Below are 230,686 nucleotides of genomic sequence, written 5' to 3' on the forward strand. Positions count from 1 at the left end.
CCGGGTGGACGCATCGGGGCCGGCGATGATCTCCGGGCGGTAGCCCTGCCGTCCGGCGGTGCGGGCGGCAGCGGTCATCAGGTCTTGAAGATGAGTCGGATCCCCCGACGCGATGCCGACGGCGGCGGCGCCCGTATGGACGGCCTGGCGGGCCAGCAGTTCCAGGTTCCCTCCGCCGGCACTGAGCGCCACGACCTCAAAAAGGTGCGGGGCGCCGTCGACGACGTCAATCGCCTGGGTGCCGATGGAACCGGTGGATCCGAGGATGACGATTGTGCGTGGCTGCATTGCTTAAGTATCCCGCACTGCATCGGACCGGCCGGTCAGGAGCCGCTCAGGCCGGCAATCACGATGAAGGTATAGCCTTGAAGGTGCGTATCCGGATGCCAAGGGCATTCGGGCCGGGGGCTAGGCGCATGGGCGGCCCCGCCGCCAACGAACCAGTTTCTGTCGGTATGCTGCAACTGGGGCATACCCCTGGACGTCAAGGATACGAATATGGGCCGTCGCCGCGCTCCCACCAGGCCAAGCTACCCTCGTTGGATCCGGACCTCAGTTGTGGCGACAGCCGCAGCTGTGGGCCTTATCGCCGCGGCCCTGGTCCTGCCGGCCCTCCTCAATCCGGGCGGTATCGGGTCGCCACAGTCCCCCGCGCCCGAGTCGCAGGCAGAAGCCGTCCTTCCGGTGGACCGTCCTGCTGTCAGCGCAGGTGCGGACCCCTGCATTCCACTCAATGTCCTGGCATCGCTCGAAAACGCAGATATGGTGCGGTCGTTGGCGTCAGCGTACGTTGCCAAGCCGCGCAGCGTGGACGGCAGGTGCGTCTCTGTGAACGTGAGCCAGGAGAAATCCGGCGTGGCGGCAATCGGTATGGCTGGCGGGTTTGCCTCCGTTCCTGCCGCCGAGCGTCCTGCCGTGTGGCTGCCGGATTCCACGGCCTGGCTGCGCGTGGCCGAGGACCACGCCGGGAGCGCCGTCCGGCAGGATGGCGCCAGCCTGGCCAGGAGCGGAATCGTTGTGGCCATGCCTGCCTCGATGGCCCGGGTGATCGGTTGGGACACCAAAGCGCCGAGTTGGGCTGAAGTCCTTGCGGTGTCGAAGGATCCAGGCGTCTGGGAGCGCCTTGGCCATGCGGACTGGGGCAAATTCAAGTTCGGCAAAGCCAGCCCCACAGTTTCCACGTCGGGGCTCATGGGCCTGGTGGCGTCCTACGGTGTGGCCGGAGGAAACCTTAAGGACATACAGACCCATCAGCTGACCCAGCCCTCCGTCATTACCAAGGTCAAGGATGGCGAGCTGAGCACAAGCCACTACATGGCCACGCCGGAACACTTCCTCTGGCACGCCCGGCAGGCGGACGACGCCGGCGACGTTTCAGAATTCCTCTCGGCGGTCATCATCGACGAAAAGTCAGTATGGGACTATAACCGCGGAATTTCGAGCAACGACGGTGTCACTAAGCAGGCGGGCCCGGCGCCACGGGAGCCGCTGCTGGCCATCTACCCCAGCGATGGCGTCCTCGTTGCCGACAATCCCGCTCTAGCACTCACCGGTGACTGGGTCAGCAGCCAGCAGAGCCTCGCCGCCGAGGACTTCCTCGCCTACGCCCGGACGGAGCAGGGACAGGAAGTGGTCAAGACCACCGGGTACCGCACCATCCAGGACAAGGTGGACCCTGCGGTCGCCACCACCGGCCGCTACGCGCAGTCCCTCCAGCCGGTTCCGCTTCCCAGCGCGGACGTACTGGTCAACGTCCAGAAAAGTTTTCCGGACGTCCGCAAGAGGGCCCGGGCGCTGTTCCTGCTGGACGTCTCCGGCTCCATGGGGCAGGAGATTGCCCCGGGCGTAACCCGCTTGCAGGGCGCCAAGAACGCGGTTACACGCGCCCTGGACCACTTCACCGACGACGACAAGCTGGGCCTCGCAGCGTTCTCCCATGTGGGTGATGGCCCGCTGGTTCCTGGCCTGGTCAGCCCCGTGTCCCCCTTAAAAACGAACAAGAGCGACCTTTTGGCGAAACTCAACGCCCTGCAGCCGGTGGCCGCCACACCGCTGTTCGAAGCCGTGGGCAAGTTCGCCGCCGAACAGGCAAGCGAATACAACGAATCCGAGATCAACACCATCGTGCTCCTCAGCGATGGCAAGAACGACAGCTCCCACCCCGGTGACCTCAAGTCGCTGACGGAGCAGCTGAGTCACCAGCACCACAGCACCCCGGTGCTCGTGTTCACGCTCGCCTACGGTGCCGACGCCGACACGGAGTCCTTGCGGGCCATCGCCAAGGCAAGCGGGGCACACTTCTACGACGCCACTGACCCGAACCGCTTGGAAGCCGTATTGGGTGACCTCGTGACCAGCTTCTAATCCCAGGCACCCCGGCCGGATAGGGTTGGGGTAACCCAAAGATCCGCGGCGGGCGTAACGTGGACAGCGTGGACTGGGTTTCCTGGTTCGATGCGCCGGAGTACGAATTCGCCCGGCAGGTGCTGCAGCGCGGCGTCGCAGCGCTCTTCCTTGTTGCGTTCCTCTCCTCCTTCAACCAGTTCCCCGCGCTGCTGGGCGAACGAGGGCTGCTGCCGGTTCCGGACTACCTCGAGGGATTCAGCGCCCGCAGGCGTCCCACCCTTTTTCGCTGGCGCTACTCGGACCGCTTTCTCCGGGTGGTGTGCCTCTCCGGGATGGCCATCGCGGCCCTCCTGGTGGCCGGTCTCCCCCAGCTCGGCCCGCCGTGGCTGCCGCTGATCGCCTTCCTGGCCCTGTGGCTGCTGTACATGTCGATCGTCAACGTGGGCCAGACGTTTTATGGCTTCGGCTGGGAGATGCTGCTCCTGGAGGCCGGCTTCACCGTGGCCTTCCTCGGATCGGACCAGACCGATCCGCCACGGACCATGATGATCCTGGTGGCCTGGCTGGTGTTCCGGCTGGAGTTCGGCGCGGGGATGATCAAGATCCGGGGCGGGCAGGAATGGCGCGACCTGACCGCGCTCTACTACCACCACGAGACCCAGCCGATGCCCGGACCCCTGAGCCGGCAGGCACATTTGCTGCCCAGGCCGTTCCACCGGCTGGAGGTCCTGGGCAACCACTTCGCCCAGCTCGTGGTGCCGTTTTTCCTCTTCGCACCGCAGCCCCTGGCAAGCGTCGCTGCCGGCATCATCATCTTCACCCAGCTGTGGCTCGTGGCCAGCGGCAACTTCGCATGGCTGAACTGGATTGCCATCGTGCTGGCCTTCGCCGCCGTCAGCGACCCCGCGGCCCAGACTGTCCTGCCCTTCCTGCCGCTGGACTGGCACACCGGAACCGCAGGCGGCGGAGAGACTCCGCCGTGGTGGCTGGCCATCACCCTCGCCGCAACGCTCCTGCTGGTGGTGCTGAGCTATTGGCCGGTGCGCAACCTGTTCTCGAAGCGGCAGCTGATGAATGCGAGCTTCAACCGCTGGCAGCTCGTCAACACCTATGGGGCGTTCGGTACGGTGACCAAGCAGCGGATCGAGATTGTTGTGGAGGGCACCGCGGACGAGGATCCGGAGTCCGGCTGGCAGGAGTACGGCTTCAAGGGCAAGCCCGGGGATGTGCGCCGACTGCCGCGCCAGTGGGCCCCGTACCACCTCCGACTGGACTGGCTGATGTGGTTCCTGCCGCTCCGGTCAGTGCATGAGGAATGGTTCTACGCCTTCCTCGCCAAACTGCTGGAGGCGGACCCCCAGGTGCTGCGGCTGCTCCGCCATGACCCGTTCGACGGCGGCCGCCCTCGGTGGGTGCGCGCCCGCAGCTACCTGTACCGGTTTTCCACAAGGGCGGAGTTCCGCGAAACCGGGGAACGCTGGGTCCGGACGCCCCTTTATGAGGCCATTCCGCCGCTGTCGATCCGCCGGACGCCCGGCCGCCGGCCGGCAGCGTAGGCCGTCAGCGGGGCCGGTAGGCTAGCTGTGGATCCCCGCGCGGCGGATAGTGGCTTCCGCGTGCTTGAGGATGGGCCCGTCGATCATCTTGCCGTTGTACTGGAACACGCCTGACCCGGCTGAGGCGGCGGCCTGCAGCAGTTCAGTCGCGGCGGAAACGTCGGCCTCTGACGGTGCGTAGGCGCCCCGGACCACGGCCGCCTGGGTGGGGTGGATGCAGGCTTTGGAGCCGAATCCGGACGCCACGGCATCAGCTGCCTCCACGGCAAGCCCTTCCAGGTCCGGGATGTTGACGTACACGGCGTCCACGGCGGCCTTACCGAAGGCGCCGGCGGCAAGGAGGACCGCGGACCGGGCGTGCAGGGCAACGGCGCGGTAGCCGCCGTCGTCCTTCCTGCTGGACGTGCCGCCCAGGGAAGCGAGCAGGTCCTCGGCTCCCCACATCAGCGCGACAACATTCGGTTCGGCGGCGATCGCGGGGGCGTTCAGGACGCCGGCCGCGGTTTCGCAGAGGGCCACCACGTGGAAGTCCTCCAGCGCTTTGAGCTGCCGGGCACTCTCCGCCTTGGCCAGCATCACGGTGCGGTACGGCGTGTGCGCCAGGCAGTGCAGGTCCTTTTCGAACTCTTCGGTGCCGGCCGGGTTGATCCGGATGATGGTCCGGCTCGGGTCAAGTTCGGGTCCCTCGCCGGCGGCGCCCAGCTGGGCGAGGATCGCGCCGCGGGCCCTTTGTTTGTCTGCAGGCGCCACCGCGTCCTCAAGGTCGACAATCACGGCGTCGGCGCGTTCGGCGGCTTTCTGGAAGCGCTCGGGCCGGTCGGCAGGGCAAAAGAGGAGGGCTGGCCCCATCACAAAGGTCATACAGCCATTGTCCCCTTTTGGCCGCCGGTTTGCTGCCCGGAATGTGCCTCCCGTGTCCACATCAGGCAGCTCCGCGTAGCCAGCGCCACCACGGTGCCGTCCTGGTTCCGGCCGGTGTGCTGCATGGTCACGATCCCCTGGCCGGGCCGGGAGCCCGAGAGCCGTTTCCCGGTGATCACCGTCTCGGTGTACAGCGTGTCCCCGTGGTACAGCGGATGCGGAAAGGACACATCGGTCAGGCCCAGCTGGGCGATGATGGTGCCCTGGGTCAGCTGCGACACGGACTGCCCCACCACGGTGGACAGCGTAAACATGGAGTTGACCAGCCGCTGGCCGAACGGCTGCCCGGCGCTCCACGCTGCGTCGAGGTGCAGCGCCTGGGTGTTCATGGTGAGGGTGGTGAACAGGACGTTGTCGGTTTCCGTGACGGTGCGGCCCGGCCGGTGGGCGTAGAGTACGCCCTCTTCCAGTTCGTCGAAGTACAGGCCGCGCTGTTCAACAACCCGGGGATTGTCCGTCATACGGTGAGTTCCTGGTCCTCTTCGAACAGTTCGGCCCCGGTGGCCGCGGCCACCTCCTCCACGGACACGTTGGGGGCCAGTTCGCGGAGCACCAGCCGGGACGACCCGCCTTCGGTGACGACGTCTATCACGGCGAGGTCGGTGATGATCCGGTCCACGCAGGCTTTGCCGGTCAGCGGCAGCGAGCACTGCTCCACGATCTTGGGCCGGCCATTGCGGTCCACGTGTTCCATCATCACAATGACCTTTTTGGCGCCGAAGACCAGGTCCATGGCCCCGCCCATGCCCTTCACCATCTTGCCCGGGATCATCCAGTTGGCGAGGTCGCCGTTCTGGGCCACTTCCATGGCGCCGAGCACGGCGACGTCGACGTGGCCGCCGCGGATCATGCCGAATGACGACGCCGAATCGAAGAACGCGGCACCCTTGTTGACGGTGACGGTTTCCTTGCCTGCGTTGATGAGGTCGGGGTCGACGGCATCATCGCTGGGGTAGGGGCCCACCCCCAGGATCCCGTTCTCCGAATGCAGCACCACTTCCACGCCGGCCGGGATGTAGTTGGGGATCAGCGTGGGCATGCCGATCCCCAGGTTGACGTACTGCCCGTTGCTGAGCTCGCGGGCAACCCGGGCGGCCAGTTCGTTGCGGGTCCACCCCTTGGCTTCCTGGTCGGCGCCTTCCGGATGCCCGACGGCGGCACGCCGGTATTCAGGGCGGACGGCTTCGGGGCGGGGAGGCGCCCCCTGCGGGCTGCTGGACTCCATGGCTACGCTCCTGCCTGTTCTGTGGCGCTTTCGTTTCCGGTGGCGTGTTTCAGGGCAACTGTCCGCTTCTCGATCCGTTTTTCACCGGCGGGGACAACCACCACCCGCTGGACGAAGATGCCCGGGGTGTGGACGTGTTCGGGGTCCAACTCCCCCGGTTCCACGAGTTCCTCCACCTCCGCGATGGTGATCCTGCCCGCCATGGCGCAAAGCGGGTTGAAGTTCATGGCCGTTGCGTGGAAGACGAGGTTGCCGTGGCGGTCGCCCTTCCAGGCGTGGACCAAGCCGTAGTCGGGTGTCAGCGATTCCTCCAGGACGTAGTCGACCCCGTTGAAAGGGCGCACTTCCTTGGCAGCAGATGCGATCGCGATGCCGCCGTCGGCGTCGTACTTCTGCGGCAGGCCGCCGTCGGATACCTGAGTGCCCACTCCAGCCTTGGTGTAGAAGGCCGGGATCCCGGCGCCGCCCGCCCGGAGTTTCTCGGCGAGGGTTCCCTGCGGGGTGAGGACCACTTCGAGTTCACCCGAGAGGTACTGGCGCGCGAACTCCTTGTTTTCGCCAACGTAGGAGCTGATGGTCCGCCTGATCCGGCCGTCGCGGAGCAGGACGCCCAGTCCCCAGTCATCCACGCCGCAGTTGTTGCTCACGGTCTCCAGTTCCCTGGTGCCGCGACGGTGCAGGGCGTCGATCAGGGCAACAGGGATTCCGCACAGGCCGAACCCTCCCACCGCGAGGGACGCGCCGTCGGGGATGTCCGCTACGGCTTCCTCGGCGCTGGCAACAACCTTGTTAATCATCAGTGATCCTCTCCGGCCGGCTATTACAGTCCGAGTTCGCGGGCGATCAGCATCAGCTGGACCTCCGTGGTGCCCTCCCCCACTTCAAGGATCTTGGAGTCGCGGTAATGGCGTGCCACGGTGAATTCGTTGATGAAGCCATAGCCGCCGAATACCTGGGTGGCATCCCGCGCGTTGTCCATGGCCGCCTCGCCTGCGACCATCTTAGCGATGGCCGCCTGCGTCTTGAATGGCTTGCCGGCGAGCATCCTCGCGGCGGCGTCGTAGTACGCCAGGCGGGCGGTATGCGCGCGCGCCTGCATGCGGGCGATCTTGAACGCGATGGCCTGGTGCTTGCCGATGTAATGGCCAAAAGCGCTGCGCTCCTTGGCGTATTTCACCGACAGGTCCACGCAGCCCTGCGCAGCGCCCGTGGCCAGGGCGGCGATGGCGATGCGGCCTTCGTCCAGGATGGAGAGGAAGTTGGCGTAGCCCCGCCCCTCCTCGCCCAACAGATTCGATTCGGGCACGCGGACGTCTTTCAGCGTCAGCGGATGCGTGTCCGAGGCGTTCCAGCCCACCTTGTTGTAGGCCCGTTCCGCCGTGAACCCGGGCGTGTTGGTGGGCACCAGGATGGTGGAGATCTCCTTCCTGATGCTCCCGTCCTTGCGTTCCTTTTGACCGGTGACGGCAGTCACCGTCACCAGACGGGTGATATCCGTGCCGGAGTTGGTGATGAACTCCTTGTTGCCGTTGATGACCCACTCGCCTCCCTCACGCCGCGCGTGGGTTTTAGTGCCGCCTGCGTCGGAGCCGGCTTCAGGCTCGGTGAGGCCGAAGCCGGCGAGCGCCTGGCCCGAGGCCAGCATCGGCAGCCATTCCTCCTTCTGGGCGTCGGTGCCGAACCGGTAGACGGGCATGGCGCCCAGGGAGACGCCGGCTTCCAGAGTGATGGCCACGGACTGGTCCACCCGGCCCAGCTGCTCCAGTGCGAGCGCCAGGGCAAAGTAGTCCCCGCCCATCCCGCCGAATTCCTCGGGGAACGGCAGCCCGAAGAGGCCCATGTCGGCCATCTGCTTCACGATTTCGTACGGGAAGCTGTGCTCCTCGTCGTGTTTGGCGGACACGGGGGCCACCACGTGGTCCGCGAAGTCCCTCACGGTGTCGCTGAGGTCCTGGTATTCCTCGCTGAGTTCAAAATCCGGCATTGCTAGGCTCCCTCGCCTGTGGTGGGTGGGTCTTGGATGGTGCTGCCCGGCTGTGCCGGGCTTTCGGTGTGGTCTTCGGCATGGATGGTGGCCAGGACCTGGTCGGCCCTGACGGACTGACCGGCCGTGACGCTGATGTGGACGGTGCCGGCCACCTCGGCCAGCAGTTGGTGCTCCATCTTCATGGCTTCCACGGAGAGGAGAACCTGGCCGGCCGCCACAGTGTCGCCGTTGCTGACTGCCACGGAGACCACCGTGCCGGGCATGGGCGAGCGGACCTCGGGCTCTGCGGTGCCTTCTTCGCGGTGGATGGCGGCGAGCACCCGTTCGAGCCTGGACTCCCGTGTCAGCACCTCCAGCCGGCAGGACCAGCCGCCGTTGCCAAGGAACAGTTCCGTGGGGCCGCCGGGGGCCGCGTGCTCCGGGCCCGTGCTGCCGGGACCCCGCACCGCCGGGGCCAGTGAGTACCCGGTGGCTTCGCCGTCGAGGGTCAGCAGCGCCTGGCGGCGGGAGGTGAGCTCCAGCGATGCCGGACGTTCCGGCCCGCCGTCCACGGCCACGAGGGCGGTGCCCGCCGCCAGGCTGCCTTTGACACACACTGTTGCGATGCCGCCGTCGGGCGTTCCCAGGCTGATCCGCCGGGGCGCCGGCGCCCCGATCCGCCAGCCGTTGCCGGCCCGCCACGGACCGGAGGTGGCCACCGCACTGTCCTGTTCCCCGCTCGCGACGGCGTACAGGGCGGCGGCCACGAGTTCGGCGTCGCCGACCCGCCGGAACGCGAAGTCCGGCATTTTGCGCTCGATCAGGCCGGTGTCCAGATGCCCGGCGCGGACATCTGGGTCATTGATCAGCAGCCGCAGGTACTCAATGTTTGTGTCGATGCCAAGCGCGGTGTAGCCGGTGAGGGCCGCGTCCAGGGTGTCCAGGGCTGCCGTGCGGTCCGGGCCCCACGCGATGACCTTGGAGATCATGGGGTCGTAGCTGGACGAGATCTCCAGCCCCTCCAGCAGGGCTGAGTCCACCCGGACCCTGCCGGCTGAGTGATCCGGCAATTCGTCCAGGAGGAGCACGGTCCCGGTGGACGGCAGGAAGTTTCGCTCCGGGATTTCGGCGTAGACGCGGGCTTCGACGGCGTGCCCGTTGAGTTCGACGTCGGCCTGCCGGATGGTCAGTTCCTCGCCGGCAGCAATGCGGACCTGCCATTCGACCAGGTCGACGCCGGTGACCATTTCGGTGACCGGGTGCTCCACCTGGAGCCGGGTGTTCATCTCCATAAAGAAGAACTCGTCCGGAGCCTCGTCGGAGACCAGGAATTCCACGGTTCCGGCGCCGCTGTAGTGGACGCTCCGTGCCGCCTGGCAGGCGGCCTCGCCGATCCGAGCCCGGGTGGCGCCGCCGTCGTTCAATGCATCCAGCAGCGGCGAGGGCGCTTCTTCGATGACTTTCTGGTGGCGGCGCTGCAGCGAGCACTCGCGCTCGCCCAGGTGGATCACGTTGCCGTGGTTGTCGGCCAGGACCTGGACCTCGATGTGCCGGGGCGTGCGGACCAGCCGCTCCAGGAACAGCGTGTCGTCGCCGAAGGCACTCGCGGCAACACGCCGTGCGGTTTCCAAAGTGGCGGGCAGCTCCCCGGCGCGTTCGACGATGTGCATGCCCTTCCCGCCGCCGCCCGCGGACGGTTTGATGAGCAACGGGAATCCGACGGCGTCCGCGGCCCCGATCAGCTGGGCGTCCGTCATGCCCGGCTCGGCAATGCCCGGCACCACCGGGACACCGTAGCCGGCAACGTGGTTCTTGGACCGGATCTTGTCGCCCATGACGTTCAGGGACTCCACCCCCGGCCCGATGAACGTGATGCCGGCCGCTTCCAGGGCGCGGGCAAAGTCCACGTTTTCGCTCAGGAAGCCGTAGCCGGGGTGGACGGCCTCGGCGCCGGTGTCGTGGCAGGCCTGGATGATGGCCTCGATGTTCAGGTAGCTCTGCGCTGCGGCGGCCGGGCCGATCCGCACGGCAGCGTCAGCCTCCCGCACGTGCCGGGCACCGGCGTCGGCATCGCTGTAGACGGCAACCGAACGGATGCCCAGTGCACGCAGGGTGCGGATCACGCGGCAGGCAATCTCCCCGCGGTTGGCCACGAGGACAGTACCGAACAGGGTCTTTCCGCGTGTTGGTGCGGTGGTCGGCGAAGGAACAGTCATTGCTGGCTCACATCCGGAAAAGGCCGAAGGAGGTCTCCGGCAGCGGGGTGCGGGAGACGACGTCGAGCGCCAGTCCCAGGACGGTGCGGGTGTCCGCGGGGTCGATCACGCCGTCATCCCAGAGGCGGGCGGTGGAGTAGTACGGACTGCCCTGGTCCTCGTACTGCTGCCTGATGGGGGCCTTGAACGCTTCCTCGTCCTCGGCGGACCAGTCCTCGCCGGCGGCCTCGTACTGGTCCCGCTTCACCGTGGCCAGCACGCTGGACGCCTGGTTTCCGCCCATGACGGAAATCCGGCTGGCCGGCCACATCCACAGGAAGCGCGGCGAGTAGGCCCGGCCGCACATGGAATAGTTCCCGGCACCGAATGAGCCGCCGATGACCACGGTCAGCTTGGGCACCCGGGCGGTGGCAACCGCGGTGACCATCTTGGCACCGTTCTTGGCAATGCCGCCCTGCTCCGAGTCCTTGCCCACCATAAAACCGGAAATGTTCTGCAGGAAGACCAAGGGTATGCCGCGCTGGTCGCAGAGCTCGATGAAGTGCGCGCCCTTGAGCGAGGACTCGCTGAAGAGCACCCCGTTGTTGGCCACGATCCCCACCGGGTGTCCGTGAATCCTGGCGAAGCCGGTCACCAGCGTGGCGCCGTATTCCTTCTTGAACTCGTGGAACCGGCTGCCGTCCACCAGCCGGGCGATGACCTCATGGACGTCGTACTGCGCATTCACGTCCGTAGGCACCGCACCGTAAAGCCCGGCAGGATCCGCAAGAGGGTCGACGGCGGTTTCCACATCCCACACGGGGGCCGCCGGCCGGGGCAGGGTGGCAACTATGTCGCGGATGATCTGCAGGGCATGTTCGTCGTTCTCCGCCAGGTGGTCCGTGACGCCGGAAATCCTCGAGTGGACCTCGCCACCGCCCAGCTCCTCCGCCGTGACAATCTCGCCGATGGCGGCCTTCACCAGCGGCGGACCGCCCAGGAAGATGGTCCCCTGGTTACGGACGATCACCGTCTCGTCACTCATCGCCGGGACGTAGGCGCCGCCGGCCGTGCAGGAGCCCATCACGGAGGATATCTGCGGGATTTTGGCGGCCGAAAGCCTGGCCTGGTTGTAGAAAATCCGGCCGAAGTGCTCCTTGTCCGGGAACACCTCGTCCTGCTTGGGCAGGAACGCTCCGCCCGAGTCCACCAGGTAAATGCAGGGCAACCGGTTCTCCAGGGCGATCTCCTGGGCCCGGAGGTGCTTCTTCACCGTCATCGGGTAGTACGTGCCGCCCTTAACGGTGGCGTCATTGGAAATCACCAGCACCTGGCGGCCATGCACCAGGCCAATGCCGGCAATGACCCCTGCGCCGGGCGACTCGTTGTTGTACATCCCGTGTGCGGCCAGCGGGGCAATCTCCAGGAACGGGCTGCCGTCGTCGAGCAACTGGTCGATGCGTTCACGCGGGAGCAGCTTGCCGCGGGCCACGTGGCGTTCGCGGGATTTTTCCGGTCCACCCAGCGCGGCTTCAGCCAGCCTGGACCGGAGCTCGGCGGCGAGCGCGAGCTGAGCCCGGTTGTTGGCCGCAAAGGCATCACTCGCGGCGTCAAGCCGGCTGGCGAGGGTCTCCATCGACTGGTCCGTTCCTGTATCTGTTTGGTAACGCGTTTTGAGGGCGGTTAAAGCCAACTCGGTTAGCGCTTTGTAACTGAGATTAGGTTAGTCTCTATTAACTGTGATGTCCAACACATCGAGGCGTTGCTAGAATTTGCTGGTCCGAGGAGGAAATGTGCCCACTACCCGACCGGTACGGCCAACCCAACAGGCCCAGCCGATGCCGTCTGCCCAGGCCGGTCCGGCAACCAACGGCGCTGCTTCAGCCAACGGGGGCGCCGCAGCGCAGGCCGCCCCGGGAACCCAGCGCAGCCAGGCCAAGGAGTTACGGCGCCAGGCGTTGCTGGTGGCTGCCGCCTCTCTGTTCGCCAAGAACGGCTTCAACCGGGTGTCGCTGGAGGACCTGGGTGCCGCGGCCGGCGTCAGCGGACCCGCGGTCTACCGCCACTTCCCGGGCAAGCAGGCAGTACTGGGCGACCTGTTGCTCACCGTCAGCCGGGAACTGCTGGACGGCGGACTGAGGGTAATAGCCGAAACCACGGATCCGCTCGCGGCACTGCGCCGGCTGGTGGCGTTCCAGGTGGATTTTGCCCTGGGCAAGCCTGACGTGATCCGGGTGCAGGACCGCGACTTCAGCAACCTCACCGAGAAGGACCAGTCCGAGGTGCGGACGCTGCAGCGGAACTATGTGGAACTCTGGGTGGATGTCCTCGCCCGGCTGCACCCGGAAACCGATGCCGCAGAACTGCGGATGCGGGCCCATGCCACGTTTGGCCTGATCAATTCCACGCCGCACTCGGTGCGCAGCCATGGCCGCAAAATCGCTGCCAGGTCGGCCCGCCCCCTGCTGGAGAGCATGGCGCTGGCTGCCCTCACCGTGGACGCCTCCCAGGCTCCGCTCCACTAGGAGTTTTTGTCCAGATACAGCGGGATAAACGGCTCCTAAGTCGCCGTATCTGGACAAAAACTCCTGGGCTAAACCATCGTCAGCACCATGCCGGGTTCGGCCAGGATCGCGCCGACGTCGGCCAGGAACCGCGAGCCTTGTTCGCCATCCACCAGGCGGTGGTCAAAGGACAGGCTCAAGGTCATGACCTGGCGCAGGGCGACCTCCCCCTGGTACTCCCATGGCATGTTCCGGACCGCCCCCACTGCCAGGATCGCTGCCTCGCCGGGGTTCAGGATCGGCGTGCCGGCGTCAATGCCGAACACCCCGATGTTGGTGATGGAAATGGTGCCGCCGGACAGCTCGGCCGGCGTGGTCTTGCCCGAACGTGCCGACTCGGTCAGCCCCGTCAGGGCTTCGGACAGCCCCATCAGCGTCAGGGCATCCGCGTCCTTGATGTTGGGTACCGTGAGGCCACGCGGCGTCGCAGCCGCGATGCCCAGGTTGACGTAGTTGTACTGGACAATCTCCTGGCTGTTTTCGTCCCAGCGTGAGTTCAGGGACGGGTTCCGCCGGAGCGCAATGAGGACAGCCTTCGCCACGATGGTCAGCGGCGTGAGCTTGTAGCCGGCAAAAGCGCGGTTGGCCTTCAGCCGGGCAAGCAGGTCCATGGTTGGAGTGACGTCCACCGTCAGGAACTCGGTCACATGCGGAGCGGTGAACGCACTGGCCACCATGGCCGCCGCCGTGAACTTGCGGACCCCCTTGATGGGCGTACGGGTCTCACGCTGGCCGCCCGCGGAAGGCTCCTCCGGCCAGGCCTCAGGCACCGCCGAAAGGTGGTGCGCGGCGGCAGGAAGGTCACCGCCTCCCACGAAGTTGCGGACGTCGTCGCGGCTGATCAGGCCGCCGGGGCCGGTGCCGGCCACCGCTGCGAGGTCGACGCCCAGGTCTTTGGCGAGTTTCCGCACGGGCGGGGTGGAGCGGGGGCGTTCGGCGGGCCGGGCAGTTGCAACAGATTTTGTTTCGACTGGCCTGGTTTCGACAAGCTCAACCACCGGGGTTTCAACCACCGGCGCCTCAACCACCGGCGCCTCAACCACCGTCAGGTTGCGCGCCCGCCGGGCCGGGCGGCCGGAACTTTCGACGACGGCGCCGTACCCCACAAGGTTCGGTTCCCTTTTGCCTGCGCCCGCCGCGGCCGTGGCAGCGGCGGTGGGTGTTTCCGCTGCCGGCCGCGCGGCGCCGTCGTCCGGTACTTCGAAGGAGACGATCGGCTTGCCTACCTCCACCACGGTGCCGGGCTGCTCGTGCAGCGCAGTGATGACACCGGCGAACGGTGACGGCAGTTCCACCACGGCTTTGGCGGTTTCGACCTCGGCAATGACCTGATTGAGGCTGACGGTGTCCCCCACCCCGACTTTCCAGCTGAGGATTTCGGACTCGGTCAGTCCTTCGCCGAGGTCCGGGAGCCTGAATTCCTTGATCATGGTTGCGCTCATCCTTCCAGCCCGCTGAGGGAGTTCGGCCGGCCCAGGGCACGGTCGACGCCGTCGAGGATTCTGTCCAGGCCGGGCAGATGGTGCATTTCGAGCTTGGAGTACGGGTAGGGAATATCGAACCCGGTGATCCTGACGGGAGCGGCTTCGAGGTGGTAGAAGCACCGCTCGGTGATGCTGGCGGCGACTTCTGCTCCGAGCCCGCCGGACTGTCCGGCCTCGTGGGTGATGACCAGCCGGCCGGTTTTCCGCAGGGAGGCTTCCACTGTGGCGTAGTCAACGGGCGCCAGCGAGCGCAGGTCGATGACCTCGATGGACACTCCCTCATCCGACGCCGCGGTGGCGGCGTCACGGGCCGTTTTGACCAGGGGGCCGTACGCCACGAGTGTCACATCGGTGCCCTCGGCCACGACGCGGGCCCGGTCCATGGGCAGGGCGGTGGACAGGTCAACGGCCTCGTCCACTTCGCCTTTGTCGTGGTAGCGGCGCTTGGGTTCGAAGTACAGGACGGGGTCGTCGCTGGCGATGGCCTGCTGGATGACGGTGTGGGCGTCCTGCGGGTTGGATACGGCCACCACGCGGAGCCCGGAGGTGTGGGTGAAGTAGGCCTCGGGTGATTCGGAGTGGTGTTCCGGTGAGCCGATGCCGCCGCCGAAGGGTACCCGGACGGTGATGGGCATCTTGACGGCGCCCTGGGTCCGGTAGTGCAGCTTGGCCACCTGGCTCACGATCTGGTCGAAGGCCGGGTAGATAAAGCCGTCGAACTGGATCTCCACCACGGGACGGTAGCCGCGGTAGGCCAGTCCGACGGCGGTGCCCATGATCGCGGATTCGGCCAGTGGCGTGTCCACGACGCGGTGTGTGCCGAAGTCTTTCTGCAGGCCGTCGGTGACCCGGAAGACGCCGCCGAGGGTTCCGATGTCCTCCCCCATGAGGATGACCTTGGGGTCGTTCTCGAGGGATTTGCGCAACCCGGCGTTGATGGCGCGGGCAAAGGTCATCTGGGTCATCAGTGTGCCCCTTCGGGTGAGTTGGCTCCGGCGGGATCACCGAAGGAAGCCAGGTATCGGGAGTAATGGTCCTGCTGCCGGTCCAGCCAGGAATTGGGTGAGCTGTAGACGTGCTTGAAGATGTCCAGCGGTTCCGGGTCCGGCATGTTGGTGCAGCCGGCACGCATCTCGCGTGCCACGGCGTCGGCCTTGTCCTGCACGTGCTGCTGCAGGTTTTCAGTCAGGAGCCCCTTGCGCTCCAGCAGGGACTTGACCCTGGCGATGGGGTCCTTCGCAGCCCAGTCCTCCAGTTCGTTGGCGTCGCGGTACCGGGTGGGGTCATCCGCGGTGGTGTGCGGGCCCATGCGGTAGGTGACGGCTTCGATGAAGGTGGGTCCGCCGCCGCGCCGTGCCCGGTCCAGGGCCACCCGCGTGGCTGCCATGACGGCGAGGACGTCGTTCCCGTCCACCCTGAGGCTGGGGATGCCGAAGCCGGTGGCCCTGTCTGCCAGCTGGATGTGGGACTGCAGCCTGACCGGTTCCGAGATGGCCCAGTGGTTGTTCTGGCAGAAGAAGACCACGGGTGCCTGGAAGCTCGCGGCAAACACCATGGCTTCGTTGACGTCGCCTTCGCTTGTGGCACCGTCGCCGAAAAACGTGACCGCCACGGAATCGGCGCCGTCGTTCTGGATCCCCATGGCGTAACCGGTGGCGTGCAGGGTCTGCGCGCCGATGATGATCTGCGGCGTGGCCATGTTGATGGTGTACGGATCCCAGCCTGACGAGGCATTTCCGCGCCATACCCGGATGATGTCCGTCAGGTCCACGCCGCGGCAGTAGGCCACGCCGTTCTCCCGGTAGCTGGAGAACACGAAGTCGTCCTCGCGCAGTGCCCGGCCGGCCCCTACCTGGGACGCCTCCTGCCCCAGAAGAGGTGGCCACAGGGCCAGCTCGCCCTGCCGCTGGAGCGCTGTTGCCTCGACGTCGATGCGCCGGACCGCTGCCATGTCCTCATAGAGGGAGCACAGCTGCTCATCGCTGATGTCCTGCACCCACGGATCGAATTCCGGATGGCTGATGCGTTCCCCTGCCGGGGTGACCAGCTGGATCAGGTACCGGCCGGAGCCATGGATTCCTGCACTGTTGCCCGGGCCTTCGGCGTTTGTTCCGCCATGGCCCGTTTCGTCTGTAGACACGATCGCCCCGCAACCCTCTCACGTCGTTTGACCGGCGCTTAGGGACTTGTGGTCCTGCCGCGTTCCGGCCTCCCGGGCGCCGTTGCCCCGGATATTTGTGACCCTACTCACAATGCTCAATGGGTACAACCACCGCGAAGAAAACTGAGCACAATGCCCTGTTGGGGAGTGCCAGACCGTGCTACCGTTGCGCATTATGCAAGCTTTGGATGGCACTGACACCCGCCTGCTTTCCGCCATGGCGCGGGACCCCCGACGGACGGTGGTGGCGCTTGCCCAGAAGCTGGGCCTGTCGCGGAACACCGTCCAGGCGCGGATGGCCCAATTGGAGAAGAAGCACGTCTTCCTGTCCTTTGAGCGGCGGATCAATCCCGTGTCTCTGGGCTACCCGCTGATGGCCTTCATCTCCGTCCACGTGCAGCAGCAAAAACTCGGCCAGCTCGCCCATGACCTGGCCAGTGTCCCGGAGATCCTTGAGGGGTACGGCCTGACCGGCTCAGCGGACCTGCTGCTGCGGGTGGTGGCCCTGGACGCCGAGGACCTGTTCCGGATCAACGGAAAGATCCTGGCCTGCGACGGAGTGGAGCGCACGGACACCGCGCTGGCCATGGGTGAGCTGATTCCGTTCCGTATCCAGCCGCTGCTGGAGCGGGGCCCGGCCGAGGCGTAGGACCCGGGTCACGGCCGGGTCCCGGGTCCTGGCGGATGCCGGAGCGGGGCAGGCAGGGTTATAGGCTGGTCCAAGTTGAATTGAATGGGGTGCCGGTCTGCGGTTCCCAGCAACGAGGCAGTCCCCCCAGCACGCTGCCGGAAAGGCTCTATCTTGAGCAATCCTCAGGAACCGTACCAGCCGCGCCCGGCCGACGCCGGCGCGCAGCAGCCGCCTGCGCCGCCCCGCCAGCCGCCGGCACAGCCGTACGGGCCGCCCCAGGGTGCGGCGCAATCCGGCACACTCCGGTACGGGACTCCCCGGGATCCTTCCAATCCCCACGGCGGGCAGGATGCGCCGGGAGGACCAAACCCTCAGCCCGGCCAGTACCCGGGACAGTATGGCGTGCCCGGCCAATACCCCGATCCGTCGCCCTTCGGCCTGCCGGGCCAGCCGCCCGCCAAGGACCGGAAGAAGCTGTGGATCATCCTCGGCATCGCCGGCGGTGTGGTGCTCCTGGCAGTGGTCGGCATGATCGTCCTGTTCAATGTCTTCGGCGGTGCCACCAACCAGGCCCGCGGGCTCGCGGACGGGTTCACCAAGCTGGTGATCGCAGGCGACTCGTCCAAGGCCTACGACGACTACCTTGACCCCGCCCTCCAGGAGCAGCTGTCGAAGGAGGATTTCCTTGCCGGCGTCGAGAGCCTGAAGATGAACGATACCTGCAAGCCGGCGTACAACGACGTGAAGGCCGCCTCGGACAACGGCGTCAACTCTGCCGACATAGCCGGCGTCATCACCTGCGACGGCCAGCAGATTGACCTGGCCTACCGCTTCGAAGGCACGGACGATCTCAAGATGACCAACATCAAACTCCGGCCGAAGACATAACCTTTCCGCCAAAAGTGAAGAGCACCCTTGCCGGACGGCAAGGGTGCTCTTCACTTTTGGGCGGTGCCTGCGTCAGTGGTCCACGGCCTTCTCCGCACCGACGCCGGTGAGGGACCGTACTTCCATTTCCGCCTGTTTGGCGCTGTCTTCACGGTTCTTGTCCAGGACCGTGCCGAGCCAGCCCAGCAGGAACGCCAGCGGGATGGACACAATGCCCGGGTTGCTCAGCGGGAACAGCGCGAAGTTGGCGTCCTTGATCATGGAGGTGGCTCCGCCGGAAACCACCGGCGAGAAGATGATCAGGATGATGGCCGAGCCCAGGCCGCCGTACATGCTCCAGACCGCGCCCTGGGTGGTGAACCGCCGCCAGAACAGGGAGTAGACAATGGTGGGCAGGTTGGCGGACGCCGCGACGGCGAAGGCCAGTGCCACCAGGAACGCGACGTTCTGGCCGTTGGCGAAGATGCCGCCCAGGATGGCCATGACGCCGATGACCACCACGGTACGCCGTGCCACCTTGACCTCGGTGTCGGCGTCGGCCTTGCCCTTGGAGATGACGCTGGCGTAGATGTCGTGGGCGAAGGACGCTGCGGCCGTGATGGTCAGCCCGGCCACGACCGCAAGGATGGTGGCGAACGCAACCGCGGAGATGAAGCCCAGCAGCAGAGGTCCGCCGAGGTGGAAGGCCAGCAGCGGGGCTGCGGAATTCACGCCGCCCGGAGCCGACTTGATGGTCTCGGCACCCACGAGGGCTGCTGCGCCGTAACCCAGTACCAGGGTGAACAGGTAGAACAGGCCAATCAGCCAGATGGACCACACCACGGACTTCCGGGCTTCCTTGGCAGTGGGCACGGTGTAGAAACGCATCAGGACGTGCGGCAAGGCAGCGGTACCCAGGACCAGTGCCAGTCCCAGGGACATGAAGTCCAGCTTTGAGGTCTCGGTCTTGCCGTATTGCAGGCCGGGGTTCAGCACCGCCGGGTTGCCCGAGGTTTCCACGGCTGCGCCGAGGAGGCTGGAGAGGTTGAAGCCGTAGATTGCCAGGACCCAGAATGTCATCACGGCCGCGCCGGCGATCAGCAGGATTGCCTTGATGATCTGGACCCAGGTGGTGCCCTTCATGCCGCCGATCAGGACGTACGTGATCATCAGGACGCCGACGACGATGATCACCAGTGCCTGTCCGCCCCAGTCGCTGATGCCCAGCAGCAGTGAAATGAGGCTGCCGGCTCCGGCCATCTGGGCCAGGAGGTAGAAGAAGCAGACGGCGAGGGTGGAGATGGCCGCAGCGATGCGGACCGGGCCTTGCTTGAGCCGGAAGGAGAGGACATCCGCCATGGTGAACTTTCCGGTGTTCCGGAGGAGTTCAGCCACCAGCAGCAGGGCAACCAGCCAGGCCACCAGGAAGCCAATGGAGTACATAAAGCCGTCGTAGCCGTTGATGGCGATGGCGCCGGTGATTCCCAGGAACGAGGCAGCCGACAGGTAGTCGCCGGCGATGGCCGTTCCGTTCTGGGAGCCGGTGAATGACCGGCCCGCAGCGTAATAGTCGGCCGCGGTCTTGTTGTTCCGGCTGGCGCGCAGCACGATCACCATGGTGACTGCGACGAACAGGCCGAAGATCCCCATGTTCAGCAGCGTGGTTTCCTTGAGGTCGGCGACGTCCACGGCCGTTGCAATCCCGATCATTTGGCCACCCCGGTCACGATGTTGCCGTCCTTATCAAATTCATGGCCTTCGATTTCGTTGCGGATTTCCGCGGCTATGGGGTCCAGCCGGCGGTTGGAGTAGCTGACATACCAGCCGGTGATGGCGAATGTGGTGACGAACTGCAGCAGGCCCAGGATCAGGCCGATGTTGATGTTGCCCCACACCTTGGTGGACATAAAGCCGACCGCGTAGTCGGCCAGCAGGACGTACGCGAAGTACCACAGCAGAAAAGCGACAGCCATGGGGAATACAAAACTGCGGTGGCGTTTGCGCAGTTCCTGGAACCGCTCTGTCGATTGGACCTCTTCGAAGTCCACGGACGCTGCTGCGTCCGGAGTCCGGGCATCGTTACCCATCGTTCCTCCTCATTGAGTTTTGCCTGGTTCACATCAGAGGGACCCGCACGCAGGATGCCGCCGCTGTGACTGCAATCACTCTGCGCCGTGGCAGGGGCACATTCCATAGCCCCGGCGGGAACGCTCGCTCAACGGTCGCGATGCTGCGGCAAGCGGCACCCACCGCTACGCTGGGCACCATGCCGGACTCCCCTCTCCTGACCGCCGCGGCAGTTGCGGTGATCGTGTTGGCGATCGCCGTCGTCGTCGGTGTGGGATTTAAGCTGCTGCGCTCCTTCCGTGAGCTGGGCACCGACGCCGAGCGCGCAACCTACAACACGCTCCACGCGGCGTCCCGTGCAGGGCAGCACCTGCGCACCGGCCTTAATCCGGCGGGTGCCGCCAAGGCGAGCAGGCAGCTGAGGACCCTGTTGGGCTGCAATGCGCTGGCGATCACCGATACGGCGGGCGTGCTCGCCTGGGACGGTGCCGCCGAGGAACTGAAACCCCGGCTGATGGACCTGGCTGCAGACGTCCTGGTCGGCGGCCGGACCACGGTGATCCAGGCCCGGGACCTGGCTCCGGATCTTGGCTCCGGCGGGCTCGCCGCCGTCATCGCGCCGGTGCGCGCCGGATCCAGGGTGGTGGGCGTTGTGGCGGCCTTTGCCCCGTCGGCGGGCGCCGGCCTGGTCCGGGCCACCAGCGAAGTGGCCGACTGGGTGGCCGTCCAGGTGGAACTGGCAGAGCTGGATGCCTCCCGGACGCTGCTCATGGAGGCCGAAGTCCGCGCCCTGCGTGCCCAGATCAGCCCGCATTTCATCTACAACTCGCTCAACGCCATCGCCTCGTTCATCATTACCGACCCGGCGCGGGCCCGGGAACTGGTGGTGGAGTTCGCGGACTTCACCCGGTATTCGTTCCGCCGCCACGGCGACTTCACCACGCTCGCCGAGGAACTCCGCTGCATTGACAGGTACCTGCTGCTGGAAAAGGCCCGCTTCGGCGAGCGCGTGCAGGTCAGCCTCCGGATAGCGCCCGAAGTACTCGGCACCGTCATCCCGTTCCTGAGCCTCCAGCCCTTGGTCGAGAACGCGGTGCGGCACGGGCTCGAAGCCAAGGAAGGTCCCGGCCATATCAGCATTACCGCCAACGACTCGGGCGCCTTCGCGGAGGTGACCATCGAGGACGACGGCGTGGGCATGGACCCTGCCCAGCTCCAGTCGATGCTGGCCGGCCACACTGACGGCGACCACGTGGGGCTGCGCAACGTGGACGCCCGCCTCCGGCAGGTCTACGGCGACGACCACGGACTGGTGATCGAGACCGCGCCGGGCGAGGGAACCCTGATCACCATGCGCGTGCCCAAGTCCCAGCCGGGCCACGACGCCTGAGCAACGCTTAGGGGTCCAGCCGCCTCCGGCGGATAATGTAGGACCATGATTAATGTCCTCGTCGCCGATGACGAGCTGCCGGCAGTGGAGGAATTGGCGTATCTCCTGGGCCGGGACGACCGGATCGGCATCATCCACCGCGCCACCTCCGGGTCTGCAGCGCTGAGGGCCCTCACCACGGAATCCGTGGACGCCGTATTCCTGGACATCCACATGCCTGCGGTCTCCGGCCTGGACATTGCCCGGGCCATCGCCCGCAGCAGCCACCCGCCGGCGGTGGTTTTTGTCACCGCCGACGAGGACTGCGCCCTGGAAGCTTTCGAGCTTGCCGCGGTGGACTACCTGCTGAAGCCGGTCCGCGCCGAACGGCTGTCCCGTTCGGTGGGACGCATCAGCGAACTGCTGCGCGACGGCGGCGGCCCGGCACCGGAAATGATCACCGTGGACCAGGGCGGCACCACCCGGATGATCAGGCGCGACGACGTCACCTACGTTCAGGCCCAGGGAGACTACGCGCGGCTCCACACGGCGGACGCCAGCTACCTCATCCGGGTGCCCCTGGCCGACCTGGAGCAGCAGTGGGCAGAGGCCGGGTTTATCCGCACCCACCGGTCCTACCTGGTAGCCCTGAAGCATGTGGCCTCGATGAAGCTGGCCGCGGACGGACCCAGTGTCACGGTCGCCGGGGCGAACCTCCCGATCAGCCGCCGGCACCTGCCCACCGTCCGGGAGAAGCTGGAAGCCACCCGCATCCGGCCGCAGCCATGACGCGGGTCCGGGTCACCGCCCCGCTCTCCGCCGCCAGGCCGGCCACGCAGTCGCGGGAGGCAGCCGTGGAATCAGAGGTGGGTCAGCTTTTTGTCAGGTCGCTGATCCGGACCCAGCTGCGGCTGGCGCTCGTAGTGGCCTGCGGATTCCTGCTGATCCTGTGCGCTTTCCCGCTGCTGCTGGCTGCCGTTCCGGGTTTGGCCGAGACCCGGGTGGCCGGCATCCCCTTCGACTGGCTGCTGCTGGGTGCCGGCATCTACCCCGTGACCGGCCTCAGCGCCTGGCTTTACATCCGCACGGCCGCGCGCAATGAGGCCCGGTACCGCGACCTCGCCGAGGACAAGTGATCTTGCCGTGAATCCAGCCGTGGGACTGGTGGCTCTCGTTGTGGTGTCCGTCGCCACCGCGGTGATTGGTTTTTACGGTCTCAGGATTTCCCGTACAACCGGGGATTTTTATGTCGCCTCGCGGACCGTCCGGCCGTGGTGGAACGCCTCAGCGATCGGCGGCGAGTACCTGTCCGCGGCAAGCTTCCTGGGCGTGGCCGGTCTCATCCTGCTCTCCGGAACGGACGCCCTGTGGTTCCCTGTGGGGTACACCGCCGGGTACCTGATGCTGCTGCTTTTTGTGGCAGCCCCGCTGCGCCGGTCCGGTGCGTACACGATCCCGGACTTCACCGAGGCGCGGCTGGACTCGCGGGCAGTCCGCCGGGTGACCAGCGTGGTGGTGGTTGTGGTGGGCTGGCTGTATATCGTGCCGCAGCTCCACGGTGCGGCACTGACCATCCGGATCACCACCGGGCTTCCCGCCTGGGTGGGGTCCGTCGCCGTTGTCGTCGTGGTGTGCCTGACGGTGGTGGCCGGCGGGATGCGTTCCATCACGTTTGTGCAGGCTTTCCAGTACTGGCTCAAGCTCACTGCCCTTGCCGTGCCCGTCCTGTTCATTGTGTTCGCCCTCGCCGGAAACGGGAGTGCCGCCGTCGCCCCGGCAGCCGTCAATCCCACCGGGCTGGCTCCCGCCGGGCCGTACCAGAACATTTCACTGCTCGTGGCGCTGCTCTTCGGCACCCTGGGGCTGCCGCACGTCCTGGTCCGCTTCTATACCAATCCGGACGGGCAGTCTGCGCGGCGGACCACGCTGATTGTGCTCGGGCTGCTTTCCGTGTTCTACCTTTTTCCGACCGCGTACGGGCTGATGGGGCGGATGTTCGCGCCGGACCTCGCCCGCTCCGGCCAGGCAGACGCGGTGGTCCTTCTCCTGCCGGGGCAGCTGATCGGCGGAACAGCCCGGGACTTGCTCTCGGCCCTGGTGGTGGCCGGGGCGTTTGCCGCGTTCCTGTCCACCACGTCCGGGCTGGTGGTTTCGCTGGCCGGCGTGATCAGCCAGGACGTCCTGGGCGGCAGTGTGCGCGGCTTCCGGCTGGCCGCCGTCATATCGGCGGTGGTCCCGCTGGGCTTCGCGTTGAGCACCGATTCCCTCGCCCTGGCCGGCAGCGTGGGCCTGGTCTTCGCCTTCACCGCGTCCACGGTCTGTCCTGTCCTGCTGTTGGGCATCTGGTGGCGCGGACTCACTGACACCGGCGCCATCGCCGGGATGGTGACCGGCGGCGTCCTCTGCGGCGGTGCCATGGTGTCCGGCGCCGCGCTCGGGGCCGCAGGCACACCCTTCTGGCTGGCGCAGCCGGCGGCGTGGACGGTTCCCGCAGCGTTCGCTGTGATGGTGCTCGTCTCGCGTGCCACCAGGCAGCGGATTCCGCAGACCATGGCCCGGGTGATGACGCGCCTGCACACCCCGGAACGGCCGTTGGCCACTGAACGCTGAACGCCGGGCTGCCCCCTCGCGCCGGAACCATCCAGGGTGGACAATTACCGCATGTCCACACAGGACGAACGTACAGCCGGTGAACCCGAAGGTGTCCCCCCGTCGGTCCGGGCACAGCTGCTCGCCACCGAACACTGGAGCCTGCTGGCTTCCCGGAGCACCACACAGGCTGAAGTGCTGACACGGATCAGCATGTTCCTGATGTTCACCTCGGCCAGCCTGGTGAGCCTTGCGCTGGTGGGCCAGGCCACCAGGTTCTCAGACATGTTTGTGATGCTGGCCATGGTGGTCCTGTCCACCGATCTGCTGATCGGCCTCCTCACCCAGGTCCGCGTCATGAATGTTGCCATGGAGGACCTGATGTACGTGCTGGCCATGAACCGGCTCAGGGCAGCGTACGTTGACCTGGATCCCGGCATGGCCAAGTACATGCTGGCTGGTACGCACGACGACCAGCCCGGCATGGACCAGACCTACTATTTCCTCAAAGGCCGGAGCACGTGGAGCCACGTTGCGGGGAGCAGCGCGGTCTTCATCATCATGGCAAACACCGCCCTGACGGCGATCCTGCTCGGCACATCCATCATGCTGCTGGGCTGGCCGGCGCCGGCGGCGGTCCTGGCGGGGGTGATCTGCGGACTCGTCTTTGCCGGTGCCTCGATGTTCTACGGCTACCGGCAGTACCGCGATGTGTGGCCGGCCTTCACACCGCTGTCCCCTACACCTCCAGGCCGGGACTGAGGCGCATCAGCCAGGACGGAATCAGTCGATGGCTGCCATCAGTTCAACCACACGGTCCAGGAAGGCGTCCACCTGGTTTTCCTCGTAACCGTCCTTGCCGACGGCGGGACGGAACACTGCCCGCCGGACGTTGTCCACGCTGAGCGGCTTGTCCTCCTCGAGGTAACCGAGGAGGTCGCGGCACAGCCGGTCCACGTCCACGGTGTTGTAGCTGCGGGCCTTGTTCTTGGACGGCCGCCGGAACCGCTCGCCGTCGGCCCTGTGCAGCCGGCCGCGGAGGATCCCGGACAGTTTTCCGATCTCACGCAGCCAGGCGTCTTCGCCGCTGGCGGCAATCAGTTCATCCCGCTCACGGCGGGCGAAGGCATCTTCGAGCCTGTCCAGGGCGGCGTCAACCACCGCAGCGGAGTACCCGCCCTTGACCGGGTCGAAGGACACGGCACGGACATCCCCGCTGTTGATGACGTGGGTGGCGGCCTTCGGCGTTTCCAGTGACACGCGCGCCCGCTGGAGGAACTGGTCCACCTGTTTGGCGTTGTACCCATATTCGCCGCGCGGCACGCGCTCAAAGGACGCGGGAATGTGCCGATGAATGTCCACTGCCACTATGTTTTCCTTCATGCTGTTCAGCCGGGTCGGTTTAGCACCAGTCTATTGGCGCTGTGGAGCCGGCGGGGTTTCCGGTCGGTGGTTTCCGGTCAGGCGCCTGCAACCAAAACGTACATAACGAAGGCTGCGGGACAGGCGAAAACGATGGAATCGAGCCGGTCCATAACGCCGCCGTGGCCAGGGAGGATGCTGCTCATGTCCTTGATGCCGAGTTCACGCTTGACCATGGATTCGGCGAGGTCGCCCGCCGTCGAGGCAGCCACGACGCCGACGGCGAGGACCACACCGACCCACCACGGTTTGTCCAGCAGGAAGATGCTGGCCAGGACGCCGATCAGCATGGCTCCCGCGATGGAACCGGCGAACCCTTCCCAGGACTTCTTCGGGCTGATCTTCGGGGCCATGGGATGCTTGCCCAACGATGCACCCACGAGATACCCGAAGGTGTCGTTGGATACCACCAGCAGGAGCATAACGGCCACCTGCCAGGCGCCGTGAGGCACCGTACCGCCGGGCCAGAGCCCCAGGGGTGTGACACCCCCGGACGCGTGCAGCGGCAGCGCCGCGAAGCTGATGAAGAACGGCACCCAGCCGAGGGTGAAGACTCCAGCGAAGATGCTGTTGGCCGAGCCAGCCGCGCTTTCAATCGACCGCCACAGCAGCACGGCGACACAGCTCAGGAGCATGGCGAAGAGCAGGCTTTCCAGTCCGCCGAAGTAGGCGGCAAAGGGCATGGCCACTGTCCCGGTCATGACCGGGACAATAGGCAGCCTGGTGCCGTTGGCTTCGAGGGCCCGGAAGATTTCCCAGACTCCGAAGATGGCGAAGGTGGTGGTGACCGCCACGAACGCCAGCGGGAGGAAGAGCAGGCCGCCGAGGACGGCAAACAACATGGCCAGCCCCACGGCGGTGGCTGCGGGCAGGTTCCGCCCGGCTTTCGGCGTGGGGTTGGACCGGGGCTGCCTGCCCTTCATGCGCGCCCGTTGTGCGGGAGCCTGCTCTGCCTGGCTCATCAGACTTCGAGCAGCTCTGCTTCCTTGCGCTTGAGCAGCTCATCGATGCCGTCCACGTGGGCCTTGGTCAGGGCGTCGAGTTCCTTCTCGGCACGGGTGCCTTCATCCTCGCCGGCTTCGCCGTCCTTGACCAGCTTGTCCAGGGTTTCCTTGGCTTTGCGGCGGATGTTGCGGATGGACACTTTGGCGTCCTCGCCCTTGCTTTTGACGATCTTGACGTATTCCTTGCGGCGTTCCTGGGTCAGGTCCGGGATGGTGATCCGGATGACATTGCCGTCGTTGGACGGGTTGGCGCCCACCTCGGAGTCGCTCAGGGCGCGTTCGATGTCACGAAGGGCTGTTTTGTCGAACGGGGTGATGAGGATGGTCCGCGCGTCCGGGATCGCGAAGGAGGCGAGCTGCTGCAGCGGGGTTGGTGAGCCGTAGTAGTCCACCAGGACCTTGTTGTAGAGGCCCGGGTTTGCCCGGCCCGTGCGGATCGAGGCGAAGTCTTCCTTGGCTACCTCTACTGCCTTGTCCATTTTCTCTTCGGCTTCGAGCAAGGTTTCTTCGATCACGGTCTCTCCTCAGAAATCAGTGCAGTCCGGAGGCCGGTTTCCTGCACAATCTTGGTTCAGTGTTGCTGGTTCCATCGCTGGTCCCGCCAGCGGGGATGGATCTGTCCTGAAAACATCCTAGCTGTTGCTAGGCGGTCACCAGGGTGCCCAGCTTTTCGCCGAGGATGGCGCGGGTGACGTTGCCCTCGCCTTCCATTCCGAAGACCACCATGGAGAGGTTGTTGTCTTTGCACATGGTCATTGCGGTCTGGTCCATGACGCGGATGTCGCGGCGCAGGGCGTCGTCGTAGCTCAGGGTCTCCAGGCGTTCGGCTGAGGGGTCCTTCTTGGGATCGGCCGTGTACACGGCATCCACGCCGCTCTTGGCCATCAGCACCACGTCCGCGTGCACTTCCAGGGCCCGCTGTGCGGCCACGGTGTCGGTGGAGAAGTACGGGAGGCCGGCGCCGGCGCCAAAAATGACGACGCGGCCCTTTTCCATGTGCCTGATGGCGCGGCGGGGAATGTAGGCCTCGGCCACCTGGCCCATGGTGATGGCGCTCTGGACCCGCGTTTCCACGCCGGCCTGCTCCAGGAAGTCCTGCAGGGCCAGGCAGTTCATGACGGTGCCAAGCATGCCCATGTAGTCCGCACGTGAGCGGTCCATGCCGCTTTGGGACAGTTCGGCGCCACGGAAGAAATTACCGCCGCCGACGACGATGGCCACTTCCACTTCCGGGACCGCAGCAGCGATCTGCTTGGCGACGTCGCGGACGGTATCGGGGTCAACGCCCAGCTTTCCGCCGCCGAAGACCTCACCTGAGAGCTTCAGGAGAACGCGGCGCCTGCTCTTCTCCGACTGGTTGGACGATTTGACGGCTTCCATGGGTGCCTTCCCGTTCGTGAACTCTGAAAAAGATTATCCTGCCGGGCGGCCAAAGGTCTCATCGACGGCTGCCCCGGTGCATGCAAAAGGGGCGGCCACCGAAGTGGCCACCCCTTTGCAGGTACGACTAGGAGCCGACGCGGAAACGCGTAAAGGCCGTAGCCTTGACGCCGGCCTCTTCGAGGACCTGCGCCACGGACTTCTTGGCATCCTTGGCGAATGACTGGTCAACGAGGACCTCGCCCTTGTAGAAGCCCGTCACGCGGCCTTCGACGATCTTGGTGAGGGCAGCTTCCGGCTTGCCTTCAGCTTTGGCCGTCTCTTCGGCGATGCGGCGCTCGGACTCAACCAGCTCGGACGGAACGTCCTCGCGGGTCAGGTAGTTCGGGGCCATGGCGGCAACGTGGACAGCAACGTCGTGGGCGGCGGTGGTGGCGGCTTCGCCTTCACCGTCGACGGCGAACAGCACGCCGACCTGGGCCGGGAGGTCCTTGGAGGTCTTGTGCAGGTAAGCGTCGACCGTTGCGCCCTCAATGCGGGAGATGCGGCGGACAACAACCTTTTCGCCCAGGACTGCGCCTTCTTCGACGACGACCTCGGAGAGCGGCTTGCCGTCAACGTCGGTGGCGAGGAGGGTGTCGAGGTCGGCAGCGCCGGACTCCACGGCCACGGCCAGGACCTTGTCGGCGAGCTGGATGAACTTGTCAGCCTTGGCCACGAAGTCGGTCTCGCAGTTGACCTCGATCATCACGCCGACGCCGTTGGTGACCTTTGCGGCCACCAGGCCTTCGGCGGTGGAGCGGCCTTCGCGCTTGGTCGCGCCCTTGAGGCCCTTGATGCGGATGATTTCGATGGCCTTCTCGGCGTCACCGTTGGCTTCGTCAAGAGCCTTCTTGACATCCATCATGCCGGCGCCGGTGCGCTCACGCAGAGCCTTGATATCAGCGGCAGTGTAGTTCGCCATGTGAACCCCTCTGTCTAGAAAATTTATGTGGTGTACGGACCGACAGGACAGCAGCCCACCTGGTGAGCCGCCGTCCTGTCAGCAGTTCCGGTGCTGCTGGCAGCGCCGGTATTCCGGATTTACTTGTATTACTTGTCCGCGTCTGCGGCGGGAGCCTCGGCAGCGGCCGGGGCTTCCTCGGCAGCCGGTGCAGCAGCTTCTTCAGCGGCCGGGGCTTCTGCAGCTGCCGGAGCGGCAGCCTCTTCAGCCTTGCTGCCTTCGAGGAGTTCGCGCTCCCACTCAGCCAGCGGCTCTTCCGGAGCTTCCGTGGTGCCCGTGGCGCGCTGGTTACGGGCGATCAGGCCCTCAGCAACGGCGTCGGCGACAACGCGGGTCAGCAGGTTCACGGAGCGGATGGCGTCGTCGTTGCCCGGGATCGGGAAGTCAACCTCGTCCGGATCGCAGTTGGTGTCCAGGATGGCCACAACCGGGATGTTCAGCTTCTTGGCTTCGTCAACAGCAAGGTGTTCCTTCTTGGTGTCCACGATCCACAGCACCGAGGGTGCCTTGGTCAGATTGCGGATACCGCCGAGGTTGGTCTCAAGCTTGGTGAGTTCGCGGCGAAGGAGCAGCAGTTCCTTCTTGGTGTATGCAGAACCGGCGACGTCATCGAAGTCGATTTCTTCCAGTTCCTTCATGCGCTGGATGCGCTTGGAAACGGTCTGGAAGTTGGTCAGCATACCGCCGAGCCAGCGCTGGTTCACGTAGGGCTGGCCAACGCGGGTTGCCTGCTCAGCAATTGCTTCCTGAGCCTGCTTCTTGGTGCCGACGAACAGTACGGTGCCGCCGTGGGCAACGGTGGCCTTGACGAACTCGTAGGCGCGGTCGATGTAGGACAGCGACTGCTGGAGGTCAATGATGTAGATGCCATTGCGTTCCGTGAAGATGAATCGCTTCATCTTCGGGTTCCAACGGCGGGTCTGGTGTCCAAAGTGGACGCCGCTGTCAAGCAGCTGGCGCATAGTTACGACGGGCATGCCGGCGCTCCTTCCGGCAGGTCATTCATGAGAAGGCCCTGAGGCCCTCTTACCCTGCCAATAGTTGACGGTTATTTAGCGTGACCCAAGGCGGGCCGTGCTCCTGGCATCCATTGCGCTTCCCATCAGGGCCATGGGGTCCTGACCGCGGGAGGCACAATCCTCCTCACAAGAAGCCGGGGCTTCAGATTCAAAGGGCTGGATGCGCGTAGTCAGCCGATGCTCCCCCGCACCTCTGAATGAGACGTGCCGACGCGTGGCGGACCGGCGGATTTAACCGCTGACACGACAAACGTTGAGGGCGCAGCAAACTGCTCCATCAAGTGTACTACAGGCACCCCCTCCCGACGGACACCCGGAAGGGCGCCGCAGGCCTTTGTCCACATGGGAAAAACAGCCCTTCCCGAAGGCTGGGTGGCGGCGGAATGCTGGGCAGATGAAAGCTCCAGCCTTGCTCGCCGCGGTCCTGCTCCTTCCGGCGTCCGTCACGCCGGCCGGTGAGGTGCTGTCTGCCGCACCAGCCCCGGTCCCTGGCAGTTACCCGGCCGTTTCGGCATCTGCCGAACCGGCTCCGGCCCAGCCGACGTGGCAGTGGCCCCTTGCGCCCAGGCCCGGTGTGCTTCGGGCGTTTGATCCCCCGGACAAGCCGTGGATGAGCGGACACCGCGGCGTGGACCTTGGGGCAACGCACGACGGCGTGCCGGTCACCGCGCCGGAGTCCGGAACCGTCAGCTTCGTGGGCGTGGTGGTTGACCGGCCGGTGATCACCATTGATCACGGAAACGGGCTGCGGAGCAGTTTCGAACCGGTGGAAAGCTCCCTGGCAGTCGGGGCCACAGTGGCCAAAGGTGACGCGATCGGAACCTTGATGCCCGGCCACTGCGGCGCCCGTCCGTGCGTCCACTGGGGCGTCCGGCGCGGCGAGGACTACGTGAATCCTTTGGAGTTCGTCCTTGACCTCCGGCCCTCCATCCTGCTCCCCCTGTCCCGGGGCTGGCCCGATCCGGGACAGGACGATCGGGCAGGCTAGACGATCGCGGAAATGCCCGTGATGGCGCGGCCCGTCACCAGGGTGTTGACCTCATGCGTGCCTTCGTAGGAATAGATGGCCTCCGCGTCGGCGAAGATCTTCGCCATCTCAAAGTCGGTGACGATTCCGTTGCCGCCCAGGAGGCTCCGCCCGATCGCCACGCTTTCGCGCATCCGAGCCGTTGTGAAGGCTTTCGCCAGGGCGGACTGCTCGTCCTTCGCCTGGCCGGCGTCCTCAAGCTGGGAGAGCCGGACCATCATGCCCATGGAGCTGACGGCATTCCCCAGGATCTGCACCAGCTGGCTCTGGACCAGCTGGAAGGATGCCAGCGGGCGGCCGAACTGGTGGCGCTCCACGGCGTAGCGGCGGGCCACGTCGAACGCCGCCAGCTGCTGGCCCACGGCCTGCCAGGCAACGCCGAGGCGGGTGACCTTGAGGACCTTGTTGGTGTCGCGGAAGCTGTTGGCGTTGGCGAGCTTGAAGAAGTCGGGCACCACCACGTTGTCCAGATTGATGTCGGCGTTCTGCACGGTTCGCAGCGAGATCTTGTTTTCGATCTTGGTTGCACTGAATCCGGCAAGCTTGGTGTCTACCAGGAAGCCCTTGACCTGGTTGTCCGCGAGGTCCCGCGCGTAGATGACCACCCAGTCCGAAAAGGTGGCGTTGCCGATCCAGCGCTTGGCGCCGTTGAGGATCCAGGAGTCCCCTTCGCGCCGGGCAGTGGTGCGGGTCCCGCCGGCCACATCCGAGCCGCCCAGCGGCTCGGTCAGCCCGAATGCCCCGATCTTCTTCAGCGAGTAGATGTCCGGAAGCCAGGCGTCCTGCTGTTCCTGCGAGGCCAGCGCCTCAATGGATCCGGTGAAGAGTCCGTCATGGACGCCCATGAACGTCGAGATCGAGGTGTCGGCCCGCGTGACTTCCGCGTGCATCAGTCCGGCGAACAGGTTGGAGTGCCCCTGGCGCCTGACCGGGCTGACCAGGTCGATCTCGGCCAGCCTGGGGATGAGGTCCATCGGGAATTCGCCGCGGTTCCAGCAGTCCACGGCGATCGGACGGACTTCGCGGTTAAGGAATTCGCGGACCTCCGCGAGCCTGTCCTGCTCTTTTCCCGTGAGCATCTGCTCAAAAGCGAAAAAGTCGCCGTCGGCGTACGGAAGGTCGCTGATGTCAATGGATTTCCTGGACATGGTTTCCTCGCAGGGGGTCAGTACTGGCGGAAGAGCCCCACGGGATGGATGTCCCAGGGAACCCACTAAGTTACTGGTCAGTAACATACCGCATCCTGCAGGTTAAACCAAAGAACCGCGGCCTGGTGTGGGCCACGGTTCTTTGGACTGAAACGACGGTTCCAGGGGTAGGGCTACTCGGACTTGAACCGAGGACCTTAGGATTATGAGTCCCGCGCTCTAACCAGCTGAGCTATAGCCCCGTGCGCCCTGCGGATCCGTGTCCAAGGGACTTTGGATCCGGCGGGGCAAAAACACTCTAGCAAACCACGGAATGCCTTCAGACCACCTTGTCCTCGAAGCCTGCTCCGCGGTAGAGGTCCTCAAAAGTCTGCAGTGTTCCCTGCATGCTGTGCGGCTCCACCATCCGGCGGCTGGCCCGGCCCATTTCAGCCAGCTCCTCTGCCGGAAGCTGGAGGACGCGCGCGATCTTGGCCGCAAGGTCGCTGCTGTCGTTCGGGGTGAAAAGGTACCCGTTCCCGCCGTCCCGCACCAGGTGCGGCAAGGCCATGGCATCGGCAAGCAATACCGGTGTGGACGCCGACATGGCCTCCAGGGTGACCAGTGACTGCAGTTCGGCGGTGCCGGGCATGCAGAACAGGTCAGCCTTGATGTACGCCTCACGGAGGTCTTCGTCGCTGGCCAGGCCCAGGAACTTCACCCGCTCGCCCAGCCCCAGCCGTTGCACCTGCGCCTCCAGGGCGGCACGCACCTCGCCGCCGCCAACAATTTCCAGGTGGACGTTCAGTTCCGCCGGCGTCTTGGACACGGCATCAATCAGCACGTCAACGTGCTTCTCCTCGGCCAGCCGGCCCACGAACAGCAGCGTGGGGTGCGTGTGGCGTTCGATGACTTCCCCGGGCTGCAGCTCATAGGCCGAGGCATCGATGCCGTTGGAAAGCGGCAGCACCTTGCGGAGGAAGGCATGCTGGTGCATCGCCTTGGCCGCCAGCGGTGTGGGGGTGGTGACGACGTCGGCCTGGCCCATGACCTTGCCCATGTCCTTCCAGGAGATCTTTCCGATGATGTCCTTGAACCACTGCGGGAACGGCAGGAAGGGGTTGAGGTTTTCGGGCATGAAGTGGTTGGTGGCCACCACCCTGATGCCACGCTTGACGGCTTCGTACAGGACGTGTTCGCCAATCATGTAGTGGCTCTGGATGTGCACGACGTCGGGGTTAACCCGGTCGAACAGGAGGCTGATCTCCTTCTTGATCTCCCAGGGAAAGCAGATCCGGAAGTATTCGTGCGTAAAAACCCCGTGCGAGCGGAGCCGGTGCACGGTGGCCTCGGACCGGAACTCCGTAAAGCTCTTTCCGTTGTCCGCGCGGCACGCCAGGACATGCACGTCATGGCCGCGCCCGGTCATTCCCTTGGCCAGCCGGTAACCGAACGTGGCGGCACCGTTGATGTGGGGCGGATAGGTGTCCGCGGCGATCAGGACAGTCAGGGGAGGCTGGTCGGCGGGCGTTGTCACGTGGAGAGCTCCTGATGGTCTCGGTGCCGGCAGCTGAGGCTGACAGCACCGCTTGGCCGCTGGCACGGTAGTGCCGGGCCTCTTAGTGAAAATCGGCTAGTGGGACGCCCGGCCCGCGGCCTTCCGCGCATCCTTCTTGCGCTTGGTGACCTCGGGGTGGTGCCTGGAAAGGGCGATCACCCCAACGATAGCAAGGGAAGCAGCCGTACCCATGGCAATCGCCATCACGGCGTGGACGTCCGGGCGGAGTTCGCCCAGAATGACGATGCCAATGGCGATCCCCACGATCGGGTCGATGACGGTGAGGCCGGCGATGACGAGATCCGGCGGTCCGCCGGAGTAGGCGCTCTGGACGAACCAGGAGCCCAGGCCGCCGGCTGCGGCGATGGCCACCACGGAGTACCACTGCACGTTGAGCAGGACCAGCCCGTTGGGATCCAGCAGGTGCTTGCCGATGATCCTCGTCAGGACGGCCACGAAGCCGAACAGGACGCCGGCACCCAGGATGTAGACGAAGGCGCTCATCCGGTGCCGGAACATGGCGGCCAACGTGCCGAAAATGCCCACTGCGAGAGCCAGCAGCAGCACAATCGTGAGCTCATCGTCGTGGCTGACATGGTGGTTCTCCTGCGTCACGTTGACTGCGAGGAGGACAAACAGCGCCGACCCGCTGACGCACGCTGCGATGGCCACCCAGGTTGCCCTGTTGATGGTGAGGTCCTGGTCCCGGGCGTTGACCACGGTGGTGATCACGAGTGCAATCGCGCCGATCGGCTGCACCACGGTCAGCGGAGCGGATACCAGTGCCACGGCGTTCATTCCCATCCCCACGCCGAGCAGGAGCAGCCCGAGCACCCAGCGTGGGTTGCGCAGCAGCCTGAGGAAGCCGTTGGAGCTGAGGGCCAGCCCGCCGGTATCGGCTTTAACGGCGCTGCCCTGCTTCTGTGCACCGATGGCCAGGAAAAATGCTCCGAGCACCGCGAGCAGAACCGCCAGCCACACCATCAGGCGGTGCCGCCGTCGTGAGGTGGCTGCATTCTGCCCTTCCGGAGAATGGCCCAGAAGTAGTTATAGGCGGCAATCCAGTGCCCGGCCAGGCCGAGTCCCAGCACTACCCAGGCCGCAACGTGCAGGGCCCCGGCCAGCGGGACGTCCAGCCGGGACAGCACCAGCATGGGCGTGCCGAGGAGCAGCAGCCCGGTGCGGACTTTGCCGACCCGGCTGACCGGAAGGTCAGGGTGTCCGCCGAAGTAGGAAAGTGTCAGGACGAGCAGGACGGCGTCGGGAATGACCAGCGCGGCGAGGTAGAGCCAGTGCACTACTCCGGCGATCACCAGGGTGACGGCGACGGCGATCAGCGCGAGCCTGTCTGCGATCGGGTCCATCACCCGGCCCAGCCTGGACGCCTGGTCGAAGCGGCGGGCCACGTAGCCGTCGACCCAGTCAGTGCTGGCCATGACGGCCAGGACGACGACGGCCCAGCCGTACTCCTTCTGGGCCAGGACCAGCCAGATGAACAGTGGGACGCCCATAAACCGCAGCACGGTGAGGGCATTGGGGACCGTGAAGACGAGGTCGTGGTCAACCTGGGGGCGGCCCGGACGGGAGCCAGCACCAATGAACTTCATCCCGTCCCCCTTTCCTCAAAGCATGGTGTGCAGCATGGCGTGTGGAGCTACGGGTTCTTCAGCAGCTTGCGCAGCAGCACCACAAAAACGGCCGCCGCGCCTGCAAAAGCGGCCAAGGGCTTCCAACGAAGGGCCGCCCCGCCCGGTTCCCCTGACAGGCCGGAAATCTTCTCCGCTGCGACCTCCCGGCTATGGTTCAGCAGCGCCTGGCCTTCCCGCAGCTTCTCCTGCGCGGCACCTGCAAGGAACCGGACCTGGGGCTTGATGTCGAGTTCGGTGTCCAGTTCGTCGCGGACCTCCGTGAGGTGGCGCCGGCGCTGGTCGAGGCGGCGGTGCAGCTCGGGTTCGGACGCGTGCGGGAATTCCTTGTTGTGCTCCTCGGCCTTGGCTTCCTTCTCCACTTTGGCCTTCGCAGCAGCTTCTGCCTTGGCGGCCTTGGCGGCCTTCGCTTCGGGGCTGGACGGATCGAGGAAGGCCGGGTTGAAGTCCGAACCTTCCTTGACGATGCCGAGGTCGTGCTTGATCCCCCGGATGGTCTCCTCCGGAACCAGCGGCATGGCCTTCTTGAACTTCTGTACTCCCACCAGGCCACCCACCGCGGCGATCAGCAGGAACGCGGCGCTGACCAGCAAAGCGGCCAGCCACGCCGGCATGATGGTGGCAAGTCCCATGATCGCGGCCACGATGAGCCCGACGACCAGGAACGCCACAAAAACCAGTGCGACGGCGAAGAATGCGGCAGCGACTCCGAGCTGGATGCCCTTGCGCTTGATCTCAACCTTGGCCAGGGCGATTTCGTCATTGATCTGGCGGGGGGCCAACCGGAAAAGGAGTTTGAGGGTTCTGGGGAGCGCAGTGATGCGCAGGCCCTGGCTGGTCCGCCCGCTGTGACGTCCGCTCATCGGTTCCGCCTAACTGGTTGCATGGTCGATTCGGCTTCCGTGTACTGCGGGAGAGTGCAGCTGCACAGTCCCCGCCCACAAAACTATCATTCAGGTTCAGGACGAACTTCGGGCCATGCGGAGCGGCGTGCCCTCCAACGCTGTAAATGTTGGATGCATCGGGCCTAGGATTGATCTCCGTGACCATAACCGCCAATCCGGGCGATCTGCTGACCCGCCGCCGGAAACTCCTGTACATCCTCCTGCTCGGCGCGCTTACCGCTTTGGGACCGTTCACCATCGACCTGTACCTGCCGGCCTTCCCCGCCCTCGAGGCCAGCCTGGGAGTCACCGAGGCGCAGGTCCAGCTGACGCTGGCCGGGACAACAGTTGGCTTCGCCCTGGGCCAGCTGGTGGTGGGGCCCTTCAGCGACAAGTTCGGACGGCGGCTGCCGCTGATTCTTGCCACGGCCGTGCACATCGCAGCGTCTGTAGGTGCAGCACTCTCCACCGACATCGCAACGCTGGGCTTGTTCCGCGTGCTGATGGGCGTCGGCGCCGCGGGCGGCGGCGTGGTTGCCATGGCCATGGTCAGGGACCTCTTTTCCGGATATGCGATGGTGCGGATGTTCTCCCGGATGGCGCTCGTCAACGGACTCGCCCCCATCCTGGCGCCGGTCATCGGCTCCCAGCTGCTGCTGGTCATGCCCTGGCCCGGGATTTTTGTGTTCCTCGCCTCCTACGGCACCTTGGTGATCATCGCAGCCCTTTTCCTGGTCCGTGAGACGCTCCCGCCGGAAAAGCGCGGCCAGTCCGGGCTGACGGCCGGCCAGCGCTACAAGGTCCTCTTCACCGACAGGATCTTCGTAGGGCTCCTGCTGGTGGGCGGCATGAACTTTGCCGGGCTCTTTACGTATCTCTCCGCTTCGCCGTTCCTGTTCCAGGACGTCTTTGGGTTCTCCCCCCAGCAGTACGGCCTCCTCTTCGGCATCAACTCCCTGGGCATCGTCGCCGGTGTCCAGACCAGCTCCCGGCTCATCAGGCGCGTACCGCCGCAGTGGATCCTGGCGTGCTCCACGGCCTGGATGTTCCTGATGTCGCTGCTGATTGTTCTCTTCGACCAGCTGGGATTTGGCCTGTGGGGAGTCATGGTGCCGCTCTGGTTCTACATCCTGGGTACTGGCTTCACCTTTCCCTGTGTGCAGGTCCTGGCCCTGGCCAGCCATGGCGACAAGGCGGGTACGGCAGCTTCTCTCCTGGGCGCAGCCACGTTCATGATGGCCGGGCTGATCTCTCCGGTGGTGGGTTGGCTGGGCATCGAGACCGCCACACCCATGGGTGCCGTGCAGGCCGCATGCATCCTGATGGGCATTGCGGCGCTGTGGCTGGTGGTCCGGCCCCGCACCGTCCCTTCGATCCACTGACCGCGTGCAACGGGCCTGGGGCCGCTACCTGCGGCAGTAGGGTGGGACGATGACACGCAAGCCGCACCGCAACGGGCGGGGACTGTTCCTCGGCGCGGTGCTGGGCGCCGTCGTGGGCTACTTTGCCGGCCGGGCGCTGGGCAACCCTGCGATCGGCATCATCCTTGGCTCACTGGCCGGCTCAGCCCTGCTCTACCGCCTCAATCCGGGCCCCTGGAACCGCCGCTGACCAGCCTGCGGCGGCAGCACGGTGCGTGCAAATCCGAGGGCCCTCCGTCCGTTCCGCCCCCTGCCGCCCGGGGCGGTTCCCGCGATAAAATGTTTCCGTGCACAGCTGGCAGGCCCCACCGCCACTCCCGGCCACGTGGCAACGGTGCGACACCGGCATATTGCCCCTGTGGTGGGATCGGCTGTGTGCCCAAACAGGTGAGCAGTCGGCGGCCCTGTACGCCGCGGGTCTCTTCACCGAGGACCGCCGCCGGCCCATCGCGCAGTGGTACAACCCCGCCTTCAACGCGGCACTGCTCGTAGCGCCAGAGACCTCCGCCGAATGGCCGGTGCAGCGCTTCGGCATCTTCTACGCGCCACCGGACTCCGGCTTCACGCGCGTGTACTCCGCCCCGCACGAATGGCACCCGCGGGAGCCGCGCAAGTCCCCCACCGAGCAGGAAGCCTTCCAGGCGGCCATCTCCGAGGCAGAGCGCTTCCTGCAGGTGGAGATGGACTTCGTCTGAAATCAAAAGTCCCCGCCCTCACGAAAGAGGACGGGGACTTTTGGTGTTTGCTCCTCCTGCTGGACTTGAACCAGCAACCCTTCGATTAACAGTCGAATGCTCTGCCAATTGAGCTAAGGAGGAATGAAGCAGGTATGACATTAGCAAACGTTTCAGGGCTATGGGAAATCGGCGCCACGACGGCGAATAAATACCCTCCCCGGGTATAAAAAAGTCCCCGTTCCGGAGGCCCGGAACGGGGACTGTGCGCTCCTCCTGCTGGACTTGAACCAGCAACCCTTCGATTAACAGTCGAATGCTCTGCCAATTGAGCTAAGGAGGAATGAAGCGGGTACTAGCCTAGCAAAGACCCCGCGGGGAAGTGAAATCGGCCCGACCTACGCGTCCGATCGCAGTGCCCGGCGCTCCATTTCCAGCATCATCAGTTCCCTGTTGAGCCGCTGGAAATCCTCCGGGTCTGCCGCCGGATCCAGCCGCTGCAGCTGGCCCATTTTGTCCGCCTTCACCCGGGTGATCTGCAGCTCGAACAGCCTTGAAAGGATGTCCTTGCAGTACTTCTGGACCGCTTCCTCGGTGCTCGCGGGCAGGGGCACCACAGCAAGTTCGGACACCAGCGGCCGGAGTGGTTCCGGCACCTCGTTCATGACCTGCTCCACCCAGCGCACGGGGTCTCCGATGAGCCCCGGTCCGGAGGCGCGCATGGCATCATGAACGGCCTGGAAGGCCGGTGTGACAAATCTCGCAGCCGAGAAACGCTCCCAGATGCCGCCGCCCAGGAGCGAAGGCTCCTGCAGCGCCACCTCGATCGCCTGCCGCTCCATGGACGCCACGGGGTCGCGGGGGTCGGGCCGGTGGTAGGAAGGGACAGCTCCCGACGCCGGCCCTGCAGCGACGCCGGGTCCGCCCGCCTGCGGCGTGGGCGCGGAGGTGTGGGCACCACCCGGGGCAGTGGCACCCGGAGCGCCCGGCGGGCCCGAGGCGGCCCGTTTCATCGCGACCGCCACGGCCCTGCTGACTTCCTCCACGGACATGCCGAGCCAGCCCGCCAGTTCTCGGGCGTACTCGGGCCTGATGGCGGCGTCGCGGATCTGGCCCACCACGGGAGCGGACTCCCGCAGCGCGGCCACCCTGCCTTCCACGGTGTCCAGGTTGTGCCGCTTCAGGGTGGCGCGGATGGCAAATTCGAACAGCGGCCGGCGGGTGCTGATGAGGTCGCGGACTGCGGCGTCCCCCTTGGTTTGCCGCAGGTCGCAGGGGTCGGCGCCGGTGGGCTCCACTGCCACGTACGTCTGCGCGGTGAAGCGCTGGTCCTCTTCGAAGGCCCGCAGGGCCGCCTTCTGCCCGGCGGCGTCGCCGTCGAAGGTGAAGATGACCTCTCCCCCGGTGCCGTCGTCGGAGAGCAGGCGGCGGGCGATCTTGATGTGCTCGGTGCCGAACGCGGTGCCGCAGGTGGCTACCGCCGTCGGAATTCCCGCAAGATGGCAGGCCATCACGTCCGTGTAGCCTTCCACCACCACCAGCTGGCGGTCCTTGGCGATGCTCCGTTTGGCGAGGTCGATCCCGTAGAGCACCTGGGACTTTTTGTAGAGCGCGGTCTCGGGGGTGTTGAGGTACTTGGGGCCCTGGTCGTCCTCGTAGAGCTTGCGCGCACCGAAGCCGATGGTGTCCCCGGCGATGTCGCGGATGGGCCAGATCAGCCGGCCACGGAAGCGGTCGTAGATGCCCCGGTTGCCTTCGGAAAACATTCCGGTCAGTTTGAGTTCCTGGTCCGTGAAGCCGCGTCCGCGGAGGTGCTTGAGGAGCGCGTCCCAGCCCTGCGGTGCATAGCCGACGCCGAACTGTTCCGCGGCGGCGCGGTCAAAGCCGCGGCCGTGCAGGAAGTTCCGGCCCTCCGCAGCCCCGGGGGTCAGCAGCTGGGCGCGGAAGAATTCGTCGGCGATCTTGTGCGCGTCCAGGAGCCGCTGCCGCTTGCCCACTTCTTCGCGGTTGGGCCCGGTGCCGCCGTCTTCATAGCGCAGCTCGTAGCCGATGCGGGCAGCCAGCTTCTCCACGGCCTCGTGGAAGGAGGTGTGGTCCTGTTTCTGGACAAAGGCGATGACGTCGCCGTCCTCGCCGCAGCCGAAGCAGTGGTACCTGCCCACCTGGGGGCGGACGGTGAACGACGGCGAGCGCTCGTCGTGGAACGGGCACAGGCCCTTGTAGGTTCCCAGCCCGGCACCTTTGAGCGTGACGTAGCCGTCAACCACTTCCTTGATGTCCGTGCGCTGGCGTACTTCGTCGATATCTTCACGTTTGATCAGGCCAGCCACAAAGCCATCCTAGTCCCGGGGCCGGACAAGCCGGTCCGCCGTGAGGCGTCCGTCACCACAGCGACGGCAGGCTCCCCACGAGCCGTTCGTACATGGCCAGCGCCGAGCCGTCCGTCAGCGACGCCACCTGGTCGATGACCACCCGAAGCCGTGCGCCGTCGTCGGCCGCGTCCCGCCAGTCCGCCGCGAACATGGGTTCGAGGTGGCGGTCGCCGGTGGCGCTCAGCGCGGTGACCAGGGAGTGCAGCACCTCGCGCTGCCGCTCGTAGATCGGCTGGCGGTGTTCGGTGGTCATCACGAACGTGGTGGCCAGGCCCTTCATCACCGCGATCTCCATCACCGTTTCGTCCGGCACCATCAGCTCGGCGTTGTACCGGGTGAGGTTCTCGGGGCCGTAGAGGGCACGGGTGGTCTCCAGGGCGCTTTGGCAGAACCGGCCGATCAGCTGGCTGGTCATGTTCTTCAGCGCAGCCATGGATTTGCGGCTGCCGTCGGCCTCGCGCACCCAGACGTCCGTGGCTTCCAGCCGGGCCAGGGCAGCATCAATGGCGGCGGGATCGTTGTGCGGGAGGTACCACTGTTTGGCGTAGCCCACCACGCGGGCCCGGTGGTCCGGGTTGTCCATCCAGCGGAGCTGGAAGTGCCCGGCCACGATCGCGTCCTCGACGTCGTGCACGGAGTAGGAAATGTCGTCGGCGAGGTCCATGACCTGGGCTTCCAGGCAGGACCGGCGCACCGGCGCGCCCTCCCGGAGCCAGTTGAAGATGGGGAGGTCGTCCTCGTAGGCGCCGAACTTGCTGGTGCGCTGGCCGTGGATCACCGGTGCCTCCAGGGCGGACCAGGGATACTTCGCGGCCGCGTCCAGGCTGGCCCGGGTGAGGTTCAGGCCGGCCGGGCGGCCGTCCGGGGCCAGGACCTTGGGCTCCAGCCGGGTGAGCAGGCGGAGGGTCTGGGCATTGCCTTCGAAGCCGCCGATGGCGTGTGCCACCTCATTGAGGGCGGACTCGCCGTTGTGGCCAAAGGGCGGGTGGCCGAGGTCATGGCTGAGGCAGGCCGTGTCCACCACGTCCGGGTCGCAGCCGAGGGCACGGCCAAGTTCACGGCCAACCTGCGCGACTTCCAGGCTGTGGGTCAGGCGGGTCCTGACGAAGTCGTCCGTGTCAGGGGCCACCACCTGGGTCTTGGCGCCCAGCCGCCGCAGCGCCGACGAGTGCAGCACCCGGGCGCGGTCCCGCTCGAAGTCCGAGCGGTACGTGGTTTTGGGCGGCTCCTCCACCCACCGGGCGGAATCGTGGGCATCGTAGCCGGGCAGGACCGGTGCGGTGGTGCGGGTTTCAGCCACCGGAAACATCCAGCTCCGCGGCGGCGATGTCCCGGGACTGCGCATCGTTGAGGGCGCGGGAGTCAAGCCAGTCCTTGGGCAGCGCCGGCTTTTTCGGCGATCCTGCACGGCCGCGGGGGCCTTCAGCGTCCACGCCGGGGTACGGCGAGTCCTCGTCCAGCTCGGCCAGTGTTTCGCGCAGCACCTCCAGGCTGGTGACCAGGGCCAGCCGGGTGCGCAGCTCCCCGCCCACCACGTAGCCCTTGAAGTACCACGCCATGTGTTTGCGGATCTCGCGCAGCGCCTTGCCCTCGTCGCCGAAGGTTTCCACCATCAGTTCCGCGTGGCGGTAGACCCCTTCCGCCACCTGCCGCAGGCTCGGCTTGTGCCTGGTGTCGCTGCCTTCGAACGCGGCCTGCAGGTCCCCGAAAAGCCAGGGCCGCCCCTGGCAGCCGCGGCCCACCACCACGCCGTCGACGCCGGTTTCCCGGACCATTCGCACGGCGTCCTCTGCGGACCAGATATCGCCATTGCCCAGGACGGGAATGTCCGGCAGGGCTTCGCGCAGCCGGGCGATCGCCGTCCAGTCAGCCTGGCCCGAATAGAACTGCGCGGCCGTGCGGCCGTGGAGTGCGACGGCGGCGACGCCGGCATCGCGCGCGATCCGGCCGGCGTCGAGGTAGGTCAGGTGGTCCTCGTCGATGCCCTTGCGCATCTTGATGGTCAGCGGGACGTTGCCCTTGGACGCCTCCTTGACGGCGGTCTGGACGATCGAGGTGAAGAGGTCGATTTTCCAGGGCAGGGCGGAGCCGCCGCCGCGCCGGGTCACCTTGGGAACGGGGCAGCCGAAGTTCAGGTCGATGTGGTCCGCCCGGTCTTCCTCCACCAGCATCCGCACTGCGGCGCCCACGGTCACCGGGTCGACGCCGTAGAGCTGTACGGAGCGGACCTTCTCGTCGTCGTCGTGGGAGATGATGCGCAGGGATTCGGGAGTGCGTTCCACGAGGGCGCGGGAGGTGACCATCTCCGCCACGTACATGCCGCCGCCGTATTCACGGCAGAGCCTGCGGAAGGCGGAGTTGGTGATGCCCGCCATGGGAGCCAGGATCACGGGGGTGTCTACCGTGATGGGGCCCAGCTTCAGGGGCGGGAGTTCCAGCTTGGGGGCGGGAGGCGTTGCTGTAACAGTCACCTGTCCATTGTCGCAAAGCCGGGCAAATCGTGGCGGCACCCTTGGCAGGGATGCTTCCCTGGGGCGCTCGACGGCGGGACCGCGGCCAGTCAGCCGCGGTCCGCCCGGCGTCCCCGCCGTGTTTCTGCCTGCGTTTCTGGCTGCGTTTCTGCCTGCGTTTCTGCCTGCGTTTCTGCAGCCACCGCCGCAGCGGCGGCGAGCGCGCCGGTGTCGTCCACGTCGTCCGGGCTGACAGTGCGGTGCTCGTGGGTTTCGCCGTGGTCCCCTGCCGCGGGACCCGACGGGAGCCCGGCGGTCCGGATACCGGTTGCCTTGACCACCAGTACCGCGATGAGGGTGGTCACCGGGATGGCGAGGACCAGCCCGATGGAACCCACCAGCGTCCGGATGACTTCCTCGGAGAGTTCCGCGCTGGTGAGGGTATCCCCCAGCGGACGGTCATAGAGCATCACGATGATCAGGATGGGCAGGGCCGCCCCCGCGTAGGCGAAGGCGATGGTGTAGACGGTGGAGGCGATGTGGTCGCGTCCGATCCTCATGGCCGAGGTGAAAAGCTTGCGGGCACTGGTGGCAGGGGCAAGTTCGTACAGTTCCCAGACTGCAGATGACTGCGTGATGGTGACGTCATTAAGGACACCCAGGCCCGAGATGATCAGGCCGCACAGGATCACCCCGGAGATGGAAATGTTGGCCGAGGTGTTCACCAGCGTGGCGGCGTCGTGGTTGCCCACGCCGGCGAGGTTTGCCGCGTCGGTGGCCCACGCTGCCAGGAGCGCCGTGATGGCGAGGCCGAACATGGTGCCCAGCAACGCCGTCGACGTCCTCGCTGAGAAGCCGTGGGCGAAGTACAGGACCCCGATCATGATCACCGTGGAACCCACCAAAGCCAGCAGCAGCGGCGGCTTGCCCTCCACCAGTCCCGGCAGCATAAAGCTGACCAGCACAAAGTACGCTCCCACCAGTCCGATCAGGGCCCGGAGTCCCCGCCAGCGGGCGACCGCGATCACCACCACCGCGTAAAGCAGGGCCAGCAGCACAATGGGCAGCGTCCGGACAAAGTCCACAAAAATGTAGGCCGGGGAACCCTGCCCCGCCGACGCACCCTGGGCGTTGGAGAGGTTAAGGTACCTGATCTGGTCCCCCGGCTTCACACCGTGGGACTTCGCGATGTCCGGGTTGATCACCACTTTGACGGGGCTCCCGCCTTTGTCCGGCTCGGTGAAGGCGAACGTGCAGTCCGAGCCCTCACCGCCGGAAGCCTGCTGGCCGGAATTCGCGTCTGGCGCCGCGGTGCCCTGCATGCAGCTTTCCACCACCACGCCCTGGATCTTGCCGGTGTCGAAGGTCACCCCGGGCGCTGCCGAGTAAGGGTTGGCCAGGGAGATGCCTTCCTTGCTCCCGGACGGCCACAGCATGGCCATCGCCGCAAGGGTCAGCAGGGTGAGCGGCACCAGCACGGCGGCGAGGATGTAGTTCGCTTTCCTGCGGGCGGCAATCGCCTGGGCCGTCGGCTCCGAATGGCCTTGTGAAACGTGGGAGTGACCGGACCCCATCAGCAGTTGAACCTCATACCTTGAACTCTACGTCCGGCGCCATAGGGTTGATAAATGGACCACCAGGAACTGGGAGGAACCCCGCGTGACCAAGCGCAAGACTGATGAACACGGCAAACCTCACTCCACCGGGGCCGTTGACCGGCCCTTGCGCAAAGCGGTCCTGACTGTCCTGGAGCCGTCCGGACCCACGCTGGGTGTGGCCCTTGTGCTGCACGGGGGCAAGTCGCACAGCTTCGAGCCTGTGGAGGCCCACCACCTGAGCCCTGCCCGGATGGTGCCGTTTGCTAAACACCTGCACCGCGCCGGGCGGGACCAAGGCCTGGCGGTGTGGTCCTTGCGCAACAGTGTGCGGGGCTGGAACGGCCACGACATGACGCCGCTGCAGGACGCCCGGTGGGCCCTGGAGCAAATCAGGCAGCGGCACCCGGGAGTCCCGGTCTTCCTGCTGGGACATTCCATGGGAGGGCTGACCGCGGTGTGCGCGGCCGACGATCCACAGGTGGCAGCCGTTGTGGCCCTCGCGCCCTGGCTCAGCCCCGAAACACCCTCGTCCCGGGTCGCCGGGAAGAAAGTACTGATTGTCCACGGGACCACCGACCGCTGGACCAGCGCCTCCGAGTCGCTCAAGTTTGCCCGCCGCGCCACCGGCGCCGCCTCCATGCAATACGTGACACTGAAGGGTGCCGGCCATTTTATGTTCCGCAGGGTCCGCCTGTGGCATGCCCTGGCTACGGGATTCATCATGAAGGCCTTCGGTGAAGCAACCGGGGCTGGTCCCGCCTCCTCGCGTGCCCTGGATGAACTGTTGCCCGCGACATCCGTCCAGGTCACCCTGTGAGTCCGTTTCCGTGGCCGGAATTTGTGGCTTCACTGCCCTGGACGGCGTTGGCCGTTGTCCTGGTCCTGGCCGTGACGTTCGCCGTGGCCGTCCGGCAGGACCGGCACTCCGTTATGGACGTTGCCTGGGGGCCGGGTTTTGTGGCTGTCGCCGCCGTGTCCTGGTTCCTGTCAGCGGGCTCCGGCGATGACCTGCGGCGGCTGCTCCTGCTGGTGCTGGCAGCCATGTGGGGACTCCGCCTCGGCGCGCATATCGGCTGGCGCGCCCGCGACGGGCACGAGGACCCCCGCTATAAGGAGATGCTGGGCCCGGCGCAGGGTTCACGCAACGTCTACGCCCTCCGCCGGGTATACCTGCCGCAGGGCGTGGTCATGTTCTTTGTCTCCCTCACGGTCCAGGTGGGCATGTTCTCCACCGGACCGGTCGGATGGCTGGCCGTCCTCGGCGTCCTGCTGTGGCTGACCGGGTTCATTTTTGAGACCGTGGGCGACTGGCAGCTGGCCCGGTTCAAGAAGGATCCGTCGCGCCGCGGCACCGTGCTCAACACGGGCCTCTGGCGCTACACACGGCATCCGAACTACTTCGGCGATGCCGCCGTCTGGACCGGGCTGTTCCTGATCACCGCGGAGTCCTGGCCGGGTGTCCTGACGCTGCTGTCACCGGCACTGATGGTGTGGACGCTGGCCGGGAAGACGGGCAAGCCGCTGACGGAGAAGGCCATGTCCGGCCGGCCCGGCTACCGCGAGTACGTGGAATCCACGAGCGGGTTCATCCCCTGGCCGCCCAAGCGACGGTGATTTCCCAACTAGGTAGCGCTATCTGTCGTTTTGAGGGTTCAAAACGACAGATAGCGCTACCTAGTTGGGGTCGGAACGGTCAGTCCGAGACGATCAGCGTTTCCGCGCCCGCCTGCCGCGCCTTGCCGCTGTCCAGCAGGGGCTCGACGGCGGCACGCAGCGCTGTCATGGAGTCGTCCAGTTCCAGCATGACCGGGTGCTGGTACGCGAGGAGTGAGAGCAGGTCGCGGACCGCTTCGGCGGCATCGGCGGTGTCCAGCGCAGGATCGTGGCCAACAAAAACATCCGTGGCAGCCGAACCCGGTGCGGAGCCTTCCGGGGCCAGCGGATCCTGGAAGGCCTCGGCGTAGCTCACTGCGAAGGCGCGGATCCTGCCCTTCTTGCTGGGCGCAACGCCCGAGCCGAAGGCGGACTCCGGCTCGGCCCGCAGCACAATCGCACCGTGGGCGCCGGTGAGGTCGTCAAGGAAGAGCTTCTGCACCTGCCCCATGGACAGCACGCCCGGTGAGTCCCAGCCGTGGATGGAGGTGTAGTACCGCCCCACCACGTCGGTCAGCTCAACGGACCCGGTGGCGAGGTCCATGACCACATCGGACCCGGCGTTCTCGTCATTGGCCGGGCGGCCGCCGTTGTCCTTGGCCGGGAAGACCGGCAGCTTCAGGGCACCGGGCTCCACCACCACCAGCCGGGAACGCTGGATGGCCGACAGGCCGAACTCCTCGGCGAACGCAGCCCCGGGGCTGCCGGGCTGGACCTTCGCGCGGAGCTTGGAGACGCCCGACGGCGCCTGGTCGGCCTCGCGGCGGAGCATGGTCAGGAGCGTGGCACCGATGCCGGCGCGCCGGTGGTCCCGTGCCACTTCGATGTAGGCCCACAGCCGCTCGGGGTGCAGCGACGCCTCGTACACCACGCCCGCTGCCACCGGAATGCCGACGCCGTCAACGACGTCCTCGGCCACGATGGTGCGGCGCCACGGGGTTCCGTCAGCACCGGCTGAGGAGACGGTCAGGGCGCCGCGGAACTGGCCGGCCTGGAACGTCTCCGGGTCGCCCCAGATCTCCAGCAGCGCCAGGTCGTCGCCTTCGCGCCATTCGCGGTACTCGATGGCCATGCTCAGGCGCCGATCAGGCGGGCGGCCAGGTAGCCTTCCACCTTGTCCAGGGACACGCGTTCCTGGGTCATGGTGTCCCGCTCGCGGATGGTCACGGCGTGGTCCTCGAGGGTGTCGAAGTCCACGGTGATGCAGAACGGGGTGCCGATCTCGTCCTGGCGGCGGTAGCGGCGGCCGATCGCGCCGGCGTCGTCGAAGTCGATGTTCCAGTTCTTGCGCAGCTGCGCACCCAGGTCCTTGGCCTTCGGCGACAGGTCCTCGTTGCGGCTCAGCGGCAGCACCGCGGCCTTGACCGGGGCCAGGCGCGGGTCCAGCTTCAGGACGGTGCGGACGTCGACGCCGCCCTTGGCGTTGGGTGCCTCGTCTTCGGTGTAGGCGTCCACCAGGAACGCCATGAAGGAACGGGTCAGGCCGGCGGCCGGCTCGATCACGTACGGGGTGTAGCGCTCATTGGTGGCCTGGTTGAAGTAGCTCAGGTCCTGGCCGGACGCCTTGGAGTGCGTGGAAAGGTCAAAGTCGGTGCGGTTGGCGATGCCTTCGAGCTCGCCCCATTCCGAGCCCTGGAAGCCGAAGCGGTATTCGATGTCGGTGGTGCCCTTGGAGTAGTGGCTGAGTTTCTCCAGCGGGTGCTCGAAGAAGCGCAGGTTCTCCTCACGGATGCCCAGGGACGTGTACCAGGACATGCGCTCCTTCATCCAGTACTGGTGCCACTCTTCGTCCGTGCCGGGCTCGACGAAGAACTCCATTTCCATCTGCTCGAATTCACGGGTGCGGAAGATGAAGTTTCCGGGCGTGATCTCGTTGCGGAAGGACTTGCCGATCTGGCCGATGCCGAACGGCGGCTTCTTGCGGGACGTGGTGAGCACGTTGCTGAAGTTCACAAAGATGCCCTGGGCCGTTTCCGGGCGCAGGTAGTGCATGCCTTCCTCGCTGGCGACGGGGCCGAGGAAGGTCTTGAGCAGGCCGGAGAATTCCTGGGGCTCGGTCCATTCGCCGCGGGTGCCGCAGTTGGCGCAGGCGATGTCCTTCAGGCCGTTCTCGGCGGGGCGGCCCTTCTTTTCCTCGTATTCTTCCTCGAGGTGGTCCGCGCGGTAGCGCTTGTGGCAGGACAGGCACTCCACCAGGGGGTCGGAGAACACGTCGACGTGGCCGGAGGCTTCCCATACCTGGCGGGGCAGGATGACAGAGGAGTCCAGGCCCACCACGTCCTCGCGGCCGCGGACCATGGACTGCCACCACTGGCGCTTGATGTTTTCCTTCAGCTCGGCGCCGAGGGGCCCGTAGTCCCAGGCAGAACGCGAACCACCGTAGATCTCACCGGCCTGGAACACGAAGCCCCTCCGCTTGGAGAGGGAGATGACCTGATCGAGAACGGATTTTGCTGCCATGGTGGAACTCCAATTTCTACAGGGCCGCTGGGTGCGGTCCGCGGGTTATCTGGCCGCCGGGATCACCGTTGGCGAATCACCGTTGGTGGCCGGGCGGGGCGGGGCGAAGGAAAGATTGCAGAAAGCTGCGTGTCCTAGCCTACCGGCCACTACCTCCGAAAAGCGCCCCGGGGCCAGGGCAGTGTGGCCAGGATGATGGCGGCCAGGGTGAGGACGGTGCCCAGGACGGTGGCAGGCGCCACGATGGTTCCGGGAGCGGGCACCAGGAGGTCAAGGCCGAGGGAGCCCAGCAGCTGCCCGGCGATCATGCCAAGGCCTGTCACCAGGACTCCGAGGCTTCGGACCAGGAGTGCGCCCAGCCCGATGAACACACAGCCCATGGGCCCGCCAAGGTAGTACCACCATTCCCCCGGCAAAGGGCTGCCCGGCCCGGCAACGGCAACCTTGATGCCCCATGCAGTCCACAGCACCACCGTGCCGGCCACGAAGTTGACCAGCGTCGCCGCGATGGGCGTGCCGTAGTGGACGGTGGCTGTTCCGTTCATGGCCTGCTGGAAGCTCATCAGGAACCCCGCGAGGACGGGCAACAGGAGCGGCAGCAGCAGCGTCTCCGGCCCTCCGGCTGCCCCGCCGGAAGCTCCAGCGGAGGCCGCGGCAGGGGCCGCGAACCGCGGCGAGACCGCCCACGCCACGGCGGCGATAGTGAGGACGCAGCCGATGATCCGGATGCCGGTCACGGGCTTCTTGCCGGCGGGGCCGATGCCCAGCCGGTCCACCAGCAGGCCGCTCACCGTCTGGCCGGTCACGGTGGCCACGGTGAACAGCGCCACGCCCAGGAGGCCAACAGTGAAGGACTGTGCGAAGACAAACAGCGCCCCAATCCCGCCAGCCAGGACGTACACCGGCGGGAAGGCACGGTTTCGGACGGCCGGAACGATCTTCGCGAGACCGGCCCGTCCCTTCGGAAGGACCAGGGAAATCAGGATCATCAGGATCAGGCCTGTGCTGAAACTCACCACCGCCGCGGCGATCCCGTCATTGAGCCGGGCACCAAGTGCGCCGTTGATCCGGCCCTGGACAGGGATGGCAAGCCCTGCTCCGACTGCCAACGGGAGGCCTGCGAGCAACGGCAGCCGGGGGGTGTGGGTCATTGGATTCACCTTACGTCAGGCATCATTGCTTGTATGAGCAACCCGGACATCGAAGAGATCCCCATCCGCGACAGCATGATCCGCCTCGGCCAGCTCCTGAAGCTCGCCAGCCTGGTGGAGGACGGCGTGGAGGCCGCCGAGCTGATCAAGAACGGGCTCGTCAAGGTCAACGGGGATATTGATGACCGCCGCGGACGCCAGCTGCACAACGGCGACACCGTCACCGTCAACGGGCAGACCGTGAAAGTGGTCGCGCCGGAGGCCTGACCCCCGCGGCAGCGTCTGGCGGGCCGGGCGCAATAGCCGCGGCGCCGCCGTCGTGCCTTACTTGTTGAGCACCTCGTGCGTCAGGAACTCGGACACGTGCCCGACCTCCTGCTGGTTGATGCCGTGCCACATGCCCGTGTACAGCACCTTGGTGAGTTTGACGTGCTTGCGCACCCAGCCCATGGTGAATTCGACCTTGTCCGGGGTGATCACCGGGTCCTGCTGGTCGCGGCCCCAGAACATCGGCACCGTGCCGTCCAGGTCGGCGTCGCGGAACGAGGGGTCCCCGCCGGCGTCCACCGCAAAGCCGGAAAGCCCGACGACGGCGGCGAAGTCCGCGGGACGCTGCCGCAGCAGCGTGGTGGCCATGGCCATCCCCATGGAGAAGCCCAGCAGCGTCACCGAGGAGTGGCCGTCCTTGATGGTGTCGATCCAGTCCAGCACGTAGCCGGAGGCCTTTTTCACGGCGTCCAGGGAGTAGTCGATCGAGGCTGTCAGCGGGAACCACGTGAAGCCGGGCCCCATGGCCATCGGGGCACGGACTGAAGCCACCGCGAAGTCGGCCGGCAGCATGTCCGCCAGGCTCAGGAGGTCCTGTTCGTTGGCGCCGTACCCGTGCAGCAGCACCAGCAGCGGCTTCCCGGCGCGCTGGTCTTCGGGCTGGGACCACAAAACAACGGGGGCGGGAAATACTTCGGCGTCAGTCATGGTTTCCATTCTTACAGCTACCCGGCGGTAACAACCTACGTTGGCGTAGCTTGAGAACGAGAAGGCAGGATAGGACCGTGAGTGAAGCCAGAGCCATGCAGAACCCGCCGTCCGATGTCACGGAACATCCCTGGAGCCGCTATGTGGCCATGGGCGATTCCTTCACCGAGGGCATCGGCGACCCCGAACCGTCGAGGCCGGGCGGGTACCGGGGCTGGGCGGACAGGGTGGCGGAGGAACTGGGCCGCGGCCAGAGCGATTTCGCGTACGCCAACCTTGCGGTGCGCGGCAGGCTCCTGCAGCAGATCGTGGACCAGCAGCTTGCCCCGTGCCTTGCCCTGAAGCCAGACCTGGTGACGCTTTCGGCCGGCGGCAACGACCTCATCCGGCCCGGCGGCGACCCCGACGTCCTGGCGGAGCGGCTCGATTCCGTCGTGCAGATCCTGGGCATGGGCGGCGCCACCGTGGTGCTTTTCAACGGCCCGGATACCGGGTCCTCGGTCCTTGGCCGGATCCGCAGCAAGGTGGCCATCTACAACGAGAACCTGCGGACCGTTGCGGCCCGGCATGACGCCATCATCGCCGACATGTGGTCCCTGCGGCAGCTCAGCGACCCGCAGATGTGGGACGAGGACAGGCTGCACTTCTCGCCCCTGGGACACCACACGATCGCGGCCATGGTGCTTGACTCGCTCAACGTCAGCCACACGCTCGAACCCCTGCAGCCCAAGCCGCTGCCGCCGCGCACCTGGCGCGAAGCCCGGTCCGGGGACCTCGTGTGGGCGCGTGAATACTTTGTGCCGTGGGTGGTGCGGCGGCTTCGCCACCGTTCCTCCGGGGACGGGATCACCGCAAAGCGTCCGACGCCGGGACCCGTGTTCGGCCCGGGCGTCCCGTTGGGATCCGGCGAGGGTCCGCTCGGCTCCACTGACGCGGCCCGGCACTAGCCGCGGCCGGGCCGGAACCGCGAAGCGTGATGCAGGCGGCAGGCATGGAACCGGATGCTGTGGTGCGGCGTCGGCTTCAGTCCCAGATGCTCCGCGGTCCGGCAGCGCCATCCCCGGAGGCGGCCCTGCGGAACCTGCTGGCCGTGCAGGCGCAGGAGTTTCCCTACGCCCGCTGGAGCCTTGCCCAGCGCTCCGTGGCCGATGGATCATTCGGCGGGCCGGCCGGTTCCACCGGTGGAGGCCCTGCCGCCACGGCCGCGGACATCGAGGAGGCGGTGGCCGACGGCCGGATCCTGCGCACCCACATCCTGCGGCCCACGTGGCATTTTGTCCACCGCGACGATCTCCGCTGGCTCCTTGCCCTCTCCGCTCCGCGGCTCCACCAGGGCAATGCGGGCATGTACCGCCGCACCGGGATTGACGCCGCCGCTGCCGCCCGGAGCCGGGAGGTCCTGGCCGGGGCCGTCGCCGGCGGCAACCATCTGACCCGGGAGCAGCTTGCGGCGAGGCTGCAGGATGCCGGCTTCGCGGGAAATGGCCTGGAACTTGCCTACCTGATCATGCACGCCGAAATCAGCGGGGTCCTGGTCAGCGGAACGCCGGTGCGCAGCCGCGGCGGCGCGCTGAAGCAGACGTACGCCCTCTTTGACGAGCGGGTGCCTGCCGGACCGGCCGTGCCGCCGACCCGGCCGGAGGCGCTGGCGGAGCTGGCCCGGCGCTATTTCACGAGCCGCGGTCCGGCCACCGTCAAGGACTGTGCCGACTGGTCGGGACTGACGATGGCCGAGGTCCGGGAGGGCCTGCGCCTGGCCATCGAGGAACGACCGGAAGTTCTCGGCACTGCGGTGATTGACGGCGTCGTGTTTTATTACGGTGCCGGGCAGGGCGCCGGCAGCGCTGAGGGCGGACCGCGGATCGACCTGATCCAGTGCTACGACGAATACGTGATGGGCTATTCCGCCTCCCGGCACTACCTGGGCGGCACCGCTCCCGCCTTCCCGGTCGATGGCTCGCTGCTGCACGTGGTGCTCCGGGACGGGAGGATGGTTGGCTCCTGGCGGCACACGCTGCTCCCCGGCCGGTGCGAACTGGACATCCGCCTGTTCGATCCGTCCGGTCCGGTGCCCGGCTCCCCGTTGGCCAACGCCGTGGAAGACGCGGTGGACAGATATGCGGCCTTCCTGGGAACCCCGGCCATCCGCGTGCGTAGCGGGGCTAAGCTGGAAGGACACACATGAGAGGCGCTACACCGTGAACAGCTTGTTCTTCTGGATCATCATTCTGTCGTTCCTGATTCCGATGGCGATGCGGATGTACCGGAAATCCGTCAACAAGCGGAACCAGGAACAGAGCTTCTCCGGACGCTACCCTGACCAGTTTCCCGGCGGCGGCCAGTTCCCCGGGCCGCAGAGCCGGCAGCCGCGTGACGGCTACACCCAGCAGGACTATATGGGCGGCGGGTTCCGCCAGCTCGACGGACCGCAGCCCCTGCCGCCCAGCCAGCCGCTGCCGCCCATGATGCCCGTTCCGCCCGCGGACCAGCAGTTCCCGCCGTACGGCCAGCCTGCGCCGGGCCGGGCAGCGGAAGCACCGCAGCAGCCGGCTGCCCCCGCAACTCCCCCGCCGCCGTCGGCCCCGCAGGGCTTCCGTGCCCGCAAACTCGCGGAACTGGACCAGCGGTACAGCAACGGCGAGATGGCCGTGGACGAGTACATGAAACGGCGCTCCGAAATCATGGACGGCTGACCAGCCTGGACAATCCGGCCGGGCAACCCGGTCAGACCAGGAACGTCTTCCGGAGCTGGCTGCCCAGCTGGCCGATCTCGGTCAGGAAGCCGTCGTGGCCGATGGGTGCTTCAATGACGTGGACATCCACGTCGCCGGGAAGTGCCGCGGCCAGTTCGTAGGACTGCGACGGGAAATAGAGCCGGTCCGAGTCCACCGCGGCCACGAAGAACCTGGCGGTCGCCCGGGCGAGGGTTTCACCGAGGGAACCCCTGCCGCGGCAGACGTCGTGGCTCATGAGCGCCTCGGTGATGGCGATGTAGCTGTTAGCATCAAAACGGCTGACGAGCTTGCTGCCCTGGTGGTCCAGGTAGCTCTCCACCTGGTAGCGGCCCCGGTCCCCCAGCGCGGCTGCCTGCAGCGGCGTTTCGGGTGCCTGGGCCGACCGGCCGAACCGGCCGTCGAATTCCTGGGCTGACCGGTAGGTGATGTGGGCGATCCGCCGCGCCAGGGCCAGCCCGCCTTCAGGGAAGGGTCCGCCGTAGTAGTCGCCGTCGTTGAAGTTGGCGTCCTGGCGGATGGCGAGGGTCTGGGCCTGGGCGAAGGCGATCTGCTCGGCGGTGCTGGCGGCGCCGACGGAGATCACTGCACAGCGTTCCACCCGGTCCGGGTAGGTCACGGCCCATTCCAGGGCGCGGGCTCCGCCCATGGACCCGCCCAGCACGGCGTACCAGCTGCCGATGCCCAACTGGTCCGCGAGGCGGGCCTCGGCGGCGGTGCTGTCACGCAGGGTCACCAGCGGGAAGCGTGAGCCCCACGGCTGCCCGTCCGGGGCGGGCGACGACGGCCCGGTGGAGCCGTAACAGCCGCCCACAATGTTGATGGACACCACAAAGAACCTGTCCGTGTCCACCGGCGCGCCCGGGCCGGCCAGCTGCTCCCACCAGCCGGGCTCGTCGCTGTCACCGCGTGTCACGTGCGTGCTGCCGGTCAGGGCGTGCTCAATGAGGACGGCGTTGGAGCCGTCCTCATTGAGCGTTCCCCACGTTTCATAGGCGAGCGTGACGTCGGGCAGGTAACCGCCCGCTTCGAGTTCAAGTCCGCCAATGCCGGCGTAACGGACCACGCCGTTTTCGGGTACTGCTGTACGGGAGACGGTAATCGTCATGTGAAGGCCTTTTCTACGCGCTTGCCCGCCGTCAAGTGACCGGCAGGCCAGGTCTTCACCCGGGGCACCCCACCGCGGAAGGAGGGTTGCCGGCCAGCAAGCCGGGGCTGTCGCTGGCACTCATGACCTCCTTCGAGTGTACGAAACCGCCCCCGTGTATGGCTAAGAGTGTGACTGGTTTGTGACTCCCCGAGGCTGGGCGGGTCCGGACCGGTGTCCTTACTGCGCCGCCTTGGCTGCCCGGAATCCGGCTTCCAGGTCGGCCAGGATGTCATCAATGTGTTCGATCCCCACGGACAGCCGCACCAGGCCCGGCGTCACGCCCGCAACCGCCTGCTGCTCCGCGGAGAGCTGGCTGTGCGTGGTCGACGCCGGGTGGATGACCAGGGAGCGCACGTCACCGATGTTCGCCACGTGGCTGTGCAGCTCCAGGGCATCCACAAAGCGTTTCCCCGCTTCGGCCCCGCCGGCCAGGTTGAAGGCCACCACCGCGCCGGTGCCCAACGGCCCGTATTTGCGTCCGCGCCCGTACCAGGGGCTTGACGGGAGCCCGGCATAGGCGACCGATTCGACGTCGTCACGGGCCTCCAGCCACTGCGCCACGGCGACGGCGTTGGCAACGTGCCGTTCCACCCGCAGGCTCAGCGTCTCCAGGCCTTGTGCGATCAGGAAGGCGTTGAAGGGAGAGACTGCGGAGCCAAGGTCACGGAGCAACTGGACCCGGGCCTTGAGGATGTAGGAGAGGTTGGCGCCGAGGGCCCCGCCGGCGCCAAGGTCGCGGGCGTAGACCAGGCCGTTGTAGGTGGGGTCGGGGGTGTTGAAGCCGGGGAACCGTTCCGGGTCGTTGCCGAAGTCGAAGTTGCCCGAGTCCACGATCACCCCGGCGATGGCCGAGCCGTGCCCGCCAAGATATTTGGTGGCGGAGTGGACCACGACGTCGGCGCCCCACTCCAGCGGACGGATCAGGTAGGGGGTGGAGAGCGTGTTGTCGACGATCAGCGGCACCCCGGCCTCGTGCGCTGCCTGGGACACTCCTTCAATATCGAGCACGTCCTGGCGCGGGTTGGACACCACCTCGGCGAAGAACAGCTTGGTGTTGGGCTGGACGGCGTCCCGCCAGTGGTCCAGGTTGTCCGGGTCCGCCACGAAGGTCACGGAGATGCCGAACTTCTTCAGCGTGTGGGCGAGCAGGTTGTACGTGCCGCCGTAGAGGCTGGGGCTGGCCACCACATGGTCCCCTGCCTCGGCGATGTTCAGGATGGCGAAGGTTTCGGCTGCCTGCCCCGAACTCAGGAGCAGGGCCGCGAGCCCGCCCTCAAGGCTGGCGATCCGCTGTTCAACGGCATCCTGGGTGGGGTTGCCGATGCGGGTGTAGATCGGCGCCAGCTCTGCGAGCGCGAAGCGGTTGGCGGCGCTTTCGGCACTGGGGAAGACGAACGACGTCGTCTGGTAGATCGGGAGCGCACGCGCCCCTGTGGCGCTGTCCGGCTCCTGTCCGGCGTGGATCTGGCGGGTTTCAAAAGACCATCCGTTGGACATTCAAGGCTCCTTTGACGTGGGCCCGGGCATGCTGGGAGCACCACGGGCCGCGCTTGCTGTCCGGCCGTTGCCGGACAGCCAGGTCCTCACCCGGGGCACCCCACCGCGGAAGGAGGGTTGCCGGCCAGCGAGCCGGGGCTTGGCGCTGGCGCTCATGACCTGCGTTCAGTGTAGGAAGCTGTCATCGGCGTGCAACAGCATTGTGACGAACATGGTCAACGGGCGGCTTTCAAGGGGCCGCGGAAGGGCCGATGTCCACTCGTGACGTACCCAAAGTAGGTAAGGATACCCTTAGCTGAGAGCCGGATCACAAAGTGCCAAGATGAGGGCATGCGCATGGATCACGTCTCTTACGCCTGTGAACACGATGGCCTGGCTGCCACCACCGAACGTATTTCGTCCGCCCTCGGCGTCGAAGCCGTGAAGGGTGGAGTGCACCCCCGTTTCGGAACCCGGAACATGATCATCCCGCTCGCCGGGCACAAATATCTGGAAGTAGTCGAGGTGCTTGACCACCCGGCATCGGACAAGGCGCCGTTCGGACAGGCAGTCCGTGCCCGGTCCGCGGCCGGCGGCGGCTGGATGGGCTGGTGCGTCGAAGTGGACGACCTCGCCCCGTTCGAAGAACGCCTGGGCCGGTCCGCCGTCAACGGCAACCGCAAGTTCCCGGACGGCCGCGAACTGGTCTGGAAGCAGATCGGCATCCTGGGCCTGATCGCGGACCCGCAGGTGCCGTACATGCTCAAGTGGGAAGGCGATCCCGCCCTCCACCCGTCCAACGCCTACGACAGCAACGTCAAGATGTCCTGCCTGACCATTGCCGGTTCGGCAGCACGGGTGACCGAATGGCTGGGCGAGCCGGTGGAGAAGCCGCTGGAGGACGTCGCCGTTGACTGGGTGGCTCCGCACGGAACCCCCGGCATCCTGTCCGTCACATTCGAAACCGCCTCCGGAGCAGTCACCATCTGACCGCTTCGTCAATACTTCGGCCGCCATCAGCGGGTGCCAACGATGCCACCCACCGATGGCGGCCGAATCCCTTTAATCCGGGCCTGGCCCAGGTAACCCGGCCCTACCCCAGGCCGACGGCCTTGCCAAACAGGCTGAAGCCAACGAACGCCACGATGTCCAGCAGGGCGTGTGCAACCACCAGCGGCATCACCCGACGGGTCTTGGTGTACAGCCAGGCGAAGACCACCCCCATGACGGCGTTGCCGATAAACGGGCCAAAGCCCTGGTAGAGGTGGTAGCTGCCGCGCAGCAGGGAACTGGCGAAGATCGCCAGCGGCATGCTCCAGCCGAACTTCCCAAAGCGGTCCAGCAGATACCCCACCACGATCACCTCCTCCACCACGGCATGGCGCACCGCGGACAGGATCAGGACGGGTACGGTCCACCAGTATGAATCGAGTGCGCTGGGGATGATGGCCGTGGTGATTCCCAGCGCCCTGCCCGCAGCGTAGAGGCCCAGCGACGGAATGCCGATGAGCGCAGCCAGCCCCAGCCCCTGCAGCAGGTCACGGCCCGGCCGGGCGAAGTCGAAGCCGAGCTTCCGGAACGCGGAGCCGCCCTGCGGTGCCCCCGGCGTGGACTGCCGGTGCTCGGTGAGGAAGTAGATGACCAGCAGCACTGGAACCAGCGCAAAGATGATGTCCAGTAACTGGTAGGTCAGGTCAAAGTATTCCCGGCTGCTCTGCGAACGGTTCAGCGTGGAGGTGCCTTCGGCCAGCGGGGCACGGGTCATCTTGTCCAGCAGCTGCACCACTGAATAGACGGCCGACTGTCCCAGGGACAGGCCCAGGACAATCCATACTTCGAGCCGCAGCCGACGGCGGGAGGGAACCAGCATGTTCCCATCTTGCCTGCAGTTTCTGGTTCTTTCCTGATTTGGGCCGCCCGGCAGTGCATGGCCCAGGACTTATGCTTGGGGCTTATGAGCGCGCCAGGGAAAATCATCATGATCCGGCATGGCCAGTCCATGGCCAACGCGGACACGTCCATCTACAACCGCGTGCCCGACTACCGCATCCCGCTGACTCCCCTGGGCGTGGAACAGGCCGCGGCGGCCGGCGAAAGGATCCGGCGGGAGCTGGACGGCCGCCAGGTGTGCGTCTACGTGTCGCCGTACCTGCGGGCGTACCAGACGCTGGAGGCGCTCAACCTCGGCAGCCTCACGGAACGGGTGATCGAAGAGCCCCGGCTCCGCGAACAGGACTGGGCCAACTTCCAGATCAGCGGGGAGATCGAGGACCAGAAGGAACTCCGCAACGCCTACGGCCACTTCTTCTACCGCTTCCGCGAAGGTGAGTCCGGCTCCGACGTCTACGACCGGATCTCCTCTTTTATGGAAACCCTCTACCGGCACTGGTCCAAACCGGACTATGCCCCCAATACCCTGCTGGTGACCCACGGGCTGACGATGCGGCTGTTCTGCATGCGCTGGTTCCACTGGTCCGTGGAGTACTTTGAGTCCCTCAACAACCCGGACAACGCCGCCGTGCGGACGCTGGTGCGCACTGACGCGGAGAAGTACGAGCTGGACATCCCGTTCAGCCAGTGGGTGGACCGGCGGGTGGACGAGACCGTCCTGGACGCCCCGCCCATGGTGTTCTAGAGGTGTATTTAGTGCGGCGCCACAATCACTTCGGTGCCGTTGGCCTCGAACGCGGCCTTGTCCTCGGCTGAAATCCCGGCGTCCGTGATGAGGCGGGTGAAGTCATACCCGTCCATCGTGGCAAAGGCCCGGATACCCACCTTGGACGAATCCGCCAGCACGTAGGAGACCCGCGCCCGGCTGGCCAGCAGCGCGTTCACGGAAGCCTCGCCTTCCCCGGTATTGGTGGGACCAACCTCGGGGTCGATGCCGTTCACCCCGATGAACGCGATATCCAGGACCACCTTCTGCATGATGATGTCCGTATACGGCCCGACCAGTTCGTAGGACCGCGGATTCAGGATGCCTCCGGTCACCATGACCTTGATGTTGGGCCGCACGGCCAGCTGCGAGGCGATGTTGATGGCGTTGGTGACCACCGTCAGGGTGGGCTGGTTGGCCGGGGCGTTGAGGTCTTCGCGGGTTGCGAGGATCTGGGCGAGCGCGGTGCTGGTGGTGCCGCCGCAGAGGCCGATCACGGCCCCGGGCCAAATCAGGGCTGAAGCGGCCTGGGCAATCTCTTCCTTGGCTTCGGCGTGGTCGTCGCGGTTGTAGCGCCCGGGCAGGTCGTAGGCGAGGGCGCCGGTGGTGGCTCCGCCCCGCGTGCGGGTCAGCAGCCGCCGCTTGGCCAGGCTGTCAAGGTCGCGGCGGGCAGTTGCGGGCGACACCGCAAGCTGGGAGACGATCTCCTCGACCTCCACTTGGCCGGTTTTGGCGAGGATGTCCAGGATGGCCGTCAGGCGGTCGGTACGGGTCATGGGGGCCTCTCAGCGATCAAACCGTCACCAGATAATGACGTTTTATGATCATATCAGACCAAATCGATCACTAAACGTCAGAATGAGAGCCGAGACTAACGTGCCCGCACACCTGCCCGCCACACAGCGTACGTGAGCGGCATGCCCGGGCGGTAGGCGAGGTGGGTGGCGGACGGCGCGTTGAGCACGTGTACGTCGGCCCGGTGCCCGACGGCGAGCGAACCCACCGCCCGTTCGCCGTCGGCGTCGTTCCCGGTGTCCCGGTGCAGCGCCAGCGCGCCGCCGTACGTTGCGGCCCGGACCGCCTCATGGACGCTAAGCCGCATCTGGAGCACGGCCGTGGATACGCAGAAGGCCATGGAACTGGTGTAGGAGGTGCCGGGGTTGCAGTTGGAGGCCAGGGCAAGCTGCACCCCGGCATCAAGCAAAGCACGTCCCGGTGCCAGCGGCTGGCGGGTGGAGAGGTCGCACGCCGGAAGGCAGGTGGCCACGGTTCCCCGGGCGCCGGTGCCCGTTGCGGGATCCCAGCCGGACCAGCTTCCGGCCAGCGCGGCCACGTCCTGGCCGGACAGGTAGTTGACGTGGTCCACGCTCGCCGCACCCAGGTCCACCGCCAGCTGCACGCCGGGGCCCTCGCCGAGCTGGTTGCCGTGGACGCGGATGCCCAGGCCGGCGTCCCGGCAGGCCTGAAGCACGCGGCGGGACTGCTCAGCGGTGAAGGCACCTTCCTCGCAGAACACGTCAGCCCAGCGGACATAAGGGCGGACCGCGTCCAGCATGGGCCCGCACACGAGGTCGGTGTAGGCACCGGCATCGGAGCCGGCGGGAACCAGGTGGGCGCCGAGGTAGGTGACTTCGTCGGCTACCGTGGAGGCGATCCGGGCGCTGCGGGCCTCGTGCTCGGTGTCCAGCCCGTAGCCGGTCTTGGTTTCGAGGTACGTGGTGCCCTGCGATACGGCCTCGGAGACCCGCGCCATGGCCAGCCTGGTGAGGTCGAAATCGGACGTGCGCCGGGTGGCGTCCACCGTCACGGCGATTCCGCCGGCCGCATACGCCTCCCCCGCCATCCGGGCTTCGAACTCGGCGGTACGGTCCCCCGCGAAGACCAGGTGCGTATGGGAATCAACCCAGCCGGGCAGCACCGCGCGGCCGCCGGCGTCCACGGCGTCGTCGGCAGCCGGTGCAGAGGCTGCGGGGCCGAGCCAGGCGATGCGTTCCCCGTCGATCAACATGGCCGCGTTTTTCAGGACCCGGTGGTCCAGGTCCTGGGTCATCAGTTCGGCGATATTGGTGATCAGTGTGCTCATGAGACCATTCTTCAGCGCCGGATGGACCAGCGCGTGGCGGCCAGCGCCTCCGCTGTCCGGAATGCCGGACTGTCCGCGGTGCCGCCCTGCGCGGCACCGTGCCCTGCAAGGATCTGCGCGGCTGCGAGTTCGGCCATCGCCGCCGAGGTCTGGAACCCGTAACCGCCCTGCCCGGCGAGCCAGTAGAACCCGGGCGCCTCGGCGTCGAACCCGGCCACCGGGACGCCGTCGGCAGCTTCGGTCCGGAGCCCGGTCCAGGCAGTGCGGATGCCGCGGATCCCTAAGGTGGTCACCTGGTTGAGCTTCGCGATCAGGCGCTCGACGTCGCCGGGCCGCGGCCTGGCGTCCTCCGGCGCGCTGGGGACCGTTTCCGACGGCGAGATCAGCACGTCGGTGCCCTCGCGGCGGAAGTAGAACGTGTTGTCCGCTGCCGCCACCATGGGACTGCGCCCGGGCAGCGGATGTTCGACGTCGACAATCGCCGCGGTGCGCCGGTAGGGCTGCAGTCCGAGCTTCTCCACGCCGCTGATGACGGCGAGCTCGTCGGCCCAGGCGCCGGCGGCGTTGACCAGGACCCCGGCCTGGAAGGCCTCCTGCCCGGCACCGATTTCCCATCCTGTGCCCAGCCGCTGGGCGGAGTACACCCGGGCACCGGTGATGATGTCGGTGCCGGCGGCTTCCGCCCGCTGCCGGTGGTCGGCCAGCAGCAGCGGGGCGTCGCAGCCGAAGGATCCGGTGTCCAGGCCGGCGGCGGAAAAGGAGTCCGGCGCCAGCGCGGGGCACAGCTCATGCGCCTCAGCAACGGAGATGGCGCGCATGTGGCCGCTGGCCTCTGCGCGGACGGACTCTTCCGTGCCGATGAGCATAAAGCTGCGCGGAGACAGGACCGGCCGGGGCAGTTCAGCGTCCCGCCCGGCTATCAGTTCCAGCGTCCGGACCGTCAGTTCCTGGACGACGGCGGGACCGTAGCTGGGGATCAGCTGCCGGGCCGAGCGGGAGGACGTGTGGTACGCCAGCTCCTGCTCCGCCTCCACCAGCGCCACCCTGCAGCTGCCGGCGAGCGCGGAAGCCAGGGACAGTCCGGCAATGCCGCCGCCGACAATCAGGACATCGTAATGAGCTGCCATGGCTCCATCCTTGCAGAGTTGACCTGCGGCCGAGTTCCTGCTGGTTTCGACAGGCTCAACCACCGGTGGTTGAGCCTGTCGAAACCGCGATGTTGCTGGGTTGCGGAGCGAGCTTTAGCCGGCTACCGCGGCGCGGCTGGCGACGAACGCACCCACGCACGCTTCGACGTCGTCCGCTGAGTGTGAGGCCGAAAGCTGCACCCGGATCCGGGCGGCCCCGCGGGGGACCACCGGGAAGCTGAAGGCAGTCACGAAGACACCGTGCTGGAGCATCTGGTCGGCCACTTTGGCGGCCATCACGGCATCCCCGAACATCACGGGAACAATCGCGTGTTCGCCGTCCAGGAGTTCAAAGCCTTCCTCGGTCATCCGGCGGCGGAACAGCCGGGCGTTTTCGAACAGCCGGGTCCGCAGGTCACCGGAGTTCTCCACCAGGTCCAGCGCCTTAATGGTGGCGGCGACGATCGCGGGGGCGAGGGAGTTCGAGAAAAGGTACGGGCGTGCTTTCTGGCGGAGCATGGCCACCACTTCGCTGCGGCCGGAGACGTAGCCGCCGGACGCCCCGCCGAGGGCCTTGCCGAACGTCCCGGTGTAGATGTCCACGCGGGAGGACACGCCTGCATGTTCGGGGGTGCCGGCCCCGGTGGCGCCCATGAATCCGACGGCGTGGGAGTCATCCACCATCACCAGGGCGTCGTGCTTCTCGGCGAGGTCGCAGATGGCCTCCAGCGGCGCGAGGTAGCCGTCCATGGAGAACACGCCGTCGGTGACGATGATCTTGCGCCGGGCATCCGTCGCTTCAACGAGCTTGGCTTCGAGGTCCGCCATGTCCTGGTTGGCGTAGCGGAAGCGCTGGGCCTTGCAGAGACGGATTCCATCGATGATGGAGGCGTGGTTGAGGGCGTCGGAGATGATGGCATCCTCCGGCCCGAAGAGGGATTCGAAGACCCCTCCGTTGGCGTCGAAGCAGCTGGAGAACAGGATGGTGTCCTCGGTCCCGAGGAACCTGGACACGCGGGCCTCCAACTCCAGGTGCAGGTCCTGGGTGCCGCAGATGAAGCGGACGCTGGCCATGCCGAAGCCGCGGGTGTCCATGGCTTCCTTGGCTGCGGCGATGATGTCCGGGTGGTCCGCGAGGCCCAGGTAGTTGTTGGCGCAGAAGTTCAGGACCGTGGAGCCCGGCTGGCCGATCTGCCCGGCGGTGACGTGGCTGGACTGCGGGGAGTTGATGCTCCGTTCGGTCTTGAAGAGCCCGGCGGTGCGGATGTCGTCCAGCTCTGACTGCAGCTGGTCCTTGATGGCGGTGTACATGGTGCTCCTTAGAGTTCGGTCCAGTCGAGGACAACTTTTCCGCCGACGCCGGCGCGGGCAATGTCAAAGCCTTTTTCCCACTCTGCGGCGGGGAGCCTGTCCGTGACCACGGCAGAGATGCCGGCGTGGAGTACGGGGTTGGAGGACAGCATGGCGCTCATGGCGTACCAGGTTTCGTACATTTCCCGGCCGTAGATGCCCTTCAGGGTCAGCATGTGCGTGACCACCTTGCCCCAGTCGATGGTGATGTCCTGGCTGGGCAGGCCGAGCATGGCGATGCGGCCGCCGTGGTTCATGTTCTCGATCATCTCGGGCAGCGCCGTGGGGTGGCCCGACATTTCCATTCCGATGTCGAAGCCCTCGCGCATGCCGAGTTCACGCTGGGCATCCCTGACGCGGGTGGTGGACACGTCGATGGCCAGGTCCACGCCCAGCCGGCGGGCCAGATCCAGGCGCGGCTGTGAGACGTCGGTGATGGCGATTTTCCGCGCGCCGGCATGGCGGGCCACAGCTATGGCCATCAGACCGATGGGGCCGGCACCGGTGATCAGGACGTCCTCGCCCACCAGCGGAAAACTGAGGGCGGTGTGCACGGCGTTGCCGAACGGATCGAAGATGGCTCCGAGCTCCGGGGTGATGGAGGGATCGTGGTGGACCCAGACGTTGGTCTCGGGGATGACCACGTACTCGGCGAAGGCGCCGTCCCGCTGCACGCCCACGCTCACGGTGTGGATGCACATGTGCCGGCGGCCGGCGCGGCAGTTCCGGCAGATCCCGCAGACCACATGGCCTTCGCCGGACACCCGGTCCCCCACTTTGACGTCCCGGACGTCTTCGCCGGTTTCCACCACTTCGCCAAAGAATTCGTGGCCGGCGATCAGCGGCGCCTCGATAATGCCCTGCGCCCAGGAGTCCCAGGACTGGATGTGCAGGTCGGTTCCGCAGATGCCGGTGGTGAGGACGCGGATCTTGACGTCGGTGGGGCCCGCTTCGGGTTCCGGGCGGTCAACCAGTTCGAACCCGGCGTGTGCGCCGGACTTGTAGAGCGCCTTCATTGGCTTCCTCACTTCAGGGCGGCCGCCTCGCGTGACGCGGGCGGAGATCTTCCTTCATTAGAGCCACTTCGAAGCATTAGCACAAGCAGTATTTTCTCAATCGACGATGAAGTATTTGCTTAGGCGTAGACTGGGCGGATGGAAATTCACCAGCTGGAAATCCTCCGCGAGCTCGGAGCCCTGGGCAGCGTCAAAGCCGTGGCCGAGACGCTGATGGTCACGCCCTCCGCCGTGTCCCAGCAGCTGTCCCTGCTGCAGCGCAACGTCGAGGTTCCGCTGACGCGGAAGGAGGGCCGGAACCTGGTGCTCACCGAAGCCGGCCAGGTCCTCGCCGACGCCGGTGCCGCCGTCGTCAGCGCCATGGCGGATGCCCGGACGGCGATCGGCGCCTATCACGGGTCCCCGGTGGCGCCGGTGACGGTCAGCGGGTTCCACAGCGCGGGCCAGGCGCTGTTCGCGCCGCTTGCGCGGATGCTGGACGCGCCGGGCCAGCCGAAGATCCAGCTCTCCGACGAAGACGTGGCGCAGCATGATTTTCCCGCGCTGACGGCCCGGTACGACCTCGTGCTGGCGCACCGCATGGACCACAGTCCGCGGTGGCCGGCGGAGCGGGTGGCCGTGATCCCGCTGGCGCACGAACCGCTGGATGTTGCCCTGCCGGCGGACCACCGCCTGGCCGGCCAGGACACGGTCAGCGCGGCCGACGTCGTGGGTGAAGCCTGGGTGACCAGCCACACCGGCTACTCCCCCGCGGACGTCCTGTCCGCCGTCGCGGCCGTTTCCAGCAAGGAACTGAACATCGTCCACCGGATCAACGACTACTCCACCGTGGCCGCGCTGGTGGCGGCGGGCGGGGTGGTGGGCCTGCTGCCGCGCCATACGGCGCGGCCGGTACTGAATCCGGGTATTGTGCTCCGGCCGCTTGAGGGCATCAGCACCCGGCGGCGCATCGATATCCTGGCACGCCCGGAGAACCTGAAGCGCCGCTCGGTGATGATTGTGTGCGAGGCGCTGCAGGCGATCATGACCGGGCTGGTGGAACAGGGCCCAACTGAGTAGCAGTAGATGTCGTTATGAGGGCTCAAACCGACACTTGCTGCTACCTACTTTGTGGATGGCCTGCCGTGGCCGTGTGCTTTGGCGTGGCCCTTGCCCAGGCCTTTTCCGAGGCCCAGTCCCGGACCCGTCCCAGCGCCCTCGACGACCTTTTTCGCGGTGACCGTATCGCCGTTCTTGACGCCGGAGACCCTGACCGTCTCTCCCGTGGCGATCTCCGCGATGGTGGCATCTGTTGGCTTCAGCCGCTTGCCGTCGTCGCCCTTTGCCGGTGTTCCGTCAGCGGCCGGGGCGGGGAACTTGATGACCTTGGTCTCCGCTTTGACTGCATAAGTCTGCGTGAAGCCGTCCTCGCTTTTCACCGTGACCGAGGTTTCGCTCACTGACTCCACGGTGCCTTGCTGGCTCAGGACCGTTTCGAACGTCCCGTCCGCCTTCTTCACCACGCTCTCGCTGTGGAGGTGCTGCGGGCGCTGGGCTTTGTCCGATTTTCCGGGGGCGGACTCCGAGGGAGACGGCGACGGCGAGTCCGTGGCGGACCAGGCGATCGCGACGCCCGTGCCGGTCAGGGCCAGTGCCACCACACCGGCCAGCAGTGCTTTGCGGATTCTCAACGGTTCCCGGACCGACATGGCCATTCCTCCCACTGCGCAGACAGGGCACCTGTGCCCTGGATCTTCAGTGTAGAACCGCGAACCGCCGCTGAATACGGGTAGTTTGCGGCCTGCGGAATATGAGTACTACTTAAACCCAACTGGGTCGCAGCAGATGTCGTTATGAGCGCTCATAACGACTGTTGCTGCGACCCAGTTGGGTTAAATCAGGCGGCTTAGCCTTCGACGCCGAGCTTCTGCAGGATCAGTTCCTTGACGCGTCCGGCGTCGGCCTGGCCGCGGGTGGCCTTCATAACGCCGCCCACGATCGCGCCGATCGCCTGCAGCTTGCCGGCACGGATCTTGTCCGCGACGTCGGGCTGCGCGGCGAGGGCAGCGTCGATGGCCTCGAGGAGGGGGCCGTCGTCGGAGACCACGGCCAGGCCGCGCTTCTCGACGATTTCCGCCGGGGTGCCTTCGCCGGCGAGGACGCCGTCCAGGACCGCGGTGGCCATTTTGTTGTTGATCTTGCCGTCTTCCACCAGTTTGTTCAGCTCAACGATGGTGGCGGGCTGGACGCCCAGCTGGCCGGGGTCGACGTCGGCGTTCTTGGCGCGGCCTACGATCTCGCCCATCCACCACTTGCGGGCCACCGTGGCGGTGGCTCCGGCGGCGATGGTTTCCTCGATCTCGTCCATGACACCGGCGTTGACCACGTCGCGGAATTCCAGGTCCGAGTAGCCCCAATCGGCCTGCAGGCGCTTGCGGCGCTCTGCTGGCGGCTCGGGCAGGGTGGCGCGCAGTTCCTCCACCCATTCGCGGGAAGCGACGATCGGCACGAGGTCAGGCTCGGGGAAATAGCGGTAGTCGTCGGCGTCGGACTTTGCCCGGCCCGACGTCGTCGAGCGGGTGTCCTCGTGCCAGTGGCGCGTTTCCTGGATGACCGGCTCGCCGGAGTCCAGGACGGCGGCGTGGCGCTGGATCTCGTAGCGGACGGCATGTTCGACGGCGCGCAGTGAGTTCACGTTCTTCGTTTCCGAACGGATGCCGAATCGTTCGCGGCCGTGCGGGCGCAGCGACACGTTGGCGTCGCAGCGCACGTTGCCGCGCTCCATCTTCGCGTCCGAGACGCCGAGGTTCTTGACGATCTCACGCACAGCGGCGACGTAGGCCTTGGCCAGCTCGGGAGCCCGGCTGCCGGCGCCCTGGATCGGCTTGGTGACGATCTCCACCAGCGGAACGCCGGAACGGTTGTAATCCACCAGCGAGTAGTCGGCGCCCTGGATGCGGCCCGCGGAACCGCCCATGTGCGTCAGCTTGCCCGCGTCCTCTTCCATGTGGGCGCGCTCGATTTCAACGCGGAACACGGTGCCGTCCGACAGTTCGATGTCCAGGTAGCCGTCGTACGCGATGGGCTCGTCGTACTGGGAGGTCTGGAAGTTCTTCGGGGTGTCCGGGTAGAAGTAGTTCTTCCGGGCGAAGCGGCAGGTCTCGGCGATCTTGCAGTTCAGTGCGAGGCCGATCTTGATGGAGGACTCGATCGCGGTCCGGTTCACCACGGGCAGCACGCCCGGCATGCCGAGGTCCACCTCGTTGACGTTGGTGTTCGGCTCGTCGCCGAAGACGTTCGGTGCTGAGGAGAACATCTTGGTCTTGGTGTTGAGTTCCACGTGGACCTCGAACCCCAGGACGGGATCGTACTTCTCCATGGCCTCTTCGAAGCTCAGGGTTGCGTCAACGCTCATTATTTTGCCTCCTGGGTTTCGAGGGTCTCGACTGGCTCGACCACCGAGGTGGCCAGAGCCGGGGCCTGGGCCAGGAGCGGTCCGCCCCATTGAGCCTCAAGCAGGGATTCAAGGACAGCACCCACCCGGTACAGGCGTGCGTCCTGGCGGGCCGGGGCCAGCAGCTGGATGCCGACGGGCAGGCCGTCCTCGTCCGCCAGGCCGCCCGGCAGGGACAGTCCCGGAACGCCGGCCATGTTGGCCGGAATGGTGGCGACGTCGTTCAGGTACATGGCCAAAGGGTCGTTCAGCTTCTCGCCCAGCTTGAAGGCCGTGGTGGGGGCCGTCGGGGAAATCAGCACGTCGGCCTGTGCGAACGCTGCCTCGAAGTCACGCTGGATCAGGGTGCGGACCTTCTGGGCCGAGCCGTAGTAGGCGTCGTAGTAGCCGGCGGACAGCGCGTAGGTGCCCAGGATGATGCGGCGCTTGACCTCGTCGCCGAAGCCTGCGGCGCGGGTGGCACCCATCACGCGTTCGATGGTGAGCGGAGCATCCTTGGGCAGGACGCGCAGGCCGTACCGGACGCCGTCGAACTTGGCCAGGTTGGAGGAGGCCTCCGACGGCATGATCAGGTAGTAGGCGCCGAGGGCGTACTTGAAGTTGGGGCAGGACACCTCAACGATTTCCGCGCCGGCCTGCTTGAGGAGCTCCAGTGATTCGTTGAAGCGGTTCTCGACGCCGGCCTGGTAGCCCTCACCGTGGAGTTCCTTGATGATGCCGATCTTCATGCCGTCCACGTTGCCCAGCCGTGCTGCGGCCACGAGGTCCCCGAGGGGGTCCGGCAGGGACGTGGAGTCATAGGGGTCGTGCCCGCCGATGACCTGGTGCAGGAGCGCCGAGTCCAGCACGGTCCGGGAGACGGGGCCGATCTGGTCCAGCGAGGAGGCCATCGCGATGGCGCCGTAGCGGGACACGCTGCCGTAGGTGGGCTTGACGCCCACGGTGCCGGTGACGGCGCCGGGCTGGCGGATGGAGCCGCCGGTGTCCGTGCCGAGGGCCAGCGGCGCTTCAAAGGCGGCGACGGCGGCTGCTGAGCCGCCGCCGGAGCCGCCCGGGATCCGGTCCAGGTCCCACGGGTTGCGGGTGGGGCCGTAGGCCGAGTGCTCCGTGGAGGAACCCATGGCGAATTCGTCCAGGTTGGTTTTGCCCAGGATGGGCATCTTGGCGTCGCGCAGCCGCTTGACCACTGTGGCGTCGTACGGGCTGTGCCAGCCTTCGAGAATCTTGGAGCCGGCCGTGGTGGGCTGGCCGACCGTGACGATGAGGTCCTTGACGGCGATGGGCACGCCGGCGAGCTCGTGGAGCTCTGCGGCGGCTGCGCCGCCGGCGGCGCGGATGGCATCAACTTCGGCGGCGACGGCGAGCGCCTCCTCGGTATTGACGTGCAGGAAGGCGTGGACGCCGCGGGGGCCGCCGTCGACTGCTGCGATGCGGTCCAGGTAGGCCTGGGTGACCTCGACGGAGGTGACCTCGCCGGCAGCGAGCTTCTGGGCGAGCTGGGCCGCGGAGAGGCGGATGAGTTCGTTGGTGTCAGTCATGTGTCAGTCCTCATCCAGGATGGCCGGAACCTTGAAACGGCCTTCGTATGCGTCGGGGGCACCGCTCAGGGACTGCTCCGCAGTAAAGGTGTGGCCCACAACGTCCTCGCGGAACACGTTCGTCAGCGGGATCGGGTGGGAGGTTGCCGGGACGTCATCTCCGGCAGCTTCACTTACCGATTTCACCGAATCAACGATGACCGCGAGTTCGCCGGCCATCCTGTCCAGCTCGTCAGCACTCATTTCGATGTGAGCGAGCCGCGCGAGGTGCGCGACGTCGTCACGGTTGATCGCAGCCATGGATCTCCCCTGCAAGTTCGGATTGTTTTCCGAACCAGTCTAGTGGGGAAACGTCGGTGCCCGTCTGACGACCCCCAGCGGGCGTCAGACGGGCACGTCGGTGCCGTGGTCCCGGCCACGAGGGCCAGCCACAGGCAGGACAAGACTAACCGATTCCGATGGCTCCAGTCAGCATTCCCACGCCAAGCATTACGAGGGAGATGACGGCCGTGCGCCAGAGCACCTTCTTGTGGTGGTCGCCCAGGTCCACCTTGGCCAGCGAGACCAGGAGCAGGATGGCCGGAACCAGCGGGCTCTGCAGGTGGAACGGCTGGCCGGTGATGGAGGCGCGGGCCATTTCGGCGGCGCTGACACCGTAGTGCGCTGCGGTTTCGCTCAGCACGGGCAGGACACCGAAGTAGAAGGCGTCGTTGCTCATGAAGAACGTCATCGGGATGCTGAGCACGCCGGTGATCACGGCCATGAAGGGGCCCATGTCGGAAGGGATGATCTGGACCAGCCACGCGGACATTGCTTCCACCATGCCGGTGCCCTTGAGGACACCGGTCAGGACTGCCGCTGCCATGACCATGCTGACCACTGCCACGATGGAGGGTGCGTGGGCGATCAGCTGCGCGCCCTGCTCCTTGACCTTGGGGAAGTTCACCACGAGGGCGATGGCCGAGCCGACCATAAAGACGAACGGCAGCGGCACGAGGTCAGCCACCAGCATCACCATGACGGCGACGGTCAGGCCGAGGTTGAACCAGAACAGCTTTGGCCGGAGGGTGGAGCGGTTGGGGTCAAGGGCCGTATCAGCCATGGCGGAGTCGTGGTCGTCCACGAGGGTTTCGGTGCGCTCCAGGACGGCAACGCCGGACCCTTCCGGGGACATACCGGCGGGGCTTCCGGTTCCGGGCGTACGTGACCCGGTGCGTCCGGTTCCGGCGGAGGGGGCGGCGGTGCCGCCGTCGAACTCTTCAGCAGTATCCGGGACGCCCCAGATTTCCGGTGCGGTGGCGCGCAGGCGGTTGCGTTCCTGCAGGCCCAGCAGCCAGGAGAAGGCGAAGACCACTACGAGGCCGGCGATAAGGGACGGGATCATGGGGACAAAGACGTCGTTGACGTCCAGCTTGAGGGCCGTGGCGGCGCGGGCCGTGGGGCCGCCCCAGGGCAGGATGTTCATGGTGCCGTTGGCGAGGCCGGCCACGCAGGTCAGGACCACGGGGCTCATCTTCAGGCGCAGGTATACGGGCAGCATGGCCGCGGTGGTGAGGATGAAGGTGGTTGAACCGTCGCCGTCGAGGGAAACTGCGGCCGCGAGGATGGCAGTGCCGAGGACCACCTTGGCGGGGTCGTTGCCCAGCTTGCGGAGGATGAACTTCACCAGCGGGTCGAACAGGCCGACGTCGATCATCAGGCCGAAGTAGATGATGGCGAACATCAGCAGGGCTGCGGTGGAGGTCATGGACTTCATCGAGTCAAGGACCATGTCCCCGATGCCAAGCCCGGCGCCTGCAAAAAGGCCAAAAACGGTGGGGACGATGATCAGCGCCAGTACTGGCGTCAACTTCTTCGTCATGATCAGCACCATGAATACCGCGATCATTGCGAATCCAAGTAATACCAGCACGGCCGGCTCCTTCGTGTGAACGGCGACACAACGGTGTGACGCGTGCTACAGACGTTATAGTGGCGGCCGTCACCGCTGTGCCTTTGCCTCAATTGATTGGCATACTGCTTATTGCGAGCATTCTGCGCATTGTGCTCACGGCCTTCCGCCGGCCAGCCACACCGCGAATCAAGGAGGATCATGCAGCGTTCCGCGTCCCGGCCGCCGTTGCGGTTCTCCACCCAGACGCTGCTCCTGCAGTTGGGGGTGGTTCTTCTGGTGGTTCTGCTCAGTGCTGTGGTCCACGCCTGGCTGACCTACGACAGGATCGGCCGGGAGGCCGAGAACCAGGCCCTGACGCTGGCGCGGACTGTGGCGTCGGACCCGTCCGTCCGCGCAGAGGTGCTGGCCATCAGCCAGCAGGCCGGCACTCCCCCGCCCGGAGAACTCGCCGCCGGGCCCCTGATGGCCGCCGCCGAAGCCGCGCGTACCAGGACCGGGGCACTTTTTGTGGTGATCACCGACGAAACCGGCCTGCGGCTCGCCCACCCGGACCCCGCCCGCCTGGGCGAAAAAGTCAGCACCGATCCTTCCGAGGCCCTGGCCGGCGGGGAGGTTACCACCCGCAACACGGGCACGCTCGGCCCGTCGGCCGGCGCCAAGGTTCCGGTTTACGCGCCCGGCACGGTCACCGTGGTGGGCGAGGTCAGTGTGGGCTACTCCATGGAAACGGTGGGCCAGAGCGTGCAACGGGACATCGGGCCTGTTGCCGTCACCGCTGCCGGGGCCCTGCTGGCGGGAGTCCTGGCGTCTTTCCTCCTGCGGCGCAGGCTGCAGCGGCTGACGCTGGGGCTGGAACCGGAGGAGATCAGCACCCTGGTCCACGACCAGGTGGCCGTGCTGCAGGGCGTGGACGACGGCGTCATCGGCGTGTCCGCGGACGGCAGGATCAGTGTCTTCAACGCTGCGGCCCAGCGGCTCCTGGGGCAGCCCGACCTGGCCGGGACGCTGTGGGCGGACGCGCCGGTGCCGGGCCAGCTCAAGGCGTTGACGCTGCCGGACGCCGACGAAGCGGATGCCATCGAGCTGGTGGCGGGCGGGCGTGTGCTGGTGGCCAGTGCCCGGAAGGCCCTGCACCGGCGCGAGGATCTTGGCTGGGTGGTGATGCTGCGGGACCGCACCGAGCTGCAGCAGCTCACCCGGCAGCTGGACGCCGTGGGCACCATGTCCACGGCACTGCGGGCCCAGCGCCATGAGTTTGCCAACCAGCTGCACACGATCGCGGGTTTTATGAGCATCGGGCAGCACCAGCAGGCCCGGGAGTACCTGGCGCGCCTGGCTGCAACGGGACCGCTGAAGTTCCCGGTGGACCAGGCCGAACTGCTCCAGGATCCCTACCTTCAGGCGTTTGTCGGAGCCAAGGGGGTGGAGGCGGACGAACGCGGCGTGACACTGCGGATCGGACCGGAAACGCTGGTCCGGGGCCAGGTCACCGAACCCCAGGACGTCACCACCGTGCTCGGCAACCTGATCGACAACGCCGTGAACGCCGCCGTCGCCGGCACGTCGACGGACCGTTGGGTGGAGCTGGAGGTGCTGGATGAACCGGGCGACGACGGCGGCACCCTGCACATCGTCGTCGCCGACTCCGGCGACGGGCTGGGCAGCGGGACGGACCCCGAAGCGGTGTTCGCGGAAGGATTCACGACGGCGGCCGGGGCGGCCGTGCCGGCGCGTGCCGGGGGCCAGGGGCTGGGGCTCGCCCTGGCCCGGCAGCTTGCCCGCCGCCGCGGCGGGGACGTCAAGGTACTGGAGCCGGGGTCCGTCGGCGGACCGGGCGCCGTTTTTATGGCTTCCCTGCCGCGGACCACGGCGCGGATTAATGATTTAGCTGGAGAGGACAACGATGCCTGAGGATTTCAGGGTGCTGATTGTGGACGACGACTTCCACGTCGCCAAGCTCCACGCCGCGTACGTGGATTCGGTGCCGGGGTTCCTGGCGCTCTCGCCGGTGGGTACGGCGTCGCTGGCGCTGCAGGCGATCCACAGCCTGCGCCCGGACTTGGTGCTGCTGGATGTCTACCTGCCGGACGGGTCCGGGCTGGACCTGCTGCAGCAGCTGGACGTGGACACCATGATCCTCAGTGCGGCGTCGGATGCGGCGTCGCTCCGGATGGCGTTCCGGCGGGGAGCCCTGGGCTACCTGCTCAAGCCCTTCACGGCGGAATCACTGTCCCAGCAGCTCCGCTCCTACGCCCGGTACCGGCGCATCCTGGGCCAGACGGGCGCGCTGGACCAGGACGGGGTGGAACGCGCGAAGCGGGCGCTCATTCCCGGCGACGTGGCGCCGTCGGCCAGGCCCCGGTCCGCCACGGAAGCCGCAGTCCTGGAATCGCTGGTGCCGGGTGAGCAGTATTCTGCCGCCGAAGTCGCCACCCGGGTGGGCGTATCCCGCGCCACCGCGCAACGGTACCTGTCGGCACTTGCCGACGACGGCGCCGTCGACATCCAGCTGCGCTACGGGACCACGGGCCGCCCGGAACACCGCTACGGCCTCCCGCCCCGCTAAGGCCCCCCTCCCCCTGGGCGCGAACTGGCAGGTAATACCCTCAAAATGGAGATTTGAAGGTATTACCTGCCAGTTCGCGCGGGGTGAGGGGGGACGCTGGACGGATCTAGCTGGCGCTCTTTTGGGCTACGAGCTCGATCTCCACGAGCATCTTCGGGTCCAGGAACGGCAGGACGTGCACCAGGGAGAGGGTGGGGCGGATCTCGCCGAAGACTTCACCGTGCGCGCGGCCGGCTTCTTCCCACTTGCTGATGTCCGTCACGTAGAGCTTGGACTGCACAACGTCGGCGAAGCTGAACCCGGCGTCGGCCAGGACGGTGCCGAGCTTCTGCAGGATGAACTGGGTCTGGGTGTAGAAGTCCTCCCCCACGATGCCGTCTTCGCCGCTGGCGGCTGTGGCCGAGACGTACAGCGTGTTGTCCACCTGGACGGCGCGGGAGTAGCCGAGGGTCTGCTCCCAGACGGAGCCGGTGCCGAATGTTTTGCGCATGGTGGGCCTTTCAGTCCTGAAATGAGTCGGCACCACTCTAGGGCGGCTAGACCTCCAGCCGGTAAACCAGCAGCTTTATGTCGGTGCCGGGAACGAACCAGTCACGTTCCGGGACGCGCTGGAACCCCGTCTTCCGGTACAGCCCGTGGGCGCTTTCCCACGTTTTTCCGGTGGTGAGCGCCACCGCGCTGATGCCGGGCAGGGACCGGGCGTGGTCGATGATGGCTTCCACCATGGACTTGCCGGCCCCGCTGCGCTGCACTGCCGGGTCCACCACGAGCATCCGGAATTCCAGTTCATCGGCCAGGGCGATGTCGGCATACGGTTCCCCTGCCACAGCCAAGGTCACGGAGCCGACCACGTGTCCGTCGCGCTCGGCCACCCAGATGGTGGCCTTCGCCGCACGCTCGCCGACTTCCTGGACCTGCCGCATGTACGGGTGGTCCGGGCTGTCGAAGTAACCCGCGGCCAGGTAGGAGTCCCTGGTGATCCGGGCAATGGCGTCAAAGTCGGCCTCGACGGCGGGACGGATGGTTATCTGCGGCTGCACCTGACAATGCTAGTGGCGCCCGCTGGCAGCGGAGCGTGAAAGGCCGCTTTCCGTGATTGAACTATCACTCCGTCACGGCGCAGTCCGGTCACAGCGGAAACTTGCCCGACAGTTCCAGGCTCGCGGCGCAGGTCCAGGCCGCCAGCCTGTCACTGTCCTTGGGACCTCCCCGAAGCGGGCTGGTCAGCCGCGGCCGCCGGACCCAGCAGCCCGCTTCCTCTGCGATCAGCGCGCCGGCGGAGAAATCGTGTTCGTTGAGGCCGCGTTCGCCGAAGGCGTCATGGGTGCCGTCGGCAACCATGCACAGGTCCAGGGCAGCGGACCCCAGGCGGCGGACGTCCGCGAAACCGTCCATCAGGCCACCCAGGGCAGCAGCCTGCTGCGCGCGGACGGCGGGATCGTAGCTGAATCCGGTGGCAAGGATCTGGCCCTTGCGTCCGGCCACCGGGCCTTCCAGCCGGGTCACCCGGCCCCGGGCCTCAAGCCACGCGCCGTTCCCGCGGGAGGCATAGTAGACGCGGTCCAGTGCCGGTGCATGGACGACGCCGGCCAGCCAGACGCCGTCGGGATCGGCCACCGCCACCGAGGTGGCGTAATAGACGATGTTCCGGATGAAGTTGGTGGTTCCGTCCAGCGGGTCGATGGACCAGCGGTAGCCGCTGGGAGCATCCGGGCGGGTGGTCCCGTGTTCCTCGCCGGTGATGGTGTCCTGCGGCCGCGCGGCGGTGATGGCGCGGCGCACCGCGTCCTCGGCCGCGACGTCGTAGGCCGTGACCCAGTCCCCCGCGTCGCCCTTGTTGCTGACGCCGAGTGCATCTCCGTTCCGTGACGCCAGGACCCCGGCCCCTGCGGCTGCGGCCTGACGGGCCACCGCCAGCAGCTCTGCGGTGATGTCCGGACGGCTCATTCGGACACCTGGCCAGGTTCGCCGGCCTCTGTTTCGGCCGGAGCAGCGGCCGGTCCGTTGGCCAGGAGTTCACGGAACCCATCTTCATCAAGCACCGGGATCCCGAGCTGCTCCGCCTTGTCCAGCTTGGTGCCCGCGTTTTCGCCGGCCACGACGTAGCTGGTGTTTTTGGAGACGGAACCGGCAGCCTTGCCGCCCCGGAGGAGGATGGCTTCCTTGGCCTCGTCCCGGCTGAAGTTCGGCAGCGACCCAGTGACCACCACCGTCAGGCCTTCGAGCGTGCGCGGCATGGATTCGTCCCGTTCGTCCTCCATCCGGACCCCTGCGGCGGCCCAGCGGTCGATGATTTCGAGGTGCCAGTCTTCGGCAAACCATTCCTTGAGGGCCGCGGCGATGGTGGGGCCGACGCCGTCCACGTGTGCGAGTTCCTCCTCGGAGGCCTGCCGGATGGCGTCCATGGTGCCGAAGGCCTGGGCGAGTGCCCTGGAGGCCCGCGGGCCCACGTGCCGGATGGAGAGCGCCACCAGCAACCGCCACAGCGGCTGGGACTTGGCCTTCTCCAGTTCCCGGAAGAGCTTGTCGGTGGTGGCGGTAGGCTTTGAGGGCGTCTTGGCGGTGCCTTTGCTCCAGAAGTACGGCACCAGTTCAAACTCGCCGGTGGCCACGCCTTTGGAGCGCTTTTCACGCCTGATCCGGACATCCGCCAGGGCCTCCGGGGTGAGGTCAAAGAGGGCAGCTTCGGTGCTCAGCGGAGCCACATCCGGCTCGGCGGGCTGCGTGAGGGCGATGGCCGCTTCCCAACCGAGCGCCTCGATGTCGAACCCGCCGCGCCCGGCCAGATGGAAGACACGTTCCCGGAGCTGGGCCGGGCAGGATCTGGCGTTGGGGCAGCGGATGTCCACGTCCCCTTCCTTTCCGGGGGCAAGCGGAGTTCCGCAGGAGGGGCATTCGGTGGGCATCACGAAGTCGCGTACCGGCGGATCCTGCTGGTCCCGGAGGGCAAGCACGGGGCCGACGATTTCCGGAATGACGTCGCCGGCCTTGCGCAGGATGACGATGTCACCGATCTTGACGCCCTTCGCCTTCACAACGTCCTGGTTGTGGAGGGTGGCCATCCCCACCGTGGAGCCCGCCACCTTGACCGGCTCCATCACGCCGAACGGTGTGACGCGCCCGGTCCGGCCGACATTGACGTCGATGTCCAGGAGCTTCGTGTGCACTTCCTCCGGCGGGTACTTGTAGGCCACCGCCCAGCGCGGTACGCGCGACGTGAATCCCAGCGCCCGCTGGGTGGCGAAATCGTCCACCTTGACCACGATGCCGTCGATCTCGTGCGTGAGGCTGTGCCGCTTGTCGCCGTAGCGCTTGATGAAGGCGAGCACGTCCTTGAGGCTGCCCAGGACCTCGAAGTAAGGGCTGGTGGGCAAGCCCCATTCGGCGAGCTGCCGGTACGTGTCGGACTGGCTGACGGTGTCCAGCCCTTCACGGGCGCCAATGCCGTGCACGTACATGCGCAGCGGACGTTTGGCGGTTTCTGCCGGGTCCTTCTGCCGGAGCGAACCGGCGGCGGCGTTACGGGGGTTGGCCAGTGGGGCCTTCCCGGCCTCAATCAGGGCCCCGTTGAATTCGGCGAACGCCTGGGACGGGATGAAGACCTCGCCGCGGACTTCCATCTCGGCCGGATAGTTCCCGCCGGTCAGCTGCTGCGGTATCTCCTTGATGGTCAGGACGTTGTGCGTGATGTCTTCGCCCGTGTAGCCATCACCGCGGGTGGCCGCGCGCACGAGCTTGCCGTCGCGGTACAGCAGGTTGACGGCCAGGCCGTCGATCTTCAGTTCGGTCAGCCAGGCAGGCCCGGCCGTGCCGTTGCCGATTTTTGCAACGGAGGCTTCGGCTTTGCCGAGCCAGGCTTCCAGCTCCTCCAGGGAAAAGACGTCCTCGAGGCTGTACATACGCTGCAGGTGTTCGACGGCGGCAAACGCGGCGGAGACCTCGCCCCCGACTACCTGTGTGGGGGAATCATTGGAGACCAGTTCCGGATGCAGCGCCTCAATCTCCTCCAGCCGGCGGAACAAGTCATCAAATTCTGCGTCCGAGACCAGCGGCGAGTCTTCCTGGTAGTAGGCAAACCTGTACTTCCTGACAAGGTCAGCCAGGTTCTGGTACTCCTCGCGCACGGAGTCGGAGGGGACTGCTTCCGGATCGGTCGATCCGGGCTCAGTCCTGGTGGTTGTCTGTCCTGTGGGGCCGGGTGCTGTGCTCACAGACCTATCTTGCCTCATGGGGCTGACATTGCAGCGACCCTGCGGCGGACGCCAACGGGCCCGGACACTGTGTTGTGTCCGGGCCCGTTGGTGATACTGCTGTGGCTAGTGTGAAGCGTCCGTCTGCTCCTGGGCGTTCCGCGTGGCCTTCTGGCTGGCTTCCTTCAGGGATTCAGCGACCCGGGTCAGCTGCGTCATGTGCTCACCGGACCACTGCTGCTTGAAGGCGTCCGCGTCCGGGCCCATCCACTGCGTGGAGTTCAGCAGGGTGTTCAGGTTGTTCTTCTGCTGCTCAATCTCGTTTGCACCATGCTGCAGCTTGGTGCCGAGAGTCCTGAGCTGTTCTACATCTGCGCCCCACAAAGCCATGAGTATTCTCCTTAGTCTTGGATCCGATCCAGATCGGCATCCCCAGCGGCCCCCGGCTGATCCGGAAGATCCATTACCTAGAACCTATCCCGGCCCCAAAACACTGTCGATGGGGACCGCTGCCCATGCACCACTCCCCATAGGCGAGCCGGGAGGCGGGAATCAGTGCGCCGAGATGCGGTTCCGGCTCCACCAGACGAAGGAGATTCCACCCAGGCCCACAAGCAGCACGCCGGCAACGATGGGAAGGGGCCCGGCACCGGGGCCTGTGCCGTCGCTGCCGGAGATGGCCGCCGCCTGGGTGGGCTTGGCCGATTTCGTGATGGGCTTGTTCCAGTTGGATTCAGTCGACGGGCCAGCCGTCGACGGCGTCGGGCTGGGCGACGCGGTGGTGGCCTCTGCCGCTGGTGTCTCTTCGACAGTTGCGCTGGGTTCGGGCGCCAGGGTGGGCTCCGGTTCCGGGGCAGCCGGAGCCTTTTTGGCGGGAGGCGCAGGGGCGGGGTCGGCTGGCTGAGCCGGGACCGAGGGCTCCTGCGGGGTCTTGGGATCCGGTTTCCCCTGGTCCTCTCCGGGCCCGTCCGTAGGCTGCGCACATGACGTACAAACGGTCGGCGTTGGATCGGCCGCCGGCGATTCGGCGTGTGCAGCCCCCACTGCGCCAACGCCGACTGCCAGCGCCAAGCCAACAGCCGCAACGGTCGCGGGGACGGCTCGAAGCACTGGGGAGGATCGGATCATGGTTACCTTATCGACAGCGCACGGCACCCCCTCCGCGGCAACTAGTGTTCCCGGTAGTCTGCTACAACACGCGGGCGGGCCGCAAATCCCCGGGATTCACGGCCTCCAACGTATAAGCCCGCCGTTAGTGCACGGCTTCCGGTGGCAGTGCGCGGCAAATCTGTAACCCTAGTAGTGGGTGGAGACCCGGTTCCGGCCCCACCAGGCGAAGGCCAGGCCACCGAGTCCCATCAGCAGCACCCCCGCCACAATGGTCACCAGCCCCGGGTCGCCGAAGCCGGGCCCGTCGCCCTGGGACACGGCGGCGGCCTGCGTCGGTTTGGCGGACTTGGTGATCGGCTTGTTCCAGTTCGGTTCTGTGGAGGTGGACGCAGTAGCGGCCGGGGCGCTGGTGGGCGCCTCAGCCGAGGGCGTCGCTTCGACGGCGGCTTCGCCCGGCTCCGGGGCAAGGCTGGGAACCGGCGCAGGGGCGGGTCCCGCGGGCGGCTGCGGCGCGGGAGGTGCGGGCGCCGGAGGGGCGGAGGGTTCCTGCGAGGTCGGTTTCGGGCGCGGAGTGCGTGGATTCTCCGGGGCCGGTCCGAACTGACCCGGAAGGCAGATCAGCCCGCAGGTGGGAGTTGGCTCGGACGTTTCGGCGTTCGAAGGCCCTGCCGCGCAGAGGCCTACCGAAAGCGCCAAAACAGCCGCTCCCGCCGTCGCTGGGATAACACGGAATACGGACGGCAATCGTTTCATGGATACCTTTTCTAGTCCCTGTCTTCCGGCGGCAGTGCGATCTGGAGCTTGCGTGCCTTGCCGCGTCCCACGATGTAGCCGCGGCCCGGAATGAACTCCGGACTGACACGGCCCAGTGACGTGTTAAGCAGGCTGTCACCTTCGATGTCGCCGGGATTAAGCAGCACTCCCCTGCGCCCGGATTTGAAGGGCTGCGCCAGCGACCAGGCCGAGGACCAGGTGGACGTTTCTGATTCCCCGATGACCCACTGATCGGCCTTGATGGAGGCCGTCACGAGCTGCGCCACCCCGGACTCGGCCACCGTATCCGTGAACTCCGTCAGCCCCTCGATAAAGATCGCCAGCTTGCCCGGGTTCCCGGACGAATGCTCAATCAGGTCCTCCATGATTTCGGCGGCGTCGTCCGCGCCCACTACGGAACGGTTCCAGATGGGCAGTGAGGCGACTGCCGACCGTCTGGAGCCGAGGTAGACCAGTTCGGTGTCCGGGTTCGATCGCCGGAGCGCGTAGGCCAGCGTTACGAGCGCCACCGTCCGCCCTGACCCGGGCGGGCCGGAGAGGAGGAGTGGGCCCTTGGCCATGATTTCGGCGGGCTGGAGCGTTTCGTTGTCGACGCCGATCACCGGCAGGTCGGGGCTGCCGGCCGGCAGGACGTCCAGGTCCACCTGTTCCGGGAGCCGTTCGATCTTCGGCGCCCTGTCCAGGCCTTGGCGCAGCATGGCTTCACTGAGCTTGTGGACTTCGCGGGCCTGCAGGGCCAGGTTGGAGTCGCCGCCCAGCACGGCGAGCTGGACCTCGTAGCCACCCAGCAGGCCACGTCCCGGGGGCGAGGTGCTGCTGAGGACGTCCCTGGGGACGTCCATGGACAGGTAGTCGTCCTCGGAGGAGAGCCGCAGGACCAGCCGGCGCTGGATGGAGGCGAGCAGTGACGTCGGTACGGCGTTGGGACGGTCACCTGTCACTATCAGGTGGATGCCCAGCGGACGGCCGTCGGTGGCGAGCTGCAGGAAAATGTCCCACAGCGCGGAGAGCCGGCTGTATTCGTACGTTTCGCGGAAAGCTCCCATCCCGTCCACCAGCACAAAGATCCGCTTTTCGTCCGGCCGGCCGGCAATCTTGCGGTATTCCACGATGGTGGATGCCCGGACTTCGGAGAACCGGGCAGAACGCTCATCGGCGATGTCCCGGAGCAGGCGCAGCAGGCGGCCGACGCGTTCCACGTCGTCGCCGTTGATGACCTCCCCGACGTGTGGAAGCTCCTCGAGCATCTTCAGCCCAGAAGATCCGCAGTCGATCCCGTAAACGTGGACCGGCCCGCCGCGCGGGGTGACGGCCGCGGCGATGGCGATTCCGCGCAGGGCCGCCGATTTGCCGGAACCGCCCGTGCCGTAGATGGCCATGTTGCCGTCTTTGTCCGGTTCGTAGAACACTGTGGGCTGGTCCTGGCGGGCCGGATCATCCGCGACACCGAGGAGCAGCCGCTCGTCGGTGCGGGGGTTCGGCAGCTTGGAGAAGTCGTAGGTCGTGGCCAGTTCGTCCAGCCATGGCTTGCGCGGCGGGCGGATGGCAAGCGACTCAGCGGCCCTGACGATGTTCGCCGTCATCCGGGCGATGTCGTTGGGACCGGCGGCTTCTTCCTGGACCGGCTTTTCCGGTGCCGGCACGTCCCAGGCGGGTCCGGATCCGAAGGCCATCTCCACGATGTCGATCTGGGGGCGCTGCGGCTTTTCGGTGGTCCAGCCGCCGGCGTAACCTGTCTGGAATCCCTGGATGCGGCCCGGCCCGGTCTTGGCGGCGCCCCGGCCGGGGATGGACGGGTCGAAGTACGCAGCGTCCGGCACGCCGAGGATGTCGGCGGCATCATCCGCGTCCGCCATGCGCAGCGCCACACGGAGGTTGGTGTTGGCGCGCAGGCTGTCCTTGATCACACCGGCGGGTCGCTGGGTGGCCAGGATCAGGTGCAGGCCCAGGGAGCGCCCGCGGGCTGCGACGTCCACTACGCCGTCGACGAATTCGGGAACTTCGGTGGCCAGTGCGGCGAACTCGTCCACGATGATGACCAGGTACGGCGGGGCGTCGGGGTCCGCTTCGCGCTGGAGGGCCAGCAGGTCCTTGGCCTTCTTCCGGTTCAGGAGGTGTTCGCGGTGGTGGAGTTCGGCCCGCAGCGAGGTCAGGGCCCGGCGCACCAGGTGCTGGGAGAGGTCCGTGACCAGGCCGACGGTGTGCGGCAGGTGCAGGCAGTCGGCGAAGGCCGCGCCGCCTTTGTAGTCCACGAACAGGAAGCTCACCCTGTCCGGGCTGTATGCGGCGGCCATGCCCATGACCCAGGACTGCAGGAACTCGGACTTGCCGGCACCGGTGGTGCCGCCCACGAGGGCGTGCGGGCCTTCGTTCTTGAGGTCAAGGTAGAGGGGTTCAACACCCTTGGACCCAACGAGCGCGCGCAGGGTTCCGTTGTCCTTGCGGTTGGCGACGGCTGTGGCGTGGACGGAGTTGTTCTCCGTCCAGCGTTCGGCGACAGCCTGCGGGTTGTCCAGGAAGTCCTTGCCGATGAGGGTGGCATAGGACACGGCCCGCGGCAGGTCGGAGTCATCGCTCATCGGCTTGCCAACGTCCACCACCGGGGAAAGCATCCGGGCAAGCTGGCCCGCCAAATCGGCGTCCACGCTTTCGCAGCTCACCGGGTAGGTGTGCCGGCCCAGCCGGACCTGGCCGGTGGTGGTGCCGTGGTCGCCATCCACCACCATGAAGTCGCGGCAGGCGGCCGGCAGCGCCTGGATATCGGTAGCCACCCACATAACGTGGACCCCCGAATCCGGGCCCCGTTCCGCGAGCCGGGTCAGGCGGCCACGGTCAACCGGGGCGTCGTCCTCCACAATGACCAGCACGGCAGGCAACATCGGCTCAGGGACCTCGTCCCTGGCCGGGTTAATGTCCGGGCGCAGGTCCGCGCCGGACCTCCCGGCGGCCGCTTCCCTGGCGTCCAGCAGGTCTTCAAGGCGTGCCAGCAGGGAGGAGCCGCTGGCGGACCCGGCGGCCAGGTGGTCACCGGCCAGCGGGCTGTGGCCCGAACCGACGTGGGGCAGCCACTGGAGCCAGTTCCACCGTTCCCTGGACTGGGCGGACGTGATGGCAGTGACCACTGCCTCTGCCGGCGAATGGAGGCCCACCAGCTGCAGGACCATGCCGCGCGCCACGTCGTCGACCAGTCCGCGTGCGCCTGCCACGCCGAACGAACCCGCCGTCCGCAGCTGCGAAACGATGGGCACACCCTCGATATCCTTGAACTGCTTCAGGCAGTCCTGGATCTCGCGCATGAACTCAACTTCGGTGTCGTTGTTGGATGGCTCCTCGAACGCGATGCGCGACGGCGCGGTTCCCAGCCCGAACCGCAGGCCCAGGAACCCTTTGTGTTCGGGGCGGTGGGTCCACAGCAGCGGACCCAGCTTGTAGATGGAATCCACGGTGTCACTGACGGACGGCGCCTCCTGGAGGCGGACGGCACGTTCCACATGCTGGAGTTCGGTGATGTCCTGCCGGAACGCGGCCATGGAGGCGCGGAACTGCTTGAGCTGTTCCTTCTGCTGACGCTTGGTCTGCATCCGCTGGTCCACAAAATGGCCCACGATGAACAGCGGCATCATCGCCATAAACACCACCGAAATGACATTCCGGGTGATGGCGAAAATGACTGCGCCCATCACGAGCGGCGCCACCAGCATGATGTAGGGGAAGGGATGGTGGTCCGGCCGCTTCGGGCCGGCCGGAGGGACGCGCTTGGGCGCCTCGAAGCGCGGCACCACCCTCGGGGAGCGGTTGAAGTCCACCAGGGGCGACGTCGGTGCTGCCGCCAGGTTGCGCCCCAGCGGCACCACTGTGACGGTGGTGTCGCCGAGGGTCACCGTGTCCGAGGAGTTCAGTGTGGCCCGGGTGACGGGCAGCCCGTCCATCAGGAGGCCGTTGGCCGAATTGGTGTCCACGATTTCGATGCCCTCGCCCACGGTGATGCGGGCATGGCGCTTGGACGTCAGCGGGTCCGTGAGCCGGATGTCCACGTCCCGATCGCGGCCGATGTAGCTGGTGCCGGAGGGGAGCGAGAACTCCTGGCCGACGTCGGGACCCGATAGGATCCGCAACGTGGCGGCCGCGGGGCCCCGGTTGGCGCCGGGGACGTCGAAGTGATCGCTGACCTGGGTCAGGGACACCACGGACCCGGGCCGCAGACCGGATTCGAGGAGGTTGTCCGAGCGGGTCAGGACGTTGCCGCGCATCCCGCCGGCAACAAACGCTTCATCGATCCGAAGCGAGAGGTTCTCCGGCGCCGGATTCCCCCTCCGGTCCGGATCCGCGGCCCACAGCTGCGTGGCGATGTCCGCCACGGTCGCCAGGCCGTCCACAGTGACCGCGAGGTCCTTGGTTTCCGCCGGATCCCGGCGGAGCGTCAGCCGGATTCTCATCCTTCGTCCACGCCCCTCATTTTTTCGAGCAGATACAGGTCATCAGGGGTTACCAGATGCGATGTCACGGCGTGCTCCACGAGCCTGGCGCGCCGGTTGGTGGCGAGCTTTCCGCCGCCGCCGCGCAGGCCGACCACGCCCACCCGGTCCAGCTTGTCGCAGACGTTGTCCAGTTTCCGGTTGAACCGGGTCAGCGCCCAGCCAAGTGTTTTAGCGGCGGCCGCCGAGGACGGGATGGCGCTGAAACCTGTTCCCTCGCGCCTGAGCATCGGCTCGGCGAGGGCGACGATCAGGGCTTTTTGCGAGTCGGTGAAGACCACAGGCCCGACGGTGGTTTCCCCGTTGCTGTCGTCGTCGCGTGCTGCCTGGCGGAAAGAGGGCGTCTTAAGGTGGACAGCGAATTCATACGTCGTCGGCCCGGCCGTGAAGATGATGTTCGTGTGGCTGAAGACAAGGGGGATGCGCGCTCCCGGGGAGAGCCAGGCCTGCATGCCGCCGGAACCGTCTGCCACGGTGGCCGAGAGCATGCTGCCCACATTGCTGAGCCACCAGATCCCGTCATAGCGGGCGACCTGCAGGAACTGCCGGTGCAGGTACGGGTTGTCGTCCACTTCAAGGTCGCCTTCGCGGCCTATGTTGAAAACATCCTCGTCCGACGGTTCGTACCACTCGCCACAGAAATCTATTGCTAGATCCCCCATTTTCCGTGCCTCCTCAAAGGGCAATGCGCATGCTCGTTTGTCCGGCTCGTCCGCACTATTTCACGAAGCAGTTCCTGGAGTCTGCCTCCATCGGGGAGGCTGCCCCGTCTGTCCTGACGATCATGACCTGGATGCAGGTGATGTTCCCGGGCGCGGGCTCAAGTTCCGCACGCGGCTCAGTTGTGACCTGGAAAGGCCCTGGTTCCCGGGTCACGAAGTCATTGACGTTCCACTTGTAGGTGTCGCCGTCCTTGGGCTGCGGGTTGGTCCAGGTAAAGACGACTTTCCCGTTGCTGCCCATCTCCCCCACCAGGTCTGTGACATCCGGAACGGTGCCGTTATCGAGGGGGTCTGCCGGGGGCTTGCTCACCTGGTCCGTCACCACAGGAGCCGGCGGGGGCGTGGAAGTTGACACCACGATGCCCACCACAACGGCAATGACAAGCAGCGTTCCGCCCGCGATGGCCAGCCAAAGATTCCGTTTGCCGGGGTCCGCTGGCACGTCCGGCGCGGACTCCAGCGCGGCGGGCTGACGGCTGACGGTAGCGTCCAGCTCCGGCTCGGGACCGGTCCGGGGTGCTGCTGCCGGTTGCCCGGGCGGAAGGACCGCGCCCGCCGGTACGCCGGGCCGCTGGACGGTTGCGTCCTGCGGAGTGCCGTACGCCGCAGCGGGCACACTGCCGCGGAGCATGGTGGAGTGTGCCCATTCACCAGCGGGGTTTCCGGACTGCTGGCCGGTGAAGAGGTTGCCGGGAACCTGTGGCTGCGCCGATGGTGCCGGCACTGCTGCAGGAGGCACGGCCGGCGCACCGGCCGGTGGAAAGGCCGACGGCGGAACGTCGGTCAGGCCCTGCGGCCGGGTCCGTGCCGGGAAGGTGGGCGCGCTGCCGGTCCGCTCCGGATCGATGGCCGCGATGCTGCGGACCCGGGTCTCCTCATAGCCGTCGTCCGGGTGGCTCTCGTCGGGGTGCGGCTCTTCGAGCACTTCGAACGGAGTGACTGACAGGTTCAGTTCAGCCTGGATCCGCTGCAGGGCCAGGGCGAAGGCGTGGGCGGAGGAATAGCGGGAGGCCGCGGATTTGGCCATGGCCGTCGACAGTGCCAGTTCCAGCGATTCCGGCACATCAGCCCGGCCAAGGCGTGGCAGCGACATCGTGCTGATGCGTGAAATGAGCTCACGCTGGGAGTTGTCGGCCCCGGGCATCACGAAGGGCGACCTTCCCGCCAGGAGGGTGTACAGTGTGGCACCGAGCGCCCAGACGTCCACCATAACGCCGTCGATATTGCCGTCCGTGAACTGCTCCGGCGGTGACCAGGGGATGGACATCCCGGCGTCGTCGTCATCATCGGAACCACCGAGGGTTCCGGAAATCCCGAAGTCCGTGAGCGCCGGGCGGTTGTAGTCGGTCACCAGGATGTTGGCGGGTTTGATGTCCCGGTGGGCAATGCCGGCGCGGTGCGCGGTTTCGACGGCGGAGGCCACCTGGATGCCCACGGCCAGGACCTCGTCGACGCTGAAGCGCTGCCTGCGGTACCGGACGTCCAGGCTGGGGCGTGAGCAGTATTCCATGGCCAGGTAGGAATGGCCGGCGTCGGTGACCTCGGCCTCGTAGATGGTCACGATGTAGGGGTGTGAGGACAGCTGGGCCATCAGGTTGGCTTCGGACTCGAACCGGCGGCGGGCGCCCTCGGTCTTCAGGTCCGAGAGCAGGACCTTGACAGCCACCTTGCGGCGGGGCCGGTCCTGTTCGTAGAGGTAGACGTCTGAGAAGCCGCCTGAACCCAACAGGCTGATGTAGGTAAACCCCGGGATAGGGGGCGGCGGCGCGATGGGCCGTTTGGAACTCAAAGAATCTCCTCAAAGCGCAGCGAAATGCCGTCGCCCAGTTCTGCGATGTCGCCGTCGAGCAGGATGGCCATTTCGTTCTGGGCCAGTCGCCTCGGCTGCTGGCCCTCCCGGACCAGGACAGTGCCGTTGGTGGCCTTCAGGTCGCACAGCATCACGTGCCAGCCCTCGAGACGGACCTCCACATGTGACCGGGAGATATCACCGCTGGGGCTGGCCACCTGCACCAGCCGGGGCATAACGCCGCCCTGGACGCGTGATACCGACGGCTGGCGGCCGATGACGAGGGACTGCTCAAGGTCCACAAGCTCGCCACTGGAAACGCGCATGCGGCCGAGGCGGGGCCGGGGCACCTGCACGGCGTCCGACGGCAAGGGCTGCCCGCACGCCGCGCATTGGGCGTGGGTCGGCGGATTCGCGTGGCCTTGCCCGCAAACACGCGCCAGCACCATGGGGCCGGTGGATCCTGCGGCGCCCGGTCCGGCAGCGGGCGCCGGGTGCGCGGCCATGCGGGCGAGGTCGCTCTTCATGATGGTCTGGCCGTCGTGGTCGCCATCGTCATGGCCACCGCTGGCCGGGGCGGGCACGGAACCACGCACCGGTGGGATGGCCCCGCCGGTGCTCCACGGTACTGAGTCGATCAGTCCCCCGGCCGGCACCGGTGCAGGTGCAGGTGCAGCTGCAGCTGCAGCTGCAGCTGCAGCTAAGGGTGCCACGGCCGGCGGCGTTTCCCCGGCGGACGGCAGCTCCGGCGCGGCAGGGGCCGGCTTCTCCGGCGCTTCGTCAACAGGCAGGCCGTCGGGATCGTCACGGACAGCCGCATCTTCAATGCTGCGGACCACGGTTCGTTCCCAGAGGTGGTCGTAGGTGCTGGTCTGTTCAGAGGCCGGCACAGCCCCGTTCGACGCCGGTTCCTCCTCAGCGGGCGGCACCGCCTCTTCGGCTGGGGAAGCGGCATTCTCCGCCGGCCCGGCATCCGGTTCCCGGGCAGGCAGGTCTTCATCGTCTTCGTCCATGACACCGATGACGGTTTCGGCCGACGCACCGTGCTCAGGCGAGGGCAGCACAACCGGCGTTACCGCCACGGGGTCTGCGGCTATTGCCGGTGCTGCACGTTGCCCGGCAACCGGCATCGCGGCGGCAGCCCCGACGCCGCCGTCCAGGCCCACCGTCAGGGCCTGCAGCAGGACGACACCCTCCTGGAGGGGCAGCGACTGGCCGGCAGGATCGCCGCCCGGGACGCTGAGGCGGTACCACTCGGGGGCTGTGAGGTGACGTTCGGCCCACGTTGTGACGTCGCGCCCGTGAAGCGCCACCGGCCCGCCGGCCAGCTGGACGGTCAGGTCCAGGTCGCCACGCAGGAAAATGCGGAGCGAATCCTGGAAATCGACGATTCCGAACGGCGGGATGCCGGCCAGCGATACGCCAAAGCTGCTGGTGACCGCGTGGAGCAGCTCATGGACCTCCGGCCGGCTCTCCAGCAACTCCCAAAGGGAATGGACCAACTGCGGCGGTGTGCCTGGTCCAAGCAGGATGGCCGTCCCGGACCGGACAATGCCCAGCCAGGTGCCGGGCACATAGTTATTCGCGGCCATCACCGGACTCCTCGCTTTCATCCGCGCCCGCCGTTGCCGGCCGTGAGGCGTCAACGACCTGGGACCGCGGCAGCGTGATCTCGTCCTCGGCGCCAGCACCCGGACGCGGCGCCGTGGTGGCCATGCCGGCGTCGTTCATCACGTTCTTGGCGTCCACCACAATGACCGTGACGTTGTCCCTGCCGCCGTTCCGGAGGGCGGCCTGGATCAGCGCATCCACCGCGTCCTGGGGGTGGGCAACTGTGCTCAGGATCCGGAACATGTGCTCGTCGGTCAGCTCGCCGTTGAGCCCGTCGGAGCAGACCATGATCCGGTCGCCCTCTTCCACCGGCAGCAGCCAGTAGTCCGCTTCGGTCTCATCCCCGGTGCCGAGGGCACGGGTCACCACATGCCGGCGAGGGTGGACAGTTGCCTGCTCCGGCGTGATTTCGCCTGCATCAACCAGTTCCTGGACCTCGGAGTGGTCCACGCTGACCTGGGCGAACTGGCCCTGGCTCAGCCGGTAGGTCCTCGAATCGCCGATGTTCATGACCAGCCAGTACGGCATACCCATCTGCTCGACCACCACGGCGCCTGTGAGGGTTGTGCCCGCCCGCGCGCCGGTAGCCTCCCGGATCGCGTTATCGGCCTTCACCAGGTACTGCTGGATCACGGCGGCTGTAACACTGCGTTCGCCGGTGGCCAGCTGCGGCATCGCGGCCAGGGCCCGGACGCACATGCCGCTGGCGATCTCGCCGGCCTCGTGGCCGCCCATCCCGTCCGCGACGGCAAAAACCGGATCGGAAGCGATGAAGGAGTCTTCATTGAGTTCGCGCCGCAGCCCGCGGTCCGTGCCATAACCGTAGCTAAGGCTCAACCCGGACTCGTGGTCTGCAGCAGCGGGAACGCTGGCGGCTTGGGAATTCATGCCTGTCCTAGGTGGAAGGAGCGGTCACCAAAGTGGACTGTGGATCCCGGGCTGACAAAAGCGGGTACGCCCGGCTGGAGCGGGGTACGCAGGCCGTCCGGAGTGGTGACGGCGCTCCCGTTGGTGGAGTTCCTGTCGGTCACCCAGACCCCCGCGCCGTCCGTGAGGACATGGAGATGGGTTTTGGAAATCGACCGGCCAGGGTCATCCACCGCCAGCAGCTGCGCCTGCTGCTCGCCCGCCTGCCCCACGGGGTTCCTGCCCACCAGGACGTTCCGGTCGAGCTGGAAGTCCCGGCCGTCGTCGAGCCTGATCCGCAGGACGGCGGCCGGAGCCGCCGCGCGGACGCCGCCGCGCATCTGCGTGCGGTCATGGTCGTCGTCCGGGTGCGCGTTAGCTGCGGCGTGTTCCGGGGCCCGGTACTGGACTGCGGTGGCGGGCGCTGCCGGGTGCTGCTGGATGGCCGGAGCCTGTGGCGCCATGGGGGGTTGATGCACAGCAGGAGCCGGCGGGGCGAGTGCCGGCTGCGCGGCGGTGTGCGGTGCCGGCCCGGCTGGTTGTACTGCCGGCGGCTGCCACTGGTTGGGGTTGAGGGGCGCCTGGGCGTTGATGACCTGAGGCGTTTTTGCGGCCCCGGCCACCGGCGAAGCGACCTGCTGGACGGGCGGCAGGTCCAGAGGCGCGAAGCTGTACGGTCCCTGGATACCGCCCGTCGCAATGGGATTCCGCCCGGCTTTGACGTCAAAGACGAGGGTTTTCGCGGCGGTGTCGTGCCAGCCCCGGAGCCTGCCGTTTTTATCCCAGGCGTTCGATACCACCACAAGCACCGCCCAGGCGGCGCCGATGAGGGCCAGCGGCGCCAGGATGAAGAGGGCCGCATCGAACCACTTGAAGATGACCACCACGGCTGCCGCCAGAACGGCCAGCAGGATGCCGGCGCCGGTAATGAGGCCGCGGAGGAACACCCCTCCCCCGCCGGGTCCGTAGCCGTCTTTGTCGGCACTGCGGATGCCCATGAGCCGGTTGCCTATAGTGATTCCCGAACGGGCCTCCATACCCGCCAGGACAGCGATGTAGACGAGGGTGAGTCCCAGGCCGATGCCGCCGAACAGGACAAGTGACCCGGTGTCGTAGATGATGAACCCGCCGCTTTGGGTGCGCGTTACCCCGGCGAATCCGATGGCGAAGGTCACCGCGAGGACCGCAAGCGGAGCGAGCCAGTCCAGCACTGCGGCCCCCAGCCGTTTGCCCGCTGCGGCCGGAACCAACCCAAGAGTCACTGCCATGCCCGTTCTTCCCCCTTGACCGTGGACGGCCTGTGTCATTCCGGGACCGCTGTCAGCGGGGGCCCGGTGTACTACCGGGATAGTACCGGGAATCCCGGACGCATGCTCAGCGGCACGTTCCATCTGCGCCCGCTGGGCGTGGTCCAGGTTGCGTGCATTCCGGGCAGCCCTGTTCGGCAGCGGGGCGCCGCAGGCCGTGCAGAAAGTGGCCCCGGCACGGATCAGCTGCTGGCAGCGCTGGCAGCGCTCGGAGTCTTGCATCATGGTTCGGTGTGGTTCTTCCTGCCAGGGTTCCTGAGAACGGTGGACTCATCAGGTTCGGAGGGGGCTGCGGGGGTTGCCGCCGGGCCGCCCTCCACCCTACCGTCAGCCGGCTGCGGTGCGGCGGAACCCGGCTGCGGTGCGGCGGAGCCCGGGCGCCGCAGCGAAGCGAGCCCCAGCCCGGCGCTGCGCAGCTTGAGGGCCGCGCGCCCGTCCGCCAACAGGGACCTGGGCGAGAACCTGGCCTGCTGGCGGCGCCAGAAGCCCACCGTCGCGGTCATTTCCTTCAGCGAGCCGTCCACGATGGTCCAGTATTCCTTGACCTCTTCCTCGCTGGGCTGCCCGGCACCGAAGATCGAGGCATCTGCCCGGCGGGCGAGGAGGGTGGTGGTGGTTCCTGACCCCGGGAAGGCGTCAGCGACCACCGCGGCGCTTTCCCGGCGGGTGGCGCGGGTGTCGATCCCGGCACCCATGTCAGTCGCGAGGCTCAACACCTCGTTCCAGCCCCCGCCGACGCGCTGCGCCGGGTGGCCGTCCGTGAAACGGGACTTCCGCCGTCGTGACTTGAGCAGGGCGATGAGCAGCAGCGGCAGCGCCAGGATGGACAACGGAATGAGTGCAATTCCGAGGGCCCCGAGGAGGGCGCCCCAGAACAGCCAGGGGTTGTTCTTCTTCTGGTCCGCGTCCAGGGCATCCGGGGAGGAATCCGGCGGCAGGTCCGCCGGTTCCTGCGGCGGCGGCGGAGGCTGAAGCACCTGCGGCTTGGGCTTGGACTTGTTTTCGGGGTCCGGCGGGATGGGAATGTTGTCCTTGGGCGGCGTCGGATCGAAGCTCACCCAGCCCACCCGGTCGAAGGCGACTTCCACCCAGGCATGGACGTCCTTGCCGGTGATCTTCACCTCGCCGGCGCCGTTCTCGGGGCTGGTCGGCTCGGGGTAGAAGCCCATGACCACGCGCGAGGGGATGCCCAGGTGGCGGAGCATCAGCGACATGGCCACGGCGTACTGTTCATCGTCGCCGAGCATCTGCTTGGCCGTCAGGAGGTTCCGGATCCGGGACGAGCTGTGCCCGGACACACTCGGCAGCTGGCCTTCGGTGACCAGCCCGTTGCTGAAAGCACCGGTCTTCTGGAAGTGGGCCTCGATCTGGCGGACACGGTCGATCGCAGTGGGCGCGTCGGCCGAGAGGTCGTTGGCCTGCGAGCCCACCACCGGCGGCACTTCCTGGGCGTCCGGCAGGGTGATTTTGGCGAAGTCGTACTGCGTGAGCTGGCCGTGCTCCAGCTTGACCGGGTCCGATACCTGGACGCTGTAGGAGTCACCCTTCGAGAGTCCCTGGGTGGTCACGGCTGTGTCGGTGCCCGAGTTGAAGTAGAGGCCCGAAGCCGCCGCTGACGCACTCTGGTCAAAGCTCAGGCCGGTGGTCTTGCGGCCGCCGGGAACGAAGTAGCCCTGGTAGTCCTGGATGGTGATGTCAATGGAGTAGTCGTTCGTGGGCACAACACTGGAGGTATCGGCCAGGGTGTTGATGGACTTGGTGTCCCCCACCTTGCTGAAGCTTCCTGACCCGTTGGGGTCCATGTTGTAGTTGGTGCCGTTGAACGCGTCCAGCGCCCCGAGCCGCACGCGGCCGTCCCGCGGCAGGCCCTTGACCACAAACAGGGTGTCGTCCTTTTTATCCTTGACGAAGGTCCGGAAGCTTGCCAGCGGCGTGATGTAGTCCTTGGGGTCAAACGGCGGTACCACCACGTTGCGGAGCACTTTACGGTCATCGCTGGCGGTGACCAGGGGGGCTGCGACGGCGGTGATGGCCACGCTGGCGGCGATGACGGCAGCCGCCGTGCCGAGCCGGCGGATTTTCGCCCGCTGGGCAGTTCCGGCGTCGCTTTGCGGGCGGTTGACGGACACCTTCCGGGTGTCGCTGCGGCGCAGTGCGTCGCGCCGGAAGGTGGCCCACGCGATCGCGATCACGGTGAGGCCGATACCCCGCTCCACCGTAAGGAACGCGGCGTTGGTGCTGAAGGCGATGCCGGTGACAAAGAGGGCGAGCACCGGGAGCAGCGGCCAGTACGGGCTCTTGGCCCGCCACGTGAGGATGCCTGCAACCAGCGCGGTGAGCAGGGAGCTGAGGAACGGGACAATGAGCACTCCCCCGGCCGTACCAACCGGCACGCCGACAGTCAGCATGTCCTTCCAGGCGAACACCACGCCCAGGAGCAGCGTCCGGAGGGAGTCCAGGCTGGGGAGGAAGCCTGCGATGGCGGCCTCCGGCACGGCCAGCACGGTTCCGAGCACAAGGTAGGCGCCCAGGGCCAGGGCCGTGGTGATGAGCAGGCCGAGCCGGAGGTGGGCGTTGGCGGCGGCGAGGGCCAGGCCCAGGATGATGCCGCCGAACCCGGAAAGCAGGTAGTAGGCGTCCCCGCCGAAGCTCAGGCTGAAGCCCAGGACACCCAGCCCGAGCAGGACGGTGAGCGCCCCGGCGTCGACCATAAAGTGCCAGGGCGGCCTGCCGTCGGCGAACGCGGACTGGTGCTGTTGCTGCCGGGATGCCCGGGGGCGGAGGTCGGATGCGGAGCTCATGCGGCCGCCTTTCTCAGGACGATGGCAAGGTCAGCAAGGTCACCCAGGGTCAGCACAGTCAGGTCGGCGATGTTGGCCCGCGTCGGCGCGGCGCCGGCCTGCAGCCGCACCGCGAGGCTGCGGACGCCGGGGGCGACGGAAGCAGAGGCGGAGCGCAACTGGGTGGGTGTGACATTGCTGCCCACCACGAAGAACACCACTGAGGCGTTGGGGACCGTGTCTGCGAGGGACCGGGCAAGGTCGACGGCGGTACGGCGCATGGGTGCCCCGACGATCCTGGTCATGTCGTCCAGCATGTTGCGCCCGGTTTCGCAGCGCAGCGGTCCCTTCTGGGTCAGGACGTCCAGTTCGCGCTGTTCCCGGATGGCCTGGCGGCCGATCGAGGCGGCGGCCGAGATCGCCATCTCGAACTCCTGTTCGGAGGCGTATTCCTCCGTGTTGATGGACAGCGAAATGGCCAGGTGGGCGCGGCGGGTTTCCTCGAACTGGCGGACCATCAGTTTGTTGGTCCGTGCGGTGGTCTTCCAGTGGATGTGCCGCCGGTCATCCCCTGGCACATAGTCGCGAAGCGCGTGGAAGGACACGTCGGCACTGGAGAGGTCCGTGGTGGGCATGCCTTCAAGGTCGCGGATGAACCCGGCTGCCGAGCCGGCCAGGGCAACCGTGCGGGGATGGACGAAGAGGTCCTCCGGCTCGGTCCACAGCACCTGGCGGCGCAGCAGGTGCAGCGGGTCCGCCCGGACGGAGCGGACCGGGCCCACCACGATGACGGCGCGGCGGGCGGTGGGGATGGTGAACAGGTCCTCGTGGACCTGCTGCGGCTTCATCCTGGGCAGGTGGAACACCGCCGTGGCAGCACCGACGGGCAGCTCCAGGGCGGCGGGCAACAGCGGACGCGCGGAGGTGTTGGAGACCGCGATGCTGCCCACTGCGCTGTCGCCCACGGCGACGCGGGTCCGGGCGAGGTCCAGGACCACGCCGTACGATGAGCGGCCCAGGATGAATCCGACGGCGATCACAAAGAGGACAAACGCGGCGATGGCTGCCGCCTTGGCTTCCTGCCAGCCGAAGGCCTGGCCGGTGGCCCATAGCAGGATGGCGGCCGCGAGCACGGACCAGCCCAGGATGCTCACCACTGACAGCACCGGCCACGCGTACCGGAGCCAAAGGTCCCGGACTTTCCGCCAGGCAGGGGCCAGGGCCAGGCCGGCCGTGCTGGTGGCCTCGGCCCAGAAAGCCGAGGGGTGCAGCCTTGTGGGCTTGCCGTTCCGGTGGAGAAGTTGCCGGAGACGCTCAGCAAGCCGGGTCAACGGAGTGCTGCTGGACATAGGAGAGCCTTCGTTTGCGCTGGGTGGTGGTCGGGGGTCCTGGAACCGTCAGAGAGTGGCGCGCTGCTGGGGGGCAGCCACGTCCGACAGCACACGGGTCAGGACAGCCTCTGGGGTGGCGCCGGAGAATTCAGCCTCCGGGTCCATCACAAACCGGTGCGTCCACACCACGGGAGCCAGTTCCTTGACGTCGTCGGGCAGGACGAAGTTCCGGCCCTGGCCGGCAGCCCAGACCTTCGCGGCGCGGACCATGGCGATGGCCCCGCGCACGGAGACGCCCAGCCGGGACTCGGGCGCGTTGCGGGTCTCTTCACAGAGCCGGGAAATGTATTCGAGCACTGCAGTGTCCACATGGACGGTGGCTGCGAGGTCGGCCATGTCCGCCACGGCCTGGGTGGTGATTACTGCGGAGAGCTCCTTGGAGCGGTCCTTCAGGTTCGTGCCGCCCAGCAGCCGGACCGTGGAGGCGTGGTCCGGGTAGCCGATGGAGGTCTTGATCAGGAAGCGGTCCAGCTGCGCCTCGGGCAGCCGGTAGGTGCCCGCCTGCTCGATGGGGTTCTGCGTTGCCATGACCATGAACGGCCGGCCGGCCTCGTAGGTGACGCCATCCACGGTGACCCGCGATTCCTCCATGACCTCAAGCAGCGCCGACTGGGTCTTCGGCGACGCACGGTTGATCTCGTCGGCCAGGACGATGTTGTTGAAGATCGGTCCCTTGTGGAACTCGAACTTCTGCGTCTTCTGGTCGTAGATGGTCACGCCGGTCACGTCCGACGGCAGCAAGTCCGGGGTGAACTGGATGCGGTTGTTGGAGCCCTGCACGGTGGCCGCCATGGCCCGCGCCAGCATGGTCTTGCCGGTGCCTGGCGCGTCCTCGAACAGCACGTGGCCTTCCGCGAGCATTGCCGTGAAGGTCAGCCGGATGACGTGCTCCTTGCCCAGCACCGCCTGTCCGACGTTGGCAACGAGCTTTTCGAAGGTGCCTGCAAACCATTCGGCCTGCTCGGTTGTCATTGTCATGGGTGGATCCTCTTCTTGTTCAAGGTTTCGTCGGGCCCGGAAACCCGGGCCCGACCGTTGGGTCAGGTTGTAAGGGGCTAGCGGTTAGGCATCCCGTTGGGCGGGTTGCACCCCAGGTTCGAGGTGTCGCAACGGATCCAGTTGCCGGCCGCCATGCCGGAGGTCAGGTGGTACCAGATGCCGCTGGGGTTGTTGGACGTCTTGTACCAGACCTGGTAACGGTCCGATTGCGCGGCGGCGCCGGCGTCAAGCCACTTGCCCTCGCCGTTGCATTGTGACGGATTGCCGGCGACATAGCTGTCGGTCCCCTTGCGCGGTTCGGTGCAGCTGCGGACCGGGGTTGCCGTGATGTTCCACGAAGTGGGCGGCGGCGGAGTCGGGTCGGCACCGGACCTGGACGTTACTGGTCCGCCGATGGCACCGTTGACCGCCGTCACGGCACGCACGCGAAGCTGGCGGGGCTGGTCCCAGCCGCCGGCGGACCTGTCGTAGCGGTTGGCCTTGCCCACGTTGATCCAGCCGCCTCCCTCGTAGCTGACCTCGTAGTAACTAAGGGGCCGGCCGTTGGTGTTGGGGTCGTTCCAGGTCCAGTGCACGTCACCGTCACCCTGGGCCGAGGTCCGTCCGTCCACGTTGGGCGCATTCGCTGGTCCGTAGGGGTTGCCGGTGCCGATCGCCTGGGCATCACCTGCAACGTTGTTCCTGGTGGACGTGGCAATGATGTTGATGGTGATGTTCTGTCCATTGGGCAGGCCGTTGATGTTGCCGCCAGGGGCGTTGATCGGCCCGGACTGACCGGTTGATGCGCGGTAGGAGTAGGCAATCTCACTGGCTGTGGATCCGTTGCGCTGGGCCTCGGTGAGCGGCGTGAAGGTGACCTGGAGCTGACCGCTGTTCCCGGTGTCTGCCACGGTTCCGCCGCTGACCTGGCCCGGCTTGCCGGAGGCCCGGATGGCTGCCGACTGGGCGCTTGTGCCGCTGGTTCCCGCCTTGTTCGTGGCGGACACGGCAAAGGTGTAGTTCGTTTCGGAGTTGTCCACCGTCACGTTCTGCGAAGTGCCGGTGACCTGCTGGCTCGCCACCACCGCGCCTCCCCGGAGGGTGGTCAGTGTGTACGAGGACACAGCATCGCCGTTGTTGTTCGGCGCGGTCCAGCTCACCTTCAGCTGGCTTTGTGAACCCACTGAACCCGCCTGCGCCGCAGATGGTGCCGCGGGTGTGGCCGGAACGCCGGCCGGCACCTCGGCTGCCGAGTAGGGACTCCACTCGGAGGGGTCCTTGGCGTCGTTGCGGGCCAGGACCCGGACCTTGTAGGACACGCCGTTCTGGAGTCCCTTCCAGACGTAGCTGACCGCTGTCAGGTTCTGGATCTGCGCATTCTGTCCCGGCGGGGCGGGCGAGATTTCCAGGTCATAGGACTTGACCGGTGACCCCTTGCTGGCAGGCGCCACCCAGTTCACGGAGAGCTGCTTGTCACCGAACTTCAAGGTGGGCGCCAACGGGGTGTCGGGCTTGACGTCGGGACGGACCTCGGCGGAGGCCGGGGATCGCTCCGACTCACCAAACTCGTTGGTGGCCGTCACCTGGAAGTGGTACTTCGTGTTGTTGATGAGACCGTTCAAGGTGCACGTGTTCGCCGGGCAGTCCTGACGGAAGCCGGACTCGCCATACACCGTGTACTTGGTGATGGGGGAACCTCGGTCGGCCGGAGCGGACCAGTTCAGCAACGCCGTCTGGTCCCCCACGCTCTGCGCCTGCGGCGTGGTGGGTGCCAGCGGCTTGTCCTTGACGGTCAGGCGGATGCGGGCCGTAGCCTGCCTTGAGGATTCCCCCGTCTTGTCCGCCACCGTGTAGGACACCACCATGGACCCGGAGAATCCCGGAGCCGGCGTGACCACCACGGAGTCGCCGGACACCTCCACGTTCCCGCTTCCGGTTTCGGCACCCGCGGCCACGATTTTCAGTGCCGTCTCCGGGAACGGGTTCGAATCGTTGGCCAGGACCTTCACCGTGACCGGCTTTCCGGCGGCCGCACTGGGTTCGAGGTCATCGTTGGCCACAGGTTTGGGCCGGTTGGAAGCCGTCACGGCCAGCTGGTAGGTGGCGGTGGCCTCAAGCCCGCGTGAATCCTTGGCCTTCACCTGGATGGCGCCTGTTGTGCCGGTGGACGTCGAACCGTCAACGGACGTTTTAAGGGTCTTGCCCTCGATCCTCGCGTTGAAGCTGGCCGGGCTGCCGCCAACCAGTTCGTACTTCATGTTGTCAACGTCGTCCCGGTCGGGGTCCGACGTCAGGGGGCCCAGGTCCAGGTCCGCCGATTCGCCCTTGGGAACCTCAACGGTTGCGCCGAGCAGGGTGGGCGGGTTGTTCCGGTTGGGATCGGGCAGAACCTTGGTGCGGATGCTGAGGGTGGACTTCAGGCCCTCGGGATCGTCCGGTCCGCTGCCGTCGGTCACTTCGAAGCTGAGCGAGCCCGGCCCCACATAGTCGGTGCCCGCGGTGTATTTGAGCGACGTCGCGCTGCCGCCGGTGGGGTCGCCGCCGTCGGCACCGATGAACTTGATCCGGTCTGTCTGCGTGATCCGCGGGGAGCGTCCTTCCCGGACCTTGACCCACTCGTTCAGGTCCACAGTGACGGACTGGCCGGCGATGACCTCGATCACCTCGTCCTTGGCGAGGGTGGGGACCTGCTGCCCGATGCCCGGCACCCAGATGATGGCGGTGGACTTCTGCCCGTCCACGTCCTCCACGGTGTACGGAATCAGCTGCGGCTGCTCCGTCAGATCAACAATCATGGTCCCGTCCGTGCCGGGACGGGCGGTGGTGGCTTCGGTGCTGATCTTCAGGTTCTCGCCCACGCCGTCGGGGTCTTCGTCGTTTTTCAGGACCGGAACATCCACGGCCGTCTTGCCCATGGTCTGGGCTGAGGTCACCCTGTCGTCGCGGGCAATGGGGGCCTGCAGAGGAACCTCGTTGTCCACCACCACGCGGATGGTGGCCTGGCCGGTGGCGTCGCGGTCATCTGCGATGGTGTAACGCACGTTGACCGTCCCCGCAGCACCCGGCGCCAGCAGGATGATGCGGCCGCTGGTTTTGCTGACGGTGGCCTGCAGGGCGTCGTCGGCCTCGATGCCGTCGGTGAGGATGCGGATGATGTCGCCGTCGGGATCGGTGTCGTTTCCGGTGGCGTCGACGGCGATCTGGCGTCCGGGCCGGACCTTGACTTCGTCGTCCACGGGGGTGGGGTTCTGGTTGGTTTCGCCCCGCGGGGCAATGCCCACCGTCACGGTGCCGGTGTTGACGGCGCCCTGGCGGTCCACCACCTTGTAGCGGAAAGTGTCGGTTCCGGCTCCGTCACCGGCGGCGGTGAAGTCGATGAAATTGCTGCCCACAGTGGCGGTTCCCATGGCCGGGGTGCTGTCGATGCCGGTCAGCTGCACGGAGTCGCCGTCGGGATCGATGCCGTCCAGCGGCACCGGGATGCGCACCGTGCCGGCGGCGACAACGCGCGCGGTCAGGTTGCGGGGCTGGGGCCGCGAATTCTCCGATCCTTCCAGCGGAAGGATGTGGATGGTCACCGCGGCAGCGCTTTTCTGCCCCTGCGGATCCACCGCGTTGTAAATGGCCCGGACGGTCTTCGGCTGGGAACCGGCGATGAACCGGAGCGTGTTTTCCGAGACGAAGCTTTTGCCGTCCAGCGCATCCACGCCCTGCGGCAGGACCGGGTCCACGGTCAGCTTCTCACCCTGCGGGTGTGTGTCGTTGTCGAGCACGGGAATGGTGACGACGTCGTTGACCCGGACGTTCACTTCGTCCGGTTTCGGCTGCGGGGCTTCCACGACGGCGGGAGCGGGCACCGGGACGACAGAGACGCTGCCGGTGGCGGACTTTCGGCCGTTGGACATGGTGTATTCGAACAGGAACGGTTCCTTGGTGCCCAGGACGTCGGTGATGCGAAGGACGCTGTGGTCGATCACGCTGACGGACGCGGTGATATTGTCCGGCAGCTGCACGGACTGCAGGACCAGTACTCCGCCGGAGGGGTCGGAGTCGTTGGCGAGTGGGTCAAGGAGCACGCTTCCGCCGGTCGGCATCAGGGCAACGTCATGGACGGCGACGGGGTCGCCGGTGTCCTTGCCGGATTCGACGTCGACGCGGATGAGTCCCTGGCTGCTCTGCGGGCCGTTGCTCGCGATGTACGTCAGGTAGACAGGACCAGGGGTGGTGCTCTTGAAAGTGAAGGTCCCGCCGTCGGTCACGGGACCGAGTTCGGCGGGTCCGTTGGCTTCCACCTGGGCCAGGCGCAGTGCGCCACCGTTGGGATCGACGTCGTTCTTCAGGGGCGCGATCACCAGGTCCTGGCCGACGACGGCTGTGACGTGGTCGGCGTTGACGACGGGGGCGAGTGCGCCAGGCGGCTGGACGTTGACCACGACTTTTCCGGTGACCGTGGCGCGGCCGTCCCAGATGGTCACGGTGACGTTCTTCTTGCCGGCGGTGGCACCGGAATCCTGGAAGGTCAGCAGGCCGTCGCGGCGGACCTTGACCTGGTCCTGGTCGTTGTCCGCCTTGGCGTCCATGAGCACCAGGTCGTCGCCGTCGGGGTCCATCCAGTCCGTGAGGATGTTCTGGCTGACAGTCTTGCCCTGTTCCACCAGCATGGTGGTGGCGTCACCGCCGCGCTTGAACTGGGGTGGCCGGTTTTCCTCCGGGCCCACCACGCTCAGCGTCACCTGGCCGCCCGCCGACAGGCCGCGGCCGTCGGCGGCGTTGTAGTCGAATGTTTCGGTGCCCGGCTGTGCGTCCGCCGGCACCGAGATCTGGAAGGCGGTGCCGCCGTAGATGCTTTCGAGACTCCCGGCCTTGGGACCTGCGTTGCCGACGGCGGCAGTGAGGACGTCGCCGTCGGGATCGGAATCGTTGTCCAGGACGCTGAGGATGGTGGTGCGTCCGGGCCGGACGCCGACCGCGTCCGGTTTGGTTTCCGGCGGCCGGTTGGGCTTGGTGCGGTCCGGGAGGACGTTGATGGTGTTGTTGTCGGCAGATTCCTGGTCCTGCTCGTCCGATTCATTTTTGGGCGGGATGACGTCGTCCCAGTTGTTCACGAGCTGCATGTTCTGGTTCACCAGCCACACATTCCCCGAGTTCACATCATTCAAAACCACCAGGTCCCGGTTCACCCGGAAAACATACGACGGCGACGCACTCGCCTTCGGCACCTCAACGTTTTTGTCATCAGCATCATTCGTGCAGTCGCGCACGTATTTGTTCGCACCCGACCACGCCGCATGCACACACCCGCCCAACTGCACCGGCGCCGCAGGCACACCCTCACCATCGAAGGTGACAGTCTTCGCCGTCGAACCGTCCAGCGGCTGCTTCAACAACGCCTTCTGCGTCGAAATCGCCACAAAATCACTGCCCGGACCGCCCTGCTGGAGCTTCGCGTCCCGTGCGTTCTCCAACTGCAGCCGCTTGCCGCCGGGCAGGAACAGCTTGCCCGCGGCGGCATCAAGGACCACCGGCTTATCCCCCACCACCGTGATCTGCAGATCCCCGGCACCCTTGAGCTCACCCCAGGTACTCGAATCCGAGGACACCACCCCACCATTGGCGTCCACCGCAGTCACCGTCACAGCACCGGACTTCGGATCCGCGCTATAGATCCGGTCATCAGCGCCCACCGCGGACACCAGACCCTCCGAACCCACCATCACCGGCTCGGACGCCTCCTGGTCAAAACCATTCACCGTCGACGGCGACACCGCCCACACCTTGCCCGACGCCGCATCCGTCACAGAAATAACATCCGCCCCGAAGCTCACCTCCGCCGAACCCGGCAACTGCTTATCCCCACCCAGGCGCATATTCGCAGGAGAAACCTGGTTCAACGTCGAACCCGTCTCATCATCGACAAACACATCCCCCGCATTCTGCAGGATGTCAAACGTCGTACTCGCCGGAGTCACCGCACCATCAAGAACCCGCGACGGATAATTCAACCGCCCCACAGCATTCTTCGACTTACTGACAACCCACACACCGCCATCGTTCAACTCCACCTCAGTGGTCTTGAACCCCGGATACAACACAGCACCCGTCACCAACACCACCACCGCAACACCAAACGCCCCACCAGACACCAGCCGCTTATGGCGCTTCGTGAGTTTGTGATGGCGCTTCAGACCAAGCTTCCCCAGCAGAGTTGTCACGGCGTTACTTTTCCCTCAAATTTGTGGCGGCCCCCAGGCGAGCCAGTCGAAAGACCCGGTATCGGGCTCTCTGTTCCCCGCGTTAGCCTACCCAACGCCTTGCGGGGCTGCGATGGGGAGAGGTCCCCTGTCCTCGTTAGCGGCATTCCGGAATCCCGTGCGGGCCGGGGTTACCGAGCGTTGTGTTGTTGGAATGGATGGTCCGCCCGACGTAGCGGCCGTCAGCCTGCGAGCTGATCAGGTACCACTGGCCTGCGCCGCGGCCGTCGCCGGTGGTGCGCCACATCCAGCAGCTCACGGTGAAGTTGTCGCCGGTGTAGATCCAGGGGTACCCACGGACCTGACCGCCGCAGAGGTGGCCGGGAGTTGTTGAGTCCCATGAGGTCTGGCCGGAAGCGGGTGCGTCCGTGCATGTGCGGTAACCGGCCGACGGTACGGTGGCATCCCAGCTGGTCTTGGCCGGGCCGGACTGGGCAGCGGCCGTCGCGATGGCGCCGCCTGTACCGAGGGAGTTGACGGTCTGCACCTCGATCGAATGCCGCTCGTCGAAGCCACCGGTGTTAACCGTTCGGCTTCCCGACGCAGCTACCCGTTCCCAGGCCCCGCCGTCGATCCTGATCTGGGTGTACGCCACATCGTTGGTGGCCGTCGACGGAGAATTCCAGCTGAAGCTCAAGGACTTCTGGTTCTGGCCGCCGTTTTGTCCGGACGCTGACGGCGTGCCCGGCGCCCCGTAGGGAGTTGCGCGGGCGGGGGTGCTGGCATCGGAACTGGGTGCCACGCTGGAGTTGGCTGTCACGGTAATCGCGACCTCCGCACCGTTGCTGATTCCGCCCACGGTCGCGCCGGGCGTAATGGGTCCGCTGGCACCATTGCTGGCGTTGTAGCTGTAGCTGACCTCGTCCCGGGCCGACCCGTTCCGCTCGGCGTCGGTGAGCGGCCTGAAGTTGATGGTCAGCTGCCTGCCGGCTCCTCCGGTGTTGGCCGGAGCGGCTGTGACGCCGGAAACCTGGCCGAGCTTGCCGGTGGCACGGCGGGGCGCCGACGGGGCGCTCACGGCACCCTTTCCGGCTTTGTTTTCCGCCTGGACGGTGAAGGTATAGGAGGCCTCGGAGTTGTTCGCAGTAAAGTTCGCAGTCCGTTCCGTGCCGGCGACAGCCTGTGTCTGGGCTGCCCCGCCCCCGCCGCTCATCGTGACGTAGTAGGTCCGGATGGGATCACCGTTGGTGTTCGGTTCGTTCCAGCTGACCTTCAGCTGGTTCTGGGTTCCCACGGACGATGCCACGGCCGACGTTGGGGCCGCCGGCGCTGCCGGAACCCCTGCCGGGTTGTCCTCGGCGGAGTAGATGCCCCATTCGGAGGGACCGAGTTCGTTGACGGCCTGGGCCCGGACTTTGTATTTGACGCCGTTGGTGAGCGCAGGCCAGGTATAGCTCAGCCCGGTGACGCCGTTCTTCACCGCGACGCCGCTGGCGGGAGGCGGCGAGATCTCGAGGTTGTATTCCTTCACGGCCGACCCCTCCGTCTTCGCCGGCGCCCAGGTGATCTGCATGTCCTTGTCGCCGGCCTTGACGGCGGGTGCCTCCGGCGGTGAGGGTTTTTCGTCCGGCCGGATTTCGTTTGATGGGGGCGATGAAACGGACTCGCCCACCTCGTTGGTGGCGGTGACGGTGAAGACGTATTTCACGTCGTTGGTGAGCCCGCTCAAAGTGCAGGTTGTTGTCACACATTCCTGGGTGAATCCGCTGGATGTGACCGTGTATTTGGTGATCTGCGCTCCGTTGTCGGAGGGCGGGGCCCATTTCAGCACCGCAGTGCGGCTTCTGACATCGGTCGCAGCCGGCGCGGACGGAGCGTCGGGTTTGTCCCGCACCGTGAGCCGCAGGCGGCCGCTCGCTTGGCGGGACAGGTCGCCGGTCTTGTCCGTCACCGTGTACCGGATCACCATCACGCCCTTGAAGCCCTCGGACGGAGTCACCCTGATCGAATCACCCTCAACCACAGGCTGTCCGCTGGCCGAGCCCGTTTCCACGCTGGCCGCCACGATTTTCAGTGCCGTGTCAGCGAAGGGGTTGTAGTCGTTGGCGAGGACGTTGACGGTTTCGGTGCGACCGGCATTGGCCTTGTCCACTGCGTCGTCGTTGGCTACCGGCATCGGCCGGTTGGACGCGACGTGCCTGGCCAGAACCGTTGCCGTGACCGCGGGAGACCGGCCATCTGTGACCTTCAGCGGAATGGCTCCGGTGAATCCGACGCCCACGGACGTTTCCGCGGTGACTTTCAGCACTGGCCCGTCCAGCTCGGCCTTGAGCCCGGCGGGAAGGGTGCCGTCCAGTTCAAACTTGAGGTTGCCCTGGTCCTTTTCGTCCACGTCCTTTGCCAGGCCGGAGAGGTCCAGCGTGGCGGTCTCCGCTTTCGGCACGTCCAGGGAGCCACCACTGAAGGTCGGCGGATGGTTGGCGTTTGGATCAGGAATGACCCGGGTCATGATAACAAGGGTGGACTTCAGCCCTTCAGGATCATCGGCCCTGCTTCCGTCGGTGACCTCGAACGTCAGCGACCCTGGACCAACGTAATCCGGCTTTGCCGCATAGCGGAGGCCTGTGCCGTCGGAGACGATGACGCCCTCTGGGGAACCCCCCTGAACCTGTACTTTCTCCGCGACTGTGATGCGGGGCCGCTTTCCCTCCCGCACCTTCACGAACTCGTTCAGGTCAAGCGTCACTTCCTTGCCGGACATCACCTCTACGATGTCGCTACTGGCCAGGGTCGGATACTGCTCGCCGACGCCGGGAATCCACATGACCGCCGTCGAGGTTTGTCCATCAGTGTCCGTGACTGAGTACGGAATGAGCTGGTCCGCCGCCGCGAGCGTCACGACGACGTTTCCCGAGCCGCCGTCGCGGGCGTTGGGGTTGCCGTCAGGAATCGTAATTTTCAGCTCTTCGGCCACGCCGTCGGGATCAGAGTCGTTCTTCAGGACCGGAACATCCACGGCTGTCTTGCCCAGTGTCTCGGACAGGCTCACCCTGTCGTCCTTGGCAATGGGCCGCTGGAGTGGGGCGTCAGGGCTGACCCTGACGCGGATGACGGCGCTGCCCTGGGCTTGCTTGTCATCCTGGATCTGGTAGCGGATGCTCTCATTGCCCGCTGCGGCCGGTGCCCTGAAGCGGACCTTGGACGTGTCCGTTGCTTCAACCTGAAGCTCCGGCTTGGCTTCAAAAGAGTTCGAAAGCAAGGAAATGGGGTCGCCGTCGGGATCGGAATCGTTGGTCAGTGCTTCGACAGCTACGTTCCGGCCGGGCCTGATGTCCACGGCGTCGTCAATGGCGACCGGTTTCTGGTTGTTGGGTTCGGGCGGCGCGATGCCCACAATGACCGTCCCGGTGTTCTCTGCCCCGATCCGGTCGCGGACCCGGTAGGTGAAGGTGTCGGTTCCTGCTCCGTCGCCCGCGGCGGTGAATTCAAGGTAGCCGTCCTTGACCACCGCGGTTCCCATGCCGGGCGCCTTGTCAATGCCAAGGAGCTGGACGGAATCGCCGTTGGTGTCGATGCCGTCAAGAGGCACGGGGATCTTCACCACCATCCCGGCCACAACGCGGGCTGTGAGGTTCCTCGGCTCCGGTCGGGAGTTGCGCTCATCGTCGCGGGCCTGGATGCGGATGGTGACCTGCTGGGAGTCAATCTGGCCGGACTCGTTCTGGACTTTGTAGATGGCGTAGACGGTTTTCGGCTCCGGACCGGCGACGAACCGCAGGTAGTCCCCGGACACGAAGATCCGGCCGTCCGCAGCGTCCGGCTGCTGGGCAAGCTCCGGAACGAGTGTGAGCTTCCGGCCGTTCGGATCAGTATCGTTGGCCAGCACCGGGATACTGACGACGTCGTTGGTCCGGACGGTGGCTTCGTCCGGTTTGGCCTGGGGTGCCTGGAGTTTGGTGGGCGCCGGGACCATGAGGACGGAAATCTCTCCGGTAGCGGAGGAGCGGCCGTTGGAGACGGTGTACTTGATGGTCAGCTGGCCCTGGGCGCGGACGTCCGTGATCCTGACCACTGAGTGGTCCAGCACTGCCACGCTGACGGGCAGGTCGGCGTCGGCGGTGACGGACTGCACCACCAGGACACCACCTGACGGGTCGGAGTCGTTGCCCAGCACGTCCACGAGGACGTTGCCGCCGGTGGGCAGCAGGGCAATGTCGCGGACAGCGACGGGCACTCCCTCGTTGTTCCCGGGCACTACGTCAACGCGCACCAGCTGCTGGGCGCAGGCAGGGCCGTTGGTGACGAGATAGGAGACGTAGTGGGCTCCGGGAGCGGCGGAATTGAAGGTGAAGGTCTGCTGGTCCGGATTGAGCGTGGCCGTTGACTGGGGATCCGCCGTGGCCTGGGCCAGCCTCAGCACTCCGCCTTGCGGGTCGGAATCGTTTTTCAGTGGCGTGATGACGGTGTCCGCACCCGCGACGGCTACGACGTGGTCGGCGTTGGCGATCGGCGGGAGTGCTCCGGGCAGGCGGACATCCACGGTGATCTTTCCTTCGGCGGTGGCCTGGCCGTCAGAGACTGTAACGGTCAGGACCTTACGGCCCGGTGCGGTGCCTGAGTCCTGGAAGGTGAGCTGGCCGTCGGGACGTATCCTGACCTGGTCCTGGGGATCGGTGCTTGTTGCCGATACGGCGAAGAGGTCATCGCCGTCCGGATCGATCCAGTCCGTGAGGATGTTCTGGGTGATGTTCTTGCCGGCCTGCAGCACCAGGGTGGTGTTGCGGTTCGGCTTTTGCCGCGGTGCTGAGTTCTCGCCGGGCGGCACGATGTTCAGGGCGACGTCGGCGGTTGCGGACAGTCCGCGGCCATCGTCCACCGTGTATTTGAAGGATTCGCTGCCGGTTTTGTCGGCGGGCACAGTGATCTGGAAGCCTGTGGAGCCGTAAATGGGTGCCACGGACCCGGATTTCAGGGCATCGGGCGTGCGGACCGTCAGGATGTCGCCGTCGGGATCGGTGTCGTTGTCCAGGACCGGCAGGATGGTGGTTTTCCCGGCGCGCACGCCGAAGGAGTCCGGGTTTGCCACCGGTGCGCTGTTGGGCTTGGTCCGGTCCGGCAGGACCGTCTGCTGGACTTCGTCGGCGGAGTCCTTGTCGGCGTCGTCGGAGGTCTCCTTGGGCGGGATGACGTCGTCCCAGTTGTTCACGAGCTGCATGTTCTGGTTCACCAGCCACACATTCCCCGAGTTCACATCATTCAAAACCACCAGGTCCCGGTTCACCCGGAAAACATACGACGGCGACGCACTCGCCTTCGGCACCTCAACGTTTTTGTCATCAGCATCATTCGTGCAGTCGCGCACGTATTTGTTCGCACCCGACCACGCCGCATGCACACACCCGCCCAACTGCACCGGCGCCGCAGGCACACCCTCACCATCGAAGGTGACAGTCTTCGCCGTCGAACCGTCCAGCGGCTGCTTCAACAACGCCTTCTGCGTCGAAATCGCCACAAAATCACTGCCCGGACCGCCCTGCTGGAGCTTCGCGTCCCGTGCGTTCTCCAACTGCAGCCGCTTGCCGCCGGGCAGGAACAGCTTGCCCGCGGCGGCATCAAGGACCACCGGCTTATCCCCCACCACCGTGATCTGCAGATCCCCGGCACCCTTGAGCTCACCCCAGGTACTCGAATCCGAGGACACCACCCCACCATTGGCGTCCACCGCAGTCACCGTCACAGCACCGGACTTCGGATCCGCGCTATAGATCCGGTCATCAGCGCCCACCGCGGACACCAGACCCTCCGAACCCACCATCACCGGCTCGGACGCCTCCTGGTCAAAACCATTCACCGTCGACGGCGACACCGCCCACACCTTGCCCGACGCCGCATCCGTCACAGAAATAACATCCGCCCCGAAGCTCACCTCCGCCGAACCCGGCAACTGCTTATCCCCACCCAGGCGCATATTCGCAGGAGAAACCTGGTTCAACGTCGAACCCGTCTCATCATCGACAAACACATCCCCCGCATTCTGCAGGATGTCAAACGTCGTACTCGCCGGAGTCACCGCACCATCAAGAACCCGCGACGGATAATTCAACCGCCCCACAGCATTCTTCGACTTACTGACAACCCACACACCGCCATCGTTCAACTCCACCTCAGTGGTCTTGAACCCCGGATACAACACAGCACCCGTCACCAACACCACCACCGCAACACCAAACGCCCCACCAGACACCAGCCGTCGCGAACGGGTGCGTTGTCCGGTTGTCTTTGTGCCTTGTGCGCGCGCAGGTCTGCGAAGCTTCACGGTTTTGTTCCCCCAGGTAAGACTCCGGCAGGGCCGGTTTCCGGCCAGCTAACGCCGGGCATTTCTGACTATATCGGTATTCGCTATCAAATGGATAAAGTCGTTGCGTTCAGTTTCGGTCAGTCCAGGATCAGGCCCTTGCCCAAGCCGCGGGAAAGGCGGACGGGGTGGATTTCCCCAAAGCCGCGGACATTCTCGGCCGGCTGCGGGAGCAGGACAAAGCGTTCGTCCTGGTCGAGGGCGGAAGCCGTCATGGAATCCACCAGCACGGTGCCCGGATCCGCCAGCGTGGTAAGCCGCGCAGCGAGGTTGACCGTGGGGCCATAGATGTCGCCGAGCCGGGACAGGATCCGGCCCCAGACCATCGCCACGCGGGCTTCCGGCAGGATCTCGTCCTCGGTGAAAGCCTGGGCCAGGGCGAGCGAGATTTCTGCTCCGGCGGCGGGTGTCTCGGCAATGTAGAGGACTTCGTCGCCGACTGTCTTGACGAGGCGGCCACCGCCCACGGAGATGATCTCGGCGCATTTGTTCTCAAAGCGCTGGACGAGCCTTGCGAGGGTCTTTTCATTCATCCGCCGCGACAGGCTGGTGTAGGAGACAAGGTCAGCGAATCCGACGGCGCGTGCCAAGGGCAGCGGAGCGTCGTCCTCGTCGCCTTCGCGGCCTTCTTCGCTGGCCTGCAGGCCGGCCTCTGCCCGGACGGCAAGGCGCTGGACGCCGGCGTTGAGTTGCCGCCGCCAGCTGTAGACCAGCATCTCCTCGAGGGCGTCCACCAGGGCCGGGAGTTCGTTCACCAGCCTCTTGCGTGCCAGTGCGTCAGTGACGCCCTGCTCGTGGACCATGTCCTCAACGAGGGCCTCGATCTGCCAGACCACCATGCGGTCCGTCATCTGGCCGATGGCCCGGGTCACGGAGATCGCCGCCTCTTCGGTCAGCTTTCCGGTGCGGACAAGGTCCACCACCGTGGACAGGGCGGCCTGGTCCCGTTCGGTGAACGCGACGTCCTCATCGCCGAAATTAGGAAATCCGAGGGCACGCCACAGCTTGCGTGCCGAGAGCAGCGAGAGCCCGGCTCCGCCCGCGACTTCGCGGCGCCGGAGTTTCCGTTCTCCGCCCAGGAGCCGGGCTTCGAGGGCTTTGGCGGCCAGCCGCTCCGCGGAGAGCGTTCCAGTGGGAGGGTGTGCGGTGGCAGGGTCCGCTGCGGGCACGGGGGCCGGCTGCTCCTGCTGCTCGTCATCGTTCATCTCGTCCACCTTCTCTCAGCTCCCATGGCAGCGTCCCGTGTTCATCATCCGCAATCTCGCCTGCCCCGAATGCCACGTCCCCGGGCAACTCGTCGATCGCGTCCAGGATGAAGTCCCGGAACCGCACAGCCTCCGGCACATCAGCAAATGTGACCGTCCCCTGGTACCCGGTTTCCAAGGATATATTCCCTGACCGCAATATGCGCTGCCCCATGGACTGGGTCAGCATCAGGTTGCGGACCGCTGCCAGGTTCACTTGCTGGTCCCGCCGCGTCAACATGCCGTATCTGGCAACTATCCTGCGGCTGGTCAGCGTGTAACGGGTACCCTGCCATTTCAACAGGCGGGGGAGGCAGTACGCCAACCATATCCATGCGACGCCGAGGATGCATCCTGTGACCAGCCAGGGAGACCACTCCGCTGAGAGAGCCGGGAGCAGCCGTTCCGCTTCCCCGCGGATGATCCACGCGCTGGCGAACGCCGCTGCCGCGGGGGCGGCGATAAAAGCTGCGGCGGGAAGGGTCAGCTTCCTCGGCTGGGGGCGTGTGGTGACAATCACCTGCTCGCCCGGCACGAGGTCTCTACGCATATCCGCTTTCGGCCCCGGCCTCCGTGCCCTGCCCCGGCGGGGTCCAGGGACGGAGATGGACGACGTCGCCGGCAGTCACCACGTGCTCGCGCTTGGCACCGTCAACCACCAGCAGGGAACCGTATTCGTCCAGGCGGGTGGCGTGCCCGATGATTTCGTGGTCACCCGGCAACTGCGCCTTGACCTGCTTGCCGAGGGTCACCATGACGGCTTCAACCCGCTTGTGCAATGACGGACCGCCAGCCATCCCGGCGGCGGGATCGCCGTCGGCATTGCAGAAACTGCGGTACAGCACGGCGAAATGGGAGAGATAACTCTTGAGCAGGACCGTCCGGTCCACCGTCCGGGGCTGTTCCAACGCAACGGACGTGGCCGTGGGGACGGGAAGTTCGGCGGAACTAAGGCTGACATTCAAACCGGTCCCGAGGATGACGGCCGGCACAGCGCCCTCACCCATGGGGCCAAGCTGGGCGAGGATCCCGGCGATTTTCCGGCCGCGGACCAGGACGTCGTTGGGCCACTTGAGCTCGGCAGGGATGCCCGCGGTCTCCAGCAGGGTCTCCCGCAGCGCGACGGCGGCCAACAAGGACAGCCAGGAGTAGCTCTGGGTCGGAAGCGGCCGGCCCTCGGCGTTGGCCGGCTTCAGCACGATCGAGACAGACACCGAACTCAAGGGAGGAGCCTCCCACCGCCGGTCCAGACGGCCGCGCGCAGCCGTCTGGTACTCGGCAGTCAGCACGGACAGATCCGGCCAGGACTTTGGCTCCTCAGTAACCGAGCGCAGGAGGTCGGCGTTGGTGGAGCCGGTGGAGTCCACCACCACGAGCTTGGCGATGCCAGTGGCGGACAGGAAATCCTGGTCGGCCAGTGCTCCGCGGTTCAACGGGGTGCCCGGGGCGTGTGCGTCATCCATGCTTGAATCCTATCGACTTGACCACCCACGGGCTCCCGCGGACATCAGGTTCAGAGGAAGATGTCAGGAACCAGATCGCCTTCCGCCGCACCCAGGCTGTAGGGCCGGAAGTCGGTGACACCCGCCGCCGCAAGGACCTCCTCATCCGTGTAGAAGTTGCCGGTGGGCGGCCCGCCGGCAGCCAGGTGGCTGCCCGTCAGCACGGCGTGGGCTGCGTCGGCCATGATCGCGGGGCCGCGGGCGGCCTGGACCATGGTGGATCCGCCGGGCATGTTGCGGATGGCCGCGGTGTCAATCAGGGTGCACGGCCACAGCGAGTTGACGCTGATGCCGTCCGCCTTGAGCTCTTCGGCCAGCCCCAGGGTGGTCAGGCTCATGCCGTACTTTGCCATCGTGTAGGCAAGGTGTTTCCCGGCCCACATAGGGTCCAGGTTCAGGGGCGGGGAAAGGGTCAGGATCTGGCCCGCCGCAGATTTCCGCAGTGCCGGCAGCGCGAGCTTGGACAGCAGGAAGGTGCCCCGGACGTTGATGTCCTGCATGAGGTCGTAGCGTTTCATGTCCACGTCGTCGGTCCTGGACAGGTCAATGGCTGACGCGTTGTTGATGACGGCGTCGATGCCGCCGAAGTGTTCCACCGCAGCGGCAACGGCGCCGGCGACGTCGTCGTCATTCCGCACGTCGCCCACCAGCGGAAGCGCGTGGCCGCCGGCGGCCTCGATCTGTTCCGCCGCGGTGTAAACCGTCCCGGCCAGCTTCGCGTGGGGCTGCCCGGTCTTGGCCATGAGCACAATATTGGCGCCATCACGTGCGGCCCGGGTGGCGATGGCCAGCCCGATCCCGCGGCTTCCGCCGGAGATCAGCAGGGTGCGGCCCTGCAGGGAACCGGCGGCCTGGTACGGCACTGCAGCGGCACCCGAAGCATCATTGCTCGAAGTCATGGCTCCACTGTAACCCAACTATGTTACTGGCGAGTAACATACGAGTCGGCGTCACTCGACGGCAGAAAATTGTAGGTTTTCTACAGCGGTCCCGGCGAATAGCGTCACTAGACTAGCCTGCAGGGTCCTGATTTTGTGCGGAAGCTACTTAAAGCGCCGCCGCAGAACAGGGCCAGCCACCATCAGCTACAGAGCCGGAGACACTTCATGAGCCACGATCTGACAACGACAGCGGGAAAGATCGCCGATTTCCGCGACCGCCAGGCCCGTGCAGAACAGCCCTCCGGCCCCGAGGCCATCGAAAAGCAGCACGCCCGCGGCAAGAACACCGCCCGCGAACGGATCGACCTGCTCCTCGACGAGGGATCGTTCGTCGAGTTCGACGCACTGGCCGTGCATCGCTCCACCGCCTTTGGCATGGAAAAGAAGAAGCCCCTGGGCGACGGCCTGGTGTCCGGCTACGGCACCGTGGACGGCCGCCCCGTGGCCGTGTACAGCCAGGACTTCTCTGTCTACGGCGGATCGCTCAGCCAGGTTAACGGCGAGAAGATCGTCAAGGTCCAGGAATTCGCGCTTCGCAACGGCTGCCCGGTCGTGGGAATCCTCGACGGCGGCGGAGCCCGCATCCAGGAAGGCGTCGCTTCGCTGGCCATGTTCGCGGACATCTTCCGCAACAACGTCCACGCTTCCGGCGTGGTCCCACAGATTTCCCTCATCATGGGCCCGTCTGCCGGCGGTGCGGCCTACTCCCCTGCCCTGACCGACTACGTGGTCATGGTCGATAAAACCTCCCACATGTTCATCACCGGCCCCGACGTCATCAAGACGGTCACCGGCGAGGACGTGGACATGGAGACCCTGGGCGGCGCCCGCCAGCACAACGCCACCACGGGAACATCCACCTACCTGGCCTCCGACGAAGCCGATGCCATCGAATTCGTCCGCGAACTCCTGGACTTCCTGCCCTCCAACAACCTCGCGGAAGCCCCCGTGCTGGAACACCAGCAGGAGCTGGACGTCGACGACGACGACCTCGCCCTGGACACGCTCATCCCCGATTCCGCGAACCAGCCCTACGACATGCGCACCGTGATCGAACAGATCGTGGACGACGCACACTTCCTCGAGATGCAGGCTCTCTACGCACCCAACGTGATGATCGGCTACGGCCGGGTGGAAGGGCACACCGTGGGGATTGTGGCCAACCAGCCGCTGCAGTTCGCCGGCACGCTGGACATCGCGGCCTCGGAGAAGGCCGCCCGCTTTGTCCGCCACTGCGACGCCTTCAACATCCCCATCATCACCCTCGTTGACGTTCCGGGGTTCCTGCCCGGAAAAGACCAGGAATTCCAGGGCATCATCCGCCGCGGCGCCAAGCTCCTGTACGCCTACGCCGAAGCCACCGTCCCGAAGCTGACCGTCATTACCCGCAAGGCATACGGCGGCGCCTACATCGTGATGGGTTCCAAGAAGCTCGGGGCAGACCTGAACCTGGCCTGGCCCACGGCCCAGATCGGCGTTATGGGCGCCCAGGGAGCCGTCAACATCCTTTACCGCCGCGACCTCGCATCCGTGGCTGAGGCCGGCGGAGATGTTGAGGCCCGGAGGGCCGAAGTCATCAAGCAGTACGAGGAGGAACTCCTCAACCCCTACCAGGCAGCGGAACTGGGCTATGTGGACGCGGTCATCGCACCGTCCGAAACCCGGCCACAGATCATCAGGGGCCTGCGCGCGCTCCGCGACAAACGCGCCAGCCTGCCCACCAAGAAGCACGGGAACATCCCGCTGTGATCCCCGAGGATGGGACCCCCGAGCCCCTGCTGTCCGTGGTCAAGGGCCAACCGTCGGCCGAGGAGCTGGCCGCACTGACCGCCGTCGTGCTTTCCCTCGGAGGCCAGGAGGCCGCCGAAGACCGGAAGCCCACGGTCCGGCACTGGGTGCGCCGGCAGCAGCTGCGGATGGCACCCACCCCCGGCCCGGGAGCCTGGAAGCGCAGCCGCGGCTAACGTTCCATAAGCGGAAGAGCCCGGTTAGTCTCGTGGGGTGACTACCGAAACTGCTCCCGCCGCCCGTCCGCGCACCGCCATCGACGCTGTGGCGGACGAATACACCGACACGCTCATCCGGCTCAACCCGTCCTTCGCCACTACGTTGGGCCTGCCGGGACACGAGACGGAATACCAGGACTACTCCCCCGCCGGCATCGCAGAGTTCGCCGCCGAAGCGCGGAAAACGCTCGAGGCCCTGGAGGGGCTGGAACCCCAGGACGACGTGGACGCCGTCACGCTGGACGCGATGCGCGAGCGTCTGGGCCTGCAGCTGGAAATCCACCAGTCCGGCTGGGACGAAGCCGACCTGAACAACATCGCCTCCCCGGCCCAGGACATCCGCGCCATCTTCGACCTCATGCCCACCGCCACCAGCCAGGACTGGGAACACATCGCGGGCCGGGCCATGAATGTCCACCGCGCCGTGGACGGCTACATTGCTTCCCTCAGCCAGGCCTGCGACGCCGGGCGCGTTTCGGCGCGCCGCCAGGTCAGCATCGTCATCGAGCAGGCCACCAAGTACGCCGCGGGGGACGGTTTCTTCGCCAAGCTGGCAGCCGGCGCCAGGACCGCTGACGGTCCGCTGGAGGGGGCCGTGCAGGAAAAGCTCGACGCCGGTGCTGCCGCCGCCCGGGCGGCCTACACCCGCCTCGCCGACTTCCTCCGAACGGAACTACTGCCCGCGGCCCCGGAGAAGGACGCTGTGGGAAGGGAACGCTACGCGCTCGCCTCGCGCTCGTTCCTCGGCGCCACAGTTGACCTGGAAGAGACCTACGCCTGGGGCGTGCAGGAACTGGACCGCCTCATTGCCGAGCAGGAAAAGGTGGCAGAAACCATCAAGGCCGGCGCCGGCATCGCGGAAGCCAAGGAGATCCTCAACAACGATCCCGCGCGCCAGATCAAAGGCACCGACGCCCTCAAAGCCTGGATGCAGGAACTTTCGGACAAGGCCGTTGCCGACCTCGCCGGTGTGCACTTCGACATCCCCGAGGTGATGAAAAAGCTCGAGTGCCTGATCGCCCCGACCGACGAAGGCGGCATCTACTACACCGGACCGTCCGATGACTTCAGCCGCCCCGGCCGGATGTGGTGGTCCGTCCCCGCAGGCGAAGACACCTTCACCACCTGGGCCGAAACCACCACCGTTTTCCATGAAGGCGTCCCCGGACACCACCTTCAGGTGGCCACGGCCACGTACCGCCGGGAACTCCTGAACAACTGGCGCCGCAACGTCTGCTGGACCTCAGGCCATGGGGAAGGCTGGGCACTCTACGCGGAGAAGCTCATGCAGGAACTCGGCTACCTCTCCGACCCCGGCGACCACATGGGCATGCTGGACATGCAGCGGATGCGCGCCGCCCGGGTGGTCTTCGATATCGGCGTCCACCTGGAACTCGCCATCCCGGAACGGTGGGGCACCGGGACCTGGACCCCGGAGGCGGGCTATGACTTCCTGAAGGAAAACCTGCCCATCAGCGAAGGACAGCTCAAGTTCGAGTTCACCCGCTACCTCGGCTGGCCGGGCCAGGCACCGTCCTACAAGGTGGGGCAGCGGCTCTGGGAGCAAATCCGCGCCGAACTGGAAGCCCGGCCGGACTTTGACCTGAAGGCCTTCCACACGAAGGCCCTCAACGTCGGATCCGTTGGCCTCGATACCCTCAGGCGCGCACTGCTTTCGTAGGCCCGTACCTTGCGGCCCGGAGGGCCACATCCTCGGCGTGCTGCGCCGCGGTGCACCAAATGGGCCCACGCCGGCAGGGTTCCCTGGCCGAGCTTGCGAGGTTAGGGAGCCGGTGGGGAGCACGCTGCCGGATGTCCCCCTCCGGGCCGGTGATTGAGCCTGTCGAAATCAGGCTGGACGGGTGAGACTCTTGCCACATCAGACGTGGGAATAACTTCATAATTACTTGAGATGTCGCCGGATTTCTGGGCATTCTCGGGCGCGGGGGCCGAACGGGGCGCGTAATATTTCTCAACATCCGTTCGCCGTGATATGTGGGTGCCGCCTAGCGTGTTCGGGTGAGCACTCAAACCCGCACCCCCGAATCCGCAGGAAAGACCGGCTTCCAGCTGCCCAAATGGGCTGGCTCGTTCGGCTTCCAGATCATCGCCGCCCTCCTCGTGGGCCTGGGCCTCGGCCTGCTGGCCAAGTACACCGGCAGCACGAAGACCGCACCGAATGGACTGGGCGCCACGCTCCAGACCATCGGTTCGAGCTATGTCTCCCTGCTGCAGACCGCGGTGGTGCCGCTGATCTTCACCGCCGTGGTGAGCTCGATCTCCAACCTCCGCCAGGTCTCCAACGCCGCCAAGCTGGCGTGGAACACCCTGCTGTGGTTCGCCATCACGTCCCTGGTCGCGGTGCTGATCGGCATCGGCCTGGGCGTCCTGCTGCAGCCGGGCGCAAACACCGGCATCACCGAGGAAGCCAAGTACAGCGGCAAGTCCGGCGACTGGTGGTCCTTCCTGGTGGGCCTCTTCCCCAAGAACTTCCTGGGCCTGGGCGCCAGCTCCACCGTGACTGAAAGCGCCAACGCTGCCACGACCGTCAGCACCTCGGTCAGCTTCAACGTGCTGCAGATCCTGGTGATCGCCATCGCCGTCGGCGTTGCCGCCCTGAAGGTGGGCAAAGCGGCCGAGCCGTTCCTGAACCTCAACGCCTCCGCCCTCGCTGTCATCCAGAAGGTGCTGTGGTGGATCATCCGCATCGCGCCGCTCGGCACCGTAGGCCTCATCGGCAACGCCGTGGCTGTCTACGGCTGGGACACCATCGGCTCACTCGGCAAGTTCACCTTCGCCATCTACGTTGGCCTGGCCCTTGTGCTCTTTGTGGTCTACCCGGTCCTGGTGCGCACGCACGGCCTGTCCGTCAAGCAGTACTTCTCCGGAGTATGGCCCGCCGTGCAGCTGGCCTTCGTGTCCCGTTCCTCGGTTGGCACACTGCCGCTGACCCAGCGGGTAACCGAACGCAGCCTGGGCGTACCCCGCGCCTACGCTTCCTTCGCCGTACCCCTGGGCGCCACCACCAAGATGGACGGCTGCGCCGCCATCTACCCGGCCATCTCCGCCATCTTTGTGGCCCAGTTCTTCGGCATCCAGCTGGACTTCAGCCAGTACCTGCTGATCGCCCTGGTCTCAGTGCTTGGTTCGGCCGCGACCGCCGGCACCACCGGCGCCGTCGTGATGCTCACCCTGACGCTCTCCACGCTGGGACTGCCGCTGGCCGGCGTCGGACTCCTCCTGGCCATCGACCCGATCCTGGACATGGGCCGCACCGCTGTCAACGTCGCGGGCCAGGCCCTGGTCCCCACGATCGTGGCCAAGCGGCAGGGCATCCTGGACGAAGCGCTGTACAACGCGCCGCGCAACGGCACCCCGTTCGTGGATGACGACGCCGAGGCCGCCACAGATCCGTCCGCGTCCGATGCCGGAGCTGCTTCAGGTGCAAACGACCGCGAGCTGGCTGACGCCAAGGCATAGGGCCACGCCGGCCAATTGCTGAAGCGGAGGTCCCCGGGTGAATCCCGGGGACCTCCACCCGTTAAAGCCAGGATGCGCGAGCGTACAGTTGAGGCCCCGAATCCGCGGATCCGGGGCCTCAACTGTACGTTCGCGCCGATGTGTGTGTCGGTGCCGGCGTTAGCGGCCGCCTCCTCCGATCACACCGTTCTCAACGGCCTTGGTCACGGCATCCGCCTCTGCCTGCGTCAGTTTGCCGTCGGTAACGGCTTTGTCCAGCCTGGTCTTGAGCGCAGCAGCCCGCTCCGCCTGCGCCTCACTGCGGAGCTCCTCAAGGGCGGCCGTGACCTTTGACTCCTCGATCCCGAGGGATTCCGCCAGGGCCTTTGCGAGTGCGGCATCCCGGGCTGCCGGGTCAGGCTTGGTGCCGTCGGCCGGCGGCGACGCGGGCCTGTTGGCAGCGCGGAACGACTTGAGCGCCTCAGTGACCTTGGCTTCCTCGACGCCGAGTTTTTCCGCGAGCGCCGAGGCCTGCGCCACACCGCGCTCACCCCCGTGTCCGCCGTGCCTGCCTTTGCCTTCCGTGGGAGCGGTGCCGTCCGTCGAGGCACTCGAGCTGGCACTCGGCGTGGGGGTGGGCGTCGTGGTTGCCGACGCCATGCCGGCGACACCTATCCCGGCGCCGACGGCCAGGGCCGTGGCCGAAAGGCCAAGGGCTATTCTCTTCCTGCGTGACATCTTCTGTCTCCTGGATCTGCCGTCCGATGACGGCGGCTGATGGTGTGTCTCTGTCGAGATACTCCAAGTGTCCGGCGCCAGGTTCTGGCTCAGCTGTCGGAAACCTTTCAATCTCCTGTGAAAGATCCCCCGCCGCCTGTGCGCGATTGAGTAGGCTCGGCAGCATGCTGATTGTGACAACCAATGACATTCCGGGCCACCGGATCGATGCCGTGTTCGGCGAGGTGATGGGCCTGACGGTCCGTTCCCGGGACATCGGCTCACAGATGCTGGCAGGATTCCGGTCCCTCGGCGGAGGGGAACTGCCCGAAATGACCCGGGCCCTGTATGAAAGCCGCCAGGAGGTCATGGCGCGGATGGTGGCCGAGGCCCAGCAGCGCGGCGCCAACGCCATCGTGGCCATGCGCTTTGACACCTCGGAGATGGGCACCAACTGGACCGAAGTCTGCGCGTACGGAACCGCCGTCTTTGCCATTCCGCTCGCCGAGGGCCAGCCGGGCGCCACCGGGCAGTCCATCCAGCTCACTAAAGCCGAATAACCCGCGGGGGAAAACACTCCGCAGAACTTGCGCAGAGTGCAAACTTGCACTTAGTGTAATCAGGTGAGCTCTTCTCCCCTGACCGTTGAATCGACGGCGGCCGCGCCCTCCCGCCGCGAACTGAACAAGGCGGCCACCCGGCAGGCTATTTCCGACGCCGCACTGGCCGTCCTGCGCACCAAGGGGCCCGGCAACTTCACCGCCGAGGACATCGCCGAGGCGGCCGGCGTATCCCGGCGTACGTTCTTCAACTACTTCACCACCACCGAGGCTGCCCTTGCCTCGGTGACCCACGGCTTCCTGGACAACGCGCTGCGCCAGTTCCGGCTGCGCCCGGTGGACGAACCGGTCCTCGAATCGGCGCGGGCCGCCCTGATGGAGCTCGCCGATCCCATGGCCGTTGCCCCGATGGCCGAGCTGTACAGCCTGGCCCAGTCCAGCCCCGGCATGCTCCGCTCCGAGCTGGAAGCCTGGGACCACTGCGCCGGCCAAATCATCCTGGCCGCACAGGAACGGGTGGAGAAGACTCCCGGCGCAGACCTTGACGAACTCTACGTCCGTGCCCTCGCCGGAGCCGTGATGTCGTGCGGCAAGGCAGCCATGGACGTCTGGTTCACCCGCTGCGCCGGCGACCTCTCCCCTGCGTCCCTCGCAACCCTCCGGAGCCTCCTTATTGATGCCATGGGCCTCCTGGGCTCAGGCTTCACCGCCACAGGCACCCTCCCCGGCACCAACGCCGCCCCCGCTTCTCCGTCCACCACCTGATAGAACGGCTCCGCCATGGCACTCCTCCTGTACCGTCTGGGAAAATTCTCCTACCGTCACCGCTGGCTGGTCATCTCGCTGTGGCTCGCGGTCCTGGTGGCCGTCGGCGGGTCCGCGGCCGCCTTCCACGGCACTCTCTCCAATAACTTCCAGATCCCGGGCACCGAGACCCAGCGGATCGCCGACAAGCTGCGGCAGGACCTGCCATCGGCATCAGGCGGCTCGGCCAGCATTGTCTTCGAGGCACCCGCGGGAGGCTTCACAGCAGAGAGCCGTGCAGCGGTGACGGATGCGTTGAAGAAGCTGGAAGCCCTGCCGGATGTGAAGGCCACGGTGGACCCCTTCGCTACCCAGGACCAGGTGGACCAGGCAGCGGAAGCGATCGCCGACGGTGAGCAGCAGATCGCAGCGGGCCAGGCCAAGCTGGACTCTTCCCGCAGCCAGCTGGAAGCAGGGAAGGCACAACTCGCCGCAGCGGAACAGCAGCTCACCGCGGCCGGGGCGCCTGCCGCCGTGATCGAGGCCCAGCTGGGACAGCAGACGGCAGCCATGGCACAGGGCCAGGCCCAGCTCGACGCCGGTACCCAGGAACTTGAGGCCGCCAAGGCCAAGCTGGACCTTGGCAAACGCCAGGCGGAAGCGTCCGAGGGCCTTCGCTTTGTTTCCTCGGACGGCCAGGCCGCTGTGGCCCAGGTACAGTTCAACACCTCCATCAACGGCCTCACCCCGGACATGCGCCAGCAGGTCCAGAACATCGCCCACGGGACCTCCACCGCCGGCGTCACGGCGCTGGCCAGCAAGGAAATCACCGAGGACATCTCCGAACTCTTCGGCGCATCCGAAATCATCGGCGTCGGCGTCGCCGCGCTCGTCCTGATCCTGATGCTGGGCACGCTTATCGCCGCCGGCCTGCCGCTGCTGATGGCCATCATCGGCGTCGGTGTCGGCGTCGGCATCACGTTTGCCCTGTCCGGACTGTTTGAGATGAGCTCCATCTCCCCCATGCTCGCGCTGATGCTGGGCCTGGCCGTCGGCATCGACTACTCACTGTTCATCGTCAACCGCCACCGGACCCAGCTCCGCTCCGGTATGGATCCTGAAGAATCAGTGGCGCGCGCCACCGGGACGTCCGGCAATGCAGTCCTCTTTGCCGGCCTCACCGTGATCATTGCCCTGGCCGCCCTGGTGGTTCCCGGGCTTCCCTTCCTGAGCGTGATGGGCCTCGCAGCGGCCGGAACCGTTGCCGTGGCCGTCTTGGTGGCACTCACCCTGACCCCGGCCATGCTGTCCCTGATCGGCCGCCGCATCATCTCCAAGCGGGCCTGGGCAAAAGTTCAGGCCCACAACGCCGAGGCCGGCCATGAACTTGCCGACAAAGCAAGGGACGAGGAAAAGAGCACCCGCGGCTGGGGCGGCCTGGTCACCAGGCACCCCGTCGTCGCCCTCGTGGCCGGGGTGCTCCTGCTGGGCACCCTGGCGCTGCCCGCCACGCAACTGCAGTTAGCGCTGCCGGACGGCGGCTCCGAGCCGGTCGACTCCGAGGCCTACCAGGCCTACGACCTGACGGCACGCAGCTTCGGCGAAGGTGTCACCGGACCCATCGTGGTGGTGGGCGAATTCCCGGCGGGCCTGGACGAAACCGAAGCCCAGTCTCTGCAGTACGACGTCGCTGACCTGATCCGTAGCGTGGACAACGTTGTGGCCGCCGTCCCGGTGGCGCTCAGCGAGGACCGCCGGACAGCCGTCTTCCAGGTCATTCCGGAGGAGGGTCCCGCCAAGGCCGGCACCGTTCAGGTTGTCAGCGAACTGCGGGAACGCGGCGCAGAGATCCAGTCCGAAACCGGGGTCACTATCGGCCTCACGGGGCAGACCGCCGGCAACATCGACGTCTCCACCAAACTCGGCGAAGCCCTGCCGCCATACCTGGCGATCGTCGTCGGGCTTTCCCTGATCCTCCTGCTGCTGGTGTTCCGCTCCATCGTGGTTCCGCTGCTGGCCACCGGCGGCTTCCTGCTCTCCCTGGCCGCCGCCTTCGGCCTGGTGGTCGCGGTGTACCAGTGGGGCTGGCTGGGAAGCGTGTTCGACGTCGTCAATCCCGGTGCGGTGCTCAGTTTCCTGCCGATCATCCTTATCGGCGTGCTCTTCGGCCTGGCCATGGACTACCAGGTGTTCATCGCTTCCGGCATGCGCGAGGCGTACATGCATGGCGCTTCAGCCAAGCATGCCGTCCGGATCGGTTTCAGCCACGCCGCTGCCGTCGTGACCGCGGCCGCGATCATCATGGTCAGCGTCTTCGCCGGCTTCATCTTCAGCCACCTGACCATGGTCCGGCCGCTGGGTTTCGCGATGGCCTTCGGTGTATTGCTGGACGCCTTTGTGGTCCGCATGACCATCGTGCCCGCCGTGATGTACCTGCTCGGTGAAAAAACCTGGTGGCTGCCCCGGTGGCTGGACAGGATCCTGCCGGACGTGGATGTGGAAGGGGCCAAACTCGAACGGCTGCAGAGCGGCCGGGACAAGGTCGGCGAGCCCGTCCACTAGGCTAAAACGGTGACCCGCCTTATCCTCGCCTCCCAGTCCCCCGCCCGCACCAAACTCCTGGCCGAGGCCGGCGTCCGGCATACGGTGCTGGTGTCCGACGTGGATGAGGACGCGGTCCAGGCCCGCTACGGGGTCACGGATCCGCACGATACCGCCCTGCTGCTGGCGCGGGCCAAGGCCGAGGCCGTGGCGGCGCTGCCGGAAGCGGAGGGGACGCTGGTCCTGGGCTGCGACTCGGTTTTTGAGTTCGACGGCGAGGCGCACGGCAAGCCGTACACGGCCGGCGTCGCCCGCGAACGGATGCTCCGGATGAGCGGGAACAGCGGTGTCCTGCACACCGGCCACTGGCTGGTGGACTGCCGGGACACCACCCCCGACGACGGAACAACAGCTCCCGGCTCCGGCGCCACCCTCGGCGCCGTCGCCTCAGCCGAAGTCCATTTCATGGAGATGGAACCGGCGGAGATCGACGCCTACATCGCCACCGGGGAGCCGCTGCACTGTGCCGGATCGTTCACCATCGACGGCCTCGGCGGGGCGTTCATCCGGAAGGTGGACGGGGACCCGCACGCCGTCGTCGGACTGTCCGTGTCCACCCTGCGGGGCCTCCTGGCGCAGGCCAACGTGCGCATCACCGAGCTGTGGCCGACAGACTAAAGGGAACCAATTTTGCGGGCACTTGTAGCTTCCCTACAAAGCTATGCCTGTTTACACGCGGATTCCGCAAGTAATATCGGCGGAACCCTCAAAATCGCGCTAGGCTCCCTGAAGGAAAGAAGGAGACGCCTTGTCAGCAAATTTGGAGCAGTCCGCAAGTCCCGTGCAGTCGAACCTCACCAAGGTGCTGATCGCCAACCGTGGCGAAATCGCCGTGCGGATCATCCGCGCCGCACGTGATGAAGGCATCGGCTCCGTGGCTGTTTATGCCGATCCGGACCGTGATGCGCTGCACGTGCGGCTCGCCGACGAGGCCTACTCCCTCGGTGGAAACACCGCTGCCGAGTCCTACCTGGTCATGGACAAAATTCTCGACGCCGCCCGCCAGTCCGGTGCCGACGCCATCCACCCCGGCTACGGCTTCTTGGCCGAAAACGCCGAGTTCGCGGCCAAGGTCATCGCCGCCGGCATCACCTGGATTGGCCCGTCCCCCGAGGCAATCTCCGCCCTGGGCGACAAGGTCCAGGCCCGCCACATCGCGGAAAAAGTCGGCGCTCCCCAGGTGCCCGGCACCGCAGATCCGGTGGAGTCGGCCGAGGAGATCCTCGACTTCGTGGACAAGTTTGGCCTTCCCGTTGCGATCAAGGCCGCTTTCGGCGGCGGCGGACGCGGCATCAAGGTGGCCCGCACCCGGGAAGAAATCCCAGAACTGTTTGAATCCGCCGTGCGTGAGGCCGTCGCCGCCTTCGGCCGCGGCGAGTGCTTCATCGAACGGTTCCTGGACGCCCCGCGCCACGTTGAGACCCAGTGCCTCGCCGACGCCCACGGCAACGTTGTGGTGGTGTCCACCCGCGACTGCTCGCTGCAGCGCCGCAACCAGAAACTCGTTGAAGAGGCGCCCGCGCCGTTCCTCACCGAGGAGCAGAACCGCCGGCTCTACGAATCATCCAAGGCGATCCTGAAGGAAGCCGGCTACCTCGGCGCCGGGACCTGCGAGTTCCTGGTGGGCCAGGACGGCACCATCTCCTTCCTTGAAGTCAACACGCGCCTCCAGGTGGAGCACTGTGTCTCCGAGGAAGTTACCGGAATCGACCTCGTCCGCGAACAGTTCCGGCTGGCCCGCGGCGAGGAACTGGGCTACGGCGACCCCGAGGTCCGCGGCCACTCCATCGAATTCCGGATCACCGGCGAGGACCCGGGCCGCAACTTCATGCCGGCGCCGGGCACCATCACCACCCTGAAGAACCCCACGGGCCCCGGCATCCGGGTTGACTCCGGCGTGGAGCAGGGCGACGTCATCAGCGGCAACTTCGACTCGATGCTCTCCAAGTTGATCGTTACCGGAGCCACCCGCACCCAGGCCCTGCAGCGTTCCCGCCGGGCCCTGGAGGAAATGGTGGTGGAGGGCATTCCCACCGTCATCCCCTTCGACCTTGCAGTGGTCAGCAACCCGGACTTCGCACCGGCGGAAGGCCCGTTCAAGGTCCACACCCGCTGGATCGAGACGGACTTCGTCAGCGACATCCCGGCCTGGACGCCCACCGGCACCGATGCCCAGGCCGACGACGCCGGCGAACGCCAGCGCGTGGTGGTTGAAGTAGGCGGCAAGCGCCTCGAAGTGGTGCTCCCTGCGTCCCTGGGCTCCCTGGGGTCCGGATCAGGTTCCGCCGCCGCGAAGCCGGCGAAGTCCAAGAAGCGTTCCCGTTCAGGCGGTGCCGCCGCCGGCGCCACCGGGAACGCCCTCGCCTCCCCCATGCAGGGCACCATCGTCAAGGTGGCCGTCAGCAACGGCGACGTCGTGGCCGAGGGTGACCTGATTGTTGTCCTTGAGGCGATGAAGATGGAGCAGCCCCTGACCGCGCACCGCTCCGGAACCATTACCGGGCTGAACGCCAAGGCCGGCGAGACAGTGTCGGCCGGTGCCGTCATCGCCACGATCGAAGACTAGTCAGCGCCGGAGGCACCCATGCTCGCACCCAGTTTTGAAGAAGAAGTTGACCGCTACCACCTGGCCGTTCCGGAAATCACCCGCGGAAATGCGGGGCCCGTCAAGGATCTCTATTCCCGGCTCGACGACGTTACCCTGGCCAACCCGTTCGGCGGCATTGCCCGCGGCTGGGCCCAGGTGGAAGCGCGGCTGGACCAGGCCTCCCGGCAGTTCCAGGACGGCGAGATGCTGGGGTTCGACACCATCACGTCCTACACCGCGCGTGACACCGCCTACCTGGTGGAGACCGAACACTTCCGCGCCCGCCTGGACGGAGCCGGCCTCGCGGAGGAGTTTGCGCTCCGCGTGACCAGCATCTTCCGCCGTGAAGAGGGCTACTGGAAGCTGGTCCACCGGCACGCCGACCCCGCCGCCCGGCCGCAGTCGCGGCGGTCCCTGGCCCAGTCGCCCGACCGGGCGCCCGAAAGCTGATCGCCCTCTGGCGTCCGGCAGGTGGCCCGGGCACACTTAGCGTGTGAAGCCTTTCCTGCTGCTTGCCTCCCGGGCTGAAGACGCCGCTGCCGATGACGAATATGCGGCCTACCTGAGGTACGGCGGCCTGGCGCCGGGGCAACTGCGGCGGATCCGGCTGGAGGCGGCGCCCCTGCCGGAGCTGGACCTGGCCGACTACTCGGCGGTGATCGTCGGCGGCAGCCCGTTCACCTCCAGCGATCCCAGCGACCATAAAAGCGCCACCCAGCACCGGGTGGAGCGGGAACTGGCAGGATTGCTGGACCGCATCGTGGAGCAGGATTTCCCGTTCCTTGGCGCCTGCTACGGCGTCGGGACGCTGGGAAGACACCAGGGCGCCGTGATCGACAGGACGTTCGGCGAACCCCTCGGCGCGGTGGAAATAGAACTCACCGATGCCGGGCTGGCTGATCCTCTCCTGCGCGGAATGCCCGCCCGGTTTACTGCCTTTACCGGGCACAAGGAGGCCTGCTCCTCGCTGCCCGCCCATGCCGTTCTGCTGGCTTCTTCCCAGGCCTGCCCGGTGCACATGTTCCGGATCAAGGAGAACCTGTACGCCACGCAGTTCCATCCCGAACTGGACGCCGAGGGACTGGTCACCAGGATCGACATCTACCGCCATGCCGGGTACTTCCCGCCGGAGTCGGCCGAGGAGCTGATGGCGGACGCCCGCCGTTACACTGCGACCGAGCCCATGAACATCCTCAAAAACTTCGTGGCACGCTACGCCACCTGAGCGCGCCAGCCGGGTCACCGCCGTCGTTCCTGCCCTATGCTGTCCAGGATGCAGAAATGCCCGGCGCGCTCCCCTCAACAGCAGGGAGCACGCCGGGCATTTCCGGCAGTAAGCGGGCTGGAACGTCAGGCCACGTTGTTCTCGTAGTCCAGGTCCCGGGTCTCCCGGCTCACGAACAGGGCAATGAGGGTCAGTACCGCCATGGCCGTGAGATAGACACCCACCAGCACGGGGCTGCCGTCAGCCGTTTCCCACAGGGCGACGGCGATGAACGGTGCCACTGCTGCGCCCAGGATGCTGGAGACGTTATAGCTGACGGCGGACCCGGTGTACCGCACGTTGGTGGGGAACAGTTCCGGTAGCAGCGCCCCCATGGGACCGAACGTCAGCCCCATCAGCGAGAAGCCGATGATCAGCAGGGCCATCGTGCCCACGAAGCCGCCACTGAACAGCGGGACGAACAGCAGGCCGAAGACGAAGATGCCGCCGGTGACGGTCAGCAGCATCTTGCGTCGGCCGTACTTCTCGGCCAGCGGACCGGAGACCAGGGTGAAGATGCCGAAGAAAACGACGCCGGCGATCAGCATCCAGAGGAAGTCGTTGCGGGTGTAGCCCAGGCCGGGGACAAACGCAGCCGCGGCGGCTTCCGACATCGGCTTTCCGGCCTTCTCGGCGGCGGCCTTGGCGGTGTCCAGGCTGGAGGCCCGGGTGCCGTAGGTCAGCGTGAACGTGGTCATCAGGTAGAAGAGCACGTAGGTGGCGAGCATGATGAACGTGCCCAGGATCAGCGGACGCCAGCTGGTCTTGAAGACACGGCCGATCGGCAGCTTGGCCACCTCGTTGGATTCGAGCACCTTGGTGAACGCGGGGGTTTCGATCAGCTTGAGGCGGACGTAGAGGCCGATGATGACCATCACGGCGCTCAGCAGGAAGGGTACGCGCCAGCCCCAGGCGAGGAAGTCGGCCGGCGTCAGGGCGTAGCTGAAGACCAGGAAGATCACGTTGGCGATGATGAAGCCGATGGGCGCGCCCAGCTGCGGGAAGGTGCCGTAGATGGCCCGCTTGTTGGCGGGGGCGTTTTCGGTGGCAAGCAGCGCAGCGCCACTCCATTCGCCGCCGAGGGCCAGGCCCTGTGCGAAGCGCATGACCACGAGGAGTGCCGGGGCCCAGAACTGCCAGCCCGGGACCAGCGCCGTGGGCAGGCAGCCGATGAGGAAGGTGGCGATACCCATCGTCAGCAGCGACGCCACGAGGGTGCCCTTGCGGCCGAACTTGTCGCCGAAGTGGCCAAAGACGACCGATCCCAGCGGGCGGGCGATAAATGCCACCCCGAACACGGCGAACGAGCTCAGGAGCTGGGTGGTTTCGTTCTGGTTGGGGAAGAACAGCGAGGGGAAGACCAGCACCGCTGCCGTGGCGTAAACGTAGAAGTCGTAGAACTCCACGGTGGTGCCGATCAGGCTGGCAACAATCACGCGGCCACGGGAGTTAACCGCCTTGGCGGGTCCGGGACCGGTCGAGGTTTCAGTTGATGACATGTAGGAACACTTTCGTCAGAACCCGCCGGACGTGGGAGCAGAGGCCCGGCGTGCAGTAGTTAGAGTTCAATATTAGTTCCCGCCGTCCAGTCAATGGACAAAAGGTCCACCATGCGGACATCTGTGATGTGTCTCATTTTCCGGTCCTCACGCCATCAAAAGTGCCCCGATAGGCAAATGTCACAGCGCGTTAACAAACGGCGACTGTCCACGAAACGCACCTTCTCTACCTTGGAAGAACAACATCCCCCAAGAGGAGGTACACCGTGACTGTTGATCGCAGCGCAGATGCCGGCACCGGCAATTCCGTAGATTTAGACACCGACCCGTTGCACGAAGGCGTGTCTACATCCGCCAGCGCACAGCCCGGCTCCACGCGTACAACTGACGCCCCCGCCCTTGAATACCGGCCCGGCCGCTGGATCGCCAACTGGAACGCAGAGAACAAAGAGCAGTGGGAGTCCGCCGGCCGCGCCATCGCCCGCCGCAACCTGAACTGGTCCATCTTCGCTGAATTCCTCGGCTTTGTGGTCTGGCAGCTCTGGTCCATCGTAGTAGTCCAGCTCCCCGCTGCCGGCTTCACGTTCACCACGTCGGAAATCTTCTGGCTGATCTCAATGCCCAGCCTGGTAGGCGCCACGCTCCGCATCCCCTACACCTTTATGGTTCCCCGCTTCGGCGGCCGGAACTGGACCATCGTGTCCGCGCTCCTCCTGCTGATTCCCGCCATCGGCCTGGGACTCTGCGTCTCCAACCCCGAAACCCCGTTCGGTGTCATGCTGTTCGTGGCGGCCCTCGCAGGCTTCGGCGGCGGCAACTTCGCCAGCTCCATGGCCAACATCACGTTCTTCTACCCGGCCCGCGAAAAGGGCTGGGCCCTGGGCCTGAACGCCGCCGGCGGCAACATGGGTGCCGCCGTCGCACAGCTCGCCGTCCCGATTGTGATCACCCTGGTGGCCGTCGGCAGCGTCAACCTGCCCATGGCGGGCTGGATGTGGGTCCCGTTCATCCTGATCGCCGCCTTCGGCGCCTGGAAGTACATGGACAACCTCACCAGCGCCAAGGGCGACGTGGCCGGCTCGGTTGCAGCGCTCAAGGAACCGCACCTGTGGATCATGGCGCTGCTTTACATCGGTACCTTCGGTTCCTTCATCGGCTTCGCCGGCGTGTTCCCGAAGCTCATCAAGGATTACTTCCCCGCTTTCTCCTCCATCGGAGTCGGCACCGTGGCGCTCTCGCTGGCCTTCCTCGGCCCGCTGGTCGGGTCACTCGCCCGTCCCTACGGCGGACGCATGGCTGACCGCATGGGCGGTGCACGCATGACCGTGGCAGCGTTTGCCTCCATGGCCGTCATCACCCTCACCATGATCTGGACGCTGCCGCTGAAGAACTTCTGGCTCTTCCTGGTCCTGTTCCTGATGCTCTTCACCGCCAGCGGCTTCGGCAACGGCGCAACGTACCGGATGATCCCCATCATCTTCGCCACGTCCAGCCGGGCAGCGAAGTCCGGAGCCAGCACGGTCCAGACCCAGCGGCTCGCATCCTCTGCCCTCGGCCTCATCTCGGCGATCGGCGCCTACGGCGGCTTTGTTATCCCGCAGGTCCTGAACGCCTCCAACACCGCCAGCGGATCCTACACACCGGCCTTCTACGGTTTCGTCGGAGCCTACGTGGTCATGCTGATCGTCTGCTGGGCCTTCTACATCCGCAACGCCAACCGAAATGCGATGGGACACGTCTAACATGACCAAAAGCGCCGACACGCACTGCCCTTACTGCGCCCTGCAGTGCGCCATGACGCTCAAGTCTCCAGCGGAACTGACCCCGGCTTCCGAGCCGGGGTCAGTCCCCGTGCCCGCCGGTGCCGCTGAACTGGCCTCCGCCACAGGTCCTGTCCTGGAAGTCAGCGGCCGGGACTTCCCCACCAACCGCGGGGGCCTGTGCCGGAAGGGCTGGACCTCAGCAACCCTCCTGAACCACCCGGGACGCGTCACCGAGCCGCTCCTCAAGGGCGACGACGGGATCCACCGTCCCATCGGCTGGGACCAGGCTCTTGCCCTGGTCACCAAAGCAGTGAAGGACACCCGCGCCCGCTACGGGAAGGACGCCGTCGGCGTTTTCGGCGGCGGCGGCCTCACCAACGAAAAGGCCTACATGCTGGGCAAATTCGCCCGCCTGGCCCTCGGCACCTCCCGCATCGACTACAACGGCCGTTTCTGCATGTCCTCCGCGGCGGCCGCCGGTATGCGCGCCTTCGGCGTTGACCGCGGGCTCCCCTTCCCGCTCGAAGCCCTGGACAGCGCCAGCACCATCATGATGCTGGGCTCCAACGTTGCCGAGACAATGCCCCCGTTCGTCCAGCACCTCAAGGGCGCCCGCGACGCCGGCGGCCTGATCATCGTTGATCCCCGCCGTTCCGCGACAGCCAACTTCACCTCCGACGGCGGCGGCATCCACCTGCAGCCGCTGCCGGGCACTGACCTGACCCTCCTGCTGGGCCTCTCCCACGTGGTCATCCATGAAGGCCTGGCCGACGCCGCCTTCATCGCGGAGCGCACGTCCGGCTACAACGCCGTGGTCCGCAGCGTGAACTCCTTCTGGCCCGAACGCGTCCAGTCGATCACGGGTGTCCCGGCGGAGCTCATCCGCGACACCGCCCGGAGGCTTGCCGACGGCGCACGCAAGGGCGGCAGCTACATCCTCACCGGCCGCGGCGTGGAACAGCACGTTGACGGCACGGACACCGCCACCGCCGCAATCAACCTGAGCCTGCTCCTGGGCCTGCCCGGTTCGCTCCGCAGCGGCTACGGCACCCTCACCGGCCAGGGCAACGGCCAGGGCGGCCGCGAGCACGGCCAGAAGGCCGACCAGCTCCCCGGCTACCGGAAGATCACCGACCCCGCCGCCCGCGCCCACATGGCCGGCGTCTGGGGCGTCCCGGAGGAAACCATTCCCGGCCCCGGCCTCCCGGCCGTCCAGCTGCTCAAGTCACTTGGACAGCCCGACGGCGTCCGCTGCCTTTTTGTCCACGCCTCCAACATCGCGGTGGCCTCCCCCGATGCCAACTCCGTCATCGCCGGGCTCCGCAGCCTCGATTTCCTCGTGGTCTGCGACTTCTTTATGTCCGAGACCGCAGCCGAGGCCGACCTCATCCTGCCGGTCCTGCAGTGGGCCGAGGAGGAAGGCACCCTGACCAACCTCGAAGGACGCGTGCTGCGCCGCCGCCGTGCCCTGCAGCCTCCCGCCGGTGCCCGCAGCGAACTGTGGATCATGGCCCGGCTGGCCGAGGCCCTCGAGGCACCCTCCACCTACAGCGAGGACCCGGAAACGGTGTTCGAGGAGCTCCGGCTCGCCTCCGCCGGCGGCCTGGCCGACTACTCCGGCATCGACTACGCCATGCTGGACCGGGGCGAGGCCGCCTACTGGCCGTACCCCGCGGGCAGCACCGGCACGCCGCGGCTGTTCCTGGACGCGTTCGCCCACGCCGACGGCAAGGCGGTCATGACCCCGGTGACGCCGCGCCGCCGTCGTACGCCCGAGGCCAACCCTGACCCGGCAGCAAAAACCATGACCCTCATCACCGGCCGCCTCCTGGAGCACTACCAGTCAGGCGCCCAGACCCGGCGGGTGTCCGAGCTGCTGGCCAGCCAGCCCGAAGCAAAAGTCCAGATCCATCCGGCGGCCGCGATGTCCATGGGAATCGCCGAGGGTTCCTTCGTCTCGGTGGCCAACGAACGCGGACAGGTGGTCTGCCAGGCCGAGCTCAGCACGGCGATCCGCCCGGAAACGGTGTTCCTGCCGTTCCACTTCCCCGAACTCGAAAGCGCCAACCGGCTGACGGAAGCCGCCACGGACCCCATCTCCGGGATGCCCGAATTCAAGTTCAACAAGGTCTGGGTCCGGCTGGCTGCCGACCAGGCCCCGAACCAGCCCCAGACCAGTGTTCTTCAGACGACGGAGGCCTCATGAGTGAGCAGATTGTCATTGTCGGTTTTGGCCCTGTGGCCGCGCGCCTGATCGATGAACTGATGCCGGCAGTCCGCGACGGACACGTCAGCCTGACGGTGGTGGGCGAGGAATCCGAAGCCGCCTACAACCGCGTGCTTGTTGCCGACCTCGGCGTAGGGCGCACCACGGCAGATGCGCTGGCCCTGTCCGATGCCGAAGCTCTGGCCGCGGAGGGCGTGGACGTCCGCCTCGGCGTGAAGGTCCGCCGCGTCGACCGTGCCCGCCAGCAAGTGGTCCTCACCGACGGCACGTCCGCCCACTACGAGCGCCTGGTCTTCGCCACCGGCTCGCGTCCGGTCATTCCCAACCTCACGGGCATCAACCCCGACCCCACCTCCCCCGTGCTCCCTGCCGGCGTCACCGCCCTCCGCGACCTGCGGGACGCCGGGGTGCTCCGCCAGGCGGTCGACGGCGGCAAGCGCGTGGTGGTGCTGGGCGGCGGCGTGCTGGGCCTCGAAACAGCCCTGGCCGCTGCCGAGGAAGGCGCCACCGTGACGGTGGTGCACAACGGTCCGCATCCCCTGGGCCGCAACATCGACCGCGGCGGCGGCGCGGTCCTTGCTGCCAGCCTGCGCCAGTGCGGTGTCCGGATGGCCGGGAATGCACGCTCCACTGGAGTGGAGCACAACGCGCCCGACGGCGGTTTCTCGGCTCTGCTGCTCGACGACGGTTCAGCGATCGACGGCGACCTCCTGGTCATCTCGTGCGGCGTGCGTCCCCGGACGGAGCTGGCCGAAGGCTGCGGCCTTTCCACCGGCACCGGAATCCTGGTGGACCACCGGCTCCGCGCGCACCACGAACCCCACATCTTCGCGATCGGCGACTGCGCCGAGGTCCGCTGCCCGGATCCAGCCTGTGCCGAGTGCCGCACGGCGAAGGGCCCTTCCGGCCTGGTGGGCCCGGGCTGGCGGCAGGCTGAATGGCTCGCCGAATACCTCACCCTCCTCGCTACAGGCACGCAGGAGGCAGCCGACACCCTGCAGGAGCTGCCCCAGGAGCAGGCCGGCATCATTGTGCTCAAGGCCCGCGGCATGAACATGGCGGTGGCCGGCAACAACGGCGCCGATCCCTGGGACGAGGATGCCCTCACCGCCGGAGCCGTGAACGGCCGTCCCCGCCTGCAGATCGCGCAGTGGGCGGACCCCGAACACGGCCGCTACGTCAAGATGACCACCCGCGGCGGAGTGCTGGAAGGCCTCGTGGCGGTGGGCATGCCGCGGACCGCCGCGGAACTGGTAGGGCTGTTCGAGCGCGGCGCGGAGCTGCCGGCCGACCGCTCGCTGCTGCTCCGCCTGGACGGCCCTGACCAGCTGGCAGCATCCGGCCCGGCAGACCCGGCGGGCACTGTGTGCCGCTGCGCCGGAGTCAGCGGGACCAAGATCCAGGGTGCTGTGGAGGACGGCTGCTCCACGGTGGCCGAAGTCTCCAAGGCAACCCGCGCCGGGACCGGCTGCGGCGGCTGCCACGAGGACATCAAGGGGCTCATCGAAAAACACTTCCAGGCGGCTGCCGCCGCCTGACATCTCCGACCGGTGATTGAATCCCGCCTTCCCCAAAGCCAAGGCCTGCGGTTTTCCGCAGGCCTTGGCGCAGGCTGTTCCCAATGGCGTGGGCTGTCAGTAGACTCACCGCACGGGCCTCCGGCCCGTAGGTAGCAGACCTGCGCTGGGCAGTGTCATGGTTTGCACCAATTCGCAGCGTCTGCCACCGCGAAGAGTCACCACTTCGAGGAATTGAGGTAACGCTATGCACAAGAAATCACTGCTGGGTGCTGCAGTCTGTACGTTGGCGCTGATGGGAATGGCCACCGCACCGGCGTCGGCGGCAGGGCAGGTGGAACGGGGCCCCGAGCACGCCAATTCCATCTGCTCGTTCTCCGGACTCAATGACCATCCGGACGATCCGTTTGAAGGTGGACGGGTCCAGTCCTACGGCCAGATCGTCGCAGCCGGCTTCAAGGACTTCGCTCCGAGCCCCGGCGAATTCTGCAACGGCCACCTGTTCCCCTACCCCGAGGCTTTCCCTGAGGAAGGTCCATAACAGCTGTCACAGGGTTGGCCCCCGGTCTCGGGGCCAACTGCAGACCGTCTCCCCTGGCTTACGCCGGGGCCTTGGGAATCATGATCCACAGGGCGATGTAGACCAGCTCGCCGATCCCCACCAGGCCAAAGATCACAAAGCCGAGCCTGACCAGGAATTTCGGCAACCCAAACCGGGCTGCCAGGGCAGCGCAGACGCCGCCGATGATTTTTCCACGGCGCGGCCGCTCGAGAGCTGTAGTCATGCCGCCACGCTACCGTGATCCCCCAACGCCCACCAGCCCCGCGTGAAGAGGGTTCGCGCCGGCGCCATCGTTGTGCGGAAATCTCAAGATTCGGCGGCTTAGTTCGACCGCTTCAAGGGTTCCTTGTCCTTGTTGACTTCAGCCGTACCGAGGCATACGTTTCGATCAGGATGCCTGGTCAGCATCCGTGAGTCGGCATCAAGCCCGGGGGGATCCCTTACTGACGCACACATCCCTTGGAGCAGGACATGAAATTCAACCCGCGCCTGACGGTCAAGTTCATGGCCTTTCTGATGGCGCTGTTCGGACTCACCGCCTCCCCCGCCAACGCTGCCCCCAAACCTGCGTCGCTGACGCAGGTCACGGCCACGCTGGCGAACAACATCGTCCAGGTCGAACTGACGGTGAGGTGCACGCCTGGCAAGACCTATATGTTCCAGATCTTCCAGGTCTTCCAAGGTGAAACGGTCGGCTGGAACGATGAACCAGCCTTCCTTCCCACACCCTGCGGCACGCGCGAAACACAATTCGCTGTGGGGATGACCGGCCTGTTCACCACCGGGAAGGCCCAATTGCGGGCGATCATCTACCTCTGCGAGGCAGGCGAAAGCGATCACACAGCCTGTCCCACGGTGGAGGTATGGAAGGACGTCAGGTTGCGCGCCTGAAATGCCCCGGAGCTGACAACAGCCCTACATGTGGACGTGCAGGCGCCGCGCCGCTTCCGAAATGGATCCGCTCAGCGACGGGTACACCGTAAACGTGCTGGCGACGTCGTCGACGTGCAGCTTCTGCTTCACCGCGATGGAGATGGCGAAGATCAGCTCGGAGGCGTTCGGCCCCACCACCACCCCGCCGATGACGGTCCCGGAACCCTTGCGCGCGAAGATCTTGACGAAGCCGTCCTTGTGGTTGCGCATCTTGGCGCGGGCGTTGCTCTTAAGCGACAGCTTAACGACGTCGCCCTGGTACTTGCCGGACTCGATCTCGGCCTCGGAGACACCCACGGACGCGATCTCCGGCGACGTGAAGATGTTGGACGCCACCTGGTGCAGCTTGATGGGCGTCACGCCGTCGCCCAGGAAATGTGCGATCGCGATCCTGCCCTGCATGGCTGCTACGGACGCCAAGGCGAGCACCCCGGTGCAGTCGCCGGCGGCGTAGATGTTCGGGGCGGTGGTGCGGGAGACGCCGTCGACCTTGATGTGTCCGCTTTCGGTGAGGGCCACGCCCGCTTCCTCCAGGCCGATGCCTGCGGTGTTGGGAATGGACCCGACGCAGACCAGGCAGTGGCTGCCGGTGACCTTCGAGCCGTCGCCCAGGGTAACCACCACGCCGTCGTCGGTCCGTTCCACGGTCTCGGCGCGGGCACGGGACAGGACCCGCACGCCGCGGCGTTCGAAGACTTCCTCCAGCACCTCGGCGGCGTCGGTGTCCGAACCGGGAAGCACCCGGTCACGGCTGGAAATCAAGGTGACCTTGGAGCCCAGGCCGTTGTAGGCGGACGCGAATTCGGCACCGGTCACACCGGACCCCACCACAATGAGCTCCTCGGGAAGCTCGTCGAGGTTGTAGATCTGCGCCCAGTTCAGGATGCGTTCGCCGTCCGGCCGGGCGGTGGGCAGTTCGCGCGGGTGCGCACCCACGGCCAGCAGGATGGTGTCCGCCTCGACAATTTCCGTGCCGTCCGCGGTCAGGACTTCGATGGTGTGGTTGTCAACGAGCTTGCCCGAGCCAAGCAGGATGCGGACGTTCTGGTGTTCCAGCCCGGTCGATATGTCCTGGGACTGTTGACGTGCCAGGCCCAGGAGGCGGTCGTTGATGTGCTTGAGGTCGGCGCGCATGGCAGGCACGAAGTCTCCGCCGTCGACGTCGAACTTCACTCCCAGCTCCCCCGCCTCGCCGACGCGGGTCATCAGGTCCGCCGTCGCGATCAGGGTCTTGGAAGGCACGACGTCGGTGAGCACGGCAGAGCCGCCCAGTCCGGCGCGTTCGATGATGGTGACCTGCGCCCCCAGCGAGGCAGCGACCATGGCGGCTTCGTATCCGCCCGGGCCACCTCCGAGGATTGCGATCCGGGGTGAGCTGAAATCAGGGTGCGTAGTCACAAACAACCATTCTCCCGCATGGGGCGCCGCACCACCAATAAACAGCCGTGGCCATGGTGCCGGTCACCAGCACCCGTGATGCTGTGCACAGGAGCAACAGCACGATAACTTGTACCAGTGAGTAATACAGACTTCCTGAACACTGACCCCTTTGCCGCCGCCCGCGCCGCCGCCGACTACATCGCCGGGGAAACAGGTGTGGACCGCCACGACGTCGCCCTGGTCCTCGGCTCGGGGTGGGGCCAGGCCGCCGACCTGATCGGCGACACCACCGCCACGCTGTCCGCGGACGAGGTTCCCGGTTTCCATGCCCCGGCGGTGGAAGGCCACGTGGGCACCATCCGCTCGGTCCTCACCAAGGAAGGCAAGCGGGCGCTGGTGCTGGGCGCGCGCACACACTTCTATGAGGGCAAAGGCGTCCGCGCCGTCGTCCACGGCGTCCGCACCGCGGCCGCCGCCGGCTGCACGACCCTGGTCCTCACCAACGGCTGCGGCGGCCTCAACGAAGCCTGGGCACCGGGCACTCCAGTGCTCATCAAAGATCACATAAACCTCACCGCCGCCTCCCCGCTGGAGGGCGCCACCTTTGTTGACCTGACAGATCTTTACTCATCCCGCATCCGCGGGCTGGCCCGTGAGGTCGATTCTTCACTGGAAGAGGGTGTCTATGCGCAGTTCACCGGGCCGCACTACGAAACCCCGGCCGAGGTCCAGTACGCCAAACGGATCGGCGCGGACCTGGTCGGCATGTCCACCGCGCTGGAGGCCATCGCCGGCCGCCACGCGGGCATGGAAGTATTCGGCATCTCCCTGGTCACCAACCTCGCGGCCGGCATCAGCCCTGCCCCGCTGAGCCACCAGGAAGTCCTCGAGTCCGGTCAGGCCGCCGGACCGCGCATCTCCAAACTCCTCGCGGAGATCATCGCCAGGCTGTAGGCAGCCGGCCGGTCAGGTCCGGGTCCCCATCAGCCGGCTGACCGTATCCCCGCGGGCCTCGGGGAACCGGCGTTCGATGGACTCCGCGATCCCGGCAATGGTCTGCCGGGAAAGCTCGGTACGCCAGGTGACCTCGGCGTGCCGCATGGTCTGCGAAATCAGGCAGCTCCGCGCGTAGTCGGCGTCCATCGCGCCACCGGGTGCGTCCTTCAGGATGCCCTCGCACCTGAAAGCGTCCTCGTTCCCCTCGATGGCGAGGTAAACGTCCAGGACCGAGATCCGGTCCGATCGGCGCGCGAGCCGGAAGCCGCCCCTCGGGCCGGAAACGGACGTCAGGATGCCGGCGCGGACCAGTGCCTGGAGCTGCTTGTTAAGGTAGGCGGCCGGCAGTTTGTAGAAGTCAGCCAGCCGCGCACTGCTGACCGCCTCCCCCATCGGGGTCCAGGACATGTTGACGCAGCTGTGCAACGCCCACTCCACGCCCTCCCCCATCCTCATATTCGAGACAGTACTTGTCCAGAAAATTTACTTCAAGGATTTCCGGGGTTTTCCGGGGCCGCCGGCGGGGACAAAGCGGGTGTTTGGGAAGTCTTCGGCGGGCAATGACGATAGCGTTGTGCCCATGACGTCCACCGATGCCGAGTCCATCCTCTTCAGCCAAGCCCGCGACTGGGCCGCCCAGGATCCGGATTCCGCCACTTCCGCCGCCCTGTCTGAACTGGTCCGGCAGGCGGAAAGCGGAGTCGGCGCTGCCCGGCAGGAACTCGCTGACAGTTTCAACGGCACCCTGCAGTTCGGCACCGCGGGACTGCGCGCGGCACTCGGCCCGGGACCAAACCGGATGAACCGTGTGGTGGTCCGCCGTGCCGCGGCAGGCCTGGCGGCCTTCCTCAGCCACGCCGTGGGCGAGGTCTCCCCGGGAACCCGGCCGCGCGCCGTCGTCGGCTACGACGCCCGGCACAATTCCGATATTTTCGCTGAAGAAACGGCGGCGATCTTCACCGCCGCCGGTTTTGAGACCTTCCTGATGCCCTCCGCGCTGCCGACGCCGCTGCTGGCGTACGCTGTGCGGGCACTGGACTGCGACGGCGGGGTCATGGTCACGGCCAGCCACAACCCGCCCCAGGACAACGGCTACAAGGTCTACCTCGGCCGCCACGCCGTGGAGGAAAGCGGGCGGGGTGCCCAGATCGTGGCACCCTACGACGCCGGAATCTCGGCGCGGATCGACGCCGTCGGACCGGTGGACTCCATCGCCCTGGCCGCGGACGGCTGGACCGTTCTGGACCCGTCCATTGCCGCGGACTACCAGCGCGCGACGGCGGCACTCGCCGATCCCGCACGTTTTCCGTCCCGTGACCTGCGGATTGTCCTGACCCCGATGCACGGCGTCGGCGGGGAAACAGCCGTGGCCGTCCTGAACGAGGCGGGCTTCTCTGACGTCACGCTGGTGGCCGAACAGGCTGTGCCCGACCCTGAGTTCCCCACGGTGAGTTTTCCGAACCCGGAGGAGCCCGGCGCCCTGGACCTGGCGCTGGAGACGGCAGTGCGGGTGGATGCCGATATTGTCCTGGCCAACGATCCCGATGCGGACCGCGCGGCGGTCGCTGCCAAGGATCCGTCCACGGACGCCTGGCGCATGCTCCGAGGTGATGAGGTGGGGGCGCTCCTGGGCGCACACATTGTGGCCCGGCTTGCGGCCGGCGGTGAGGAAAAGCCCGACGGCGTCCTCGCCAATTCGGTCGTTTCCTCACGCCTGTTGTCCCGCATCGCCGCCGCAGCCGGGTACGCGCACGAGGAAACGCTGACGGGATTCAAGTGGATTTCCCGTGTTCCGGGACTGCTGTACGGCTACGAGGAAGCCTTGGGTTACTGTGTTGCCCCCGACCTGGTCCGGGACAAGGACGGCATCTCGGCCGCTGTGCTGATCGCGGAGCTTGCAGCCACGGCCAAAGCGGGCGGCAAAACCATCTTTGACACCCTGGATGAGCTTTATCTGCAGCACGGCCTGCACGCGAGCGACCAGCTGAGCATCAGGGTGGCCAACCTGGGCCTGCTGGATGCCATGATGAACCGGCTCCGGGTCAGCCCGCCGGATTCCTTCGGTTCCTCGGCGGTGGAAACCTTCGTGGACCTCGCCGACGGCACCGAACACCTGCCGCCCACCGACGGCCTGCTCTACCTGACCAGGGACCAGACCCGGGTGATCATCCGTCCCAGCGGCACCGAGCCGAAGCTCAAGTGCTACCTGGAAGTGATCAAGGGTGTGGAGTCCGCCGCGGAACTCCCCGAGGCACGCCAAGCCGCACGCGCCGCCCTGGACCAGGTGCTCGGCGACGTGCGGGAGGCCCTCGGCCTCTAGCGCGGGCTAGAGCTCGATTTCGATGAAGCCGTCGGTGATGCGGGTGTTGAACGTGTCCAGCCGCAGCTCAGCGACTCCGAAGCACTCGCCTGTTTCCAGGTCGTAGACCTCTTTGTGCAGGGGTGAGGCGATCGTGGGGCGGGTGCCGCGTGAGCCGAGGATGCCGCGGGCCATGACGTGGGCGCCGGTGGCGGGGTCCTCGTGGGCGACCGCAAAGATTTCGCTGGGGCCGGTGCGGAAGAGGGCTACCTGGCGGCCTGCGATGAGGGCTGCCTCGCCCCAGGACAGTTCCAGTTCCTCCACGGCGCAGACGCGGTGCCAGCCGGTGGCGGTGTCAGTTTCTGTGGCGAGTGCCCCAAGTTCCAGTGTTGCCGTCATGTCGGCTCCTCTCCCTGTGCTTGCTTGGCCACCTGTATGGCCGTACTAACAAGCTAGGCGTCCGGTGTTTCACGGGCATGCGCTGAATGTGTCCGGCGCGTAAAAGAGAACTCACCCGGTCGGAAATGCGTTCGTGATGCAGAAGTTAAGTTCACGAAACAAATGGGAAACTGAAGCGAAACTGCGGGTACCTAGTCTGGATGGACAAGCTGCAGAGCACCGTCTGCGGCCCATGCGAAAGGCCCACAGTGACCGAACAGACTTCAAGCACAGAGACTCCGCGCCGCATCGTCGTCGCCGGCGGCGGCCCGGCGGCCCACCGTTTTGCGGACGCAATGCATGCCCGCGGCCTCGAAGGCTGGCATGTCACGGTCCTCACTGAGGAAGCCCACCTCCCCTACGACCGCGTGGCGCTGAGCAAGGCGCTGACCGTCATGGACTACGACCTCACCCTGGGCGAGGCGTCCATGTGGGACCACGAAGCCCTGTCCCTGAAGACCGGCGAGCGCGTCATCAAGATCAACTCGGACGCCAAGACGGTGGAAACCGCGGCCGGCAACACCTTTGAATACGACCACCTCGTGGTTGCCACGGGTTCGAATGCCGCCCGCCTGCCGATCCCCGGCGCCGAGCACACCCACGTTTACCGCACGCTCGAAGACGTCTGGGCCATCAACAAGGCCATTGCTGAACTCACGGAGAAGCTCGGCCGCCAGGTCAACGCGGTCACCATCGGCGGTGGCCTCCTCGGGCTCGAGTCCGCGGCCGGCACGGAGCAGCTTGGCGCCAACCCGATCGTCATCGACGGTTCGCAGTGGCTGATGGCCACCCAGCTCGATGAAGGCGCGGGCCAGGCCATGGGCCGGCTCATCACGGCCAAGGGCTTCGAAGTCCACGGCGGCGTGTTCCCCTCCGAAGTACTGTCCGACGACGACGGCCAGGTCACCGGCGTCCTCATGGCTGACGGCCGCATCATTGAAGCTGACCTTGTCATCGTCGCGATCGGTGTCCGGCCGCGCGACGAGCTCTTCCGCGCGGCAGAGGGCGAGGAGCAGGTCTTCTCGCTGGGCCAGCGCGGCGGCGTGGTCATCAACGACTACTGCGCCACTGAAGTCGACGGAATCTGGGCCATCGGTGAAGTGGCCAACTTCGGCGGCATGTGCCTGGGCCTGGTGGCCCCCGCGAACACCATGGCGGAGATCGTCGCTGACCGCCTCCACGGCGGAGAGGCCACCTTCCCGGGGTTCGACACCGCCACCAAGCTCAAGCTGTCCGGCGTCGACGTTGCCAGCTTCGGTGACGCGTTCGCCAAGACCGAGCACGCCCTCGAAATCGTCTACGCGGACCCGGCCCGCGGCGTCTACCAGAAGATCGTCACCACCGACGATGCCAAGACCCTCCTGGGCGGCATCTTCGTGGGCGACGCCACCCCCTACACCAGCCTGCGCCCGCTTCTGGGCCGTGAGCTCAGCGCCGAGCCCGGCGCGTACCTCACCGCGGCCGGCGGCGGCGACGCCCCGGACACCGAGCTCCCGGACGACGCCATCCTGTGTTCCTGCAACAACGTGTCCGCCGGAACCATCCGCGACACCGTCAACGGCTGCGGCGCCTGCGACGGCAACGCCCCCGTCCAGGAACTCGGCGAGCTCAAGGGCTGCACCCGCGCCGGAACCAGCTGCGGCTCCTGTGTCCCGATGCTCAAGAAGCTGCTCGAAACCGAACTCACCAAGTCAGGCGTCGAGGTCTCCAAGGCCCTCTGCGAGCACATCGAGCTGTCCCGCCAGGACCTGTTCGACGCCATCCGCGTCCTGGGCCTGACCTCCTTCGAAGAGATCATGGCCAAGTACGGCACCGGTGCCGGCTGTGACATCTGCAAGCCGACCATCGCCAACATCCTGGCCAGCCAGAACAGCGCGTACGTCCTGGACGCCGGCCGCGGCACCCTGCAGGACACCAACGACCGCGCCCTGGCCAACATGCAGAAGGACGGCACCTACTCGGTGGTCCCCCGCATTGCCGGCGGCGAAATCACCCCGAAGAAGCTCGGCGTCATCGCCGCCGTGGCCGAGAAGTACAACCTGTACACCAAGATCACCGGCGGCCAGCGCATCGACATGTTCGGTGCCCGGCTGGAGGAACTCCCGGAAATCTGGAAGGAACTGGTGGACGCCGGCTTCGAATCCGGCCAGGCCTACGGCAAGAGCCTGCGCACGGTGAAGTCCTGCGTCGGTTCCACCTGGTGCCGCTTCGGCGTCCAGGACTCGGTGGCCATGGCCATCCAGCTTGAGCTCCGCTACCGCGGCCTCCGCAGCCCGCACAAGCTCAAGATGGGCGTCTCCGGCTGTGCCCGCGAATGCGCCGAAGCCCGCGGCAAGGATGTTGGCGTGATCGCCACCGCCGACGGCTGGAACCTGTACGTCGGCGGCAACGGCGGTGCCACCCCGGCCCACGCCCAGCTGCTGGCCAAGGACCTCGACGACGAGACGCTGATCAAGTACATCGACCGCTACTTCATGTACTACATCCGCACCGCAGACCGCCTGCAGCGCACAGCGCGCTGGCAGGAAGAGCTCGACGGCGGCATCAAGCACGTTGAGGATGTGGTGGTCAAGGACACCCTGGGCATCGCCGAGGACCTCGAGGCCGCCATGGCCAAGCACGTCGACACCTACGTCGACGAGTGGGCCGACACCCTCAAGGACCCCGAGCGCCTGCGCCGGTTCCGCTCCTTCGTCAACGCGCCCGACCAGAAGGACGACTCCATCACGTTTGTTTCCGACGAGCGTGGCCAGATGCGCCCCGCCACCCCGGAGGAAAAAGGCAAGGTCCTGATCGGCGCTTCCATCCCCATGAGGCCCCGCGACGAGAACGAGGTATAGGCATGCAGCTCAGCATTGATCTCACCGGCCGCGAGGTCCTGGTCACCGGCTCGGACCACGCCGCACGCCAGGCGGTCCGTCGCTACGAGGCCGCCGGCGCCGTCGTCTACCGCCTCAGCACCCCCCAGGGTGCCGGGCATGACGGCCCGCTGCCTGAGCGTCCCTTCCTGGTCGCCGCCGTCGACGACGGCCAGCCCGGCTGGGAGGCCCTGCTCGAGCGCTGCCGCGCAACCGGCATCCCGGTGGCAGCCGAACCGGCTGCCGGCCCCGCAGGCCATGTCACCCTGGTGGGTGGCGGACCCGGAACCACCGAGCTGCTGACGGTCGCCGCCATGAAGGCCCTCCGCGACGCGGACGTGGTGTTCTATGACCGGCTGGCTCCCTACCAGGAACTGCCGTCCATGACCTCGGCCGAACTGGTCGATGTTGGCAAGAAGCCGGGCCACCACAAGGTGGGCCAGTCCGACATCGAAAAGCTGATGGTGGAAAGCGCCCTCGCCGGAAACAACGTGGTCCGGCTCAAGGGCGGCGATCCTTACGTCTTCGGCCGCGGCGGCGAAGAAGTGGCCGCCTGCGTGGCAGCCGGCGTCAAGGTCCGCGTCATCTCGGGTGTCACCAGCGCCATCTCCGTCCCGGCCGCTGCCGGGATCCCGGTGACCCACCGCGAAGTCAGCCACATGTTCACTGTTGTCTCCGGCCACGCGCCGCTGACGGAGAAGGAACACAAGCACCTCGCCGGCCTCGGCGGCACCATTGTGGTGCTCATGGGCATCGGTACCCTGCACCAGCTCGCCGCCGGGCTCCGCAAGGCCGGGATGCGTCCCGACATGCCCATGGCCGTCGTCGAACGCGGCTACCGCCCCGGGCAGCGGACCACCATCGCGGACCTGGGCACCATCACCTCCGCCGCTGCCGGCTGCAGCAACCCCGCCGTCCTCGTCATCGGCGAGGTGGTTCGCGTGGCTGAAGCCAACCGTGGGCATGCTGAGGCCGCCGCCGACCTGGACAGGCTGGCGGCCTCGCTGCTCGGTTCATGAAAGGATTGAACCCCATGAACGCACTGGCACCCGCAGAACCCCAGGCTGAAGAGACCTCCGGGCGGGAATCGGCTGATTCCCCCTTGGAGGGTTTCCGCATTGGCGTGACCTCGCACCGGCGCTCCCAGGACCTTATCGAGGCCCTCGAACGCCGCGGCGCGGAAGTGTTGCACGCACCGGCCCTTAAGATCGCCCCGGTGCAGGAGGACATCCGCCTCATTGAGGACACCAAGGCGATCATCGCCGCACGCCCGGACCTCTGCATCGCCACCACCGCCTACGGCATGCGCCGCTGGTGCGAGGCTGCCGACTCGTTCGGCATCGGCGAGGCCCTGTTGGAAACCCTGGCAGCCTGCCGGATGTTCGTCCGCGGGCCCAAAGCCCGAGGCGCCGTCCGCGCGGCAGGGCTGGCCGACGTCGGAATCAGCAGCGACGAAACCACCGCGACGCTGGTGGACATGCTGCTGGCCGAAGGCGTACGCGGCAAGACCGTCGCCGTCCAGCTGCACGGCTACACGGATGTCCGGCAACTCGAGCGGCTTCGTATGTCCGGCGCCACCGTCCTGACGGTGACGCCCTACCGCTGGGTCAAGCCCGACGGCGAGGACAAACTCCCCCGGCTCATCGAGGCTGCGTGCAGCGGAAACCTGGACGTCCTGACCTTCACCAGTGCACCCGCCGTGGACGCGATGTGGAGCACCGCCCACGAAATGGGTGTGTACAAGCAGCTGATCGAAAGCCTGAAAACCAACGTCACCACGGCAGTGGTTGGCCCGGTCACCGCGCAGCCCCTGCTCGACGCCGGCATCACGCCGTTAATCCCGGAGCGGTTCCGGATGGGTGCCCTCATCAGGCTGGTGTGCGAGCACCTCGCCCTGAACCATGTGCGCCGCCTGGACACGAGGTCAGGCAACATCGAGCTGCGCGGCCGCAGCCTGCGGATCGACGGGCAACAGGTTGAACTGGCCCCCGCGCCGCTGCTGCTGCTCCGCGCCCTGCTGGGTGCCGGCGGGGCCGTGCTGTCCCGCGAATCGTTGTCCGAGCTTCTTGAGCTGAGGGGTTCAGTCCACGCCCTGGACATGACCGTCAGCCGGCTCCGCTCCTCGCTGCCGGACGGCCGCCTGGTGGAGACAGTGGTCAAGAGGGGCTACCGGATCCGCGTCTAACGCGCGGGTTCCGGCCCCTTTGTGTCATTGCGGACCGTTGTGAGAGGTGCGTCACGGGTTCTGTTACCAGCCGGTAAACGTTGGCGAACAAAGGGCGTTTTCCCAGCAACAGCGGGGAAACACGCCGGAAAAGCCGTCCGCCTACGCTGGGATTCATCACGAATTCCCGGCCGCTCCTGCGGCCGCCAGCGAAAGGGCCAGCACATGTCCGCTCCGGCACCGTCCACCTCATCCACTCCGGCACCGCGCATCGTCATCGCCGGTGCCGGGCCGGCCGCGCAGGCACTGGTCCGCCAGCTGGACGGTGCCAGGTTCCGCGGAACCATCACAGTGCTCAGCAACCGGGACGACGCTGCGGCGGAGCTCCTCGAACTGGCCGAACTGCCCCAGGTATCGGTCCGCTTCGGCCAGCCCGCCAGCTTTATCGACGCGGACAGCCGCACTGTCACCACGGCCGATGGCATGGAATTCAGCTACGACGAACTGGTCATCGCCACCGGTTCGGCGCCCGCCGCGTCCCCCGTGGCGGGTGCCGGCCGCTGCCTGAGCTACTCAACCATCGATGATGCCGCCCGGATCGGCGACGCCGTCAAGGAAGTGACCCGGTCATTGGGAAGGCGGCCGCTGGGGATCCTGGTGGGAACCGGAGCCGCGGCCGGACAGGCTGAGGCAGTGTTGCGCGCCCGCGGAGTCAGGCCCATCCGCACCACGGTCCGGCCCACCGCAGTGGTGCACTCCGTAGCCGGCGCAGGGCTGACCGCGGCCGGGATCGTCTTCGAGGACGGCAGCAGCATGAACGGTGACCTGGTGGTCCTGGCGGAAGAACGGGTCTCCCGTGACGGCCTCGCCGCCAGTGCCGGACTCGCCACGGCCCCCAACGGCGGGATCGCCATTACCAAGGACTTCCGCACGTCGGTCCCGGGGGTCTGGGCCATCGGTGATGCCGCAGCGTTCGACGGCGTCCGGCTGGGCCTGCTGGTTGCCGCAGCGTCCGCCGCCGGCGCCTGCGCCACGCAGCTCATGACGGCCGCGGCGACGGAACAACGCATTCCGGTGGCCGCCTGACCCCTGTGGCAAGATGGTCACCTGAAGAGCCACACCGTGGCATTTGCGGCCCACAAGGCCCCCGGAAAGGACCATCATGATGAGCAACGAAGCCACTCCCGCCGCGCAGCCGTCCACCGGCACGCAGCAGGCACCGGGCAACATCGCTTCCTTCATTGACCACACCCTGCTCAAGCCCGAGGCCAGCGAGGCGGACATCCTCAAGGTCTGCGCCGAAGCCGCCGAGTACCGGTTCAAATCCGTCTGCGTCAACCCCGTCTGGGTGAAGACGGTCAAAAAAGCGCTCAAGGGATCCGGCGTCCTGACCTGCTCGGTGGTGGGCTTCCCGCTGGGAGCCACGCCCACCGACGTCAAGACGTTCGAGGCCCGCGGAGCGGTCCTGGACGGTGCCGACGAGGTCGACATGGTCATCAACATCGCCGCAGCCCGCGCCGGCGACAAGGGCGCCCTCGTTGAGGACATCACCGCCGTCGCGGAGGCGGTGCACGCCAGCGGCGCCATCCTGAAGGTCATTATCGAGACGGCCCTCCTGGACGACGCCCGGAAGGTCCTCGCCTGCGAGGCCGCGGTGGAAGCCGGAGCCGACTTCGTGAAGACCTCCACCGGCTTCAATGGCGGCGGCGCCACGGCAGAGGATATCGCGCTGATGCGCCGGACCGTAGGCCCTGATCTGGGCGTCAAGGCATCCGGCGGCGTACGGTCCCTGGCCGACGCTCAGGCTATGATTGCTGCAGGTGCAACACGTATTGGTGCCAGCTCCGGAATTGCGATCGTCAAGGGTGAACAGGGTTCATCCGGCTACTGATCCGGATCCGGAAGCCGCCATAATTTTGAGCCCCGCGGGGCCGAGGAGGAATGAATGTCCAGCAAGACCACAGCGTCCGGCGTCACCACTGTCCAGACGCCGGAAAACGAGAACAGCCTCGTCACCAGCATCGTCCTGTTTGCTGTCATGATGGCACTCTTCCTTGGCGCCATCTACTCGCTGTCGTTCCTGACGCTCGGCAACCCGTGGCCGATGGCCGTCTGCCTGGGCCTTTTTGCCCTGGCGTTCTGGATCCCGCAGACCATCACCGGCCGTTCCGATTCCGCCGGCGAGCACTAAGCACCCGCTCAAACGCAATGGCTGGGGCCCCGGATTTTTCCGGGGCCCCAGCCATTTAAGCGGATCCGTGTCAGGCTGCCCCGAAGAGCCGGCTGAACAGGCCCGTTCCCAGTGACATGGCGGCCGGGAAGTGCGCCTTCGCCAAAGCCCAGGCCGCTACGCACATGCCCACCATGGCGTACGCGCTCACCGGGATGAGCACCAGCCACTCCCGCCGGGAGCCGGCGCGGCCCAGCAACGGCAGCGAAAAGGCTCCGTTGGCTTTCCAGACATCGTTGATCACGGGCATCTTCCGCAGGAACCTGGGCGGTTTGATGACGATCGGCCACAGCAGCGGGACGCCTCCGGTGGTGATCATGTCCCCCACGATGTGGACCACCACCCCGGTCAGCATGGACACGGGCAACCAGGTCCACTGCTCCGGCGCGAACCAGGTAACCAGTCCGGCCATGGTCAGGGCGAACACCCAGTTGCTGATGAAGCCGGACTTGGGGAACAGCTTCAGCGCCTTGGCCGCGATGTTGATCATGAACATGCACAGCAGGCCGGCGCCGACGGACAGCAGGCCCCAGTCGGTCTGCAGCTGGAACTGCCCGGCCACCATGGCCAGCAGCACAAAGAAGGCCGCGCCCAGCACCGAATGGGTGCCCTGCCGGTGCCCGCCGCTGGCGTTCTCAATCCCCACGGCAATCACGTTGGACAGCGGCGGCAGGGAATTGGCCACCGTGCTGTGGCGGTGGTCCCAGTCGCACACCAGCGCTGTTCCCGCCGTCGCCATGCCGCCGATCAGGATGCCGGTGGCATCCAGCGGATACCAGCCCAGGGTGTACGGCCCGGTCGAGGCAATAGCTACCCACGCCGCGGCTCCCGACGCGGCGTGATGTCCTCCCATCAAGGTCTATCCCACCGCCAGCGGTGCGTCGGAGAAAATGTTCCGGATGACGCCGTTGGCCCATTCCAGGATTTCGGCGTCCTGCAGGTCCCGGCCACCGATCCTGGCGGTCTTCGGCTTCGGAATAAGGACGGCATCCAGGGCAGGCTTGGGCTGCGATCCGGGGTACATCCTGGCCAGGCGCATCACTTTGGACTCCGGCAGTTGCGCCGGCGAGAACTTGATGAAGTTCCCCTGCAGGGCGACGTCGGAGAGCCCGGCCTCGCGGGCGCCCACCCGGAAGCGGGCCACGGCGATCAGGTTCTGGACCGGCAGCGGGGATTCCCCGTACCGATCCACGAGCTCGGCGTGGACTTCTTCGATGGCTTCGTTGGTGACGGCGGAGGCCAGCTTGCGGTAGGCCTCCAGGCGCAGCCGCTCCCCCGGGACGTAGTCGTGCGGCAGGTGGGCGTTCACCGGCAGCTCGATCTTCATTTCGGCGGCCTTTTCCTCGGCATCGCCCCGGTAGTCGGCCACAGCCTCGCCCACGAGGCGGATGTACAGGTCGAAGCCCACACCCTGGATGTGGCCCGACTGCTCGCCGCCCAGCAGGTTGCCGGCGCCGCGGATTTCGAGGTCCTTCATGGCCAGCTGCATGCCGGCACCGAGCTCGTTGTGCGTGGCCACGGCCTTGAGCCGCTCCAGCGCCACCTCGCCCAGCGGCTTCTCCGACGGGTACAGGAAGTACGCGTAGGCGCGTTCACGGCCGCGGCCCACCCGGCCACGGAGCTGGTGCAGCTGGGAGAGTCCGTATTTGTCGGCGCCGTCCACAATCAGGGTGTTGGCGTTGGAGATGTCCAGGCCGGTTTCGATGATGGTGGTGCACACCAGCACGTCGAAGCGCTTCTCCCAGAAGTCCACAATGATCTGTTCCAGCCGGCTTTCGGACATCTGCCCGTGCGCCACCTCGACCCGCGCCTCCGGCACAAGTTCCCGGACCTTCGCGGCCGTCCGTTCGATGGTGGACACCCGGTTGTGCACCAGGAACACCTGTCCTTCGCGCATCAGCTCGCGGCGGATGGCCGCGGAGGTCTGCTTGTCCGTGTACGGGCCCACGTAGGTGAGCACCGGGTGGCGTTCCTCCGGCGGCGTGGCCAGCGTGGAGGTTTCCCGGATGCCGGTCAGCGACATCTCCAGGGTCCTCGGGATCGGCGTGGCGCTCATGGCCAGGACGTCCACGTTGGTGCGCATCTTCTTCAGCGCCTCCTTGTGCTCCACACCGAAGCGCTGCTCCTCGTCCACGATCACCAGGCCCAGGTCCTTGAACGCGAAGTCCTTGGACAGCAGGCGGTGGGTGCCGATAACAACGTCGACGGAGCCACTCTTGACGCCCTCCACGGTCTCCTTGGTTTCCTTGGTCCCCTGGAAGCGCGACAGGGCCTTGACCCGCAGGGGGAAACCGGAGAAGCGTTCGGTGAACGTTTCGTAGTGCTGCTGGGCCAGCAGGGTGGTGGGCACCAGGATCGCCACCTGTTTCCCATCCTGGACCGCCTTGAACGCGGCCCGCACGGCGATCTCGGTCTTGCCGTAGCCCACGTCGCCGGACACCAGGCGGTCCATGGGGATCTCGCGCTCCATGTCCGCCTTGACCTCGTTGATGGTGGTCAGCTGGTCCGGCGTCTCCACGTACGGGAAGGCCTCTTCCAGCTCACGCTGCCACGGGGTGTCCGGCCCGAAGGCGTGGCCCTTTGACGCCATCCGTGCGGAGTAGAGCCGGATGAGTTCGCCGGCGATCTCCTTGACGGCCTTGCGTGCCTTGGACTTGGTGCTGGCCCAGTCGGAACCGCCCATCTTGCTGAGCACGGGGGTGTCGCCGCCGACGTATCGGGTCACCTGGTCCAGCTGGTCGGTGGGGACAAACAGCCGGTCCCCGGGAGCGCCGCGCTTGGACGGGGCGTATTCCAGGACCAGATATTCGCGGACGCCGTCCCCGCCGCCGGCCACTTTCCGCTGGATGAGTTCAATGAAGCGGCCAATGCCGTGCTGTTCGTGCACCACGGAATCGCCGTTGACCAGCTGCAGCGGGTCCACGGCGTTCCGCCGCTTGGATGGCATGCGCCGCATGTCCTTGGTGGAGCCCGCCGAGGTGCGTCCCAGCAGGTCCGCTTCGGTGAGCAGCCCCAGTTTGAGGCTGTCCAGGACAAAACCGCGTCCGACGGCGGCAGTGGTCACCTCGATGATGCCTGCCTGGGGTTCCTGGTCCAGGGTGTCCACCCTGGCGCAGGGGATGTCGGCGTCATGGAACAGTTCCGCCAGGCGCTGCGCCGGCCCCGGCCCTTCGGTGGCCACCACGATGCGCCACTGGTCCCGGACGTGCGAGCCGATGAAGTCCATCATTTCGGCCACATCGCCCTGGTAGCCGCGCGGTTCCCGGGCGTGGAGGTTCAGGACGTCGATCTCCGGAAGCAGTTCCTCATCGGTAGCCAGAGAGGTGATGGACCACCAGGAGACGCTGTGCTCCAAGGCGGAGCTGCGGGTCTCGGCCAGCGAGCGGAAGCTGGCGGAGTGCAGGGCGGCCGACGCCTGCGAGGTCAGATCCAGGGGCGCGGTTCCGCCGTCGGACGCCGTGGACCATGCCGCTTCCAGGAATTCCTCGTTCGTGGCGGCGAGGTCGTGGGCGCGGGTGCGGACCTTTTCCGGTTCGATGACCACGGAGATGGAGCCGGCGGGCAGCTGGTCCACGAACGGGACCATCGCGTCCACGAGCACCGGCGCCAGGGATTCCATGCCTTCGACGGCGATGCCGCCGGCGATCTTCTCCAGCATGTCCGCGGCGGCGGGCAGCTGCGGTTTCAGGGTGGCCGCCCGTGACATCACCGAGGGCGTGATCAGGATTTCGCGACAGGGCGGGGCGTGCAGGACGGTGGGATGGTGCAGGCCCGGTGAGGACAGCGAGCGCTGGTCTGCGACGGCGAACCAGCGCATCTGGTCCACTTCGTCGCCGAAGAACTCCACCCGGATGGGATGGTCCTCCGTGGGCGGGAAGACGTCGATGATTCCGCCGCGGACGGCAAACTCGCCACGGTGGGTCACCATGTCCACCCTCGCGTAGGCGGCGTCGGCGAGCCGCCGGACAACGTCGGAGAACGGGATGTCCTGGCCCACCGTCAGGGTAACCGGAACCAGTTCACCCAACCCGGCCACGATGGGCTGGACCACGGCGCGCACCGGCGCCACCACCACGCGCAGCGGACCCGCCGTCGACGTCTCCGGATGCGCCAGCCGGCGCAGGACCGAAAGCCTGCGGCCTACAGTGTCCGAACGCGGAGAGAGCCGCTCATGCGGCAGGGTTTCCCAGCTGGGGAACTCAGCCACCGCATCGGCGGGGAGGTAGGCGCGCAGGGCTGCCGTCAGGTCCTCCGCTTCGCGTCCCGTCGCCGTGACGGCCAGCACCACCGCCGGGATCCCGCCGTCGGCTGTTCCTTCCCCGGCGCCGGTGGCGGCCAGGCCGTCCGCCATCTCTGCCAGCAGGACCGCACGCAGGCCTGCCGGCGCGCTGATCTGGTAGTCCTGGCCACGGACGTCGAATCCCCTGGCTGCCTCTGCCTGGACCCGGGCGAAGGTCTGGTCCCCGGCCAGGACACGGCGCAGTCCGTCAAGCGACGGGCCGGGATGGGAGGTACCGGTGCGGGAGGCGCTCGGGCTCATGGCAGAAACTCCTGTGGTGTTCAACGGATCGCAGCCAACACGAAAGCCCGAAATTCGCTTCGAATCCCGGGTCATCCCAGCCTACCCCCGCGGCAGGGGAGATTAGGCTTTCAGGACCAGGGCCGTCCGAACACCCGCCGCTCCGAATCGCAGTATGACAAGAAGGAGTCAAAATGACCGGCACAACCGAGACACCCCAGCCCGGCGCAGCCAAAACTGTCCTGGTGACCGGCGCCACCGGCTACATCGGCGGCCGCCTGGTGCCCCGGCTCCTGGAGGCCGGCCACACCGTGAAGGTCCTGGTCCGGACACCGGCCAAGATCGCAGGTGTGCCGTGGCTCGGTGACGTCGAAGTGGTCCAGAGCAGCCTGGACGACGGCGACGCGCTGGAGGCTGCGCTGGCCGGCGTTGACGTGCTGTACTACCTGGTCCATTCCATGGCTGCCGGGGCCGGTTTCGAGTCCAAGGAAAAGGCCATGGCCGAAACTGCCGCCCGGGCGGCCGCCGGCGCAGGGGTTCACCGGATCGTCTACCTGGGCGGCCTGCACCCGTCCAACGTGGAGCTGTCCACCCACATGCGCTCCCGGGAGGCCGTGGGAAAGGTGTTCCTGGACAGCCCCGTAGACGCAGTGGTCTTCCAGGCCGGTGTGGTGATCGGTTCCGGATCCGCCTCGTTCGAAATGATCCGGCACCTGTCCGAAGCCCTCCCGCTGATGCCCGCGCCGAGCTGGGTCCGCAACAGGATCGAAGCCATCGCCGTCCGGGACGTGTTGTACTACCTGGTGGGCGCCGCCTCCCTGCAGGGGCCAATCAACCGCACCTTCGACATCGGCTGCCGGCAGGTGCTCAGTTACGCGGGCATGATGAAGCAGTACGCCGCCGAAGCCGGACTGCCGCACCGCCTGGTGCTCGCCCTGCCCATCCCGGCCCCCAAGCTCGCCGGCATGTGGGTGGCCCTCACCACTCCCATTCCGTTGTCCATGTCGCTGCCGCTCGTCCAGTCTCTGCAGCACGACGCCGTGTCCCGGGAGCACGACATCGATTCCGTCATTCCCGCCCCTGAGGGCGGCCTGACTCCCTACCGGCGGGCGGTGGCACTGGCCCTGGGCAAGGAGCGTGACGGCCAGGTGGAGACCACCTGGGCGAACGCCGGAGCCGACGCCGATCCCCTGCCCAGTGATCCGGACTGGGCGGGCCACACGGTCTTTATGGACGAACGGACGTTCCATGGGGACGTCGACCCTGCCCACGTGTGGACCATCATTGAAGGCATCGGCGGCCGGAACGGCTGGTATTCGCTGCCGCTCGCATGGCAGGTGCGGGGCTGGCTGGACAAGCTCACGGGCGGCGCCGGGCTCCTGCGGGGACGCCGGCACCCCGGCAACCTGGCCTCCGGCGAAGTGGTGGACTGGTGGCGCGTGGAACGGATTGAGCGCGGGAAACTGCTGCGACTGCGCGCCGAGATGCGGGCTCCCGGACGCGCGTGGCTGGAGCTGTCCGTCGAGCCGGACGGCACGGGCAGCCGCTACCGGCAGCGGGCCATTTTCTTCCCCAAGGGCCTCAGCGGAAGGCTCTACTGGCTGGCCGTTCTGCCCTTCCACAGCCTTATATTTCCGGCGATGTCGCGCAATATCACAGCCGCCGCACAGAAACTTGCCAGTGCGGAAGAGGCGCCGCGGACCCCGTAGGATGTGGGGAGCAAAAAGCGTTCTGACCCCACATCCCTGGAGGACCCATGGCACTGAGTGCAACCACCACCCTTCCGCACGCCGTCGACACCGTAGCTGCAGTTTTCATCAACGAGGACTTCCAGCGGCACACCAGTGAATTCGTTGGCGGCACTTTGGAGTCGTTCGCGGTGGACGGCGACACTGCCGGCGCCTTCAGCACCACGTCGGTCCGCACGCTGCCCACCACCCGGCTGCCGGAGATTGCCCGCAAGTTCGTGGGTGACAAGCTCACGGTCACCCAGGTCGAGAACTGGGACGCCCCTGCCGCCGACGGGTCCCGCCAGAGCAACATCACGCTGAAGATTGCCGGCGCTCCCCTTGACGTGACGGCTGTCCAGCGGCTCGTTGCGGAGGGCGGCAGCACCCGCGTGGAGCTGGAAGGAAACGTCACCTCCTCGGTTCCGTTCCTGGGCGGCAAGATCGCCGACGCGGCTGAGCCCATGGTGGCCAAGGCCCTGAACATCCAGTCACAGCAGGCCCAGGCCTGGCTGGAAAGCCACTAAGGCAATGCAACTGCCCGTGTTTGCGGCCATTGTGCTGGTTATCGCCGGCGTCTGGTCGCTGGCGGTCTGGCCGCAGTTCCTGCGCCGGGTGATGAAGGATCCCCGGGCGCGGGACGCTGCAGGCAAGGCCACGAAGTTCCTGACGGTCCATCTCGTGCTCGTGAGCATCTCCATGGTGCTGGGAGCTGCCACTGCCGTGATCGGGGTTATGGCACTGCTCGGCTAGGAGGCTGCTGAACTAAGTGATTTTGGGGCGGGCGGAACGCCACCAATGGCCGTCTAGCGGCGTTCTGGTTAGCACCCGTGGGTGCGATAACGGGGTCGTTCCGCCCGCTTGGTTTCATTGTGCCCCTGTTAGGGGGCGTCTTCCAGTGGTTTTCTTGGGCCGGGGTCCGGGCGGGCGGGTTATCCCAGCGCCCATGATCCCGCGTTCCTGGTCAGTCCGAGGTTGAGCAGGCGTCGCAGGTTCAGTCCCGCGATCCTCAGTTGCAACCAGGCGTTATTCCGGCGGATGCCGCGGTGCCGAACGCGTCGGTTGCCGCGGGTGAGCCAGGCTATGGACCGTTCGACCATCGGCCGGTGCGTGCGGTAGTCGTTCCTGAAGGACGGATCTGCGGCGCGTTGGCGCTGTTCGCGCAGTAACGCGTCGTGTTCGTGGAGATCGAGCTTGCGTCCCCGCGCCGCGCTGGTGCACCGGGCCCGGAGGGGGCAGCCCGTGCAGGAGGTGCCGAACGTGACAGTGCGTTTAGGGGAGATGGTCTTAGTGATGCCGTGCGGGCAGGTCACGGTGCCTGCGGCCTCATCGACGGTGAAGTCATCGAGGGTGAATCCGCCTTCGACGGCAGGGCGCAGCGGCCATGGTTTGATCACCGGGGTATGGCCGGTGCCGGCGAGAGCGGCGAGCATCTCCCCGGAACCATAGGCCGAATCGGCCAGGACATCCACGCTGGTGCCGGCGATCGTGGGATCCTGCCGATCAGCCGGGCACCAACGGCCCCGTCACTGTTCTCCGGACCGGAGGCCTTCGTCAGCTCACCGGCGGTGATCAGCCCGGTGTCAGGCTCGATGACAATGTGCGCCTTGAATCCGTCCTGCTGCCGGGACTGGGTCTTATGCGCGTGCCGGGTGTCCGGGTCCACGGTGGAGATCATCCGGTCCGGGGCGACCTTCCGGGCAATCCGCCACCGCCCGTCGGTCCCGTCCGAGTCCTCAGCCGGTTCCACGTCCTGCCCGGCAACCAAGGCCAGCAGCGCATAGGCATCAGCGGGTTTACCCTCCAAAGTTTCGGGATCGACCGCGGCGAGCAGGGCCAGGGCGTCGGTGACCAGCGCCGAGATCAGCCCGTCTTTGGCGTCCTGGTCATCCCAGGCGATGTCCGGTTTGCCGGTTCGGGTGTAGTCATACCCCCTCGCGTGGGTGGCGACCATCTCCTGTCCGCCGGGAACGTCGCGGCCGAAGCGGCGGACCGCGGCGATCAGCTGCGTGATCGTGTCCTGTCGGGCGACGGCGTCATCAAGGACCGTTGAATCCACCGCCCGGCGGCGCTTGCCCTGCAGGACCCCGGTCTCGGCGATAACCTCGGCGATCGCTTCCATGATCCGGTGCGGGTTCTTCGATGCCGCCAGCCGCCGTCGCCAGTACGTCAGCGTGCTCGGATGGAACGCCGTATCGGTCAGTCCATAGCCGCACGCGGCCTTCCACCGCAGATCAAACGTCAAAGCCTCGGCCGTTTCCCGGTCAGAGAGCCCCTGTAACGCCTGCAACACCAGCACCGAACCGATCACCGGCGCCGGAACCGACGGCCGGCCCCGCCGCGACGGGAACAGATCCTCCATCATCGAATCCGGGAACAACCGCCCCCTGTTCTTGGCCAGAAAAGCGAAGACACTGCCCGGAGCCAACAACTCCCCGGCCAGTGCCTCCACATCCAAATACCCGCGTTGCGCGTCCTCGCGTCCCTGCATAAGACCAGTCTTAATCACCAGCCTCACCAGTCCAGCCGACGCGCCTAAACCAACGGATATTTCAGCAGTTTCCTAGTCCTTCTTGCCCCTGCCGACGCCTGGGCACCTGTTCCGATCCGGCTCCCAGCGCGTACCCTGTGAACACCAGATGGACAGGGAAGGTGGAGCTGTGCGGATCTCGGTTATTGGCTGCGGCTACTTGGGGGCTGTCCACGCGGCGTGCATGGCCAAGCTGGGGCATGACGTGGTGGGCATCGATGTCGACATACAAAAAGTCGCCCAGCTCGCCGAGGCGCGGGCACCGTTTTACGAACCCGAGCTCGATGCCCTCCTCACGGAGCTGGAAGCCTCCGGACGTTTGCGGTTCACCACGGACATGGCAGCGGCAGCTGGCTGTGAAGTCCACTTCGTGTGTGTAGGCACACCGCAGAAGCGCGGGGAAAATGCCGCCGACCTGCGTTATGTGGACGCCGCCGTCGCTGGGCTGGCAGAGTATTTGTCCCCCGGGGATGTGGTTGCCGGGAAATCGACGGTCCCGGTGGGCACTGCAGAGCGCCTGGCCGAGCTCATCGCCGAGAGCCAGCCGGCGGCAACCCTGCTGTGGAATCCTGAGTTTCTGAGGGAAGGCCACGCCATCTCAGACACGCTGCGCCCTGACCGGTTTGTTTATGGCGTTCCTGATGGGAGTGAAGACCACCCTGCCGTGGCCGTCCTGGACCGCGTCTACGACGCCGCATTGGCCACCGGTACGCCGCGGCTCGTCACAGGCTATGCCACAGCCGAACTGGTCAAGACGGCAGCGAACTCTTTCCTGGCCACCAAGATCTCGTTTATTAATGCCATGGCGGAGGTCTGTGAGGCCACAGGGGCGGACGTCTCCCGGCTTGCCGACGCGATCGGCTTGGATGACAGAATCGGGCGCAAGTTCCTGAACGCCGGAATCGGGTTCGGTGGCGGCTGCCTGCCCAAGGATATCCGTGCCTTCATGGCACGGGCGGGAGAACTCGGCGCTGACCAGGCCCTGACATTCCTGCGGGAAGTGGACGCCATCAACATGAGGCGCCGGACAAAGGTTGTCGAGCTGACCCGGGAACTTTGCGGAGGCAGCCTGCTTGGCCAGCGGATTGCCGTCCTCGGCGCTGCCTTCAAACCCGAGAGCGACGACGTGAGGGATTCTCCCGCGCTGAGCGCCGCCGCGCAGCTCCAGCTCCAGGGCGCCGTCGTCACGGTCACCGATCCCCAGGCGTTGGATAACGCCGCCAAAAGGTTCCCGGAGCTCCCACTGGAGCCCGAGCTCGATGCCGCCCTTGACCGCGCGGACGCCGTCCTCCTCCTGACGGAGTGGAAGCTGTACCGGGAGTTGGATCCCCACGCCACCAGGGCACTCGTTAGGGTCCCCCGCATTCTCGACGGCCGCAATGTCCTGGATCCTGCGAAGTGGCGAGCCGCGGGCTGGACGTACCGGGGCCTGGGCCGGCCGTAGTCCCTGCCTCAGCCTGCCGGCGGGCAGACGTCCGCCGCTGCGGACACCTGGAAGGTGACATTCCGGAATTCGACAGAAGGGCCGCCGCCGTAATTCTTCACGAACGAAAACCACCCTCCGCCGTACGCTGTATCCTCGGATTCGACGATGCTACCCGCTTGCTGGTCCGGCCGCCGGGCGATGACCATTCGAGGCGTCACAGACAGTACCAGGCGCGTCCACTCCCCCGGTGCCGGCGGTGGGCCCTCGGCCGCAGCCAGCACACTGGCCCCCGCCGCCCCGTCCTTCCGGCGGAGGGTCATCCTGCCGTCCGCACCGAACTCCAGTTCGTAGCCGGAAGCCGCTGAACCCGGGCGGTACGGCGCATCATCGTCCTGGCCAAACGCCACACCGGCGCTGCCCGTCCCGGCGGGCAGGCCCTCCGGCCAGCGCATTTCGAAAGCAAGCTCCAGGCGCGGGCCCGACAGCCCGCCCATCGAACCCATCAGGTACGACGACGGCTCATCGCTTGAGATTCGAACCGCACCCTGCTGGAATGCCGGCTGTCCTTGCCAGTCGCCTTCTGACTGCAGGGGCAGGTCACCCGCGTACCGAAGCCCGGTGTCAAAGCCGTCCTCAGACCGCCGTTCCTCAAGATGCAGGACATGAACCACGTTCGAGCAGACGAAGCCACGGACGCCCAGCGCTTTGAGGCGTGCATGGTCACTCCGGCGCCGGACTTCCCACGCGGCCACTGGCTTGCCGGAGGCCACGAGTTCGCGCACTACGTCATCCGGGGCCGAATTGTGGACGCCGAGCAGGTCCACCCTGGGCATCAGGGCGGCAAGGTTGCGGAAGTCCGGCGTGGTCACATAGCCCCAGGTGGTGTAGCCGCGGGCCCTGGCCAGGGCGTGCCCCGGTGACGAAGCCGGCTGCTTCCAGACCACGCGTTCCCGGGCCCCGGGATACGACTCCAGGAGTTCCAGGATCTTGTCGGCATTCGTGCCCTGCTTGTCTTCCAGGAAGATGACCCGCGCCGGAAGGAAAGTCCGGAGGACATCCTCCAGCGGCGGTATCGGTTCCAGCGGTGCTGCCGGGCCCAGCCAGGCGCGGGCATCGTTGCGCAATGATTCCAGCGCCGCATAGCTGGCCCGGGCTATGGTGAGGTCCGTCCCGGTCAGCCGCTCGGTGTTGAGATCGTGATGGCACACGAGCACCCCATCCGCTGTCGACGACACGGACACTTCCAGCGCTTTCAGACCGGCAGCGGCCGATTGTGTGTAGGCAAGCATCGTGTGCTCCGGCCAGTTGTCCCCGGATCCCCTGTGCGCCACGAAGAAGCCCGGAGCAGCGAGCAGCCCCGCTATCGTGAACGGCCCGGCGTCGCCCGCTGCGGCCAAAGCCCCTTCTGCGATGAACGACGCCGAAGCTTCCGTCGCTGCCGCGGATGCTGGCATGGGTCGTGCCTTGAGCCCGGTGGAGGCCTCAAGGCACGGCGCGCAGCCAGTGCCGTTCAGGACCGCGCCCGCGGCCAGAAGGCTGAGGAATCCGCGGCGTCCGATCCTGGCCCCGGATTCAGAGACTGGCTGCCCGTGCATCAGTGGGCTGCCGGCTCAGCCGGCGCCCTGGCCTGGCCCGCAACGGTGGCCAATTCCGCTCGCCTCATCCGCCGTTGTACCCGGTTTTCATCGCCCGCAATGACCACCATGGCCAGGATGGTCCAGACAACGATCCCGGCAACCGAACGGGTGGCGAGAGAGCTGTAGGTCTGCGGAATCACGACTGCGAGAAGGCCGGCGAACGTCAGTCCCCGGTAGTCGTGCCACGCAGAGTTCCGCAACAGCAAAACCAGCATCAGGCCGAAGTAAAGGACGGCAAAGAAGATGCCAAAGTCGATGCTGTACATGAGGATCGGATTCTCAAAACTCGTCTCCAGGCCAGCCTGGACAGCTACGCGGTAGCTGGAGCCGATTCCTTGGCCCGCCACGGCGTAGTCAGCCCAGCGGGTGAGGAAATACTCCAGCGCCAGGGCGCGCGCCTCGGCGGACCCGGTGTCATCGGCCAACCGTTCGGAAACGCCTACGACCAGCGGCGACGAAATGACGACTATTGCAACGCCCCCAAGGAAGGCCAGCATGATCGCCTTGACCCAGGCCTTGCGGTCCGCGAAGAACACCACCAGGACAACGGACACCCCCACCGCAGCCAGACCCACCCTCGACTGCGTGATGAGCACCCCGACAATCATCAGCACCAGGAGGACCACCTGGACTGAATTGCGTTTCAGCCCGGCAACCAGGGGTGCGGCCACGCAGATCACCAGCGACAAGGCAAGGGGCTGGTCCAGGGTGCCCATCCAACGCTGGGTTTCCGGATTAAACCAGTACTGGCTCCGGAATCCGGGGGCGTAGAACAGGGCGTCACCGTTGAGCCATTGGGCCACCGCGATGACGCAGACTACTGCCACAAGGAAAAGCAGGAGGGATCGCAGCATCTTGACCAGGCCTGGCTGGCGGACACTGTTGGCAATGAGGAGAAGGAAAAACAGCACCGGGGCCATGATCTGGTCGACCAGCAGCAGCATGCCCCCGCCCTCTTCCGAGGTCCTTGAGGCAAGGAATGCCGCGACGATCACCAAAGCCAGGACCAGGAAAACAAAAAAGTGGCGGGCCAGGGCGTCCTTGATGCTCCAAGGATCGTGAAGCAGTTGCCCGGCCAGGACCGAGACCACCAGCCAGGACGCTGCGTGGAAGCCCAAAGCACCGCCGGCTTCACCGGTGACCACGGAGTTTCCCACTGCCGGGACCAGGAACCAAAGGGTGAGCACGGCCGCCAGCAGCACCCTGGGCCGGGAACGCAGAAGGATGGACGCTGCCACGCACAGTCCGATCCAGAGCACCAGCTGCACCGTTTACCTCCGGCGAGCCACGTGCTTTACGGGCTGCCCCGTGGAGCCGCCGATCGGCGCCCACTCCGCTGGTCGTGGCCCGGACCGTGGGCGAAAGGGCCGCCCCAGCCCCGTCACCACCCGACGCAGGAATCTGCGGCGGCCTTCCGAAAGCCGCGCCGGGAGTGCGTTGATCACTACACCCGTGGCTTGCGTATTGACTGATTCGAGGTTTTTCAGGGCGGCTTTGAGTACTTCGGTCGACACAGTACCGTGACGGACAACAACCAACGTGCCGTCGACCACCGCGCCAATCAGTGCCGCGTCGCTGAGCGGCTGCAAAGCCGGGGCGTCCACTATTACCCTGGTGTACCTTTTGCGCATCTCCTCCAGGACGCGATGTAATGCCAGCCCGCGCAACAGTTCGGTGGGATTGACCGGCACCGTGCCCGCCACCACGGTGTGAAGGCCGTCCACCGAAGTGTGCTGGATGACACTATCCAGCGGCAGGTGTCCGGCGAGGACATCGGACAAGCCGGTGCTCTTGCCCAGGCCAATGTCTGCAGCCAGCCGGGGCATGCGGAGGTGGGCCTCAACGAGGAGGGTCCGCTCTCCGGCTTCCGCCCACGCTTTGGCCAGCATGAGCGCGGTGGTGGTTTTTCCCTCTCCCGACGTTGCGGACGTGATGGTGATGACCTCGGCCGAAGGAAGCGAAGCCAGATGGTCGACGTTTGTGCGGAGCCGTCTGGCCGCTTCGGCAAGCAGTGAGCCGGCTTCCTTTTCAAGGACCCGCGAGGCCCGGCCCGAGGCGGCGTGGCTATACGGAATACGGGCGAGCAGCGGGAGCCCGGAGGCCAGTTCAACTTCTTCGGGCGTCCGCAGCGATTTGTCCATCAAGCGGCGGGTAACGGTGATGACGATGCCGGCTGCCAAGCCCAGCAGAATGCCCAAGCCCAAGTTCAGCGGCACCCGCGGCGAGACCGGTCCCGGAAGCACGGCAGGGCCTGCGACAACGTTCAGCACCGTCTCTCCGCCGGGGAGTGTGCGGCCGGACTCAAGTTCGTTCACGGCACTACCGAAGTTTTCGGCGATGGCGGTCACCGTAGCCCGGGCCTTATCAAAATCCGGCTGGGTTACGGTCACGGTGAGCATCAGGGTTTCACTGTCAGCGGAGGCACTCACGCTGTCAGTGGTCTGCTCTGCGGTCAGCCCGTTTCCACTGACCTGCACCACCTTGTCGATGAACGCATCGCTCTTGACCAAGCTTGCATAGGATGCCATCTTGCCGCGGGAAAGCTCCAAGGACTGGAGGGCGGACTGACCGGTGACGGCAGGGCTCACCACGTAGAAGCGAACCATCCCCTGGTACATGGGTGTGGAGTTGGAGGTGACGAAGGCCGCTCCGCCCAGTCCGGCCGCAGCGCATACAAGGACTATCCACCAGCCCCGGACTATTGCCCGCACATACTCTGCCAGATCCAAAGGAACCCCCATTGCGGCTTCAATGCCGTGCAATGCAGCACGGTACGTCATAGTCCCCTGACTATCGCACCATTATTGAACGCAATACACCCCCGTGGAAGCTTTTTTGGGATTCCGCTTTCCTCTGATGACCCCGGCTTCCACGGGCCGGGGAGCCCGGTTCCTAGCCAAACGGTCCATGCGGCCGTAGTCTGTCCTCATCCGGGTCAGACGAAGGTGACAACGGAGGTTGGAGTCGCCCCTTGTTTGGGCGGTGCCGGCCCCGGTGAGGCTGGTCTGTTCCCGGCCTCGTCCACGGACCTTTGGGGCGCCAATGAATGAAGCTGGTCAGTCACTTTCTGTCCTGGTGGCGCATCCCAGTGCGGATCTCTATGGTTCGGACCGGGTGCTCTTGGAAACAATCGATGGCTTGGAGCGCTCCGGCGCAAGGGTACTGGTTACCCTGCCGTCGTCGGGCCCTCTCGTTCCCGAACTTGTACGCCGCGGCGCCCGCGTCATCCTGTGTCCCACTCCGGTCCTGCGAAAGAGCATGCTCTCGCCGGTTGGACTGCTGAAGCTGGGCGGAGTCGCAATACATGGCCTGCTTCGCAGCGTCGGGGTCATCCGGGGAGCCCGCCCGGACGTTATCCTGGCCAACACCATCACGGTCCCCCTGTGGACGGTGGCCGGTCGGCTGTGCGGCGTGCCCGTCGTCACCCATGTCCACGAAGCGGAAGCCAACGCGCCCCGGTTCGTGAGGGCCGCGTTGGCCCTACCGCTCATGTTCTCGGACGACATCCTGACCAACAGCAAATTCAGCATGGACACGCTGGAGCGCTCACTGGGCATCCTTCGTGGCCGCTCGACGGTGTTGAGTAACGGCGTGCCCGGACCTCCTACGGACCGCCCGCCCAGGGCCGGGCTCGCCGGCGGGCTGCGGATCCTGTATGTCGGGCGGCTCTCCCACCGCAAAGGAGTGGACGTTGCGGTGGAAGGACTGTTGCAGCTCCTGGAGCAGGGAGTGGAGGCGCACCTGTCGATCGTGGGGTCGGTGTTTCCCGGCAACGAGGCGTATGAGGCCGGTCTCCGGGACAGAGTCCAGGCAACAGGCGCCTCGGGACACGTGACCTTCCACGGTTTCCAGAATGATGTGTGGCCCTTCCTTTCGGAATCCGACGTCGTTGTTGTGCCTTCCCGGCTCGATGAGCCCTTCGGGAACACCGCGGTGGAAGCGGTGCTCGCCTCCCGCCCTGTGGTGGTGAGCAATACGTCCGGCCTCCGGGAGGCGGCAGCCGGTTACGGGTCAGCACAGTTTGTGGCCCCCGGGAATTCCGCCGACCTCGCGGCAGCCCTGAAGTCCGTCTCGCTGGACTGGCCCCAATTCCGCGACGCCGCGATGGCCGATGCCAGGAAAGCCGCCACCCGGCACAGCCCCGAGCGGTTTGGCGCACTGATGGCCGGCTACCTTGCCCGTGCCGCTGGCAGGCCGGCATGACCCGGAAAATGCCGGGTGCACAGCCGCCGGTGCCCGCTGCGCCGGCATCAACACAACCCGAAGTGGACACCGGGGCCGGAAAAACGGCCAGAAGCGTCCGCTGGAGTTTCGGCGCCGTCGTTGCCCGGCAGGGGTTCCAGATCCTCTCGGCGGTAATCCTGGCTCGGATCCTGGGACCTCAAAGCTACGGTGTGATCGCCAGCGCCACCGTATACATCAGCTTGGTTGCTTTGGTCCTGGACCAGGGCCTGTCCGCGGCGTTGATCCAGAGGCCGGAGGTAACACGCCGGGTGGCCGGCGCCACTGTGACCCTGAATCTCCTGATCGCCTGCCTGCTCGGCACGGCAACCTGGTTCGCCGCGCCGTGGGTCGCTGCGTTCTTTCGGGTCAGCGAGCTGGAACCCATCCTGCAGCTGCTCGCGTTCGCCATCCCCGTCAAAGCCCTTGCCATCACGCCGCGGGCCATGCTTTCGCGTGAACTCCGGCTTCACCGGGTGGGCGCCGCAGACATTGCCGCCGCAGCTGCCGGAAGCGCCGCCGGAATCGGCGCGGCATTTGCCGGCACCGGACCGTGGGCAATGGTGTACCAGGTAGTAGTGACTGACGTCGTGTGCGGTGTGGCGCTGGTTGTTGCCAGTAAGGGTCCGCTGCCGAATTTCAGCTTCCGCGCTGTGGTGCCGCTGCTCAAGTTCAGTTCCAGTATTTTCGCCACGGACTGCCTCGCGTATTTTTCCCGCAACATGGACAACATCCTGGTGGGAAGGTTCCTGGGCGTTGCTGCCCTGTCCCTCTACGGAATGGCCTACCGGATCCTGGTCATGCCCGTACAGCTCATCGGACAGACCGTGAACCGGGTGATGTTCCCCGCCTTCGCGCGCGCCGCGCAGGACCCCGCACTCGTAGCCGGGAAGCTGGTGGCTGCGACACGCATCCTGGCGATCTCCGCCATACCCCTGATGGTTTACGTGGCGTGTGCCGCGCCCATCCTGGTGAACCTCGTACTGGGGCAGGACTGGCTGCCCGCAGCAGCGCTGGTCAGCGTGCTGGCCATCGGCGGAGCACGTGAAACGGTTTTTTACATCACGCCTTCCCTGATGAAGGGCCTTGGCCAGGGCCGGCTCATCATCCGGTACGAGATTCTGGCCGCCGTGGTTCAGGTCGGCGGCATAATCATAGGACTTCAGTTCGGTCTCTTGGGAGTTGCGGTGGGCTACGCGGCCGCCGGCTTTGTCCTGACACCGGTCCTGCTCCGCATTCAAAAGTCCCTGACGGGTGTAACGGCGAGGTCACAGCTTGGCACTATCTTTCCCGGCGCCCACGCTGCCGCATGGGGTGCCGCGGGGTACGGCTTGCTCTCGCTCACGGACCTGGGTGATGCAGGTATGTTATTCGCAGGCCTCGGCGTATTTCTCCTTGCGGCGGTGGCCATCCTGTGGCTCTTCCATCGCCGGATGCTCAAGGCATATGTGCGTGACGCCGCCTCGCTCGTAGGCAGGAAAAAGCCAGCCACGTCCAAACCAGATGGAGGATTGCATGAGTGAGCATGACGGACTCGACGGCCCGGGACCGGGCGGGATTGTCATTGCAGTCCTGACCTACCGCCGGGCGGAAGACCTGAAACTTGCGCTCCCCAGGCTCGCAGCACAGGCGCAGTCCCTTGACACCATCGGCGGGGGCCATCAGCTTCATGCCACGGTCCTCGTCATTGACAACGATCCTGCCGCCAGCGCCCGGACCGCCGTGGAGGACTTTGCCCGCACGCTTCCGCCCGGACTCATCGCCTACGTCCACGAGCCGAAACCCGGGATTGCCGCTGCCCGCAACAAGGCCCTCACTGAGTCGTCGACCAGGGATCTGCTCGTGTTCATTGACGACGACGAGATACCGTCCGAGCGCTGGCTCGCCCAACTTCTGGACCTGCAACGCAGCAGCGGAGCCGCGGCTGTGGTGGGCCCTGTCATCAGCGAATACGAACATGAGCCAGATGCCTGGATCAGTGCAGGCAGGTTCTTCCAGCGCCGACGCTTGGCAACAGGAACGCCCCTGACCATTGCGGCCACCAACAACCTCTTGCTGCACCTGCCGCAGATCAGGGACCTGAAGCTGGAGTTCGACGAACGGTTCGGCCTCAGCGGTGGCTCGGATACCCTGTTCACGCGCCAGCTGGTGAAGCGCGGCGGCACGATGCTGTGGTGCGACGAAGCCGTCGTCGTGGACCGGGTGCCGGCAGGACGGCTGACCAGGGACTGGGTCCTCCGCAGGGCACTTCGCAGCGGCAATTCAGCCGCCCGGGTCAGCCTGGAGCTGGAACAAAAAGCAGGCCCCCGGCTGGCGGCCCGCGGCTCGTCCCTGGCGTCGGGTGTCGTCCGCCTTGCGGGCGGCTCAGCTCAGCTCACGGCAGGGCTCGTTACCCGGTCGGCCGCTCATCAAGCACGAGGATTGAGGACTGTGGCCAGGGGCTTGGGCATGGCGTCCGGAGCGTTTGGTTACGTCTACAAGGAGTACCGGCGCAAGTGATTTTTTTCACGAACTTCTGAAGCGTCCGAACTATTTCACGAAAACCGCGCCTATCCTGGGATCTCGTCGGCGTGTCGCCGTCTGAGAAGTGGTCTTGCGCCGGCAAATGAGGCCGTTATCTAACCCAAAATCGCCGTTACCATTTTGCAACATTCGCCAGACTCTACTACGGTAAACCCATCAGCCGTGGTCGGGGATGCCAACGGGAAAGTCATTGCAGTTGCCGTCGGGTTTACCCACGCCTAGGTCTCAGGCCTTCGGTATCTGCGTTGGCGCCGCACATTTAAGCGATCAACTCGGCTTCGCGCCTTGGTAGACCCGGCATCAGCCGTCCCATAACGCTTGCCTGTGCGATTCCCCGTGCCCGGAGAACGAGACGTAGAGGTTATTGCACAAATGGCGAAACAGACACAAAACATACGTACCCTGGGAAACTATTCGCTGAGCGCGGCCGTCGTGACGGTTGCAGCGCTCGTCCTGACCGGCTGCGGGCAGCCGTCACTTGTGGGCTCCAGTTCCCTGGCGGCCGCTGAATCCGAAGCTTCGGCGGGCCAGAGCCCTAGCGCTGCCGTTTCAACGAAGGCTGCGCCTGCGAAGCCGGCCGCCCTGGATCCGGAGGCAGTCGAGGCTGCTCCGGCAGTTGACGCTACGGTTCCGGCGGTTGAAGAGTCAGAGCCCGCCCTGGCCGTTGCGCCCCAAAGCAGCATCGATCCGGCCGCGGCGACACAGCCCGCAGCAGCAGACCGTTCCGGCCTGGTCACCGGATCCTACCAGCCGTCAACCGCTACGACCGGCGTTCCGGCCGGCACCGTGCTGACGCCGCACAACACGTCGGGCGCAGACCTCGTGATCACCCAGGCCGGTACCGTCCTGGACGGCCTGGACATCTACGGCGACATCAAGGTCCGCGCCGCCAACGTCACTATCAAGAACAGCCGTCTCCACGGTGGCACCCATATCCCGGGCAGCAACACAGGCATTATCGATGCGAACAGTTCTGCCGTGTCCAACCTGGTTGTCCAGGACAACACCATCATTCCGGACCAGCCTTCCTACTATCGTGACGGGATTGTTGGCCACGACTACACGGCCCTGCGGAACCACATCCAGGGAACCAACGACGGGCTGGGAATCTTCAACCGGCCCGGAGGTCCCGCGGCGGCCAACGTGTCAGCCGAAGGAAACTACATCCACTCGCTCACGTTCTGGTCCAACGACCCCGCACACAGCGACGGAACGCACAACGACGGCATCCAGGTCCAGGGCGGCGAGAACATCCGGCTGGCCGGGAACAACGTCGTAGCCAATGCCGTCCTGGGCGAAGGCTCAGGGCCCAACCCCCGCGGCGACCACGCCGGCATCGGTATCATGCTCCAGCAAAACGTTGCCAAGCTGGCCAACGTCGTGGTCGAGAACAACTGGGTGGACGACGGCCAGACGTCCATCAACATCGCGAACGGCGTCTACGCGAACATCACAGTGACGGTCCGCAACAACTACCTGGGCCGGAACCAGTACGACTTCGGAAGCGGTTCAACATACCCGATCCGAATCATCAGCCGCTCGGCAAGCACCGTATATGGTCTGGATAGCAACCGCTGGGCGGACACCCTGGGGTTGCTCGTTGAAGGCCGCGACGGCGGCATCCGTTACAACAGCTAGTCCCACTCCACCGCGGACCAGGGGTCTCAAGCCGACGTGCGCAACCGCGCTACGGATGCTCTCTGCCTGCCCGCCTGTTCTTAAAAAGGAATAGTTATGAACTCAACGAAAACTCTTACCCGACGCCGTGCTCTGGGGCTCGGCTTCGCCGGTGCCCTCGGTACCGCACTGGCCGGTTATGGCGTAGCCCAGCCAGCAACGGCAGCCACCAGCCGCGACAGCCTAGTCTATGGCGAATACAAGCCCACCGATGCCAATACCGGCGTCATCACCGGCACTGCCCTGACGCCCCACAACACCGCCGGCGCAGACCTGATTATCACCAGGGACGGAACGGTCCTTGAAAACCTGGACATCTACGGCGACATCAAGGTCCGGGCCCGCAACGTAGTGATCCGCAATTGCTGGCTCCGCGGCGGCAAGCACATCCCCGGTTCCAACACAGGCATCGTAGATGCCAACAGCGCAAGCTGTTTCAACCTGCTCATCCAGGACTGCACCATTATCCCGGACCGGCCCTGCTACTACCGTGACGGCATCGTGGGCCACGAATATACCGCACGCCGCAACCGCATCAAGCGGACCAATGATGGCCTGGGCGTATTCAACCGTCCGGGCGGTCCGGTGCAGGCAAACGTGACCATTGAAGGAAACTTCATCAATGAGCTCACGTACTGGAGCAACGATCCAGCACACTCTGACGGCACGCACAATGACGGTATCCAGGTCCAGGGCGGCGAGAACATCCGCATCGTCGGCAACACGGTTGTGGCCTCTGCGGTGACAGGATCCGGCAGTGCACCGAACCCTCGCGGAACCCACGCAGGCATCGGCATCATGCTCCAGCAGAACGTCGCCAAGCTTGCCAACGTACTGGTCCGGCGGAACTGGGTGGATGACGGCCAGACCAGCATCAACATCGCTGTGGGCAGCAAGTACAGCGACATTGTGGTGACGGTCCAGAGCAACTTCCTGGGACGTAACCAGTTCGATTACGGCAATGGCTCGAAGTACCCCGTCCGCATCATCAGCCGTTCCAAGAGCAAGGTCACCGGCCTCCTCTACAACCGTTGGGAAGACAACAACACCTACCTCAAAGAAGGACGGGACCTGGGCATCCGCTACGACAGCTAGCGCGTGAACGGGATTTGAGAAACACCTGCACAAGACACGTAGGGCACGGGCTTTCAGCCCGTGCCCTACGTGTCATAAGGACGGTCCCTACCTAGGCTGGCCCCGACGTAAAGTCGTCAAAGCGGGCTATCACGGGTGCGTTGGTGGCCGCACCCGAGAGGTAGGACAGCAGCCCCACAGAGCCAGCCGCCTGCAGCCCCGCCGTGCTGTCCGTCGACGTGAGCAGCCAGTTTCCGGGCTCCGTCGTTCCCGCCCGCCAGGCCTTGGCCCGGATGGTGGTGGGTGAGGTTCCCGTCACCTGGACGCGCAGCCGCACTGTCTGTCCAGCTGCGACCGAGAACCCGGTGGACATCAGGCTCAGCGTGGTTTCGCTGCCCCCGGCCAGTCGCGTGATTTGCAGCGTCACCGAGCCGCTGGACTCAACCTTGATTTTGCCCCGATACTCGTTGCTGGCCACCCGCCTGCCGGTCACTCCCAGAAATGTCCCGCCGCCGTTCCCGATCTTGTCGAGCGAGAGCGTTACGGCCGTATCGGCGGCCGTCGTCGATACTCCCGGAAGGTAGGCCGAGGGTCCGCGGCTTGCTGCCAGGTTCATGATGCCAATCCCGTTTCCCACGGAGAAGTACGACGACGATCCATTCAGCGCCCAGGTGCCGCCGGCGTCGGCTGTCCCCCAGCCAGGGGCCACGGTCCGTCCGAAAGCATCAGATGCGAACGCTGTTCCCGGCGTCGACGACACCGTGACTGTACGTTGTGTGCTTGCGGTGGCTCCGTCGTTGTCCGTCACCGTCAACGTGATGGTGTACGTTCCCGCTGCGCCATAGGTTCGTTGCGCCGTCGCCCCGGTGGCCGTAGCGCCGTCGCCGAAGTCCCAACTGTAACTGCTGATGCTGCCATCCGGGTCCGAGGAGGCGGAGCCGTTGATGGCCACAGTGAGCCCGCTCACCGAGGTGGTGAACGAGGCCGACGGCGCCTGGTTGCCGCCGGAACTTACGGTCACAGTGCGGGAGGTGCTGGTGCTTGCTCCGCTGTTGTCCCGGACCGTCAGGCTGACAGTGAATGTGCCGGACGCAGCATATGTGTGGCTGGCGGTGGCGCCCGTAGCAGTGCCTCCGTCTCCGAATGCCCACGTGTAGGAGCTGATGCTGCCATCCGGATCGGCAGAGGCCGAGCCGTTGACACTGACCGTTAGCCCGCTGGTGGATTCAGTGAAGCTGGCCACCGGCGGCTGGTTACTGGTTCCCGTAATGGAGATCGTCCTGCTGTCCCCCGTGACTGTGTTGCCCAGCGGATCGGTAACCCTGATCCGGTAGCTGTGGGTCCCGCCGGTAAGTCCGCTGTCATTGAACGTCAGCGTCGGTCGCTGCCAGAAAGTGGAGAGTTGCGAGACCACATAGGCCGGCTCTCCGTCCCGCAGGACCGTATAGGTGAGATTGGAGTTGTCACGGTCCCAGTTCGATTGCCACTGCACGCGTACCTGGCCGGCCCCCGGACTGCTCAGTGTCGGCACGAAGTTGGAGCCTGAAACGCGTGGCCCCTGATCATTCGGCGCGATCTCTTTCACTGCGAAGCGGGACAGGCCCTGCTGTGGGCTCTGGTTGACGTTCCTGAATTCGCCCACCATCACCACATAGTTGTTATTGCCCGTGACTGCCCAAGGGCCCTGGCTTTGGCCGCTGGCCGTGCCGGTGTCCATGTCCGGGAACCAGTTCAACATCGAAGGTGCCGGCTGGCCTGTAAAGGACGGATAGCCGTAGATGTCCCTCGTGAGGAATCCGGTGGCCGCTTTACTAAAAGCTACGGCCCGGTGCCACGTCCGTGGCGTGGTTTCAGGGAAGCCACCAAAGTTGCCGCAGTAATGCGGGTGGCCTGCTACGTAGACCGCAGTATTGTTGGCGAAAGCTCCGTAGGAGTCTCCATGGCAGTCTTCCACCCATTTGATCCTGGCATCGGACCAGTTGGCCGCGAATGCTCCCTCAAGGTTTCCGCCTGTGCCAAAAATGTAGCCCACTCCGTAGAACGTTGTCCCGTCGGTGGAGAGTGAGAGGATGGCCGAGTCTGTGCCGGCATCGCGCACGATGTCGTTTGCCTGGATGGCAAGAGTGGCGCCCGAGGTCGCGTCGACCATGCCAAGGCCGTAGCCGGGCCGGTTTGAACCGTTAAGCGTGGTGAATGCGCCGCCGATGACCACGCGCCCTTCCTCGGGTGAGAGCGCCAAGGCGTTGACGCGGCCGTTCGCGGCGTTGGGTGCCCAGGACAGCAACGCCCCGTTGCTTGCGCTGACCGAGGCCAGCCGGTTGCGTGACGCCGAGCCCACGTTGGTGAATGTACCGCCGAACCAGACCGTGGAGTCACTGGCCACGACAGCCCGGACGGTTGCGCCGACATTGGGAGCGAAACCGCTGATGAGTGCCCCGGAACTGGGGTCTAGAGCCGCAATTCGGTTCCTTGTGACTCCGTTCACCGTGGTGAAATCGCCGCCAACGTAGATCCTGCTGCCGTCCGGCGAGGCCGTAATGGCCAAAGCCTGGCCGTTCAGGACGGGGGCGAAGTTGGTCCTGAGTTGGCCCGTGGCGAGGTCAAATGCGAGGATATTGCGCCGGGACACCAACTGTGTTCCTGGGGCGGCGCCAAAAGGTCGTGCGTTATTAAATCTTCCGGCCACGTAGACGGTGTTGCCGACCGTGACTGCCTGCCAGGCCACTCCGTCGTGCTGGGCAGTGGGGAGGCTGTCCGCCGTTACGGTGACGGGCGTTTTAGGATCATTCGGGTTCACCGGTGCCGAGTCAGCGAATGCAGGTGCACCCAGCACTGCACCGGACACAGCCAGGACGCAGGCAGCCGCGGTACAGAGCACCCGACGATACAGATGGTGCCTGGGCTTGCGCCCGACTTCATCGGGCCGCGCCGGCTCAGTCGCCCAATGACGCCCATGCTTTCGTGGTTGCCATGACATCTCAGTGGCCTTTCAGCTCGAAGCTCGCATCAGCGGATCATCCAGGGGAAGTCAGCTGTTGTCATCGAAGCGCACCGGTGCAGGCGCGTTCCTGCTGTGCTTCAGGGAAAGGCCAGAAGGCGGGTCAAACCGCGCCCCTGCAGCGATGCCGTGACATCGGCCCGCAGTGGGAAGCCAGTCGGTTGGCTCAGCGAAGCCTTCCCGCCAGACCTTGGCCTGAAGCGTGGTGGGCGCTGAGCCGCCCACTTTTATACGCAACCGGAATTGGTATCCGGCTGCGACACGACGGGAAAGCCGGCCGGTGAAAATTCTGCAACCTGTGATTCCCGTCATATCTAGATTAGCGCTTTCGTTGGAGTTATCTCGAGTTTCTCCGGGATGTTTGTCAATGGCTGGCGTTTCCGCCAATAACTCCCACAACTTGCCTCCCATGCTTCACTTGGCCGTCAGGCTGACGGTTGTGGAGGACTTGGCATTTCCGAACGGGTCCTTGACCCCAATCCTGTAGCTGTGCGCAGAACCGGAGGCCACTGTGTCCACGTACTCCAATGTGGGCCGGTTCCAGAAGGTCGTCGCTTTGGCCTGCGTATTGACCACAACGCCGTCCCGATACACCTGATACGTGAGGTTGCTGTTGTCCCTGTCCCAATTGGACTGCCAGCGGACCTTGATCTGCCCCTTGGCGGGTGAGCTCAGAACCGGGTTCGTGGCGTCCAGCGATGACCGCGGGCCTTCCTTATTCGGAGCAAGCGAAGAAACTGCATACCGCACAAGCCCTTGCTGGCCTTTGAAGTTCACAGTCTTGAATTCCCCGCCCATCAGGATGTACTGGCTGTTGCCCGTGACATGCCAGGGACCTTGGTTCTGGCCCGTGGCGGTACCCGTGTCCATATCCGGGAACCAGGTCAGCAGCTCCGGCGCCGGCTGGCCGGTAAAACTCTTGTACCCCTGGGTGTCTGCCGTCAAAGTCCTGGTAGCTGCTTTACTGAATGCGACCGCTCGATGCCATGTCCTTGGATTCGTCTCAGGGAAACCACCGAGGTTTCCGCAATAGTGAGGATGCCCTGCGACATAGGCAGCTGTGTTGCTCGCGAATATGCTGTAGGAGTCGCCATGGCAATCCTCAAGCCATTTAAGTCCCAAATTCGACCAGTTGGCCGAGAATGAACCCTCCAAAAGGCCCGTACCTGCGAAGTCGTAAGCGGTGCCGTACCAGTTGGTGCCATCCGTAGACAGTGACGTAATTGCGGCGCCGTCACCTGCATTGCGAACCACATCATTGACTGGCGTCGCAATGATGGAGCCGGATACCGCATCCGTTGCTGCAAGACCGTACCCGGGATTCGAGGAACCGTTCAGCGTGGTGAAAGCCCCTCCGGCGACCACGCGTTTGTAGTCGGGAGAAGCTGTCAGTGCATTGACGCGGCCACCGCTTGCGTTGGGATTCCACGCCAACATGAATCCATCTGGGGACCGGAACGCCGCCAGCCTGTTGCGGGCCACGGTGCCGACTGTTGTGAAGAGGCCGCCCACCCACACTGTGTCTTCAGAGGCGACCACCGCCCGGACCGAGCCGTTCACCTTAGGCGCGAAGCCACTCAGCACGGCCCCCGTGGTTGGGTTGAGCGCTACCACCCGGTTTCTGATCTGGCCACTGACCGACGTGAAGTCGCCACCCACATAGAGCCGGGTTTTGTCCGGCGAAGTGGTGATCGTGAGGCCCTGGGCATTGAGGGTCGGGGCAAAGGACGAAATCAGCGCGCCCGTGGTCAGGCTGTAGGCCAGGATGTTCTGTCTTGGCACAGTCTGTGACCCCGGCGCTGCCCCGGCCGGACGGGCAGTGCTGAATTTGCCCACAGCATAGACGGTGTTCCCGATGATCGTCTGCGACCATACAACTCCGTCTATCTGGACAGTGGGCAGGGCATCCGCCGACACCGTCACCGGCGTCTTGGGATCGTTCGGATTCGTCGGGGCCGTATCGGCAAAACCATGGGGCACGGCGAGGACGGAGGCGGCAAGCATCGCAAAACCAGCTGCGAGGGCGGCGACCGGCTTGCCGCCGCCTTTTCGCGAAGCGTGTGCTTTCAATACAGGGTTCATAATGCTCCTTCCCGCGCTAGGCGGGCCTCTCCCGATAGTCAGGAGACCAAGCTGACGTCCAAGGCATCGGATCAGCCTGGGCGGCTGTGAACCCAGTCATGGGCTCCGCCGGCTCATGGTGTCGTCACCGCAAAGTCGTCGAAGCGGACGGCGACCGGCCCGTTGGTCGCGTTGCCCCACAGGTAGCTCATAAGCCCTGTTGAACCGGCCACCTGCAGCGAGGCTGTTGTGTCTGTAATGGAAGCCTGCCAGGCCGTGGGCTCGGTGGTGCCGTCCCGCCAGGCCTTGGCCCGGATGGTCGTTGTCCCCGTTCCGGTGACCTCCAGCCGCAGCTGCACCTGGTCGTTGGCTGCAAGGGTCAGGCCCGTCAGGGTGGCGCTTTGCAGCATCGTTGTTTCCACTCCTCCTACAACCCTGGTCAGGTACAGACTGGTGCTGCCGTTGGTGGCGACCCGCAGTTTGGCCCGGTAGTCGTCGTTTGCCACCCTCCTGCCGATGATGCCGAGGAACATTGCCGTGCCGTTCCCGATCCTGTCCGGCGAGACCTTGACCCGAACATCCGAACCCGTGGATGTGACACCCAACAGGTTGGCGGTCCGGGTGGTGCCCGCCACCGGCGACATGGTGCCGGCGCCATTGCCCACGCTGTAGGATCCGCCGCCAACCGACCACGCGCCACCGTCGTCGGCGCTGCCCCAGCCGGACGCCACGGTCCGGCCGAAGGCGTCTGCGGCCAGGACACCTGGCGGCGGCGGGTCCGCGACGGTGACCGGCTGCGTCACGGCGTTGGTGGCGCCGTCGTCGTCAGTCACCGTGAGCGTCACCTGGTAGGTGTTGGCTGCCGCATAGGCGTGCGACGGCGTTGCGCCGCTGCCCGTGTTGCCGTCACCGAAGTTCCAGGCGTAGTTGGTGATGGTGCCGTCGCTGTCCGAGGATGTTCCGGCGTCCAGGTTGGCCGTCAGTCCGGTGCTGGCGGGGGTGAAGGCGGCAACCGGTGCCGCGTTCGCCACAGGGGTCCCGCCTGCCGTGACGTTCAGGTTGTCGTACCGCAGCGTCACCGGTGCATTGGTTGCGCTGCCGGACATATAGGACACAAGGCCGGTTCCACCGGCGACCTGAAGGGGCGCCGTGTTGTCGCTGGCAGTCAATTGCCACGCGGCAGGCTCGGCCGCGGATGCCCGCCAGACCTTGGCTGTCAGGGACGTCGGGGACGTTCCCTCCAGCCGCAGCCTCAGGACGAGCGGATCGTTGGCAGCGACGGTGAGTCCGGCGACGTTGACTTGGGCCAGGGTCGTCTCGGTTCCGCCCACCACCCGTGTCAGGTAGAGCGTGACCACCCCGTTGCTTGCCACCTTGATCTTGGCGCGGTAGTCGGTGTTGGCAGTGTCGTCGGCAAGCCTGCGTCCGAGCAGGGAGGCGAACCAGCCGCCGCCGGTGGAGGCCTTGTCGGCACTGACCGTTACCCGGGAGTCGTTGGCCGCTGTGGAAACGGACTTCAGAAGTGCCATCCGGCTCTGGCCCGCGCCCAGCGAGACTGCACCGCTGCCGTTGTTGACCGCGAAGCTGCTCGTTCCGCTGGTGATAGTCCAGGCTCCGCCGGTATCGGCGCTGCCCCAACCACCTGTGGAGGTCCGGCCGAACGCGTCTGCGGCCAACACGGTATCAGCCGGCGGCGCAGTGACTGTAACGTTCTTGGTCACCGATCCGGTGGCCCCGTCGTCGTCAGTGACGGTCAGGGTGACGTCATAGCTTCCCGCAGTCGCGTAGGTGTGGTTTTCCGAGGCCGCTGAGCCGTTGGCGGTGCCGTCGTCGAAGTCCCATTGGTAGCTCGCGATGGTGCCGTCGGCGTCCGCGGAAGCGGAGCCGTTGAAGGCCACTGCAAGGTCGCTGGCAGCGAAGCTGAAGTCAGCCACCGGCACCTGGTTGGGCGGAGGAGCCGTCACCGTCACAGGATGCGTCGCCGAATTGGTGAGGCCAGTGTTGTCAGTGACGGTGAGCGTGACGTTGTACGTCCCGCCGGCAGCGTACGCGTGCTGGGCAGTGACGCCGGTGCCCGTGGCGCCGTCGCCGAAGTTCCAGGCGTAGTTGGTGATCGGCCCGTTCGCGTCCGAGGACGTGGTGCCGTCCACGGATGCCGTGAGGCCCTCGCTGGAGGAGGTGAACGCGGCGACGGGCGGGGCCGGAGGAGCGTTGACGTTCCGGCCTGAGGCAACGTAGTGAGCCTGGATCCGGGACAGCGGGAGGACGGCCGGGTAGATGGCGACATCGTCCAATTGGCCGTTGAAGTAACGGTTGGTGGGCCGGTTCGTCCAGCTGCCGAGGTTGTCCCCGCCAATCCTCCAGAATCCGTCGAACTGCCAGGCGGACGTGACGTCGGTCCGGCTTCCCACCAACACGCCGTCGACAAACAACTGCATGCCGTTGCTGCCCAAGGTGGCCACCACGTGGTGCCATTGGTTGTCGTTGAAGCTGGCCAACGAGCTCACCGTCTGGCGGGTTACGCCGTTGGGCCGGACCCCGAAGAACAGCCTGCCGAGGTTGGACATGTAGAGCACCCGGTCGAAATCAGCTGACACCGTGGTCTGGGTGTTGCCAAATCCGAAGATCTGGCCGCCGCTGGTTGATCCGGTCTTGAACCAGGCCTCCTGGCTAAAGACCTGCGGACGGAAGTCCAGCGTGCGATCGACGGCGATCCCGTCTGCCGTGCCGTTGAACGTGGCGGCCGAATCGGTTTCCCCGCCGATCGCGCCTTGCGCACCCAAGGTCACTCCAGGACGGAACAGCAGGTCATCCTTGCCCGCGAGATCGACGCCGGCGGTACCGCTTGCGTCGCCGAGCCGCCAGTAGTTGTTCGGCTCGTCCGCCAGGACGCTCTGAGCGTAGGATCCGGGCGGCGTGACTGAGCCGGCCACTGTGATGTTGATCGTCTCGCTGCGGGCGTCGTTTCCGAATGGATCAATGGCGAAGATCCTGTATCCGTAAGTCTGTCCGGGTACCAGCCCCGTGTCCAGGAATGTCATGCCGGGGCGGTTCCAGAACGTCGAGGCCTGATCGATCGTGGCAATGACCACGCCGTTGCGCCGGACCTCGTAGGCCAAGGTCTCGTTGTCCTGGTCCCAGTTGGCCTGCCAGCGGACGCGGACTTGGCCGGCGGCCGGAGTGGACAGCGTCGGGTTGAAGTTCAGGCCGTCGATCCGCGGGCCCCTGAGGTTGGGGGCGATATTGCTTTTCGCGAAGCGGATGAGCCCCTGCTGTGGCTGGTTGTTGACGATGGTGAACTCACCGGCCATGACCACATAGCTTGAGTTGCCAGTGACGGTCCAGGGTCCCTGGTCCTGCCCCGTGATCGTTCCGGCATTCATGTACGGGAACCAGTTCTGCAGCGATGGCGCAGGTGTGCCCGCGAAATTTGTGTAGCCATGGGTTTCCTGCGTCAGCACGCCGGTAGCCGCCTTGCTGAACGCCAGGCCCCGCTGGAACTCCCACGGCTCCGCCTGCGGGAAACCACCTACGTTCCCGCAGAAGTGGGCGTGACCCGCCAGGTACACCACGTCATCCATGGGATAGACCGAATAGGTATCGCCGTGGCAGTCCTCAATCCAGTTCGTGGAACTGTCCGACCAATTGACCGAAAACACGCCTTCGAGAGTACTCGTCCGGCCGAAGGTGTAGCCGCCCCCATAGACGTTGACACCGTCGGAGGCCAAGGTCGTGATGGAGCCGTTGGTTCCGCCGTTGCGGACCACGTTGTTGATCTGGAACGGGAGGTTCGCGCCCAGGTTTGTGTCCACCTTGCCCAGGCCGAACCCTGGATTGGTCGAGCCGTTCAACGAGGTGAATGCTCCGCCGACCACCATGCTTGCACCATCAGGCGACAAAGCAAGGGCGTTAACCCGTCCTCCTCCGGCAACGGGGTTCCACGGCAGCAGCGCACCGTTCGTTGCCGACACGGCGGCCAGCCGATCGCGGCTGACTGAGCCAACCGCGTTGAAAACACCGCCAAGGTAGACGGTGGTTGGAGTCGCCACGATGGCACGGACGGAGGCTGACATCCGCGGCAGGAAACTCGTGATGATGCTGCCATTGGTGGGGTTCAGCGCGACTGCCCGCCACACCGTGGAGCCGTTGATGGACGTGAACGCTCCTCCGACGTAGAGGCGTGTTCCATCCGGCGACGCCGCCAAGGCCGTCACTTCACCGTTGAGGCTGGGAGCGAATTGCAGCAGCGCACCAGTGGAGAGGTTGTAGGCAAGGATGTTGTTCCGAACCAGGCCTCCGGTGCCGGGTGCTGCTCCGGACGGCCGGGCTTCCGTGAAGTTTCCGCCCACGTAGACGGTGTTGCCGATGATCACCTGTGTCCAGGCCACTCCGTTGATCTGGGCGGTCGGCAGTCCGTCAGCGGATACGGTGGCAGGCACACCGGGAGCCGGTGCAGTGTCTGCGGCCGCGGGCATGGCTCCGCCCACCACGCCCAGGGAAATTGCCAACGCCGCGCTCAGGAGGACGGCGAGGATGGACCTCAGGAGCCGCAGTTTTGCGGTCAATACCCGAAGTGCTGTTTCCCGGGGCACGATGCGATTTTCGCCCCCAGGCTGTCGGTTAACTCGCATTGCCTTCTCCATCCTTGAGCGATCCGGTTTTCCCGGAAGTCATGAGCGCCATTAAGTCCGACGGTGAATAGAGCGCCCGTATCCACTGGTCATTGCGGTTGTGTCCCACGTTCATGTCGCTGAGGGCGCTGCTCTGGCTTCCCGGGATCATCGGGAAATGACGGGCCACATCGTCCACCTGCCGTGTCTGGATGCCCGCCCTGAGGGCTACCCAGTGAAGCCAGATGTCGTCGGCCCCAGCGCAAACGTCCATGAACTGATCACCACGCATCCGGAGTTCGCGGAGCATTTCCGGAGGGTAAATGACTCCCGACACGCCCAGCGCAAAGTTGTTGAAGCCGGGCCCGGTGTCCCGCCGTCGCGTCCAGTCCTCGTAACGCGTGATACCGCCCCCTTTGACGTTGATCATGCGCACCCAGTGTCCGTTGACCATGTCAGGATGCTCCTGGTTGGCCTCGACGAGGGCCTGCAGCCACCGGGACGGATAAATGATGTCGTCGTCCGCTGTGGCGAGGGGGAAATCGAACACTGCCGAAGATTCCACATACGGAAAGTATTTTGTGTGCGGGCCGTAGTTCCTGGACAGCCTGGTTTCCAGGCCACGCCGCTGAAGACGTAGCAAAGCAGGCGTCCGCTGCTCAAATGCCGCCGTATCGTCCAACCAGAGGATCAGTCGCCTCGGTTTAACGGTCCCCCTGGCAATCGACTCGAGGGCAACGTCCACTGTCCGCAGTCGGGCGCCGTAGCTGGTCATGGATACAACGACGTCGGCCGTGCCCGTGACCGGTTCACTCACCAGCAGGTTCCGGCACCGCAGGTTCAGCAGGCCGCCATAGGCGCGGATCCGCTTGAATGCCTTGCGGACACGTTTGGCGGCTGACCGTGCCACGGGATAGTCACTCATGCCGGTGCCTGCCCTTCAAAAGCGGCTATCGGCGTCGCCGCGTCCAGGTTGAGGTAGATCTTGACAATGTTCCGGGCGTCCTTCGGGACTCCGAAAACGAAGACGCCCGAAGCGCTGGCGCCTGGTTCGACGCTGGCGGGGAACGGCACCGCGGCGGGGCCGCTCAGCGAGCTGGCCGGAGAGTTGTCCTGTCCGTAACTGACGTTGACGACAGCAGGGTCCAAGGAAATTTCGGCTCCGGTATCGTTCAGCACGGTCACCTTGAACCGGATCGCGGGTCCCGCGATCTCGCCAATGCCTATGGCTTCCCCATCCACTGCGGCAAGCTCGCTGATCGTCGCGGACACGCCTGACCTGACCACCTTCGTGGCCACCAGCGGTACCGGCGGTGCAACGGGCTGGTCGATGGTTGCCAGTTCTTCGTCGCTCTTGTTCGAACGGTCGACGGGAGCCGGATCACTTGGCTGCGGAACGGCGGCCGGATCCGTTGCCGGGGCGGTGGCTTCAGGAGGCGGCGTGGAACTCCCCGGGTCCGGCGTCGTAGAGGGACTGGCGGATGGTCCGGCTGTCTCCGTTGCTGCGCCAGTTGGGCTTTCGGTGGACACGACCGTACCCGGGGTCTGGGCAGCCATCTCGGACGCCCCCCACTGGGTGTAGGCCCAAACGGACCCCGCTGCTACGAGCAACGCCAGCACAAGAGCGATGCCCACCAACCGTGGGCTCCATCGCCGACGCTCCACTCCGTTGTTCCCAGACGCTTCCATGTCCTACCCCCCGGAATCAGATAATGTTGCCACGCCGCTTGGGGCTCGGTTCCGTGCTGGAAGTGTGGTCGAGGCAGGGCCATAGATTGTTTGCAGCTCCCTGAACCACTTCACCGATGCCAGCGCAAGGAACGCAGCGGTTGCGGCGAAAATTGCCGTATAAACAGCCATGAAGAGCGGAATTGCTCCGTAAAACAGGAAGCTCAGGCACAGGACCCCATAGTCCATCGGGACCACGAGGAGGGAACGCAGCCACGAGGGCCCTGCCGAATCATCGGCCATGGAAACCACTCCGCGTTGCCGGCGCAGCTGCTCGGTGAGGATCATGCTGAAGAACAGCACTGTCGCCACGACCGCTGACCCCAGCGGAACAAGAAGCCAACCCTGATCGACAGCTTCGAAACGGTAGAGGGCAACGAGCAGCGCCAGCGGCAGAACCGACGTCTTCACGGAATCCACCATGTGGTCGAGCCACTCACCGGCAGGCGAACCCGTGCCGGTGAGTCGTGCAAGTTGTCCGTCCGCCGAATCCAGGGCGTAGCCAACAACGAGTAACAGCGACACCGCGATTCCCAGCCCCCACGACGGTGGGAAGGCCACGAGCAGACCGATGCCTGTGAAGGTGAAGACTGCGCTGACCGCGGTCACGGCGTTGGGCGTCAGTCCCAGTCCAAAGGCAGCTGCCGCCAAGTACCGTCCAAGCCGCCGGTTCACGAACCTGGAGTAGGCCGGTGCACCGCGGGCGGCCGTTTTTTGCGCCCCTGAGAGCCGGGAGACCGCGTCGCGGTAGCCAGCGTAGGGGACAGTTTGGGCGGCGGCGGCCACCTTCGCGTGTTGCCCGGACATCAGCGCGCTCCCAAGGTGTTACGCCGTTCCAAGGCGTGCTTGGGACTGCGTTGGCGCTCCCTCCGCGGCAGGGCCCGGGCCGGCTGATGTGCCAGGACGAGGTCCGCGCAGAGCTGTTCGTAGCCGGCAGCCACCATGTCCCAATCGAACCTGCGGGCGAGCTGCTGTCCCAGGGTGCCCCTCTCACGCAAGGCTGATGGTTGCGCTTCGGCCTCCTCCGCAAGTGCCGTGACATCGTCCGGACCGGCGAAATACCGGCCGGAGTTCGAAAGCACCTCGCGGTTGAAGTCGACATCGAACGCATTTGTCGCCGCACCGGACCCGATCGCACGGAGCAGCGACGGATTGGTGCCGCCTACAGAATGGCCGTGCCAGTATACGAGGGAGTTGGCGTAGAGCTGATCCAGTAATTCCTGGTCCCAAACCCCTCCGACGAAGCGCACGCGCTCATCACCAAGGTCGTGGACCAGGCGTGTGTAGCCATCCGAATAGGGTGCCGAACCCACCACCACCAGCGGTGCCTTCGCCTGGCTGCGCACGTAGCCGTCCACGATCAGGTCGACGTGGTTCTCCGGCTCGAAGCGGGCCACGACCAGATGGTAGCCGCGCGACTCAACCCCAAGTTCCGCCAGCCTGTGCGACGGGGCGTTTTCCAACAACGGGGCGCCGTACGCCAAGTAGACGGTGTCGACGTCGAACTTTTCCCTGTAGTAGTTTTGTATGCCCACGGCGTCCGCTATCAACGCATCGGACCACCGGACGGCCAAAGCCTCCACGCTTCGGTAGTACCTCTTCCCTGCACGGCCCCATTTCGCCCGCTTCCACTCAAGCCCGTCCACATGGGTTGCGACAGGAATGCCGGCAGCCCTGAACAGGGGAAGGTACGGGGCGTTCGCCGCATTGAAGACGATGGCGGCATCTGGGCGGTGGCGCAGAAGGTGCGCTACTGAAAGACCGGTGTGGCTGAGAGTCTCCAGGGCCCGCTTGTGCATTGCAGGCAAGTAGACAAGGTCCATGCCGAGGTACGTCGATTCACGGGCCGCGCTGCCGTCAACGTCCCGACAGTAGACCGTCACCTGGTGTCCACGGGCGCACAACCGCTGGCCTATCTCCTCGATTGCGGTTTCGAATCCGCCATACCGGGCAGGGACACCACGGGTACCCACCATCGCGATTCTCATCGCTGCACCCCGTGGATCCGGTCTTCCGGGCCAACCGGATGGTTGATAAGTTCAAGGGCAGTCCTCAGGACGGAACTCGATGTGTGGACGGTGTACGGGAAGTAGACAACTTCTACGCCGACTTCGGCGAACGCCCGCTCCAGCCGCTTTCCTTCAGGAGTACCGCGCCAGTCGTCACCTTTGAAGAAGACCGTGAACCGGAGTTCTTCCCAGACCTGGAGCTTGTCCGGGAGCACTTCCGCATAGACCTTGTCGACGTAGGTGATGTTTCGTACGATCTCAAGCCGCTCCGCCAACGGCACAACCGGCAAATGGCCCTTGGCACGTTCCAGGATCTCGTCGGAGACCACACCGGCGATCAGGTATTCGCACTGCGACTTGGCGTGCTTGAGGATGTTGAGATGCCCGACGTGAAACAGGTCAAAGGCACCTGCTGCATAGCCAATTCTGAGGCCCATGGCCTGCCTCCTTCCAATTCTTAGCCGGCTAAACCAGCAGTGTGGTGGGAGTGCCTGGTCTTAGGAGGTTCTAAGACGTCGGCCCTGACCCGGGCGCCGGCGGAGCTGGCGCGCCCTAACGCGGTGGGAAGATCAGTAAGATTGCAGGAGTCAGGTTGGTGAGCCAAAATGCGCAGCGTCCTGGTGCTCGAAATAGTGCCCGCACTTCGGTAGCGTCCGCGTTTAGGGACAGCGAATACCCTGACCTGACTCATCCTGAGACCTCTTCTGGGTGGGTTCCTGGAATTAGTACAAGTCAAGCCTCTTGGCACACTAGGTGCACCCGTAATTGCTACCTGTCTTGACTACTGGGGGCTACCTGTTTGTACTCAGATGGACCTTTGGCAGCTACTCGAAAAACGGCGCCGTGCCTTGGGCCACCGCCCGCCCGGCAGGCGCCGCGACCGGCGTTATGGCCCCGCTCGGTTAGACTTGTCAGAGGTGCGCCGGGAAGTCTGGTCGGCAATAGTTTTGTCGAACCCTACATCCAGGAGCCACCCTTGGCCAAGCGCCCAGCACGCCCCGCCCTCGCCGCGAGGGTCCTCAGCCGCTCGAGCTACCCCGAATACCTGCGGATCTCCGAGATCCTCAGGCTGGAAACTGTTGGCGGCGCCCTTCTCCTGTTGGCGACCGCCGCTGCCCTGGTCTGGGCCAACTCGCCGGCGGCTGCCGGGTATTTCGCGCTCCGGGACTTGAAGATCGGCTACGAGCCCTGGCACCTCCAGCTCTCGTTGGGGCACTGGGCATCGGACGGGTTGCTGGCCATCTTCTTTTTTATTGCCGGCCTGGAACTCAAACGGGAGTTTGTCTCCGGTGAACTGCGGAAGATATCCAAAGCCGTGGTTCCGGTGGCGGCGGCCGTGGGCGGCGTCGCAGTTCCGGCCGTGGTCTACACGCTACTGAACCTGGGCCAGGGTGCTGAAAGCCTGCGTGGCTGGGCGATTCCCACGGCCACGGACATAGCGTTCGCCCTGGCGGTGCTGGCAGTGATCAACACCCACCTGCCGGCCGCACTCCGGACATTCCTGCTGACGTTGGCAGTGGTGGATGACCTGCTGGCGATCGGCATCATCGCTTTCTTCTATTCGTCCGGTTTGCAGCCGGTGCTGTTGCTGGCCGCTTTGGTCCCGCTGGGCCTGTTCACGCTGCTCGTCCAGAAGAGGGTCCGCAGCTGGTACCTTCTGCTCCCCCTCGCCGCGGCAACGTGGGGGCTCGTCCACGCTTCAGGCATCCACGCCACCGTGGCCGGGGTGTTGCTCGGCTTCGCGGTCCCCGTCCTGGCATCGCGGAAACGCGGCGAAACCGGGCCCGGAATGGCTGAATCCCTGGAACACCGTCTCCGCCCGCTCTCGGCGGGTTTTGCCGTTCCCGTCTTTGCGTTCTTCTCGGCCGGAGTGGCCCTTGGCGGGTTCGACGGTTTCCGGTCGGCGTTGGCGGACCCCGTCGCCCTGGGAATCGTCGCGGCACTGGTGGCCGGAAAGACAGTTGGCGTGTTTGGCACAACGTTCCTGGTGACCAAAACAACCAGGGCAAAGCTCGACGACGGCCTCGCCTGGATCGACGTGGCAGGCCTTGCGCTGTTGGCCGGCGTGGGATTCACGGTGTCGCTGCTGATCGCCGAGCTGAGTTTCGGTGCCGGCTCCGCGCATGATGACCACGCGAAGGTGGCCATCCTGACCGGTTCACTGGTTGCGGCGCTGCTCGCCACAGTGGTCCTCCGGCTGCGTAACCGGCACTACCGCACCGTGGAGGAAGCGGAACAGCGGGACGCTGACGGCGACGGCGTCCCGGACCTTTTCGAGCGCACGTCCTGACGGCCGCGGGCCGGGACCGGCCCTCCCGGGCCTAGGCTGCCTGGTTGAGGGCATCCTCGGCCGCCACCCAGGAAATCATGGCGCACTTGACCCGCGCGGCGTAACGGGCAACGCCCTCGAACGCGGCGGCGTCGCCAAGGATTTCAGGATCGGCATGGATTTTGCCGCGGGACCGCAGGACTTCGCGGAAGTTGTCGATGATCGCGTGGAGTTCGGCCACAGACAGCCCTTCGGCCAGCTCGCTCAGGACTGAGGCTGAGGCCATGGAGATGGAGCACCCTTCCCCGTCCCAGGAAATCTGTGCGACCTTCCCGTCCTCCACCGCAACACGAAGGGTGACTTCGTCGCCGCAGACAGGATTAAGCTGGTGCGACTGCCCGGTGGACGCCCCCTCGGGCGCAGCCAGGCCGGCCAGGCCGCTGCCGTGGCGGACCTTGGAATGGTCGAGGATGATTTGCTGGTACAGCTGGTCCAGGCTCATGTCGTATACCTTTAGTGTTTGCGCTAGACGCGGAAGTAGGACCGGACTCCGGCTACGGATTCCAGGAACGCGTCGACGTCGTCTGTGGTGTTGTACAGGTAGGCGCTGGCCCGCGTGGTGGCGGTCAGTCCCAGGCGGCGGTGCAGCGGCTGGGCGCAATGGTGCCCCACCCTGACGGCGATGCCCTGCGAATCGAGGAACTGGCCGACGTCGTGGGCGTGGACGCCGTCAACGGCGAAGGCCGCGAGGCCGATCCGCTCCAGCCCTGCGGCGGGGCCAAGGACCCGTATCCCGGGAATGCTTTCCAACCCGGCGACCATACGCTGTCCGAGTTCCGACTCCCAGCGGTGGACGCGCTCCAGGCCCGTTTCGGTGAGGTAGTTCGCCGCGGCCGCCAGGGCAACCGCCTGGGAGATCCGCTGCGTGCCGGCTTCAAACCGCTGCGGAGCCGGCAGGTACTCTGCCCGCTCCATGGTGACGGTGGTGATCATTGAGCCGCCGGTGAGGAACGGCGGCAGGATGTCCAGGATCTCCTGCTTGCCGTACAGCACACCGATTCCGGTGGGTGCAAGCATCTTGTGGCCGGAGAAGACCGCGAAATCCACATCCAGCGCTTTGACGTCCAAGGGCAGATGCGGGGCGGACTGGCACGCGTCCAGGACCACCAGGGCTCCGGCCTTCCGGCCCAGTTCCACCAGTTCCTGAACGGGGTTGATGGTGCCCAGTACGTTCGACGCGTGGGTAAAGGCAAGGACCTTGGTCCGCTTTCCCAGGATCTCCGCCGCCTGGTCCATCCGCAGGCTGCCTGCGTCGTCGATGGGGATGTAGCGGAGCGTGGCGCCGGTCCGGAAGGCCAGTTCCTGCCAGGGAATCAGATTGGCGTGGTGCTCCATTTCGGTGACCACAATCTGGTCGCCAGGGCCCACTGCGAGATCCTTGAGCCCGGCATCACCGCGGCCCTGAGCAGCCCACAGCGCAGCGTTGGAGAGCGCGTAGCTGACCAGGTTGAGGCCTTCGGTGGCGTTGGAAGTCCATACCGTTTCGGAGTAATCCGCTCCGATGAAGTCGGCCACGGTCTGGCGGGCGTCTTCGAATACTTCCGTGGCTTCCACGGCAAGGAAGTGTGCGCCGCGGTGCACGGCGGCATTCCGCTGCTCATAGAATTCCTGCTCCGCCTCGATGACGCTGACGGGGTTCTGCGAGGTGGCTCCGGAATCGAGGTAGACCAGCGGACGGCCGTTGACCAGCTGGCCAAGGACCGGGAAGTCGTTCCGTATCCGCAGCACTTCGGCGTTGTCCATGGCCGGCAAAGCCCGTTCCAGCGTGGCTGGGGTTGTTACTACGGCCAACACTCACTCCTTGAGATGTCAATGGATGACACTCAATTGTCCCACAGCACGGCTGTGGCGGCGCCCCTGCGGGGCAGCCGCCACAGTCGTTCCGGGCTTCAGCCGGAGAGTGGAGGGCCGGCGACGGCTGGGGGGAGAGCCTCGGTCTCAGAAGACTCTGACGTCGCCGGCCCCGTCTCGGTCCGGCCCCTGCGGGCCGGAAGTTGTAGTGCGAAGAGGCCGTATTTTGGTCTGTCGGCAGGGTCTGCGGTTTTCTTTCGGACCGCTTCTTCCTGCTTGTACTAGTTAATCGCGCCAGGCCGCCCGGAACACGAGTAGGGGGTACTCGACTTTCCGGTGCGATGACTACGGGGTACGCATTGCCGATACGCGTATTTTGGAAATAACCACCTAGGCGCTCCCGGGGGCGCCGGAAAACCCCGCCGGCGGCCCAGGCGACGTGGCCTGACCGGGCGGGATTTTCTCTTTGCAGGTGCCTATTTGGGCAGGGCCGACGCCAGCTCGTCGCGGCTGCGGACGCCCAGTTTCACGTAGGTGCGGTACAGGTGCCCCTCCACGGTGCGAACCGAGACCATCAGGCGTTGGGCGATCTCGCGGTCGGTGAGGCCCTGGACGGCCAACTCCACGATGTCCTGCTCGCGGCGGGTCAGATGCACAGCGGGCGCCGCGGCGATGAAGTGTCCTTCCCGGAACCGTTCGCCCAGCTCATGGTCGCATTTCTCGCGCAGCGCTATTGCCTGCCGGGACCGCCGCCGCTCACCTGACTCTTCCAGGAGCGTGCTCGCCCTGGCGTACGCCTCCCTGGCAAGGTTGACGAATCCGGCCGCTTCGAGGTTCGCGGCTGTGTCCATCAGCGCATCGGCGTCCGCGGTTTCCCAGTCCCCCGCCAGAGTCAGCATGGCTGCAGCCCACCGGCCCTCGACATTACCGGCGAGCGCCCGCACCAGCGGGATGACGGAGTGGTCGCCAAGGTCCCAGCAGATGGCCAGGAACTCGAGGTGCATCCCTTCCCGGACTGAGATTTCGGTGGTGGTGGCAAGGGTGTGGATGGATGCCAGGCCCTTACCGTCACGGGCCACATACTCCGCAGCCGCGGCCGCGTAGGCCTTGGCCAGGAGCTCGTTCGCGGGTGCGCCAGGGGTTGAGTCCTTGTAATCCAGCTCCAGCCGCCTGGCCTGGGCGGCGTCGCCGAGCCTGGCCGCGACGTAGAAGCCCAAGGATGAACCAAACCGGAACAGCTGGAGGGGATCGTTGAGCCTGAGGGCCTCGACGGCCGGCAGGAGCATCTGGTAGGCGCGCTCAATCCGGCCCTGCCGCAGCAGCGAGTAACCTCTGAGGAGCTGGAGACCGCCCCCGAAGCATGCGGCTCCGGCGGCTTGCTCCATCGCGTAATTGGCCATCTCCCGCTCAGCGGATTCCCATTCGCCCATGGCCAGGTAGTCCGTGACGAGGCGGCCCAGGACAAATTCGTTGAAAAAGAACACACCGTCCCGAAGCGACGGAAGTTCGGAGGCAGCCAGCAGCGCGGCGTCCAGGCCCTGGACCCCGCGTCCCGCCGCCGAGAGCGCATGGGAGGAGAGCGCCAGTCCTACGGCGCGGAGGGCGTCATCCACCGGTTCCCCGGGGTTGCGGCTCCTGATGTCCTGGACGTCCGCCGCCAGGGACTCATAGTCGCCGGCCTCTCCCAGTTCTAAAAGGTCGAGCATCTGGTCCTGCCAGGGCCGCGGCGCCTGCATTGCAGGGGAATCACCGGGCGTGCCGGATCCGGCGTCGTCCGGGTCTGCAGGGGACCCGGTCAGGTCTTCGAGGCGTCCGGCCTGGCGCAGGAGCTCCCGCGATTCGGCCGCGATTGCGTCCATCGCCTGTCCCAGGGCCTGATGCGCCGCCGTACGCAGGAGCAGGACGTGGGCTGCCTCGGCACTGTCGTCCAGCTCCAGCCAGCACCCGTCCAGGATCCGGGCCGCTTCGGAATAATGGGCCTCGTTGAACAGGGCCCGTGCCTGGATGGCGCGGGCGTGGGGCGCGAGGATCGGATCCTGCACCCTTGCCGCCATCATCCGGGCGCTGGCGTTCCGGTATCCGGTGATGGCTGTCACTGCTGCCTCGAGCAGTTCATCGTCAGCCACCCGCAGTCCACATTCCAGCGCCCATTCGGCCGCACGCAGCCGGCCATCCGCGCTTGAGGGTGGCGCCTCCTGGTGGGCACGGAGCTTTTCAAGAAGCTGCAGGCTCCGTGAGACGGACACGTTTTTCCTCACGGCATCACCGATGACGCCGTTCCACATCCTCAGCACAGCAGGGCTGCCGGAACCCTCCACCACCGTTTGCTGGTCCAGCAGGGAACGGACAAGTTCCGCCCCGCAGATATCCTCGATCACTTTGCGGCCCACGGGCTCGGCCAGGGCAACCAGCTTCAGGGCCTCCTGCTCCTCTGGCCGGCGCCGGAGGAGATCCTTGGACACCACGGCCGTCAGTTTGGCGCCGTCGGAAGGAAGTGGCCCAAGCAGCATCCAGATGCCGTTCCGTTTGGCGAGGATCCCCTGCTCCGCGGCGTCGTGCAGCAGGGCATCGAGGATCCTGGGGTTTCCCCCTGAGGCGCTCCAGATCGAGTCCACAGTCCCGGCCGGGACTGTGCCGTCCAGGACATGGGCAAGGACTTCTTCTATCTGCTCCCGATTAAGCGGCCGCAGGTCCACCCGGTCCGCCAGGCCGTCGTACCAGAGCTGGTCGAGCGGCTGCGGCAACCCGGGGCGGGGCCTGCCGGCCGCCACCACGCTCGCCCAGCCGGCCGAGATCATGTCCGCCACAATGCCTGCGCTGGCATCATCTAGATGATGGGCGTCATCGACCACCAGCAGCAGCGGTGTGTCCTTGCCGTCCTTGAGCTTCTCGAAATACGTCCACACGGACCTGAGGACGGCCACCGGGGAGACCGAGTCCTCGGCCGTCAGCTCCGCCGTGTAGGGAGTCAGAACACCAAAGGGGACGCCGGCCAGGGATGAGCTGCCATGGATGCGCAGGACGATCATCTCCGGGGACAGGCGCTCGGTGATGGCTTCGGCCAGCGCCGACTTTCCGATGCCGGGTCCGGCCATCAGGAAGACGGCCTGACTGGTCCGGCTGCGGATGATGTTGCAGATCCGGTCCAGCGGCTCGCGGCGTCCGGTAAGGAAGCGATAGGCCGAGCCGGGCCTTGGTGCGTGGCCGTTAGACGAGTCCAGTCAGATCACCCCTGGAAGTTACACCGAGTTTGGTGAAGACCTGGTACAGGTGGCCTTCAACGGTACGGACCGAGACACCCATCTCAAGCGCGATGTCCCGGTTTGACGCTCCCCTGCCGGCCAGCCGTGCAATCTGCCGCTCCCTGCTGGTCAGCAGGGGGCTGCCGCTGCTCGGCACAATCGGAAGATTGGCGACAGTGGCAGCCAGTATATCCAGCCGCGCCTGCGCAGTCCTGGCCGACACGGAGTCACCGGCCTGGCGGGCGTAGTCCACGGCGAGCGCCATGCACCGCGCTTCGACCGCGTCCAGTTCCAGGGTGGCCGCCAGCTCGCCGCCGGTGAGAAGCGTCTTGGCGTCCTTGGTCCTGCTGCCCACCGCGATCAGGCGGGCGATCTCCGCCAGCGGACCCTGCCGCTGCCCCGCAACCTGTTCCAGAAGCCTGAAGTCGGCTTCGGTGCCATTGACGGTGGCTCCCAGGAGACTGATGCCGGCGACGGTGAACCGTCCCGCGTCAATGTTGCGGCGCGCGGAGTCCTTGAGCCGGGAGACGGCGTCGTTCTCGCCCAGCCACCGGCCGGCCATGTCGGCGCAAAATTCAATGATGGAGCCGGTCAGGAAGTCGCAGGGGCCCGCGGAACGCTGCACCTTCTCCAGATACCTGCGGGACTGGCCGGCGTTCCCGATCTGGGCGTAGGCCAACGCGGTTGCGGCGTAAGCGGAACGCAGGGAGCTCTGCACGGGACGGAGCTCCAGCTGGGCCGCGGCGGACAGCAGCGGGTCAAGGGCAGCCGCTCCCCGCCCGGAATAGACGTAGGCGATACCGGCAGCCAGCTCAGTGGCGGCGCTCCGGTACGGGAGCCGGTGCGCGTCCCGGGACTCCGGCGGGTCCAGGAGGTCGATACAGCGGCGCCACTGCCCGGCCGTCAGCAGGACGGCATAGGCGCGGCTGGTGTATTCCTCGCGCAGGCCCACGATCTGGGCGGCATCCGAAATCTGCCCGCCGAGGGTCCGCATCAGGCTCAGCGCGTCCATTTCGCGGCCGGTCAGCGACAGCGCCGTCATCAGGATGATGGCAGCGTTCATCCTGAACGAGACGTCCGGGTTGCGGGCGGCGTTGGAGGCAGCTTCGAGGGCAGGGACCATGGATGCGAAGTCGCCGACAAAGGCTTTGTACTCAAATTCACTGAGGCTGATGCGGTTGGCGGCCACAGCCAGCGGTGCAGGCCAGCCCTTCGCCAACTCCGGGCCCACGCCCAGCCGGGCCCTTGCCTCCTCAAGCATCCCCGGCACCCTGCCCGTGAGTTCCGGCAGCCACACCATGACCGTGGACCTGGCGGCCACCACCTGGGCGTATTCCTCGGCATCCAGGCTGTCCAGCTGCGGCCGCGTGATGTCATCGAGGGCGGCCATGGCCTGGATCGGCAGGTCCAGCAGAAGATAAGCCGCGGCTTTTTGCCGCTGCCCGGAAACCCACTGGGGGTCGTTCCTCGTCAGCGTCTCGGCGTACGTGAGGGCGGAATGCGGATCAAACAGCTGGACGGACGCTTCCGCGGCGGCCAGTGCCATGGCAGGGCTGAGTTCGGCCTCGCACTCACGCGTCCAGGCCGCGAAGGCCATCAGCTCCTCGACGGTCATGGAAGCAGGATCAGGTTCCTTGCCGTCCAGGAGCTGGGCGCGCAGCTCCCGGCGCCGGGCGATGCTGAGCCAGGAGCGGACGACGTCGCCAAGGTACTTTTCCCGGAGCGAGACCCAGCGGCTGTCCGAGCCATCGATATCCAGGAGTCCCGCGTCCTCCATGTCAGCGACGATGCCGGCACCGAAAATCGACGTGAGGCGGGACAGGTCCACGCTGCGGGCGCAGGAGAGCATTTCTATGACGTCCCGGGTCTCCGGCGTTTTCCTCGCCCACCGGGAACGTACGATGTCATCCAGGCTCGCCGCGCCGTCGAGCACCACCTTGTCACGCAGGGTCCATACGGAATCCGACAGCACGAGGTTCCCGGACAGCTGCTGCTCCGTCACCAGGGCTTTCAACAGCAGCGGATTGCCCCCCACCATGCTGTGGTAGATGTTGACAAGGGACGCGGAAACGCGGTGTCCCAGCATGGTCAGCAGCACCTGCCGGGTCTGCAGTTCGTTCAGGTTGTCCAGCCTGACTTCGGTCAGGCGGCGCTCGGTGAGCAGCCAATGGAAGTCGGCGGGCAGGTCGCTGCTCCTGGGCGCGACGGCGACGATCCTGGCAGTGCCGGTCAGAAGGACGTTCAGGAGGACACCGGCGCTCATGTCGTCAATGCTGCCGGCGGTGTCCAGCGTAATGACGCACGGCCGGCCGGCAGCGTCACTCCTGATCAGGGACGTGATGCCCCGCAGGATGGCGGTGGGGGAACCCATGTACGCCTGGGGAAGCCGTGCCAGCAGGAAGGACAGGCAGCCGTAGGGGGTTTTCGAGGCCGGGTGCCCGCTGCGCAGCTGGAGTGCCCAGACATCCGGGCCGAGTTCGGAAACGGCCGTCCGGGCCAGAGAGGACTTGCCCACTCCCCGGCCGCCGGTGATGATGACGCCCAGCGAGTCCTTGCTGGTCAGGGCTGCGCGCACGGCTTCGAGGTTGGCACTCCTGGCAGGTACCGACCATCGCTGGTGTTCGGTCTGAACAGCCGTGTCCGTTTGCAACTCAACGTCGTTGAGCGTTGACCCACGTCCCCAGCTGAGTGGCTCGATTGACATGAACTTATCCCCTAGATCCCGCCCTAGCGGGGATAAAGCCCCATCGCTCCCCCGCTTAGGAAGAAGACTACCCCGAGGTGCTGACTACTAGACAGCAAACTGGGGATTAAGTTTTTTTTGCTACAGCGGGGACTTCGCCGGGTGGAACTTCTGCTGCGCCGCCGTCAGGCCTTCCCTGACCAGCACGTCCACTGCGTCTGCCGCTTCGTCCAGCAAGAAGGGCAGTTCTTTTCGTTCCGCTGTACCGAAGTCGCGGAGTACATAGTCGGCTGTGTCCATCCGGCCCGGCGGCCGTCCAACCCCCACACGGACGCGCAGGTAGTCCTTGGTGGAGAGGGCCTTGGACATGTCACGCAGTCCGTTGTGGCCCCCTTCTCCCCCGCCGGACTTCAATTTGATTGTATTAAAGGGAATGTCAATCTCGTCGTGCACCGCCACCACGTGGTCCGGTTCGATGCCGTAAAAGTTTGCCAAAGCGGCGACGGGGCCGCCGGAGACATTCATGTAGCTCATAGGCTTGGCCAGCACAACGCGGGGACCACCGATGCCCAGGCGGCCTTCGAGCACCTGGGCCCGGGCCTTATGCGTCTTGAAGCTGCCGCCGATCCGGCCGGCCAGTTCATCCAGGACCATCTGGCCTACATTGTGCCGGTTGCCTTTGTATTCGGTCCCGGGATTCCCGAGGCCAACGATCAGCCACGTGTCAGTCATGCGTCAATCCTAAAGTGGGAAAACGGCAGTGGCCGGATCCCCGCGGGGATCCGGCCACCCAAACTATGGTCCGAAATTACTCGGCTGCGGCCGCGGAAGCCCCAGCGGAGCCCTCGGAGGCTTCTTCGTCAGAGACCTCGGTGGCCTCGGAGATGTTGACAACCAGCGCGTCGGCGTCGGCCAGCAGGACGGCGCCCTTCGGCAGGACGAGGTCGGAAGCGTGGATGTGCTCGCCGGCGCTGCGGCCTTCGATGCTCACCTCGACGGCGGTCGGCAGGTGGGTTGCCTCGGCTTCGAGGGAGATGACGGTCAGTTCCTGGTTGAAGACGTTGCCCGGAGCAAGTTCGCCAACAACGTGCACGGGGATGTCAACGGTGACCTTCTCGCCCTTGCGGACGGTCAGCAGGTCGATGTGCTCGATGATCTGCTTGATGGGGTCGCGCTGGACGTCCTTGACGAGTGCCAGGTGGCCTTCGCCGTTGATGTCCAGAGACAGCAGGGCGTTGGCGGTGCGGACGGCCAGGGTGGTGGCCTTGGCCGGCAGGGTGATGTGGATCGGCTCTGCGCCGTGGCCGTAGATGACGGCGGGGATCTGGCCGGCCATGCGGGCGCGGCGGGCAAAGCCCTTGCCGAATTCGGTGCGGACTTCTGCTGCGAGCTTCTGCTCAGACATGTGTTTCTCCTTGAAGACTAAACGGTGTTCAGCAAGGGCGGAGGTCTGTTGCGACCTTCAACGCCGGGCGGCCCGTGGGCGGCCCTTCAAGAAGGGAGGTTCAGACCCAGTCGATAACGGAGACCTGCACGCCGGTTTCCCGGGATGCTCTCCCTCGCCAAGGTTTCGTTGAATAGCTTACCAGCGTCCGGGCCGGTAACTGAAAACGCGGCGGTTGTGCCTGCGGGTTACCGCAGGCACAACCGCCGCGTTCAGGCTCAAACGCCAGGAATCAGGCGTTGCCGTCGAACAGGCTGGTGACCGATCCGTCGTCGAACACTTCGCGGATGGCGCGTGCGATCAGCGGTGCGATGGACAGCACAGTCAGCTGGGGGAAGCGCTTGTCGGCGGGGATGGGCAGGGTATCCGTGACCACCACTTCGCGGGCGCCCGACTCGGACAGCCGGCGGGCCGCCGGATCGGAGAACACGGCGTGGGTTGCCGCGATGATGACATCCTTGGCGCCGGCGTTCTTCAGCACCTGGACGGCCCCGGAAATGGTTCCGCCGGTGTCGATCATGTCGTCGATCAGGACGCAGGTGCGGCCCTCGATCTGGCCCACGACGGTCTTGGAGACGGCCTGGTTCGGCACGGTCAGGTCGCGGCTCTTGTGCACGAACGCCAGCGGTGCGCCGCCGAGGCGTTCGGCCCACTGCTCGGCCACCCGGACGCGGCCGGTGTCCGGGGATACCACGGTGATGTTGTCCGCGGCGACCCGGGTGCGGATGTAGTCGGCCAGTAGCGGGATGGCCATGAGGTGGTCCACGGGGCCGTCGAAGAAGCCCTGGATCTGCGAGGTGTGCAGGTCAACGCTCATGATGCGGTCGGCACCGGCCGTTTTGTAGAGGTCGGCCACCAGGCGGGCGGAAATCGGCTCGCGGCCGCGGCCCTTCTTGTCCTGCCTGGAGTAGGGGTAGAAGGGCGAGACCACGGTGATGCGCTTGGCGGATGCCCGCTTCAGCGAATCGATCATGATCAGCTGTTCCATGAGGTGGTTGTTCAGCGGTGCCGGGTGCGCCTGGATGACGAAGGCGTCGGTGCCCCGGACGCTCTCGCCGGCGCGGACGTAGATTTCCCCGTTGGCGAAGTCGTACGCGTCGATGGGGAGCAGCTCTGTGCCCAGCTCCTTGGCGATCTCCCGGGCAAGCTCCGGGTGTGCCCGCCCGGCGGCAAGCACCAGCTTCTTCTCGCCGCGCGCCGTAATTTCGCTCATTATTGCTTGCCCTCTTCTGTAGGTGCCTGGGTACTTGAGGAATCTGCGGTGGCCGCCTGGGCCAGTTCGGCGGAGCGCGTGCCGGGCCGGTTGGCCAGGACCCAGCCTTCGGAGTTCAGCTGCGCGGCGAGTGAAACTGCCAGCGCACCGGCCGGGACGTCCTTGCGGATCACGGCGCCGGCGCCGCTGTAGGCGCCGTCGCCCACGGTGACCGGGGCGACAAACACGGTATTGGACCCTGTGCGGACACCGGACCCGATGACTGTGCGGTGCTTCTTCTCGCCGTCGTAGTTGGCCGTGATGTTGCCGCACCCGATGTTGGTGTCCTCGCCGATTTCGGCGTCGCCGGCGTAACCCAGGTGGGAGAGTTTGGAGCCGCGGCCGATGGTGACGTTCTTGGTTTCGTAGAAGGCGCCGATCTTGCCGGTCTCGCCAAGGACGGTGCCGGGACGGAGGTAGGTGAAAGGCCCGACGGCGGCGTCCGCACCGATGATGGCCCCTGAACCGTGCGTCCGGGTCACTTTCGCCCCCGCACCGATTCGGACATCGGTCAGGGTGGTGTCCGGGCCGACGACTGCGTCCCGGGCCACGGTGGTGTCGCCGTGCAGCTGCGTGTTGGGGAGGATCCGGACGTCCTCGTCCAGCGTGACGGTGGAGTCGATCCAGGTGGTGGCGGGATCAACCACTGTGACACCAGCACGCATCCACGCTTCAACCGTCCTGCGGTTCAGTTCCGCCCCGAGTGCCGAGAGCTGGACACGGTCGTTGGCGCCCTCCACCTGCCAGCGGTCCTCGGTGACGACGGCGGCAACCCGGCCGCCTGCCTGCCGGGCCAGGCCCAGCACGTCGGTGAGGTACTTCTCGCCCTGGGAGTTGTCGGTGGTGACGTGGACCAGCGCGTCACGCAGGACGGCGGCGTCGAAAGCGTAGATGCCGGAGTTGACTTCGCGGATGAGGCGCTCGGCGTCGGTGGCGTCCTTGTGTTCGCGGATGCCGGTGATGGTCCCGTCGTCCCCGCGGAGGATCCGGCCGTAACCGGTTGCGTCCGCCAGCACGGCTGTCAAAACGGTCACTGCGTTGGCTTCACGCTCATGGGTGGCCACGAGTTCGGCGAGCAGGCTGCCAGTCAGCAGCGGAACATCGCCATAGGTGACGACGACGGTGCCGGCCAGCTCCTGGTGTGCGTCCAGGGCCTGGAGCGCGACTTCGACGGCCCGGCCGGTGCCGGGGATCTCGTCCTGGTCAACGATGACGGCGTCGGGGTCCAGTTCAACCAGGTGTTTGGCCACAAGGTCACGTTCGTGCCGGACTACCAGGGCCAACTGCCTCGGGTGGATGCTGCGGGCAGCCACCAGGGCGTGCCCCACCATGGAGAGGCCGCCGATTTCGTGGAGGATCTTGGGTGTACGGGATTTCATCCGGGTACCGGCGCCTGCTGCCAGAACTATGACGGCGGCTGGACCGGTAGTCTCGGGGATCACGTACGGGCTCTCCTTGATTGTTGGCGCGGTGCTTGTGTGCGCCGTGCGCTGGGCGCGATGCCAGCCGGGCCAATGGCCTGGTGCGGCACCGAGTTCATCCTACTGGACGGGTCATCGCACAGCAGTTCCGCCCATAGGATTCGAACCTATACTCCACGGCTCCAAAGGCCGGGGTGCTGCCATTACACCAGGGCGGACCATGCCACCGGCACAAGGCCCGGGCACAAGTATTTATTTTGCCATGGGTTCGGGGCCCGATGCGACATCGGCCGGAATCTGCCCGCATCAAGGGCCTTCCCGCCGGTAGGGCATGATGGAAATGTGAGCAACAACCCTCCCCGGACACGGATGACAGGCCTGCAGCGGCGCAGCCAGCTGATCGAAGTGGGCCGGGGCCTCTTCGCCATCCGCGGGCTCGACGGGACCACGATTGAGGAAATCGCCGCCTGTGCCGGCGTCTCCAAGCCGGTCATCTACGAACACTTTGGTTCCAAGGAAGGCCTGTACACCCAGGTGGTGGACTTCGAGTTCCGCATCCTGCTCGACTCGATCAACAGCGCCCTCACCGAAGAAGCCAAGCCGCGGATCCTGGTGGAGCGCGCCGCCCTCGCCCTGCTGACCTACATCGAGGACCGCACCGACGGCTTCCGCATCCTCATGCGGGACGCCCCGCCGTCGCAGCCGGAAGGCGCCTTTTCCACCCTGCTGTCCCATGTGACCGCCCGTGTGGAACACATCCTCTCCGACGAATTCGACCGCCGCGGCTTCAGCGCCGAAGACGGCGCCATGTACGCCCAGATGCTCGTAGGCATGGTGGCCATGACCGGCCAATGGTGGCAGGACAGCCGCCAGCCGGACAAGCACACCGTAGCGGCACACCTGGTAAACCTCGCCTGGAACGGCCTGACCGGCCTCAAGAAGGACCCTGAGCTGACAAGCGAGGGCTAGCGTTTTCATGCCCGCGTGGTCACGTCCGCGGCGCAGTCCTTCGCCGTCGCTTAGACACGACGCAAATGGGTCCCTGCGGTCGCTGGGCGACCTCCGGACCCCGATGCGCCGCGATGCGCGACTACGCGAAGGCCCCCTGCCCCGCCATTGCCGACGGTTCCGCACGGGTCCCCCGCCGCGCTGCGATAGCCGGCACCTCCGTGCGGGCGCCCTTCACGAGTACGCCCTGCCGAACGTTCCGCGCGGGTTGCCCACTGTTCCCCGGCGAAAGGTGACGTGCTTTGTCGGGAGGCGGCCTTCGGTAGGTGACGTCCGCTCGCCGGAGGCGGTCCTTCGGAAAGGAGCGCATCGCGGGGCATCGGGACGTGGAGGTCGCTCAGCGACCGGAGCGGCCCCTTTGCCCTGTGTCTAAGCGACGCCGAAGGGCCGCCTGCGGCACCCAAGGCGTGCGGAGCCCCGAAGGGCCGGCTCCGGCACCCAGCCCAGCCACAACGCAGTGACGAAGGCAAGGGCTACTCGCCGAGGACTTCCAGGGCTTCGAGCCATTCGAGTTCTAACGCCTCGCGTTCTCCGGCGAGGTCCTTCAGTTTTTTGTTCTGGTCGGCGAGGGCGTCGAAGTCGTTATCGTTGGTGCTTTTGACCATCTGGTCGTGGAGCTTCTTTTCCTGCTGTTCAAGCTTGCCCATCTGGCGTTCGATGCGGTTCTTGGCTTTGCGGGCGTCGCGCTTTTCGGCTTCGGAGGCTCCGGACGCTGCGGGTGCGGAGCTGCCGCTCGGACCGGTGACGGGGTTGCCGCCGCCGGTGATGGTGGAGCCGGCCAGGGCGGATTCGCGGAGCTCCAGGTACTGGTCCACGCCGCGCGGCAGGGCGCGGATCTTCCCGTCGCCCAGGAGTGCCATCTGGTGGTCGGTCACGCGCTCCAGCAGGTAACGGTCGTGGCTCACCACAACGAGGGTGCCCGGCCAGCCGTCGAGGACATCCTCGACGGCGGCGAGGGTGTCGGTGTCGAGGTCGTTGGTGGGCTCATCGAGCATCAGCACGTTCGGCTCCCCCACGAGCAGGCGCAGGAGCTGGAGGCGCCGGCGCTCACCACCGGAAAGGTCCTTGACCGGGGTCCACTGCTTCTCGTTCGTGAAGCCAAGCTGCTCCACGAGCTGGCCGGCGGTGAACTCCTTGCCGCCGACGTTGAACGAGCGCTTTTCGCGCTCGATCACTTCGATGACGCGCAGGTCCTTGACGTCGTCGAGCTCTTTGACCTCCTGGGTCAGCACGGCGGTGACTACCGTCTTGCCGCGCTTGACCTTCCCGGAGCTGGGCTCGATCTCGCCGTTGAGGAGCTTCAGCAGGGTGGTCTTGCCGGCGCCGTTGACACCCACCAGGCCCAGCCGCTCACCCGGGGCAAGCCGCAGCGTGATGTTGTCGAAGAGTTTCTGGCCTTCGTCACCGCCGAGGAAGTCCAGTGAGACGTGCTCAAGGTCCAGCACGTCCTTGCCGAGGCGCGCCGTGGCCATCTTGCTCAATGCCGTCGAGTCGCGCGGCTCCGGGACATCGGCGATCAGCGCGTTGGCTGCCTCGATCCGGAACTTGGGCTTGGCGGTGCGGGCCGGGGCGCCGCGGCGCAGCCAGGCCAGCTCCTTCTTCACCAGCTGCTGGCGCTTGCTTTCCATCACGTTGGCGGCGCGGTCACGTTCGGCACGGGCCAGCACGTAAGCCGCGTAGCCGCCATCGAAGGGATCCATGATGCCGTCGTGGATTTCCCAGGTCTTGGTGCAGACTTCGTCCAGGAACCAGCGGTCGTGGGTGACCACAAGGAAAGCGCCCTGGTTGGCCCGCCAGCGGGTCTTCAGGTGCCGGGACAGCCACGCGACGCCTTCGACGTCGAGGTGGTTGGTGGGCTCGTCGAGCATGATGACGTCGTGGTCTTCGATGAGGAGCTTCGCCAGGGCAACGCGGCGCTTCTGCCCGCCGGAGAGGGCATGGACGTTGGCGTGCCAGTCGACGTCGGACACCAGCCCGCCCATGACCTCGCGGATCTGCGGGTTCCGGGCCCATTCGTAGTCCGCCTGGTCGCCGACGATGGCGGCGCCGACGGTGAGGTCGCCGTCGAGCACGTCACTCTGGTCCAGGTATCCGATGTTGACTTCGCTGCGCTTGGTCACCCGGCCGGAATCCGGAGTGGAGCGCATGGCCAGCAGCCGCATCAGCGTGGATTTGCCGTCGCCGTTCCGGCCCACCATGCCGATCCGGTCGCCCTCTTCCAGTCCGAGGGTGATGCCGTCAAGGACGGTGCGCGTCGCGTACGAAACCGTAAGGTTTTCGCCGCCAAGAAGGTGTGCCAAGGGGACTGCTTTCTACTGCTGAATACGAAAGGGGCTCTTAAAGGAGGGTATCGGAGATGATGCGGGCACCGGGCACTGGCCCATGCACTGCCCAGGCTGTCAGCCCATGGTGCAGCAGGTCCTCGGCAAGGCTTTCGGCCGCCGTCGGGCTGTGCGCCAGCAGTGCCACCGTGGGCCCTGAGCCTGAGACGATGCCCGCGATGGCGCCAAGTGATTCGCCCATCCCCAGCGTGCTGCGGAGGTCCGGAGCCAGTTCGATGGAGGCACGCTGGAGGTCGTTGACCAGGACCCTGCTCAACGCTTCGGCGTCACCGCTCCGCAGTGCCTGCAGGATCTTGGGATCCACGCCGGCAGGCTCGGCTGCGACCAGGCCCTCGGCATCGCGGAGCCGGTCCAGAGTGCGGAAGACCTCGGGGGTGGACAGCCCATAGTCGGCCGCCACCAAGACCCAGTCAGTCTGCGCCTTGGCCAATGCCGGCGACAGTTCGTCGCCCAGGCCCAGCCCAACGGCTGTCCCGCCGAGGAGGGAGAACGGAACATCGGCTCCCAGCTCCGCCGCCAGGTGCGCCAGCTCCTCCCGCGAGAGTCCACTGTTCCAGAGCGCGTCGCAGGCCAGCAGCGTAGCGGCGGCGTCCGCAGAGCCGCCACCCATGCCGCCGGCCACGGGAACCCGCTTGGTGATTTCGAGGTGGACCCCGGTGGCGTGCTCGGAGACGTCCGCCATAATGGCCGCGGCTTTGTATGCGAGGTTGTTCCCGTCCAGCGGGATGTCCACGCCGTCGAGGTCAAGGGTGCTGTCCGGGCTGATGCTGACCGTGATGCCAGGAGTTTCCGTGCTTGTGGCAGCGACTTCCTCGTAGAGCGACACTGCGAGGTACACGCTGGCTACCGAGTGGTAGCCATCCGGCCGGAGCGGGCCTACATCCAGGGAGACGTTGACCTTGCCGGGGGCCTTGACCCGGACGGTGCGGGCCGCAAACCGGCCTGCCCGGGCATTCACGCGGTGGCCTCGCCGGCTTCGGCGATCCGGGCGAAAGCCACAATGTCGATGACCTCGCCGCGGGCGGTGGGATCCACGCCGGCCGCCACGAGGCAACGTTCAGCCTCGGCGGCGCCGCCTGCCCAGCCGGCGAGGGCAGCCCGCAGCGTCTTCCGGCGCTGCGCAAATGCTGCGTCGATGACGGCGAACACCTGTTCGCGCGTGGCAGTGGTGACGGGCGGCTCCCTGCGCGTGAACGCCACGAGTCCGGAATGGATCTTAGGAGCGGGCCAAAAGACGTTCATCCCGATCACCCCGGCTTTGCGCATGCTGCTGTACCAGGCCGCCTTGACCGATGGCACCCCGTACGTCTTGGATCCGGGCCCGGCGGCCAGCCTGTCAGCCACCTCGTCCTGCACCATCACCAGGCCGTGCTGAAGGCTCGGGAAGTGCTGCAGCAGGTGGAGGACCACGGGCACGGCAACGTTATAAGGGAGGTTGGCCACAAGGGCAGTTGGTTCAACCGGCAGCGTGGTCACCTTCATCGCGTCGGCCTGGACCAGGTAAAAGTCGTCGGCAGCCCCGGGCCGCCACTCGTTGACCGTATGGGGCAGCTTCGCAGCCAGGACCGGATCGATTTCGACGGCGACCACTGCCTTTGCGGCGTCCAGCAGCCCGAGCGTCAGCGAGCCAAGGCCGGGCCCGACCTCCAGGACAGTCTCCTCAGGGCCGATGTTGGCGGCAGAGACGATCCTGCGGATGGTATTGCCGTCGATGACAAAGTTCTGTCCAAGGGTCTTGGTGGGCCGGATTCCGATCTCTTCCGCCAGCCGGCGTATGTCGGAGGCACCGAAGAGGGGTGCGGGCGCGGCGGGGCTCGGTTCAGTCACCTAGGTATCCTATCCCGGCGGTTGCGAATGCCACGCGGAGTTAACGGAAGCGGCCGGACCCGGGAATCCGGGTCCGGCCGCTTCACGCGCTTGTTTGCCCTGGGCCCTGCGCGGCTGTGGTCAGCTGCCGCTGCAGGCTTGCCTGCGATGCAGGGTGGGCGTTGGTCCTAGCTGGTGGCCGCCCAGCCGCAGCCCCAGGGCTGGAGGCCGCGCTGTGCGTAAACGCGGTTCGCGATGTCGATCTGCTGGGCCTTGGTGGCGAGGCTGGCGTTGGGGGCGTAGGCGCCGCCGCCTGAGCCGATCCACGTCCGGATGTCGAACTGGAGGCCGCCGTAGTAGCCGTTGCCTGAGTTGATGGACCAGTTGCCGCCCGATTCGCACTGGGCGATCTTGTCCCACATGGCTTCGTTCATCATGGCAGGCGCTGCTGCACCGGTGTTGGTGCCGGTGGTGGCTGCGGGCTTTGCCTTGGTGCCTACGGTGACCTGCTCCGTCACGGGCTGGACGGAAACGGTCTCGGAAACCAGGGTGCGTGAGGCTTCGCGGCCGTCAACCAGCACGAGCTTGAACGTGCGCTCGACCTTTCCGGCAGCCCCGGCCTGGGTCACTTTTTTCTCACCCTTGAACAGGTCCGCGCTTTCGGAGGTCATGGTCTCAAACGCTACGTCTTCCGTGGTGGCCGCCGTCTGGCCGGTGTCCACCCGGGAAACCTTGACCACCATGTTGTTGACTACCAGGGCGTTGCCGGGCTGTGAGGCCCGGTCGTTGACGCCAAGGGTCACGCCGGCGTCTTCCAGGACAGCCTCCACCGTGGATGCGGTGGTGGTTGCCGTGGTGACTTTACCGTCGGCGACGATGCTCACGTTTTTGGGGGTGGTGATGGAGACGAATGATCCGTCCACCGCCAACTGGGCGTCCTTCGGGACGGAAACGGATGACGAGCTGGCCACCCCGAGTTCGGTCACCAGCCCGGCGACGTCGGGGGCGGTGGTGCTGACGGTCTTCTCAGAGCCGTCCAGGCTGACTTTCACGGCCTTGGCCATGTTCACATTGATAACGGTGCCGTTTTCCACGGTCGCGTCTGCTGACGGGGATACGCGGTCTGCGGGCTTCAGGTCCAGCTTTGCGCTTTTGACAACCTGGCCTACGGTGCCGCCGAAGGTCTGGACCGAAGTCACCTTGCCGTCGACGTTGAGCGTGATTGTTTTGTTATTCCCGACAAAGGCCACGAGCCCGAGGACGAGGGCGCAAAGCACCACCAGCTGGGTACCAACCTTGACGAAACTGAACTTGCCGTCAGATGTGAAAAGCTTGACCACGTTTGCCCGTAACTTTAGGACCGTCCGGGCACGGGGAAAAACGCAGTAAAACACCCGGCGCAGAACCCCTGAGGTCAGCTCCGGGCACCTTTGCGCCGCCACACTCCACTTGGCACTCATGCGGCATCAAAGCCGTCAATGATCCTGCTGCGGATGAAGTGAAATTATCCGAAGGCCTTCCCCGACCCCGGCTAATAGTTACCCACTGTAACCGTAGCGTTATAAAGCGGCCAAGAATTTTGCATACCTGGTATTTACTGGCGGAATTCTTCCCGGTGTGATTTCAGTCCCAGGATCCGTATGCCCGCACGGTATTTTCGCTGATTTGCTGGCAGAGCCTGGAGAGGTCGGTTCCTGTCAAATCAGCCATGGCACGGACCGTGTACGGCACCATGTAGCTGGCATTGGCCCGGCCCCGGTGCGGGTGCGGGGTGAGGAAGGGCGCGTCCGTTTCCACCAGCACCAGTTCGGGTTCGGCGACGGCGAGCGCCGCCCGGAGGTTGTGTGCGTTCTTGAACGTCAGGGTGCCCGCGAAGGACATGTTCCAGCCCTCTGCGTTGCAGATGCGCGCGAGCTCCTCATCGCCGGAAAAGCAGTGGAACACCACGCGCTGCGGGGCTCCCTCCTCGCGCAGGACCTGCACCACGTCGTCGTGGGCGTCACGGTCATGGATCTGGAGGGTGAGGTCAAGGCGCTTGGCGATGTCGATGTGCCGCCTGAACGAGTAGCGCTGATGCACCAGGCCCTCGCCCTCGGTGCGGAAGAAGTCCAGCCCGGTTTCGCCGATGGCCCGGATCCGGGGATGCGCGGCCAGCCGCTCAATCTCCGCCAGCGCGTCCTCCAGTTCGCCGCGGGCTGCGTAGTCCGGTGCATCGTTGGGGTGCAGTGCCACCGCCCCCAGGAGCCTGCTGTCCAGATCCACCGCCTGCACGGTGAAACGGGAGGATTCGAGGTCGCAGCCCACCTGGACCGCACCCTGGACTCCGACTGCCTGCGCGGCATCCAAGGCCGCAGCGACCCCTACCGGCCCGGCGCCGTCGGGAAAATCAAGGTGCGTGTGGTTGTCCATGACCGGTGCCGGCAGCGGCTCCGGCGCCGGCGGAAAATCCCGCCGGCCCGCGGCGCCTGCCGCGGCCGAACCGTCCGATCCGTCCGATCCGGCGGCACGGTAAGCGGCAGGAATCAGGGAATTGCGCATCCCTCTAGCCTAGCGGCGGGCGATGCATCGAGAATTACGGGAACTCTCTGTCAGGCACGGCAGTTCTGTTAGTAGTCTGTTACCAACAGATGCGAACGCCCACCGACGGGCGAAGGCAGGCTTGCTGTCCCGTCCCAGTCGATACCGGGCTGAAAGGTTGCCGATGGACTCCCACCGACGCACTGCCGTCAATGAGATCGACCCTGCCGGCCGGAACTTCGCAGGGATTGCGGAACCGGTCACGCAGCTGAACGGCCACAAGGCCCAGGCGATGGACGCGGCCGCCTTCCACTCTGCAAGCCAGCGCATCCTGGATGCAGTCAACACTGTGATCGACGGAAAGTCGGAGGCCGCGAAACTGGCCCTGACCGTCCTGCTGGCCCAGGGCCACCTCCTCCTCGAAGACGTGCCCGGCGTTGGCAAGACCCTCCTCGCCAAGACCCTGGCCAGGACCATCGACTGCACGGTCAGCCGGATCCAGTTCACCCCTGACCTGTTGCCGTCCGATGTCACCGGCGTGTCCATCTACAACCAGTCGTCCCGGCTGTTCGAGTTCCGCCCGGGCGCCGTGTTTGCCAACATCGTGATCGGCGATGAAATCAACCGCGCCTCGGCCAAGACCCAATCCGCCCTCCTGGAATGCATGGAGGAGCACCAGGTCACGGTGGACGGACACTCCTACAAACTCGACGAGCCGTTTATGGTGGTGGCTACCCAGAATCCGATCGAGATGGAGGGGACCTATCCCCTGCCGGAAGCGCAACGGGACCGCTTTATGGCGCGTATCTCCATGGGTTATCCGGACAAGGACTCCGAGATCGAGATGCTGGAAACCCACCAGGCGACGTCGCCGCTGGCCAAGGTATCGGCCGTGGTCACTGCAGCGGACGTCGCGGCAATGATCGCCTCCGTCCAGCAGGTCTACGTGTCCCAGGCCGTCAAGGAATACACCGTGTCCGTGGGCAGGGCAACCCGCGAGAGTCCGCTGCTCCGGCTGGGGGCCAGTCCGCGCTCGATGCTGCAGCTGCTCCGGGCGGCCAAGGCCACTGCGGCCTTGGACGGGCGTGATTTTGTGCTTCCCGACGACGTCGTCAACGTGGCTGAATCCGTGTTGGCGCACCGGATCATCCTGGACCGCAAGGCCGCCAGCGCCGGGGAAACACCGCACAGCGTCATCCGCGGGATCCTGAACAGGTTGCCGGTGAGCCAGGACCTGGCGGATGCCTCGGCACGGTCCGCAGCCGGGTCCGCGGCCAAGACTCCACCGGGCTCCGGGCTCCGCAGGAACCACTAGGCAGAGCCCCATGGCACTGCTGGACCGGCTCCCCCGTCACCTTTTCAGCCAGCGCGGCTGGGGCCTCCTCGCTGCCGGCACTGTGTCGCTGTTGGCTGCGCAGATCATGGGCCGCCGCGATCTCCTCAGCCTCAGCATCCTGCTGATTGTGCTTCCCTTGGTCTCGCTGGCGGGGATCCGGCTGGTTAAACCAAAATTCCAGGTCTACCGGGAGTTCAATCCATCTCCGGTGGAGACCTCGGCCGCCACGACTGTCCGGCTGGCTGTGGCACGGACCGGGCCGGTCACCGGACGCGCGATCATGGAGGAGCGGCTGCCCCCACGGTTTGGGGAATCTCCCGCATTCCGCTTCCCCGCGCGCTCGGCCACCGGCGGCACCAGCCGGTACGAATACCATCTGCGTTCCAGCCAGCGCGGCCAGTTTCTCATCGGGCCGGTGACCGCCGAGTTCACCGACCCGTTCGGGTTGTCCCTGCACCGGCAGGCAATCGACGACGGCGAGACGCTCACGGTGACGCCGGCCGCCGTCGAGCTCCCGGTCACCGGGCTTGCAGGGGCGCGCGGGAGCGACGGCGTCACGGCCACCCGGATCCGGGCCAACCCCAGCGACGACGATGTGATGACCCGCGAATACCGGCACGGCGACCCCATGCGGCGTGTCCATTGGGCAGCGACTGCCCGGCACGGTGCACTGATGGTCAGGCAGGAGGAGTCCGTCACCACCCCCGAGGCCACCATCATCCTTGACCAGCGGTTCGCCGCCTTCGCAGGAGGTCCCGGGACGGGCTTTGGCGGGAATACGGGAATGGACGGCCACGAGATGGTCACCAGCGACACCTTCGAATGGGCAGTGGTGGCGGCCATCTCTATCAGCGCGCATCTTGCCGAACGGAATTATGCGCTGCGCCTGCTCGACGCCGCCGGCGAACCGGCCTTCCTGCGTTCCCCCTCAGCGCCTGAACCTCAGACCGAGGAGTACCAGGGCACCGGCGGGCTGCAGTCCATCGCCGAAAGCCTGGCAGCCATCCAGCTCTCCGGCCCGCATCACGGCCATCACGGCCAACACGGCCGCAAGGAGGCCGCCCCCCGGAGCCCGGCCCATCCGGGCCCGGACCGCAGGGACTCCTCCGGCGCGGCACGCGATCATGCCGGTGGACAGGATTCCGGTCCAGCGCTTTTTGATGACCTGCTCATGGACAAGCTGTCGGCGCACCGGATGCGGGGACCGATTATCGCGGTGCTGGGAAGGTTGTCGCTGGCGGAAGCCACCGCCCTGGCCCCGGCGGCGGGTTATGGGGCGAATTCCTTCGCCATCATCGTCGCGGAGAGGCCGTCTGATTTCCACGATGAACTTGAAGCGCTCCGGCGTGGGGGGTGGCGTGCGGCGGCGGTGTCCCCGTCGGTTCCGGTGCCCGCCGCCTGGAGCCACTTCGACCAGGGCGGAGCAGCGCTGGATGCCGCTGCGGCTGATGTCCGGCGTGGCGCGGGGGTGGCACGGTGACACTCGCCCCGGAAAAGCACACCTCCGCCGCGGCGCAGCCTTCCAGCGTCCCGGTTTCCGGCAAGCAGCCAGGCAAAGCCCGGGTCGGCGCCTACCCGTGGGTCATGGCCGGAGCCGTGGGGCTGTCGGTGTGTGGTGCGGCCCTTTCGCTTAACGGTGTCCTGCGGGGGTGGGCGTGGTACCTGCCCGTGCTGACCACGGTTTTTGTGGTCTGCCTGACCATGGCCGGACTCCGGGCGTTGCGGGCGCACCCCCTCGTTGTCACCGCAGGTGGCTTCGCCTCCCTGGTGGCTATCCTGACGCTGACGTTCTTCCGCGGCTCAGGCATAGCCGGGCTCATCCCGTCGGGCGCCACCATGAAGGAGTTGGACAGGTTCATCCGCCGCGCCAGCGAGACAGTTCTGGCCGAAAGCGCGCCCGTCGCCCCCAACGCCGGCATCGTGATGGTGACCTGCGCCGTCCTGGGCCTGACGGTCATCCTCATCGATGCTTTGGCGTTGCCCCTGGCCATGCCTGCCACCACCGGCCTGGGACTCGTGGCCATCCTCATCGTGCCGGCCATGGTGAAGCCGCAAAGCGTGGGCGTTTGGGGGTTCACCGCTACGGTGGCCGGCTACCTGCTGATTCTGGCGTGCAGCCAGTGGTTCGCGCCGGACGCGCGTACGCCGGCTGATACGGCCCGCAACCCAGGGCAGATGAAGCGCGCCGCACTCACCGGATCCGTTGCCCTCGTGGCCACGCTGATCATCCCGCTGGCCATCCCCGGCTTCGACCAGGGAACGTTTCCGCAGGGTTCGCGCGTGAACCCCTGGGGCACCTCCACTGGGCTGAATCCCATGATCACCCTCGGAAACAGCCTCCGCGCGCCCGCCGGCACCGGACGGATCACCTACGCCACCACGTCCGCCGCCCCGATTTACCTGCGGTCCGTCACGGTGGACAATTTCGACGGCGACTCCTGGGGACCGGACGACCGCGACGAATCGCGGCGGCCGGTGGCCGGACCCATCGAGACCGGCTACGAGATCCTCGCCGACGAGCAGCTCCGCCAGGTCACCGCGGTGGACACGGGATCTTTCACCAGCCCTTACCTCCCTGTTCCCTACGCTCCCGAGTCGATCCGGGGCCTGGGCGGGCGCTGGACATGGGACCCCGCCACCCTGAGCGTTAAGGGAGCGGACACCAACTCGCGGAGCCAGGAATACATTGTGGTCTCTTCCGTTCCCCGGCTCACGGCGAGCCTGCTCGACCGTTCGTCGGCCTCCGTGCAGGGCATAGCGGACGATTTCACCCGCGTACCCGGCAACGTGCCTGACATTGTCAGGTCCACGGCCGATTCCGTCACCGGATCGAGCGGCACGGTGTATGCAAAGGCCGTGGCCATCCAGAAATACCTGCGGTCAGCCGAGTTCACGTATTCGCTCCAGTCCCCGGTCCAGGGCGGCTATGACGGCAACGGACTGTCCGTCCTGGCCGACTTCCTCGCCCAAAAAAGCGGATACTGCATCCACTACGCCTCGGCGATGGCGGTCATGGCCAGGCTTGAAGGCATTCCCAGCCGGATCGCCGTCGGCTACGCCCCCGGACGGCTGACCGGAGCCACCGTGACCGTGGCCGGTGAAGGTGCGCTGGCAGAGTACGAAGTGGACGCACGGGATGCCCATGCGTGGCCCGAACTCTACTTCCAAGGTCTCGGGTGGGTGCCGTTTGAGCCGACGCCCTCGCGGGGGGTGCCCCCGGAATACGCCATCGAAAGCTCGGTACCCGGCTCGCCCGGCTCCCTCGACAACAATGACGACCTCATTCCGTCCGGCAACCCGCTGGCAACCCCGCTGCCCAGCGCCGCGCCGCTCCCCCTGCCCGGCGCCGGCCCCGGGACCGACGCAGGGTCGCAGATCCTGCCGTGGCTCCTGGGCCTGGCAGGATCAGCACTGCTGCTCCTCCTTGCCTCTTCGCCGCGGCTGGTACGGCTGGGGGTCCGAGCCCGCAGGCTGCGCAGCACTGATCCTCCGTCCCCGGCAGCCGTTCCCTTGGCGTGGTCCGAGCTCCGCGACCTCGGCACGGACTACGGCCTGCCGCCGGGACCGGCTGAGACGCCCAGGACGTACTCCGCCCGGATCCGCGGCTCGCATCTGCTGGGTGAACCAGGCGGAATGGACGACGCCGCACACCAGGCTGTCATCTCCCTCACGGCCGACTTCGAACGGCACGCCTACGGCCCGCCAGCCGCCGGTTCCCCCGGTTCGGTCAGTGCGGAACCGGCAGCCGCCCGGATTTCCGCGCTCCAGGGATCAATGCGGGCCAACGTCACGCGTATCCGCCGGCTGCGCGCTGACTGGCTTCCGCCCTCGGTCCTTGCCCGCTGGGGACGGATGCTGACGGCGCCGTTCCGGTTCATCGGCAGGCTGGCCCGGCGGACGGCAAAGGCCGCCGCCCACTCGTGGTCACGAGTACGCGACGGCCTGCGGCGTCCGAGCGAAGGCTAGCTTCCCCCGGCCCGTCCGCGGATCACCGTTGTGGGTCAGCCGGCGTAAGGGTCCGCGATGCCGATGTACTGCGTGTAGAGGTATTCCTCGATGCCTTCCAGTCCGCCTTCACGGCCCAGTCCGGACTGCTTGACGCCGCCGAAGGGCGCCGCCGCGTTGGAGATCACGCCGGCGTTCAGGCCGAGCATGCCGGTCTCGAGGCGTTCGCCCATCCGGATGCCGCGGTTCAGGTCCTTGGTGAAGACGTAGGCAACCAGGCCGTATTCGGTGTTGTTGGCCAGCCGGATGGCTTCCTCTTCGGTGCCGAACGTGATGATCGGGGCGACGGGGCCGAAGATTTCCTCGGACAGGATCCGGGTTCCCTCGGTGACGCCGGTGAGGATGGTGGGCTGGTAGAAGTAGCCGGGCCCCTCTGCCGGTGCGCCGCCCAGGACCGCCCTGGCGCCGGAGGCCACGGCGTCGGTGACGAGTTCGTGGACCTTGTCCCGGCTCTTGGCATCGATCAGCGGGCCGACCTTGGAGTGGGGCTCGGTGCCGCGGGCGGTGGTCATGTCCGCCATTTTCGCGGCGAACTTCTCCGCGAACTCGTCCGCGACGGACTCGTGCACGATGAACCGGTTGGCCGCGGTGCAGGCCTCGCCCATGTTCCGCAGCTTGGCCAGCATGGCACCGGCGACGGCGGCGTCCAGGTCGGCGTCTTCGAACACCACGAACGGGGCGTTGCCGCCGAGTTCCATGGAGGTCCGCAGGACGGTCTCGGAGGCGTCGGCGAGCAGGCGGCGGCCCACCTCGGTGGAGCCGGTGAAGGAGAGCTTCCGCAGCCGGGTGTCCTTGATCAGCGGGCCCGTGGTGGCACCGGCCGTCGAGGTGGGGATGACGTTCAGGACGCCGGCGGGCAGTCCGGCTTCCTGCATGACGGCCGCGAACAGCTGGGAGGTCAGCGGCGTGAGGTTGGCGGACTTGAGCACCATGGTGCAGCCGGCGGCGACGGCGGGGGCGATCTTGCGGGTGGCCATGGCCAGCGGGAAGTTCCACGGGGTGATCAGCAGGCAGGGGCCCACGGGCTTCTTGGTGACCAGGAGCCGGGACTTTCCGTCCGGGGACACGGAGTAGCGGCCGAACGCGCGGACCGCTTCCTCGGAGAACCAGCGCAGGAATTCGGCCCCATAGGTGACCTCGCCGCGGGCTTCGGCCAGTGGCTTGCCCATTTCCATGGTCATCAGCAGGGCGAAGTCCTCGGCCCGCTCCGTCACGAGCTCGAAGGCACGGCGCAGGATCTCCCCACGTTCGCGCGATGGGACCTTCGCCCAGGACTCCTGCGCCGCGGCCGCAGCATCCATTGCCGCCTTGCCATCTTCGGGGCCGGCGTCGGCAATGCTCAGCAGCACCTTGCCCGTGGCGGGATCCTCGACGTTGAACGTCTTTCCGGAAGCGGCCGGCCGCCACTCACCATTGATAAGCAGGCCGGTGGGAACAGAGGCCAGCAGCTCGCTCTCGCGCTCGGCGGTAACGGCTGGCTGTGCAGTGACAGTCACGATGACTCCCTCGTCAGTAGGGTTGTTTCCAGCCGCGCACCGGCGGCCGGAGCGGCCTGCCTTTGTGGCTGATTAACTGTCAGACTACTGCTGCCGCCGCCGGAGGGTCTACGCCTGGACGCACTACAGAATCAAGCCCGCACTGTGCAGGTGCACAGCGCCTGGGCGGCGTGCTGACGCTCCTTCAGCCCCGCATCCGGGAGGCTGTCCAGGATGGATCAGCGCGCCGCCAATACGGCAGAATACAGTTCCCTCTTGCTGACCCGGACGTCCTCGGCCACCGCAGCCACGGCTTCCTTGAGCCGGATTCCCTGTGACACCAGCGCGTTGACGGCCGCCACGTGATCTTCGGGCGTCCCCGGTGCCTGTTCGGGCGCTCCTGCGAGGACCACGGCGATCTCGCCCCGGACCTCATTCGCTTCAGCCCAGAACAGCAGCTCGCCAACGGTCCCCCGGATGACCTCTTCATAGGTCTTGGTCAGTTCGCGGCAGACGGCGATCCGGCGGTCCGGGCCAAACCGCTCACGCAAGGCGCGCAACATGGCTTCCAGCCGGTGCGGGGCTTCAAAGAACACCATGGTCCGGCGCTCAGCTGCAAGGTCTGCCAGCCTCGAAGCCCGTTCCCCTGCTTTCCGCGGAAGGAACCCTTCAAAACAGAACCTGTCCGTGGGCAGGCCGGACAGGGCCAGTGCTGTCAGTACGGCCGAGGGGCCTGGGGCGGCCGTCACGGTGAGTCCGGCGGCAACGGCTCCCTCAACCAGCCGGAATCCCGGGTCTGAAACCGAGGGCATCCCGGCGTCGGTCACCATGACCATGGTTTTGCCCGCCCGGACCGCATCAAGGAGTTCTGCTGTTTTCGCCGCCTCATTGTGCTCGTGGTAGCTGATCACGCGGCCCGCCACCGTGACACCGAGGTTCTGGACCAGGCGGTGGAGGCGCCGGGTGTCCTCTGCCGCGACGATGTCTGCGGTGGCCAGCAGTTCAATGAGGCGGGCGGAGGCATCGCCTGCGTTGCCGATCGGCGTTGCGGCCAGCACGATCCGCCCGGGCCCGGTGCTGCCCGCGTTGGGGCCGATGGTGTCAGGCAGGCTGGAGTCGGGCAGGGTTTCGGGGTTAGGGTCCACGCCACCAGCCTACTGCTGGCAGGCGGCTCAAGCTGCAAAAGGTAGCATGGGGCACGTGACGCAGACCCCCACACGGCCCGTCGGGTCCGGCCAGGACCACCCGGCAGGCCCGCCCCAAGGCTCCCCGGAACGCGCCGCACAGGCACAGGCTCCCGCTGGCAAGCCCTGGGTCATCCGGCCCGCCGTCGCCTTCTCCGCAGAAGCCCTCCAGGAACGGCTGATCGGAAACGTCCGCAGCTGGCGGGACTACCCGCCGTCGCTCCGGCTGTGGTTCTGGCTGGTTCCGCTGCTGACTGCGGTCATCGGAGGCATCCTCCGCTTCGTCCGCCTGGAGTCCCCGCACAGCCTGGTCTTTGATGAAACGTACTACGTCAAGGACGCCTATTCCTTCCTGGTCAGCGGCTATGAGCGGAGCTGGCCGGACAAAGCAAACGACTCGTTCAACGCCGGAAACCCCAACATCCTGCTGGACACTCCCGAATACGTGGTCCACCCGCCAGTGGGCAAGTGGATGATCGCCGGCGGGATGTGGCTTTTCGGTGCCGACAATCCCTTCGGCTGGCGCTTCGCCGCCGCCCTGACCGGCACTGTATCCATCCTGTTGCTTGCCCTCATCGCGCAAAAGCTGTTCCATTCGCTGCCCCTGTCGGCGGCGGCAGGACTGCTGCTGGCCGTTGACGGCCACCACCTGGTGATGTCACGGACGTCGCTGCTGGATATTTTCCTGATGTTCTGGATCCTGGCCGCCTTCGGGGCCCTGCTGATGGACCGCGACGACGGCCGCCGCAGGCTGGCTGCCCGGCTCGGCAGGCACGGCCGGCCGTCCGCAGAGCAACTGCTGGCGGGCCCCTGGCTGGGAATCCGCTGGTGGCGGATCGCCGCCGGGGTGTGCCTGGGCCTTGCCGTGGGGACCAAATGGTCCGGATTGTTCTTCCTGGCCGGCTTCGGGCTGCTGTCCGTCCTGTGGGATCTCTCCGCCCGTCGCGTCGCAGGAATCCGCGGCTGGATCACCGGAGGCATCATCAAGGACGGCCTCCCGGCCTTCCTTAGCATGGTTCCCGTGGCGGCCGTGGTGTATGCCGCCACCTGGATCGGCTGGTTCCGTTCCAACGACGCCTACTTCCGGCGCTGGGCGCAGTCCAATCCCTCGGCCGAATGGGGCTGGCTTCCGGACGTGGTCAGGTCCCTGGCCCACTACCACCTGGAGGCGTACAAATTCCATCAGGGGCTGGGCTCCGAGCACCCCTACGAGGCGAGCGCCTGGAGTTGGCTGGTGATGGGCCGGCCCACATCGTTCTTCTACGAATCCCCGCAGCAGGGGACGCAGGGATGCGCGGTATCGAACTGCGCCTCCGCCATCCTGTCCGTCGGAAACCCCCTTATCTGGTGGGGTGCCACCATCTCGCTGGCAGTTCTTCTGTTCTGGTGGGCCGGACGCCGCGACTGGCGCGCCGGCGCCGTGCTGGCCGCGGTCGGTGCCGGGTATCTCCCATGGTTCATGTACCCGGAACGGACCATGTTCTACTTCTACGCCGTGTCCTTTGAGCCTTTCCTGGTCCTGGCGCTGGTCTACTGCCTGGGCCTGGTCCTGGGACGGGACACCGATCCGCCGTGGCGCCGGCGCTCAGGCCTGTACCTGGTGGCACTCTTTGTGGTTGGGGTGGTGCTGCTGTCCGCCTTCTTCTACCCTGTGTGGGCAGCCGAAGTCATTCCCTACCAGCAGTGGCGCTACCGGATGTGGATGCCGTCCTGGATCTAGGACAGGATTGCAGAAGACCCTGACGATTTCAGCCGCGCCGCGGTGCGGCAGCCGAACGGAGACCCCCTGTGAGAGAAGCAAGCACGGAACTGCTGGTGGAGCTTGATCCTGCCAGCAACGTGACGGACCTCCTCCTGGAACAGCAGGCGGCCAACCCTGCCCGCGCGCTGTATGCCCGAAAGGGGCCGAACGGCTGGACGGACGTGACTGCCCGGAAGTTCGTCCAGGACGTCAGCGCACTGGCGAAAGGTCTGATCGCGGGCGGGCTGGAGCCCGGCAACACCGTGGCGGTCATGTCCGCCACCCGCTACGAATGGACGCTGGTGGACTTCGCCATCTGGTTCGCGGGCGGCGTCACCGTGCCGATCTACGAAACCTCGTCCGCCAGCCAGGTCGAGTGGATCCTGCATGACTCCGGAGCGCTGAGGGTGTTTGCGGAGGACCGCGGAAAAGTGGACCTGGTGGCCAAGGTCCTGGCGTCGTCCGAGCTCCTCAAGGACCGCCTGGTGAACGTGGTGAGAATGGATTACGACGGCGTAGCCCCGGATCTTGCCAGCCTCGCCGCTGCCGGAATGGGGGTTACGGACGCGGAGCTCGAACGGCACCGCTCCGCGGCGGCGCTCGAAGACGTGGCGTCCCTGGTGTATACCTCCGGCACCACCGGCAACCCGAAGGGCTGCGAAATCACCCATGGGAACTTCGCTTTGGTGGCCAGGAACATCGTGGCTTTCCTCCCGGAGCTCCTGCTGCAGGAGAACGCCCGCACCCTGATGTTCCTCCCGCTGGCCCACGTGCTGGCGCGCGCTGTCCAGGTCGTCTGCCTGAGCGCCGGGGCCACGTTCGGCCACACCGGCAGCGCAGCACAGCTGGTGGAGGACCTGGGCACCTTCAAGCCGACATTCCTGCTGGTGGTGCCGCGCATCTTCGAAAAGCTCCGTGCCGGGGCCGCGCGCAAAGCCGCGTTGGCCGGCAGGTCGGGCATCTTCGGTGCCGCGACGGCCGCTGCGATCCGTTTTTCCCGGGAGCAGGACGCCGCTGCGCGCGGGGATGGCAAGGGGCCGGGTTTCCTGTCCCGCACGCGTCATGCCCTTTTTGACCGGCTCGTGTACCCCAAACTGCGCCAGACGCTGGGCGGGCAGGTCCGCTACACCGTCTCCGGAGCCAGTCCCCTTGGCGCGGACGACGCGCATTTCTTCCGCGGTGCCGGGATCCCGGTCCTGGAAGGATACGGCCTGACAGAGACCACCGCTCCCTGCACAGCCAACACTCCCACCCGGACCCGCGTAGGCAGCGTCGGCATACCCATTCCCGGCACCACCATCCGCGTCGCCGCGGACGGCGAAATCCTGGTCAAGGGAATCGGCGTTTTCAGGGGCTACCATGCCAACGAGGCCGCCAACGCCGAAGCCTTTGTCGATGGCTTCTTCCGCACCGGTGACCTGGGCGAGCTCGACCCTGACGGCTTCCTGACCATCACGGGGCGAAAGAAGGATGTGCTGGTCACGGCAGGCGGAAAGAACGTTGTTCCCGGGCCACTGGAGGAAAGGATCCGCGCGCACCAGCTCGTGGCCCATGCCGTTGTGGTGGGAGAGGGAAAGCCGTTCGTCGCTGCCCTGGTCAGCCTCGACGTGGAAGGCCTGGAAAACTGGTGCGCACTGCACAAGTTGCCGGCCATGTCTCCGCGTGAGGCTGCGGCCGATCCCGGTGTGCGGGCAGCCATCCAGGAAGCCGTGGACCAGGCCAACGGACTGGTCTCCAAAGCCGAATCCATCCGAAGCTTCGCGGTGCTGGACGCCCAGTTCACCCTCGATTCCGGGCATCTGACGCCCTCGCTCAAACTCAAGCGGGCCGCCGTCGTGCGTGACTTCGACGCGGAGATCACCCGGCTCTACGGCTGAACCGCCCCGGCCGGGGCAGAGTCCTCCGGGCTTACGTGGCTTCCGCAGGTGCCGGGGCTGGCTCGTCGGCTGTCAGGCCACGGCGCCGGCGGGTGGGCCAGGTCAGGATCAGGGTCACCAGCGCCGTGAGGAGTACCAGCCCGGCGATCACGATGCCGGCGTCGATCCAGAACTGCCCCGGGAACAGCCTGATCAGGGTGTCCTCCAGGGCAAACGTCCACGAGCCGCTGGCGAAGAAGATCCGGTGGAATTCCGTGAAGAACTGCTGCCAGCCCAGTACGGCCAGCGCACCGAGGCCCAGGATGATCACGAGGGTCAGGATGGACCCGGCGAAGAGGCCACGGCGCACGCCCCCCGTGCTTCGGCGGCGCAGGTAGGCGATGGCGATGATGCTGAAAAGGACCAGCAGGGCCCCGGCACCGAAAGTGGACAGGATCACGAGCTTTACGTCCGCCATGTGGCTGACCTCGCCGTCCTTGAAGAGCTTGTCCCCGCTCCGGTTGACCAGTTCCCCCAGGTAGCGCGGTCCGGACCAGTTGCTGAGGTAGTCGACTGTGTAGGAGCCGTAGGTCATTCTGTCGTCGGTGCTGAACCCGTAGCCGTCGCCCGGAAAGCCGGGACGGTTGTACTCGGTCCAGAGGAACAGGGGGCTGGTGACGGCCCGGACGGCCAGGACCAGGAGGATGACGGGGTAAAAGACGGCGAGGAGCACCTGCATCACGCGAGGTGCCAGCGGCTTGGCGTTGGCAGCACTCTCGCGCTGGGCGTTGCGCCGCTCCACTTCCTCCTGCGGCGGACGGACCTGGAGGGCCGAGGTGGGAAGCGGTTCACTGAACGGCTGCGCGTTTGGCTCGGCGGCGGGTTCGACGGCGGCTTCCGCGGCCTTGCGGTCTGCCCGGCTTTCGGGCTGCTGGACACTTTCGGATCCCGCGGTGTCCACGTTTTTCGAAGGGCCTTTGCTGTCCGCATCGCTGGACGTGGAATCACTCATCCAGGAAAAGGCCGGTTCATCCGAATCCGCCGATGAGTCCAGGAGGGGATCGGGCTGCGGCTCCATGCGTTTGGCAGGGGTCGGAGAATTGTCATTCACAGCAGCGTCACTTCCGTTGGGGTCCGTGCCGCCGGCTCTGGTCCGGGCGTCACAAGTATCTCTGGGACGAGCCTACCGTCCGGTCCTCCGGCACGGCGAGGAGCCACCCCGGGCGGCCGCCGATTCAGGCCGCAATTTCGCTGTACCCGGCATCCTCGGACCCGAGGTCGCCCCGCGCCCCGGCGAGGTAGGCGCGCCGGCCCCAAACCAGGACATACAGCCAGTACGCTGCCAGAACGGCTGACCCGATGGCGATCTTGGCCCACACCGGCAACGGGCTGGGTGTCACGAATCCTTCCACCAGGCCGGAGACGAACAGCACCAGCACCAGTCCCAGCGCCACGGTGATCAGGGACCGCCCTTCCTCGGCGATGGCCCGGCCCCGGGTGCGGTGGCCCGGCGAGACCATGGCCCAGAAGATCCGCAGGCCTGCGGCGCAGGCAATGAACACCGCTGTCAGTTCCATCAGCCCGTGCGGCAGGATGTAGCTGTAGAAAACGTCGGTTTTGCCGGACGCGGCGAAGATTCCGGCGGCGATGCCCACACCCTGGGCGTTGCTGATCAGGATCATCGGCACCCAGAACCCGGTGATGCCCAGCGCTACGGCCTGGGCACTGATCCAGGCGTTGTTGGTCCACACCGCGCCGGCGAACGATGCTGCCGGGTTTTCGGAGTAGTAGCCAACAAAGTCCTCCTCGACGTACTGCCTGACGGCGGCCTCGGAGGCGACCGCGCGGAGTGCGTCCGGGGACGTTCCGATCCAGAGCGCGTAGGCGCCGCCGATCAGGATGAAGGCCGCCCCGCAGGCCACGGTGAGCCACCGCAGCCGGTACAGCGCGGCCGGGAGCGCCACCACAAAGAAGCGGGCCAGGTCGGCCGTGAAATTTGAACGCGCTCCGGTAAACCGCGTCCTGGACTGGGCAAGGGTTGCCGACAGGGACGCCGAGAGCCCGCTTTCCGGGGCGATGGACCTGATCAGGGAAAGGTGCGAGGAGGTCAGCTGGTACAGGCGCAGCAATTCGTCTGCCTCGGCTCCGCTGAGCCGCCGTTTGAAGGCAAGTTTGTGCAGCCTCGACCATGTGTCCCCGTTGACGGCGGAGAAGGCATCCATATCCACGGCACCAGCCTAGCCTCACGCCATTAGACTGTGAGCGTCCGCAGGATCACTCGCGTGGAACGGAACACTGTTTTGGGCTCAATCATCACGGGCGAGGCCGTTGTCCTTGAACTGCGGCCCGCGTCCTTCGCGGCCCGTGCGCTGGGGCTGTTGCTGGACGTGATGGTCAACGTGGTCCTGCTGGTGCTGATGCTTATCGGTGTGGCCGCGGCCAGCGCCGAACTCGACGAGGCGGCGGCGCGGGCGCTGATGCTCTCCAGCGTTGTGTTCTGCTTTGTGATTGTCCCGGTGGCGGTGGAAACCCTCAGCCGCGGTCTCTCGCTGGGAAAGCTGGCCGCGGGGCTGCGCGTGGTGCGCGATGACGGTGGCGCCATCCGGTTCCGGCACGCCCTGATCCGCGGCCTGACCGGGTTCCTGGAGATCTACCTCACGCTCGGCGGGCTGGCCATTGCCGTGGCCCTCTTCAACGACAGGTCGAAGCGCCTCGGGGACACCATGGCGGGAACGTACGCCTTGCGCAGCCGTGTGCCTGTTGAAGCCGCGGCCCCGGTGTTTATGCCGCCCCGGCTGCGCGCCTGGGCGGAAACAGCAGACATCGGCCGCATACCGGACGCGACGGCACGCCAGGCGTCCCAGTTCGTCCGCCAGGCAGGCCGGATGTCACCGCTGTCCCGTGCCGGAATGGCTGCAACGATTGCCACGGAACTCGCCCGGCATGTGGCGCCCCCGCCGCCGCCCGGGACGGGCCCCGACGACTATCTCGCAGCGGTGGTCGCTGAACGGCGCAACAGGGAGCTCGTCCGCCTCCGGGAGGCCCGGCGCCGTAATGCGGTAGTGGGCGGGCGCCTCGAACGGCTTCCGTTCGGGTAACGACCGGTCAGTTGTCGTATTCCGCCCACGGAATGTTCCAGTCACCGTAGCCGTCCTCGTGCGCGGCGTAGTCCCCGTCGGTGTTAATGATCTGCACTACGTCGCCGGTGGTCATGTTGTTGAAGACCCAGGCCGCGCCGTCGGGGGCGAAACCGATGCAGCCGTGCGAGACGTTGGTGTTGCCGATGAAGGGGAAGGCAGACTCCAGCGCCTGGTGGATGTAGGCGCCGCTCAGCGTCAGGCGGATGGCGTACTCCACATCCACTTCGCCGTAGTAGGCGGGGTCGCCGGGCTTAAGGCCGATGCTGGCCGCCCTGAAGTGGTCGTACCGGTTCTTTTCCATCAGCACGGCATAGCCGCGGGCTGAGGGGAAGCGCTGGTCCCCCATGCTTACCGGGAGCGTCTTGACCACCTGGTCGTTGACGCTGAGTGTGAACGTGTGGGCGGCGGCGTCGGCGATGGCCACCTTTTTGTCGCCGAAGTTGACGTTGACTTTTTTGTTGAAATTGGCGATCTGGCCGTTTCCGAGGTCAACGCCGAAAAGCTGCATGTCCATCGTGACCGTGGAGTTGGCCGCCCAGAAGGCCTCCGGCCGGTAACGGACCATGGTGTCGCTGAACCAGTGGAAGGCGCCGGTCTGGCCGGCGCTGGAAGTGATCTTAATGGCCTTTTCCACCTCGGCCCGGTTCAGCACGGGTTCGCTGAAGATGACCTGCAGGGGCTGCCCCACGCCAACCTTCATGCCGTCCAGCGGGTAGATGGCAGCATCCGCTTCGTGGGTGCTGGAAACCGTGTTGAACGCCCGCGTTGTGCTGGTTTCCCGGCCGGCGCCGTCCGTGACGACGTAGGTGTAGCTGTACTCGGTGTTGAACTTGAGGGGTTCGGCCGCGGTCCAGCTGCTGCCGTCGTTGGCGAATGTTCCCTGCACGGCGTCGCCGGCCGTGCTGGTGAGCGTGACGCTTTCGATCCGCCCGTTGCCGACTTTTACGGAGACAGGTGCTGCGGGGTTAACCTGCTTGGCGCCGTCGGCCGGTGCCACGTCCAGGGTGACCGGAGCAACCACCGGCGACGCGATGCCGGGAGCGGAACGGGACGCGGAGCCTGCCTCGGATTCCAGCGCAGCATTCGCCAGGCCCGGTGCTACTGCGGCGAATGCTCCGCCTGCTGCCGCAAGGACACACACCATCGCCACCAGGAAAATCTTCTTGGCGGTTCCGGCGCGGCGTGGCTTGTCGTCAGGCTCCATATACCGATCTTAAGGGCTGGAGGTAACAACCCCGGGCGCACCCGGCGCCCGGGGCGTCACGCCTCAGTAACGATAGTGCTCCGGCTTGTACGGGCCTGCGACGTCGAGGTCCAGGTAGTCAGCCTGCTCCTTGGACAGTTCGGTCAGCTCGACGTCGAGGGCCGCGAGGTGGAGGCGGGCAACCTTTTCGTCCAGGATCTTGGGCAGAACATATACCTCGTTGACGTATTCCCGTTCGCCGTCAGGCTGGTCCCGCTTGGTCCACAGTTCGATCTGCGCGATCGTCTGGTTGGCGAAGGAGTTGCTCATGACGAAGGACGGGTGGCCGGTGGCGTTGCCCAGGTTCAGGAGCCGTCCCTCGGAAAGGACGATGATGGAGCGCTCTTCGTCGGTCCCGGCGTCGAGGACCCACTCGTGGACCTGCGGCTTGATCTCCACTTTCTTGATGCCGGGGATGCGGGCCAGCCCGGCCATGTCGATCTCGTTGTCAAAGTGGCCGATGTTGCCCACGATGGCCTTGTCACGCATGCCGGCCATATGCTCGGCCAGGATGACATCCTTGTTGCCCGTGGTGGTGATGAAGATGTGGCCCTCGCCCAGCACGGACTCCAGCTTCGCCACCTGGTAGCCGTCCATGGCTGCCTGGAGCGCGCAGATGGGATCGATCTCGGTGACGATGACCCGGGAGCCCTGGCCGCGGAACGCCTCGGCGGCGCCCTTGCCGACGTCGCCATAGCCACAGACGACGGCGACCTTGCCGCCCATCAGGACGTCGGTGGCGCGGTTGATGCCGTCCGGCAGCGAGTGGCGGATGCCGTACTTGTTGTCGAACTTGCTCTTGGTGACGGAGTCGTTGACGTTGATTGCCGGGAACAGCAGTTTGCCCTGTTCAGCCAGCTGGTAGAGGCGGTGCACGCCGGTGGTGGTTTCCTCGGTGACGCCGCGCAGGCGGGCACCGATGCGGCTCCACTTCTGCGGGTCCGCCTGCAGGGATGCACGCAGCACGTCCAGGAATACGATGCCTTCTTCGGACTCGTCCGCGGCCGGGGCCGGAACAGCGCCGATGGCCTCGAACTCCACACCCTTGTGGACCAGCATGGTGGCGTCGCCGCCGTCGTCCAGGATCATGTTCGGACCGAGGTCCGGGTTGGTGTCGGCTCCGGGCCAGGTCAGGATCTGCTGGGCTGTCCACCAGTATTCTTCGAGCGTCTCACCCTTCCAGGCGAACACGGGAACGCCCTGCGGGTCCTCAACTGTTCCGTTGCCCACCACGACGGCGGCAGCTGCTTCGTCCTGCGTTGAGAAGATGTTGCACGAAGCCCAGCGGACCTCCGCGCCCAGGGCGGTGAGCGTCTCGATCAGCACGGCAGTCTGGACGGTCATGTGGAGGGAACCGGCGATCCGGGCACCCTTGAGCGGCTGGGTGGGTCCAAATTCCGCGCGGAGGGACATGAGGCCGGGCATTTCGTGTTCCGCCAGGCGGATCTGGTGGCGGCCGGCCTCTGCCAGCGAGATGTCGGCAACCTTGTAATCAAAAGTCATGGGGATCCTTTGCTCTGTCGGATGGGGCGACGGCGTCAATGCGTCTGCGGTGGGTGGTGCGGGTGATGGAGGCTTAAGTGGTGCCGGCAGCGGTACCGGGCAGTGAATCGTGCTGGTCCGAGCTGGCGGCGTTGGCGGCCTGCAGCAGTTCCGGCGGCAGGAGCAGCGGAATGCCGTCCTCAATCGCGTAGCGGAGCTTTTCGCCGGAGTCCCCTGCCGCCGTCGAGACGAGTTCGTCGCCTTCCTGGACCAGCTTCGATCCGGTGACGGGGCAGCGCAGGACGGACAACAGTTCAGGACTGATCTTTGGCATGGTTGATGCTCCCTGAGGGGCCCGCTGGCCCCGGTGGCTGACTGATTAGCAGCCTCCAGCCTACCGCCAGATCGGTGTCAGGACGGTTCACGCAGCACGCGGAGATGGCCACGGCGGGCGCCTTCCGTGCCTGCCGGAGCTTCGAGCGCGGAGTGGGTTGCGCGCTGCCCCTGCGAAGCAGGGGCCTGCGGCGGCAGTGCCGCGGCTTCACGGACGGCATTGGCGAGTGCCAGGAGGTCGTCCGGACCCGGCTGGTGGGGAGTTGACGGCATGGCCAGCCGGAGGACTTCCCAGCCGCGCGGCACGGTCAGTGATCCGGCGTGCTGCTCGCACAAATCGTAACAATGCGGTTCGGCATAGGTGGCCAGGGGGCCGAGGACGGCGGTGGAGTCGGCGTATACGTACGTCAGAGTAGCTACCGCCGACTGGCGGCAGCCTGACCTTGAACATTGACGGATAGCTCCCACGACATCCCAGACTACTCGCTGTCACGGCCGGTTCGCCGCATTGCGCCCTCACGCCGCGCCATGGCGGGCCCGGTGCGATTGTGTCGCGCAAACGCTCTGCCGGGTTTAGAGTCAATGTATGCAGTCATCGAACCATGATTCAGCTTTTACGGTCCGGTTGGCTGACCCGGGTGTCCGCACTGAGGACACCGGTTCGGGCTCCGCGGGCAGGAGTTTCGCGATGCGTCGGCGGAACAGGCACGGGCGCGGGCTTCGCGGCGAGTTAATGCTCCCCACCCATCCCGCGTACCGGACACGGTCTGACCGCTTTGACGACATGGTTCTCGACTCCGCGCAGCGGCTCCACGATATCTGGGGCAAAACCCTGGACGGTGTCCGGTTTGCGGTTGACGAAATACCTCCGCAGCTCGAAAAGCTCGTTGCCGAGGCGGGGGCGGCCCCCATGGGTTCCTACACGCCTGCGACACCCGATGAAGGGCCGGTCATCACCCTGTACCGCCGCGTTGTGGAACAGGGCTGTGCCAGCCGCGAGGAGCTCCAGGACCTGGTCCACGACGTTGTTGTGGAACACACTGCCGAGATGCTTGGGGTGGCACCGGAAACCCTGGACCCCGTCTACCGTCGACGGTACTGATTACCTCCACTTGGAGTATCGGCCGCCCGGCGGCCTCCAGTTGCCGGGCCGTCAGTATCCGAGCTTGACCGGGACCTGTTCCTGGCCTGAGGCGGCGGGCATAAGCGCAATCGACGAAATGTCCTCCCGCCCGTCCTGCTGCAGCAGCAGTGCGCCGTAGGCGGCGTCACCCGAGGCAGACACGACATACCCCACCACCAAGGATTCCCCGACCTTCTCCGGCACGTCGATGGACGTGGTGGTTCCCCCGGCGATGTCGGCGGTCGAAGCAGCCTGGATCTTGCCGTCGGCCGTAATGGCTGAGTACGAAATGGAAGCCCGGTCCTCCAAGGCTCCGAAAACAAGGATGCGTACGCCGCCCTGGGGCACCGGCACTACGTGCTGGCTGCCCAGCCGGACTCCGGCCGGCGCCCACGCGACGTCGGAGGCCTTATTCTCCTCGAGCCCGCGCGTCACCCGTGCCGCAGCCACAAATGACACGTCGGAACTGGCAGCCACTGTGTAGTGGCCTGCCGGCACGCCTGCCAGCGACACCTCCGTCACCGAGCCGGCCTTGGCGGTGACCACTCCCCCGTTCGGCAATGCTTTCTGGCCGTCTCGGCCAAAGAGCTTGATCTCCACCACTGCGTCCGACTGCCCCGGCACAGTGAGCTGCAGGGCAGGCCCCGCATCCGCATAGCCCTTTTGACCGGTGAGCGAGGCGATGGAGCCGCCATCCTGGATATCGATCCCTGTCATGACCTGCCGCGCTGCGGGGGCAGCTCCCGGGGAAATAAAATCAACGCCGCCGGGCGTCAGCCCGCGCAGGACACTCTGCTGGATCGCCGCGGCCACGGGGCCACCGGCGCTCCGCACGTGCACGCTCAGCTGGGCTTCACCCGGCGCGAGCCCTGCCAGGACGATGGACCTGGTACTGCCCGGTGCCACCAGGAGGCCGCGGCTCCCGGGAGCCTGGATCTGGCCTTTGGAGCCGTAGAGTTCCAGGCTGACCGTGGCGGGTGTAGTTGAGGCGTTGCTGAGGGTCAGGACCGAGGTGCGCCCCAACGTGGTGCTCGCTCCGGCGAGCCACACGTCGTTGGAGGGCTGCTGGCAGTTGGCCGCCGCGGATCCCTGGAGGTCACCGTCGGTGGCCGAGTACTTCATGAGGGCCGCAGCCGATGCCTGCTGGCCCTCACGGGCATCGGCGCTGAGGACGCTCGCGGCGTCCACGGCCTGTTGTTCGATGACGCCGGCCTTGAGCTCCTGCGGCCCGGCTGCCCCGCTGGCCTGCGGGCCGCCGCTGGCGATCTCGACGGCGGTGGCCCCGCCAAGCGCCGAAAGCCGGCTGGCGGGCATGACCCCGCCGGGTGCACTGATGACTGCGCCGGAAACCGCGCTGCGGGCGGTTGCGGATTCCGGGCTGAACTGGGGATCAGTGCCGGCTTCGGTGCCTTCCAGCAGCCGCGCCGGACCCGGGCAGACTCCGACGCTGGAACCGGCAGGCACGGCGGCCAACGCGGCAGGGAGGACCCGGCTGCCCACGGGTTGGGGAGCCAGCGAGGCGGCGGCAACCAGTCCGCCGGCAGCGGCAACAATTGCCGCTGCCGAGGCCAGCCCGGTGAAGAGTCCCCTGCGGGTCGACTTTCCCAGTCGCGGGGAAGTGTCCTTATGCATTCTGGTGTTCCTTACGCAAGGAGCCCTCGTCCCGGGACAGACCGGTGTTGGGGCGGCGGGCCGGCATGGGGACAGCGAGCATGACGGTGAGGCCGATGACCGTGATCTGCAGGATGCCGGACCACACGGCCCAAGGGTTCTCGTAGCGGATGGTGAGCTGCCCGGCCGAAGGCGGCAGCGTGAAGGCCTGCGCCCAGCCGGACGTGGTGGAGGTGAGCTTCCGCCCGTCGAACCAGGCGCTCCACCCGGGATCGGCGCGTTCTGCGAGCACCACGAGCCGTCCGTCGGTTCCCTCCGGAACTGACGTGTCGACGTCGTCGAAACCAGAAGGCAGCAGCGCAACGGTGGCACCGTCGCCGTCGATGATCCGGGCCCGGTGGGCAACGTCCGCCGGCTGCAGAACGGGCTGGTTCAGCGGTGTGATCCGCCAGAGCCAGCCGACGTCCGTCTGTCCGACGGCGATGAGTCCGGGCACAGCATCCATCCTGCTGGCTGTGAGCTGCGCCGCGGTGTCGGCTGAACGCAGAACCACGAAGCCTGCGCCGAGCTGTTCCAGTTCAGGGCGGGGATCCACGCCCTGTCCGGCGACGATGGTTGCGACCACGCTGCGGAGAGCCGCGGTGACGGTGTCGTCGTCGCGGACTGATTCGGTGCCGGGGGCTCCGAGGATGTTCCGGGCGGACGCGATGGCGGACAGGCTGTCCAGTGTAGTGCCGGCACCGCGCATCAGGGCTGCGTTGAAGGTGCCGTCGTCCGAGGTGCTGATCAGGAGCGTTCGTGTTTGCTCCGGGCCCGTTCCCCGGTCGATGGCTGTCGCGGGGAGGGTCCGGGGATCCCCGGCCTCCACCAGCCGGGGCGCTCCCAGCGGGTCGCCCCCTGTACCGGCAGGCAGGCCCGCCGCGGTGGTTGACCGGAGCAGGTTCTGTGCGGACCAGGCCGCCATTCCGGCCATGGGGCCAGCCAGCAGGACGACCGTGGCCAGGGCGACGGCCGACCGCACCACGATTTTCCGGGGGCCGCGTGCGGCAGACGCCTTGTCGGCAGCGTCGAGGAGCCGCTCGGCGCCGATGAGTGCCGCTCCCAGCATGGCGAAGCCGGCGGCCGAGACCGAGGGACCGGTGAAGGGGGTCACCAAAGTGTCCGCGTTGACACCTGTGGCCACGTGGCTGGCCAGCCAGCCGGCGGCAAGGACAATAAGTGCTGCCACCCAGAGGGCGCGGGCCGCGCGGCTGCGCTTGCCGGGCACCAGGAGGGCCAGGAAGGCGAGGACCAGCACGGGCGCGGCTACCAGCAGGGCGAGCAGCAGTGCCCACGGCACATCGCCGCCGAAGAACGGAAGCCCGGACAGTCCGCCGTCCGGCGTGAACCGGATGGGCTGCCCGAGAATTTGCTGCCACAGGGGTGCGCCCGCAAAGCCGAGCGGCACGCCGGGATCCGCCAGCAGGGCACGGGGCCTGTCCAGCACGGACGAAGCGAAGGGGATGAAAAGCGCAGCGCTGGGAAGGAGGGCCCACCACACTGTGCGGCCCCGCCGGCCGGGCAACAGGCCGCAGAGAATGATGACGACGGCGGCCGGGGCCAGCAGCGAAGGTGCCGACGCAGACACCACGGCCAGGGCCAGGCCGGCAGCCGCTGCCGCCGTCCAGGAAGGCATGCCGTTGATTCCCGGTTTCTCCGGCGGCCTTTCGGTGAACCGCCTGTCGCCGGGCGTGGGCAGCAGGAAGCGCCCCTGGCCAAGGGCCGTGCCGGTGGCGCGGAGCAGGGCCAGGACCAGCAGTGGAATCATCAGGTGGGCGATCAGGGCGCCAATCCGGCCCTGGTTCAGGGCAACCTGCAGTGCAGGAGCGGCGGCCCAGAACAGGGCGGCGATGAAACGGAACCGGCGCCGCAGCGTCAGGGCTCCCGAGGCGAACCACGCCGTCAGGCCGGACAGCGGGGCTGCCAGCAGGAGCAGCCAGGCCATGGCGCTGTTTGCGTCTCCCCCGCCCAGGACGCCCAGGATCCACAGCACGTAGCCGAACGGATCCCCTTTGCCGGGCAGCCCGGCGCCCAGGCTGATCCACCAACTGGACGCATGGTGCCAGATCTCGCCCAGCGTCGATGACACCGGGATGAGGGCGCCACCGGAGGCAGCCTCCGCACGGAAGAGGCCGGTGAGGGCAGTGAGTGACGCCGCTGCCGCGATGAGTACCGCTGCCAGAGCGCCGTTGCCCACCCAGGCACGCTCGCTGGTGGTCAGAGCCGCGAAGTCATCGGCGGAGTCCCCGCTGGGCTGGTTGGCGAGCGGATCCTTTTCCAGGCCTTCTGACGGCGAGGCTTCGGATCCCAGTGCTTCCATGAGGGATCGGCGGTGGCTCCAGACCTCGCGGCGGGAGGTCTGCAGCTTACTGACGACTGAGCGGCGGATCCGTCGGGTGCGGGCGGCGGTTCGACGCGCTTTCGCCACCGCACCCGGCCTGCCCAGCGCCGCTAAGGTGGCAGCGAACTGGGCAAAGCCGTACCCGGGATCCTTGACCGCGATGCTGAGGACAAGTTTGAAGATGCTCCCCAGGAGCGCGCCGGCCGCGTGCAGCGGCACTTTCCACAGCGGCGAGTGTTTGAGCCGCAGATGCACCTGTGCTTTCCTTGCCGCAGACGCATTCCCGAGGCCATGCGGCCTGTGCGCCACATGGAACATCCGGGCGGTGGGCACCACCACGACGCGGTGTCCGGCAAGACGGTTCCGCCAGCAGAAGTCGATGTCATCGCCGCTGCCGGGCAGCGCCGGGTCAAACCCCTGCAGCTGTTCCCAGACGTCCCGGCGGACGAGCATTCCGGCAGAATTCACGGCGAAGGTGTCGCTGCGGCCGTCGTACTGGCCCTGGTCCAGTTCGTCGGCGTCGATCAGGGTGAGGCGCTCGGCCCATCTGCTGGTGGAAAGCCCGACGTCGATCAGCCTGCGTTCGGCGTGCCAGTCCAGCTGCTTACAGCCGGCCACCGTGACCGAGGGTGCACGCTCCACGGCGCCCAGCAGTTCGGCCAGCGCTTCGGGGGCTGGCGCGGCGTCGTCGTGAAGCAGCCAGATCCACTCCGGGCCGGCATGTTCAGGTTGCCCGGTCCAGGGTGACAGGGCCTCAAGACCGGCACGCACGGCGCCGCCCATACCGGACCTGGCGTGCGGGTGCGTGATGACGTTGGCTCCGCCGAGAGACCGCGCCAGCAGGGTTTCGGAGTCATCCTTGGAGCCTGTGTCCACACCGATGACCGAGTCGACAGGCCGGGTCTGGTCCGCGAGGGCAGCCAGGGTTCTGGGGAGATAGGCACTGCCGTTGTGGGACACCACAACGGCAGTGACGTGCACTTCCTGAAGAATTAGATTGCTCGCTTCCTTAGCCGCCGGCGCTCACGCTCGGAAAGGCCTCCCCAAATGCCAAACCGTTCGTCATTAGCCAGCGCGTATTCAAGGCATTGGGACCGCACGTTGCACGCACCGCAGACCTTCTTGGCGTCGCGGGTGGATCCGCCCTTTTCAGGGAAGAATGCTTCCGGATCAGTCTGGGCGCAGAGTGCGTCAGTCTGCCAGCCCAGTTCGCCTTCGTCATCGAAGTCCTGCTGGAAAGGCAGCCCGATCCATACCGGCTGCGAGGTGGTCCCGGTGGAGGTCTGCAGCTCCATGGGCGGATCCAGGTCGTCATCGTCCTGGTCCTGTCCCCCATCGAGCAGGGCTTCATGGGCTGCGAGGAAAGCAGTGGCCTGGTCCTCGAAAGACTCTTTGGTGTTGCGGTTGTAGCGCTCTGCGGCGTCCGGATCCGCAGGATCCACGTACCAGTCGCTCGGCACGCCTCGTGAACGGTACTTAGCCGTTGCCTGTCCGGCGACGACTGCATCTTCATGGATACGCTCTGCTTGCCCCACGGCGACCCTCCTGATGTTGCTGCCCCTGCCTGGATACTTGGACACTCGGTTGTGTGCCGGTATTTGCGCAATGGCGTTCGATATCTAATTACACGTGTGTAACTACAGGCGAGTCAAGCCGTGGAGGGATAATAATCAACTCTTGCGGCCAAGTACGCGCACGCCACGCCCGGCAATTTTCGCCGACACGCCCGCCGGCCAGGAGGGCTGAAGCAGGGCGGAGCGCGCATTCCCCCAGATTCCAAGGAATCCGGGGAGAAAATACAGCCTGAAACCGAATAACGCAAGCGAAATGAGAAAATACTGTGAGTAAAATCACAGCCAATTCGCCGATGTAAGTCGCCGGTTCCGGGCTGGCGAAGGCCCGGTTTTCCGGTGACGGGTCTCCTCGCCCGTGGCAAGATGTAGCCATGAGCATCCCGGCGATCGATCTGATGACAACCCTGCGCTCCGGCCACTCCACGTCGCCACGGCTGACCTGGTACGGACCGGATTCCGAGCGCGTGGAGCTATCGGGGCGGGTGCTGGACAACTGGGTTGCCAAGACGAGCAACCTGCTGCAGGACGAACTCGACGCCGAACCCGGGATGCGACTGGGCCTTGCCCTTCCGGCGCACTGGAAGTCGGTTATCTGGGCGCTGGCAGCCTGGCAACTCGGGATGGAGACCGTCCTGGACGGCGGTGATGCGGACTATCTCGTAACCGACCGGCCTGACTCATCAGGCAGCCACGACGCCGTTATCGCTGTTGCCCTCCCCGCCCTTGCCATGCGCTGGCCGGGTGAGCTGCCCGCCGGGTCCATCGATTACGCTTCCGAAGTCCGTTCCCACGGTGACGTGTTTATGGCCCACACCGATCCGTCGGCCTCCGTCTGCGCCATCCGCGCCCACGACGGCCAGCAGCACCTCCACGAGGGCCTGCTCACGGGGTTCGCCGCACCGCACGAAGACGGCGTACGCCTGCTTGTTGCGGCCTCCGACGGCCTCGAAGCGGCATTGTCGAACTCACTCGGCGCCTGGAGCAGCGGCGGATCAGTGCTTCTGGCACACCCGGACGTTGAGCTGACAGACAAGCTCCTGGCAGCCGAACGCATCCACGGCAAGTAAGGGTCCCCGGACCGGCGCCCTTCGTGAAAGCTGGAAGACTGGAGGCTAGGGCTGCCGGGGGGTTTCCGAGGTGTCCTTGTCCAGTTGTTCCCCACGCTGGGCAGCTGCAGCAGCAGCGGCGGCCTTCTCGTGATGGTGCCGCTCGATGAGCTCGTGGTCGTGGGAGAACTCCGGCTCCTGGTCCAGTTCTTCATTGAACACAAGGAACCGGTAGGCGAAGAAGCGGACCACCGTCGCTACCAAAATCCCCACAACTCCGGCGGCGAAAAGCATGTTCTTGTCCGTCACGTTGAACGAGTACTTGGCCAGGGCAGTGAATCCTGTGGAGATCCCAATCCCAATGCCGTTGATGAGAACGAACATCAGGAACTCGCGGAGAACGTTGGCCTGCCGCCGATGCCGGAACGTCCACATCCGGTTGGCGATCCAGGAGAAAATCGTCGCGATGCTCGCGCCGACGAAGCGCGCTTTGGCTTCACTGTCGGTCATCGGGCCGTGCATCAGGTAATACGTCAGTCCGTTATCAATGACGAAGGCAGCACCGCCGACAGCTCCGAACTTGGCTACCTCACGCCAAAAAAGCGAGGCGAGCCCCCGGATACGATCTGCAAGTGCGTTGTACATGACCCTCCATGGCCGTCAGAACTGTGGGCCACACGGCCAAAGGCCCATTTTAGCGCTGAAATCACCCAAGCTGCCTCCGCCCCCGGGAAACTGGGGGCCGAATTACCCTAAATTCGGCCTCCGTGGCGCCGGAAAGCCGGGATCCGGCGCGCTTTTCTGTAGGCTGGCACTTGTGACTTTTCCAGTAATCGGCGTGGTTGGCGGCGGCCAGCTAGCGCGCATGATGGCCCCAGCCGCCACCGCCCTAGGCTTTGAACTCCGAGTCCTGGCCGAGGCGGAGGACGTCTCCGCCGTGTCGGCCGTTGCCAACTCGCCGGTGGGCGACTACCGGGATCTCCAGACGCTCCTCGACTTCGCGCAGGGCCTCGATGTCATGACGTTCGACCATGAACACGTGCCGACGGACCACCTCCGGGAGCTCCTGGCTGCGGGCGTGAACGTCCAGCCGGGTCCGGACGCGCTGGTCAACGCGCAGGACAAGCTGGTGATGAGGGCAGCCATCGAAAGGCTGGAGCTGCCGAACCCTGACTGGGCCTCGGTCCAGGATGTGGCAGCCCTGGTCAGCTTCGGCGACCGGATCGGCTGGCCGGTGGTCCTCAAAATGCCCCGCGGAGGCTATGACGGCAAGGGTGTGCGGATCGTCGATTCCGCCGAGGACGCCGCAGATACAGCTCCCTGGTTCGAAGCCATGAGCCCGCTCCTCGCCGAAGCCAAGGTGGACTTCAGCCGGGAGCTCTCGGCCCTGGTGGCACGCACCCCTGACGGCGAGTCACGGGCCTGGCCCGTTGCCCACACGATTCAGGTGGACGGGGTCGCAGACGAAGTCATCGCCCCCGCCCTGGATATCGCAGTGGAGGTAGCGGCGGCAGCCGAAGACGCAGCCCTGCGGATCGCCGGCGAACTGGGCGTGACGGGGGTAATGGCCGTGGAACTTTTCGAAACACCGGGAACCGGTGCCGGATTCCTGATCAACGAGCTGGCCATGCGGCCGCACAACACCGGCCACTGGACCCAGGACGGCTCTGTCACCAGCCAGTTTGAACAGCACCTCCGGGCCGTCCTGAACCTCCCGCTGGGCGCC

The 230,686-nt window shown here is 66.3% G+C and carries 180 protein-coding genes, 4 tRNA genes, 1 pseudogene and 2 riboswitches (2 of these 187 running past the window's edge); of the genes and pseudogenes, 69 read left to right on the forward strand and 116 right to left on the reverse strand.

The annotated features are described in order from the left end of the window. Nucleotides 1–288, reverse strand: the 5' end (the start) of a protein-coding gene (gene dxr, locus EYS21_RS07070) for a 1-deoxy-D-xylulose-5-phosphate reductoisomerase (RefSeq protein WP_131132501.1). Its footprint begins 897 nt before the window's first position; 288 of the gene's 1,185 nt are visible here — the first part of the coding sequence; its start codon is at nt 286–288; its stop codon lies off the left edge, out of view. Between the two features lie 270 nt (nt 289–558). On the opposite strand from dxr, the gene EYS21_RS07075 reads away from it, so the two are divergent. Continuing rightward, nucleotides 559–2,364, forward strand: a complete 1,806-nt coding sequence (locus EYS21_RS07075; protein ID WP_165478274.1) for a substrate-binding domain-containing protein — start codon at nt 559–561, stop codon at nt 2,362–2,364. A gap of 68 nt (nt 2,365–2,432) precedes the next feature. Further along, nucleotides 2,433–3,902 (forward strand): lipase maturation factor family protein, encoded by a 1,470-nt coding sequence (locus EYS21_RS07080; protein WP_131132503.1) that lies wholly within the window; start codon nt 2,433–2,435, stop codon nt 3,900–3,902. A gap of 21 nt (nt 3,903–3,923) precedes the next feature. Here the strand turns inward: EYS21_RS07080 and EYS21_RS07085 are convergent, their stop codons facing one another. Genes EYS21_RS07085 through EYS21_RS07115 form a run of 7 tightly spaced genes read right to left on the reverse strand, consistent with a single transcriptional unit; the run spans nt 3,924 to nt 11,845 of the window. Next, a complete protein-coding gene (locus tag EYS21_RS07085) occupies nt 3,924–4,763 on the reverse strand; it encodes a CoA ester lyase (RefSeq protein WP_131132504.1) in 840 nt (279 codons plus the stop codon). Continuing rightward, entirely contained in the window at nt 4,760–5,284 is a 525-nt protein-coding gene (locus EYS21_RS07090) for a MaoC family dehydratase (protein ID WP_131132505.1), read from the reverse strand. The genes EYS21_RS07085 and EYS21_RS07090 overlap by 4 nt, the downstream gene beginning before the upstream one ends. After that, nucleotides 5,281–6,048 carry a CoA transferase subunit B gene (locus tag EYS21_RS07095; protein WP_131132506.1) on the reverse strand — a complete coding sequence of 256 codons (768 nt, stop codon included), beginning with the start codon at nt 6,046–6,048 and terminating at the stop codon, nt 5,281–5,283. The genes EYS21_RS07090 and EYS21_RS07095 overlap by 4 nt, the downstream gene beginning before the upstream one ends. 2 nt (nt 6,049–6,050) lie before the next feature. Further along, nucleotides 6,051–6,845 carry a CoA transferase subunit A gene (locus EYS21_RS07100; RefSeq protein ID WP_131132507.1) on the reverse strand — a complete coding sequence of 265 codons (795 nt, stop codon included), beginning with the start codon at nt 6,843–6,845 and terminating at the stop codon, nt 6,051–6,053. 23 nt (nt 6,846–6,868) lie between these two features. Continuing rightward, nucleotides 6,869–8,032, reverse strand: a complete 1,164-nt coding sequence (locus EYS21_RS07105; protein WP_131132508.1) for an acyl-CoA dehydrogenase family protein — start codon at nt 8,030–8,032, stop codon at nt 6,869–6,871. A gap of 2 nt (nt 8,033–8,034) precedes the next feature. Next, a complete protein-coding gene (locus EYS21_RS07110) occupies nt 8,035–10,230 on the reverse strand; it encodes a biotin carboxylase N-terminal domain-containing protein (protein ID WP_131132509.1) in 2,196 nt (731 codons plus the stop codon). A gap of 7 nt (nt 10,231–10,237) precedes the next feature. Beyond that, the gene (locus EYS21_RS07115; RefSeq protein ID WP_131132510.1) at nt 10,238–11,845 is read right to left on the reverse strand and encodes a carboxyl transferase domain-containing protein; all 1,608 of its coding nucleotides are present in this window, start codon (nt 11,843–11,845) and stop codon (nt 10,238–10,240) included. A 157-nt stretch (nt 11,846–12,002) separates the two neighbouring features. Here EYS21_RS07115 and EYS21_RS07120 point away from each other — a divergent pair, with 157 nt between their 5' ends. Further along, a complete protein-coding gene (locus EYS21_RS07120; protein WP_242633326.1) occupies nt 12,003–12,734 on the forward strand; it encodes a TetR/AcrR family transcriptional regulator in 732 nt (243 codons plus the stop codon). A 68-nt stretch (nt 12,735–12,802) separates the two neighbouring features. Here EYS21_RS07120 and EYS21_RS07125 read toward each other — a convergent pair whose 3' ends face one another. The 3 genes from EYS21_RS07125 to pdhA are packed head-to-tail and all read right to left on the reverse strand — an operon-like array spanning nt 12,803 to nt 16,397. Continuing rightward, nucleotides 12,803–14,203 carry a dihydrolipoamide acetyltransferase family protein gene (locus EYS21_RS07125; protein ID WP_131132862.1) on the reverse strand — a complete coding sequence of 467 codons (1,401 nt, stop codon included), beginning with the start codon at nt 14,201–14,203 and terminating at the stop codon, nt 12,803–12,805. A gap of 8 nt (nt 14,204–14,211) precedes the next feature. Further along, nucleotides 14,212–15,222 (reverse strand): alpha-ketoacid dehydrogenase subunit beta, encoded by a 1,011-nt coding sequence (locus tag EYS21_RS07130; protein ID WP_131132512.1) that lies wholly within the window; start codon nt 15,220–15,222, stop codon nt 14,212–14,214. Continuing rightward, nucleotides 15,222–16,397 carry a pyruvate dehydrogenase (acetyl-transferring) E1 component subunit alpha gene (gene pdhA, locus EYS21_RS07135; RefSeq protein ID WP_131132513.1) on the reverse strand — a complete coding sequence of 392 codons (1,176 nt, stop codon included), beginning with the start codon at nt 16,395–16,397 and terminating at the stop codon, nt 15,222–15,224. The genes EYS21_RS07130 and pdhA overlap by 1 nt, the downstream gene beginning before the upstream one ends. A gap of 196 nt (nt 16,398–16,593) precedes the next feature. Here pdhA and EYS21_RS07140 point away from each other — a divergent pair, with 196 nt between their 5' ends. Together EYS21_RS07140 and EYS21_RS07145 are read left to right on the forward strand one after the other, a co-directional pair. Continuing rightward, the gene (locus tag EYS21_RS07140; RefSeq protein WP_131132514.1) at nt 16,594–17,067 is read left to right on the forward strand and encodes an Lrp/AsnC family transcriptional regulator; all 474 of its coding nucleotides are present in this window, start codon (nt 16,594–16,596) and stop codon (nt 17,065–17,067) included. 153 nt (nt 17,068–17,220) lie between these two features. Continuing rightward, nucleotides 17,221–17,937, forward strand: coding sequence for a hypothetical protein (locus tag EYS21_RS07145; protein WP_165478275.1), 717 nt, complete (start codon nt 17,221–17,223; stop codon nt 17,935–17,937). 72 nt (nt 17,938–18,009) lie between these two features. Here the strand turns inward: EYS21_RS07145 and EYS21_RS07150 are convergent, their stop codons facing one another. Together EYS21_RS07150 and EYS21_RS07155 are read right to left on the reverse strand one after the other, a co-directional pair. After that, on the reverse strand, nt 18,010–19,626 hold the full coding sequence (locus tag EYS21_RS07150; protein WP_131132515.1) for a cation acetate symporter: 1,617 nt from the start codon (nt 19,624–19,626) through the stop codon (nt 18,010–18,012). After that, nucleotides 19,623–20,003 (reverse strand): DUF485 domain-containing protein, encoded by a 381-nt coding sequence (locus EYS21_RS07155; protein WP_131132516.1) that lies wholly within the window; start codon nt 20,001–20,003, stop codon nt 19,623–19,625. Before EYS21_RS07155 ends, EYS21_RS07150 begins: the two co-directional genes overlap by 4 nt. Before the next feature lie 179 nt (nt 20,004–20,182). On the opposite strand from EYS21_RS07155, the gene EYS21_RS07160 reads away from it, so the two are divergent. The 5 genes from EYS21_RS07160 to EYS21_RS07180 are packed head-to-tail and all read left to right on the forward strand — an operon-like array spanning nt 20,183 to nt 24,703. Next, nucleotides 20,183–21,373 (forward strand): histidine kinase, encoded by a 1,191-nt coding sequence (locus EYS21_RS07160; RefSeq protein WP_131132517.1) that lies wholly within the window; start codon nt 20,183–20,185, stop codon nt 21,371–21,373. Between the two features lie 45 nt (nt 21,374–21,418). After that, complete coding sequence (locus tag EYS21_RS07165; RefSeq protein WP_131132518.1) at nt 21,419–22,141, forward strand: LytTR family DNA-binding domain-containing protein; 723 nt, start codon at nt 21,419–21,421, stop codon at nt 22,139–22,141. Further along, nucleotides 22,138–22,488 carry a DUF485 domain-containing protein gene (locus tag EYS21_RS07170; RefSeq protein WP_131132519.1) on the forward strand — a complete coding sequence of 117 codons (351 nt, stop codon included), beginning with the start codon at nt 22,138–22,140 and terminating at the stop codon, nt 22,486–22,488. The genes EYS21_RS07165 and EYS21_RS07170 overlap by 4 nt, the downstream gene beginning before the upstream one ends. 7 nt (nt 22,489–22,495) lie before the next feature. Next, complete coding sequence (locus EYS21_RS07175) at nt 22,496–23,962, forward strand: cation acetate symporter (RefSeq protein ID WP_131132520.1); 1,467 nt, start codon at nt 22,496–22,498, stop codon at nt 23,960–23,962. Between the two features lie 51 nt (nt 23,963–24,013). After that, a complete protein-coding gene (locus tag EYS21_RS07180; RefSeq protein ID WP_131132521.1) occupies nt 24,014–24,703 on the forward strand; it encodes a hypothetical protein in 690 nt (229 codons plus the stop codon). Between the two features lie 21 nt (nt 24,704–24,724). Here EYS21_RS07180 and EYS21_RS07185 read toward each other — a convergent pair whose 3' ends face one another. The 6 genes from EYS21_RS07185 to rpsB all read right to left on the reverse strand — a co-directional run bounded on the left by EYS21_RS07185 (nt 24,725) and on the right by rpsB (nt 29,727). Next, entirely contained in the window at nt 24,725–25,309 is a 585-nt protein-coding gene (locus tag EYS21_RS07185; RefSeq protein ID WP_131132864.1) for a DivIVA domain-containing protein, read from the reverse strand. A gap of 92 nt (nt 25,310–25,401) precedes the next feature. Continuing rightward, entirely contained in the window at nt 25,402–26,325 is a 924-nt protein-coding gene (locus EYS21_RS07190; protein WP_131132522.1) for a phosphatidate cytidylyltransferase, read from the reverse strand. Further along, complete coding sequence (gene frr, locus EYS21_RS07195) at nt 26,325–26,882, reverse strand: ribosome recycling factor (protein ID WP_131132523.1); 558 nt, start codon at nt 26,880–26,882, stop codon at nt 26,325–26,327. The genes EYS21_RS07190 and frr overlap by 1 nt, the downstream gene beginning before the upstream one ends. Nucleotides 26,883–27,009: 127 nt before the next feature. Further along, nucleotides 27,010–27,747 (reverse strand): UMP kinase, encoded by a 738-nt coding sequence (gene pyrH, locus EYS21_RS07200; protein ID WP_131132524.1) that lies wholly within the window; start codon nt 27,745–27,747, stop codon nt 27,010–27,012. A gap of 127 nt (nt 27,748–27,874) precedes the next feature. Then, entirely contained in the window at nt 27,875–28,711 is an 837-nt protein-coding gene (gene tsf / locus EYS21_RS07205; RefSeq protein WP_131132525.1) for a translation elongation factor Ts, read from the reverse strand. 128 nt (nt 28,712–28,839) lie between these two features. Further along, nucleotides 28,840–29,727, reverse strand: coding sequence for a 30S ribosomal protein S2 (gene rpsB, locus EYS21_RS07210; protein WP_131132526.1), 888 nt, complete (start codon nt 29,725–29,727; stop codon nt 28,840–28,842). Between the two features lie 436 nt (nt 29,728–30,163). On the opposite strand from rpsB, the gene EYS21_RS07215 reads away from it, so the two are divergent. Continuing rightward, nucleotides 30,164–30,757, forward strand: coding sequence for a M23 family metallopeptidase (locus EYS21_RS07215; protein ID WP_131132527.1), 594 nt, complete (start codon nt 30,164–30,166; stop codon nt 30,755–30,757). On the opposite strand, the gene EYS21_RS07220 is transcribed toward EYS21_RS07215, so the two are convergent. The 6 genes from EYS21_RS07220 to EYS21_RS07245 form a co-directional block, all read right to left on the reverse strand. After that, nucleotides 30,754–31,944, reverse strand: a complete 1,191-nt coding sequence (locus EYS21_RS07220; protein WP_131132528.1) for an acyl-CoA dehydrogenase family protein — start codon at nt 31,942–31,944, stop codon at nt 30,754–30,756. The two genes, EYS21_RS07215 and EYS21_RS07220, sit on opposite strands and share 4 nt — an antisense overlap. A 168-nt stretch (nt 31,945–32,112) precedes the next feature. Further along, nucleotides 32,113–32,186 (reverse strand) — tRNA-Ile (locus EYS21_RS07225). Between the two features lie 77 nt (nt 32,187–32,263). Beyond that, nucleotides 32,264–33,460 (reverse strand): glycosyltransferase, encoded by a 1,197-nt coding sequence (locus tag EYS21_RS07230; RefSeq protein WP_131132529.1) that lies wholly within the window; start codon nt 33,458–33,460, stop codon nt 32,264–32,266. Nucleotides 33,461–33,556: 96 nt separating this feature from the next. Then, nucleotides 33,557–34,465 carry a DMT family transporter gene (locus EYS21_RS07235; RefSeq protein ID WP_131132530.1) on the reverse strand — a complete coding sequence of 303 codons (909 nt, stop codon included), beginning with the start codon at nt 34,463–34,465 and terminating at the stop codon, nt 33,557–33,559. Then, nucleotides 34,465–35,088, reverse strand: coding sequence for a CDP-alcohol phosphatidyltransferase family protein (locus tag EYS21_RS07240; protein ID WP_131132531.1), 624 nt, complete (start codon nt 35,086–35,088; stop codon nt 34,465–34,467). Before EYS21_RS07240 ends, EYS21_RS07235 begins: the two co-directional genes overlap by 1 nt. A 47-nt stretch (nt 35,089–35,135) precedes the next feature. Further along, the gene (locus EYS21_RS07245; RefSeq protein ID WP_131132532.1) at nt 35,136–35,990 is read right to left on the reverse strand and encodes a phage holin family protein; all 855 of its coding nucleotides are present in this window, start codon (nt 35,988–35,990) and stop codon (nt 35,136–35,138) included. A 179-nt stretch (nt 35,991–36,169) separates the two neighbouring features. Between EYS21_RS07245 and EYS21_RS07250 the strand changes: the two genes are divergently transcribed. The 3 genes from EYS21_RS07250 (at nt 36,170) to EYS21_RS07260 (ending at nt 38,127) form a co-directional block, all read left to right on the forward strand. Next, nucleotides 36,170–37,393, forward strand: a complete 1,224-nt coding sequence (locus tag EYS21_RS07250; protein WP_242633327.1) for a multidrug effflux MFS transporter — start codon at nt 36,170–36,172, stop codon at nt 37,391–37,393. 49 nt (nt 37,394–37,442) lie between these two features. Continuing rightward, nucleotides 37,443–37,622 carry a hypothetical protein gene (locus EYS21_RS07255; RefSeq protein ID WP_131132534.1) on the forward strand — a complete coding sequence of 60 codons (180 nt, stop codon included), beginning with the start codon at nt 37,443–37,445 and terminating at the stop codon, nt 37,620–37,622. Between the two features lie 97 nt (nt 37,623–37,719). Next, on the forward strand, nt 37,720–38,127 hold the full coding sequence (locus EYS21_RS07260) for a hypothetical protein (protein WP_131132535.1): 408 nt from the start codon (nt 37,720–37,722) through the stop codon (nt 38,125–38,127). A gap of 50 nt (nt 38,128–38,177) precedes the next feature. Here EYS21_RS07260 and EYS21_RS07265 read toward each other — a convergent pair. From EYS21_RS07265 to EYS21_RS07290, 6 genes are all read right to left on the reverse strand, one after another. After that, nucleotides 38,178–38,250 (reverse strand) — tRNA-Asn (locus EYS21_RS07265). Between the two features lie 126 nt (nt 38,251–38,376). Further along, nucleotides 38,377–38,449 (reverse strand) — tRNA-Asn (locus EYS21_RS07270). A gap of 55 nt (nt 38,450–38,504) precedes the next feature. Continuing rightward, nucleotides 38,505–40,436: a DNA primase gene (dnaG, locus tag EYS21_RS07275; protein WP_131132536.1), complete on the reverse strand. Its 1,932-nt coding sequence runs from the start codon at nt 40,434–40,436 to the stop codon at nt 38,505–38,507. A 52-nt stretch (nt 40,437–40,488) separates the two neighbouring features. Next, the gene (locus tag EYS21_RS07280) at nt 40,489–41,787 is read right to left on the reverse strand and encodes a deoxyguanosinetriphosphate triphosphohydrolase (protein ID WP_207307723.1); all 1,299 of its coding nucleotides are present in this window, start codon (nt 41,785–41,787) and stop codon (nt 40,489–40,491) included. After that, nucleotides 41,771–42,949, reverse strand: coding sequence for a tRNA dihydrouridine synthase DusB (gene dusB, locus EYS21_RS07285; protein WP_131132538.1), 1,179 nt, complete (start codon nt 42,947–42,949; stop codon nt 41,771–41,773). Before dusB ends, EYS21_RS07280 begins: the two co-directional genes overlap by 17 nt. An 89-nt stretch (nt 42,950–43,038) precedes the next feature. Then, nucleotides 43,039–44,502: a YibE/F family protein gene (locus EYS21_RS07290; protein WP_242633328.1), complete on the reverse strand. Its 1,464-nt coding sequence runs from the start codon at nt 44,500–44,502 to the stop codon at nt 43,039–43,041. An 85-nt stretch (nt 44,503–44,587) separates the two neighbouring features. On the opposite strand from EYS21_RS07290, the gene EYS21_RS07295 reads away from it, so the two are divergent. Together EYS21_RS07295 and EYS21_RS07300 are read left to right on the forward strand one after the other, a co-directional pair. Next, nucleotides 44,588–45,343 (forward strand): alpha/beta fold hydrolase, encoded by a 756-nt coding sequence (locus EYS21_RS07295; protein WP_131132539.1) that lies wholly within the window; start codon nt 44,588–44,590, stop codon nt 45,341–45,343. Further along, entirely contained in the window at nt 45,340–46,140 is an 801-nt protein-coding gene (locus tag EYS21_RS07300; protein WP_131132540.1) for a DUF1295 domain-containing protein, read from the forward strand. The genes EYS21_RS07295 and EYS21_RS07300 overlap by 4 nt, the downstream gene beginning before the upstream one ends. 79 nt (nt 46,141–46,219) lie before the next feature. Here the strand turns inward: EYS21_RS07300 and EYS21_RS07305 are convergent, their stop codons facing one another. The 3 genes from EYS21_RS07305 to EYS21_RS07315 all read right to left on the reverse strand — a co-directional run bounded on the left by EYS21_RS07305 (nt 46,220) and on the right by EYS21_RS07315 (nt 49,790). Next, entirely contained in the window at nt 46,220–47,251 is a 1,032-nt protein-coding gene (locus tag EYS21_RS07305) for a GNAT family N-acetyltransferase (RefSeq protein WP_131132541.1), read from the reverse strand. A 2-nt stretch (nt 47,252–47,253) separates the two neighbouring features. After that, entirely contained in the window at nt 47,254–48,639 is a 1,386-nt protein-coding gene (locus tag EYS21_RS07310; RefSeq protein ID WP_131132542.1) for a glycine--tRNA ligase, read from the reverse strand. 149 nt (nt 48,640–48,788) lie between these two features. Then, complete coding sequence (locus EYS21_RS07315; protein WP_131132543.1) at nt 48,789–49,790, reverse strand: DMT family transporter; 1,002 nt, start codon at nt 49,788–49,790, stop codon at nt 48,789–48,791. 33 nt (nt 49,791–49,823) lie between these two features. Here EYS21_RS07315 and EYS21_RS07320 point away from each other — a divergent pair, with 33 nt between their 5' ends. Beyond that, nucleotides 49,824–50,057 carry an RNA-binding S4 domain-containing protein gene (locus EYS21_RS07320; protein WP_131132544.1) on the forward strand — a complete coding sequence of 78 codons (234 nt, stop codon included), beginning with the start codon at nt 49,824–49,826 and terminating at the stop codon, nt 50,055–50,057. Between the two features lie 57 nt (nt 50,058–50,114). On the opposite strand, the gene EYS21_RS07325 is transcribed toward EYS21_RS07320, so the two are convergent. Next, the gene (locus tag EYS21_RS07325) at nt 50,115–50,765 is read right to left on the reverse strand and encodes a phospholipase (RefSeq protein ID WP_131132545.1); all 651 of its coding nucleotides are present in this window, start codon (nt 50,763–50,765) and stop codon (nt 50,115–50,117) included. Between the two features lie 95 nt (nt 50,766–50,860). On the opposite strand from EYS21_RS07325, the gene EYS21_RS07330 reads away from it, so the two are divergent. Genes EYS21_RS07330 through EYS21_RS07340 form a run of 3 tightly spaced genes read left to right on the forward strand, consistent with a single transcriptional unit; the run spans nt 50,861 to nt 53,458 of the window. Further along, the gene (locus tag EYS21_RS07330) at nt 50,861–51,712 is read left to right on the forward strand and encodes an SGNH/GDSL hydrolase family protein (RefSeq protein WP_131132865.1); all 852 of its coding nucleotides are present in this window, start codon (nt 50,861–50,863) and stop codon (nt 51,710–51,712) included. A 44-nt stretch (nt 51,713–51,756) separates the two neighbouring features. Then, a complete protein-coding gene (locus EYS21_RS07335) occupies nt 51,757–52,950 on the forward strand; it encodes a winged helix DNA-binding domain-containing protein (protein WP_131132546.1) in 1,194 nt (397 codons plus the stop codon). Nucleotides 52,951–52,963: 13 nt separating this feature from the next. Beyond that, nucleotides 52,964–53,458 carry a hypothetical protein gene (locus EYS21_RS07340; RefSeq protein WP_131132547.1) on the forward strand — a complete coding sequence of 165 codons (495 nt, stop codon included), beginning with the start codon at nt 52,964–52,966 and terminating at the stop codon, nt 53,456–53,458. A 31-nt stretch (nt 53,459–53,489) separates the two neighbouring features. Here EYS21_RS07340 and EYS21_RS07345 read toward each other — a convergent pair whose 3' ends face one another. Both EYS21_RS07345 and EYS21_RS07350 read right to left on the reverse strand, forming a co-directional pair. Next, on the reverse strand, nt 53,490–54,605 hold the full coding sequence (locus tag EYS21_RS07345) for a homoserine O-acetyltransferase (protein WP_207307709.1): 1,116 nt from the start codon (nt 54,603–54,605) through the stop codon (nt 53,490–53,492). 12 nt (nt 54,606–54,617) lie between these two features. Then, nucleotides 54,618–54,733: riboswitch (SAM riboswitch) on the reverse strand. Nucleotides 54,734–54,824: 91 nt separating this feature from the next. Continuing rightward, on the reverse strand, nt 54,825–56,144 hold the full coding sequence (locus EYS21_RS07350; protein WP_131132548.1) for a bifunctional o-acetylhomoserine/o-acetylserine sulfhydrylase: 1,320 nt from the start codon (nt 56,142–56,144) through the stop codon (nt 54,825–54,827). A 44-nt stretch (nt 56,145–56,188) separates the two neighbouring features. Next, nucleotides 56,189–56,304: riboswitch (SAM riboswitch) on the reverse strand. A gap of 170 nt (nt 56,305–56,474) precedes the next feature. Between EYS21_RS07350 and EYS21_RS07355 the strand changes: the two genes are divergently transcribed. After that, a complete protein-coding gene (locus EYS21_RS07355; RefSeq protein WP_131132549.1) occupies nt 56,475–57,113 on the forward strand; it encodes a VOC family protein in 639 nt (212 codons plus the stop codon). 103 nt (nt 57,114–57,216) lie between these two features. Here EYS21_RS07355 and EYS21_RS07360 read toward each other — a convergent pair whose 3' ends face one another. Beyond that, nucleotides 57,217–57,993, reverse strand: a complete 777-nt coding sequence (locus EYS21_RS07360) for a CPBP family intramembrane glutamic endopeptidase (protein WP_131132550.1) — start codon at nt 57,991–57,993, stop codon at nt 57,217–57,219. An 84-nt stretch (nt 57,994–58,077) separates the two neighbouring features. Here EYS21_RS07360 and EYS21_RS07365 point away from each other — a divergent pair, with 84 nt between their 5' ends. Continuing rightward, entirely contained in the window at nt 58,078–58,758 is a 681-nt protein-coding gene (locus tag EYS21_RS07365) for a histidine phosphatase family protein (protein ID WP_131132551.1), read from the forward strand. An 8-nt stretch (nt 58,759–58,766) separates the two neighbouring features. On the opposite strand, the gene EYS21_RS07370 is transcribed toward EYS21_RS07365, so the two are convergent. The 5 genes from EYS21_RS07370 to tdh all read right to left on the reverse strand — a co-directional run bounded on the left by EYS21_RS07370 (nt 58,767) and on the right by tdh (nt 64,355). After that, complete coding sequence (locus tag EYS21_RS07370) at nt 58,767–59,555, reverse strand: DeoR/GlpR family DNA-binding transcription regulator (protein ID WP_131132552.1); 789 nt, start codon at nt 59,553–59,555, stop codon at nt 58,767–58,769. A gap of 95 nt (nt 59,556–59,650) precedes the next feature. Continuing rightward, nucleotides 59,651–60,862, reverse strand: a complete 1,212-nt coding sequence (hutI, locus tag EYS21_RS07375) for an imidazolonepropionase (RefSeq protein WP_131132553.1) — start codon at nt 60,860–60,862, stop codon at nt 59,651–59,653. Between the two features lie 11 nt (nt 60,863–60,873). After that, nucleotides 60,874–61,989: an FAD-dependent oxidoreductase gene (locus tag EYS21_RS07380; RefSeq protein WP_131132554.1), complete on the reverse strand. Its 1,116-nt coding sequence runs from the start codon at nt 61,987–61,989 to the stop codon at nt 60,874–60,876. Between the two features lie 114 nt (nt 61,990–62,103). Continuing rightward, nucleotides 62,104–63,300 carry a glycine C-acetyltransferase gene (locus EYS21_RS07385; RefSeq protein WP_131132555.1) on the reverse strand — a complete coding sequence of 399 codons (1,197 nt, stop codon included), beginning with the start codon at nt 63,298–63,300 and terminating at the stop codon, nt 62,104–62,106. Between the two features lie 8 nt (nt 63,301–63,308). Beyond that, nucleotides 63,309–64,355, reverse strand: a complete 1,047-nt coding sequence (gene tdh, locus EYS21_RS07390) for an L-threonine 3-dehydrogenase (RefSeq protein ID WP_131132556.1) — start codon at nt 64,353–64,355, stop codon at nt 63,309–63,311. Nucleotides 64,356–64,493: 138 nt separating this feature from the next. Here tdh and EYS21_RS07395 point away from each other — a divergent pair, with 138 nt between their 5' ends. Further along, nucleotides 64,494–65,414 (forward strand): LysR family transcriptional regulator, encoded by a 921-nt coding sequence (locus tag EYS21_RS07395; protein ID WP_131132557.1) that lies wholly within the window; start codon nt 64,494–64,496, stop codon nt 65,412–65,414. 44 nt (nt 65,415–65,458) lie between these two features. On the opposite strand, the gene EYS21_RS07400 is transcribed toward EYS21_RS07395, so the two are convergent. The 5 genes from EYS21_RS07400 to EYS21_RS07420 all read right to left on the reverse strand — a co-directional run bounded on the left by EYS21_RS07400 (nt 65,459) and on the right by EYS21_RS07420 (nt 71,238). Then, on the reverse strand, nt 65,459–66,043 hold the full coding sequence (locus EYS21_RS07400; RefSeq protein WP_131132558.1) for a hypothetical protein: 585 nt from the start codon (nt 66,041–66,043) through the stop codon (nt 65,459–65,461). A 197-nt stretch (nt 66,044–66,240) separates the two neighbouring features. After that, nucleotides 66,241–67,749: an Asp-tRNA(Asn)/Glu-tRNA(Gln) amidotransferase subunit GatB gene (gatB, locus tag EYS21_RS07405; RefSeq protein WP_131132559.1), complete on the reverse strand. Its 1,509-nt coding sequence runs from the start codon at nt 67,747–67,749 to the stop codon at nt 66,241–66,243. Then, on the reverse strand, nt 67,749–69,326 hold the full coding sequence (gene gatA, locus EYS21_RS07410; protein WP_131132560.1) for an Asp-tRNA(Asn)/Glu-tRNA(Gln) amidotransferase subunit GatA: 1,578 nt from the start codon (nt 69,324–69,326) through the stop codon (nt 67,749–67,751). Before gatA ends, gatB begins: the two co-directional genes overlap by 1 nt. Before the next feature lie 3 nt (nt 69,327–69,329). Next, the gene (gene gatC, locus EYS21_RS07415) at nt 69,330–69,626 is read right to left on the reverse strand and encodes an Asp-tRNA(Asn)/Glu-tRNA(Gln) amidotransferase subunit GatC (RefSeq protein WP_131132561.1); all 297 of its coding nucleotides are present in this window, start codon (nt 69,624–69,626) and stop codon (nt 69,330–69,332) included. 145 nt (nt 69,627–69,771) lie between these two features. Next, nucleotides 69,772–71,238 (reverse strand): CitMHS family transporter, encoded by a 1,467-nt coding sequence (locus EYS21_RS07420; RefSeq protein WP_131132562.1) that lies wholly within the window; start codon nt 71,236–71,238, stop codon nt 69,772–69,774. A 180-nt stretch (nt 71,239–71,418) separates the two neighbouring features. On the opposite strand from EYS21_RS07420, the gene EYS21_RS07425 reads away from it, so the two are divergent. Together EYS21_RS07425 and EYS21_RS07430 are read left to right on the forward strand one after the other, a co-directional pair. Next, nucleotides 71,419–73,131, forward strand: a complete 1,713-nt coding sequence (locus EYS21_RS07425; RefSeq protein ID WP_207307710.1) for an ATP-binding protein — start codon at nt 71,419–71,421, stop codon at nt 73,129–73,131. Then, on the forward strand, nt 73,124–73,786 hold the full coding sequence (locus EYS21_RS07430) for a response regulator (protein ID WP_131132563.1): 663 nt from the start codon (nt 73,124–73,126) through the stop codon (nt 73,784–73,786). Before EYS21_RS07425 ends, EYS21_RS07430 begins: the two co-directional genes overlap by 8 nt. 106 nt (nt 73,787–73,892) lie before the next feature. On the opposite strand, the gene EYS21_RS07435 is transcribed toward EYS21_RS07430, so the two are convergent. The 22 genes from EYS21_RS07435 to EYS21_RS07540 form a co-directional block, all read right to left on the reverse strand. Then, entirely contained in the window at nt 73,893–74,276 is a 384-nt protein-coding gene (locus EYS21_RS07435; RefSeq protein ID WP_131132564.1) for a RidA family protein, read from the reverse strand. 46 nt (nt 74,277–74,322) lie between these two features. Then, nucleotides 74,323–74,826 carry a GNAT family N-acetyltransferase gene (locus EYS21_RS07440; protein WP_131132565.1) on the reverse strand — a complete coding sequence of 168 codons (504 nt, stop codon included), beginning with the start codon at nt 74,824–74,826 and terminating at the stop codon, nt 74,323–74,325. A gap of 88 nt (nt 74,827–74,914) precedes the next feature. Then, entirely contained in the window at nt 74,915–75,733 is an 819-nt protein-coding gene (locus EYS21_RS07445) for an inositol monophosphatase family protein (protein ID WP_131132566.1), read from the reverse strand. Further along, the gene (ligA, locus tag EYS21_RS07450; RefSeq protein ID WP_131132567.1) at nt 75,730–77,997 is read right to left on the reverse strand and encodes an NAD-dependent DNA ligase LigA; all 2,268 of its coding nucleotides are present in this window, start codon (nt 77,995–77,997) and stop codon (nt 75,730–75,732) included. The genes EYS21_RS07445 and ligA overlap by 4 nt, the downstream gene beginning before the upstream one ends. Nucleotides 77,998–78,102: 105 nt before the next feature. Further along, nucleotides 78,103–78,366 (reverse strand): WXG100 family type VII secretion target, encoded by a 264-nt coding sequence (locus EYS21_RS07455; RefSeq protein ID WP_131132568.1) that lies wholly within the window; start codon nt 78,364–78,366, stop codon nt 78,103–78,105. Nucleotides 78,367–78,528: 162 nt separating this feature from the next. Beyond that, entirely contained in the window at nt 78,529–79,104 is a 576-nt protein-coding gene (locus EYS21_RS07460; RefSeq protein WP_131132569.1) for a hypothetical protein, read from the reverse strand. 168 nt (nt 79,105–79,272) lie between these two features. Beyond that, the gene (locus EYS21_RS07465; RefSeq protein WP_131132570.1) at nt 79,273–79,782 is read right to left on the reverse strand and encodes a hypothetical protein; all 510 of its coding nucleotides are present in this window, start codon (nt 79,780–79,782) and stop codon (nt 79,273–79,275) included. A gap of 68 nt (nt 79,783–79,850) precedes the next feature. Continuing rightward, nucleotides 79,851–84,296, reverse strand: coding sequence for an FtsK/SpoIIIE domain-containing protein (locus tag EYS21_RS07470; RefSeq protein ID WP_131132571.1), 4,446 nt, complete (start codon nt 84,294–84,296; stop codon nt 79,851–79,853). After that, on the reverse strand, nt 84,293–84,997 hold the full coding sequence (locus EYS21_RS07475) for a hypothetical protein (protein ID WP_131132572.1): 705 nt from the start codon (nt 84,995–84,997) through the stop codon (nt 84,293–84,295). Before EYS21_RS07475 ends, EYS21_RS07470 begins: the two co-directional genes overlap by 4 nt. A 55-nt stretch (nt 84,998–85,052) precedes the next feature. Next, on the reverse strand, nt 85,053–86,846 hold the full coding sequence (locus EYS21_RS07480) for a serine/threonine-protein kinase (RefSeq protein ID WP_131132573.1): 1,794 nt from the start codon (nt 86,844–86,846) through the stop codon (nt 85,053–85,055). Next, nucleotides 86,843–88,438: an FHA domain-containing protein gene (locus tag EYS21_RS07485; RefSeq protein ID WP_131132574.1), complete on the reverse strand. Its 1,596-nt coding sequence runs from the start codon at nt 88,436–88,438 to the stop codon at nt 86,843–86,845. The genes EYS21_RS07480 and EYS21_RS07485 overlap by 4 nt, the downstream gene beginning before the upstream one ends. Continuing rightward, nucleotides 88,425–89,345 carry a protein phosphatase 2C domain-containing protein gene (locus tag EYS21_RS07490; protein WP_131132575.1) on the reverse strand — a complete coding sequence of 307 codons (921 nt, stop codon included), beginning with the start codon at nt 89,343–89,345 and terminating at the stop codon, nt 88,425–88,427. Before EYS21_RS07490 ends, EYS21_RS07485 begins: the two co-directional genes overlap by 14 nt. Beyond that, on the reverse strand, nt 89,342–90,895 hold the full coding sequence (locus EYS21_RS07495; protein ID WP_165478276.1) for an RDD family protein: 1,554 nt from the start codon (nt 90,893–90,895) through the stop codon (nt 89,342–89,344). The genes EYS21_RS07490 and EYS21_RS07495 overlap by 4 nt, the downstream gene beginning before the upstream one ends. Next, on the reverse strand, nt 90,892–93,471 hold the full coding sequence (locus EYS21_RS07500) for a transglutaminase domain-containing protein (protein WP_131132577.1): 2,580 nt from the start codon (nt 93,469–93,471) through the stop codon (nt 90,892–90,894). The genes EYS21_RS07495 and EYS21_RS07500 overlap by 4 nt, the downstream gene beginning before the upstream one ends. Then, nucleotides 93,468–94,799 (reverse strand): DUF58 domain-containing protein, encoded by a 1,332-nt coding sequence (locus EYS21_RS07505; protein ID WP_131132578.1) that lies wholly within the window; start codon nt 94,797–94,799, stop codon nt 93,468–93,470. The genes EYS21_RS07500 and EYS21_RS07505 overlap by 4 nt, the downstream gene beginning before the upstream one ends. A gap of 48 nt (nt 94,800–94,847) precedes the next feature. Then, a complete protein-coding gene (locus tag EYS21_RS07510) occupies nt 94,848–95,819 on the reverse strand; it encodes a MoxR family ATPase (RefSeq protein ID WP_131132579.1) in 972 nt (323 codons plus the stop codon). Nucleotides 95,820–95,896: 77 nt separating this feature from the next. Continuing rightward, nucleotides 95,897–102,031: an Ig-like domain-containing protein gene (locus tag EYS21_RS07515; protein ID WP_131132580.1), complete on the reverse strand. Its 6,135-nt coding sequence runs from the start codon at nt 102,029–102,031 to the stop codon at nt 95,897–95,899. Between the two features lie 136 nt (nt 102,032–102,167). Continuing rightward, entirely contained in the window at nt 102,168–107,825 is a 5,658-nt protein-coding gene (locus EYS21_RS07520) for an Ig-like domain-containing protein (RefSeq protein ID WP_347559546.1), read from the reverse strand. Nucleotides 107,826–108,445: 620 nt separating this feature from the next. Further along, on the reverse strand, nt 108,446–109,570 hold the full coding sequence (locus EYS21_RS07525; protein ID WP_131132582.1) for an adenylate/guanylate cyclase domain-containing protein: 1,125 nt from the start codon (nt 109,568–109,570) through the stop codon (nt 108,446–108,448). Next, the gene (locus EYS21_RS07530; protein WP_131132583.1) at nt 109,560–110,159 is read right to left on the reverse strand and encodes a PH domain-containing protein; all 600 of its coding nucleotides are present in this window, start codon (nt 110,157–110,159) and stop codon (nt 109,560–109,562) included. Before EYS21_RS07530 ends, EYS21_RS07525 begins: the two co-directional genes overlap by 11 nt. Further along, on the reverse strand, nt 110,152–111,072 hold the full coding sequence (locus EYS21_RS07535; protein WP_131132584.1) for a biotin--[acetyl-CoA-carboxylase] ligase: 921 nt from the start codon (nt 111,070–111,072) through the stop codon (nt 110,152–110,154). Before EYS21_RS07535 ends, EYS21_RS07530 begins: the two co-directional genes overlap by 8 nt. Nucleotides 111,073–111,122: 50 nt before the next feature. After that, the gene (locus EYS21_RS07540; protein ID WP_131132585.1) at nt 111,123–112,010 is read right to left on the reverse strand and encodes an NAD(P)-dependent oxidoreductase; all 888 of its coding nucleotides are present in this window, start codon (nt 112,008–112,010) and stop codon (nt 111,123–111,125) included. Between the two features lie 207 nt (nt 112,011–112,217). On the opposite strand from EYS21_RS07540, the gene EYS21_RS07545 reads away from it, so the two are divergent. The 4 genes from EYS21_RS07545 to EYS21_RS07560 all read left to right on the forward strand — a co-directional run bounded on the left by EYS21_RS07545 (nt 112,218) and on the right by EYS21_RS07560 (nt 117,538). Further along, on the forward strand, nt 112,218–113,801 hold the full coding sequence (locus EYS21_RS07545; RefSeq protein ID WP_131132586.1) for an acyl-CoA carboxylase subunit beta: 1,584 nt from the start codon (nt 112,218–112,220) through the stop codon (nt 113,799–113,801). After that, nucleotides 113,798–114,016, forward strand: a complete 219-nt coding sequence (locus EYS21_RS07550; RefSeq protein ID WP_242633329.1) for an acyl-CoA carboxylase subunit epsilon — start codon at nt 113,798–113,800, stop codon at nt 114,014–114,016. Before EYS21_RS07545 ends, EYS21_RS07550 begins: the two co-directional genes overlap by 4 nt. 37 nt (nt 114,017–114,053) lie before the next feature. Next, complete coding sequence (locus EYS21_RS07555) at nt 114,054–115,739, forward strand: DUF885 domain-containing protein (protein ID WP_131132587.1); 1,686 nt, start codon at nt 114,054–114,056, stop codon at nt 115,737–115,739. A gap of 338 nt (nt 115,740–116,077) precedes the next feature. Continuing rightward, entirely contained in the window at nt 116,078–117,538 is a 1,461-nt protein-coding gene (locus EYS21_RS07560; protein ID WP_131132588.1) for a dicarboxylate/amino acid:cation symporter, read from the forward strand. Nucleotides 117,539–117,697: 159 nt separating this feature from the next. Here the strand turns inward: EYS21_RS07560 and EYS21_RS07565 are convergent, their stop codons facing one another. Further along, nucleotides 117,698–118,255 (reverse strand): hypothetical protein, encoded by a 558-nt coding sequence (locus tag EYS21_RS07565; RefSeq protein WP_131132589.1) that lies wholly within the window; start codon nt 118,253–118,255, stop codon nt 117,698–117,700. Between the two features lie 164 nt (nt 118,256–118,419). Between EYS21_RS07565 and EYS21_RS07570 the strand changes: the two genes are divergently transcribed. The 7 genes from EYS21_RS07570 to EYS21_RS07600 all read left to right on the forward strand — a co-directional run bounded on the left by EYS21_RS07570 (nt 118,420) and on the right by EYS21_RS07600 (nt 125,951). After that, nucleotides 118,420–118,794, forward strand: coding sequence for a YbjQ family protein (locus tag EYS21_RS07570; RefSeq protein WP_131132590.1), 375 nt, complete (start codon nt 118,420–118,422; stop codon nt 118,792–118,794). Between the two features lie 63 nt (nt 118,795–118,857). Further along, nucleotides 118,858–119,559 carry a TetR/AcrR family transcriptional regulator gene (locus EYS21_RS07575; RefSeq protein ID WP_242633330.1) on the forward strand — a complete coding sequence of 234 codons (702 nt, stop codon included), beginning with the start codon at nt 118,858–118,860 and terminating at the stop codon, nt 119,557–119,559. A 15-nt stretch (nt 119,560–119,574) separates the two neighbouring features. Continuing rightward, complete coding sequence (locus EYS21_RS07580; RefSeq protein WP_131132591.1) at nt 119,575–122,100, forward strand: MMPL family transporter; 2,526 nt, start codon at nt 119,575–119,577, stop codon at nt 122,098–122,100. Between the two features lie 9 nt (nt 122,101–122,109). Continuing rightward, a complete protein-coding gene (locus EYS21_RS07585) occupies nt 122,110–122,757 on the forward strand; it encodes a nucleoside triphosphate pyrophosphatase (RefSeq protein WP_131132592.1) in 648 nt (215 codons plus the stop codon). Nucleotides 122,758–122,887: 130 nt separating this feature from the next. Continuing rightward, nucleotides 122,888–124,705, forward strand: coding sequence for a biotin carboxylase N-terminal domain-containing protein (locus EYS21_RS07590; RefSeq protein WP_131132593.1), 1,818 nt, complete (start codon nt 122,888–122,890; stop codon nt 124,703–124,705). An 18-nt stretch (nt 124,706–124,723) separates the two neighbouring features. Continuing rightward, entirely contained in the window at nt 124,724–125,176 is a 453-nt protein-coding gene (locus tag EYS21_RS07595) for a nuclear transport factor 2 family protein (protein ID WP_131132594.1), read from the forward strand. Between the two features lie 43 nt (nt 125,177–125,219). Continuing rightward, entirely contained in the window at nt 125,220–125,951 is a 732-nt protein-coding gene (locus tag EYS21_RS07600; protein ID WP_131132595.1) for a glutamine amidotransferase, read from the forward strand. A 125-nt stretch (nt 125,952–126,076) separates the two neighbouring features. Here EYS21_RS07600 and EYS21_RS07605 read toward each other — a convergent pair whose 3' ends face one another. Further along, nucleotides 126,077–127,489, reverse strand: a complete 1,413-nt coding sequence (locus EYS21_RS07605; RefSeq protein ID WP_131132596.1) for an MFS transporter — start codon at nt 127,487–127,489, stop codon at nt 126,077–126,079. Between the two features lie 266 nt (nt 127,490–127,755). Here EYS21_RS07605 and EYS21_RS07610 point away from each other — a divergent pair, with 266 nt between their 5' ends. The 4 genes from EYS21_RS07610 to EYS21_RS07625 all read left to right on the forward strand — a co-directional run bounded on the left by EYS21_RS07610 (nt 127,756) and on the right by EYS21_RS07625 (nt 133,537). Beyond that, a complete protein-coding gene (locus tag EYS21_RS07610; RefSeq protein ID WP_131132597.1) occupies nt 127,756–129,231 on the forward strand; it encodes an MFS transporter in 1,476 nt (491 codons plus the stop codon). A 1-nt stretch (nt 129,232) separates the two neighbouring features. Further along, nucleotides 129,233–131,458 carry a molybdopterin oxidoreductase family protein gene (locus tag EYS21_RS07615; RefSeq protein ID WP_131132598.1) on the forward strand — a complete coding sequence of 742 codons (2,226 nt, stop codon included), beginning with the start codon at nt 129,233–129,235 and terminating at the stop codon, nt 131,456–131,458. Then, nucleotides 131,455–133,017, forward strand: coding sequence for an FAD-dependent oxidoreductase (locus tag EYS21_RS07620; protein ID WP_131132599.1), 1,563 nt, complete (start codon nt 131,455–131,457; stop codon nt 133,015–133,017). The genes EYS21_RS07615 and EYS21_RS07620 overlap by 4 nt, the downstream gene beginning before the upstream one ends. A 226-nt stretch (nt 133,018–133,243) precedes the next feature. Next, nucleotides 133,244–133,537 (forward strand): hypothetical protein, encoded by a 294-nt coding sequence (locus EYS21_RS07625; RefSeq protein WP_131132600.1) that lies wholly within the window; start codon nt 133,244–133,246, stop codon nt 133,535–133,537. A 58-nt stretch (nt 133,538–133,595) separates the two neighbouring features. Here the strand turns inward: EYS21_RS07625 and EYS21_RS07630 are convergent, their stop codons facing one another. Then, entirely contained in the window at nt 133,596–133,781 is a 186-nt protein-coding gene (locus EYS21_RS07630) for a PspC domain-containing protein (protein ID WP_131132601.1), read from the reverse strand. Nucleotides 133,782–134,017: 236 nt separating this feature from the next. On the opposite strand from EYS21_RS07630, the gene EYS21_RS07635 reads away from it, so the two are divergent. Then, entirely contained in the window at nt 134,018–134,449 is a 432-nt protein-coding gene (locus EYS21_RS07635) for a hypothetical protein (RefSeq protein WP_131132602.1), read from the forward strand. Nucleotides 134,450–134,473: 24 nt separating this feature from the next. On the opposite strand, the gene EYS21_RS07640 is transcribed toward EYS21_RS07635, so the two are convergent. Continuing rightward, a complete protein-coding gene (locus tag EYS21_RS07640) occupies nt 134,474–135,889 on the reverse strand; it encodes an NAD(P)H-quinone dehydrogenase (RefSeq protein ID WP_131132603.1) in 1,416 nt (471 codons plus the stop codon). Nucleotides 135,890–136,006: 117 nt separating this feature from the next. Between EYS21_RS07640 and EYS21_RS07645 the strand changes: the two genes are divergently transcribed. After that, nucleotides 136,007–136,825 carry a purine-nucleoside phosphorylase gene (locus EYS21_RS07645; protein ID WP_131132604.1) on the forward strand — a complete coding sequence of 273 codons (819 nt, stop codon included), beginning with the start codon at nt 136,007–136,009 and terminating at the stop codon, nt 136,823–136,825. A 12-nt stretch (nt 136,826–136,837) separates the two neighbouring features. On the opposite strand, the gene EYS21_RS07650 is transcribed toward EYS21_RS07645, so the two are convergent. Further along, a complete protein-coding gene (locus EYS21_RS07650) occupies nt 136,838–137,323 on the reverse strand; it encodes an Rrf2 family transcriptional regulator (protein ID WP_131132605.1) in 486 nt (161 codons plus the stop codon). Between the two features lie 124 nt (nt 137,324–137,447). Here EYS21_RS07650 and EYS21_RS07655 point away from each other — a divergent pair, with 124 nt between their 5' ends. Further along, nucleotides 137,448–139,187 carry a phospho-sugar mutase gene (locus EYS21_RS07655; RefSeq protein WP_207307711.1) on the forward strand — a complete coding sequence of 580 codons (1,740 nt, stop codon included), beginning with the start codon at nt 137,448–137,450 and terminating at the stop codon, nt 139,185–139,187. 6 nt (nt 139,188–139,193) lie between these two features. On the opposite strand, the gene nirD is transcribed toward EYS21_RS07655, so the two are convergent. After that, nucleotides 139,194–139,565, reverse strand: a complete 372-nt coding sequence (gene nirD, locus EYS21_RS07660; protein ID WP_131132607.1) for a nitrite reductase small subunit NirD — start codon at nt 139,563–139,565, stop codon at nt 139,194–139,196. Nucleotides 139,566–139,813: 248 nt separating this feature from the next. Between nirD and nirB the strand changes: the two genes are divergently transcribed. From nirB to EYS21_RS07690, 6 genes are all read left to right on the forward strand, one after another. Continuing rightward, nucleotides 139,814–142,444, forward strand: a complete 2,631-nt coding sequence (gene nirB / locus EYS21_RS07665) for a nitrite reductase large subunit NirB (RefSeq protein ID WP_131132608.1) — start codon at nt 139,814–139,816, stop codon at nt 142,442–142,444. A 2-nt stretch (nt 142,445–142,446) separates the two neighbouring features. Then, complete coding sequence (gene cobA / locus EYS21_RS07670; RefSeq protein WP_131132609.1) at nt 142,447–143,481, forward strand: uroporphyrinogen-III C-methyltransferase; 1,035 nt, start codon at nt 142,447–142,449, stop codon at nt 143,479–143,481. 14 nt (nt 143,482–143,495) lie between these two features. After that, nucleotides 143,496–144,647: a uroporphyrinogen-III synthase gene (locus EYS21_RS07675; protein ID WP_131132610.1), complete on the forward strand. Its 1,152-nt coding sequence runs from the start codon at nt 143,496–143,498 to the stop codon at nt 144,645–144,647. A 204-nt stretch (nt 144,648–144,851) separates the two neighbouring features. Next, nucleotides 144,852–145,712 carry an FAD-dependent oxidoreductase gene (locus tag EYS21_RS07680; protein WP_131132611.1) on the forward strand — a complete coding sequence of 287 codons (861 nt, stop codon included), beginning with the start codon at nt 144,852–144,854 and terminating at the stop codon, nt 145,710–145,712. A gap of 79 nt (nt 145,713–145,791) precedes the next feature. Then, entirely contained in the window at nt 145,792–146,517 is a 726-nt protein-coding gene (deoC, locus tag EYS21_RS07685; protein ID WP_131132870.1) for a deoxyribose-phosphate aldolase, read from the forward strand. A gap of 54 nt (nt 146,518–146,571) precedes the next feature. Beyond that, entirely contained in the window at nt 146,572–146,817 is a 246-nt protein-coding gene (locus EYS21_RS07690) for a hypothetical protein (RefSeq protein WP_131132612.1), read from the forward strand. Between the two features lie 70 nt (nt 146,818–146,887). On the opposite strand, the gene EYS21_RS07695 is transcribed toward EYS21_RS07690, so the two are convergent. After that, on the reverse strand, nt 146,888–147,709 hold the full coding sequence (locus EYS21_RS07695; protein WP_131132613.1) for a metal-dependent hydrolase: 822 nt from the start codon (nt 147,707–147,709) through the stop codon (nt 146,888–146,890). A 6-nt stretch (nt 147,710–147,715) separates the two neighbouring features. After that, a complete protein-coding gene (mfd, locus tag EYS21_RS07700; RefSeq protein ID WP_131132614.1) occupies nt 147,716–151,396 on the reverse strand; it encodes a transcription-repair coupling factor in 3,681 nt (1,226 codons plus the stop codon). A gap of 173 nt (nt 151,397–151,569) precedes the next feature. Here mfd and EYS21_RS07705 point away from each other — a divergent pair, with 173 nt between their 5' ends. The 3 genes from EYS21_RS07705 to EYS21_RS07715 are packed head-to-tail and all read left to right on the forward strand — an operon-like array spanning nt 151,570 to nt 153,855. Further along, entirely contained in the window at nt 151,570–153,084 is a 1,515-nt protein-coding gene (locus EYS21_RS07705; RefSeq protein ID WP_131132615.1) for an SDR family oxidoreductase, read from the forward strand. 47 nt (nt 153,085–153,131) lie between these two features. After that, a complete protein-coding gene (locus EYS21_RS07710; RefSeq protein WP_131132616.1) occupies nt 153,132–153,629 on the forward strand; it encodes a DUF2505 domain-containing protein in 498 nt (165 codons plus the stop codon). Between the two features lie 4 nt (nt 153,630–153,633). Further along, nucleotides 153,634–153,855 carry a hypothetical protein gene (locus EYS21_RS07715; RefSeq protein ID WP_131132617.1) on the forward strand — a complete coding sequence of 74 codons (222 nt, stop codon included), beginning with the start codon at nt 153,634–153,636 and terminating at the stop codon, nt 153,853–153,855. Between the two features lie 179 nt (nt 153,856–154,034). Here EYS21_RS07715 and EYS21_RS07720 read toward each other — a convergent pair. Next, nucleotides 154,035–155,593, reverse strand: a pseudogene (locus EYS21_RS07720) (IS1182 family transposase). 169 nt (nt 155,594–155,762) lie between these two features. Here EYS21_RS07720 and EYS21_RS07725 point away from each other — a divergent pair. Beyond that, the gene (locus tag EYS21_RS07725; RefSeq protein WP_131132618.1) at nt 155,763–157,076 is read left to right on the forward strand and encodes a UDP-glucose/GDP-mannose dehydrogenase family protein; all 1,314 of its coding nucleotides are present in this window, start codon (nt 155,763–155,765) and stop codon (nt 157,074–157,076) included. Between the two features lie 8 nt (nt 157,077–157,084). Here the strand turns inward: EYS21_RS07725 and EYS21_RS07730 are convergent, their stop codons facing one another. The 3 genes from EYS21_RS07730 to EYS21_RS07740 form a co-directional block, all read right to left on the reverse strand. After that, nucleotides 157,085–158,512, reverse strand: a complete 1,428-nt coding sequence (locus EYS21_RS07730; RefSeq protein ID WP_131132619.1) for a glycerophosphodiester phosphodiesterase family protein — start codon at nt 158,510–158,512, stop codon at nt 157,085–157,087. A gap of 140 nt (nt 158,513–158,652) precedes the next feature. After that, entirely contained in the window at nt 158,653–159,963 is a 1,311-nt protein-coding gene (locus EYS21_RS07735) for a hypothetical protein (protein ID WP_165478277.1), read from the reverse strand. Between the two features lie 3 nt (nt 159,964–159,966). Further along, nucleotides 159,967–161,475 carry a polysaccharide biosynthesis tyrosine autokinase gene (locus tag EYS21_RS07740; RefSeq protein ID WP_131132621.1) on the reverse strand — a complete coding sequence of 503 codons (1,509 nt, stop codon included), beginning with the start codon at nt 161,473–161,475 and terminating at the stop codon, nt 159,967–159,969. Nucleotides 161,476–161,737: 262 nt separating this feature from the next. Here EYS21_RS07740 and EYS21_RS07745 point away from each other — a divergent pair, with 262 nt between their 5' ends. The 5 genes from EYS21_RS07745 to EYS21_RS07765 all read left to right on the forward strand — a co-directional run bounded on the left by EYS21_RS07745 (nt 161,738) and on the right by EYS21_RS07765 (nt 168,211). Beyond that, nucleotides 161,738–162,898 (forward strand): glycosyltransferase family 4 protein, encoded by a 1,161-nt coding sequence (locus tag EYS21_RS07745; RefSeq protein WP_131132622.1) that lies wholly within the window; start codon nt 161,738–161,740, stop codon nt 162,896–162,898. Beyond that, entirely contained in the window at nt 162,895–164,439 is a 1,545-nt protein-coding gene (locus EYS21_RS07750) for a lipopolysaccharide biosynthesis protein (RefSeq protein WP_131132623.1), read from the forward strand. The genes EYS21_RS07745 and EYS21_RS07750 overlap by 4 nt, the downstream gene beginning before the upstream one ends. Then, the gene (locus EYS21_RS07755; RefSeq protein ID WP_131132624.1) at nt 164,432–165,415 is read left to right on the forward strand and encodes a glycosyltransferase; all 984 of its coding nucleotides are present in this window, start codon (nt 164,432–164,434) and stop codon (nt 165,413–165,415) included. Before EYS21_RS07750 ends, EYS21_RS07755 begins: the two co-directional genes overlap by 8 nt. A 396-nt stretch (nt 165,416–165,811) precedes the next feature. Next, nucleotides 165,812–167,077, forward strand: coding sequence for a hypothetical protein (locus EYS21_RS07760; RefSeq protein WP_131132625.1), 1,266 nt, complete (start codon nt 165,812–165,814; stop codon nt 167,075–167,077). A gap of 96 nt (nt 167,078–167,173) precedes the next feature. Continuing rightward, on the forward strand, nt 167,174–168,211 hold the full coding sequence (locus EYS21_RS07765) for a hypothetical protein (RefSeq protein WP_131132626.1): 1,038 nt from the start codon (nt 167,174–167,176) through the stop codon (nt 168,209–168,211). 91 nt (nt 168,212–168,302) lie between these two features. Here EYS21_RS07765 and EYS21_RS07770 read toward each other — a convergent pair whose 3' ends face one another. From EYS21_RS07770 to EYS21_RS07805, 8 genes are all read right to left on the reverse strand, one after another. Continuing rightward, nucleotides 168,303–171,068 (reverse strand): PKD domain-containing protein, encoded by a 2,766-nt coding sequence (locus tag EYS21_RS07770; RefSeq protein ID WP_207307712.1) that lies wholly within the window; start codon nt 171,066–171,068, stop codon nt 168,303–168,305. A gap of 534 nt (nt 171,069–171,602) precedes the next feature. Further along, on the reverse strand, nt 171,603–173,270 hold the full coding sequence (locus EYS21_RS07775) for a hypothetical protein (RefSeq protein WP_131132628.1): 1,668 nt from the start codon (nt 173,268–173,270) through the stop codon (nt 171,603–171,605). 113 nt (nt 173,271–173,383) lie between these two features. After that, nucleotides 173,384–177,841 carry a PKD domain-containing protein gene (locus tag EYS21_RS07780; protein WP_165478278.1) on the reverse strand — a complete coding sequence of 1,486 codons (4,458 nt, stop codon included), beginning with the start codon at nt 177,839–177,841 and terminating at the stop codon, nt 173,384–173,386. Between the two features lie 28 nt (nt 177,842–177,869). Beyond that, nucleotides 177,870–178,784 (reverse strand): hypothetical protein, encoded by a 915-nt coding sequence (locus tag EYS21_RS07785; protein WP_131132630.1) that lies wholly within the window; start codon nt 178,782–178,784, stop codon nt 177,870–177,872. Next, nucleotides 178,781–179,494: a hypothetical protein gene (locus EYS21_RS07790; RefSeq protein ID WP_131132631.1), complete on the reverse strand. Its 714-nt coding sequence runs from the start codon at nt 179,492–179,494 to the stop codon at nt 178,781–178,783. Before EYS21_RS07790 ends, EYS21_RS07785 begins: the two co-directional genes overlap by 4 nt. 57 nt (nt 179,495–179,551) lie before the next feature. Beyond that, nucleotides 179,552–180,394, reverse strand: coding sequence for a CDP-alcohol phosphatidyltransferase family protein (locus tag EYS21_RS07795; protein WP_131132632.1), 843 nt, complete (start codon nt 180,392–180,394; stop codon nt 179,552–179,554). Then, nucleotides 180,394–181,575 (reverse strand): DUF1972 domain-containing protein, encoded by a 1,182-nt coding sequence (locus EYS21_RS07800; protein ID WP_131132633.1) that lies wholly within the window; start codon nt 181,573–181,575, stop codon nt 180,394–180,396. Before EYS21_RS07800 ends, EYS21_RS07795 begins: the two co-directional genes overlap by 1 nt. Beyond that, on the reverse strand, nt 181,572–182,033 hold the full coding sequence (locus EYS21_RS07805) for an adenylyltransferase/cytidyltransferase family protein (protein WP_131132634.1): 462 nt from the start codon (nt 182,031–182,033) through the stop codon (nt 181,572–181,574). The genes EYS21_RS07800 and EYS21_RS07805 overlap by 4 nt, the downstream gene beginning before the upstream one ends. A 539-nt stretch (nt 182,034–182,572) precedes the next feature. On the opposite strand from EYS21_RS07805, the gene nhaA reads away from it, so the two are divergent. Beyond that, a complete protein-coding gene (gene nhaA, locus EYS21_RS07810) occupies nt 182,573–183,886 on the forward strand; it encodes a Na+/H+ antiporter NhaA (protein WP_131132635.1) in 1,314 nt (437 codons plus the stop codon). Nucleotides 183,887–183,917: 31 nt separating this feature from the next. Here nhaA and sufU read toward each other — a convergent pair whose 3' ends face one another. The 9 genes from sufU to EYS21_RS07855 all read right to left on the reverse strand — a co-directional run bounded on the left by sufU (nt 183,918) and on the right by EYS21_RS07855 (nt 195,976). Further along, on the reverse strand, nt 183,918–184,367 hold the full coding sequence (gene sufU, locus EYS21_RS07815) for a Fe-S cluster assembly sulfur transfer protein SufU (RefSeq protein ID WP_131132636.1): 450 nt from the start codon (nt 184,365–184,367) through the stop codon (nt 183,918–183,920). A 23-nt stretch (nt 184,368–184,390) separates the two neighbouring features. Next, entirely contained in the window at nt 184,391–185,716 is a 1,326-nt protein-coding gene (locus EYS21_RS07820; RefSeq protein ID WP_131132637.1) for a SufS family cysteine desulfurase, read from the reverse strand. A 476-nt stretch (nt 185,717–186,192) separates the two neighbouring features. After that, nucleotides 186,193–188,937 carry a LuxR C-terminal-related transcriptional regulator gene (locus EYS21_RS07825; protein ID WP_347559547.1) on the reverse strand — a complete coding sequence of 915 codons (2,745 nt, stop codon included), beginning with the start codon at nt 188,935–188,937 and terminating at the stop codon, nt 186,193–186,195. Then, complete coding sequence (locus EYS21_RS07830; protein ID WP_131132639.1) at nt 188,924–191,662, reverse strand: LuxR C-terminal-related transcriptional regulator; 2,739 nt, start codon at nt 191,660–191,662, stop codon at nt 188,924–188,926. The genes EYS21_RS07825 and EYS21_RS07830 overlap by 14 nt, the downstream gene beginning before the upstream one ends. Before the next feature lie 120 nt (nt 191,663–191,782). Next, nucleotides 191,783–192,373 carry an aminoacyl-tRNA hydrolase gene (gene pth / locus EYS21_RS07835; RefSeq protein WP_131132640.1) on the reverse strand — a complete coding sequence of 197 codons (591 nt, stop codon included), beginning with the start codon at nt 192,371–192,373 and terminating at the stop codon, nt 191,783–191,785. A 76-nt stretch (nt 192,374–192,449) separates the two neighbouring features. Continuing rightward, nucleotides 192,450–193,046 (reverse strand): 50S ribosomal protein L25/general stress protein Ctc, encoded by a 597-nt coding sequence (locus EYS21_RS07840; RefSeq protein WP_131132641.1) that lies wholly within the window; start codon nt 193,044–193,046, stop codon nt 192,450–192,452. A gap of 271 nt (nt 193,047–193,317) precedes the next feature. Beyond that, complete coding sequence (locus tag EYS21_RS07845; RefSeq protein ID WP_131132642.1) at nt 193,318–194,298, reverse strand: ribose-phosphate diphosphokinase; 981 nt, start codon at nt 194,296–194,298, stop codon at nt 193,318–193,320. Beyond that, nucleotides 194,298–195,779, reverse strand: coding sequence for a bifunctional UDP-N-acetylglucosamine diphosphorylase/glucosamine-1-phosphate N-acetyltransferase GlmU (gene glmU, locus EYS21_RS07850; protein ID WP_131132643.1), 1,482 nt, complete (start codon nt 195,777–195,779; stop codon nt 194,298–194,300). The genes EYS21_RS07845 and glmU overlap by 1 nt, the downstream gene beginning before the upstream one ends. Nucleotides 195,780–195,904: 125 nt before the next feature. After that, nucleotides 195,905–195,976 (reverse strand) — tRNA-Gln (locus EYS21_RS07855). Between the two features lie 124 nt (nt 195,977–196,100). Here EYS21_RS07855 and EYS21_RS07860 point away from each other — a divergent pair. After that, nucleotides 196,101–196,727: a TetR/AcrR family transcriptional regulator gene (locus EYS21_RS07860; RefSeq protein WP_131132644.1), complete on the forward strand. Its 627-nt coding sequence runs from the start codon at nt 196,101–196,103 to the stop codon at nt 196,725–196,727. 512 nt (nt 196,728–197,239) lie between these two features. Here EYS21_RS07860 and EYS21_RS07865 read toward each other — a convergent pair. From EYS21_RS07865 to EYS21_RS07885, 5 genes are all read right to left on the reverse strand, one after another. After that, nucleotides 197,240–199,066, reverse strand: a complete 1,827-nt coding sequence (locus tag EYS21_RS07865) for an ABC-F family ATP-binding cassette domain-containing protein (protein ID WP_131132645.1) — start codon at nt 199,064–199,066, stop codon at nt 197,240–197,242. Between the two features lie 37 nt (nt 199,067–199,103). Beyond that, on the reverse strand, nt 199,104–200,066 hold the full coding sequence (locus EYS21_RS07870) for a 4-(cytidine 5'-diphospho)-2-C-methyl-D-erythritol kinase (protein WP_131132646.1): 963 nt from the start codon (nt 200,064–200,066) through the stop codon (nt 199,104–199,106). Further along, on the reverse strand, nt 200,063–200,935 hold the full coding sequence (rsmA, locus tag EYS21_RS07875; RefSeq protein ID WP_131132647.1) for a 16S rRNA (adenine(1518)-N(6)/adenine(1519)-N(6))-dimethyltransferase RsmA: 873 nt from the start codon (nt 200,933–200,935) through the stop codon (nt 200,063–200,065). Before rsmA ends, EYS21_RS07870 begins: the two co-directional genes overlap by 4 nt. 167 nt (nt 200,936–201,102) lie before the next feature. Next, nucleotides 201,103–202,254: a resuscitation-promoting factor gene (locus EYS21_RS07880; RefSeq protein WP_131132648.1), complete on the reverse strand. Its 1,152-nt coding sequence runs from the start codon at nt 202,252–202,254 to the stop codon at nt 201,103–201,105. Between the two features lie 283 nt (nt 202,255–202,537). Next, a complete protein-coding gene (locus EYS21_RS07885) occupies nt 202,538–203,452 on the reverse strand; it encodes a TatD family hydrolase (RefSeq protein WP_131132649.1) in 915 nt (304 codons plus the stop codon). 163 nt (nt 203,453–203,615) lie between these two features. Here EYS21_RS07885 and EYS21_RS07890 point away from each other — a divergent pair, with 163 nt between their 5' ends. The 3 genes from EYS21_RS07890 to EYS21_RS07900 are packed head-to-tail and all read left to right on the forward strand — an operon-like array spanning nt 203,616 to nt 208,733. Further along, nucleotides 203,616–204,746 (forward strand): MoxR family ATPase, encoded by a 1,131-nt coding sequence (locus EYS21_RS07890; protein ID WP_131132650.1) that lies wholly within the window; start codon nt 203,616–203,618, stop codon nt 204,744–204,746. Between the two features lie 10 nt (nt 204,747–204,756). Further along, nucleotides 204,757–206,247: a DUF58 domain-containing protein gene (locus EYS21_RS07895; RefSeq protein WP_131132651.1), complete on the forward strand. Its 1,491-nt coding sequence runs from the start codon at nt 204,757–204,759 to the stop codon at nt 206,245–206,247. Next, the gene (locus EYS21_RS07900) at nt 206,244–208,733 is read left to right on the forward strand and encodes a DUF3488 and transglutaminase-like domain-containing protein (protein ID WP_242633332.1); all 2,490 of its coding nucleotides are present in this window, start codon (nt 206,244–206,246) and stop codon (nt 208,731–208,733) included. Before EYS21_RS07895 ends, EYS21_RS07900 begins: the two co-directional genes overlap by 4 nt. A gap of 35 nt (nt 208,734–208,768) precedes the next feature. Here the strand turns inward: EYS21_RS07900 and EYS21_RS07905 are convergent, their stop codons facing one another. Further along, on the reverse strand, nt 208,769–210,268 hold the full coding sequence (locus EYS21_RS07905) for an NAD-dependent succinate-semialdehyde dehydrogenase (protein ID WP_131132652.1): 1,500 nt from the start codon (nt 210,266–210,268) through the stop codon (nt 208,769–208,771). Nucleotides 210,269–210,486: 218 nt separating this feature from the next. Then, the gene (gene rsmI, locus EYS21_RS07910) at nt 210,487–211,356 is read right to left on the reverse strand and encodes a 16S rRNA (cytidine(1402)-2'-O)-methyltransferase (protein ID WP_131132872.1); all 870 of its coding nucleotides are present in this window, start codon (nt 211,354–211,356) and stop codon (nt 210,487–210,489) included. Nucleotides 211,357–211,438: 82 nt separating this feature from the next. Between rsmI and EYS21_RS07915 the strand changes: the two genes are divergently transcribed. Both EYS21_RS07915 and EYS21_RS07920 read left to right on the forward strand, forming a co-directional pair. Continuing rightward, the gene (locus EYS21_RS07915) at nt 211,439–213,151 is read left to right on the forward strand and encodes a phospholipid carrier-dependent glycosyltransferase (RefSeq protein WP_131132653.1); all 1,713 of its coding nucleotides are present in this window, start codon (nt 211,439–211,441) and stop codon (nt 213,149–213,151) included. Nucleotides 213,152–213,219: 68 nt separating this feature from the next. Beyond that, nucleotides 213,220–215,049 (forward strand): AMP-dependent synthetase/ligase, encoded by a 1,830-nt coding sequence (locus EYS21_RS07920; RefSeq protein ID WP_131132654.1) that lies wholly within the window; start codon nt 213,220–213,222, stop codon nt 215,047–215,049. A gap of 31 nt (nt 215,050–215,080) precedes the next feature. Here EYS21_RS07920 and EYS21_RS07925 read toward each other — a convergent pair whose 3' ends face one another. Next, nucleotides 215,081–216,139 carry a TIGR01906 family membrane protein gene (locus tag EYS21_RS07925; protein WP_242633333.1) on the reverse strand — a complete coding sequence of 353 codons (1,059 nt, stop codon included), beginning with the start codon at nt 216,137–216,139 and terminating at the stop codon, nt 215,081–215,083. A 124-nt stretch (nt 216,140–216,263) separates the two neighbouring features. Then, nucleotides 216,264–217,256, reverse strand: a complete 993-nt coding sequence (locus EYS21_RS07930; protein ID WP_207307713.1) for a stage II sporulation protein M — start codon at nt 217,254–217,256, stop codon at nt 216,264–216,266. A gap of 72 nt (nt 217,257–217,328) precedes the next feature. Between EYS21_RS07930 and EYS21_RS07935 the strand changes: the two genes are divergently transcribed. Next, entirely contained in the window at nt 217,329–218,126 is a 798-nt protein-coding gene (locus EYS21_RS07935) for an RDD family protein (protein ID WP_131132875.1), read from the forward strand. 7 nt (nt 218,127–218,133) lie between these two features. On the opposite strand, the gene EYS21_RS07940 is transcribed toward EYS21_RS07935, so the two are convergent. From EYS21_RS07940 to EYS21_RS07955, 4 genes are all read right to left on the reverse strand, one after another. Continuing rightward, a complete protein-coding gene (locus EYS21_RS07940) occupies nt 218,134–219,372 on the reverse strand; it encodes an Ig-like domain-containing protein (protein WP_131132655.1) in 1,239 nt (412 codons plus the stop codon). A gap of 63 nt (nt 219,373–219,435) precedes the next feature. Further along, nucleotides 219,436–220,914: an adenosylhomocysteinase gene (gene ahcY, locus EYS21_RS07945; RefSeq protein ID WP_131132656.1), complete on the reverse strand. Its 1,479-nt coding sequence runs from the start codon at nt 220,912–220,914 to the stop codon at nt 219,436–219,438. Between the two features lie 73 nt (nt 220,915–220,987). Beyond that, nucleotides 220,988–221,227 (reverse strand): hypothetical protein, encoded by a 240-nt coding sequence (locus EYS21_RS07950; protein WP_131132657.1) that lies wholly within the window; start codon nt 221,225–221,227, stop codon nt 220,988–220,990. Nucleotides 221,228–221,304: 77 nt separating this feature from the next. Then, entirely contained in the window at nt 221,305–221,694 is a 390-nt protein-coding gene (locus tag EYS21_RS07955; protein WP_131132658.1) for a DUF3499 domain-containing protein, read from the reverse strand. A gap of 118 nt (nt 221,695–221,812) precedes the next feature. Here EYS21_RS07955 and EYS21_RS07960 point away from each other — a divergent pair, with 118 nt between their 5' ends. After that, the gene (locus tag EYS21_RS07960; RefSeq protein ID WP_131132659.1) at nt 221,813–222,328 is read left to right on the forward strand and encodes a metallopeptidase family protein; all 516 of its coding nucleotides are present in this window, start codon (nt 221,813–221,815) and stop codon (nt 222,326–222,328) included. A 51-nt stretch (nt 222,329–222,379) separates the two neighbouring features. On the opposite strand, the gene EYS21_RS07965 is transcribed toward EYS21_RS07960, so the two are convergent. From EYS21_RS07965 to EYS21_RS23680, 3 genes are read right to left on the reverse strand one after another with little or no spacing between them, the layout of a single operon-like run. After that, on the reverse strand, nt 222,380–223,981 hold the full coding sequence (locus EYS21_RS07965; protein ID WP_242633334.1) for a DUF5719 family protein: 1,602 nt from the start codon (nt 223,979–223,981) through the stop codon (nt 222,380–222,382). Further along, nucleotides 223,974–227,321, reverse strand: a complete 3,348-nt coding sequence (locus EYS21_RS07970; protein ID WP_131132660.1) for a glycosyltransferase family 2 protein — start codon at nt 227,319–227,321, stop codon at nt 223,974–223,976. Before EYS21_RS07970 ends, EYS21_RS07965 begins: the two co-directional genes overlap by 8 nt. Nucleotides 227,322–227,332: 11 nt before the next feature. Then, nucleotides 227,333–227,875: a WhiB family transcriptional regulator gene (locus EYS21_RS23680; protein ID WP_131132661.1), complete on the reverse strand. Its 543-nt coding sequence runs from the start codon at nt 227,873–227,875 to the stop codon at nt 227,333–227,335. A 410-nt stretch (nt 227,876–228,285) separates the two neighbouring features. On the opposite strand from EYS21_RS23680, the gene EYS21_RS07980 reads away from it, so the two are divergent. After that, a complete protein-coding gene (locus EYS21_RS07980) occupies nt 228,286–228,981 on the forward strand; it encodes a TIGR03089 family protein (RefSeq protein ID WP_131132662.1) in 696 nt (231 codons plus the stop codon). Between the two features lie 45 nt (nt 228,982–229,026). On the opposite strand, the gene EYS21_RS07985 is transcribed toward EYS21_RS07980, so the two are convergent. Beyond that, nucleotides 229,027–229,605, reverse strand: coding sequence for a GtrA family protein (locus tag EYS21_RS07985; protein WP_131132663.1), 579 nt, complete (start codon nt 229,603–229,605; stop codon nt 229,027–229,029). A gap of 172 nt (nt 229,606–229,777) precedes the next feature. Between EYS21_RS07985 and EYS21_RS07990 the strand changes: the two genes are divergently transcribed. Then, nucleotides 229,778–230,686: the 5' portion of a 5-(carboxyamino)imidazole ribonucleotide synthase gene (locus EYS21_RS07990; RefSeq protein ID WP_131132664.1), read on the forward strand. The gene runs 288 nt beyond the window's last position; only the first 909 of its 1,197 coding nucleotides appear in the window; the start codon lies at nt 229,778–229,780; the stop codon falls past the right edge of the window.

Origin of the sequence: Arthrobacter sp. S39, from assembly GCF_004320525.1 — a bacterium.
Lineage (GTDB): Bacteria > Actinomycetota > Actinomycetes > Actinomycetales > Micrococcaceae > Arthrobacter.

What these genes read in the sequence shown, in the direction of transcription:
- EYS21_RS07085 (WP_131132504.1), bottom strand. Translation starts at nt 4,763, where the DNA reads ATGACCTTTGTGATGGGGCCAGCCCTCCTCTTTTGCCCTGCCGACCGG.
- EYS21_RS07090 (WP_131132505.1), bottom strand. Translation starts at nt 5,284, where the DNA reads ATGACGGACAATCCCCGGGTTGTTGAACAGCGCGGCCTGTACTTCGAC.
- EYS21_RS07095 (WP_131132506.1), bottom strand. Translation starts at nt 6,048, where the DNA reads ATGGAGTCCAGCAGCCCGCAGGGGGCGCCTCCCCGCCCCGAAGCCGTC.
- EYS21_RS07100 (WP_131132507.1), bottom strand. Translation starts at nt 6,845, where the DNA reads ATGATTAACAAGGTTGTTGCCAGCGCCGAGGAAGCCGTAGCGGACATC.
- EYS21_RS07105 (WP_131132508.1), bottom strand. Translation starts at nt 8,032, where the DNA reads ATGCCGGATTTTGAACTCAGCGAGGAATACCAGGACCTCAGCGACACC.
- EYS21_RS07110 (WP_131132509.1), bottom strand. Translation starts at nt 10,230, where the DNA reads ATGACTGTTCCTTCGCCGACCACCGCACCAACACGCGGAAAGACCCTG.
- EYS21_RS07115 (WP_131132510.1), bottom strand. Translation starts at nt 11,845, where the DNA reads ATGGAGACCCTCGCCAGCCGGCTTGACGCCGCGAGTGATGCCTTTGCG.
- EYS21_RS07125 (WP_131132862.1), bottom strand. Translation starts at nt 14,203, where the DNA reads ATGATCAAGGAATTCAGGCTCCCGGACCTCGGCGAAGGACTGACCGAG.
- EYS21_RS07130 (WP_131132512.1), bottom strand. Translation starts at nt 15,222, where the DNA reads ATGACCCAGATGACCTTTGCCCGCGCCATCAACGCCGGGTTGCGCAAA.
- EYS21_RS07140 (WP_131132514.1), top strand. Translation starts at nt 16,594, where the DNA reads ATGCAAGCTTTGGATGGCACTGACACCCGCCTGCTTTCCGCCATGGCG.
- EYS21_RS07150 (WP_131132515.1), bottom strand. Translation starts at nt 19,626, where the DNA reads ATGATCGGGATTGCAACGGCCGTGGACGTCGCCGACCTCAAGGAAACC.
- EYS21_RS07155 (WP_131132516.1), bottom strand. Translation starts at nt 20,003, where the DNA reads ATGGGTAACGATGCCCGGACTCCGGACGCAGCAGCGTCCGTGGACTTC.
- EYS21_RS07160 (WP_131132517.1), top strand. Translation starts at nt 20,183, where the DNA reads ATGCCGGACTCCCCTCTCCTGACCGCCGCGGCAGTTGCGGTGATCGTG.
- EYS21_RS07165 (WP_131132518.1), top strand. Translation starts at nt 21,419, where the DNA reads ATGATTAATGTCCTCGTCGCCGATGACGAGCTGCCGGCAGTGGAGGAA.
- EYS21_RS07170 (WP_131132519.1), top strand. Translation starts at nt 22,138, where the DNA reads ATGACGCGGGTCCGGGTCACCGCCCCGCTCTCCGCCGCCAGGCCGGCC.
- EYS21_RS07180 (WP_131132521.1), top strand. Translation starts at nt 24,014, where the DNA reads ATGTCCACACAGGACGAACGTACAGCCGGTGAACCCGAAGGTGTCCCC.
- EYS21_RS07190 (WP_131132522.1), bottom strand. Translation starts at nt 26,325, where the DNA reads ATGAGCCAGGCAGAGCAGGCTCCCGCACAACGGGCGCGCATGAAGGGC.
- pyrH (WP_131132524.1), bottom strand. Translation starts at nt 27,747, where the DNA reads ATGGAAGCCGTCAAATCGTCCAACCAGTCGGAGAAGAGCAGGCGCCGC.
- tsf (WP_131132525.1), bottom strand. Translation starts at nt 28,711, where the DNA reads ATGGCGAACTACACTGCCGCTGATATCAAGGCTCTGCGTGAGCGCACC.
- rpsB (WP_131132526.1), bottom strand. Translation starts at nt 29,727, where the DNA reads ATGCCCGTCGTAACTATGCGCCAGCTGCTTGACAGCGGCGTCCACTTT.
- EYS21_RS07215 (WP_131132527.1), top strand. Translation starts at nt 30,164, where the DNA reads ATGAAAGCTCCAGCCTTGCTCGCCGCGGTCCTGCTCCTTCCGGCGTCC.
- EYS21_RS07220 (WP_131132528.1), bottom strand. Translation starts at nt 31,944, where the DNA reads ATGTCCAGGAAATCCATTGACATCAGCGACCTTCCGTACGCCGACGGC.
- EYS21_RS07235 (WP_131132530.1), bottom strand. Translation starts at nt 34,465, where the DNA reads ATGGTGTGGCTGGCGGTTCTGCTCGCGGTGCTCGGAGCATTTTTCCTG.
- EYS21_RS07240 (WP_131132531.1), bottom strand. Translation starts at nt 35,088, where the DNA reads ATGAAGTTCATTGGTGCTGGCTCCCGTCCGGGCCGCCCCCAGGTTGAC.
- EYS21_RS07245 (WP_131132532.1), bottom strand. Translation starts at nt 35,990, where the DNA reads ATGAGCGGACGTCACAGCGGGCGGACCAGCCAGGGCCTGCGCATCACT.
- EYS21_RS07255 (WP_131132534.1), top strand. Translation starts at nt 37,443, where the DNA reads ATGACACGCAAGCCGCACCGCAACGGGCGGGGACTGTTCCTCGGCGCG.
- EYS21_RS07280 (WP_207307723.1), bottom strand. Translation starts at nt 41,787, where the DNA reads ATGTTTCCGGTGGCTGAAACCCGCACCACCGCACCGGTCCTGCCCGGC.
- EYS21_RS07290 (WP_242633328.1), bottom strand. Translation starts at nt 44,502, where the DNA reads ATGGGGTCCGGTCACTCCCACGTTTCACAAGGCCATTCGGAGCCGACG.
- EYS21_RS07305 (WP_131132541.1), bottom strand. Translation starts at nt 47,251, where the DNA reads ATGGCCATCGAGTACCGCGAATGGCGCGAAGGCGACGACCTGGCGCTG.
- EYS21_RS07310 (WP_131132542.1), bottom strand. Translation starts at nt 48,639, where the DNA reads ATGGCAGCAAAATCCGTTCTCGATCAGGTCATCTCCCTCTCCAAGCGG.
- EYS21_RS07315 (WP_131132543.1), bottom strand. Translation starts at nt 49,790, where the DNA reads ATGACCCACACCCCCCGGCTGCCGTTGCTCGCAGGCCTCCCGTTGGCA.
- EYS21_RS07320 (WP_131132544.1), top strand. Translation starts at nt 49,824, where the DNA reads ATGAGCAACCCGGACATCGAAGAGATCCCCATCCGCGACAGCATGATC.
- EYS21_RS07325 (WP_131132545.1), bottom strand. Translation starts at nt 50,765, where the DNA reads ATGACTGACGCCGAAGTATTTCCCGCCCCCGTTGTTTTGTGGTCCCAG.
- EYS21_RS07330 (WP_131132865.1), top strand. Translation starts at nt 50,861, where the DNA reads ATGCAGAACCCGCCGTCCGATGTCACGGAACATCCCTGGAGCCGCTAT.
- EYS21_RS07335 (WP_131132546.1), top strand. Translation starts at nt 51,757, where the DNA reads ATGGAACCGGATGCTGTGGTGCGGCGTCGGCTTCAGTCCCAGATGCTC.
- EYS21_RS07345 (WP_207307709.1), bottom strand. Translation starts at nt 54,605, where the DNA reads ATGACGATTACCGTCTCCCGTACAGCAGTACCCGAAAACGGCGTGGTC.
- EYS21_RS07350 (WP_131132548.1), bottom strand. Translation starts at nt 56,144, where the DNA reads ATGTCCAACGGATGGTCTTTTGAAACCCGCCAGATCCACGCCGGACAG.
- EYS21_RS07355 (WP_131132549.1), top strand. Translation starts at nt 56,475, where the DNA reads ATGCGCATGGATCACGTCTCTTACGCCTGTGAACACGATGGCCTGGCT.
- EYS21_RS07360 (WP_131132550.1), bottom strand. Translation starts at nt 57,993, where the DNA reads ATGCTGGTTCCCTCCCGCCGTCGGCTGCGGCTCGAAGTATGGATTGTC.
- EYS21_RS07365 (WP_131132551.1), top strand. Translation starts at nt 58,078, where the DNA reads ATGAGCGCGCCAGGGAAAATCATCATGATCCGGCATGGCCAGTCCATG.
- EYS21_RS07370 (WP_131132552.1), bottom strand. Translation starts at nt 59,555, where the DNA reads ATGACCCGTACCGACCGCCTGACGGCCATCCTGGACATCCTCGCCAAA.
- hutI (WP_131132553.1), bottom strand. Translation starts at nt 60,862, where the DNA reads ATGAGCACACTGATCACCAATATCGCCGAACTGATGACCCAGGACCTG.
- EYS21_RS07380 (WP_131132554.1), bottom strand. Translation starts at nt 61,989, where the DNA reads ATGGCAGCTCATTACGATGTCCTGATTGTCGGCGGCGGCATTGCCGGA.
- EYS21_RS07385 (WP_131132555.1), bottom strand. Translation starts at nt 63,300, where the DNA reads ATGTACACCGCCATCAAGGACCAGCTGCAGTCAGAGCTGGACGACATC.
- tdh (WP_131132556.1), bottom strand. Translation starts at nt 64,355, where the DNA reads ATGAAGGCGCTCTACAAGTCCGGCGCACACGCCGGGTTCGAACTGGTT.
- EYS21_RS07395 (WP_131132557.1), top strand. Translation starts at nt 64,494, where the DNA reads ATGGAAATTCACCAGCTGGAAATCCTCCGCGAGCTCGGAGCCCTGGGC.
- EYS21_RS07400 (WP_131132558.1), bottom strand. Translation starts at nt 66,043, where the DNA reads ATGTCGGTCCGGGAACCGTTGAGAATCCGCAAAGCACTGCTGGCCGGT.
- gatB (WP_131132559.1), bottom strand. Translation starts at nt 67,749, where the DNA reads ATGAGCGTTGACGCAACCCTGAGCTTCGAAGAGGCCATGGAGAAGTAC.
- gatA (WP_131132560.1), bottom strand. Translation starts at nt 69,326, where the DNA reads ATGACTGACACCAACGAACTCATCCGCCTCTCCGCGGCCCAGCTCGCC.
- gatC (WP_131132561.1), bottom strand. Translation starts at nt 69,626, where the DNA reads ATGGCTGCGATCAACCGTGACGACGTCGCGCACCTCGCGCGGCTCGCT.
- EYS21_RS07425 (WP_207307710.1), top strand. Translation starts at nt 71,419, where the DNA reads ATGCAGCGTTCCGCGTCCCGGCCGCCGTTGCGGTTCTCCACCCAGACG.
- EYS21_RS07430 (WP_131132563.1), top strand. Translation starts at nt 73,124, where the DNA reads ATGCCTGAGGATTTCAGGGTGCTGATTGTGGACGACGACTTCCACGTC.
- EYS21_RS07435 (WP_131132564.1), bottom strand. Translation starts at nt 74,276, where the DNA reads ATGCGCAAAACATTCGGCACCGGCTCCGTCTGGGAGCAGACCCTCGGC.
- EYS21_RS07445 (WP_131132566.1), bottom strand. Translation starts at nt 75,733, where the DNA reads ATGAGCCGTCCGGACATCACCGCAGAGCTGCTGGCGGTGGCCCGTCAG.
- EYS21_RS07455 (WP_131132568.1), bottom strand. Translation starts at nt 78,366, where the DNA reads ATGGCTTTGTGGGGCGCAGATGTAGAACAGCTCAGGACTCTCGGCACC.
- EYS21_RS07460 (WP_131132569.1), bottom strand. Translation starts at nt 79,104, where the DNA reads ATGATCCGATCCTCCCCAGTGCTTCGAGCCGTCCCCGCGACCGTTGCG.
- EYS21_RS07470 (WP_131132571.1), bottom strand. Translation starts at nt 84,296, where the DNA reads ATGAGAATCCGGCTGACGCTCCGCCGGGATCCGGCGGAAACCAAGGAC.
- EYS21_RS07475 (WP_131132572.1), bottom strand. Translation starts at nt 84,997, where the DNA reads ATGGGGGATCTAGCAATAGATTTCTGTGGCGAGTGGTACGAACCGTCG.
- EYS21_RS07485 (WP_131132574.1), bottom strand. Translation starts at nt 88,438, where the DNA reads ATGGCCGCGAATAACTATGTGCCCGGCACCTGGCTGGGCATTGTCCGG.
- EYS21_RS07490 (WP_131132575.1), bottom strand. Translation starts at nt 89,345, where the DNA reads ATGAATTCCCAAGCCGCCAGCGTTCCCGCTGCTGCAGACCACGAGTCC.
- EYS21_RS07495 (WP_165478276.1), bottom strand. Translation starts at nt 90,895, where the DNA reads ATGATGCAAGACTCCGAGCGCTGCCAGCGCTGCCAGCAGCTGATCCGT.
- EYS21_RS07500 (WP_131132577.1), bottom strand. Translation starts at nt 93,471, where the DNA reads ATGAGCTCCGCATCCGACCTCCGCCCCCGGGCATCCCGGCAGCAACAG.
- EYS21_RS07505 (WP_131132578.1), bottom strand. Translation starts at nt 94,799, where the DNA reads ATGTCCAGCAGCACTCCGTTGACCCGGCTTGCTGAGCGTCTCCGGCAA.
- EYS21_RS07510 (WP_131132579.1), bottom strand. Translation starts at nt 95,819, where the DNA reads ATGACAATGACAACCGAGCAGGCCGAATGGTTTGCAGGCACCTTCGAA.
- EYS21_RS07520 (WP_347559546.1), bottom strand. Translation starts at nt 107,825, where the DNA reads ATGGTGGGTTCGGAGGGTCTGGTGTCCGCGGTGGGCGCTGATGACCGG.
- EYS21_RS07525 (WP_131132582.1), bottom strand. Translation starts at nt 109,570, where the DNA reads ATGAACGATGACGAGCAGCAGGAGCAGCCGGCCCCCGTGCCCGCAGCG.
- EYS21_RS07530 (WP_131132583.1), bottom strand. Translation starts at nt 110,159, where the DNA reads ATGCGTAGAGACCTCGTGCCGGGCGAGCAGGTGATTGTCACCACACGC.
- EYS21_RS07535 (WP_131132584.1), bottom strand. Translation starts at nt 111,072, where the DNA reads ATGGATGACGCACACGCCCCGGGCACCCCGTTGAACCGCGGAGCACTG.
- EYS21_RS07540 (WP_131132585.1), bottom strand. Translation starts at nt 112,010, where the DNA reads ATGACTTCGAGCAATGATGCTTCGGGTGCCGCTGCAGTGCCGTACCAG.
- EYS21_RS07545 (WP_131132586.1), top strand. Translation starts at nt 112,218, where the DNA reads ATGAGCCACGATCTGACAACGACAGCGGGAAAGATCGCCGATTTCCGC.
- EYS21_RS07565 (WP_131132589.1), bottom strand. Translation starts at nt 118,255, where the DNA reads ATGTCACGCAGGAAGAGAATAGCCCTTGGCCTTTCGGCCACGGCCCTG.
- EYS21_RS07570 (WP_131132590.1), top strand. Translation starts at nt 118,420, where the DNA reads ATGCTGATTGTGACAACCAATGACATTCCGGGCCACCGGATCGATGCC.
- EYS21_RS07580 (WP_131132591.1), top strand. Translation starts at nt 119,575, where the DNA reads ATGGCACTCCTCCTGTACCGTCTGGGAAAATTCTCCTACCGTCACCGC.
- EYS21_RS07595 (WP_131132594.1), top strand. Translation starts at nt 124,724, where the DNA reads ATGCTCGCACCCAGTTTTGAAGAAGAAGTTGACCGCTACCACCTGGCC.
- EYS21_RS07605 (WP_131132596.1), bottom strand. Translation starts at nt 127,489, where the DNA reads ATGTCATCAACTGAAACCTCGACCGGTCCCGGACCCGCCAAGGCGGTT.
- EYS21_RS07615 (WP_131132598.1), top strand. Translation starts at nt 129,233, where the DNA reads ATGACCAAAAGCGCCGACACGCACTGCCCTTACTGCGCCCTGCAGTGC.
- EYS21_RS07620 (WP_131132599.1), top strand. Translation starts at nt 131,455, where the DNA reads ATGAGTGAGCAGATTGTCATTGTCGGTTTTGGCCCTGTGGCCGCGCGC.
- EYS21_RS07625 (WP_131132600.1), top strand. Translation starts at nt 133,244, where the DNA reads ATGCACAAGAAATCACTGCTGGGTGCTGCAGTCTGTACGTTGGCGCTG.
- EYS21_RS07630 (WP_131132601.1), bottom strand. Translation starts at nt 133,781, where the DNA reads ATGACTACAGCTCTCGAGCGGCCGCGCCGTGGAAAAATCATCGGCGGC.
- EYS21_RS07650 (WP_131132605.1), bottom strand. Translation starts at nt 137,323, where the DNA reads ATGAGGATGGGGGAGGGCGTGGAGTGGGCGTTGCACAGCTGCGTCAAC.
- EYS21_RS07655 (WP_207307711.1), top strand. Translation starts at nt 137,448, where the DNA reads ATGACGTCCACCGATGCCGAGTCCATCCTCTTCAGCCAAGCCCGCGAC.
- nirD (WP_131132607.1), bottom strand. Translation starts at nt 139,565, where the DNA reads ATGACGGCAACACTGGAACTTGGGGCACTCGCCACAGAAACTGACACC.
- cobA (WP_131132609.1), top strand. Translation starts at nt 142,447, where the DNA reads ATGCAGCTCAGCATTGATCTCACCGGCCGCGAGGTCCTGGTCACCGGC.
- EYS21_RS07675 (WP_131132610.1), top strand. Translation starts at nt 143,496, where the DNA reads ATGAACGCACTGGCACCCGCAGAACCCCAGGCTGAAGAGACCTCCGGG.
- EYS21_RS07680 (WP_131132611.1), top strand. Translation starts at nt 144,852, where the DNA reads ATGTCCGCTCCGGCACCGTCCACCTCATCCACTCCGGCACCGCGCATC.
- deoC (WP_131132870.1), top strand. Translation starts at nt 145,792, where the DNA reads ATGAGCAACGAAGCCACTCCCGCCGCGCAGCCGTCCACCGGCACGCAG.
- EYS21_RS07690 (WP_131132612.1), top strand. Translation starts at nt 146,572, where the DNA reads ATGTCCAGCAAGACCACAGCGTCCGGCGTCACCACTGTCCAGACGCCG.
- EYS21_RS07695 (WP_131132613.1), bottom strand. Translation starts at nt 147,709, where the DNA reads ATGGGAGGACATCACGCCGCGTCGGGAGCCGCGGCGTGGGTAGCTATT.
- mfd (WP_131132614.1), bottom strand. Translation starts at nt 151,396, where the DNA reads ATGAGCCCGAGCGCCTCCCGCACCGGTACCTCCCATCCCGGCCCGTCG.
- EYS21_RS07705 (WP_131132615.1), top strand. Translation starts at nt 151,570, where the DNA reads ATGACCGGCACAACCGAGACACCCCAGCCCGGCGCAGCCAAAACTGTC.
- EYS21_RS07710 (WP_131132616.1), top strand. Translation starts at nt 153,132, where the DNA reads ATGGCACTGAGTGCAACCACCACCCTTCCGCACGCCGTCGACACCGTA.
- EYS21_RS07715 (WP_131132617.1), top strand. Translation starts at nt 153,634, where the DNA reads ATGCAACTGCCCGTGTTTGCGGCCATTGTGCTGGTTATCGCCGGCGTC.
- EYS21_RS07730 (WP_131132619.1), bottom strand. Translation starts at nt 158,512, where the DNA reads ATGCCAGCATCCGCGGCAGCGACGGAAGCTTCGGCGTCGTTCATCGCA.
- EYS21_RS07740 (WP_131132621.1), bottom strand. Translation starts at nt 161,475, where the DNA reads ATGACGTACCGTGCTGCATTGCACGGCATTGAAGCCGCAATGGGGGTT.
- EYS21_RS07745 (WP_131132622.1), top strand. Translation starts at nt 161,738, where the DNA reads ATGAATGAAGCTGGTCAGTCACTTTCTGTCCTGGTGGCGCATCCCAGT.
- EYS21_RS07750 (WP_131132623.1), top strand. Translation starts at nt 162,895, where the DNA reads ATGACCCGGAAAATGCCGGGTGCACAGCCGCCGGTGCCCGCTGCGCCG.
- EYS21_RS07755 (WP_131132624.1), top strand. Translation starts at nt 164,432, where the DNA reads ATGAGTGAGCATGACGGACTCGACGGCCCGGGACCGGGCGGGATTGTC.
- EYS21_RS07760 (WP_131132625.1), top strand. Translation starts at nt 165,812, where the DNA reads ATGGCGAAACAGACACAAAACATACGTACCCTGGGAAACTATTCGCTG.
- EYS21_RS07765 (WP_131132626.1), top strand. Translation starts at nt 167,174, where the DNA reads ATGAACTCAACGAAAACTCTTACCCGACGCCGTGCTCTGGGGCTCGGC.
- EYS21_RS07775 (WP_131132628.1), bottom strand. Translation starts at nt 173,270, where the DNA reads ATGAACCCTGTATTGAAAGCACACGCTTCGCGAAAAGGCGGCGGCAAG.
- EYS21_RS07785 (WP_131132630.1), bottom strand. Translation starts at nt 178,784, where the DNA reads ATGAGTGACTATCCCGTGGCACGGTCAGCCGCCAAACGTGTCCGCAAG.
- EYS21_RS07795 (WP_131132632.1), bottom strand. Translation starts at nt 180,394, where the DNA reads ATGTCCGGGCAACACGCGAAGGTGGCCGCCGCCGCCCAAACTGTCCCC.
- EYS21_RS07800 (WP_131132633.1), bottom strand. Translation starts at nt 181,575, where the DNA reads ATGAGAATCGCGATGGTGGGTACCCGTGGTGTCCCTGCCCGGTATGGC.
- EYS21_RS07805 (WP_131132634.1), bottom strand. Translation starts at nt 182,033, where the DNA reads ATGGGCCTCAGAATTGGCTATGCAGCAGGTGCCTTTGACCTGTTTCAC.
- sufU (WP_131132636.1), bottom strand. Translation starts at nt 184,367, where the DNA reads ATGAGCCTGGACCAGCTGTACCAGCAAATCATCCTCGACCATTCCAAG.
- EYS21_RS07830 (WP_131132639.1), bottom strand. Translation starts at nt 191,662, where the DNA reads ATGTCAATCGAGCCACTCAGCTGGGGACGTGGGTCAACGCTCAACGAC.
- pth (WP_131132640.1), bottom strand. Translation starts at nt 192,373, where the DNA reads ATGACTGACACGTGGCTGATCGTTGGCCTCGGGAATCCCGGGACCGAA.
- EYS21_RS07840 (WP_131132641.1), bottom strand. Translation starts at nt 193,046, where the DNA reads ATGTCTGAGCAGAAGCTCGCAGCAGAAGTCCGCACCGAATTCGGCAAG.
- EYS21_RS07845 (WP_131132642.1), bottom strand. Translation starts at nt 194,298, where the DNA reads ATGAGCGAAATTACGGCGCGCGGCGAGAAGAAGCTGGTGCTTGCCGCC.
- EYS21_RS07885 (WP_131132649.1), bottom strand. Translation starts at nt 203,452, where the DNA reads ATGCGCAATTCCCTGATTCCTGCCGCTTACCGTGCCGCCGGATCGGAC.
- EYS21_RS07890 (WP_131132650.1), top strand. Translation starts at nt 203,616, where the DNA reads ATGGACTCCCACCGACGCACTGCCGTCAATGAGATCGACCCTGCCGGC.
- EYS21_RS07895 (WP_131132651.1), top strand. Translation starts at nt 204,757, where the DNA reads ATGGCACTGCTGGACCGGCTCCCCCGTCACCTTTTCAGCCAGCGCGGC.
- EYS21_RS07915 (WP_131132653.1), top strand. Translation starts at nt 211,439, where the DNA reads ATGGGGCACGTGACGCAGACCCCCACACGGCCCGTCGGGTCCGGCCAG.
- EYS21_RS07940 (WP_131132655.1), bottom strand. Translation starts at nt 219,372, where the DNA reads ATGGAGCCTGACGACAAGCCACGCCGCGCCGGAACCGCCAAGAAGATT.
- ahcY (WP_131132656.1), bottom strand. Translation starts at nt 220,914, where the DNA reads ATGACTTTTGATTACAAGGTTGCCGACATCTCGCTGGCAGAGGCCGGC.
- EYS21_RS07950 (WP_131132657.1), bottom strand. Translation starts at nt 221,227, where the DNA reads ATGCCAAAGATCAGTCCTGAACTGTTGTCCGTCCTGCGCTGCCCCGTC.
- EYS21_RS07960 (WP_131132659.1), top strand. Translation starts at nt 221,813, where the DNA reads ATGCAGTCATCGAACCATGATTCAGCTTTTACGGTCCGGTTGGCTGAC.
- EYS21_RS07965 (WP_242633334.1), bottom strand. Translation starts at nt 223,981, where the DNA reads ATGCATAAGGACACTTCCCCGCGACTGGGAAAGTCGACCCGCAGGGGA.
- EYS21_RS07980 (WP_131132662.1), top strand. Translation starts at nt 228,286, where the DNA reads ATGAGCATCCCGGCGATCGATCTGATGACAACCCTGCGCTCCGGCCAC.
- EYS21_RS07985 (WP_131132663.1), bottom strand. Translation starts at nt 229,605, where the DNA reads ATGTACAACGCACTTGCAGATCGTATCCGGGGGCTCGCCTCGCTTTTT.